The sequence below is a fragment of the Pseudomonas sp. St386 genome (genome assembly GCF_018325865.1).
Classification (GTDB): Bacteria; Pseudomonadota; Gammaproteobacteria; order Pseudomonadales; family Pseudomonadaceae; genus Aquipseudomonas; species Aquipseudomonas brassicacearum.
The window spans coordinates 4,013,351-4,244,036 of sequence record NZ_AP021900.1; the positions used below are offsets into that span (position 1 = coordinate 4,013,351).

197 protein-coding genes and 1 pseudogene (2 of these 198 cut by a window edge) are annotated in these 230,686 nt (G+C 62.0%); 109 read left to right on the forward strand and 89 right to left on the reverse strand.

Translation table 11 applies throughout. The annotated features are described in order from the left end of the window. The 3 genes from KI235_RS17555 to KI235_RS17565 all read left to right on the forward strand — a co-directional run. Positions 1-1,220, forward strand: the 3' portion of a protein-coding gene (locus KI235_RS17555; protein WP_003202633.1) for a PLP-dependent aminotransferase family protein. It extends 214 nt beyond the left edge of the window; 1,220 of the gene's 1,434 nt are visible here — the last part of the coding sequence; its start codon lies beyond the left edge, outside the window; it ends in the stop codon at positions 1,218-1,220. Positions 1,221-1,341: 121 nt separating this feature from the next. Next, positions 1,342-1,623 carry an antibiotic biosynthesis monooxygenase family protein gene (locus KI235_RS17560; protein ID WP_013693545.1) on the forward strand — a complete coding sequence of 94 codons (282 nt, stop codon included), beginning with the start codon at positions 1,342-1,344 and terminating at the stop codon, positions 1,621-1,623. Positions 1,624-1,886: 263 nt separating this feature from the next. Then, positions 1,887-2,291 (forward strand): cupin domain-containing protein, encoded by a 405-nt coding sequence (locus KI235_RS17565; protein ID WP_003202636.1) that lies wholly within the window; start codon positions 1,887-1,889, stop codon positions 2,289-2,291. Between the two features lie 181 nt (positions 2,292-2,472). On the opposite strand, the gene KI235_RS17570 is transcribed toward KI235_RS17565, so the two are convergent. Then, complete coding sequence (locus tag KI235_RS17570) at positions 2,473-7,341, reverse strand: NAD-glutamate dehydrogenase (protein ID WP_013693547.1); 4,869 nt, start codon at positions 7,339-7,341, stop codon at positions 2,473-2,475. 442 nt (positions 7,342-7,783) lie between these two features. On the opposite strand from KI235_RS17570, the gene KI235_RS17575 reads away from it, so the two are divergent. Then, positions 7,784-8,137 (forward strand): hypothetical protein, encoded by a 354-nt coding sequence (locus KI235_RS17575; protein ID WP_003202641.1) that lies wholly within the window; start codon positions 7,784-7,786, stop codon positions 8,135-8,137. Positions 8,138-8,309: 172 nt separating this feature from the next. Here the strand turns inward: KI235_RS17575 and KI235_RS17580 are convergent, their stop codons facing one another. Next, positions 8,310-10,463, reverse strand: coding sequence for a WG repeat-containing protein (locus KI235_RS17580; RefSeq protein ID WP_212795195.1), 2,154 nt, complete (start codon positions 10,461-10,463; stop codon positions 8,310-8,312). Between KI235_RS17580 and KI235_RS17585 the strand changes: the two genes are divergently transcribed. The 15 genes from KI235_RS17585 (at position 10,462) to KI235_RS17655 (ending at position 29,761) form a co-directional block, all read left to right on the forward strand. Beyond that, the gene (locus tag KI235_RS17585; RefSeq protein ID WP_013693549.1) at positions 10,462-10,629 is read left to right on the forward strand and encodes a hypothetical protein; all 168 of its coding nucleotides are present in this window, start codon (positions 10,462-10,464) and stop codon (positions 10,627-10,629) included. The two genes, KI235_RS17580 and KI235_RS17585, sit on opposite strands and share 2 nt — an antisense overlap. An 89-nt stretch (positions 10,630-10,718) precedes the next feature. After that, on the forward strand, positions 10,719-11,744 hold the full coding sequence (locus KI235_RS17590) for a LacI family DNA-binding transcriptional regulator (RefSeq protein WP_013693550.1): 1,026 nt from the start codon (positions 10,719-10,721) through the stop codon (positions 11,742-11,744). Between the two features lie 153 nt (positions 11,745-11,897). Continuing rightward, complete coding sequence (locus tag KI235_RS17595) at positions 11,898-12,680, forward strand: TIM barrel protein (RefSeq protein WP_038857623.1); 783 nt, start codon at positions 11,898-11,900, stop codon at positions 12,678-12,680. Further along, positions 12,673-13,653 carry a sugar kinase gene (locus KI235_RS17600; RefSeq protein ID WP_013693552.1) on the forward strand — a complete coding sequence of 327 codons (981 nt, stop codon included), beginning with the start codon at positions 12,673-12,675 and terminating at the stop codon, positions 13,651-13,653. Before KI235_RS17595 ends, KI235_RS17600 begins: the two co-directional genes overlap by 8 nt. Positions 13,654-13,739: 86 nt before the next feature. Next, positions 13,740-15,038 (forward strand): MFS transporter, encoded by a 1,299-nt coding sequence (locus KI235_RS17605; protein ID WP_003202651.1) that lies wholly within the window; start codon positions 13,740-13,742, stop codon positions 15,036-15,038. Between the two features lie 15 nt (positions 15,039-15,053). Continuing rightward, positions 15,054-16,031 (forward strand): NAD(P)-dependent oxidoreductase, encoded by a 978-nt coding sequence (locus tag KI235_RS17610; protein WP_028236941.1) that lies wholly within the window; start codon positions 15,054-15,056, stop codon positions 16,029-16,031. 1,178 nt (positions 16,032-17,209) lie between these two features. Then, on the forward strand, positions 17,210-18,169 hold the full coding sequence (locus KI235_RS17615) for a MoxR family ATPase (protein ID WP_003202654.1): 960 nt from the start codon (positions 17,210-17,212) through the stop codon (positions 18,167-18,169). 9 nt (positions 18,170-18,178) lie between these two features. Next, a complete protein-coding gene (locus tag KI235_RS17620) occupies positions 18,179-19,123 on the forward strand; it encodes a DUF58 domain-containing protein (RefSeq protein ID WP_003202656.1) in 945 nt (314 codons plus the stop codon). Then, the gene (locus KI235_RS17625; RefSeq protein WP_038857025.1) at positions 19,120-19,614 is read left to right on the forward strand and encodes a DUF4381 domain-containing protein; all 495 of its coding nucleotides are present in this window, start codon (positions 19,120-19,122) and stop codon (positions 19,612-19,614) included. Before KI235_RS17620 ends, KI235_RS17625 begins: the two co-directional genes overlap by 4 nt. Further along, the gene (locus tag KI235_RS17630) at positions 19,607-20,686 is read left to right on the forward strand and encodes a VWA domain-containing protein (RefSeq protein WP_003202661.1); all 1,080 of its coding nucleotides are present in this window, start codon (positions 19,607-19,609) and stop codon (positions 20,684-20,686) included. Before KI235_RS17625 ends, KI235_RS17630 begins: the two co-directional genes overlap by 8 nt. Next, positions 20,683-22,419 (forward strand): tetratricopeptide repeat protein, encoded by a 1,737-nt coding sequence (locus KI235_RS17635; RefSeq protein ID WP_003202663.1) that lies wholly within the window; start codon positions 20,683-20,685, stop codon positions 22,417-22,419. Before KI235_RS17630 ends, KI235_RS17635 begins: the two co-directional genes overlap by 4 nt. Continuing rightward, a complete protein-coding gene (locus tag KI235_RS17640) occupies positions 22,416-24,053 on the forward strand; it encodes a BatD family protein (RefSeq protein WP_013693554.1) in 1,638 nt (545 codons plus the stop codon). The genes KI235_RS17635 and KI235_RS17640 overlap by 4 nt, the downstream gene beginning before the upstream one ends. Positions 24,054-24,279: 226 nt before the next feature. Beyond that, the gene (locus tag KI235_RS17645; RefSeq protein ID WP_003202667.1) at positions 24,280-25,524 is read left to right on the forward strand and encodes an exonuclease SbcCD subunit D C-terminal domain-containing protein; all 1,245 of its coding nucleotides are present in this window, start codon (positions 24,280-24,282) and stop codon (positions 25,522-25,524) included. Further along, complete coding sequence (locus KI235_RS17650) at positions 25,521-29,162, forward strand: AAA family ATPase (RefSeq protein ID WP_027911852.1); 3,642 nt, start codon at positions 25,521-25,523, stop codon at positions 29,160-29,162. The genes KI235_RS17645 and KI235_RS17650 overlap by 4 nt, the downstream gene beginning before the upstream one ends. Then, positions 29,159-29,761, forward strand: coding sequence for a glutathione S-transferase (locus KI235_RS17655; protein ID WP_013693556.1), 603 nt, complete (start codon positions 29,159-29,161; stop codon positions 29,759-29,761). The genes KI235_RS17650 and KI235_RS17655 overlap by 4 nt, the downstream gene beginning before the upstream one ends. A 143-nt stretch (positions 29,762-29,904) precedes the next feature. Here KI235_RS17655 and KI235_RS30630 read toward each other — a convergent pair whose 3' ends face one another. The 7 genes from KI235_RS30630 to KI235_RS17685 form a co-directional block, all read right to left on the reverse strand. After that, positions 29,905-30,030, reverse strand: coding sequence for a hypothetical protein (locus KI235_RS30630; RefSeq protein WP_003202672.1), 126 nt, complete (start codon positions 30,028-30,030; stop codon positions 29,905-29,907). 175 nt (positions 30,031-30,205) lie between these two features. Further along, a complete protein-coding gene (locus tag KI235_RS17660) occupies positions 30,206-30,385 on the reverse strand; it encodes a hypothetical protein (protein WP_003202673.1) in 180 nt (59 codons plus the stop codon). Positions 30,386-30,541: 156 nt separating this feature from the next. Next, a complete protein-coding gene (locus tag KI235_RS17665) occupies positions 30,542-31,717 on the reverse strand; it encodes a lactonase family protein (RefSeq protein ID WP_003202675.1) in 1,176 nt (391 codons plus the stop codon). Next, on the reverse strand, positions 31,704-32,000 hold the full coding sequence (locus KI235_RS17670; protein WP_043042412.1) for a DUF5629 family protein: 297 nt from the start codon (positions 31,998-32,000) through the stop codon (positions 31,704-31,706). The genes KI235_RS17665 and KI235_RS17670 overlap by 14 nt, the downstream gene beginning before the upstream one ends. Positions 32,001-32,238: 238 nt before the next feature. After that, the gene (locus tag KI235_RS17675) at positions 32,239-33,819 is read right to left on the reverse strand and encodes an aldehyde dehydrogenase (NADP(+)) (protein WP_003202679.1); all 1,581 of its coding nucleotides are present in this window, start codon (positions 33,817-33,819) and stop codon (positions 32,239-32,241) included. 12 nt (positions 33,820-33,831) lie between these two features. Next, positions 33,832-34,824, reverse strand: a complete 993-nt coding sequence (araD1, locus tag KI235_RS17680) for an AraD1 family protein (RefSeq protein ID WP_013693558.1) — start codon at positions 34,822-34,824, stop codon at positions 33,832-33,834. 138 nt (positions 34,825-34,962) lie between these two features. Beyond that, positions 34,963-36,285 (reverse strand): MFS transporter, encoded by a 1,323-nt coding sequence (locus tag KI235_RS17685; RefSeq protein ID WP_003202683.1) that lies wholly within the window; start codon positions 36,283-36,285, stop codon positions 34,963-34,965. Between the two features lie 193 nt (positions 36,286-36,478). On the opposite strand from KI235_RS17685, the gene KI235_RS17690 reads away from it, so the two are divergent. From KI235_RS17690 to KI235_RS17700, 3 genes are all read left to right on the forward strand, one after another. Beyond that, entirely contained in the window at positions 36,479-38,215 is a 1,737-nt protein-coding gene (locus KI235_RS17690; RefSeq protein ID WP_003202685.1) for an IlvD/Edd family dehydratase, read from the forward strand. Positions 38,216-38,472: 257 nt separating this feature from the next. Further along, the gene (locus KI235_RS17695; protein WP_003202686.1) at positions 38,473-39,192 is read left to right on the forward strand and encodes a FadR/GntR family transcriptional regulator; all 720 of its coding nucleotides are present in this window, start codon (positions 38,473-38,475) and stop codon (positions 39,190-39,192) included. A 216-nt stretch (positions 39,193-39,408) separates the two neighbouring features. After that, positions 39,409-44,109: a DUF6543 domain-containing protein gene (locus KI235_RS17700; RefSeq protein ID WP_212795196.1), complete on the forward strand. Its 4,701-nt coding sequence runs from the start codon at positions 39,409-39,411 to the stop codon at positions 44,107-44,109. 136 nt (positions 44,110-44,245) lie between these two features. Here KI235_RS17700 and KI235_RS17705 read toward each other — a convergent pair whose 3' ends face one another. The 8 genes from KI235_RS17705 to KI235_RS17740 form a co-directional block, all read right to left on the reverse strand. After that, positions 44,246-46,621 carry an RND family transporter gene (locus KI235_RS17705; RefSeq protein WP_003202691.1) on the reverse strand — a complete coding sequence of 792 codons (2,376 nt, stop codon included), beginning with the start codon at positions 46,619-46,621 and terminating at the stop codon, positions 44,246-44,248. Between the two features lie 43 nt (positions 46,622-46,664). Further along, the gene (locus KI235_RS17710; RefSeq protein WP_028237622.1) at positions 46,665-47,717 is read right to left on the reverse strand and encodes a YCF48-related protein; all 1,053 of its coding nucleotides are present in this window, start codon (positions 47,715-47,717) and stop codon (positions 46,665-46,667) included. A 255-nt stretch (positions 47,718-47,972) separates the two neighbouring features. Beyond that, the gene (gene pepN / locus KI235_RS17715; RefSeq protein WP_212795197.1) at positions 47,973-50,630 is read right to left on the reverse strand and encodes an aminopeptidase N; all 2,658 of its coding nucleotides are present in this window, start codon (positions 50,628-50,630) and stop codon (positions 47,973-47,975) included. A 13-nt stretch (positions 50,631-50,643) separates the two neighbouring features. Continuing rightward, complete coding sequence (locus KI235_RS17720) at positions 50,644-51,474, reverse strand: DUF2797 domain-containing protein (RefSeq protein WP_003202699.1); 831 nt, start codon at positions 51,472-51,474, stop codon at positions 50,644-50,646. Next, positions 51,471-51,731, reverse strand: coding sequence for a DUF1315 family protein (locus KI235_RS17725; protein WP_003202701.1), 261 nt, complete (start codon positions 51,729-51,731; stop codon positions 51,471-51,473). Before KI235_RS17725 ends, KI235_RS17720 begins: the two co-directional genes overlap by 4 nt. 46 nt (positions 51,732-51,777) lie before the next feature. Continuing rightward, a complete protein-coding gene (locus KI235_RS17730) occupies positions 51,778-52,650 on the reverse strand; it encodes a rhomboid family intramembrane serine protease (RefSeq protein WP_003202703.1) in 873 nt (290 codons plus the stop codon). Continuing rightward, complete coding sequence (locus KI235_RS17735; RefSeq protein WP_172681412.1) at positions 52,647-53,621, reverse strand: metallophosphoesterase; 975 nt, start codon at positions 53,619-53,621, stop codon at positions 52,647-52,649. Before KI235_RS17735 ends, KI235_RS17730 begins: the two co-directional genes overlap by 4 nt. Then, complete coding sequence (locus KI235_RS17740) at positions 53,618-54,508, reverse strand: NAD(+) kinase (RefSeq protein WP_003202709.1); 891 nt, start codon at positions 54,506-54,508, stop codon at positions 53,618-53,620. The genes KI235_RS17735 and KI235_RS17740 overlap by 4 nt, the downstream gene beginning before the upstream one ends. A gap of 103 nt (positions 54,509-54,611) precedes the next feature. Between KI235_RS17740 and KI235_RS17745 the strand changes: the two genes are divergently transcribed. Continuing rightward, positions 54,612-55,580 carry a DUF1853 family protein gene (locus KI235_RS17745; protein WP_027911847.1) on the forward strand — a complete coding sequence of 323 codons (969 nt, stop codon included), beginning with the start codon at positions 54,612-54,614 and terminating at the stop codon, positions 55,578-55,580. A 121-nt stretch (positions 55,581-55,701) separates the two neighbouring features. Here the strand turns inward: KI235_RS17745 and KI235_RS17750 are convergent, their stop codons facing one another. Together KI235_RS17750 and KI235_RS17755 are read right to left on the reverse strand one after the other, a co-directional pair. Beyond that, the gene (locus KI235_RS17750; RefSeq protein ID WP_003202715.1) at positions 55,702-56,985 is read right to left on the reverse strand and encodes an arsenic transporter; all 1,284 of its coding nucleotides are present in this window, start codon (positions 56,983-56,985) and stop codon (positions 55,702-55,704) included. 288 nt (positions 56,986-57,273) lie between these two features. After that, positions 57,274-57,831 (reverse strand): NAD(P)H-dependent oxidoreductase, encoded by a 558-nt coding sequence (locus KI235_RS17755; protein ID WP_003202716.1) that lies wholly within the window; start codon positions 57,829-57,831, stop codon positions 57,274-57,276. Positions 57,832-58,016: 185 nt separating this feature from the next. On the opposite strand from KI235_RS17755, the gene KI235_RS17760 reads away from it, so the two are divergent. Together KI235_RS17760 and KI235_RS17765 are read left to right on the forward strand one after the other, a co-directional pair. Beyond that, positions 58,017-58,280: a hypothetical protein gene (locus tag KI235_RS17760; protein ID WP_003202719.1), complete on the forward strand. Its 264-nt coding sequence runs from the start codon at positions 58,017-58,019 to the stop codon at positions 58,278-58,280. Positions 58,281-58,366: 86 nt separating this feature from the next. Next, entirely contained in the window at positions 58,367-59,260 is an 894-nt protein-coding gene (locus KI235_RS17765) for a LysR family transcriptional regulator (protein ID WP_003202721.1), read from the forward strand. Here the strand turns inward: KI235_RS17765 and KI235_RS17770 are convergent. The 4 genes from KI235_RS17770 to KI235_RS17785 all read right to left on the reverse strand — a co-directional run bounded on the left by KI235_RS17770 (position 59,226) and on the right by KI235_RS17785 (position 62,322). Next, entirely contained in the window at positions 59,226-59,840 is a 615-nt protein-coding gene (locus tag KI235_RS17770) for a GNAT family N-acetyltransferase (RefSeq protein WP_003202723.1), read from the reverse strand. The two genes, KI235_RS17765 and KI235_RS17770, sit on opposite strands and share 35 nt — an antisense overlap. A 177-nt stretch (positions 59,841-60,017) precedes the next feature. Further along, positions 60,018-60,779, reverse strand: a complete 762-nt coding sequence (gene dnaQ, locus KI235_RS17775) for a DNA polymerase III subunit epsilon (protein ID WP_013693564.1) — start codon at positions 60,777-60,779, stop codon at positions 60,018-60,020. A 244-nt stretch (positions 60,780-61,023) separates the two neighbouring features. Beyond that, the gene (gene rnhA, locus KI235_RS17780) at positions 61,024-61,476 is read right to left on the reverse strand and encodes a ribonuclease HI (RefSeq protein ID WP_003202727.1); all 453 of its coding nucleotides are present in this window, start codon (positions 61,474-61,476) and stop codon (positions 61,024-61,026) included. Positions 61,477-61,563: 87 nt separating this feature from the next. Further along, positions 61,564-62,322 carry a methyltransferase domain-containing protein gene (locus tag KI235_RS17785; protein ID WP_003202728.1) on the reverse strand — a complete coding sequence of 253 codons (759 nt, stop codon included), beginning with the start codon at positions 62,320-62,322 and terminating at the stop codon, positions 61,564-61,566. Positions 62,323-62,387: 65 nt separating this feature from the next. Between KI235_RS17785 and gloB the strand changes: the two genes are divergently transcribed. From gloB to fabI, 8 genes are all read left to right on the forward strand, one after another. Then, entirely contained in the window at positions 62,388-63,155 is a 768-nt protein-coding gene (gene gloB, locus KI235_RS17790) for a hydroxyacylglutathione hydrolase (RefSeq protein ID WP_003202730.1), read from the forward strand. A 99-nt stretch (positions 63,156-63,254) separates the two neighbouring features. Next, a complete protein-coding gene (locus KI235_RS17795; RefSeq protein WP_212795198.1) occupies positions 63,255-64,703 on the forward strand; it encodes a transglycosylase SLT domain-containing protein in 1,449 nt (482 codons plus the stop codon). A 256-nt stretch (positions 64,704-64,959) separates the two neighbouring features. Beyond that, positions 64,960-66,789, forward strand: a complete 1,830-nt coding sequence (locus KI235_RS17800; protein ID WP_161796650.1) for an extracellular solute-binding protein — start codon at positions 64,960-64,962, stop codon at positions 66,787-66,789. Beyond that, positions 66,786-68,639, forward strand: coding sequence for an extracellular solute-binding protein (locus KI235_RS17805; RefSeq protein ID WP_003202735.1), 1,854 nt, complete (start codon positions 66,786-66,788; stop codon positions 68,637-68,639). The genes KI235_RS17800 and KI235_RS17805 overlap by 4 nt, the downstream gene beginning before the upstream one ends. A 4-nt stretch (positions 68,640-68,643) precedes the next feature. Next, positions 68,644-69,717 (forward strand): microcin C ABC transporter permease YejB, encoded by a 1,074-nt coding sequence (locus KI235_RS17810; protein ID WP_003202736.1) that lies wholly within the window; start codon positions 68,644-68,646, stop codon positions 69,715-69,717. Between the two features lies 1 nt (position 69,718). Further along, on the forward strand, positions 69,719-70,738 hold the full coding sequence (locus tag KI235_RS17815) for an ABC transporter permease (RefSeq protein ID WP_003202737.1): 1,020 nt from the start codon (positions 69,719-69,721) through the stop codon (positions 70,736-70,738). Position 70,739: 1 nt separating this feature from the next. Further along, a complete protein-coding gene (locus KI235_RS17820; RefSeq protein ID WP_003202738.1) occupies positions 70,740-72,350 on the forward strand; it encodes an ABC transporter ATP-binding protein in 1,611 nt (536 codons plus the stop codon). 19 nt (positions 72,351-72,369) lie between these two features. After that, positions 72,370-73,164: an enoyl-ACP reductase FabI gene (gene fabI, locus KI235_RS17825; protein ID WP_003202751.1), complete on the forward strand. Its 795-nt coding sequence runs from the start codon at positions 72,370-72,372 to the stop codon at positions 73,162-73,164. A gap of 181 nt (positions 73,165-73,345) precedes the next feature. Here the strand turns inward: fabI and KI235_RS17830 are convergent, their stop codons facing one another. Further along, on the reverse strand, positions 73,346-74,308 hold the full coding sequence (locus KI235_RS17830; RefSeq protein ID WP_212795199.1) for a sensor domain-containing diguanylate cyclase: 963 nt from the start codon (positions 74,306-74,308) through the stop codon (positions 73,346-73,348). A gap of 138 nt (positions 74,309-74,446) precedes the next feature. Here KI235_RS17830 and KI235_RS17835 point away from each other — a divergent pair, with 138 nt between their 5' ends. Next, complete coding sequence (locus tag KI235_RS17835; protein ID WP_003202755.1) at positions 74,447-75,271, forward strand: AraC family transcriptional regulator; 825 nt, start codon at positions 74,447-74,449, stop codon at positions 75,269-75,271. 29 nt (positions 75,272-75,300) lie between these two features. Here KI235_RS17835 and KI235_RS17840 read toward each other — a convergent pair whose 3' ends face one another. Then, complete coding sequence (locus tag KI235_RS17840) at positions 75,301-75,888, reverse strand: LysE family translocator (protein WP_212795200.1); 588 nt, start codon at positions 75,886-75,888, stop codon at positions 75,301-75,303. 142 nt (positions 75,889-76,030) lie between these two features. On the opposite strand from KI235_RS17840, the gene KI235_RS17845 reads away from it, so the two are divergent. Continuing rightward, the gene (locus tag KI235_RS17845; protein WP_003202759.1) at positions 76,031-77,485 is read left to right on the forward strand and encodes a TrkH family potassium uptake protein; all 1,455 of its coding nucleotides are present in this window, start codon (positions 76,031-76,033) and stop codon (positions 77,483-77,485) included. Positions 77,486-77,563: 78 nt separating this feature from the next. Here the strand turns inward: KI235_RS17845 and KI235_RS17850 are convergent, their stop codons facing one another. Further along, a complete protein-coding gene (locus tag KI235_RS17850; RefSeq protein WP_212795201.1) occupies positions 77,564-78,061 on the reverse strand; it encodes a hypothetical protein in 498 nt (165 codons plus the stop codon). Positions 78,062-78,205: 144 nt separating this feature from the next. Between KI235_RS17850 and KI235_RS17855 the strand changes: the two genes are divergently transcribed. The 4 genes from KI235_RS17855 (at position 78,206) to KI235_RS17870 (ending at position 81,506) form a co-directional block, all read left to right on the forward strand. Then, the gene (locus KI235_RS17855; protein WP_212795202.1) at positions 78,206-79,288 is read left to right on the forward strand and encodes a trifunctional transcriptional activator/DNA repair protein Ada/methylated-DNA--[protein]-cysteine S-methyltransferase; all 1,083 of its coding nucleotides are present in this window, start codon (positions 78,206-78,208) and stop codon (positions 79,286-79,288) included. Positions 79,289-79,311: 23 nt separating this feature from the next. Then, positions 79,312-79,929: a DNA-3-methyladenine glycosylase gene (locus tag KI235_RS17860; RefSeq protein WP_212795203.1), complete on the forward strand. Its 618-nt coding sequence runs from the start codon at positions 79,312-79,314 to the stop codon at positions 79,927-79,929. A 198-nt stretch (positions 79,930-80,127) separates the two neighbouring features. Next, positions 80,128-80,616 (forward strand): GFA family protein, encoded by a 489-nt coding sequence (locus KI235_RS17865; protein ID WP_003202768.1) that lies wholly within the window; start codon positions 80,128-80,130, stop codon positions 80,614-80,616. 101 nt (positions 80,617-80,717) lie between these two features. Then, positions 80,718-81,506, forward strand: coding sequence for a MipA/OmpV family protein (locus KI235_RS17870; RefSeq protein WP_027911841.1), 789 nt, complete (start codon positions 80,718-80,720; stop codon positions 81,504-81,506). 30 nt (positions 81,507-81,536) lie between these two features. Here the strand turns inward: KI235_RS17870 and KI235_RS17875 are convergent, their stop codons facing one another. The 3 genes from KI235_RS17875 to miaE all read right to left on the reverse strand — a co-directional run bounded on the left by KI235_RS17875 (position 81,537) and on the right by miaE (position 84,280). After that, positions 81,537-82,823: an ATP-binding protein gene (locus KI235_RS17875; RefSeq protein WP_013693574.1), complete on the reverse strand. Its 1,287-nt coding sequence runs from the start codon at positions 82,821-82,823 to the stop codon at positions 81,537-81,539. Next, positions 82,824-83,531: a winged helix-turn-helix domain-containing protein gene (locus KI235_RS17880; RefSeq protein ID WP_003202775.1), complete on the reverse strand. Its 708-nt coding sequence runs from the start codon at positions 83,529-83,531 to the stop codon at positions 82,824-82,826. 140 nt (positions 83,532-83,671) lie between these two features. Beyond that, complete coding sequence (gene miaE, locus KI235_RS17885) at positions 83,672-84,280, reverse strand: tRNA isopentenyl-2-thiomethyl-A-37 hydroxylase MiaE (protein ID WP_003202777.1); 609 nt, start codon at positions 84,278-84,280, stop codon at positions 83,672-83,674. A gap of 178 nt (positions 84,281-84,458) precedes the next feature. On the opposite strand from miaE, the gene KI235_RS17890 reads away from it, so the two are divergent. Next, complete coding sequence (locus KI235_RS17890; RefSeq protein ID WP_003202779.1) at positions 84,459-85,322, forward strand: universal stress protein; 864 nt, start codon at positions 84,459-84,461, stop codon at positions 85,320-85,322. A 163-nt stretch (positions 85,323-85,485) separates the two neighbouring features. Here KI235_RS17890 and KI235_RS17895 read toward each other — a convergent pair whose 3' ends face one another. Continuing rightward, complete coding sequence (locus KI235_RS17895) at positions 85,486-85,956, reverse strand: DUF1289 domain-containing protein (RefSeq protein WP_003202781.1); 471 nt, start codon at positions 85,954-85,956, stop codon at positions 85,486-85,488. Positions 85,957-86,364: 408 nt separating this feature from the next. Here KI235_RS17895 and acnB point away from each other — a divergent pair, with 408 nt between their 5' ends. Beyond that, positions 86,365-88,974: a bifunctional aconitate hydratase 2/2-methylisocitrate dehydratase gene (gene acnB / locus KI235_RS17900; RefSeq protein ID WP_003202783.1), complete on the forward strand. Its 2,610-nt coding sequence runs from the start codon at positions 86,365-86,367 to the stop codon at positions 88,972-88,974. A 151-nt stretch (positions 88,975-89,125) separates the two neighbouring features. On the opposite strand, the gene KI235_RS17905 is transcribed toward acnB, so the two are convergent. Continuing rightward, the gene (locus KI235_RS17905; protein ID WP_003202785.1) at positions 89,126-90,406 is read right to left on the reverse strand and encodes a serine/threonine transporter; all 1,281 of its coding nucleotides are present in this window, start codon (positions 90,404-90,406) and stop codon (positions 89,126-89,128) included. Between the two features lie 714 nt (positions 90,407-91,120). Here KI235_RS17905 and KI235_RS17910 point away from each other — a divergent pair. Continuing rightward, positions 91,121-92,074, forward strand: coding sequence for a 2-hydroxyacid dehydrogenase (locus KI235_RS17910; protein ID WP_003202786.1), 954 nt, complete (start codon positions 91,121-91,123; stop codon positions 92,072-92,074). Here the strand turns inward: KI235_RS17910 and tssA are convergent. The 5 genes from tssA to KI235_RS17935 all read right to left on the reverse strand — a co-directional run bounded on the left by tssA (position 92,071) and on the right by KI235_RS17935 (position 99,596). Further along, complete coding sequence (gene tssA, locus KI235_RS17915; RefSeq protein ID WP_003202788.1) at positions 92,071-93,153, reverse strand: type VI secretion system protein TssA; 1,083 nt, start codon at positions 93,151-93,153, stop codon at positions 92,071-92,073. The two genes, KI235_RS17910 and tssA, sit on opposite strands and share 4 nt — an antisense overlap. Next, a complete protein-coding gene (locus tag KI235_RS17920; RefSeq protein ID WP_212795204.1) occupies positions 93,150-96,974 on the reverse strand; it encodes a type VI secretion protein IcmF/TssM N-terminal domain-containing protein in 3,825 nt (1,274 codons plus the stop codon). The genes tssA and KI235_RS17920 overlap by 4 nt, the downstream gene beginning before the upstream one ends. Next, positions 96,971-97,732: a DotU/TssL family secretion system protein gene (locus KI235_RS17925; RefSeq protein WP_003202792.1), complete on the reverse strand. Its 762-nt coding sequence runs from the start codon at positions 97,730-97,732 to the stop codon at positions 96,971-96,973. Before KI235_RS17925 ends, KI235_RS17920 begins: the two co-directional genes overlap by 4 nt. Before the next feature lie 18 nt (positions 97,733-97,750). Then, positions 97,751-99,082 carry a type VI secretion system baseplate subunit TssK gene (gene tssK, locus KI235_RS17930; RefSeq protein ID WP_003202794.1) on the reverse strand — a complete coding sequence of 444 codons (1,332 nt, stop codon included), beginning with the start codon at positions 99,080-99,082 and terminating at the stop codon, positions 97,751-97,753. 64 nt (positions 99,083-99,146) lie between these two features. Beyond that, positions 99,147-99,596 carry a hypothetical protein gene (locus tag KI235_RS17935; protein WP_003202795.1) on the reverse strand — a complete coding sequence of 150 codons (450 nt, stop codon included), beginning with the start codon at positions 99,594-99,596 and terminating at the stop codon, positions 99,147-99,149. Between the two features lie 224 nt (positions 99,597-99,820). On the opposite strand from KI235_RS17935, the gene tssB reads away from it, so the two are divergent. The 10 genes from tssB (at position 99,821) to KI235_RS17985 (ending at position 111,814) form a co-directional block, all read left to right on the forward strand. After that, complete coding sequence (gene tssB / locus KI235_RS17940) at positions 99,821-100,381, forward strand: type VI secretion system contractile sheath small subunit (protein WP_003202799.1); 561 nt, start codon at positions 99,821-99,823, stop codon at positions 100,379-100,381. A gap of 30 nt (positions 100,382-100,411) precedes the next feature. After that, a complete protein-coding gene (gene tssC, locus KI235_RS17945) occupies positions 100,412-101,893 on the forward strand; it encodes a type VI secretion system contractile sheath large subunit (RefSeq protein WP_003202801.1) in 1,482 nt (493 codons plus the stop codon). 192 nt (positions 101,894-102,085) lie between these two features. Further along, positions 102,086-102,583 (forward strand): Hcp family type VI secretion system effector, encoded by a 498-nt coding sequence (locus KI235_RS17950; protein WP_003202803.1) that lies wholly within the window; start codon positions 102,086-102,088, stop codon positions 102,581-102,583. A 13-nt stretch (positions 102,584-102,596) separates the two neighbouring features. After that, entirely contained in the window at positions 102,597-103,040 is a 444-nt protein-coding gene (gene tssE / locus KI235_RS17955; protein ID WP_003202805.1) for a type VI secretion system baseplate subunit TssE, read from the forward strand. Then, complete coding sequence (gene tssF, locus KI235_RS17960; protein WP_003202807.1) at positions 103,024-104,814, forward strand: type VI secretion system baseplate subunit TssF; 1,791 nt, start codon at positions 103,024-103,026, stop codon at positions 104,812-104,814. Before tssE ends, tssF begins: the two co-directional genes overlap by 17 nt. Further along, the gene (tssG, locus tag KI235_RS17965) at positions 104,778-105,803 is read left to right on the forward strand and encodes a type VI secretion system baseplate subunit TssG (protein WP_212795205.1); all 1,026 of its coding nucleotides are present in this window, start codon (positions 104,778-104,780) and stop codon (positions 105,801-105,803) included. Before tssF ends, tssG begins: the two co-directional genes overlap by 37 nt. Before the next feature lies 1 nt (position 105,804). Further along, entirely contained in the window at positions 105,805-108,348 is a 2,544-nt protein-coding gene (gene tssH, locus KI235_RS17970; RefSeq protein WP_013693579.1) for a type VI secretion system ATPase TssH, read from the forward strand. Between the two features lie 48 nt (positions 108,349-108,396). Then, the gene (locus KI235_RS17975; protein WP_053162876.1) at positions 108,397-109,194 is read left to right on the forward strand and encodes a hypothetical protein; all 798 of its coding nucleotides are present in this window, start codon (positions 108,397-108,399) and stop codon (positions 109,192-109,194) included. Positions 109,195-109,248: 54 nt separating this feature from the next. Next, positions 109,249-111,258: a type VI secretion system tip protein VgrG gene (gene tssI / locus KI235_RS17980; protein WP_212795206.1), complete on the forward strand. Its 2,010-nt coding sequence runs from the start codon at positions 109,249-109,251 to the stop codon at positions 111,256-111,258. A 13-nt stretch (positions 111,259-111,271) separates the two neighbouring features. Then, complete coding sequence (locus KI235_RS17985) at positions 111,272-111,814, forward strand: toxin-antitoxin system YwqK family antitoxin (RefSeq protein ID WP_003202816.1); 543 nt, start codon at positions 111,272-111,274, stop codon at positions 111,812-111,814. Between the two features lie 143 nt (positions 111,815-111,957). On the opposite strand, the gene KI235_RS17990 is transcribed toward KI235_RS17985, so the two are convergent. Then, positions 111,958-112,353, reverse strand: coding sequence for a DUF4280 domain-containing protein (locus tag KI235_RS17990; protein WP_003202818.1), 396 nt, complete (start codon positions 112,351-112,353; stop codon positions 111,958-111,960). Positions 112,354-112,538: 185 nt separating this feature from the next. On the opposite strand from KI235_RS17990, the gene KI235_RS17995 reads away from it, so the two are divergent. The 3 genes from KI235_RS17995 to KI235_RS18005 all read left to right on the forward strand — a co-directional run bounded on the left by KI235_RS17995 (position 112,539) and on the right by KI235_RS18005 (position 115,748). Beyond that, positions 112,539-113,606, forward strand: coding sequence for a phosphotransferase family protein (locus tag KI235_RS17995; RefSeq protein ID WP_003202820.1), 1,068 nt, complete (start codon positions 112,539-112,541; stop codon positions 113,604-113,606). Positions 113,607-113,630: 24 nt separating this feature from the next. Then, positions 113,631-114,398 (forward strand): SDR family oxidoreductase, encoded by a 768-nt coding sequence (locus tag KI235_RS18000; RefSeq protein WP_003180553.1) that lies wholly within the window; start codon positions 113,631-113,633, stop codon positions 114,396-114,398. Positions 114,399-114,632: 234 nt separating this feature from the next. Beyond that, on the forward strand, positions 114,633-115,748 hold the full coding sequence (locus tag KI235_RS18005) for a Gfo/Idh/MocA family oxidoreductase (RefSeq protein ID WP_003202822.1): 1,116 nt from the start codon (positions 114,633-114,635) through the stop codon (positions 115,746-115,748). A gap of 165 nt (positions 115,749-115,913) precedes the next feature. Here KI235_RS18005 and KI235_RS18010 read toward each other — a convergent pair whose 3' ends face one another. Next, positions 115,914-117,356 carry an FAD/NAD(P)-binding protein gene (locus KI235_RS18010; RefSeq protein ID WP_003202824.1) on the reverse strand — a complete coding sequence of 481 codons (1,443 nt, stop codon included), beginning with the start codon at positions 117,354-117,356 and terminating at the stop codon, positions 115,914-115,916. Between the two features lie 15 nt (positions 117,357-117,371). Further along, the gene (locus KI235_RS18015; RefSeq protein ID WP_003202826.1) at positions 117,372-117,935 is read right to left on the reverse strand and encodes an XRE family transcriptional regulator; all 564 of its coding nucleotides are present in this window, start codon (positions 117,933-117,935) and stop codon (positions 117,372-117,374) included. 12 nt (positions 117,936-117,947) lie between these two features. Between KI235_RS18015 and KI235_RS18020 the strand changes: the two genes are divergently transcribed. The 7 genes from KI235_RS18020 (at position 117,948) to KI235_RS18050 (ending at position 125,298) form a co-directional block, all read left to right on the forward strand. After that, positions 117,948-118,952 (forward strand): DMT family transporter, encoded by a 1,005-nt coding sequence (locus KI235_RS18020; RefSeq protein ID WP_212795875.1) that lies wholly within the window; start codon positions 117,948-117,950, stop codon positions 118,950-118,952. Between the two features lie 285 nt (positions 118,953-119,237). After that, positions 119,238-122,162: a monovalent cation/H+ antiporter subunit A gene (locus KI235_RS18025; RefSeq protein ID WP_003202830.1), complete on the forward strand. Its 2,925-nt coding sequence runs from the start codon at positions 119,238-119,240 to the stop codon at positions 122,160-122,162. Continuing rightward, a complete protein-coding gene (locus KI235_RS18030) occupies positions 122,162-122,506 on the forward strand; it encodes a Na+/H+ antiporter subunit C (RefSeq protein ID WP_003202835.1) in 345 nt (114 codons plus the stop codon). Before KI235_RS18025 ends, KI235_RS18030 begins: the two co-directional genes overlap by 1 nt. Then, positions 122,503-124,188, forward strand: coding sequence for a monovalent cation/H+ antiporter subunit D (locus tag KI235_RS18035; RefSeq protein WP_003202838.1), 1,686 nt, complete (start codon positions 122,503-122,505; stop codon positions 124,186-124,188). Before KI235_RS18030 ends, KI235_RS18035 begins: the two co-directional genes overlap by 4 nt. Next, positions 124,185-124,673, forward strand: coding sequence for a Na+/H+ antiporter subunit E (locus KI235_RS18040; RefSeq protein WP_013693584.1), 489 nt, complete (start codon positions 124,185-124,187; stop codon positions 124,671-124,673). Before KI235_RS18035 ends, KI235_RS18040 begins: the two co-directional genes overlap by 4 nt. Then, positions 124,670-124,948: a K+/H+ antiporter subunit F gene (locus KI235_RS18045; RefSeq protein ID WP_003202841.1), complete on the forward strand. Its 279-nt coding sequence runs from the start codon at positions 124,670-124,672 to the stop codon at positions 124,946-124,948. The genes KI235_RS18040 and KI235_RS18045 overlap by 4 nt, the downstream gene beginning before the upstream one ends. Then, a complete protein-coding gene (locus KI235_RS18050; protein WP_003202843.1) occupies positions 124,945-125,298 on the forward strand; it encodes a Na+/H+ antiporter subunit G in 354 nt (117 codons plus the stop codon). Before KI235_RS18045 ends, KI235_RS18050 begins: the two co-directional genes overlap by 4 nt. 134 nt (positions 125,299-125,432) lie before the next feature. Here the strand turns inward: KI235_RS18050 and KI235_RS18055 are convergent, their stop codons facing one another. The 3 genes from KI235_RS18055 to KI235_RS18065 form a co-directional block, all read right to left on the reverse strand. After that, entirely contained in the window at positions 125,433-125,870 is a 438-nt protein-coding gene (locus tag KI235_RS18055) for a DUF3995 domain-containing protein (protein ID WP_003202845.1), read from the reverse strand. A gap of 139 nt (positions 125,871-126,009) precedes the next feature. After that, positions 126,010-127,020 carry an ABC transporter substrate-binding protein gene (locus KI235_RS18060; RefSeq protein WP_003202848.1) on the reverse strand — a complete coding sequence of 337 codons (1,011 nt, stop codon included), beginning with the start codon at positions 127,018-127,020 and terminating at the stop codon, positions 126,010-126,012. A gap of 187 nt (positions 127,021-127,207) precedes the next feature. Then, positions 127,208-127,657 (reverse strand): hypothetical protein, encoded by a 450-nt coding sequence (locus KI235_RS18065; protein ID WP_003202850.1) that lies wholly within the window; start codon positions 127,655-127,657, stop codon positions 127,208-127,210. A 795-nt stretch (positions 127,658-128,452) separates the two neighbouring features. Here KI235_RS18065 and KI235_RS18070 point away from each other — a divergent pair. Beyond that, positions 128,453-128,683, forward strand: coding sequence for a hypothetical protein (locus KI235_RS18070; RefSeq protein WP_003202853.1), 231 nt, complete (start codon positions 128,453-128,455; stop codon positions 128,681-128,683). A gap of 87 nt (positions 128,684-128,770) precedes the next feature. After that, the gene (locus tag KI235_RS18075; RefSeq protein ID WP_003202855.1) at positions 128,771-129,007 is read left to right on the forward strand and encodes a DUF2789 family protein; all 237 of its coding nucleotides are present in this window, start codon (positions 128,771-128,773) and stop codon (positions 129,005-129,007) included. Positions 129,008-129,140: 133 nt separating this feature from the next. Here the strand turns inward: KI235_RS18075 and KI235_RS18080 are convergent, their stop codons facing one another. The 14 genes and pseudogenes from KI235_RS18080 to iolC all read right to left on the reverse strand — a co-directional run bounded on the left by KI235_RS18080 (position 129,141) and on the right by iolC (position 146,239). Then, on the reverse strand, positions 129,141-130,745 hold the full coding sequence (locus KI235_RS18080) for a methyl-accepting chemotaxis protein (RefSeq protein WP_027911834.1): 1,605 nt from the start codon (positions 130,743-130,745) through the stop codon (positions 129,141-129,143). 179 nt (positions 130,746-130,924) lie between these two features. Then, the gene (locus KI235_RS18085; protein WP_003202859.1) at positions 130,925-131,329 is read right to left on the reverse strand and encodes a TraR/DksA C4-type zinc finger protein; all 405 of its coding nucleotides are present in this window, start codon (positions 131,327-131,329) and stop codon (positions 130,925-130,927) included. Positions 131,330-131,656: 327 nt separating this feature from the next. Further along, positions 131,657-132,679 (reverse strand): ABC transporter permease, encoded by a 1,023-nt coding sequence (locus KI235_RS18090; protein WP_003202861.1) that lies wholly within the window; start codon positions 132,677-132,679, stop codon positions 131,657-131,659. 34 nt (positions 132,680-132,713) lie between these two features. Beyond that, positions 132,714-134,267, reverse strand: coding sequence for a sugar ABC transporter ATP-binding protein (locus KI235_RS18095; protein WP_003202863.1), 1,554 nt, complete (start codon positions 134,265-134,267; stop codon positions 132,714-132,716). Positions 134,268-134,344: 77 nt separating this feature from the next. After that, a complete protein-coding gene (locus tag KI235_RS18100) occupies positions 134,345-135,271 on the reverse strand; it encodes a sugar ABC transporter substrate-binding protein (RefSeq protein WP_003202865.1) in 927 nt (308 codons plus the stop codon). Positions 135,272-135,322: 51 nt separating this feature from the next. Continuing rightward, entirely contained in the window at positions 135,323-135,475 is a 153-nt protein-coding gene (locus KI235_RS18105) for a hypothetical protein (RefSeq protein ID WP_003202866.1), read from the reverse strand. A 142-nt stretch (positions 135,476-135,617) separates the two neighbouring features. Beyond that, positions 135,618-136,670, reverse strand: a complete 1,053-nt coding sequence (locus tag KI235_RS18110; protein WP_027911833.1) for a Gfo/Idh/MocA family oxidoreductase — start codon at positions 136,668-136,670, stop codon at positions 135,618-135,620. Positions 136,671-136,936: 266 nt separating this feature from the next. Next, positions 136,937-137,947 carry a Gfo/Idh/MocA family oxidoreductase gene (locus KI235_RS18115; RefSeq protein WP_003202870.1) on the reverse strand — a complete coding sequence of 337 codons (1,011 nt, stop codon included), beginning with the start codon at positions 137,945-137,947 and terminating at the stop codon, positions 136,937-136,939. Positions 137,948-137,976: 29 nt separating this feature from the next. Next, complete coding sequence (gene iolD, locus KI235_RS18120; protein ID WP_003202872.1) at positions 137,977-139,908, reverse strand: 3D-(3,5/4)-trihydroxycyclohexane-1,2-dione acylhydrolase (decyclizing); 1,932 nt, start codon at positions 139,906-139,908, stop codon at positions 137,977-137,979. A 151-nt stretch (positions 139,909-140,059) separates the two neighbouring features. Then, the gene (locus tag KI235_RS18125) at positions 140,060-140,881 is read right to left on the reverse strand and encodes a TIM barrel protein (protein WP_003202873.1); all 822 of its coding nucleotides are present in this window, start codon (positions 140,879-140,881) and stop codon (positions 140,060-140,062) included. 35 nt (positions 140,882-140,916) lie between these two features. Further along, positions 140,917-142,419 carry a CoA-acylating methylmalonate-semialdehyde dehydrogenase gene (locus tag KI235_RS18130; RefSeq protein WP_003202875.1) on the reverse strand — a complete coding sequence of 501 codons (1,503 nt, stop codon included), beginning with the start codon at positions 142,417-142,419 and terminating at the stop codon, positions 140,917-140,919. A gap of 30 nt (positions 142,420-142,449) precedes the next feature. Further along, positions 142,450-143,259 carry a 5-deoxy-glucuronate isomerase gene (gene iolB, locus KI235_RS18135; RefSeq protein ID WP_013693594.1) on the reverse strand — a complete coding sequence of 270 codons (810 nt, stop codon included), beginning with the start codon at positions 143,257-143,259 and terminating at the stop codon, positions 142,450-142,452. Further along, positions 143,256-144,148: pseudogene (gene iolE, locus KI235_RS18140) on the reverse strand (myo-inosose-2 dehydratase). The gene iolB and the pseudogene iolE overlap by 4 nt, the downstream one beginning before the upstream one ends. Positions 144,149-144,301: 153 nt before the next feature. Next, positions 144,302-146,239 (reverse strand): 5-dehydro-2-deoxygluconokinase, encoded by a 1,938-nt coding sequence (gene iolC / locus KI235_RS18145; RefSeq protein ID WP_028237594.1) that lies wholly within the window; start codon positions 146,237-146,239, stop codon positions 144,302-144,304. Positions 146,240-146,553: 314 nt separating this feature from the next. Here iolC and KI235_RS18150 point away from each other — a divergent pair, with 314 nt between their 5' ends. After that, positions 146,554-147,477 (forward strand): MurR/RpiR family transcriptional regulator, encoded by a 924-nt coding sequence (locus tag KI235_RS18150; RefSeq protein ID WP_003202885.1) that lies wholly within the window; start codon positions 146,554-146,556, stop codon positions 147,475-147,477. A 36-nt stretch (positions 147,478-147,513) separates the two neighbouring features. Continuing rightward, positions 147,514-148,125, forward strand: a complete 612-nt coding sequence (locus KI235_RS18155) for a glutathione S-transferase (protein WP_003202887.1) — start codon at positions 147,514-147,516, stop codon at positions 148,123-148,125. Between the two features lie 191 nt (positions 148,126-148,316). Here the strand turns inward: KI235_RS18155 and hcnC are convergent, their stop codons facing one another. From hcnC to hcnA, 3 genes are read right to left on the reverse strand one after another with little or no spacing between them, the layout of a single operon-like run. Next, positions 148,317-149,576, reverse strand: a complete 1,260-nt coding sequence (gene hcnC, locus KI235_RS18160) for a cyanide-forming glycine dehydrogenase subunit HcnC (RefSeq protein ID WP_003202889.1) — start codon at positions 149,574-149,576, stop codon at positions 148,317-148,319. After that, positions 149,569-150,978: a cyanide-forming glycine dehydrogenase subunit HcnB gene (gene hcnB, locus KI235_RS18165; RefSeq protein ID WP_212795207.1), complete on the reverse strand. Its 1,410-nt coding sequence runs from the start codon at positions 150,976-150,978 to the stop codon at positions 149,569-149,571. The genes hcnC and hcnB overlap by 8 nt, the downstream gene beginning before the upstream one ends. Continuing rightward, positions 150,975-151,298: a cyanide-forming glycine dehydrogenase subunit HcnA gene (hcnA, locus tag KI235_RS18170; protein WP_027911829.1), complete on the reverse strand. Its 324-nt coding sequence runs from the start codon at positions 151,296-151,298 to the stop codon at positions 150,975-150,977. The genes hcnB and hcnA overlap by 4 nt, the downstream gene beginning before the upstream one ends. 279 nt (positions 151,299-151,577) lie before the next feature. Here hcnA and KI235_RS18175 point away from each other — a divergent pair, with 279 nt between their 5' ends. After that, positions 151,578-152,261: a response regulator transcription factor gene (locus KI235_RS18175; RefSeq protein WP_003202897.1), complete on the forward strand. Its 684-nt coding sequence runs from the start codon at positions 151,578-151,580 to the stop codon at positions 152,259-152,261. After that, positions 152,239-153,624, forward strand: coding sequence for a HAMP domain-containing sensor histidine kinase (locus KI235_RS18180; RefSeq protein ID WP_003202899.1), 1,386 nt, complete (start codon positions 152,239-152,241; stop codon positions 153,622-153,624). The genes KI235_RS18175 and KI235_RS18180 overlap by 23 nt, the downstream gene beginning before the upstream one ends. A gap of 179 nt (positions 153,625-153,803) precedes the next feature. On the opposite strand, the gene KI235_RS18185 is transcribed toward KI235_RS18180, so the two are convergent. From KI235_RS18185 to KI235_RS18200, 4 genes are all read right to left on the reverse strand, one after another. Beyond that, positions 153,804-154,049: a DUF1652 domain-containing protein gene (locus KI235_RS18185; protein WP_212795208.1), complete on the reverse strand. Its 246-nt coding sequence runs from the start codon at positions 154,047-154,049 to the stop codon at positions 153,804-153,806. A gap of 239 nt (positions 154,050-154,288) precedes the next feature. Next, entirely contained in the window at positions 154,289-155,773 is a 1,485-nt protein-coding gene (locus KI235_RS18190) for a helix-turn-helix transcriptional regulator (protein WP_003202904.1), read from the reverse strand. An 84-nt stretch (positions 155,774-155,857) separates the two neighbouring features. Beyond that, positions 155,858-157,141: a Zn-dependent hydrolase gene (locus KI235_RS18195; RefSeq protein ID WP_212795209.1), complete on the reverse strand. Its 1,284-nt coding sequence runs from the start codon at positions 157,139-157,141 to the stop codon at positions 155,858-155,860. A 133-nt stretch (positions 157,142-157,274) separates the two neighbouring features. Further along, positions 157,275-158,753: an NCS1 family nucleobase:cation symporter-1 gene (locus KI235_RS18200; RefSeq protein ID WP_003202908.1), complete on the reverse strand. Its 1,479-nt coding sequence runs from the start codon at positions 158,751-158,753 to the stop codon at positions 157,275-157,277. A 613-nt stretch (positions 158,754-159,366) separates the two neighbouring features. Here KI235_RS18200 and hydA point away from each other — a divergent pair. From hydA to preA, 3 genes are all read left to right on the forward strand, one after another. After that, the gene (hydA, locus tag KI235_RS18205) at positions 159,367-160,806 is read left to right on the forward strand and encodes a dihydropyrimidinase (RefSeq protein WP_212795210.1); all 1,440 of its coding nucleotides are present in this window, start codon (positions 159,367-159,369) and stop codon (positions 160,804-160,806) included. Positions 160,807-160,981: 175 nt separating this feature from the next. Further along, on the forward strand, positions 160,982-162,349 hold the full coding sequence (locus KI235_RS18210; RefSeq protein ID WP_212795211.1) for an NAD(P)-dependent oxidoreductase: 1,368 nt from the start codon (positions 160,982-160,984) through the stop codon (positions 162,347-162,349). Beyond that, positions 162,350-163,624, forward strand: coding sequence for an NAD-dependent dihydropyrimidine dehydrogenase subunit PreA (preA, locus tag KI235_RS18215; protein WP_003202911.1), 1,275 nt, complete (start codon positions 162,350-162,352; stop codon positions 163,622-163,624). A gap of 143 nt (positions 163,625-163,767) precedes the next feature. Here preA and KI235_RS18220 read toward each other — a convergent pair whose 3' ends face one another. Further along, positions 163,768-164,388, reverse strand: coding sequence for a TetR/AcrR family transcriptional regulator (locus KI235_RS18220; protein WP_003202912.1), 621 nt, complete (start codon positions 164,386-164,388; stop codon positions 163,768-163,770). Positions 164,389-165,236: 848 nt separating this feature from the next. Between KI235_RS18220 and KI235_RS18225 the strand changes: the two genes are divergently transcribed. The 7 genes from KI235_RS18225 to KI235_RS18255 all read left to right on the forward strand — a co-directional run bounded on the left by KI235_RS18225 (position 165,237) and on the right by KI235_RS18255 (position 172,403). Beyond that, positions 165,237-166,466: an OprD family porin gene (locus KI235_RS18225; protein WP_223601957.1), complete on the forward strand. Its 1,230-nt coding sequence runs from the start codon at positions 165,237-165,239 to the stop codon at positions 166,464-166,466. 174 nt (positions 166,467-166,640) lie between these two features. Then, a complete protein-coding gene (locus KI235_RS18230) occupies positions 166,641-167,462 on the forward strand; it encodes an NAD(P)-dependent oxidoreductase (RefSeq protein ID WP_003202917.1) in 822 nt (273 codons plus the stop codon). Positions 167,463-167,504: 42 nt separating this feature from the next. After that, entirely contained in the window at positions 167,505-168,410 is a 906-nt protein-coding gene (locus tag KI235_RS18235; protein ID WP_013693600.1) for an SMP-30/gluconolactonase/LRE family protein, read from the forward strand. 59 nt (positions 168,411-168,469) lie between these two features. Continuing rightward, complete coding sequence (locus tag KI235_RS18240; protein WP_003202921.1) at positions 168,470-169,438, forward strand: TRAP transporter substrate-binding protein; 969 nt, start codon at positions 168,470-168,472, stop codon at positions 169,436-169,438. Between the two features lie 76 nt (positions 169,439-169,514). Continuing rightward, on the forward strand, positions 169,515-170,042 hold the full coding sequence (locus KI235_RS18245) for a TRAP transporter small permease (RefSeq protein ID WP_003202923.1): 528 nt from the start codon (positions 169,515-169,517) through the stop codon (positions 170,040-170,042). Next, positions 170,042-171,322 (forward strand): TRAP transporter large permease, encoded by a 1,281-nt coding sequence (locus KI235_RS18250; protein ID WP_003202926.1) that lies wholly within the window; start codon positions 170,042-170,044, stop codon positions 171,320-171,322. Before KI235_RS18245 ends, KI235_RS18250 begins: the two co-directional genes overlap by 1 nt. A 211-nt stretch (positions 171,323-171,533) precedes the next feature. After that, the gene (locus KI235_RS18255) at positions 171,534-172,403 is read left to right on the forward strand and encodes an aldose 1-epimerase (RefSeq protein ID WP_039012856.1); all 870 of its coding nucleotides are present in this window, start codon (positions 171,534-171,536) and stop codon (positions 172,401-172,403) included. 147 nt (positions 172,404-172,550) lie between these two features. Here KI235_RS18255 and bkdR read toward each other — a convergent pair whose 3' ends face one another. Next, a complete protein-coding gene (gene bkdR, locus KI235_RS18260) occupies positions 172,551-173,039 on the reverse strand; it encodes a Bkd operon transcriptional regulator BkdR (protein ID WP_003202929.1) in 489 nt (162 codons plus the stop codon). Positions 173,040-173,231: 192 nt separating this feature from the next. On the opposite strand from bkdR, the gene KI235_RS18265 reads away from it, so the two are divergent. The 5 genes from KI235_RS18265 to KI235_RS18285 all read left to right on the forward strand — a co-directional run bounded on the left by KI235_RS18265 (position 173,232) and on the right by KI235_RS18285 (position 179,494). Continuing rightward, the gene (locus KI235_RS18265) at positions 173,232-174,467 is read left to right on the forward strand and encodes a 3-methyl-2-oxobutanoate dehydrogenase (2-methylpropanoyl-transferring) subunit alpha (protein WP_003202930.1); all 1,236 of its coding nucleotides are present in this window, start codon (positions 173,232-173,234) and stop codon (positions 174,465-174,467) included. A 1-nt stretch (position 174,468) separates the two neighbouring features. Beyond that, positions 174,469-175,527, forward strand: coding sequence for an alpha-ketoacid dehydrogenase subunit beta (locus tag KI235_RS18270; RefSeq protein WP_013693602.1), 1,059 nt, complete (start codon positions 174,469-174,471; stop codon positions 175,525-175,527). Further along, positions 175,528-176,799 (forward strand): dihydrolipoamide acetyltransferase family protein, encoded by a 1,272-nt coding sequence (locus tag KI235_RS18275; protein WP_013693603.1) that lies wholly within the window; start codon positions 175,528-175,530, stop codon positions 176,797-176,799. Between the two features lie 18 nt (positions 176,800-176,817). After that, a complete protein-coding gene (lpdA, locus tag KI235_RS18280) occupies positions 176,818-178,200 on the forward strand; it encodes a dihydrolipoyl dehydrogenase (RefSeq protein ID WP_003202934.1) in 1,383 nt (460 codons plus the stop codon). Between the two features lie 274 nt (positions 178,201-178,474). After that, a complete protein-coding gene (locus KI235_RS18285) occupies positions 178,475-179,494 on the forward strand; it encodes a branched-chain amino acid aminotransferase (RefSeq protein ID WP_003202935.1) in 1,020 nt (339 codons plus the stop codon). A 94-nt stretch (positions 179,495-179,588) separates the two neighbouring features. On the opposite strand, the gene KI235_RS18290 is transcribed toward KI235_RS18285, so the two are convergent. Then, the gene (locus KI235_RS18290) at positions 179,589-180,518 is read right to left on the reverse strand and encodes a DMT family transporter (RefSeq protein WP_003202937.1); all 930 of its coding nucleotides are present in this window, start codon (positions 180,516-180,518) and stop codon (positions 179,589-179,591) included. A gap of 109 nt (positions 180,519-180,627) precedes the next feature. Between KI235_RS18290 and KI235_RS18295 the strand changes: the two genes are divergently transcribed. Further along, on the forward strand, positions 180,628-181,422 hold the full coding sequence (locus KI235_RS18295; RefSeq protein ID WP_003202939.1) for a helix-turn-helix transcriptional regulator: 795 nt from the start codon (positions 180,628-180,630) through the stop codon (positions 181,420-181,422). A 77-nt stretch (positions 181,423-181,499) separates the two neighbouring features. Here the strand turns inward: KI235_RS18295 and KI235_RS18300 are convergent, their stop codons facing one another. Next, on the reverse strand, positions 181,500-182,255 hold the full coding sequence (locus KI235_RS18300; RefSeq protein WP_013693605.1) for a metalloregulator ArsR/SmtB family transcription factor: 756 nt from the start codon (positions 182,253-182,255) through the stop codon (positions 181,500-181,502). An 82-nt stretch (positions 182,256-182,337) separates the two neighbouring features. On the opposite strand from KI235_RS18300, the gene KI235_RS18305 reads away from it, so the two are divergent. Beyond that, positions 182,338-183,474 (forward strand): cytochrome P450, encoded by a 1,137-nt coding sequence (locus KI235_RS18305; RefSeq protein ID WP_212795213.1) that lies wholly within the window; start codon positions 182,338-182,340, stop codon positions 183,472-183,474. 13 nt (positions 183,475-183,487) lie between these two features. On the opposite strand, the gene KI235_RS18310 is transcribed toward KI235_RS18305, so the two are convergent. After that, positions 183,488-183,829, reverse strand: coding sequence for an FKBP-type peptidyl-prolyl cis-trans isomerase (locus KI235_RS18310; protein ID WP_212795214.1), 342 nt, complete (start codon positions 183,827-183,829; stop codon positions 183,488-183,490). Positions 183,830-183,975: 146 nt separating this feature from the next. Here KI235_RS18310 and KI235_RS18315 point away from each other — a divergent pair, with 146 nt between their 5' ends. Next, positions 183,976-185,037 carry a M4 family metallopeptidase gene (locus KI235_RS18315; protein ID WP_114731340.1) on the forward strand — a complete coding sequence of 354 codons (1,062 nt, stop codon included), beginning with the start codon at positions 183,976-183,978 and terminating at the stop codon, positions 185,035-185,037. Then, entirely contained in the window at positions 185,037-185,360 is a 324-nt protein-coding gene (locus KI235_RS18320; RefSeq protein ID WP_003202948.1) for a protealysin inhibitor emfourin, read from the forward strand. The genes KI235_RS18315 and KI235_RS18320 overlap by 1 nt, the downstream gene beginning before the upstream one ends. A 1-nt stretch (position 185,361) precedes the next feature. Here the strand turns inward: KI235_RS18320 and KI235_RS18325 are convergent, their stop codons facing one another. Beyond that, the gene (locus KI235_RS18325) at positions 185,362-185,670 is read right to left on the reverse strand and encodes an RcnB family protein (protein WP_003202950.1); all 309 of its coding nucleotides are present in this window, start codon (positions 185,668-185,670) and stop codon (positions 185,362-185,364) included. Positions 185,671-185,836: 166 nt separating this feature from the next. Here KI235_RS18325 and KI235_RS18330 point away from each other — a divergent pair, with 166 nt between their 5' ends. Further along, a complete protein-coding gene (locus KI235_RS18330) occupies positions 185,837-186,937 on the forward strand; it encodes a DNA alkylation repair protein (RefSeq protein ID WP_212795215.1) in 1,101 nt (366 codons plus the stop codon). Between the two features lie 6 nt (positions 186,938-186,943). On the opposite strand, the gene KI235_RS18335 is transcribed toward KI235_RS18330, so the two are convergent. Further along, the gene (locus tag KI235_RS18335) at positions 186,944-189,022 is read right to left on the reverse strand and encodes an EAL domain-containing protein (protein ID WP_003202954.1); all 2,079 of its coding nucleotides are present in this window, start codon (positions 189,020-189,022) and stop codon (positions 186,944-186,946) included. A gap of 296 nt (positions 189,023-189,318) precedes the next feature. Between KI235_RS18335 and pncA the strand changes: the two genes are divergently transcribed. Both pncA and KI235_RS18345 read left to right on the forward strand, forming a co-directional pair. Further along, positions 189,319-189,972: a bifunctional nicotinamidase/pyrazinamidase gene (gene pncA / locus KI235_RS18340; RefSeq protein WP_212795216.1), complete on the forward strand. Its 654-nt coding sequence runs from the start codon at positions 189,319-189,321 to the stop codon at positions 189,970-189,972. A gap of 39 nt (positions 189,973-190,011) precedes the next feature. Continuing rightward, positions 190,012-190,653: a DUF1345 domain-containing protein gene (locus KI235_RS18345; protein WP_003202958.1), complete on the forward strand. Its 642-nt coding sequence runs from the start codon at positions 190,012-190,014 to the stop codon at positions 190,651-190,653. Positions 190,654-190,712: 59 nt separating this feature from the next. Here KI235_RS18345 and KI235_RS18350 read toward each other — a convergent pair whose 3' ends face one another. From KI235_RS18350 to KI235_RS18390, 9 genes are all read right to left on the reverse strand, one after another. Then, positions 190,713-192,017 carry an ATP-binding protein gene (locus KI235_RS18350; protein WP_003202960.1) on the reverse strand — a complete coding sequence of 435 codons (1,305 nt, stop codon included), beginning with the start codon at positions 192,015-192,017 and terminating at the stop codon, positions 190,713-190,715. 4 nt (positions 192,018-192,021) lie between these two features. Continuing rightward, positions 192,022-192,723: a response regulator transcription factor gene (locus KI235_RS18355; protein ID WP_003202964.1), complete on the reverse strand. Its 702-nt coding sequence runs from the start codon at positions 192,721-192,723 to the stop codon at positions 192,022-192,024. Positions 192,724-193,010: 287 nt separating this feature from the next. Continuing rightward, a complete protein-coding gene (locus KI235_RS18360) occupies positions 193,011-195,545 on the reverse strand; it encodes an autotransporter outer membrane beta-barrel domain-containing protein (protein WP_003202965.1) in 2,535 nt (844 codons plus the stop codon). 211 nt (positions 195,546-195,756) lie between these two features. Beyond that, entirely contained in the window at positions 195,757-197,778 is a 2,022-nt protein-coding gene (locus KI235_RS18365) for a hypothetical protein (protein WP_212795217.1), read from the reverse strand. Continuing rightward, positions 197,775-198,581, reverse strand: a complete 807-nt coding sequence (locus KI235_RS18370) for a hypothetical protein (protein WP_013693609.1) — start codon at positions 198,579-198,581, stop codon at positions 197,775-197,777. The genes KI235_RS18365 and KI235_RS18370 overlap by 4 nt, the downstream gene beginning before the upstream one ends. A 257-nt stretch (positions 198,582-198,838) precedes the next feature. After that, complete coding sequence (locus KI235_RS18375; protein ID WP_003202968.1) at positions 198,839-200,023, reverse strand: aminotransferase class I/II-fold pyridoxal phosphate-dependent enzyme; 1,185 nt, start codon at positions 200,021-200,023, stop codon at positions 198,839-198,841. A gap of 41 nt (positions 200,024-200,064) precedes the next feature. Next, entirely contained in the window at positions 200,065-201,690 is a 1,626-nt protein-coding gene (locus tag KI235_RS18380) for a methyl-accepting chemotaxis protein (RefSeq protein ID WP_003202971.1), read from the reverse strand. Positions 201,691-201,962: 272 nt separating this feature from the next. Further along, positions 201,963-203,099: a glycerate kinase gene (locus tag KI235_RS18385; RefSeq protein WP_027913199.1), complete on the reverse strand. Its 1,137-nt coding sequence runs from the start codon at positions 203,097-203,099 to the stop codon at positions 201,963-201,965. Between the two features lie 172 nt (positions 203,100-203,271). Next, positions 203,272-204,396, reverse strand: coding sequence for a sugar diacid recognition domain-containing protein (locus KI235_RS18390; protein ID WP_003202976.1), 1,125 nt, complete (start codon positions 204,394-204,396; stop codon positions 203,272-203,274). 185 nt (positions 204,397-204,581) lie between these two features. Here KI235_RS18390 and KI235_RS18395 point away from each other — a divergent pair, with 185 nt between their 5' ends. The 3 genes from KI235_RS18395 (at position 204,582) to rarD (ending at position 208,073) form a co-directional block, all read left to right on the forward strand. Beyond that, positions 204,582-205,892: an MFS transporter gene (locus tag KI235_RS18395; protein ID WP_003202977.1), complete on the forward strand. Its 1,311-nt coding sequence runs from the start codon at positions 204,582-204,584 to the stop codon at positions 205,890-205,892. A gap of 121 nt (positions 205,893-206,013) precedes the next feature. After that, a complete protein-coding gene (locus KI235_RS18400; protein ID WP_212795218.1) occupies positions 206,014-207,048 on the forward strand; it encodes an aldo/keto reductase in 1,035 nt (344 codons plus the stop codon). A gap of 140 nt (positions 207,049-207,188) precedes the next feature. After that, positions 207,189-208,073: an EamA family transporter RarD gene (gene rarD, locus KI235_RS18405; protein WP_003202980.1), complete on the forward strand. Its 885-nt coding sequence runs from the start codon at positions 207,189-207,191 to the stop codon at positions 208,071-208,073. A gap of 91 nt (positions 208,074-208,164) precedes the next feature. Here rarD and hppD read toward each other — a convergent pair whose 3' ends face one another. Both hppD and KI235_RS18415 read right to left on the reverse strand, forming a co-directional pair. Continuing rightward, entirely contained in the window at positions 208,165-209,241 is a 1,077-nt protein-coding gene (hppD, locus tag KI235_RS18410) for a 4-hydroxyphenylpyruvate dioxygenase (RefSeq protein WP_013693613.1), read from the reverse strand. A gap of 250 nt (positions 209,242-209,491) precedes the next feature. Next, complete coding sequence (locus tag KI235_RS18415) at positions 209,492-210,436, reverse strand: DMT family transporter (RefSeq protein ID WP_003202985.1); 945 nt, start codon at positions 210,434-210,436, stop codon at positions 209,492-209,494. Positions 210,437-210,619: 183 nt separating this feature from the next. Here KI235_RS18415 and KI235_RS18420 point away from each other — a divergent pair, with 183 nt between their 5' ends. From KI235_RS18420 to KI235_RS18430, 3 genes are all read left to right on the forward strand, one after another. Further along, positions 210,620-211,483 (forward strand): LysR family transcriptional regulator, encoded by an 864-nt coding sequence (locus KI235_RS18420; RefSeq protein WP_212795219.1) that lies wholly within the window; start codon positions 210,620-210,622, stop codon positions 211,481-211,483. A gap of 235 nt (positions 211,484-211,718) precedes the next feature. Further along, the gene (locus KI235_RS18425) at positions 211,719-213,263 is read left to right on the forward strand and encodes an EAL domain-containing protein (RefSeq protein ID WP_212795220.1); all 1,545 of its coding nucleotides are present in this window, start codon (positions 211,719-211,721) and stop codon (positions 213,261-213,263) included. 211 nt (positions 213,264-213,474) lie between these two features. Further along, positions 213,475-213,840: a histone-like nucleoid-structuring protein, MvaT/MvaU family gene (locus KI235_RS18430; RefSeq protein WP_013693615.1), complete on the forward strand. Its 366-nt coding sequence runs from the start codon at positions 213,475-213,477 to the stop codon at positions 213,838-213,840. A 96-nt stretch (positions 213,841-213,936) separates the two neighbouring features. Here the strand turns inward: KI235_RS18430 and KI235_RS18435 are convergent, their stop codons facing one another. Further along, entirely contained in the window at positions 213,937-214,464 is a 528-nt protein-coding gene (locus KI235_RS18435) for a DUF4946 domain-containing protein (protein ID WP_003202993.1), read from the reverse strand. A gap of 194 nt (positions 214,465-214,658) precedes the next feature. Here KI235_RS18435 and gloA point away from each other — a divergent pair, with 194 nt between their 5' ends. Next, positions 214,659-215,180 (forward strand): lactoylglutathione lyase, encoded by a 522-nt coding sequence (gene gloA, locus KI235_RS18440; protein WP_013693616.1) that lies wholly within the window; start codon positions 214,659-214,661, stop codon positions 215,178-215,180. 181 nt (positions 215,181-215,361) lie between these two features. Here the strand turns inward: gloA and ahpF are convergent, their stop codons facing one another. The 4 genes from ahpF to galU form a co-directional block, all read right to left on the reverse strand. After that, positions 215,362-216,924, reverse strand: a complete 1,563-nt coding sequence (gene ahpF, locus KI235_RS18445; RefSeq protein WP_003202997.1) for an alkyl hydroperoxide reductase subunit F — start codon at positions 216,922-216,924, stop codon at positions 215,362-215,364. Between the two features lie 123 nt (positions 216,925-217,047). Continuing rightward, positions 217,048-217,611 (reverse strand): alkyl hydroperoxide reductase subunit C, encoded by a 564-nt coding sequence (ahpC, locus tag KI235_RS18450; protein ID WP_003202998.1) that lies wholly within the window; start codon positions 217,609-217,611, stop codon positions 217,048-217,050. 174 nt (positions 217,612-217,785) lie between these two features. Then, complete coding sequence (gorA, locus tag KI235_RS18455; RefSeq protein ID WP_003203000.1) at positions 217,786-219,144, reverse strand: glutathione-disulfide reductase; 1,359 nt, start codon at positions 219,142-219,144, stop codon at positions 217,786-217,788. Between the two features lie 354 nt (positions 219,145-219,498). Next, positions 219,499-220,338 carry a UTP--glucose-1-phosphate uridylyltransferase GalU gene (gene galU, locus KI235_RS18460; protein WP_003182953.1) on the reverse strand — a complete coding sequence of 280 codons (840 nt, stop codon included), beginning with the start codon at positions 220,336-220,338 and terminating at the stop codon, positions 219,499-219,501. A gap of 234 nt (positions 220,339-220,572) precedes the next feature. Here galU and KI235_RS18465 point away from each other — a divergent pair, with 234 nt between their 5' ends. Further along, positions 220,573-220,788 (forward strand): hypothetical protein, encoded by a 216-nt coding sequence (locus KI235_RS18465; RefSeq protein WP_003203002.1) that lies wholly within the window; start codon positions 220,573-220,575, stop codon positions 220,786-220,788. A gap of 115 nt (positions 220,789-220,903) precedes the next feature. Then, positions 220,904-221,185, forward strand: coding sequence for a hypothetical protein (locus KI235_RS18470; RefSeq protein ID WP_003203004.1), 282 nt, complete (start codon positions 220,904-220,906; stop codon positions 221,183-221,185). Here the strand turns inward: KI235_RS18470 and KI235_RS18475 are convergent, their stop codons facing one another. Beyond that, positions 221,186-221,416, reverse strand: coding sequence for a hypothetical protein (locus KI235_RS18475; protein ID WP_003203005.1), 231 nt, complete (start codon positions 221,414-221,416; stop codon positions 221,186-221,188). A gap of 109 nt (positions 221,417-221,525) precedes the next feature. Next, the gene (locus KI235_RS18480) at positions 221,526-221,876 is read right to left on the reverse strand and encodes a hypothetical protein (protein ID WP_003203007.1); all 351 of its coding nucleotides are present in this window, start codon (positions 221,874-221,876) and stop codon (positions 221,526-221,528) included. A 203-nt stretch (positions 221,877-222,079) separates the two neighbouring features. Between KI235_RS18480 and KI235_RS18485 the strand changes: the two genes are divergently transcribed. The 5 genes from KI235_RS18485 to ada all read left to right on the forward strand — a co-directional run bounded on the left by KI235_RS18485 (position 222,080) and on the right by ada (position 225,399). After that, positions 222,080-222,382, forward strand: a complete 303-nt coding sequence (locus KI235_RS18485; RefSeq protein ID WP_003182962.1) for a DUF1883 domain-containing protein — start codon at positions 222,080-222,082, stop codon at positions 222,380-222,382. Positions 222,383-222,412: 30 nt separating this feature from the next. Then, positions 222,413-222,583, forward strand: a complete 171-nt coding sequence (locus tag KI235_RS18490; RefSeq protein ID WP_003203009.1) for a hypothetical protein — start codon at positions 222,413-222,415, stop codon at positions 222,581-222,583. Between the two features lie 270 nt (positions 222,584-222,853). Continuing rightward, positions 222,854-223,570: a 2OG-Fe(II) oxygenase gene (locus KI235_RS18495; RefSeq protein ID WP_003203010.1), complete on the forward strand. Its 717-nt coding sequence runs from the start codon at positions 222,854-222,856 to the stop codon at positions 223,568-223,570. Continuing rightward, positions 223,557-224,237, forward strand: coding sequence for a DNA oxidative demethylase AlkB (gene alkB / locus KI235_RS18500; RefSeq protein WP_212795221.1), 681 nt, complete (start codon positions 223,557-223,559; stop codon positions 224,235-224,237). Before KI235_RS18495 ends, alkB begins: the two co-directional genes overlap by 14 nt. A gap of 88 nt (positions 224,238-224,325) precedes the next feature. Then, positions 224,326-225,399, forward strand: a complete 1,074-nt coding sequence (gene ada, locus KI235_RS18505; protein ID WP_003203015.1) for a bifunctional DNA-binding transcriptional regulator/O6-methylguanine-DNA methyltransferase Ada — start codon at positions 224,326-224,328, stop codon at positions 225,397-225,399. On the opposite strand, the gene KI235_RS18510 is transcribed toward ada, so the two are convergent. After that, positions 225,363-225,851 (reverse strand): GyrI-like domain-containing protein, encoded by a 489-nt coding sequence (locus KI235_RS18510; RefSeq protein ID WP_013693620.1) that lies wholly within the window; start codon positions 225,849-225,851, stop codon positions 225,363-225,365. The genes ada and KI235_RS18510 overlap by 37 nt on opposite strands. A gap of 148 nt (positions 225,852-225,999) precedes the next feature. Here KI235_RS18510 and KI235_RS18515 point away from each other — a divergent pair, with 148 nt between their 5' ends. The 5 genes from KI235_RS18515 to KI235_RS18535 form a co-directional block, all read left to right on the forward strand. Then, on the forward strand, positions 226,000-227,070 hold the full coding sequence (locus KI235_RS18515) for a nitronate monooxygenase family protein (RefSeq protein WP_123350748.1): 1,071 nt from the start codon (positions 226,000-226,002) through the stop codon (positions 227,068-227,070). A gap of 809 nt (positions 227,071-227,879) precedes the next feature. After that, entirely contained in the window at positions 227,880-228,632 is a 753-nt protein-coding gene (modA, locus tag KI235_RS18520; protein WP_003203021.1) for a molybdate ABC transporter substrate-binding protein, read from the forward strand. Further along, positions 228,633-229,313: a molybdate ABC transporter permease subunit gene (gene modB / locus KI235_RS18525; RefSeq protein ID WP_003203023.1), complete on the forward strand. Its 681-nt coding sequence runs from the start codon at positions 228,633-228,635 to the stop codon at positions 229,311-229,313. Positions 229,314-229,316: 3 nt separating this feature from the next. Further along, positions 229,317-230,396: a molybdenum ABC transporter ATP-binding protein gene (gene modC / locus KI235_RS18530; RefSeq protein ID WP_003203025.1), complete on the forward strand. Its 1,080-nt coding sequence runs from the start codon at positions 229,317-229,319 to the stop codon at positions 230,394-230,396. Positions 230,397-230,668: 272 nt separating this feature from the next. Beyond that, a protein-coding gene (locus KI235_RS18535) for a DNA topoisomerase IB (protein ID WP_003203027.1) crosses the window boundary here: on the forward strand, positions 230,669-230,686 show its beginning. The gene runs 1,038 nt beyond the window's last position; 18 of the gene's 1,056 nt are visible here — the first part of the coding sequence; the start codon lies at positions 230,669-230,671; the stop codon falls past the right edge of the window.

Here is a 230,686-nt window from a genome sequence, read left to right on the forward strand (position 1 = left end):
AAGGCACCTACGTCAACGCACGGCCGGCCAGGATCGTGCGCAAACAGAGCCACCGCGAACTGGCCGGCGCCGACGTCGTCGAAGCCTGGCGCACCATGCCCGACCTGATGCGCCATCCCACCCTCGAAGGCGCGTTGCGCTACGACTTCATCGGCGGCGCCACGGGCAAGGGCCAGTTTCCGCTGGACGACTGGCGGCGCTGCACGGCCCATGCGCTGCGCCAGATCGCCAGCGCCAAGGGCTTCTACAGCCAGCCCGAAGGCCTGCCGTCGCTGCGCAATGCCATTGCCCGGCACATCGCGTTTTCCCGCGGGGTCAATTGCCAGGATGAAGACGTGGTGGTGTGCAACGGCGCACAGCAAGCCCTGGACCTGATCTCGCGGGTGTTGACCCGGCCCGGCAGCCTGGTGGCCATGGAAGATCCGGGCTACCCGCCGGCGCGCTTGCTGTTCGGCTCCCAGGGCGCCACGGTGGTCGGAGTGCCGGTGGACGAGCAAGGCATGCGGGTCGACCTGATCCCCGACGGCACGCGGTTGATTTATGTGACGCCCTCCCACCAGTTTCCCCTGGGCATGCCCATGAGCCAGGCCCGCCGCGAGGCCCTGCTGGCGCGGGCCTATGAGCTGGGGGCGATCATCATCGAAGACGACTACGACAGCGAATTCCGCTACGAAGGCCGGCCCGCCGATTCGTTGCAGAGCCTGGACGAGCGCGGGATCGTGGCGTACGTCGGCACCTTCTCCAAGACCTTGTTGCCGGAGTTGCGCCTGGGCTATGCGATCCTGCCGCCGGCGATTCTTGAAGCGGTAATCCTGGCCAAGCGCCTCACCGACCAGCACACCTCCACCCTGCCCCAGTGGGCGCTGGCGAAGTTCATCGCCGAGGGTTGCCTGCTCAAGCATATCCGCCGCTGCCACACCCTGTATGCCGGTCGCCGCGAGCGAATCCTGGCTCGCATGGGCGGGGACTTATCGCCCTGGTTCGAGGCCGTGCCCACCACCGCGGGCTTTCATATGGCGGTGTTGTGCAAGGTTCCGATGGACCTGGCGCTGGTGATCGAACTGGCGAAAAAAGCCGAAGTCGGGCTCTACAGCCTTGATGGTTTTTTCAACGAGGCCCCTGTGCGGCCGGGCCTGTTCTTTGGTTTCGGCGCGATCGAAACCCTGGACATCGACATAGCCCTGGACCGCTTGCGCGACATTCTGCAGCAAGTGGCCTGAGGGATTGGACTGGGCATTTATCCGCCCATTGGCTGTTTGAGCCTTGCCCCGGCGGGCCTATCCTGCATGGGTGTCATTGATGTTGAACAACCCCCTGCGACTTGATTCAGGAGCCTGAACAATGTCTCGCCAAGTGATCAATACCGTACAGGTGCAAGCCGCCGCCGGTCGCTCGGAAGAACTGGGCCGGCAATTGCAGCAAATCGTCGAGACCCTGCGTACGCAGCCGGGCTGCGATGCCTACCTGGTCGACCGTTGCCCGGACGATGGCGACCGCTGGAGCGTCAGTGCCCGCTGGCAGTCGGAAGCGGCCATGCAAGCCCACTTCAACTGCCCGGAAGTGCAAGGCTTCATCAGCCTGATCGACAACCGCCTGGCGCGCAGCGTCGACTTCAATAGCTGACACTCCGCGTCTGTAGGAGCAGCCGAGTGCAACGAGGCTGCGATCTTGTCCAATCCAATTAAATCCCAAGCCAAAGATCAAGAGCCAAAGATCGCAGCCTTCGGCAGCTCCTACAGGGGGTAGCTTTCAAATTGGGTGGATCGCGGTATTGGTCTACCCACCTTCCGAAAGATTGGACGTTTGCTTGCCCCTCCGTGGGGCTTAGGGTGAATCCATCGCCGCGACAGCGCGAAATCACTCGAAACCACATGGGTCATACCTTCATGAAAACACTCTGTCTGATCGCCGCCCTCGGCCTGCTGCCCATTACCCAGACCTACGCCCACGAAGCCGCGCCTTCGGAGAAGGTCACGGTGCTGCAGGAGCAATTGCTGAAAAACGCTCCAGGTAAAAAAACCATGATGCTGACCGTCGACTATGCCCCCGGCCAAGCGTCCATTGCCCATAAGCATGAGGGCACGGCCATGGCCTACGTACTGGAAGGCGCCATCACTTCCCAGGTCAAGGGTGAGCCGGCGAAGACCTACAAGACTGGAGAGTTCTGGTATGAAGCAGCGGGGTCCGAGCACCTGGTCTCGAGAAACGCCAGCACGAGCCAGCCGGCGAAACTGCTGGTGTTCATGGTGATGGGTGAGGATGAAGCGGTGTTGATACCGCTGAAAAACTAACAGCCACAGCACAGCTGTCCCCCTGTGGGAGCGAGCTTGCTCGCGATAGCGGTGGGTCAGCGACATTGAACGTGACTGATACACCGCCATCGCGAGCAAGCTCGCTCCCACAGGGACTCACAGCGAATATAAAAAAAAGCCCCGCATCTCTCAATGCGGGGCTTTTTCATTCAACGCCGGATCAGTTGGCCGTCACGACCGCCTGACCACTCAACGCCAGGTCCAGCAGTTCGCGGTTGGCGACCGCGTACATGGCGTAGTCGGTGCCGCTGGCGGCACGGATGTCCACCAGCATGGCGCGCCAGCGCTCGACCATTTCGTGATGCTGCTCAAGCCACATCGCCAGGCGCGTTTCCACATCCTGGGTCGCGTCGCCGTCCTGCAGGACCGAGATGGTGATCGCCCGTTGCTGCCAGTCGATGTCATCGCGGAACGCTTCACGGGCCAGTGCCTGCCAGTTGTTTTCCACCGGCAGTGCGCTGATCTGTTGCAGGTACCAGGTGATGTCCAGGGCGCTGCCCACGGCGAAGTAGGCCTTGGCCACATCGGCAGCGTTCTGGCCGGTGACGTCGGACGCCTCGATGATCGGCAACAAGGTGTACAGGTGCGTGGTGCCGGCAACCATACGCGCCAGCAACTCCGGCACACCGGCGGCCACATAGGCCTGGTAGCGGGTCTGCCAGCCTTCGCGGGTCGGACCTTCCAGCAGTTCGTCGAGCTTGAGGCCCAACGCTGCCAGGTGCGGGCCGAAGTGCGCGACGTCACGGGCAGCGTTCTGCTCGTTGCGGCGGCTGCGCAGGAACCAGCGCGTGGCGCGACGACCCAGGCGCATCAGTTCGTCCATCAGCTCCAGTTGCACGTCGGCCGAGACCTGGTGGTCCAGGGCCTCGATCTGACGGAACCAGTGCGGGAGGTGGAAGATATCCCGAACGATGACATAAGCACCCGCAACGTTCGCCGGGCTCATGCCCGTAGACTCCTTGAGCCGCTGAACGAAGGTGATGCCCATGTGGTTGACCAGGTCGTTGGCGATCTGGGTGCTGACGATCTCGCGCTTGAGGCGATGGCGACGCATGGCCTCGGAGAACTGGTTCACCAGCGTCGGCGGGAAAGCCGTCTCCATGTCACGGGTCAGGTAATCGTCGTCCGGTACCAGGGAGTTGAGCAGCGCTTCCTTGAGGTCGATCTTGCTGTAGGAGATCAACACCGACAGTTCGGCACGGGTCAGGCCATGGCCCGCCGCGACACGCTCGTTGATCGCCTCTTCAGACGGCAGGAACTCGATGGCGCGATCCAGCTTGCCGCGGCCTTCCAGATCGTTCATCAGACGCTTGTATTCGGCGATCCGCACGAAGGCACGGCGCGCCGCCAGGGACAGGGCCTGGGTCTGCTTGTAGTTGTTGCCCAACACCAGGCTACCGACTTCGTCGGTCATGCTCGCCAGCAACTGGTTGCGTTGCTTGTCGGTCATGTCGCCGGCCTGCACCACTTCGTTGAGCAGGATCTTGATGTTCACTTCGTGGTCGGAGCAGTCCACACCGCCCGCGTTGTCGATGAAGTCGGTGTTGGAACCGCCGCCATTGAGGCCGAACTCGACGCGACCCAGTTGGGTCATGCCCAGGTTGCCGCCCTCGCCCACGACCTTGCAGCGCAGTTCGTTGCCGTTCACGCGCAGAGCATCGTTGGCCTTGTCGCCGACATCGGCGTGGCTTTCAGTGCTGGCCTTGACGTAGGTGCCGATACCGCCGTTCCACAACAGGTCCACCGGCGCCTTGAGCAAGGCGTTGAGCAGCTCGGTCGGGGTCAGCTTGTCAGCCTTGATGTCGAAGCGTTCTTTCATCTGTGGCGAGATGGCGATGCTCTTCGCGCTGCGCGAGAAGATACCGCCGCCTTCGGACATGATGCTGGTGTCGTAGTCGCTCCAGGCCGAACGCGGCAGGTCGAACAGGCGCTTGCGCTCGGCAAAGCTGCTGGCAGGCTCCGGGTTCGGGTCGATGAAGATGTGCAGGTGGTTGAAGGCCGCGACCAGTTGCAGCTTGTCGGACATCAACAAGCCGTTGCCGAACACGTCGCCGGCCATGTCGCCGACGCCCACCACAGTGATGCTGTCTTCCTGGACATTGATGCCGCGCTCGCGGAAGTGGCGCTGCACGCCGACCCACGCGCCCTTGGCGGTGATGCCCATTTTCTTGTGGTCGTAGCCAGCCGAACCGCCGGAGGCGAACGCATCGCCCAGCCAGAAGCCATAGTCGATGGCGATGCCGTTGGCGATGTCGGAGAAGGTCGCAGTGCCCTTGTCCGCCGCCACCACCAGGTACGGGTCATCGTCGTCATGACGTACGACGTTGGCCGGCGGTACCAGTGCGCCGTCCTTCAGGTTGTCGGTGATGTCCAACAGGCCCGAGATGAAGATGCGGTAGCAGGCGATGCCCTCGGCCGCGATCTCGTCCCGGCTGCCGCCCAACGGCAGGCGACGTGGCAGGAAACCACCCTTGGCGCCCACCGGCACGATCACCGAGTTCTTCACTTGCTGGGCTTTTACCAGGCCAAGCACTTCGGTGCGGTAGTCTTCTTCACGGTCGGACCAGCGCAGGCCGCCGCGGGCAACGTTGCCGAAGCGCAGGTGCACGCCTTCGACCCGTGGCGAGTAGACGAAGATCTCGAACTTGGGCACCGGTTTCGGCAGTTCCGGGATCAGGTGCGGGTTGAACTTGAAGCTGAAGTAGGACTTGTTCTGGCCGTTGGCGTCGGTCTGGTAGAAGTTGGTCCGCAGGGTGGCCTTGATCAGGTCCAGGTAGCGACGCAGGATGCGGTCTTCGTTGAGCACCTGGACGTCGTCCAGGGCCGAGAGAATCGCTTGTTCCAGGCGCAGTTGCTTGTCTTCCAGGTCATCGCCACTGAGTTTGCGCGCCAGGTAGAAGCGGGTCTTGAACAACCGGGTCAACTCGCGAGCGATGTCGGTGTGGTTGTTCAGGGTGCTGGCGATGTAACCCAGGTCGAAGCCCAGGCGGATCTGCTTCAGGTAACGGGCGTAGGCACGCAGCAGCGCCACGTCGCGCCATGGCAGGCCGGCGGTCAGCACCAGGCGGTTGAACGCATCGTTCTCGGCATCGCCACGCACGATGTGGACGAAGGCGTCCTGCAAGGTGTCGTTGAGTTGCTGGATATCCAGGTCCAGGCCTTCGGCGGCGGTGAACGCGAAATCATGAATCCAGAACTCGCGGCCATTGGTGTGGCGCAGACGGTACGGGAACTCGCCCAGCACGCGCAGGCCGAGGTTTTCCAGGATTGGCAGCACGTCGGACAGCGCCAGTGGCGTATCGGCGTGATACAGCTTGCAGTGCAGCTCACGCTGGCCGGAGACCTGGCCCAGTGGCTGGTAGAAGCTCATGACCAGCGGATTTTTTTCGCTCAGGCTCAGCAGGTGCTGCATGTCGACCACGGCCGAGTGCGCAGCAAAGCGCTCGCGGTAGCCGGCCGGGAAGCCTTTCGGGAAATCCGACAGCACGTTGGTGCCCTGGGCTTCGCCGAAGCTCTCGACGACCAGGCTGGCGTAGTCGTCCTTCCAGCTGCGGCAGGCCTGGACCACTTCTTTTTCCAGCAAGACCGGATCGATGTCGAGACGGTTCTTCGGATCCACCCGCAGGATCAGTTGTACACGGGCCAGTACGGACTCGGAGAAGAAGGTCCAGAACTCGCAGTCCGAGGCTTTCAGGCGATCCATCAGCACTTGCTGGATCTTCTGGCGCACTTCGGTGGAGTAGATGTCACGTGGCACGTAGGCCAGGCAGTAGCAGAAACGGCCATACGGGTCTTTGCGCAGGAACACGCGGATCTTGTTGCGTTCCTGGATCTGCACGATGGACATGACAGTGCTGAACAGCTCGTCCACCGGGGTCTGGAACAGGTCGTCACGGGGCAGCACTTCGACCACCTGGGCCAGTTCCTTGCCCAGGTGCGCCTTGGCCTGGAAGCCCGAGCGACGCTCGATTTCCGCGACCTTGCGGCGGATGTACGGGATGACCCGCACGCTCTCGCCATACACCGAAGAGGTGTACAGGCCCATGAAGCGGCATTCCTTGATGACCTTGCCGTTGGCGTCGATTTCACGGATCGACACGTAATCCGGGTAGGCCGGACGGTGTACGCGGCTCGGGTGCGCGGCCTTGGCGAACGACAGCAGCGTCGGTTCGCGCAGGTAATTGACGGCGTAGTCTTCGATGCGCAGGTCTTCGGCGGTCAGGCCGGCGCGCAGCAATTTGGTCAGGCCGAGGAACGAATCAGGGTTGTATTCGATGTGGCCGCCATCGGCCTCATCGCGAACCACGAACTCTTCGTAGCCCAGGAAGGTGAAGTGGTTGCCCACCAGCCATTCCAGGAAACTCTTGATCTCGCTCTTTTCCTCAGCGTCGATGGCGTAGGCGCTGCTGTCCAGGCTGTCGAGGATTTCCTGGACCTTGGCTTTCATCGGTTCGAAGTCGGCCACGGCCACGCGCACTTCGCCCAGCACTTGCTCAAGTTCCTTGCTCAGGACGTTGAGTTCGGCGGCGTTGGCGCAGCGGTCGATCTCCAGGTACATCAACGACTCTTGCAGGATGCCGTCGCCCTGGGTGCCTTTTGGCAGGATTTCCAGCAACTCGCCCTTGCTGCCGCGACGCACGCTCAGCACGGTGGTTTGCAGGGTATGGATGCTGTAGCCGCGACGGTTCAGCTCGGTGCGGACCGAGTCCACCAGGAATGGCAGATCGTGGTGCAACACTTCCACGGCCGTGTGGGTCGACTGCCAGCCGTGGCGTTCGTAATCGGGGTTGTAGACGCGCACCTGCGGTTGCGTGTGATCGAAGCGCTCAAGCAGGCGCCAGGCAGACAGGGTGCAGCCGGCAAGGTCGGACAACCGGCGCTGGGTAAGTTCATCGAGGGAAATGATGCCGAAGAATTGTTCAGCGAACAGCGCCACTTGTGGCAGTGCCTGTTCACTGATGTGCTGCGCCAGTGCCGCTTGCAGTTGATGCTGGAAGTCGGCTTTGCTGGCTGCGGTGAAGAACGCCATCTGTGGTACTCCGCTTGGGCTTGTTATTGATTGAAGCGTCGCGTGCAACCCCTGCGGGGCTGTCGGCCATCCCGTTCCTGATTCTCGGGCAGAGGAAACAGGATGACAGGTGGATGAAGCTGGACAGGACGCGCAGGTCACATCCTTTTCCATGTAATTTCATGTCATGGACACCTGCAAAAACCACTCCGGGATGGCCTTTGCAGGTGCACATCCGTTGCGCAGCTTAACGAGTGCGACAATGTGCCTGCTTGCAGCGCTGCGACATATTCGGTCATCGGCAAGCTAAACCGGCCCGAGTTCATCGAACAACCCTAGCAGCCCAGGGGCGAAACGGCACCTGGCAGTGTGAAATCGCAGCCCGATTGCGGTAATCCAGCGCAAAGTCCTCCAGGCTGGCAGAATCCACTTTTTTCGGCTCATCGAGCCAGGAGCCATCACCATGCAAATGACCACCACCCTGCTGATCGCCAATCCGTGCGACGACGAAGAAGACAACATGGCCATGCTCTGCTGCCACAGCGCCCAGGGCGAAATGTTCCTGATGACCCGCTACCCCGACGAAGACGAACTGGAAATCGCCCTCGATGGCGAGCCTTCGACACTGGACGGCGTGAAGGTCACCCTCAGCCCTACCCGCTTGCTGATTGAGATTGCGGCGGCGGATGCCGATGCGTTGAACGGCGACGACGTGCTGGAAATCACCCACGACACCGATGCCGCGGACCTGGCGGAAGTCGAACTGACGTTGCAGAACATCCTCAAGGGGACGGGCACCTATATAAGCCAGCTCTGATTCCTGTCGGCGTTGATCGTTCCCACGCTCTGCGTGGGAATGCATCCCGTGACGCTCTGCGTCACCTTCCAGAAGCAGAACGCGGAGCGTCCCTGACGGCATTCCCACGCGGAGCGTGAGGAACGATCAAAGGCGACTGCTCTTGCGTGGCGAGGGATCCGTGCACCGGCTGTTATTCGTCTTTCTGCACCAGATTGCCGTCAGCGTCATAGGCCAGGTACGCGTCACTATCCTTCGGGTCCCTCACGTAATAACGGGCCTCATTGCCGTTATCCGGCACTTCCAGGCTGGCATAGGACCCCAGTTCCTTGATCAGTTTGTTGTCTTGACTGATCAGGACCAGCCCGGAACCACCACCGGCCCGAATGGCCGCTGCGTACCGAGTCTGGAACGCGTTGAGCTGGCTGTACTCCAGCGGGACTCGCAAGATGCCCGCCAGGTCGATGGCGCCATAGCTGCCGGCGCGTGCGACCACCGCCATACCGTTGGAAAACGGTTCCACCTCGTCATACGGTAACTTGATGGGCAGCCGCGTCCCCTGGCGATTGATAAAAGCAAACTTCCTGCTTTTAGCGTCCTGCACCAACAGCGGTTGCTGCCCGACAAACCGGCCTATCACGTTGTCACCCGGCAGGTTGAGCCGTTTACCGTCCAGGTCGAAAACGTTCTGACGACTCCGGTCGGCAGAGCTGGCGTAGAGCAAACCCTCGCTGTGCTCGATGCCTGAGAACTGCGCCGGCAGGATTTCCTTGCCGTCCAGGGTATAGGCGCCGTAGAGGCCTTCCATGACATCGGTTCGTTTGCCGAGACGGGCGATGAACACGTTGCCAGTCACGGTGGGGTTGACGAATTTCATCGGCAATACGAAACGATGCCCCTTGGCATCGTAGAGCCCATAAGGTCCGTTGGTTTCCCGCTCCACCAACAGCAGGCCATTGCTCAACGTTTCGGTGATGTATTCGAACGGCAGGTCCACGAGCTTGTTGCTGCCGGCAGGAAAATAGGCGAGCTGGCTGCGCAACGCCTGCCAGTCCGAGTCCGGGTCGCTGGACTTTTCCGGGGAAAACAATGTGTAGGTATCCGCCATCTGGCTGTCTTGCACCTGCACCCAACGGGGCTTGATCAACCACTGGCCGGCCTGGTCGATGAAGCCGTAGCGCTCGGCGTTCCGGTCCAGAGCGATGTAACGCGCCTGCTCCGCCAGGACGTTGTCGACCTGGGTGAACTCAACGCTGTTGTCTTCCATCGGATCGAGCACATGAATGACGATGCGTTGCGGGGTGGCCTCGAATTGATAGTCGACCTCGGTGTTTTTCAACGGCCCCGCCTGAGCGGCCAGCGCCTGGGTCAGGCGTTCCAACTGTTGCTGTACCGCCTGGCCGGTCTTGAGCTGCTTGAGATCGTCCTTGGTCTGCAGCAGCGCTTTATAATAGTCGTGCAACGCCGCGATATCGCCTTCGGAGGGGAACGCGCGGGAGTTGTTGCCGTTGCTGTAGAGCGCCTTGCCCCCGTCGTCCAGCCCCTGCACCACGAAGGTCGACATCTTCGGCGTACTCAGGCGCACAGAGGCGCTGGCGTCACCCAGGGCGGTGAGCTGGAAGGACTGGCCATCGTCCAGGGTCACCTTCGGGTGATCCTTGTCCAGGACCACTTTCCTGAACGCCGGATAACTGCGGTAGGAGACCGTCAGGCCGAGACTCGCCAGAGGCTTGTTCACCGCAAGTGCGAAGGCGTCATGGGACGCGATCATGTCGTCGGACTCGACCTTGGGCGGCGCCTTGAGATCGGCGAAGGTTTTTTCGCTGCCATCGCGAAACCGCAGGCGCTGCGGCAGGTACTGCTCGGCCACCGGTTCATCCGGCGTCGCGGCGCGCTTCCAGAGCGGATCAAGGCTGCTGGTGTCGAGCCTCACTTCGGAACCGTCGGCGAATAGCCTCTGGGCAAAACGCAGGCCCTGGATCGAGGCCAGTTCAGCTTTCAGTTGCGCACTGGTGAGTGGGACAAACAGCGGTTCGTACTGCAACGGCCGCTCGTCGGCAGGCTCGGTCGTCTCAATACTCAGGCTCAATTGCGCGTCACTGATCAGCTCCAGGGAACGGAGCGTTTCACCGGTGTCCTGAATCAAATAGTTGAGGCGTCTCTCCACCTCGGGCAGTGCCAGCGTGCCGATGTCTTCCATGCCCCCTTCGTTCAGTTGCTCGGCGGCGAAACCTTCATCCACCGGCGCGCCGCTGTGGCGAAACAGGGTGTAGGACGCACAACCCAGCACCAACAAGGTCACGCTCAGTATCGACAGCAATCTCACGCGAGGCTGGGAGAAGTTCATGGAGGCTTCGATCGTCAAAGGGCTTGGGGAAGGCAGGCAGCTAACCACACGGCCTTACGCGCTGCAAATCGCCCTGGAGGGCCTGTTCTGTTACTTCGGCCTGCCGACCTGCCTGGATCGTCGCCCTTGTCCGGCTGAAGTGAACCACCGTCGGTCGTGCCTCTGACACGTCGCCCTTGACGGAGGGATGGATTCTGATGTTTCCTGAAACCGGTTTCAGAACCGCTAATAAATCCAATAAGCAGGTTTCAATCCGTGAATTCTTTCTCCGCCGCCCAGCGCAGCCGCGTGACCATGCTTGATGTCGCCGAACGCGCCGGGGTCTCCAAGGCCAGTGTCTCGCGTTTCATTGGCGAGGACCGCGCCCTGCTCTCCGAGGCCATTGCCCGGCGTATCGAGCAAGCCATCAGCGAACTGGGCTACCGGCCGAACCAGATGGCCCGCGGCCTCAAGCGCGGGCGCACACGCCTGATCGGCATGCTGGTGGCCGATATCCGCAACCCCTATTCGATTGCCGTGATGCATGGCGTGGAAACCGCCTGTCGTCGCCATGGCTACAGCCTGGTGGTGTGCAACACCGACCGTGATGACGAGCAGGAGCGCCAGCACCTGGCGCTGTTGCGCGCCTACAACATCGAAGGGTTGATCGTGAACACCCTGGGTCACCACCGTGACGAACTGTTTGAACTGCGCAGCGAAATGCCTCTGGTGTTGGTGGATCGCAAGGTCGATCAACTCGACAGCGACCTGGTCGGCCTCGACAACCCAAAGGCCGTCGAGATGGCCCTCGATCACCTCGAACAACGGGGCTACCGCGATCTGTTGCTGGTGACCGAACCGTTCGACGGCACCAGCTCACGAATCGAGCGAGTCGAGAGTTTCAAGACCGGCATCGCGCGACGCCCTGCCCTGACCGGCGCCGTGGTGGAAACCTGCGATCAACTGAGCGCGCGCATCAAGGCTTTCCTGGCCCAACCGGGGCAAGGCCCCAAGGCGCTGTTCTGTGCCAATGGCATTGCCGCGCTGGCCGCCACGACGGTGTTGCGCGAGCTCGGTTGCCACTTGTTCGACGACGTAGGCCTGATTGCCCTCGACGATCTGGATTGGTACCCCTTGGTGGGCAGCGGCATCACGGCCCTGGCCCAACCGACAGCGGAGATCGGCGCCAGTGCGTTCGACTGTCTGCTCAAGCGTTTGCGTGGGGATAAAGGGCCAGTGCGGACCTTGGATTTTGCGGCGCGGTTGATCGAGCGTGGGTCGACGCGTGGGGTTTCTCGATGATCGAGCCGGCCTTATCGCGAGCAAGCTCGCTCCCACAGGGATTTCCAGCGCGACGCAGATCCCGTGTGGGAGCGAGCTTGCTCGCGATGAGGCCCTGAAGCACACCACCTTTTTTTGCACAAAACTGAAACCGGTTTCAGAGGTATAAAAACAATGCACAATCCACCCGTCTCCATCAGTCTTTCCAGCTACGGCGCCGACCTGATACGGCAACAAGGCCAAGGCAGTTTCATCGATCTGCTGGCAGCAGCCGGTGCCTCGCGCATCGAATGGCGCGAAGAATTGCTCACCACCGAACAGCCCGCCGAGCTGGCCGCTCGCGCTCGCGCCCAGGGGCTGCAAAGTATTTTCTCGTCGCCACTGGAGCTGTGGCTCGCCGGGCAGTCCAGGCCCAACCCCGCCCTGGCGCTGACCCTGCAACGGTCCGAGGCGTTCGGCGCGGCATGGCTGAAAGTCTCCCTCGGGCACTTCACCGACACCCATGATCTGTCGGCATTGGCGGATGTGCTCGGCGCAAGCCCGGTGCAGTTGCTGGTGGAAAACGACCAGACCTTGCAAGGCGGACGGATCGAACCGTTGCAACGTTTCTTCAGCGCAGCAGAAGCGCACGCATTGCCCGTCGGCATGACCTTCGACATCGGCAACTGGCAATGGCAGGACCAATCGGCCGCCGTCGCCGCCCGACAGCTCGGACGGTATGTGGCTTACGTGCATTGCAAGGCAGTGGCCCAGCGCGCCGACGGCAAACTGGTCGCCGTGCCTCCGGCCATGACCGACCTGCACCTGTGGGAACAACTGCTCAAGCACATGCCCGTCGGTGTGATGCGCGCCGCCGAATATCCGCTGCAAGGCGAAGACTTGTTGCAATTGACCGCTGGACATGTCGCCACGCTGTCCCGTCTCGGACAATCGCGCCGGGAGCCTGCCCATGCCTGAGTTCGATGTGTTGTCGTTCGGCGAAACCATGGCGATGCTGGTGGCTGACCAGCGCGGTGAGCTGGTCAGCGTCGACCAGTTCCACAAGCGTATCGCCGGGGCCGACAGCAACGTGGCCATCGGCCTGTCGCGACTGGACTTCAAGGTTGCGTGGCTGAGCCGGGTCGGCGCTGATTCCCTGGGACGCTTCGTGGTGCAGACCCTGGAAAACGAAGGCCTGGATTGTCGCCACGTAGCGGTCGATCCAACGCACCCCACCGGCTTTCAGTTCAAGTCGCGTACCGACGATGGCAGCGACCCGCAGGTCGAGTATTTCCGTCGTGGCTCGGCGGCCAGTCATCTGTCGATCGATTCCATCGCGCCAGCGCTGCTTGAAGCCCGTCACTTGCACGCCACCGGCATCGTCCCGGCGTTGTCGGCCACGGCCCGAGAGATGTCCTTTGAATTGATGACCCGCATGCGCGAAGCCGGCCGCAGCCTGTCGTTCGACCCCAACCTGAGGCCGAGCCTGTGGACCAGCGAGTCGGCCATGATTGCGCAAATCAATCGCCTCGCCGCCCTCGCCCACTGGGTCCTGCCGGGGCTCGGCGAAGGTCGCTTGCTGACCGGTTTCGACGACCCGGCCGATATCGCCGCGTTCTATCTGGATCAAGGCGCCGAAATCGTCGTGATCAAGCTCGGCGCGGACGGTGCCTATTACCGCACGCACCTGGACCAGGGCGTTATCGCCGGCGTACCGGTAGCCCGGGTGGTGGACACCGTGGGCGCTGGCGATGGCTTCGCCGTCGGCCTGATCAGTGCGTTGCTCGAAGGCCACGCCATCACCGAGGCCGTGCAGCGCGCCAACTGGATCGGCAGCCGCGCGGTGCAGAGCCGTGGGGATATGGAAGGGTTGCCGACGCGCACCGAGTTATTGGCTGAATTTGAAACCGCCTATCGCGAGCAAGCTCGCTCCCACATGGGATCGAGTTAACCCCTGTGGGAGCGAGCTTGCTCGCGATAGAGCTACCACAAAACGCACCTGCTGCAACAAAAACAACAAGCTCAGGAGTCAACGACATGCAAACGCTCAACCTCGCCACCCGTCGCTGGTGGTACATCATGCCCATCGTGTTCATCACCTACAGCCTGGCCTACCTGGACCGGGCCAACTATGGATTTGCCGCCGCCTCGGGCATGGCCAAGGACCTGATGATCACCCCGGGGCTGTCATCGCTGCTCGGCGCACTGTTTTTCCTCGGCTACTTTTTCTTCCAGGTACCGGGGGCGATCTACGCGCAAAAGCACAGCGTGAAGAAGCTGATCTTCGTCAGCCTGATTCTCTGGGGCTCACTGGCCACCCTGACGGGCGTGGTCTCCAACGCCTACTGGTTGATCGTGATCCGCTTCATGCTCGGGGTGGTCGAGGCCGCCGTGATGCCGGCGATGCTGGTGTACCTGTGCCACTGGTTCACCCGGGCCGAACGCTCGCGCGCCAATACCTTCCTGATCCTTGGCAACCCGGTGACCATGCTCTGGATGTCGGTGGTGTCGGGTTACCTGGTGCAGCAGTTCGACTGGCGCTGGATGTTCATCATCGAAGGCCTGCCGGCGGTGCTCTGGGCCTTTATTTGGTGGCGCCTGGCCGATGATCGCCCAGCCCAGGCCAAGTGGCTCAGCGATCAGGAGAAACGGGACCTGGAAAGCGCCTTGGCGGCCGAACAGGTCGGCATCAAGGCAGTGAAGAACTACGCCGAGGCCTTTCGCTCGCCCAAGGTGATCATCCTGGCGCTGCAGTTTTTCTGCTGGAGCATCGGGGTCTACGGGTTCGTGCTGTGGTTGCCGTCGATCCTCAAGGCCGGCCTGCAGATGAACATGGTCGAGGCCGGGTGGCTATCGTCCTTGCCTTACCTGGCGGCAGTGATCGGCATGCTGGTGGTGTCCTGGGCGTCGGACAAGGCGCAGAAGCGCAAGCGTTTTGTCTGGCCGCCCCTGCTGATCGCCTCCGTCGCGTTCTACGCCTCCTACCTGCTGGGGGCCGAGCATTTCTGGTGGTCCTATGGCTTGCTGGTGGTCGCCGGCGCTTGCATGTACGCGCCGTATGGTCCGTTCTTTGCCATCGTTCCGGAAATCCTCCCGGCCAACGTCGCCGGCGGCGCCATGGCGTTGATCAACAGCATGGGCGCGCTGGGTTCGTTCGGCGGCTCGTATCTGGTGGGCTACCTCAACGGCACCACCGGCTCCCCTGGCATGTCCTTCCTGCTGATGAGCGGCGCTTTGCTGCTGTCGGTGGTACTGACCCTCGCCCTCAAGCCCGGCGCCAGCGACCGGGAAGTCTCCAATACCGCGACGCCACACCCGGCGCCCGCCCGTTCCTGAATCGAGACCCGTCCCATGAAAAAGCATGTGGTGTTGTACAAAGCGCTGTCCCCTCAATTGATGGCCCGTCTGCAAGCCCAGGCCCACGTCACGCGCATCGAGCGCCTCGATGCCCAGGGCCTGGCGCAACTGCGCGACGCCCTCCCCGCCGCCCACGGCCTGCTGGGCGCCAGCCTCAAGCTGGATGCGGCGCTGTTGGACCTGGCGCCGAACCTGCAAGCCATCGCCAGCGTCTCGGTGGGGGTCGACAACTACGACATCGATTACCTGACCGAACGCCGGATCCTGCTCAGCAATACCCCCGACGTGCTGACCGAAACCACCGCCGACACTGGGTTCGCCTTGATCCTGGCGACCGCTCGACGCGTGGTGGAACTGGCCAACCTGGTTCGCGCAGGAGAGTGGCAACAGAGCATCGGCCCGCGGCATTTCGGCACCGACGTCCATGGCAAGACCCTGGGCATCATCGGCATGGGCCGCATCGGCGAGGCCCTGGCCCAACGCGGGCATTTCGGCTTCGGCATGCCGGTGCTCTACCACAGCCATTCACCCAAGCCCGCGGTCGAGCAGCGTTTCGGCGCGCGCTATTGCAGCCTCGAGACACTATTGCAGCAGGCGGACTTCATTTGCCTGACCCTGCCCTTGACCGCTGAGACTCAAGGGCTGATCGGTGCACAAGCGTTCGCGCAGATGCGCCCTGAAACCATTTTCATCAATATTTCCCGGGGCAAGGTGGTCGATGAAGCGGCGCTGATCGACGCCCTGCGCAGCGGGCAGATCCGTGGCGCGGGGCTGGATGTGTTCGAGCGCGAACCCTTGAGTGCGGATTCGCCGCTATTGCAAATGGATAACGTGGTCGCGACCCCGCATATGGGCTCGGCCACCCACGAGACACGGGAGGCGATGGCGCGTTGTGCGGTGGACAACCTGTTGGCGGCATTGGCGGGGGAGCGGCCGGTGAATCTGGTGAATCCAGGGGCGTGGCGCGGCTGAGTTCCTGTGGGAGCTGAGCTTGCTCGCGATAGCGGTGGGTCAGGCTGCATTGAAGTTGAATATGCCGCCGTCATCGCGAGCAAGCTCGGCTCCCACACTGATCTCGGGTGCTCATGGCATCAGTGTCCATCGCCAACCCCTGTGGGAGCTGAGCTTGCTCGCGATAGCGGTGGGTCAGGCTGCATTGAAGTTGAATGTCCCGCCGTCATCGCGAGCAAGCTCGGCTCCCACACTGATCCCGGGTGCTCATGGCATCGGTGTCCATCGCCAACCCCTGTGGGAGCTGAGCTTGCTCGCGATAGCGGTGGGTCAGGCTGCATTGAAGTTGAATGTGCCGCCGTCATCGCGAGCAAGCTCGGCTCCCACACTGATCCCGGGTGCTCATGGCATCGGTGTCCATCGCCAACCCCTGTGGGAGCTGAGCTTGCTCGCGATAGCGGTGGGTCAGGCTGCATTGAAGTTGAATGTGCCGCCGTCATCGCGAGCAAGCTCGGCTCCCACACTGATCTCGGGTGCTCATGGCATCGGTGTCCATCGCCAACCCCTGTGGGAGCTGAGCTTGCTCGCGATAGCGGTGGGTCAGGCTGCATTGAAGTTGAATGTGCCGCCGTCATCGCGAGCAAGCTCGGCTCCCACACTGATCTCGGGTGCTCATGGCATCAGTGTCCATCGCCAACCCCTGTGGGAGCTGAGCTTGCTCGCGATAGCGGTGGGTCAGGCTGCATTGAAGTTGAATGTCCCGCCGTCATCGCGAGCAAGCTCGGCTCCCACACTGATCTCGGGTGCTCATGGCATCAGTGTCCATCGCCAACCCCTGTGGGAGCTGAGCTTGCTCGCGATAGCGGTGGGTCAGGCTGCATTGAAGTTGAATGTGCCGCCGTCATCGCGAGCAAGCCCGCTCCCACACTGATCTCGGGTGCTCATGGCATCGGTGTCCATCGCCACCCCCTGTGGGAGCTGAGCTTGCTCGCGATAGCGGTGGGTCAGGCTGCATTGAAGTTGAATGTCCCGCCGTCATCGCGAGCAAGCCCGCTCCCACAATGACTCCAAACCGATCACAAATCCGCACGCCAGACAAAATCCCGTTAGTCGCCACCCCCCGCCATGCATTAAAGTAACGCCCCCAGCCCCGGCGTTATCCGAACGCCTGGGGCCACCCTTTCCAGGAACAGTCACCGATGGAACATCGTGAAGCGCTGCTTGCGCTGCGAACCTTTCTTTCAACGCAGATTCTCGGCCAGGAAAAACTCATCGAGCGTCTGCTCATCGCCCTGCTTGCCGACGGCCACATGCTGGTGGAAGGCGCGCCGGGGCTGGCCAAGACCAAGGCCATCAAGGAACTGGCCGAAGGCGTCGAAGCGCAATTCCATCGCATTCAGTTCACCCCTGACCTGCTGCCCGCCGACATCACCGGTACGGAAATCTACCGCCCGGAAACCGGCAGTTTCGTGTTCCAGCAAGGGCCGATTTTCCATAACCTGGTGCTGGCGGACGAAATCAACCGCGCGCCGGCCAAGGTCCAGTCGGCCTTGCTCGAAGCCATGGCCGAGCGCCAGGTCAGCGTTGGGCGCAGCACCTATGAACTGTCGCCGCTGTTCCTGGTGATGGCCACGCAGAACCCGATCGAGCAGGAAGGCACCTACCCGCTGCCCGAAGCCCAGCTCGACCGGTTCCTGATGCACGTCAAGATCGGCTTTCCCGATGCCGCGGTGGAACGCCGTATCCTGCAGCAGGCCCGGGGTGAAGCGCTGAACGGCGAGACCAAGCCCGAACGCCGCGTGAGCCAGCAGGCGATTTTCTCCGCGCGCAAGGAAATCCTCGGGTTGTACATGGCCGACGCCGTGGAGGAATACTTGGTGCAACTGATCATGGCCACCCGTAACCCGGCCAAGTTCGATCCGGAAATGGCCGAATGGATCGCCTACGGCGCCAGCCCGCGGGGTTCCATCGCCCTGGACCGCTGCGCCCGTGCCCACGCCTGGCTGGCCGGACGCGACTTTGTCAGCCCGGAAGATATCCAGGCCGTGCTGTTCGACGTGCTGCGCCATCGCATCATCCTGTCGTTCGAAGCCGAGGCCGCTGGCATCGACCAGGACCGGGTCGTGCAGCGGATTCTCGACGTCGTCGCTGTCGCTTGAGCATGAGTCATGAATAACCCGTTGGCGCCCGCACCGGGCATCCGCGTCAGCCTTTCGGAGCTGATCGAGATGCGCCATCGTGTGCGCGAGGTGCAGTTGTTCTCGACACCGGGACAGCGCAGTCCGCTGATCGGCCTGCATCACTCCAAGCTGCGCGGACGCGGGGTGGATTTCGACCAGGTGCGGGTCTACCAGGCCGGCGACGACGTACGCACCATTGACTGGCGCGTCACCGCCCGGACCCAGGAGCCCCACACCAAACTGTTCCACGAAGAACGCGAGCGGCCGATCTTCATCATGATCGAGCAAAGCCACCGGCTGTTCTTCGGTTCGGGGCTGATGTTCAAGTCGGTGCTCGCTGCCCAGGCCGCCAGCCTGATCGGCTGGGCCGCGCTGGGGCACAACGACCGGGTCGGCGGCCTGGTGTTCGGCAATAACACCCATTACGAGGTCAAGCCGCGGCGCAGCAAACAGAGCCTGTTGCAATTGCTCAACCGGCTGGTGCGGGTCAATCAGTCACTGCACACCGAAGGCGAGCCGGATCGCGACTCGTTCGGCATCGCCCTGCGCCGCGCCCGGGAAGTACTGCGGCCCGGCAGCCTGGTGATCGTGATTTGCGACGAGCGTGCGTTGTCCGACAGCGCCGAACAGCAGTTGAGCTTGCTGTCGCGCCATTGCGACCTGTTGCTGCTGCCGCTGTCGGACCCGCTGGATCACGCCCTGCCCGCCGCCGGCCTGCTGCGCTTCGCCCAACACTCTTCACAGTTGGAGCTCGACACCCTGAACTTCGAACTGCGCCAGGCCTATCGCGCCCAGGCCGAGGCACGCCAGGAGCGCTGGGAAATACTGGCGCAGAAGCTGCGGATCCTGATGATGCCCCTCAGCACCCAGGGCGACATGGTCGAGCAACTGCGCGAATACCTGAACCCCAAGCGGGCCGGGAAAAGTCGATGAGCAACCTGGATCAATTGCAGCCACTGATAGCGCCGCCCCCTATCGGTTTCTGGCCTCCCGCGCCGGGCTGGTGGTTGCTGCTGGTGTTGATCCCCTTGCTGGGCCTGGGCCTGTGGCAGTTGCGCCGGTTCATTCCCGCCAAGCGCACCGCCCCCCGTGCCGAACAACCCCTGGACCCGGTGCGACTGGCCGCGCTGGCCGAACTCGCCCTGCTGCCCAAACCCTACGATGGGGCGCCGGCTGGGGCCTGGCTGCAACAGCTCAACGGGTTGCTCAAACGCCTGTGTCGCAACCATTACCCCTACAGCCAGAGCCACACCCTCAACGGGCGCAAATGGCTGGCTTTCCTGGATAACCGCTGCCCGGCAGCTGGCCTGACCCGCTGGATGGTGCTGGTGGAAGGCGCTTACAAACCCGAATGCAAGCTCGATGACAAAGCCATCGCCGGCCTGACCCAGGCGGTCGAAATCTGGATTCGCAAACATGTTTGAGTTCGCCTGGCCGTGGGTATTCGCCCTGTTGCCGCTGCCTTGGCTGATGCGCCTGGTGCTGCCGGCGGCCGACAGCGGCGAGCCAGCGCTCAAAGTCAGTTTCCTCGGCGACCTGGAAGGCCTGGTGGGTCGGCGAGCCCGGGCCAATCTGCCGACCTGGCGGCAACAGGCGCCCTTCATCCTGCTCTGGCTGCTGTTGCTGATCGCCGCTGCCCGACCGCAGTGGTTGGGCGAGCCATTGCCCATTGCCGCCAGCGGTCGCGACCTGCTGGTGGCGGTGGATGTCTCGGGTTCCATGGACTTTCCCGACATGCAATGGAAAGACGAAGAGGTCAGTCGCCTTGCGCTGGTCCAGCACATGCTCGGGGATTTTCTCGAAGGCCGCGAAGGTGACCGGGTTGGCCTGATCCTGTTCGGCAGCCAGGCCTATCTGCAGGCACCGCTGACCTTCGACCGCCGCACCGTGCGCCATTGGCTCGATGAGGCGCGCATCGGTATCGCCGGCAAGAATACGGCCATCGGTGACGCCATCGGCCTGGCCCTCAAGCGCCTGCGCCAGCGGCCGGCCCATAGCCGCGTGTTGATCCTGGTCACCGACGGCGCCAACAACGGCGGCGAAATCGACCCACTGACCGCCGCGCGACTGGCCGCCGACGAAGGCGTGAAAATCTACCCGATCGGCATCGGCGCCGCCCCGGAACAAAGCGGCACCACAGGTTCGCTCGGCGTCAACCCGAGCCTGGACCTGGACGAACCGACACTCAAGGAAATCGCCGAAGTCACCGGCGGCCAGTATTTTCGCGCCCAGGATGGTGAGCAATTACTGGGGATCAAGACCACCCTCGACCAGCTCGAACCGGTGACCCAGCAACCGACCCAGGCCCGTCCTGCCCTGGCGCTGTATCACTGGCCCCTGGCCGTTGCGCTGCTATTGAGCATGTTGCTGGTGGCCCGGGCGCGCTGGCCGGACAATCCGTTGCAGCGCCTGTTCAACCAGCCGCTGTTCCAGCCAGCCCAACACACCGAGTGGCGCCAGCGGCTCAAGCGCCTGCGCTTGCGGAGGCGTCGATGATCGCCCTCTGGCCACATTGGCTACGCCCCTGGTTCGTGTTGCTGCTGCCTCTGCTGGGCTGGTTGCTCTGGCAACTGTGGCACCGGCAGAAACGCGTGGGCCGCTGGCAGATGATCCTGCCTCCCGCCTTTCATGCTGTGCTGCTCAGTGGCGGCAGTGGCCGTGAAAGCCGGTTGCCGTGGATTGCCCTGGGCCTGGGTTGGCTGTTGATCGTGCTGGCGTTGCTGGGGCCGAGTTGGGCGCGGGTCGAACAGACTAGCCAGAAACCCGCCGACCCGCTGGTGGTGGTGCTGGAGCTGACCCCGGAAATGCTCGCCACCGACGTCCCGCCCACGCGCCTGGAACAGGCTCGGCGCAAGGTACTGGACCTGTTGCAGAACCGCAGCGACGCCCAGACCGCGATCATCGTCTATGCCGGCAGTGCCCATACGCTGGTGCCGCTGTCCGACGACCTGTCCACCAGCGCCAACCTGCTCGAAGCCCTCGCGCCGTCGATCATGCCGCAGAGCGGCCATCGTGCCGACCTGGCGGTCCGCAAGGCGCTGACCCTGCTGGACCAGAGCGAGCTTGGACAGGGTCGGATCCTGCTGATCGGCTCATCGCTGAATGAGCAGGAGCGCCAAGGCATTCGCCAGGCCCTGGACGGTTCCGCCACGCAATGGCTGATGCTGGGCATCGGTACCCGGGAAGGTGCCCCCGTGGCCCAAGAGGATGGCAGCTACCTCAAGGATGCCCAAGGCGCGATTCTACTGCCGCGCCTCGACAACCCGGGCCTCAAGGCGTTCTCCAATGAGCTGGACGGCCGCTACCGGCCGGCGCGCCTGGATGACAGCGACCTGCGCGGCCTGGGCCTGTTGGACGGTCCTCGCCATCTGCGCAGCGATGGACAAACCCTGCGCCTGGACACCTGGGCCGACCAGGGTTATTGGCTGCTCCTGCCCCTGCTGCTGTTGGCCGCCTGTGCCGGGCGGCGAGGCTGGCTGTTCTGCCTGCCGCTGTTGTTCGTGTTGCCGCAAACCGGCCACGCCTTCGAATTCCAGGACCTGTGGCTGCGCGCCGACCAACAGGGCCAGCACTTGCTCAAGCAAAAACGTCCCGCCGAAGCCGCCGCCCACTTCGAGGACAGCCAGTGGCAAGGCGTCGCCCTGTACGAAGCCGGTCAATACAGCGAAGCCGCCCGACGCTTCGCCGAAGGCAATGACGCCCGCGCGCACTACAATCGCGGCAACGCCCTGGCCAGGAGCGGCGAACTGGAAGCCGCGCTGGATGCCTATGAGCAGGCCCTGGAGTTGCAACCCGACCTGCGCCCCGCCCAGACCAACAAGGCCCTGGTGGAAAGCTTGTTGAAAGAGCCGGCCGCCGTACCGGAAGAACCCAAGCCTGCCGAAAGCGAGGAGCCGGCCCCCACCGAGCAACCGCCAGACGCCGACTCACCCACCCAGTCTTCCGAACCGGGACAGCCCTCCCACGAGCCAAGCACGACATCGGACGAGTCCCAGCCCCCGCGGACGGCACAACCGCCTACCGCCCAGGATGTACCGGGCAGCGAACTGCCCGATGAGCAGACCACCACCCCGCCACTGCGTCCTGCCGCAGGTCAGCGCAATGAAGAAGAACAGCGCCAGGCACTGGAACAATGGCTGCGCCAGATCCCGGATAATCCAGGGGAGCTGCTCAGGCGTAAATTCTGGTATGAACAGCAAAGCCATCAGGCCCAGGAAAAAACCCAATGACCCGCTTCACCGCCTACCTCCTCGTGTTGCTGCTCTGGGCCTCTGGAACCCAGGCTGCACAGCTGACTGCCAGTGTGGACCGCAGCCGCCTGAACTCCGGGGAAACGGTGGAACTGACCCTGGAATCCAACGACGCCACGTTGTTCGGCAAACCGGACCTGGGCCCGCTCCAGGCCTTGTTCGATGTGCGCGGTACCCGTCAGGTCAACCAGTTGACGACCCTCGACGGTGAGAACCGTGCCACCACCCGCTGGATCGTGACCCTGCTGCCGCGCCAAAGCGGCACCGTGATCATTCCGCCGTTGCAACTGGGCGAAGTGACCAGCCAGCCGATCACCCTGCAAGTGGTCGAAGGCGAAACCCGCAACGCCTCCCAGCCCCTGGCAGCAGTATTCATCGAGGCCAGCCTCGACCAGACCGAAGTGTATGTTCAGGCCCAGGCGATCTTGACCCTGCGCATCTACCATTCGGTGTCGCTGTACGACGACAGCAGCCTCACGCCGCTGCACATTCCCGATGCCCGCACCGAGCAACTGGGCGAATCGCGCACCTATGAAAAAGTCATCAACGATGTCCGCCATGGCGTGATCGAACTGCGCTACGGCATCTATCCGCAACGCAGCGGCGAACTGACGATTCCGGCCCAGACATTCAGTGCCACCCTGGTCGAGCCGGTAGCCCAGGACGCCGTACCTTCGGGCCCCAAACCCGGCCAGTTGATGCGGGTAAGCTCCGCGCAACTGTTGCTGCGCGTCAAGCCCAAGCCTGCCAGCTATCCGGCCGACGTGCCCTGGCTGCCGGCACGCAGCCTGTCCTTGAGTGAAAGCTGGAGCCCGGAACCGACCCACAGCCAGGTGGGCGATTCCCTGACCCGCAGCCTGACCCTGGAAGCCGAAGGCCTGGCCAGCGCCCAGTTGCCACCGCTACCGGCCACGGAGATCAACGGCCTGCGACGCTATCCGGACCAACCGGTACTCAGCAGCCGCAACAGCGAGCGCGGGCTGGTGGGCAGCCGCGAAGACCGCGAGGCCCTGGTGCCCAACCGCAGCGGGACCATCGAGCTGCCACCGGTGGAAGTGGTCTGGTGGAACACCCTGGAAGACCACCTGGACCGCACCAGCCTCCCGGCGCGGACCCTGCAAGTGGCGAACAATCCAAGCTTGATGGTGGACACGCCGGCCGGCACGACGCAGATCGTGACAACGGTCGACAGCGAGGCCCTGTGGTACTGGCAACTGAGCACCTTCCTCCTCGCCTGCACCACGCTGCTGGGCTTTGGCTTGTGGTGGCGCGCCCGCTGGCAGCCAGCGATCCTGCGCTCGACCCAGACCGGACCGAGCCCACGCACCCTGCTGGATGACCTCAAACGTACCTGCCTGGCCAACGACCCCCACGCCACCCGCCAGGCCCTGGACGCCTGGGCCCGCCAGCAGCCGGAAACCCTGGCCGACATGGCGGCGCGTTTCGTGCCGCTGTCCGACGCCCTGGACGGCCTCAACGGCGCGCTCTACAGCGAAACCGGCCAGCATTGGCAGGGTGAAGACTTGTGGCGGGCCATCCGCACCATCCCGCCCACCGAAGGGGGGCTGGGCTCGGCGGGTGATTCGGGGTTGCCGCCGCTTTACCCCAAATAAACCCGCTTTTTTCGTAGCCTTTGTGGCGAGGGGTTTTATGTACGGGCAAAACGGGTGGGAGCATGGCGGGCAAGCCTTGCTCCCACATAAATATCCTTGCCACAGGATCAGTGTTCATAGATCCAGCGAAGTTGAACAAGTCCTAGCCCCGGTTTCCCAGTAAACTCTGCTTCTTTTAGCCGCCCTCTTCTTCACCGCGGCCATCATCAGTTTCCTGGAGTTCACCTTGCGTCTGTTTCACACCTCCGACTGGCACCTGGGGCAAAACCTGCACGGCCAGGAACGCGATTTCGAACACGCCTGCTTCCTCGACTGGCTGCTGCGTCAACTGACCCACGAAAAGCCCGACGTATTGCTGATCGCTGGCGACATCTTCGACACCGTCAACCCGCCGGTCAAAGCCCAGGAGCGGCTGTACGATTTCATCGTCAGTGCCCATGAACAGAACGCCAACCTGACCATCGTGATGATCGCCGGCAACCACGACTCTGGCTCGCGGATCGAGCTGCCTGCGCCGCTGATGCGACGCCTGCGCACCCATGCCCTGGGTCGGGTGCTGTGGCTGGACGACGGTCAACTGGACGTCGAGCGCCTGTTGTTGCCGTTGCCCGATGCCAAAGGCAAGGTCAAGGCGTGGTGCCTGGCCCTGCCGTTCCTGCGCCCTGCCGAAGTCACCGGTGCGCAACTGGGCGACGACTACCTGCGAGGCATCGGCCAGGTGCATGAGTGGCTGATCGCCGCGGCCAACAACAAGCGCAAGAAAGGCCAGGCGCTGATCGCCATCAGTCATGCGCACATGGCCGGTGGTTCGGTGTCCGAGGATTCCGAGCGCAGCCTGATCATCGGCAACGCCGAGGCCCTGCCCGCCAGCCTGTTCGGCCCGAGCATCAGCTACGTCGCCCTCGGCCACTTGCACAAGCCGCAGAAGGTCAACGGTGAAGAGCGTATCCGCTACAGCGGTTCGCCGATCCCGCTGTCATTTTCGGAGATCGGCTATCAGCATCAGATCCTCGACATCACCCTGGACGGCGAAGCCCTGGTCAAGGTCGAGCCGCGCCTGATCCCGCGGGCCGTCAACCTGCAACGCCTGGGCCCGGCGCCACTGGCCGATCTCCTGGTGCAACTCAAGGACCTGCCCGACATCGACCTGCTGGCCGATGTCCAGCGCCAACCCTGGCTGGAAGTGCGGGTGCGCCTCGATGAGCCGCAGCCGGACCTGCGTCACCAGGTGGAGACCGCACTGCAAGGCAAGGCCGTACGCCTGGTGCGGATCGCCGCCGAGTATGCCGGCAACGGTGGCGCTGGCAGTGCCGATGATGGCAGCGCGCTGGTGGAGCTGGATCAACTCAGCCCGCAGGAGTTGTTCAGCCGCGCCTGGCAGGACACCTACGGCAACGAAGTGGACGAACAGACCCTCAAGGACTTTGCCGTGCTGTTGCAAGACGTGCAGATGGAGAGCGAGCAGCCATGAAGATCCTCGCGATCCGCCTCAAGAACCTGGCGTCCCTGGCCGGGCCGTTTGAAATCGATTTCACCGCCGAACCCTTGGCCAGCGCCGGCCTGTTCGCCATTACCGGCCCCACGGGCGCCGGCAAGAGCACGCTGCTCGACGCCCTGTGCCTGGCGCTGTTCGGCGCCGTGCCGCGCCTCAATAACACCGGGCGTGACGCCAAGGTACCGGACGTCGATGGCGAGATTGCCACGGGCGATCCGCGCACGCTGTTGCGCCGAGGTACCGGCGATGGCTATGCCGAAGTGGATTTTCGCGGCATCGACGGACGCCGCTATCGGGCCCGCTGGGAAGCCAATCGCGCCCGGGAAAAAGCCGGCGGCAAGTTGCAAGCCAGCCGCCAGAGCCTGCGGGACCTGGACAACGATCAACTGCTGGCGAGCCAGAAAGGCGAATACAAGACCCAGCTCGAAGCGGCCCTGGGCCTGAACTTCGAACAGTTCACCCGGGCCGTGCTGCTGGCCCAGAGCGAGTTCAGCGCGTTCCTCAAGGCCGATGACAACGATCGCAGTGAACTGCTGGAAAAGCTCACCGACACCGCCCTGTATACCCGCCTCGGCCGCCGCGCCTTCGATAAGGCCAAGCAAGCCAAGGACAGCCACCGGCAATTGCAGGACCAGGCCACCGGTGTCACGCCGCTGGCCCCCGAGGCCCGGGCCGAGCTGGACCAGCGTTTCAACGACGCCCAGCAACAACTCAAGGCCCAACAGGCGCAACTCAAGCAACTGGAGCAGCAGCACACCTGGCTGCGCGACCTGGGCCTGTTGCAGGATGAACACGCCAGCGCCGCCGAACAGCTGCAACAGGCCCAGGCCGATTGGAACGCCCTGGCCGACGAACGCCTGAAACTGGTTCGCCTGGAGCAACTGGCGCCCCAGCGCCATCAGTTCATTCGCCAGGCCGAACTGAGCCGACAGCTCGACCCCTTGGCCGTGCAGATCCAGCAGCTTACCCAGCAGCAGCTCAATCTCCATGACCAGCAGGCCGAACTGGAAAAAAGCCTGGGCGCCGCGCAACTGGCGCTGGCTGCGGCCCGCCAACACAGCAGCGACAGCGCGCCGTTGCTGCGCCAGGCCTTTGAAGAGCAAAGTACCCTGGCCCGCCTCGCCAGGGACGCCAGCCAGGGCGCCGAGCGCCAGGAACAGGCGCAGCAGGCCTGCACCGAAGGCCAGCGCACCATCGACACCTTGCTCGAACAGCAAAGGCAGGTGGCCGAGCGCTTGCAGCGCATCGCCGGCACGTTGGAACAAAGCACGCACCTGACCCCGCTCAGCGATGCCTGGAACGCCTATCGCGATCGCCTCCAACAACTGATGCTGATCGGCAATCGCCTGAACCAGGGCCAGGCCGAACTCGCCACACTGGAACAAGGCGCCGCCCGCGCCGCCGAGGAACTCGCCACCCACCGGCAAGACCTCGAAGTGCTCTACAAGGAAGCCGGCGCCGAGCCGGAGGCAGTGGCCGAACAGATCCAGTTGCTTGGCAATCTGCTGCAAGACAACCGCAAGCAATTGCGTGCTTTTGAAGACCTGACCCGGCTGTGGGCCAGTCAGCAAGAGCTGGACAAACGCGGCGCCGAACTTGAACAACGCCAGCAACGGGCGTTGCAGGAACGTGACCGGCTGGTGCGTGAAGGCGGCGAAGCCAAGGCCGAACTGACCATTGCCGAACAGACCCTGACCGTCACCCGTGAACTGCTGGAGCGCCAGCGCCTGGCCCGCAGCGAAAGCGTCGAGCAACTGCGCGCACAGTTGCAGGATGAACAGCCCTGCCCCGTGTGTGGCAGCATCGAGCATCCTTATCACCAGCCCGAAGCCCTGCTGGAAAACCTCGGGCGCTTTGATGAAACCGAAGAAGCCAACGCCCGCAAGGCCGTCGACCTGCTCAATGAAAAAGTCATCGACCTGCGGGCGCAATACAGCGGGGTCATCGCCCAGCTCAAGGAACTCAAACAGCAGCAGGAACAGCTCGCCAGCCAGCAACAGAGCCTGGCACCCAGCCTTGAAGCCCACCCGTTGTCGGCGCAACTGCTGGCCCAGGAGACGAACAAGCGCGACGCCTGGCTGACCCAGCAGAACAGCCAACTGAACCTGCGCATCAGCCAGGACGAACAACGGCAAACCGCCCTGCTGACCCTGCAGCAGGACGCCGCGCGCATGACGCAGCGGCTGCGTGGAGCCGAGGCAGCCAGCCAACAGGCCTCACAGCACCTGGGCAACCAGCAGCAGGAGCTGGCCCGCGACCGCCAGCGCCTGGACGAGGAACTGAGCCACTTCAGCGCCCTGCTACCCGCTGACACCCTGCAAGCCTTGCGCAGCGAACCCGCCGCAACCTTCTTGCAGCTCGACCAGCAGATCGCCCAGCGCCTGGAGCAACTGGAACAGCAGCGCGACGAACTGGGCGAACAGCTCCAGCGCCAGCAGACCCTGGAGAAAGAACAGGACCGCCAGCAGACCCGCCTCCAGCAACTGGAAGCGGCCCGCCTGCAATTCAGCGCCCTGAGCGAGCAACAACAGGCCTGCCAGGAGAAACTCACGCGATTGCTCGGCGAGCACACCAGCGCCGAACAGTGGCAGCAACAACTCGACCAGCGCCTGGAACAGACGCGGGATGCCGAGGCGACGGCCAATCAGCAGTTGCAGCAATTGCGCAACGATCTGGTGCAACTGGCCGCCGAACTCAAGGCCCGACAGGAACAGGCGCAATCCCTGGACCACGAACGCCAGGCGCTGGCCGCCGGTATCGCGCAATGGCGCACCACCCATCCGGAACTGGACGATGCCGCCCTCGAGGCCCTGCTCGGCCTGGACGAGCAACACGTCAGCCAGTTGCGCCAGCGCTTGCTCAACGGCGAAAAAGCCATCGAACAAGCCAGAGTCCTGCTCACCGAACGCGAGCAGCGCCTGCAAAACCACCAGGCCCAACACAATGGCAACCTGGCGCCTGAGCAACTCGCCCAGGCTCTCACCGAACTGCAAGGCCAATTCGCCGTAAGCGAACAGCACTGCGCCGAACTGCGCGCCGAACAGGCCGAAGACCAGCGCCGGCAGAACGCCAACCAGGCCCTGGCCCAGCAGATCGAACAGGCCTACAACGAGTACCAGCGCTGGGCGCGCCTCGATGCCCTGATCGGTTCGGCCACCGGCGACCGTTTCCGCAAGCTGGCTCAGGCCTACAACCTCGACTTGCTAGTGCACCACGCCAATGCCCAACTGCGGCAACTGGTGCGCCGCTACCGGCTCAAGCGCGGCGGCAGCATGCTCGGGCTGCTGGTGATGGACACGGAAATGGGCGATGAACTGCGCTCGGTGCATTCGTTGTCCGGCGGCGAAACCTTCCTGGTCTCCCTCGCCTTGGCATTGGGCCTGGCCTCGATGGCGTCCAGCACACTGAAGATCGAATCGCTGTTCATCGACGAAGGCTTCGGCAGCCTCGACCCCGAATCGCTGCAACTGGCGATGGACGCCCTCGACGGCCTCCAGGCCCAGGGCCGCAAGGTCGCGGTGATCTCCCACGTGCAGGAAATGCACGAGCGGATCCCGGTGCAGATCCAGGTGCGTCGCCAGGGCAACGGCTTGAGCACAGTGGAGGTGAAATGAGCCACGCCACGCTCTATTCCTTCCGTCGCTGTCCCTACGCCATGCGGGCGCGCATGGCCTTGCGCTACAGCGCGGTCGCACTGGATATTGTCGAAGTCAGTCTGAAGGCCAAGCCAGCCGAGATGCTCGCGCTTTCAAGCAAAGGCACGGTGCCGGTGCTGCAGGTCGATGGCCGGGTGATCGATGAAAGCCTGGAGATCATGAACTGGGCCTTGGCCCAGCACGATCCGCAAGACTGGAGGCTACGGGACGACCCCGAAGGCCAGGCGCTGACAGCGGCGTTGATCGAGGAAAACGACCAGGTATTCAAGCTGCACTTGAATCGCTACAAATACCCCGAGCGCCATCCCGAGTACCCGAAGGAACATTACCGTAGCGAGGGTGAAAGCTTTCTGCGCAGGCTGGAGACCTTGCTTGAGACCCGGACGTTTCTGGCGGCGCATCACCCGAGCCTGGCCGACGTGGCAGTGATGCCCTTCATACGGCAGTTCGCCCACGTCGACCGCGACTGGTTTGCCCAGGCGCCCTACCCTCGGCTACAAGACTGGTTGCAGAGGTTCCTGGATTGCGAGCTGTTCGTGGCGATCATGGCCAAGTAACCGCTTGCACCCAGCCCTGTGGCGAGGGAATTTCTGTGGGAGCAAGGCTTGCCCGCGATGAAGGCGATGCGGTCCTTCAGAAATCGAGTCGCCTGTATCGCGGGCAAGCCTTGCTCCCACACAATCTCTATAACCAGAGCCGATCAGTCGCTAAGCAAGCTCAACAATCGCTCACGCGCCGCTTCCAACTCGCCGGAATCTGGCTGGGCCGCGGAAACAATCGGAGTGGAATAGAGAAACAGCAGCATCACCGCCAGACGCATCGCCATGGTGTCGGTCCTTAATCGGCAAAGGAGTCAATTTATCAGCGTCAAATTTAAACACATGGCCAAGTGATATTACAGTGGCATTTCTCCAGAAACGGCGAAGCCTGCGATCTTTTCTCTTGCACCTGAGGGTCGGTGAAGATGAAAAGATCGCAGGCTTCGGTCGTTGCGCGATATTTCAGTGTTGGGTTTTGTGGTCCAACGCCGCATAGAAGTTAGCGCTTTGTTGCAGGTATTTCTCGGTGTAGCTCTGGGTGCGATTTTTCTTGTCGCTGATTTCGACGCTGGCACTGGCGGGCAGCGCCACGGTGGCAGAGATGGCGGAAGCGGCGATCACGGAGAAGAGATTCAGATTCATGGCGGTAGACCTCGGATTCAGTTGGCTGACTTGCCCGGTTGGGCCGTGAAGCAAACTTACGCGCCGAGGCGTCCTGCGTTGAAATGCTTTACATCACTTGCGAATATCAGTCTCGTTGATACAACGGCGCAGGCCCCGAAAAACGGGGCCTACGCCCTATTGACGGACGATGAACTTCAAATCGCTGGGCGCATCCATCGGCATTTTCTGCACGGTTTTACCCAGCAGGCCGGTCTTCGGATCGCGCTCGATCACCACGATCTGGTTGCTCTTCTGGTTGGCAATCAGCAGGAATTTCCCGCTCGGGTCGAGGCTGAACTCCCGTGGATGATCGCCTTCGACCGAGCGTCGCTGCAGCTCTTTGAGCGTGCCGGCGGCCGGGTCGATGGCGAACACCAGCACTTCGTTGGTGGTGCCACGGTTGCTGACGTAGAGGAACTTGCCATCCGCGGAAGCATGCAGCGCAGCCGCCGCCCTGCCCGGCTGCGGCTTGCCAGCCGCCAGGTCGACCAGTTGACGCTGGGTCAAGCGGCCATCCTGATAATCGAACACCGCCACTTGTGCGCTCATTTCCATGGTCAGCCAGGCGTGCTTGCCATCAGCACTGAACAACAGGTGACGCGGGCCGCTGCCGGGTGGCAACTGCACGAAGGCTGGATCGGCGGCGGCCAATGGCAGCTCTGGATTGGCCTTGGGGTCGTAGCGGTAGATGAACACCTTGTCCGCCCCCAGGTCGTTGGCGAACACGTACTTGCCATCGGGCGAGGACACTGCGGCGTGCACATGGGCCGACATCTGCCGCTCAGGGTTGACCTTGCTCGGCTGATGACTGCTCAACTGCACCACCGAAGCCAGCTTGCCATCGGCGCCTACCGGCAATACCGCCAGGGTGCCGCCCGGGTCTTCCACCACCGAGTAGTTACTGACCAGCAGATGACGGCCATCACCGCTGAGGCTGGAATGGGTCGGCTCGTTGCCCAGGGACTGCACCTGGTTGATCAGGCTCAGTGCATGGGTCTTCGGGTCAATGGCGTAGCTGCTGACCTTGCCCACCGGGTCTTTCTGGCCCGGCCCGTTTTCGTTGACCACGAACAGCCGGGTCATGTCCTTGGAAAGGGTCAGCCACGAAGGGTTTTCGGTCTTGATCACTTGCAACGGGTTGGCATCGAGCTGGCCGGTGCGGCTGTCGAATTGCATCCGGTAGATGCCCTGGCTCTGGCCGGCGGTGTAGGAGCCCACCAGCAGTTGATGGCGTTCATCGGTACCTGCCTGGACACCCATGGCGCCCATGCTACCGGCCATCAACAGCGGCCAGAGACTACGCATTTTCATCTTCTTCGTCCTCATCGTCGTGGCCGCTGGTGGCTTCCACGCACTCCAAGTGGTGGTCGCCCGAATCGCTGGTGATGATCCAGTGGTTCGTGGCTTTATCGAAGGTCGCCGCCTGCATCTGCGCTGGCGTGAAGCGCCAGTACTCGAGGGTGCGACCGTTCATGCACTCGACGTGCAATTGGTCCTGCTCGTCGAGGTAAAAATCGAATGCATGCAGCCCGTCTATGATCAGCATGTCGCATTTGTGAAGGGCATTGAGCAGGGTGTCAGTTACGGCAGTCATGGTGATCAGTCGGTCATTGGGAAAGTAGTCATGATAACCCAATGTGGGCTTGGGCCTTGGGCCATAAGGTTCGAAAACGGTGTCACCTGCAAAACCGCCATCGCGAGCAAGCTCGCTCCCACAGTTGGATTTTCAGCGAACACAAACTCTGTACTCACCAAAGCCCCCCTGTGGGAGCGAGCTTGCTCGCGATGAGGCCGGCACATTCAACTTGAATGTAACGGCCTCACCGCAACCGTCAGAGCGCCTCGCGCCCCGGCACGCCATCCACCAACCGCAGGATCCCCAGCGGGTTGGCGTTCTTCAGCGGCTCGGGCAACAGGCTGTCAGGATAGTTCTGGAAGCACACCGGACGCAGGAAACGATCGATCGCAAGGGTGCCCACCGACGTACCACGGGCATCGGACGTCGCCGGGTAAGGCCCGCCGTGCACCATCGAATCACACACCTCCACCCCGGTCGGATAACCGTTGAGCAGGATGCGGCCAACCTTCTGCTCCAGCAACGGAGTCAGTTCGCTGAACCGTTCGAAGTCCGCTGGCTCGCCGATCATCGTTGCCGTCAGTTGCCCGTGCAGGCCGTGCAGCGCGGCGCTCAGTTGCGCCTGGTCCGCGACTTCGACAAACACCGTGGTCGGGCCGAACACTTCTTCCTGCAGCGCTTCGTCACCGTTGATCAGCAGGCTGGCGTCAGCCTTGAACAACTGCGGCTGGGCCTGGTTGCCCTGCTGCTCGCGCCCGGCCAAATGCTCGATGCCCGGGTGAGCCAGCAACTTCTGCAGGCCCTTGCCGTAGCTTTGCAGCGTGCCGGCGTTGAGCATGGTCTGGGGCGCCTGGTCGCCGATCAACGCCGCCACTTGCTGGGTGAAGGCGGTGAACTGCGGCGAACGAATACCGATCACCAGGCCAGGGTTGGTGCAGAACTGACCGCAGCCCTGCACCACCGAGGCGGTCAGGTCGCGGGCGACGCTCTCGGCACGGGTTTCCAGCGCTTGTGGCAACACGATCACCGGGTTGATGCTCGACATTTCGGCAAACACCGGGATCGGCTGCGGCCGTGCGGCCGCCATGTCGCACAGGGCACGCCCGCCCTTGAGGGAACCGGTGAAACCCACGGCCTGGATCGCCGGATGCTTGACCAGCCATTCGCCAACGCCACCGCCGTAGATCATGTTGAACACACCCGCCGGCATCGCGGTCTTTTCAGCCGCGCGGATGATCGCATCGGCCACGTGCTCGGCGGTCGCCATGTGGCCACTGTGGGCCTTGAACACCACCGGGCAACCAGCCGCCAGGGCTGACGCCGTGTCGCCACCGGCGGTGGAGAATGCCAAGGGGAAGTTACTGGCGCCGAACACCGCCACTGGCCCGAGACCAATGCGATACTGGCGCAGGTCCGGACGGGGCAACGGCGTGCGCTCAGGCAACGCCCGGTCGATGCGTGCACCGTAGAAATCGCCACGACGCAGGACCTTGGCGAACAGACGCATCTGGCCGCTGGTACGACCGCGCTCGCCCTGGATCCGTGCCGCCGGCAGCGCGGTTTCACGGCAGACCACGGCCACGAACGCATCGCCCAAGGCGTCCAGCTCATCGGCAATGGCCTCGAGGAACTCGGCCCGGCGCACCGCACTCAGGCTGCGGTAGGCTGGATAAGCCGCCGCCGCGGCCTTGGCGGCGGCGTCGACTTCTTCTGCCGTGGCCTGGACGAAGTCATGGGGCAAGGCCTCGCCGGTGCTGGCGTCGACGCTCTGCAGGCGAGTCTGGCCGGCTGCGCTGCGCGCCCCGCCGATGTAGTTGTGGCCAAGGATCTGGTTCATCGCAAGTCTCCTTTAAAGTGTGCCGATAGTACCCGGGTTGAACACCGCGTCCACCGGGGCAATGCCGTTGACCAGCGGCGCGCCGAATTCAGCCTGGCTGATTTCGAACACATCCCCCGGCTGCGTGCGGATGCCATCGGCGAACGACAGGGTCGCGGTGCCGAAGAAGTGAACGTGGACATCCCCCGGGCGCAGGAACTGACTGTACTTGAAATGGTGGAATTCCAGGTTTTCGAGGCTGTGGCACATGTTCGCCTCGCCGCTGAGGAATTCGTTCTGCCACAGCACTTCGCCGTTGCGCAGGATACGACTGGTCCCGGACAGATGTTGAGGCAGTTCACCCACGCGAAGTTCCGGGCCAAAACTGCAACTGCGCAATTTCGAATGGGCCAGGTACAGGTAATTCTTGCGCTCCATCACGTGGTCGGAAAACTCGTTGCCCACGGCAAAGCCCAGGCGATAGGGCTTGCCGTCGTGGCCGATGACATACAGGCCGCTGATTTCCGGCTCCTCGCCAGCGTCTTCGGCAAAGGGCGGCAACGGGAACGGATGACCCGGACGGACAACGATGCTGCCGTCGCCCTTGTAGAACCATTCCGGCTGCACGCCAGCCTGCCCGGCCTGGGGCTTGCCGCCCTCCACGCCCCACTTGAAGATGCGCATGGTGTCGGTCATGGCCGCTTCGTCGCCAGCCTGCTGGTGCATCTTGTCCCGGGCCGAGGCGCTGCCCAGGTGGGTCAGGCCGGTGCCGCTGACCAACAGGTGCGCCGGGTCCGGGTGGTCCAGTGGCGGCAGGATGCGCAGGTCACTGAGCAACCGGGCGTAGTCATGGCTCGCCCCCAGGCCCAGGCTATTGACCTGCTGCTCAAGCTTCACGCCCGCTTCGATAGCCGCCAGCGCCAGGTCACGCACGGTGCGAGCGCCCTGCACTTCGCGCACCTGATCGCCCTCGACCACACCGACGCGGCGTTCGCCGTTACTCAATTCGAACTGAACTAAACGCATATCTTTCTCCTTGTAAGCAAAACTTGAATTCGGTGCGTCCCTTGTGGGAGCGAGTTTGCTCGCGATAGCAGTCTTACATTTACCCCAGATGTCGACTGTCAGATCGTCATCGCGAGCAAGCTCGCTCCCACAGTGACCTCAGGTACGTGTCGCCCCACGGGCGCTGGCGGCGAACTGATCCGCCGGCAGCACATGCTTGCGCTCCAGCAGGCGATAGACCACGCCGGTCAACACCAGGCCGAACACCATCACACACGACAGGAAATACAGCCCCGAGGCCAGGTTGCCGGTGTACTCCTTCAGCGCACCGATCACGAACGGGCCGATGTAGCCGCCCAGGTTGCCCACCGAGTTGATCAACGCAATACCCGCCGCCGCACTGGCGCCGGCAAAGAAACGCCCCGGCAAGGTCCAGAACACCGCCGTGCAGGAAAATAGCGCGAACGCCACCAGGCACAGCGCCGCCAATTGCAACACCGGCACCGACAACCAGGCGCTGAGGAACAGGCCGATGGCGCCCAGCACGTACAACACGGCCAGGTGACCGTAGCGGTCGTTCAAGCGGTCGGAGCTGCGGGGAATGATCAGCAAACCGATGATGCCGAAGATGTATGGCACCGACGATACGAAGCCAGTCACCAGGTCACTGCCGCCGAACTGCTTGATCAGCGTCGGCAACCACAGGCCCAGGCCGTAGATGCTCAAGGTCACCGGCAGGTAGAACAGCGCCAGCAGCAGGACACGCTTGTCCTTCAGGGCATGTAGCGGATTGCCGTGGCGGGTCTGGCCGTATTCCTGCAGGTCTTTTTTCAGTTCACCGGTCAGCCAGTCCTTCTCGGCCTGGTCCATCCATTTCACTTGTTGCGGGCCGTCCGGCAAGTAACGCAGCACCGGCCAGGTCAACAGTACCGCTGGCAGGCCGATGACCATGAACAGCCACTGCCAGCCGTGCAGGCCAAGGATGCCATCCATGCCCAGCAGGCCACCGGACACGGGGCCGGTGATCATCATCGCGATGGGTTGGGAAAGAATGAACAGGCCGAGGATCTTGCCGCGATGGCGCACCGGGAACCACTGGGTGATGTAGTACAGCACGCCCGGGAAGAACCCAGCTTCGGCCGCACCGAGCAAAAAGCGCATCACATAGAAGCTATGCGGGCCTTGTACGAACGCCATGCCGATGGTGATGGCGCCCCAGGTGATCATGATCCGCGCGAACCAGCGCCGGGCACCGAAGCGCTCCAGCATCAGGTTGCTGGGGATCTCCAGCAGGAAATAACCGATGAAAAACAGCCCAGCACCCAGGCCGTAGGCGGCGTCGCCGATACCGAGGTCGGCGCCCATGTGCAGCTTGGCAAAGCCCACCGCAGAGCGGTCCACGTAGGCGATCAGGTACAGCAGGATCAGGAAGGGAATCAGTTTCAGCGTGATGCGACGTATAAGCCGCAATTCCTGGCTCATGGGACCGGTCTCCGATTGTTGTTGTTATGGAACCTCGGGGGATTTCTCTCGCGAATGACCGCCAGGACAATCCCTCCATTGAATCGGACTATATAGTAATACTATTTACCCAACAACACTTCCAAACCGCACAAATTGCGCTTATGTTACGCTTCAGCTAGAACAATATAGTCATACAATAAGAGAATCGATCATGTCTGATAAGAAACCCTCCCTGCGCTCGGCCCAATGGTTTGGCACCGCCGACAAGAACGGCTTCATGTACCGCAGCTGGATGAAAAATCAGGGCATCGCCGACCATCAGTTCCACGGCAAGCCGATCATCGGCATCTGCAACACCTGGTCGGAGCTGACGCCGTGCAACGCGCACTTCCGGCAAATCGCCGAACACGTCAAGCGCGGAGTGATCGAGGCCGGGGGCTTCCCGGTGGAATTCCCGGTGTTCTCCAACGGCGAATCGAACCTGCGCCCCACCGCCATGCTGACCCGCAACCTGGCGAGCATGGACGTAGAAGAGGCGATTCGCGGCAACCCGATTGACGGCGTGGTGCTGCTCACCGGTTGCGACAAGACCACCCCCGCCCTGCTGATGGGCGCCGCCAGTTGTGACGTACCGGCCATCGTCGTTACCGGCGGGCCGATGCTCAACGGCAAGCACAAAGGCCAGGACATCGGCTCCGGCACCGTGGTCTGGCAATTGAGCGAACAGGTCAAGGCCGGCACCATCACCATTGACGATTTCCTCGCGGCCGAGGGTGGCATGTCCCGCTCGGCCGGCACCTGCAACACCATGGGCACCGCCTCGACCATGGCCTGCATGGCCGAAGCCCTCGGCACTTCCCTGCCGCACAACGCGGCGATTCCGGCCGTGGACGCACGGCGCTATGTGCTGGCCCATATGTCCGGCATGCGCGCCGTGGAAATGGTCCGTGAAGACCTGAAACTGTCGAAGATCCTGACCAAGGAAGCGTTCGAAAACGCCATCCGCGTCAATGCGGCCATCGGCGGTTCGACCAACGCGGTGATCCACCTCAAGGCCATTGCCGGTCGCATCGGCGTGCAGCTGGACCTGGACGACTGGACCCGCATCGGTCGCGGCATGCCGACCATCGTCGACCTGCAGCCGTCCGGGCGCTTCCTGATGGAAGAGTTCTACTACGCCGGTGGCCTGCCCGCCGTGCTGCGTCGCCTCGGCGAAGCCAACCTGATTCCCCATCCGAACGCCTTGACCGTCAACGGCAAGAGCCTCGGCGAGAACACCAAGGACGCACCGATCTACGGCCAGGACGAAGTCATTCGCACCCTGGACAACCCGATCCGCGCCGACGGCGGTATCTGCGTGCTGCGCGGCAATCTGGCGCCACTGGGTGCGGTGCTCAAGCCGTCCGCCGCCACCGCCGAACTGATGCAGCATCGCGGTCGCGCGGTGGTGTTCGAGAATTTCGACGAGTACAAGGCACGGATCAACGACCCGGAACTGGACGTGGACGCCAACTCGATCCTGGTGATGAAAAACTGCGGGCCGAAGGGTTATCCGGGCATGGCCGAAGTGGGCAACATGGGCTTGCCGGCCAAGCTACTGGCCCAGGGCGTGACGGACATGGTGCGGATTTCCGACGCCCGCATGAGCGGCACCGCCTACGGCACCGTGGTCCTGCACGTGGCACCGGAAGCCGCCGCCGGCGGACCTCTGGCGGCGGTGAAGGAAGGCGACTGGATCGAACTCGATTGCGCCAGCGGCCGCCTGCACCTGGACATCCCGGACGCCGAACTCGCGGCGCGCCTGGCCGACCTGCCGCCACCGCAGAACCTGTTGGTGGGCGGTTACCGGCAGTTGTACATCGACCACGTGCTGCAAGCGGACCAGGGCTGTGACTTCGACTTCCTGGTCGGCTGCCGCGGCGCCGAGGTGCCACGCCACTCCCACTGACCCCACCCATCCCCTTGTGGAAGCAAGCCTCTGTGGGAGCAAGCTTTTTGTGGGAGCTGAGCTTGCTCGCGATGAGGCCCTTCCAGTCAACATCTCTGTTGTCTGTGACACCGCTATCGCGAGCAAGCTCAGTTCCCACAAAAAGCTCGCTCCCACAATGGGTCTGTATCCAAATCAAAAATCGCATTAGCGACCCGCCATCGCCGCGCCTGCTATCATGCGCAGCACTCCCCTCGCACAGGATCGCGCCGCATCCCATGGATTACCGTAAACCCTCCGACCGCAAAAGCATGCACGCGCGCATCGTCCAGGAACTGGGCATGCAGATCGTTTCCGGGCGCTTCAAACCGGACGACAAACTGCCCGCTGAAGCCTTGCTGTGCGAAGAGTATGCGGTCAGCCGCCCGGTGCTGCGCGAAGCCACGCGAGTGCTGGTCGCCAAGGGCCTGGTGTATTCGCGCCCGCGCGTGGGCACGGTGGTCAAGGCTCGGCGGGAGTGGCACATGCTCGACCCGGATGTGCTGCATTGGCTGATGCAGAGCAGCCCGCAGAATGAATTCTTCAACCTGCTGACCAGCGTGCGCAGCATCATCGAACCGGCCGCCGCCGCCCTCGCCGCACAGTTCGCCAACGAGGACGACATCGCTTCCATCCGCGAGGCCTACCAGCGCATGGAAGCGGCCCCGACCCCCGAGGCTGTGCTGCAACCGGACCTGGACTTTCACAGCCGCATCGCCGACGCCACCCACAACGACCTGCTCGCCAACCTCTGCAACATGTTGTCAGTGGCCATCGCCGAAGCGCTCAAGCATTCCAACCAGCGGCCCAACCTGCATGAACTGGCGATGCCGCGACACAAGGCGATCCTCACCGCCATCGAGAACCGCGACGCCCTCGGTGCCCGCCATGCCACGCTGGTGCAACTGGACGATGCCCGCAGCGCGCTGAATGTGGTACTGGGCAACGATCCAGCCTGAGCCCCGCAGGAGCTGCCGAGTGCAACGAGGCTGCGATCTTTCCCCTGCCAATTGAATCCCAAGCGAACGGATCGCAGCCTACGGCAGCGACTACCAGGCCTGCCACAACGCGCGCTCAACCGGGCAGTAGCTATATACCGCACACCAGGAAAACAGGAGGTCGATACTTGACTCGTCGTCATCCCGACGGCCATGAGCTCAGGAAAAGGACTTCTTATGACCTCGCCCTCCCCGGCTGACAGCCCCTCTGCCCTTGCGCAAACCGTCAGCCAGTCATTCGCCGACCGCCCGACCTTCGAGCAAGTCGCGCAACAAATGTTCCAACAGGCCATCAAGGCCAGATACCCCTCGCTGACCATCGACCTCGCCAAGACCCAATTGGCCACACCAAATGCGATCACCCGTGGCTGGCACTTTCAACCGTTCATGCCGCGGGTGCTCGAATACCTGGCCCTCGGCACCTCCGTGGATTTCAGCCCCCGGGGAAGTCTTGATTGCTACCTCTCCGACACGCCGCCGCAGCGCCTTTGGCCACGGGATGAAAAGCTCGACATGCAGGTCATCGAAAAACTGCTGCTTGAACTGCCCTCGACCGCTCCAATCGGGCTGGAAGACGCACTGACCCGTTATTGGAACGCTGACATCGGCCCCCGCCCGCAAACCGATGCCCCTGTCCGCACCAGCCGCTGGCAATGGCTCAGCGACACACTCAAGAACATGCTGCATATCCGGGGGCTGCAACAGCCAGGACTGACCGAACCGGCACGCGAGACCCTGGCCCAGATCGTCCGCTGGCCGGACCGTGAACAACGCTTTAGCCACAATGTCCCGCCCGTCTACGCCTACAGCCTGGAAAGCACTGTCACCCAAGGCACCTCCAGCAGCGTGCTGCCCAGCAACGAGATCCTGCTGCTCCATTACACTCGCTACGGCCTCGTCATTGTGCTTTGCAGCCCCGGCAGCGCCGTGCAGTCCTTCGAGTCGATGGAAGCCTTCAACCGGTATTGGGGCGAACGGATCGCCAGTCGCTATGTCGTCGACAGCGTGACCTGTCAACGCTACGAAATCGACGGGCATGCCTTCGACACCCAGGCCGCCATGATCTTGGAGCAACAACTTGCCGATGTGCAGGCGGTACAGTTGCCCTCCCGAATCGGCCTGCCAGACCTCAAGACGCTCTACAGCGAGCTGAGCGATCCCGCTCGCTATCTGCACGACGCGCCGCGCCTCACGCCTGAAACATCGGCACGACTCGGGCCGTTGCTGCCCGAATGGCTGAAAAAAGCCTCCGTCGTCGATCGAGCAACGTTCCAGCGATGCAGCCTGGCACTGGCCAGCCTCAAGCAACGCACTCAAGGACGTCCCGCACTCAGCGACATCAAGGCTTTTACCTCGGACGCATTGCTCACGCAGATGGGCAAGACTAACGACAGCAGCCCGGCCAAGGTGCAACCCAGTCACTACCAACCCGACGATGTGGTACTGACGTTCACCGTCTCGGCGGGATACCCCGGGACCGTTGGCATCCGCGCGAAAAGAACGATGAGCCTGACGCAACTGGCCATCGACAACCTCGTCGCACGCCCCAGTGGCAACCTGCAACTCAGTCATCGCCGGGGTCTGGCCTTGCCTGCCTGGTTGACGCCGGACTTCATTACCCGCAAGGGCGGGCTGATCGAACAGGTCGACATCGGCACGGTTTATCCGCGCTACCTGCAACAAGCCCTGTTGAGCGACTCGCCTCAAGCGCAGGCATTTCAACGGACGTTCGCCGAACAACTCCCGGCGCAGTTGCCGCTCGAGGCGCTGCAGCAAATGCTCGACAACAAAAACGGCATGACTCGCCAAGGACTGCATCTGATCGAGGCCCTGCTGCAACCCGATGCTGAGGACCGACAGGTTGACGGTCGCCCCGTGGTCATTCGACACCTGGCCTTCCTGCGCAAGCCCCAGGCCCGGCCCGACCTCGTGAGCAACATGTTCATCGTCGAGGCGCAGGACGCCAGAACGGGCCCGCACCTGTTGTATCGCCCCCTGTACGCGCCCGTGCTGTTGGAGTTTGCGACGCGCCAGGCACTGTTGCAGTCCGTCGTGAGCGCCGCAGACTTGCAGAACAGCGTCCTGACCTGGATGTCCGACGACGCACGCCCGGTGTATGCCAATGGCGGCTTCCTCGAACCGCACATCGTGCGTTTCTTCGAGGGCGACGAGTTCAGCGTTCCCGAAAAGCCCGTTCCGGCAACGCTCGCCGTCGACGCCGGCAACGATGAACTGCTGCAATACCTGCGCAACGGCAAATTGATGCAGTACCTCTACGGCTGCAACGCCCGAGCCCTGGTCACCCAGGCCGACCGCAACTCTGTCTCCAACAGCGAAAGCCGCTGGGCGGTGTTACTCAAGGGCGGCAGCCTGCTGTTCAATACACTGCTGTTTCCGTTGCTGCGCGGCCCGGCCATGGCCACCGTCTGGCTATGGAGCCTGATGGCCAGCGCCAGTCAAGATATCCCGGCCCTGAGCAGTGACGATCCGGCAACGCGGGAACTGGCCACCGTCGATTTGCTGGTCAACCTGGCCATGCTGGTGAGCCATTTTCCCGCCGTCCGTGCACCGGTTCGCGCAGTCACGCCCGCATCGATCAAGGACCAAGCGATGCGCGCCCCCGCGCCACGTGTCGTTGCACAGCAGTGGCCCGAACCGACCTCGCCGAGCGTTCTGGAAGGATCCGTCGCCTTGCCTGGCGAACAACCCAGCAGGTCGCTGGACTTCAGTTTCAGCAGCCCTCGCCGTCACCTGACGCAGGAACAACGCACCCGCATACGACGCATGCAGGTGGCGCGTCCGACTGCCTTGCCTGAGCCGATTGGAAATGGCCCGTTCAAGGGCTTGTACGTGATCGCCAACAAATGGCACGCGTTGCTGCAAGACGGGCTGTACCCGGTCAACCCGGACCCGGACGGCAGCACCACGATTGTCGACCCGCTCGACCCGACACAGACCGGGCCTGCGCTGCAATCGGACCTGGACGGCAACTGGTCCCTTGACCTGCGCTTGCGCCTGCGCGGCGGTGCGCCGCCCAAGCGCCTGGCTGACCAGCGTCGCCTCAATGCCCACAAAGCCATTGAGCTGAGCGCTGAAATGAACAATTACCTCGCCCAGGAGAACGAACGACAACGATCCCTGGACATTGCCCAACAAGTGATGACCCGGCTCGAGGAAGGAAACGCCTATACCGAGGAACAGCGCGCGCCAAAACGAAAAGTGTTTTATGACCTGCTCAACGAGCAGACCGACATCTATTTGAAACTGCTGGACAGTGCGCCCGAGCGCGCAAGACTGGGCATTGGCTTGCCCTCTGGAAGCGTCCGCGGGCTGATGGAGAATGTGGTCAACAATGCCCGCAAGGCCTTCCTGGTCGTCGAGATGGATCAACGGGCCCTGAATGCCGCTCACCCGCAGTTTTCCGGAACGTTTGTGGAAGAAGCCGTGGTTCGCGACATGCAGGGCTACGTGATGTTCCTTGAAGCCATGAGCGACATCAATGATCGCGCCATCCATTGGCTGCAACTCAAGGATGAGTACCTGGAGAAGCTATTGAACCTGGATTCCGTGGGAGCCCAGGCATTCGAACGCCTGACCCGCGGCCGTCCGCAGAATGAACGGAATGTCATAGGCACCAAGGCCCTGCAATTGGCCGCCCTGCCGATGCTGGCCATCAAACACCCCGAAACCAGCTTGCCCGATAGCCTGTATCGCATCGTCAGGCCATTGGCCGAGCAGGTGCGCTCCCACGCTGACCTGCAACTGTACGACCTGACCGCCTCTGAGCAGCTTGAGGTACTGACCAGCCTGACCGAGCATTATGGCGAGGCCCTCGACGCGTTGCAGGGCATGAAGGCGCTTTATGTCGACGATATCAACGAGTCCTATTTCGACAGGCTGGCCACGCTGCTTGACAGCCTGTACCAGGACGCTTCCGGAAGACTGGCGGCAGAAGTCAAACCCGAACCGACACCGCGCAAGCGTGCGCCCAAACGCCCGAAGACGCACTCCGGGCGCCTTCAGAAAAAGGTGATCACGACCCGCAGGAGTGGCGTTCTGATTGGTGACCTGAAACCTGCCGGCACCTCCTTGCCGATTGAAGTCGTCGAGTTGCGCTCCGAAGTCGACAATCAGGTGCTTGCCACCTATTCGCGTCACGACGACGTATGGGACGTTGTCGACGTACACCGACCGGTTCCAGCCCCCAGGACCCGATCGATCAACGCGATAAACGGCGATGCGCGAACACTGCTGGAGGAACTGGAGAAACGTCTCCGCCGCGCTGAAAGCTATAAAAAGCGTTGCCGTCATCCTCAGGAAATCGAGGAGATCATGAACAATGAGGCAAGTCGCTTCCGCACGCTTTCTGAAGAACTCGACAGGGCCTTCGTCGCCTCACAAACGCCACGCACAGCGGCTGATCAAGCGCTGGGTAGACAGTTGGCCGAGGCCATCTCCAGACTGACGTCCAGGGGCAGCGCCCTGCGTGTCCAACTGAGCCTGCACCTGCCGCCCACCGACGGCAACCTCCAGTACCTGTTCGAAAAAGACCTGGTTCAAGTTGCACGACTGGGTGAACGCAAGGCCTTGAAAGGAGCCCGCCAGGATTTCCTCCAGGAATATGCCATCAACAACCGGGACGGCTTCCCCCTTTGGTATGCGCATTTTCACTACGAAAAAATCGATACGCCGAAAGCCGACTACAGCGTCGCGCACCTGAAAACCAAGGCACAACGCAGGGAAGACTATCACTCGCTGCTCGCCAAGGCTGATAGCCCCTACGCGGTGGTGAATGTGCATCGAGGGAAAATCGGCAAGCTCATGGCACAGAGCAAGTTCTTGCCGTTGGCGCCTGATGACAGCGATGCATCAGGCTGACCTCGCCACCAAGGCTGTAAAAACCTGTGGGAGCGAGCTTGCTCGCGATTGCGCACTGACATTCAACACCTTCATTGACTGTCACAGCGCTATCGCGAGCAAGCTCGCTCCCACATTGGGCAGGTTCTACCGTCGATCAATGCGCAAACAACGAATTACCCTTCTGCCCCGCCAGTTTCTCAGGCTTGATCAGGAACCGCGCCAGCGCCGGCAGCAGCCACAGCGCGCCGAACATGTTCCACAGCAACATGAACGTCAGCATCAACCCCATGTCCGCCTGGAACTTGATGGCCGAGAAGATCCAGGTGCAAACACCGATGGCCAGGCACAAACCGGTGAACAGCACCGCCTTGCCGGTGGATTTCAGCGTCTGGTAGTAAGCCTCCTGCAACGGCAACCCGGCGCGCAGGAAACTCTCCAGGCGGCTGTAGATGTAGATGCCGTAGTCCACGCCAATCCCCACGCCCAGTGCCACCACCGGCAGGGTCGCGACCTTCACGCCAATGCCCATGAACGCCATCAGGGCGTTGCCCAGCACCGAGGTCAGCACCAGCGGCAACACGATGCACAGCGTCGCCGCCCAGGAACGGAAGGTGATCATGCACATGGTCGCCACGCAGATGTACACCAGGATCAGGATGGTCAGCTCCGATGCCTTGATCACCTCGTTGGTGGCCGCTTCGATGCCTGCGTTACCGGCGGCAAGGATGAACTCCAGGCCATCGCGGTTGTTTTCCTTGGCGAAGTCCTGCACCGCCTTCACCGCGCGGTCCAATGTCTCGGCCTTGTGGTCGTTAAGGAACACCAGCACCGGTGCCAGGGAGCAACTGTTGTTGTACAGGCCATCGGCCCGGGCGATGGAGTTGTTCAGCACGTCAGGGTTGCGCGACAGGGTTTCCCATTTCAGGTTGCCCTCGTTCATGCCCTTGATCATCTGCTTGGACACGGTCACCAGGGAAATCGCCGACTGCACGCCCTCGGTGTTCTGCATCTTCCACATCAGCTCGTCGATGGGGGCCATGGCTTCATAGCGCGAGCAGCCTTCGGCCTTGGTCTTGACCATCACCACCAGTACATCGGAGCTGGTGGAGTAATTGCTGATGATGAAGTTGTTGTCCTGGTTGTAGCGCGAGTCCGGACGCAGTTCCGGCGCGCCCTGGTCCAGGTCGCCGATCTTCAGGTTCTGGCTGTACCAGAGCCCACCGCCAAAGGCGATCACCGCCAGGGCAATGGACACCGGCGCGACCTTGGCGCTGGCGAAGTTCGACAGCAGGCGCCAGAACGGATGTTCGCGGGTCGCGTCTTTCTTGCTGCGCTCGACCGCACGCTTGCTGATGCCAGCGTAGGAGATCGCCACCGGCAGCAGGATCAGGTTGGTGAACACGATCACCGCCACGCCGATGGAGGCGCCAATGGCCAGTTCGCGGATCACGCCGATGTCGATGATCAGCAAGGTGATGAAACCCACGGCGTCCGCCAGGATCGCGATCATCCCCGGCAGGAACAACTGCCGGAAGGTGCGCCGCGCCGCTGTCAGGGCGTTGTCCGCATCGCTGGACTGCAAGGCGATGCCGTTGATTTTCTGCACCCCATGGGAAATGCCGATGGCGAAGATCAGGAACGGCACCAGCATCGAGTACGGATCCAGGCCGAAACCGGCCGCATGCATCAGCCCCAGTTGCCAGACCACCGCCACCAGGGTGGTGGTCAATACCGCGACGGTACTGCGCATGCAGTTGGTGAACCAGTACAGCAGGATCAGGGTGATGACGAAAGCCACGCCGAAGAACAGCACCACCATGACCAGGCCGTCGATCAGGTCGCCGACCTTCTTGGCGAAACCGACGATATGGATCTGCACGTTGGGGTTCTGGGCTTCGAACTTGTTGCGGATCTTGTCTTCAAGCTCGTGGGAAAACTTCCGGTAGTCGAGGGCGAGCAACTTGCCCTGGTCCTGCGGGTCGGGATAGGACTCCAGCAGCGGGATGTCGATGATGCTCGACTTGAAGTCGTTGGCCACCAGGCGCCCGACCTGGCCGGACTTGAGCACGTTATTACGCAGCAGATCGAGGCTGTCGGCCGAACCGTTGTAGCTCTGGGGGATCACCTCGCCGCCGGCGAAGCCCTCCTCCGTCACTTCGGTCCAGCGCACGCTCGGGCTCCACAACGACTTGAGCCCGGAACGGTCGACGCCGGAGATGTAGAAGACCTCGTCGTGGATCTGACGCAGGGTCTCCATGTATTCCTTGGAGAAGATGTCGCCGTTGGTGGCCTCCACGGAAATACGCACCGTGTTGCCCAGGTTCGCCAGGTCGTTGCGGTGCTCGAGCATCTTCTGGATGAAGGGGTGCTCGAGGGGGATCATTTTTTCGAAACTGGTGGACGGCCGGATCAGCGTGGCCTGCCAGAACAGGAAAATGCTGACCAGCAGGCAAATGATGATCACTGCCGGGCGGTTGTTGAAAATCAGGCGCTCGAGGAACGTCGCCTTGTCTTGGTGATGACTGCTCATGGGGTCCGCCTTCTTGTTTTTGTGCCCGTCTTGCAGGCGTGACTCATTTGCTCAGTTCGGCGCCGGTGGACGTGGTGGCACGAACGCCACCTTGCCCCGCCAGAATCAGGTTGCCGTTGCCTGCCGCCGTGACGGCCGCCACGGAAATTCGGTCCGGGCGGTTGAACACGCTGAAGGTCTCGCCGTCGTCGGTACTGCGCACGACGCTGCCGCCGTTGCCGACAATCACGATGGAACCGTCCGCCAGTAGCGTGGCGCCTGACAGGCCGAACTCCAGGGCACCGCGCGCGGCCTTGAGCTCGACCTGATCCCAAGTGCCGCCGAAGTCAGTGGAACGATAAAGGTTGCCGCGCAAGCCATAGGCCAGCAACGTCGAAGGCTGGGCCGTACCGATGACCCCGAACAGCGAGCCTTCGTACGGGCCTTCGACCTTTTCCCAGGTCTGGCCCCAGTCGGCGGAGCGGAACATGCTGCCAGCCTCGCCGACAATGAACAGCCCGGCATCTTTCACGGCGGCTATCGCATTGAGGTGGAACTGGTCTTCGTTTTCGAGGCGGTCGCTGGCGTCTTCCCAGTGCTTGCCGCCGTCGGTGGTTTCCAGCAGTGCGCCGTAGGCGCCCACGGCGAAACCGTTGCTGGCATCCTTGAACCAGACGTCCAGCAGGGGTGCTTCGCGGGTGAGGTCTTCGAATTGCTTGGTCCAGCTGCTGCCGCCATCATCGCTGGCGAGGATCTGCGCGTCGTGCCCCACGGCCCAGCCGTGTTTGTCATCGACGAAAAATACCGCCGTGAGCAGTTGGCGAGTCGGCACCTTGGCCTGGGTCCAGGACTTGCCCTGGTCGTCCGAATAGACAATGTGCCCGCGGTCACCGACCGCCACCAGGCGCTGGCCGGCGTGGACCACATCGAGCATCAGGGTTTTGCTGGCCTTGGCCGATTCGACGGAATAGATGACATCGGACGTCGACGCCGCAACAGCCATCACCGGTGCCGACAACACCGCAGAGCCCAGCAGCGAGAGCGCCGAAGCCAGCAACGCGACTCTGCGCAGCATCGGCGGCCGGCTGCGGCCCACAGCCATGACAGGCTCATTCATAGACCTTTCCCCCATTATTATTGTTATGGCTTGGTACGTTGCCAGTCCTGGAGCATAGTCCTGAAACCTGCAATCTAGAGCCACTTCGGAAGCAGACCTATCCTATCGGGCTTTCGAAAGGTCTGACAATCGACGCCACGTTATCTTTTGTTAACCGGGGGATATCGGCCAAGGGTGAATCAGAAGACATTCGTGAGGGTGATGAATGTGGCGAGGGGATTTATCCCCTCGCCACAAAGGTAAGGCAGTGCCTGTTTATGCCAGGCTCTTGCTCACCACCTCGAACACATCGGCGGAAAGCGCGCCGGATGCCAGGATGCGCTCCAGTTCGGCCTTCATCAGCGCCTGGCGGGCGCTGTCGTATTTGCGCCAGCGAGTCAGCGGGGCCAGTTGCCGGGAGGCGATCTGCGGGTTGAAGCCATTGAGCTGGATGACCAGGTCCGCCAGGAAGCGATAACCCGAACCGTCGGCCGCGTGGAAGTTGATCAGGTTCTGCCCGGCAAACGCCCCCACCAGCGCCCGCACCTTGTTCGGGTTCTTGATATTGAACGCCGGGTGCTCCATCAGCGCCTTGACCCGCGCCAGGCCACCCGGCAACGGGCTGCCGGCCTGGACGCTGAACCATTGGTCCATGACCAGCGGGTTGCCCTTGAAGTTTTCCGCAAACACTTCCAGCGCCTTGGCCTTCTCGGCTTCGAATGGCGAGTTGACCAGCACCGCCAGCGCGGTCAGGCGCTCGGTCATGTTATCGGCGGTGTCGAACTGCTCCAGGGTCGCACTCAGCACCTCAGGCTTGCCGGTGAGCATCAGGTACGACAGCGCGATGTTCTGCAACGCGCGCCGGGCGAAATGCTCGGCCTCGGCCACGTAAGGGGTTTTCTTCGACAGGTCGCGGTTGGCTGCATAACGCAGCCAGAGGGCTTCGAACAGGTTCTCGGCCAACTGCTGGCGGGCAAACTCACGGGCGGCATGGATCGCCTCGACGTCAGCCACTTCGCTGATTTCCGTCAGGTAGGCTTCGCTTGGCAGCGAGAGCATTTCGGCGACCATGGCCTGGTCCAGGGACTCGTCCGACAGCGCACTGCGCAGCGCACTGACCAGGCGCGGGTCCAGCACCAGGCTGGCGCCCTGCTGATGCTGGGCGATCAGTTCCTGCAGCACCTGTACCGACAATTGCTGGCCGGCATCCCAACGGTTGAACCCGTCGCTGTCGTGCTGCATGAGGAACATCAACTGGTCGCGGTTGTACGGAAAGCTCAGCTTCACCGGCGCCGAGAAACCACGCAGCAACGAAGGCAGCGGCTGTTCGGCGATGTCGACAAAGGTGAAGGTCTGCTCGGCTTCGGTCACCGAGATCACTCGGGACGTGCCGTCTGCCGCCGCTTCACCGGCCAGGCGCAGAGGGATTTCAGCACCCTGGCTGTCCAGCAGGCCCAGCTCCACGGGAATCACGAACGGCAGTTTTTCCTGCTTGTCCGGGGTCGGCGGGCAACTCTGGCTGAAGGTCAGGCTGTAGGTCTTGGCGGCGGCATCATAAGATTCGCTCACCGCCAGCCGTGGTGTACCGGCCTGGCTGTACCAGCGCTTGAACTGGGCCAGGTCGACGCCGTTGGCATCTTCCATGGCCTTGATGAAGTCGTCGCAGGTCACGGCCTGGCCGTCGTGGCGTTCGAAGTACAGGTCACTGCCCTTGCGGAAACCCTCAGGCCCCAGCAGGGTGTGGATCATGCCAACCACTTCCGAGCCCTTTTCGTACACGGTCAGGGTGTAGAAGTTGGAGATCTCGATGAAGCTGTCCGGACGCACCGGGTGCGCCATGGGGCCGGCATCTTCGGCGAACTGGTGGGTACGCAGGTACGCCACGTCCTGGATGCGCTTGACGGTGGCGGAGTTCATGTCGGCCGAGAACCCGGCGTCGCGGAACACCGTGAAACCTTCCTTGAGCGACAGTTGGAACCAGTCGCGACAGGTCACGCGGTTGCCCGACCAGTTATGGAAGTATTCGTGGGCAACGATCGCCTCGACCCGCTGGTGCGCGGCATCGGTGGCGGTTTCGGCGCGGGCCAGCACGGCGCTGGAGTTGAAGATATTGAGGCCCTTGTTCTCCATGGCGCCCATGTTGAAATCGTTGACCGCGACGATCATGAAGATGTCCAGGTCGTACTCGCGCCCGTACACCTCTTCGTCCCAGCGCATCGACTTCTTCAGGCTGGTCATGGCGTGCTGGCATTTGTCGATGTTTTCCGGCTCGACATAGATGCGCAGCGCTACGGTGCGCTCGCTCAGGGTAGTGAAGGTGTCTTCGACGCACCACAGGTCGCCGGCCACCAGGGCAAACAGGTAGGCCGGCTTCTTGAACGGGTCTTCCCAGGTCGCCCAGTGCCGGCCGTCTTCGCCGGGGCCGCTGGCAATCGGGTTGCCGTTGGACAACAGCACCGGATAGCTGTGCTGCTCGGCCACCACGGTGGTGGTGAACTTGCTCATCACATCCGGGCGGTCGAGGTAATAGGTGATCTTGCGGAAACCTTCGGCCTCGCACTGGGTGCAGAACATGCTGCCGGACTTGTACAAACCTTCCAGGGCGGTGTTGGTTTCCGGGTGGATCCGGACGGTGGTGTCGACCGTGAAGGCCTGGGCCTTGGGGTGAACGGTCAGGTGACTGTCGTCCAGTTGATAGTCGCCCTGCCCCAGGTCGGCGTCGTCGAGCTTGAGCGAGAGCAGTTCCAGGTGCTGGCCATCGAGCACCAGCGGCGGCAGCCCGGCACCGCGCTCGGGGTTGCGGCGCATCACCAGTTGCGCATGGACCAGGCTGTGGTCCTCGAACAACTCGAAGGTCAGGTGCGTCTCATCGATCAGGTACTCGGGCGCCTGATAGTCCTTCAGGTAAATCATCTTCGGTTGTTCGGTGCGCATAGGTCGAATCCTTCTACTGATGCACGGCGAGCTGGTAGGCCGTGTATTTACGAATATTGATCACGCCGGTGTCAAAAATCAGGTACTGGCCCTTGATCCCCAGCAGCGTGCCTTCGGCGATCGGGTTCTTGTCCAGGTTGAAGCTGACGATCTTGGCCGGGTATTGCTCCACCGGATAACGGATCTCGATGGGTTCGACGTCCGCTATGGTCTGGATCGCTTGCAGGCCGAATCGTTCCTGCAACCCCTGCAATCCCTGGGCGCAGCTTTCGAACAGCGAGTCGCGGATCGCCGGCAGGTCCACCGCCACGGCGTCGCCCTTGAGCAAGGCGCGCCAGTTGGTCTTGTCCGCCACCTGGCTGCGGAACAGGTCTTCGACAAACCCCGATTGCTGGCGGGTGGCGACCCGCAGGATCGGCAGCGCCTGGCTGGCGCCCTGGTCCAGCCAGCGGGTCGGCAATTGCGTGGCGCGAGTGATGCCAACTTTCACACCCGAGGAATTGGCCAGGTAGACCACATGATCGGTCATGCAGAACTGCTCGCCCCAGGCCGGGTCGCGGCAGGTGCCCGCCTCGTAATGGCAACGCTCGGGGCTCATGATGCACAGGTCGCACTGGGCCAGCTTGGTCATGCAGGGGTAGCAATACCCCTGGCTGAAGCTGGTCTTGGTCCGGCGTCCACAGTGGGTGCAGTGGATCGCACCGAGGTACTCCAGGCGCACCGTGCTGCCGATCAACGGGTTGACCGGCACCTCGACATCGCCCAGGCGAAAGGCGTATTGAACGGTCGGCCCGTCAAGGCGCGCCGACATCTTGCTGATTGCACCGCGGCCAATCTCGATCAATGGATGGCGTCCGACTTGAACAGGATATTCGGCACTTCAGTGGACTTCGAATGGCATTCCTGCGCGCCCATGTAACCAGTGCGCTCCTCTTCGGGCAGGTTCTGGATTTCCCAGGCGATCATCGCCTGCAACGACAGTTCGCGTTGCTCGGCGGTGAGCTTGTTGCCATCGGCCCATTTACCGATTTCCACCGCCAGTTTCAGGCTCCGGTAGATGTCGGGTGTGATGTTCTGGATCATTTCGTTGAAGGAAGACATGGGTTCTCCGCGCAAATCGCGCATTCTCAAAAGGCACAGGCGCCGGTCAAAGGGCCATTTTACGGCGAGCGAACAGCCCGCCCAACAAACCCGTGAAGCATCCGACGAGCAGCCCGCCGACGTGGGCCGCATTGGCGATTTCACCGAAACCGATCAGCGAAACCAGCCCGGACAGGCACAGCAGCAACCACACCAGCATCATCACCAACACCCCACGGGGCAAGTGATAGGCCGGGTTCGGTGCGAGCAATTGGTAGATCCAGCAATGGCCCAGCAGGCCGTACAACACCCCCGACAACCCACCGAACAACGTCGGGCCGCTGAAAAAGTACTGGGCGAAATTGGAGACGAGGCTGAACAGCAGCGTCAGCCCCAGCAAGTTGATGCCACCCTGGCGCGCCTCGATCCGCCGTCCCAGTTCCCAGTACCACATGCCATTCATGGCGATGTGCAGGAAGCCGAAGTGAATCAGCATCGGTGTCACCAGGCGCCACCACTGCCCCGCCGCCAGGCTATCGGCCAACGGCGTGAACTGGATGTAGTCGCCAACGACGCGGAACTCGAGGAAGGTCAGCCAGCGTAGGGCCTCAAGATTTTCCCCTAGCAGGGTGACCGCACTGACGATCAGGCTCAGCAACAACACCACGGCCGTCACTGGGCTGCGCGTCAGTTGCTGGACAAACCCCGCCCGCCGGGAAGTGCCACCCGTGTCTGACAGTTCCAACTGCTGGTCGGGATCGCCGGCGGGAAAACGCGCGTACAACGAACGCACGTCCTCACTGATTTCATCCGGCACCCAGAGCACCTGCTCGCCCGCCTCTTCACTGACGCGATGGGGCACCTGCATGCGTTGCAGCAACTTGACGAAGCCGCTCAGGTCCACTGCCAAGGGCAGGCGCAAAACCGCGACGACGCTCATTGCACCACCTCCGGCCGCTCGACATCCACCCAGACGAACTTGTGCGGATCCAGGCGGGTTTCCTGGTCGAGGCGATAGGCGACCAGCTTGCCGTAGAGCACCGCGCTGTAATCCAGGCAGGCCAGGTTCGGGCGAATGGGCGCGGGCTTGCCGCTGCGCCAATAGTGGCCGACGAACAGCAACGGTTCATGGACGCCATAGCGCAGCAGGTTGTTTTTTTCATCCGGCGACAGCGGTGTGCGGGCCACCGGTTCTGGCAAGGCGTCGGGCTGGAAGACGATGTCGCCGTAGGTCTGCGGGTTGTCTTCCCAGAACTTGGTGCGAAAAAACGAACGGGTCAGGCCATCGCCACCGGTCAGCGTCAGGCCATGGGGCAGGCGCATGTCGGTGCCACGTAGCAAACGATCGAACACCGTGCTGGCAAAACTGCCCGGTTGCGCCGAGGCCTGGAGGAAATGCTCGTCGACACAACCGTCCGGGAACAGGCCACGCAGCGGTTCGATCAGGCCCGAATCCCAACAGGCATGCACCACCCGGAACCGGCCGGCGTCGACAAACAGCGGCAGCTCGTAGAACCACTTGAGAAAGTCATGCCAGTCGCCGGGATGCTGCTCGAACTGGGTCAGGGTCTCGTTGAGCAGGCGAGCATGACGCGGCGTGTGTTCGCGCACGTAGCGCTGGCCGCTGCCGGGCAAAGCCGGTGTGCTCCAGCCCAGGGCGTTGAACTCGTGGTTGCCCATGATGCACAGCGCCTGGCCGGCCACGACCATGTCGTGGACGATATGCAGCGCCTCGCGAATCCGCGGGCCACGGTCGATGATGTCCCCCAGGAACACAGCCATGCGCGACGGATGCCGCCAGACCCCGCCCTGCTTGTGGTAACCGAGTCGGTCCAGCAGGTGTTCCAGGGTCAGGGCGCATCCATGCACGTCACCGATCAAATCGTAACTGCGCGCAGGATCGAGCATCAGTCGCCTCCACCCCCCAACCGACTGCCCCAGCCGAGCTTGGTCCGGCAGACTTCATAGTAATTGTGATCCAGCGGATGGATCAGGCGCAGCTTCTGCGCTTTCTTGCTGACGGTGATGGTGTCACCCGGCGCGCAGGTGAAATGGTTCTGGCCGTCACAGGACACTTGCGGGTAGATCTGCATATCCTTGGACACGACGATTTTCAGCTCACTGTTGCCATCGACCACAATCGGTCGCCCAGACAAGGTATGGGGGTACATGGGCACAATCACAATAGCGTCGAGCTTGGGGTGCATGATCGGTCCGCCGGCCGAGAGCGCGTAGGCCGTGGAACCGGTCGGGGTCGCGACGATCAGGCCGTCGGCCTTCTGGCTGCAGACGAACTGGCCGTCGATGTACAGCTCGAATTCGATCATGCGCGTGGATTTGCCAGGGTGCAGCACCACGTCATTGAGGGCATCGCCCTGGCCGATGGCCTCGGCGTGACGACGGACCTCGGCTTGCAGCAGGAAGCGGTTTTCCACCAGGTAGTGGCCGTCCAGCACCTCGGCGACCTTGGTTTCCAGCTCGTCAGGGCGGATATCGGTGAGGAACCCCAGGCTGCCCCGGTTGATCCCCAGCACCGGGATATTGTGCCGCGCCAGGGCCCGGGCGGCCCCCAGCAGGCTGCCGTCGCCGCCGACCACGATCACCATGTCGCAGACCTCGCCCAGCATCTTGCGCGACGACGTCTGCAGGCCATGGCCCGGCAAGACTTCGGCGATGGTATCTTCGAGGATCACATGCAGGTGTCGCTCCAGGAGGAAACGTTTGAGACGGCGAACGGTGTCCAACACCTGCGAACTGCCCAGGCGACCGATGATGCCGATATTGCGAAATTGCTCCATGAGGCTCCTGCGAGGGTCTGCGACGGGCGAAAACCACGATTATGGGCGAAAGCGCTCCATAGACAAAATCCTTTAAGCCTTTCGCAGCAGCTATGCTCGCAAAATGATCCTGTTCCCTGAATTGCTGGACTTGCCCCGCCGCCTTCGCCATCCCGAAGTGCGCGACCTCGCGTGGGCGATCATCGCCCCGCCGATGCTCATCGACACGCCCTGGCCCCAGCGCCATCCCCTGGCCGGCAGCGACTGGGTACAGGCGCCTGATCAGCTGGAGCACTGGCTGCGACAACTGGACCGCGACAGCTACCCGCTGCTGCACTGCCTGTCCCTGGGACGGACGCGACGCCTGGGCCTGTATTACGAAAGGCTGTGGCAGTTTGCCGTGCAGCACGCTCCTGGCATCGAGCTGATTGCCGCGAACCTGCCGATCCGCCACGAAGGCCATACGCTGGGCGAACTGGACCTGCTGCTGCGCGATCGTGACGGCATCCATCATCTGGAGTTGGCGATCAAGTTGTACCTCGGCCCGCAGCAAGGGGATGGCCGGGACACCGCGCAGTGGCTCGGGCCGGGCTGTCATGACCGACTCGACCGTAAACTGGCGCATTTGCGCGAGCACCAGCTCCCCATCTCGGCGCGCCCGGAAAGCCGCGAGGCCTTGGCAGCATTGGGCATTGAGCCGACCGGCCTCGAGGTGTTCCGCTCCGAGCTCTGGCTCGGCGGCTACCTGCTCTACCCCTGGCCGGGCCACGCCGACCCGCCGACCGGTGCGCATCCCCGGCATTTGCGGGGCAGTTGGCTGCATCAGCGGGATTGGCCTGCATTCGTCGCCCAGCGCCCACCTGGGCGCTGGCAACCCCTGCCCCGCGCCGCCTGGTTGGCCCCGGCGCATTATCCGGCGGAGCAGACCTGGAGCACCGCGCAACTGGACGCCTGGCGACTGGACCTTGACCCGATGGCGCCAGCGCAACTGATGGTGCGCCTGACTGAAAATGCCGAGGGGGAGTGGGAAGAAGCCGAGCGGGTGTTCCTGGTGGCCGATCTCTGGCCGGATGTGCCGGGCCAAAACAGCTGAGTTTTGGAGTGTCTGCCAGGGCCTCATCGCGAGCAAGCTCGCTCCCACAGGGGAGCACATTCATAGAGGAGAATGCATTCCAATGTGGGAGCGAGCTTGCTCGCGATGAAGCCAACTCGGTCTAGAGTGACAACCGCACCGCCAGCGCTGCCAATGTCACCAGCAACACCGGCACTGTCAGTACGATCCCGACCTTGAAGTAGTACCCCCAGCCGATCTGGATGTTCTTGCGCTCCAGCACATGCAGCCACAGCAAAGTCGCCAGGCTGCCGATCGGGGTGATTTTCGGGCCCAGGTCGCTGCCGATGACGTTGGCGTAGATCATCGCCTCCTTCACCACCCCGGTGGCCTGGCTGGCATCGATGGACAAGGCGCCGACCAGCACCGTCGGCAAATTATTCATGGCCGACGAGAGCAACGCCGTCAGCACGCCGGTGCCCATGGCCGCACCCCACACGCCATATTCGGCGAAGCCGTCGAGCCAATGGGCCAGGTAGCCGGTCAACCCGGCATTGCGCAGGCCATAGACCACCAGGTACATGCCGAGGGAGAAAATCACGATCTGCCAGGGCGCTTCCTTCATCACCTTGCGGGTGGAAATCTTGTGGCCGCGGGCCGCGACAGCCAGCAGCAACGCAGCACAGACCGCGGAAATCGCGCTGATGGGAATCCCCAGCGGCTCCAGCGCAAAGCAGCCCAGCAGCAGGATCACCAGCACCACCCAGCCGGCATAAAACGTTGCCTTGTCGTGGATCGCCGTCGCCGGATCATCCAGTTGAGCGGGGTCGTAGTCGCGCGGGATGTCGCGACGAAAGAACCACAGCAAGATCGCCAGGCTGGCCGCCACACTGACCAGGTTCACCGGCACCATGACCGCCGCGTAGCGGTTGAAGCCAATGCCGAAGAAGTCCGCCGAGACGATGTTCACCAGGTTCGACACCACCAGCGGCAGGCTCGCGCTGTCGGCAATGAAACCGGCACCCATCACGAATGCCAGGGTCGCCGCCGGGGAAAACCGCAACGCCAGCAGCATCGAAATCACGATGGGCGTCAGGATCAACGCCGCCCCGTCATTGGCAAACAGGGCCGACACCAGCGCGCCCAGCAGCACCATGAACGCAAACAGCTTGCGCCCGCTGCCCTTTCCCCAACGGGCCACGTGCAAGGCCGCCCAGGCGAAGAAGCCGGCCTCGTCCAGCAGCAGGCTGATGATGATCAGCGCGACAAACGTACCGGTGGCGTTCCAGATGATCTGCCAGACCAGCGCAATGTCGCCGACCTGCACCACCCCGCTCAACAACGCCAGCAGCGCGCCGAGCGTCGCGCTCCAGCCGACGCCAAGCCCCTTGGGCTGCCAGATCACCAACGTAATGGTCAGCAGGAAAATCAATGACGCGATCAGCATGCGCAACAGCCTTGGAAGAAGGATTGAAAAGTGGGAATCAGACGTGACGAAGAACGGCCTGGTGGTGCGAAGGGGCGAATATATGGAAATTCGAATATCCAGTAAAGCGCGCAGATGAATGGCCGATGTCGCGAGGGAGGCTTTCCCACTGTGGGAGCAAGGCTTGCCCGCGATGAACGATATCGCGGTTCAGCTGGTAAACCGCGCTGCGGCCATCGCGGGCAAGCCTTGCTCCCACAGAAAATCACTCCGCCACAAAGGTGCTTGGCTTGAAGCTGTGCAAAGAGATCAAGCCTTCTTGTGTTGCTCGACCCACTTGCCGTAGGCATTGATGAACGTCTGCAGGAAGGGCCGTACCGACTCCGACAGGTTGCCCGCCTCGTCAAACGCCGTCCCGGCACCGCTCAGGTAGGCTTCCGGCTGCTGCATGCAGGGAACGTCAAGGAATACCAGCGACTGGCGCAAATGATGGTTGGCACCAAAACCACCGATGGCGCCCGGCGAAGCACTGATCACCGCGCCCGGCTTGCCACTCAGGCAACTCTGGCCGTAGGGACGCGAGCCGACGTCGATGGCGTTTTTCAGCGGCGCCGGTACCGAGCGGTTGTACTCAGGCGTGACGAACAACAAAGCGTCGGCCGCGCCCACCTGCTGACGGAAAGTGCTGTAGGCTGCCGGAGGGGAAACATCGATGTCTTCGTTGTAGAGCGGCAACTCGCCGATCTCGACGATGTTCAGTTTGAGGTTGGCTGGCGCCAGGTCAGCCAGTGCCAGCGCGACCTTACGGTTGATCGATGCCTTGCGCAGGCTGCCCACTAAAACGGCCACTGTGTAGACATTACTCATGAGAGGCTTCTCGACTGTCGGCTCAAAGGAGCCTGTAGTTATAGATGATCGGGGTGACAATTGGACCAGTGGAGCGACAAAAACCGGCCGGTTGGACTATTTTTTTCATGTAGGAAAACTTACCGCGCTTGACCAGGGTCTACAGAACCGCAAATCGAGTGATTTATTTCCAGAGGTTCTAAGCAATGGCAGCAGTACTTGTCGGACAATTTCATGCGCGGGACGTCGAAGGTCGCGTCTATCTGGTGCATGAGTTCCATGAATCGACCCCGTCGCCCGACGGAAACGGCAAGGAGCCTGTCACCACCTATAAGCTGGCTATCGGCGATCGCGTCAACAAACGCGACGACGGCAAATTTGTTCTGGTGCAATCTCAAGTCGAATTGACACGCGAACCGGAAACGCCACTGCAAGCTCAAGCACCCACCGAAACGCAAATAGCTTCATAACTGGCAGTTATGAGCAGAAGTCACGCCCGAACTTGGGTTAGGATTCGGCCACTCAATGACTCACCCGCCGAACACGGACTTCTTGCATGCGTTTACGCCACATCGAAGTGATCCAGGCGCTGCTGCAGACCGGCCACCTCGGCACGGCGGCCGAATGGCTGCAATTGCCAGTGGCAGAGGTCGAGGCGATCCTGCGCGATGCCGAGGCGCAGCTGGGCTTCATGCTGTTTGCCAGTGTGCGCGGGCGCTTGCAGGCGACTCGGGAAACTCTCGAACTGCGCGACGGCATCACGCGGGTGTACGACACCCTCGAACCGGTGCAGCGCCTGGCCAGCAGCCTGAAACACTATCAGGCGCCACCCTTGCGCATTATCTGCACCCCGCCGCTGGCCCAGCAGTTGCTGCCCCAGAGCATCGCCGCCCTGCGTCGCCGCCATCCGGATGCGCCTTGCACCCTGCTCAGCCAACCGACCCGCGACATCGTCCACAGCCTGCTGTTGCGTGAAAGCGACCTGGGCCTGAGCTTGCACGACCCCGAGCATCCCGACATCCATTGCCAGATGATCGCCCAGGGCAAACTGCAATTGCTGGCACCTCACGGCTGGCTGCAACCACGACAGAAATACATTTCGCTCCAGGACCTGGCGGGCCAGCCGTTGGTAGGCCTGGATGGCCATGACCCACTGAGCCCTGCCTTCGAGCATAAACTGGCGGCGCTGCGTCCGGCGCCAATGATCCAGATCCGCGTCCAGACCCATCAGATGATGCGCGCCATGGTCGAGGCCGGCGAAGGCCTTGCCATCGTCGACCCGTTCACTGCCTCGGGCGCCAAGGGCAGTGGCCTGGACGTCTGCCCGGTATCGCCCGCCATTGCGATTGGTCTCTATGCCCTGAGCCTGAACGGCACGCAGCCCTCACCCGCCGTCCAATCGCTGCTGGAACGGGTTACGGAACAAGCCGAGGCGTTGCTGAGCCACTGATCGACATGCCCAGCGGATCATCGAACAGCCGGTACCAGAACAACGCCACTTCGTCGGTATGCCGGTCAATGCCGCGATAGCGCAGGTGATCGATACCGCCGAGCACGTAGCCGCAACGCTCATAGAGCCGGCAGGCACCCAGATTGTTGTTCTGGGTCTCGAGCATGATGCCCGGCAGTTTTTTCTTGCGACTCCAGAACTGGGCGACATCGAGCAACGCCTTGGCCACCCCGTGGCGACGGGCTGGCGCATGCACCGCCAACTCGTCGATGTGGGCATAGCCGTTCCAGTTGGTACTGACCACCAGATGCCCCACGGGCTGGTCGTCGAGATAAGCCATGAAGATCTCGCTGTCCGGGGCATTGCGGAAGCTGCTGAATTCCTCGGGATCGATGCCATAGCACTTGCGATAGGGAACAATGGGCGTCACCGGCCACTGGTTGACGGGCCGGCCGATCTGCGCCGTCGCGTAGTCGCTGACTTCGAAGCTGAAGTCACTGCCCCAGATATAGGCGGCAAAGCCGTCATCGACGATGCGCACCGACAACCCGGGGTGTTTGGGATTCATGACCGGTTGCATACTGGGGAAGGTCCTCATTCCTTGAGACAACCAACGGCGTGGTGCCATCCATTGCCCTTGCCTTTCAAATCTTCACACATCAAGCGGGATCCGTAGCCTGCCCGTTACCTCAGGTTAGAAGGTCGTGGCGATTGTGGCGAGAAATGAAACGAAAGAGAGTGACAGGGGAGCAACGGGTCAGTTCGCCGTAGCCTGCGACTCGGCCAACTGCGTCCACAATGCCGGAGCACCTGCGGACTTGGCGATGGCTTCCAGACGCGCGGCATGTTCGGCCAGGTCGCTCTCGCTGGCGCGGATAATCCGCGATGGTTGGCGGTCAGCGGGCAAACGCCGGATTTCCGTGGCCTGGTTGCCAGAGCCTTCACCGGTACCGTTGCCGTCCGAGGCGTTACCGGCCAGGGACAGGCTGGTCTGGCCGCCGGTCATGGTCAGGTAGACGTCGGCCAGGATCTCGGAGTCGAGCAAGGCGCCGTGCAGTTCACGACCGGAGTTGTCGACGCCGTAGCGCTTGCACAAGGCGTCGAGGCTGTTGCGCTGCCCAGGGTGACGTTCCCGGGCCATCATCAGGGTATCGAGGATGGTGCAATGCTGGGTAATGTCAGCCCGGTCGTGCTGGCCCATCAGGGCGAATTCGTTGTTGATGAACCCGACGTCGAACGCCGCGTTGTGGATGATCAACTGCGCGCCCTGGATGAATTCGAAGAACTCATCGGCCACTTCGGCGAAACGCGGCTTGCCCACCAGAAATTCGTTGGTGATGCCGTGCACGCCGATGGCGCCCTCGTCACTTTCGCGATCCGGTTGCAGGTAAACGTGGAAATGGCGACCGGTCAGGCGCCGGCCGATCAGCTCGACACAACCGATTTCAATAATCCGGTGACCATCGGTCACCGGCATGCCGGTGGTTTCGGTATCCAGTACTACAGATCTGTTGGCCATCAGTGTTCAGCTCTCAGCGGGCAGTCTTGCAAAAGCGCGGATCTTAACACGCTCTTGTGGCAAGGGGATTTACCTGGGAGCCAGGCTGGTGGAAGCAAGTGATGAGCGAAAGCAAACACTGTGGGAGCAAAGCTTGCTCGCGATGAAGATCATGCGGTCTTTCAGGAAAACCGGGGCGCCTGTGTCGCGAGCAAGCTTTGCTCCCACACAAGCGCCTCGTCACAGGAGGGTACATCCGGCTGAATCAGGCCTGCTTGAAGCCCCGAACCTCATCGACCCCACGATTGGCCAACTGGTCGGCCCGTTCGTTGCCGTGGTGGCCGATGTGGCCGCGCACCCATTTCCAGGTGACGTTGTGGCGGCTGACCTGTTCATCCAGCAGCTTCCAGAGGTCGGCGTTTTTTACCGGTTCCTTCGCCGCCGTCTTCCAGCCACGTTTCTTCCAGTTCGCCATCCACTCGTTGATGCCCTTCATGACGTACTGCGAGTCGGTCACCAGCAACACATCGCAAGGCCGCTTGAGCTCTTCCAGGCCACGGATGGCGCCCATCAGCTCCATGCGATTGTTGGTGGTATTGGTTTCGCCGCCCCAGAGTTCCTTCTCCACGCCCTTGCACACCAGCAACGCGCCCCAGCCGCCTGGACCGGGGTTGCCCTTGCAGGCGCCATCAGTGAAGAGTTCTACGCTATCGCTCATGCCAATCTATCCAAAAAAATGCAAAGGCCCGCCGATCGGGCCCGACAACACCCGCAGCCCAATGCCGGCAAGAACCATCGAAAAAGGTTACGGCTCGATGTGGCGACGATTGACCTTGGCCATTGGCAAGGGAATCAGCTTGCCCATCGGCTCGCGTCGCGCCTGGCGCACCGGGCGCAGCCCGACCGCGATCTTGCGTGCCACCAACAGGTAGAAACCGCCGCCGGACAGCTGCCAGTCACCGGCCTTGCGCTCCCAGCCGGCCAGGCGCGCCTGCCACTTGGGCGACGCAAGCGGCGGACGATAGCACCCGAAGCGGCGTTTCTCCAGCGCAAAACCCAGCAGGTTCAGCCAGTCGCCGACCCTCGACGCCGAGATGCAGCGGGCCTGGCGCAGGGCGTCGTGGGCAAACACATGACGCAAGCCCCAAGCGCTCCAGGGATTGATGCCGATGATCAACAGGTGCCCGCCAGGGCGCACGCTGCTGGCGGCTTCACGCAACAGACCGTGGGGCGACAGGCAGAAATCCAGGCCGTGCTGCATGACCACCACGTCGGCGGCATGCTCGCTCAACGGCCAGGCCTGCTCTTCGCAGACGATTTCCACCCCGGGCAACGGCGCTCCCAGGCGCACGTTGCGCTGGACTTGCGGTGCCGACGGCGGCGTTTGCGCCGAAGGCCCGTAGTGCACCAGGTAGCCGCCGAAGAACCGGCCCAACTCGTCTTCGAGCATGTGCCGTTCTTCTTCCAGCAAAAATTGCCCGACAGGGCCGGACAGCCATTCACGGGCGGCGCTGATCAACGCCAGCCAGTCAGGATCAGCCTGAGCGAACGCTTCATCGGTCATTGCATTCTCCAACGCGTCAGGAAGTTCTAAGATGCGCCTTTGTTTTCCGCTTGGCGAATTCCACGATGATACAGATCAGTGCCCTGCCCGCATTCACCGATAACTACATCTGGTTGTTACAGGACCACGCCACCCAGCGCTGCGCCGTGGTCGACCCGGGTGACGCCGCGCCGGTGCAGGCCTGGCTCGAGACCCATCCGGGCTGGGTCCTGAGCGACATCCTGATCACCCATCATCACCATGATCATGTCGGCGGCGTCCAGGCGCTGAAGAATGCGACGAACGCCACCGTTTACGGTCCGGCCAGCGAAAACATCCCGGCGCGGGACAAGGCCCTGCATGACAACGACACGGTCAGCGTGCTCGGCTGGGACTTCGATGTCTATGCCGTGCCTGGCCATACCCTGGGGCACATCGCCTACTACCATCACGGCCTGCTGTTCTGTGGCGACACCCTGTTCGCCGCCGGTTGCGGCCGGCTCTTCGAAGGCACGCCTGCGCAAATGCACCATTCGCTCAGTCGCCTCGCCGCCCTGCCTGAAGATACGCTGGTCTACTGCACCCATGAATATACCCTCAGCAACCTGAAGTTCGCCGCCGCCGTGGAGCCCGGCAACCCGGACGTCGCCGCCCGCCTGGAAAAAGTCAGCCGGCAACGCAGCGAAGGCATCATGACGCTACCCTCGACCCTGGCCCTGGAAAAACTCACCAACCCGTTCCTGCGCACGACTGAAACATCTGTTAAACAAAAAGCAGACGAACGGAACGGCCAGCGAAACCAGACGCCGAGTGAGGTTTTTGCGGCCTTGAGGGCTTGGAAAGATACGTTCTAAGGCAGCTATCGATTGATACAAAAATTCTGAAAGGTTGACCTGTTGGGGTGCGCTTCCTAGAATCGGCCGACATTTTTGCCCGGAACTTACTTCCAGCCAATGTCGTCATCTATATGCAGGTCCGTCCAGTCAGACACATTGACCCGCTTGGCTCAAGCCATTGCGGTGGCCGTGTCCGCCACATTGGCGGGCTGCCAGAGCACGAGCCAACTGCCGCAGACCGACGCGGCGCACACGCCGAATATCGCCGCTCGCGCCAAACAGAAGCCGGTATGGCTCAGTGAGAAACCCAGCCCTCAAGTACCCCAGGACGTCTGGGAGCGCATGCGCCAGGGTTTCCAGCTGCAGGAAACGGCCGGCGTCAATCCACGTATCGAGCAACAGCGCCTGTGGTTCGCCAGCAACCCTTCCTTCATGGAAAACGCCGGTGAGCGTGGCAGCCTGTACATCCATTACATCGTCGAACGCCTCGAAGAGCGCAACATGCCGCTGGAGCTGGCGTTGCTGCCGGTGATCGAGAGTGCCTACAACCCCATGGCCTATTCCCGGGCCAACGCAGTGGGCCTGTGGCAATTCATCCCGTCCACGGGGCGTTACTTCAACCTGCGCCAGACCCGCTTCTATGACGGGCGTCGCGATATCACCGCCTCCACCACGGCCGCCCTGGACTACCTGACGCGCCTGCACGACATGTTCAACGGCGACTGGTTGCTGGCGCTGGCCGCCTACAACGCCGGCGAGGGTACGGTCAGCCGCGCCATCGAGCGCAACGAGAAGCTTGGCCTGCCCACCGACTACTGGAACCTGCCGCTGCCCAGCGAAACCCAGGCTTATGTGCCGAAGTTGCTGGCGCTGTCCCAGGTGGTGCTCTCGCCCGATGCCTATGGCGTGAACCTCAACCCGATCGCCAACGAACCCTATTTCCAGGTCGTCGAGATCAACCAGCGCATGGACCTGTCCAAGGTCGCGGCGGTGGCCAACATCGACGAAGACGAGCTGTTCCAGCTCAACCCGGCCTTCAAGCAGCGCACCACCATCGACGGCCCCCAGCACCTGCTGGTGCCCACGTCCAAGGCCCAGTTGCTGACCGCCAGCCTGTCGACCATGCGCCCCGAAGAGCTGATCAGCCAGCGCTCGCTCAAGCCGGTGTTCGAGACAGCCGACGACAGCGACGTGGAAGGCGCCCGGCGTACCTACCGAGTCAAGCGCGGCGAAAACCTCGCCCAGATCGCCAAGGCCAACAACGTCCAGACCAAAGACCTGCAACGCTGGAACAAACTCAGCGGCAACAAGCTCAAGGTCGGCCAGACCCTGGTGATGCAGGACGCCAAGGCCAGCAAGGCCACCAGCAAGCGCATCAGCACCGTGGTGGCCGCCAATAGCAAGGACCAGAAGAAGCAGACCCAATACAAGGTCAAGCAAGGTGATTCGCTGTACGTCGTCGCCAAGCGTTTCAACGTGGAAATGCAGCACCTCAAGCGCTGGAACCCACGGATGGGCAAGGCCCTCAAGCCTGGGCAGATGCTGACGGTCTACTCCCCGCACTGAGGTGACCGGGGAGCGTTGTGTGGTGAGGGGACTCATCTGTGGGGCAAGGCCTGTGGGAGCAAGGCTTGCCCGCGATGGCCACACCGCGGTTTAACAGTTGAACCGCGATATCGTTCATCGCGGGCAAGCCTTGCTCCCACAGGTATCCGCTTAGCTGACTGGCATCCCCTCTAAACCCCGCCTTTTTCCTGCCGATACAAGCTGTTACTGTACAGGCCATAAAAGCCCAAGCCGCCTGGATCGGATCTCAGACTTGATACGTCCCCTCCTCTTGCTCCTGATCAGCCTGGCCTTGAGCTCTCCCGCCAGCGCAACCATCAGCGAAAGCCATGGCTATGCGCAGTTCGGCACGCTCAAGTACCCGGCCAGATTCACCCACTTCGACTGGGTCAACCCGCAAGCGCCCAAGGGCGGTGTCTTGCGAGTCATGGCATTCGGCACCTTCGATACGCTCAACCCCTACACGTTCAAGGGCAGCAGCCCGGTTTCCACACCCAATTTCCTGCAATACGGCATCAATGAGCTGAACGAACCACTGATGGTCGGCACCGGCCAGTACGCGCCGTCCGGTGATGAACCGACGTCGAGCTACGGCCTGATCGCCCAGTCGGTGGAATACAGCGAAGACCGCAGTTGGGTGGTGTTCAACCTGCGCCCCGAAGCGCGGTTTCACGATGGCGTGCCCATCACCGCCTATGACGTGGCGTTCTCCTACAGGACGCTGCTCAAGGACGGTCACCCGCAATACCGCACCAACCTGCAGGAAGTGCTGCGTGTCGACATTCTCAATCCACTGAGAATCCGCTTTGTCTTCAAGCGCGCGGGCAATCCGCTGCTGATCCTGCGCCTGGGTGAACTGCCGGTGTTGCCCCAGCATTACTGGAAAGGCCGCGATTTCAAGGCAACGACCTTCGAACCGCCCCTGGGCAGCGGGCCGTATCGCATCACCAAAGTGCAACCAGGCCGCCAACTGGTGTTCGAACGGGTCAAGGATTACTGGGGCAAGGACCTGCCGGTCAATCGTGGCAAGTACAACTACGACCGCATGGACGTGGAGTTCTATCGTGACAGCGAAGTTGCCTTCGAAGCCTTCAAGGCCGGTGAGTTCGACATCTACATCGAACACCAGGCCAAGAACTGGGCCAACGGCTATGACTTTCCGGCGATCAAGCGCGGCGACGTGATCAAGGCGCAGATTCCCCACCAGATCCCGACCCAGACCCAGGGCCTGTTCATGAACACCCGACGCGGCACGTTTGCCGAGGTCAAGGTGCGTGAAGCCCTGGGGCTGATGTTCGATTTCGAGTGGACCAACCGCACCCTGTTCAGCGGCGCCTACAAGCGCACCCTCAGTTATTACCCCAACAGCGAGTTCTCCGCCACCGGCCTGCCGGTGGGCCATGAATGGCTGCTGCTCAAGCCATACCGGGAACAATTGCCGCCCAAACTGCTCACCGAACCCTTCAGCTTGCCCAAGACCGACGGTCGCGGCATCCCCCGGGAAACCCTGCGCAAAGCCCTGGGGTTATTGAAGGAAGCCGGTTGGAGCCTCAACGGCCAACGCCTGCTGAACGCCGACAGCCAGCCCCTGAGCTTCGAAATCCTGCTGGTGAACCCGAACCTGGAGCGCATCCTGCAACCCTACGTCGAGAACCTCGCCAGCATCGGCATCCAGGCCCGACTACGCACGGTGGACCGCGCCCAGTACAAGCAGCGCCTGGACCAATTCGACTTCGACATGATCCTGCTGACCTTGAACCAGACCCTCAGCCCGGGCCTCGAGCAATGGCAGTACTTCCACTCCAGCCAGGTCGGGGTCAAGGGCAGCAAGAACTACGCCGGGATCGCCAACCCTGTGGTCGATCATCTGCTGGAAAAGCTGCTCGCCGCCCAGACCCGTGACGAACAGGTCGCCGCCGGCAAGGCCCTGGATCGCGTGCTGCTGTGGCAGCATTACTGCATTCCCAACTGGTATCTCAATTATCATCGCCTGGCGTACCGCAACCGGTTCGCCTTCGTCACCACGCCGCCCTACACCCTGGGCCTGAGCGCATGGTGGCTGAAATCTTCGGAGAAAGATCAATGAAGCCTTTACGCGCCCTGCTCCTGCAGGCCAGCAGCCTGTTATTCGCCGGGCTGGCCTGTGCCGCGCCGCAGCATGCCGTGACCTTGTACAACGAGCCGCCGAAGTACCCGGCGAACTTCAAGCACTTCGACTACGTCAACCCGGACGCGCCCAAAGGCGGGATCTTCCGCCAGGGCGGTTTTGGCGGCTTCGACAGCCTCAACCCGTTCATCAGCAAAGGTGTACCGGCCGACGACATCGGCCTGATCTACGACACCCTGGCCAAGCAGGGCCTGGACGAACCGTTCACCGAATATGGCCTGATCGCCGAAAAAATCGAGAAAGCCCCGGACAATGGCTGGGTGCGTTTCTACCTGCGCCCCGAAGCCCGTTTCAACGATGGTCATCCGGTGCGCGCCGAGGACGTGGTCTTCAGCTTCCAGACCCTGACCAAGGACGGCGCGCCGATGTTTCGCGGCTATTACAGCGACGTCGCCGACGTCATCGCCGAAGACCCGCTCAAGGTCTTGTTCAAGTTCAAGCACACCAACAATCGTGAACTGCCGTTGATCCTCGGCCAACTGCCGGTATTGCCGAAGCACTGGTGGGCCGAGCGCGACTTCAGCAAGGGCAACCTGGAAATCCCCCTGGGCAGCGGTCCCTACAAGGTCGCCGAAGTGAAGGCCGGACGCTCGATCCGCTATGAGCGGGTGAAGGACTACTGGGGCAAGGACCTGCCGGTCAATCGCGGTTTCTATAATTTCGACGTACTGGCTACCGATTACTACCGCGACAACACCGTCGCGGTCGAGGCCTTGAAAGCCGGGCAGTTCGATTTCTGGCTGGAGATGACCGCCAAGAACTGGGCCAATGCCTACAACATCCCGGCCGTGACCGAAGGCCGGTTGATCAAGGAACAGATCCCCAACGGCAACCCCACCGGCATGCAAGGCTTTGTCTACAACCTGCGCCGGCCGATCTTCCAGGACATACGGGTGCGCAAGGCCTTGAGCCTGCTGCTGGACTTCGAGTGGACCAACAAGCAACTGTTCAACGGCGCCTACGCCCGCACCCGCAGCTATTTCGAGAATTCGGAAATGGCTGCCACCGGCCTGCCCGGCGAAGACGAGTTGAAGATCCTCGAGCCCCTGCGCGGCAAGATTCCCGAACAGGTCTTCACTGACGCCTTCCAGCCATCGATGTGCGACGGCAGCGGCATGATCCGCGACCAGCAGCGCAAGGCCTACCAATTGCTGCAAGAGGCCGGCTGGCGCATCGTCGACGACAAGATGGTCGATGCCCAGGGCAAACCGGTGGTGCTGGAGTTCCTGCTGGCCCAGACCGAGTTCGAACGGGTGCTGCTGCCGTTCAAGCGCAACCTGAGCGACCTGGGCATCGACCTGGTGATCCGCCGCGTGGACGTGTCCCAGTACATCAACCGCGTGCGCTCCCGGGACTTCGACCTGGTGGTAGGCAGCTTCCCGCAATCCAGTTCGCCGGGTAACGAACAACGCGAGTTCTGGATGTCCGCCGCCGCCGACAAGCCCGGCAGCCGCAACACCATGGGCCTGAAAGATCCGGCCGTGGACCAGTTGGTGGAACAACTGATCAACGCCGATTCGCGCAAGAGCCTGGTGGCCCACGCCCGTGCGCTGGACCGGGTCTTGCAATGGGGCTACTACGTGATCCCGAACTGGCACATCAAGACCTGGCGCGTGGCCTACTGGAACCACATCGGCCATCCGAAAATCACGCCCACCTATGACATCGGCACCACCACCTGGTGGGTCAAGCCGGAGGTCAAGCCGGCCGATGAAGTAGAGAAGCAGGTCATCGAGCAGCAAATCGCCGCCCCTGCGAGCGTGGAGTAACGAAATGCTGGCTTATATTTTTCGGCGACTGCTGCTGATCATCCCGACCCTGTTCGGCATTCTGCTGATCAACTTCGTCATCATCCAGGCCGCGCCCGGCGGGCCGGTGGAACAGATGATCGCCAAGCTCGAGGGCTTCGAGGGCGCCACCAGCCGCATTGCCGGCGGCGGTGCCGAAGTGTCGGTGGCAGGCTCCTCCTACCGCGGCGCCCAGGGCCTGGACCCGGGGCTGGTCAAGGAAATCGAGCGCATGTACGGCTTCGACAAGTCGGCACCCGAACGCCTGTGGATCATGATCAAGAACTACGCCCACCTGGACTTCGGCGACAGTTTCTTCCGCGACGCCAAGGTCATCGACCTGATCAAGGAAAAGATGCCGGTGTCCATCTCCCTGGGGTTGTGGAGCACGCTGATCATGTACCTGGTGTCGATCCCGCTGGGGATCGCCAAGGCCACGCGGCACGGCAGCCATTTCGATGTCTGGACCAGCTCGGCCATCATCGTCGGCTACGCGATCCCGTCATTCCTGTTCGCCATCCTGCTGATCGTGGTGTTTGCCGGCGGCAGCTATTTCGACTGGTTCCCGTTGCGCGGGCTGACCTCCAACAATTTCGACGAATTGAGCATGAGTGGCAAGATCCTCGATTACTTCTGGCACCTGGCCTTGCCCGTCACCGCCCTGGTGATCGGTAACTTCGCCACCATGACCCTGCTGACCAAGAACAGCTTCCTCGACGAAATCAACAAGCAATACGTGGTCACCGCCAAGGCCAAGGGCCTGACCCGCCATCGAGTGCTCTACGGCCATGTATTCCGCAATGCCATGCTGCTGGTGATCGCCGGCTTCCCTTCGGCATTCATCGGGATTTTCTTTACCGGCTCCCTGCTGGTGGAAGTGATCTTCTCCCTCGATGGCCTGGGCCTGATGAGTTTCGAAGCGGCCATCAACCGCGACTACCCGGTGGTGTTTGGCACCCTGTTCATCTTCACCTTGCTGGGGCTGGTGGTGAAACTGATCGGCGATCTGACCTACACCTTTGTCGATCCACGCATCGACTTCGAAAGCCGGGAGCATTGAGATGAACCTGTCCCCTCTCAATCGCCGCCGCTTCGAACTGTTCAAGGCCAACAAGCGTGGCTGGTGGTCGCTGTGGCTGTTCCTGATCCTGTTCGGGCTGAGCCTGGGCGCCGAGTTGATCGCCAACGACAAGCCGCTGGTGGTGCATTACGACAATGGCTGGTACTTCCCGGCCCTCAAGCGCTACCCGGAAACCACGTTCGGCGGCGAATTCCCGCTGGAAGCCAACTACAAGAGCCCCTATATCCGCGAACTGCTGGCGGCCAAGGACGCCTGGGTGCTGTGGGCACCGATTCCGTTCAGCTACCAGAGCATCAACTACGACCTGAAGGTCCCGGCCCCGGCGCCGCCCTCTTCCGTGAACTGGCTGGGCACTGACGACCAGGGTCGCGATGTCCTGGCCCGGGTCATCTATGGCTTCCGCATCTCGGTCCTGTTTGCCCTGACGCTGACCGTGCTCAGCTCGATCATCGGCGTGATCGCCGGCGCCCTGCAGGGCTTCTATGGCGGTTGGGTGGACCTGGCCGGCCAACGATTCCTTGAAATCTGGTCCGGGTTGCCGGTGCTGTACCTGCTGATCATCCTGGCCAGTTTCGTCCAGCCCAACTTCTGGTGGCTGCTGGGCATCATGCTGCTGTTTTCCTGGATGAGCCTGGTGGATGTGGTCCGTGCCGAGTTCCTGCGCGGGCGCAACCTGGAATACGTGCGTGCTGCCCGGGCGCTGGGCATGCAGAACGGCGCGATCATGTTCCGCCACATCCTGCCCAACGCCATGGTCTCGACCATGACGTTCATGCCGTTCATCCTCACCGGCGCCATCGGCACCCTCACCGCCCTGGATTTCCTCGGCTTCGGCCTGCCGCCAGGCGCGCCGTCCCTCGGCGAGCTGGTGGCCCAGGGCAAATCCAACCTCCAGGCGCCATGGCTGGGCATCAGCGCGTTCGCCGTGCTGGCCCTGATGTTGAGCCTGTTGGTGTTCATCGGCGAGTCCGCTCGCGATGCCTTCGATCCGAGGAAGTGAAATGAACCAGGACAATCTGATCGAAGTACGCGACCTGGCGGTGGAGTTCATTGTCGGCGAACGCCGCCAGCGCGTGGTCGAGGGGGTCAGCTTCGATATCAAGCGCGGCGAAACCCTGGCCCTGGTGGGTGAAAGCGGCTCGGGCAAATCGGTTACCGCCCATTCGATCCTGCGGTTGCTGCCCTACCCGCTGGCCCATCACCCCACCGGGACCATCCAGTACGCCGGCCAGAATTTGCTGGGCTTGAAGGAAAAAACCATCCGTCATATCCGCGGCAACCGGATCGCGATGATTTTCCAGGAGCCGATGACATCCCTCAACCCGCTGCACTCCATTGAAAAACAGATCAATGAAGTGCTCGGCATCCACAAGGGCCTGAGCGGCAAGGTCGCGACCCGCCGGACCCTTGAGTTGCTGGAGCTGGTTGGCATTCCCGAACCCCACAAGCGCCTCAAGGCCCTGCCCCACGAGCTGTCCGGCGGCCAGCGCCAGCGGGTGATGATCGCCATGGCCCTGGCCAACGAGCCGGAACTGCTGATTGCCGACGAGCCGACCACCGCGCTGGACGTCACCGTCCAGTTGAAAATCCTCCAATTGCTCAAGGAATTGCAGGCGCGATTGGGCATGTCGCTGCTGCTGATCAGCCACGATTTGAACCTGGTGCGAAGAATTGCGCATCGCGTATGTGTCATGCAGCGCGGTTGCATCGTCGAACAGGCATCGTGCGAAGAGTTGTTCCGGGCACCGCAGCATCCGTACACTCGGGAACTGCTGGGCGCTGAACCCAGCGGCACCCCGGCGAGCAACGTCGTCGGCCCGCCGCTGTTGCAGGTCGAGGACCTGAAAGTCTGGTTCCCGATCAAGAAAGGCCTGTTCAAGCGCACGGTAGACTACATCAAGGCCGTGGACGGTATCCGCTTCAGCCTGCCCCAGGGCCAGACCCTGGGCATCGTCGGCGAAAGCGGTTCCGGCAAATCCACCCTGGGGCTGGCAATCCTGCGGTTGATCGGCAGCCAGGGCGGGATCCGTTTCGAAGGCAAGCAGCTGGATAGCCTGACGCAGCAACAAGTCCGGCCGCTACGCCGGGAGATGCAAGTGGTGTTTCAGGACCCGTTTGGCAGCCTGAGCCCACGGATGTGTGTGAGCCAGATCGTCGGCGAAGGCCTGCGGATCCACAAGATCGGCACCGAAGCCGAACAGGAACAAGCGATAATAGCGGCATTGAAGGAGGTAGGCCTGGACCCGGAAACCCGGAACCGCTACCCCCATGAATTTTCCGGAGGGCAACGGCAGCGTATCGCCATTGCCCGGGCCCTGGTGCTCAAGCCGGCGTTGATTCTGCTGGATGAACCGACGTCGGCCCTGGACCGTACCGTGCAACGCCAAGTGGTGGAGCTGTTGCGGTCGTTGCAAACCAAGTACAACCTGACGTACCTGTTTATCAGCCATGACCTGGCTGTCGTCAAAGCGCTGAGCCACCAGTTGATGGTGGTCAAGCATGGCCAAGTGGTCGAACAAGGTGATGCCCGCAGCATATTCGCCGCGCCGCAGCACCCCTATACACAGCAGTTGCTGGAGGCCGCCTTCCTGGCCCCAACAACTGCCGAATAACCTGAAAGAGGAGCAACACATGGGTTTTCTCGCCGGTAAGCGCGTACTGATCGTCGGTGTCGCCAGCAAGCTGTCCATCGCATCCGGCATCGCCGCCGCCATGCATCGCGAGGGCGCTGAGCTTGCCTTCACTTATCAGAACGACAAACTCAAGGGTCGTGTCGAAGAGTTCGCACAGGGCTGGGGTTCGAGCCCTGAGCTGTGCTTCCCGTGCGACGTGGCCAGCGATGAAGAAATCGCCAAGGTCTTCGAAGAACTGAGCAAGAAGTGGGACGGCCTGGACTGCATCGTGCACTCCGTGGGCTTCGCCCCGGGCGACCAACTGGACGGCGACTTCACCGAAGCCACCACCCGCGAAGGTTTCCGCATTGCCCACGACATCAGCGCCTACAGCTTCGTGGCCCTGGCCAAGGCCGGTCGCGAAATGATGAAAGGCCGCAACGGCAGCCTGCTGACCCTGTCGTACCTGGGCGCCGAGCGCACCATGCCGAACTACAACGTCATGGGCATGGCCAAGGCTTCCCTGGAAGCCGGCGTCCGTTACCTGGCCGGCTCCCTGGGCCCGGACGGCACTCGCGTCAACTGCGTATCGGCAGGTCCGATCCGCACCCTCGCCGCTTCCGGCATCAAGAACTTCCGCAAGATGCTGGCCGCCAACGAAGCGCAAACCCCGCTGCGTCGCAACGTTACCATCGAAGAAGTCGGCAACGCCGGCGCCTTCCTGTGCTCGGACCTGGCATCGGGCATCAGCGGTGAAATCATGTACGTGGACGGCGGCTTCAACACCACCGCCATGGGTAACATCGAAGAGTAATCTTCACGTTGCAGCAAAAACGCCGCTTGTCCTGGAAAGGCCATGCGGCGTTTTTTTATGCCCACTGCAACCCCCCCTGTGGGAGCGAGCTTGCTCGCGATGGCGGTGGGTCTGCTGGCATTGATATTGACTGTGCCGACGCCTTCGCGAGCAAGCTCGCTCCCACAGGGATCAGCCTGTGCTAGCTGCGTAGCGCCTGTTTCTGTGCGTACATCGCTGCATCCGCGTCAGCCAGTAGCATGTCGATCGACTGATGACGCTGGGGGTCGTACTCGATCTGGCCGACACTGAAACGAATGTCATAGCCACGCTGCAACATCGCATTGCGCTCATCGAGGATTTCCTGGAGCCGCGTCATGATTGCCGCTATCTCGACATGGGAAGAACCGGTGAGCAACGCCACGAATTCGTCACCGCCCAGGCGGCCGATCACATCACTTTCGCGAAAGGCGATACGCAGCACATCGGCGAAGGTTTTCAGCGCGTTGTCGCCCTCGGCGTGCCCATAACGGTCGTTGATCGGCTTGAAGTCGTTGAGATCGAAGAACAGCAGCGTCGCCGGTCGAGACAAGCGATCACACACATTCAACGCATGCTGGGCCAACGTCCTGAAGCCACGCCGATTGGATAACAACGTCAGCTCGTCCATGCTCGCCATCTGCACCGCGACCATTTCCTGTTCGGCCATGCGGGCCAAGTCGCGCAGCAGTTCGCGCTCTTCGTCATTGAGCTTGCGCGGCTTGGTGTCGAGCAGGCACAACGTGCCGAGCTTGCTGCCGTCCTCCATCCCCAGCGGATGCCCCGCATAGAAGCGAATGCCAGGCTTGTCCATGACCAGTGGGTTGTCGTGGAAGCGTTCGTCCTGTTCCGCGTCGCAGATCTCCAGGATCTGATCCTGCAAAATCGCATGCCCACAGAAGGAAATCTCCCGCGGGGTTTCGCTGGCGTCCAGGCCGGCGCTGGACTTGAACCACTGCCGGTTGGCGTCCACCAGCGACACCAGCGCGATGGGCACGTCAAACAGGCGTCGGGCAAGGCGGGTCAGGCGGTCAAACCGCTCTTCGGGTGCGGTATCAAGCAGCTCGAGCGAGTGCAGATTCTTGAGGCGAGCGGCTTCGTCGTCCGGTTTGCGTGGCGCAAGCATCGGAAACTCCATTGGCAGGACTTCATGAAGTCTAGTCCAGGACCCCAGCCCTTCAAACCGAACGGGCTAAATCCGACGGGCATTTACCGGTCAGGACTAATACACTGCCACTCAGGTTCAAGACGAGGACGCTGACCGATGAAGCACGCCCCCCATGACGACGCCCCACGCTTCTGGCGCGACGCGGCCCTGCCCTTCATCGAAGCCCGGGCCATCGGTGATGGACGCAAGGTCTGCTATTCGCGCCATTCCCATGACCACTTTTCCATCGGCGCGATCACCGCCGGGCGCAGCACCTACATTCACGAACGCTCGAATTTCCAGGTGGAAAGCGGCACGGTGGTGCTGATGAACCCGGGCGACGTCCACGCGTGCAACCCGATCGACGATCAACCGTGGTCCTACGTGATGTTGTACGTCGACACCCAGTGGCTCAGAGACTTGCAGCGCCGTATCGGCTTTGACGAAAGCCTGGATTTCCAGGGCTTCGCCACCACGCACAGCCGCGATGTGGAGCTGTTTGCCGCATTGGGAAGGTTGTATGAGCAATTGGTGGATGAGCAGCTCGACACGCACCACAAGCACGCCGCCACCGAGGCATTTTTCATCGACCTGCAACAACGGCTCAACCCTGCCGGTCGCCCGGACCGGGGCAGCCATCCGGGCCTGATGCGTGCGGCGCAGTTTATCCACGACCATTGCAGCGAAGCCTTGAAGCTGGAAGACATCTGCACCGCCGCGCAACTGTCGCCGTCCTACCTGAGCCGAGCCTTCAAGCGCCATTACGGGATGACGCCCCACGCCTTCCTGGTCAACCGCCGGATCCAGTTTGCCCGGCGCCAATTGCGCGAAGGCAAGCTGATCGCCGACGTGGCGCTGGACAGCGGGTTTGCCGACCAGGCGCATTTCCAGCGTGCCTTCAAGCAACACCTGGCGGCTACGCCCGGCCAGTATCGCGGCTGATACCGCACCACCTTTTGTGGCGGGTTGGCTCAAGGCAACAACAGATACACCGCACTGGCCACCAACAACCCCGCCATCGTCCGATTGAACAGGCGCATGGTCGCCGGATTACCCAGCCAGGTGCGCAGGAAACTCCCGGCGTAGGCCCAGCAGCCCACCGAGACGTAGCAGATCACCAGGTAGATCGCCGTAAACTGCCACACCAGCCGCGCCTCGCCATCGGCCACGAACGCCCCCATTCCCGCCACGCAGGCCAGCCACGCCTTGGGGTTCAGCCATTGCATCAGCGCGCCATAGAACATCGAAGGCGCTCGCCCATCGTCCTCGCCGCCCAGATGCCCGTTATCCATCGCCAGTTTCCAGGCCATGAATAACAGAAACGCCACGCCGCCCAGTTGCACCACCCGTGTGAGGCCAGGCCAGCGTTGCAACACTTCATGCAACCCCAGCCCCATCAGCACCAGCAGCAAGACAAACCCCAGGGTTGCACCGCCCACATGGCGCAACGTCGCACGAAACCCGTACCGCGCCCCGGAGCTGAGGGCGACGATATTGACCGGGCCGGGTGTAATGGAGGCGACCAGGGCAAACGCCGCCATGGAAAGAATCAAACTCATCGCATACCTTCTTCATATCTGTGAGGTGGCGATCAAGGTAAATTGCCAATCGCGGGCGGTATTGAACAAAACTGCCCAAGGGGCTACCCATCAGCCCACCACAAAAACAATACTGTGCGGCTCATTCATTCAGGCGTGTTCTATGTCCATTGCGGTTGTGCGGTTTATTGGCTTCATCCTCGGTATTTTCCTGATCACCCTGGCTGCCAGCATGGCAATCCCGCTTTTGACGCTGGTGATGTACGAGCGCAACGATGACCTCTCGGCGTTTTTGTGGTCGAGCCTGATCACCTTCGTCTGCGGCGTCGCGCTGGTGGCGCGCGGTCGGCCAGCACACACCCAGATGCGCCCGCGGGACATGTATCTGCTGACCACCGCCAGTTGGGTCATCGTCTGCAGCTTCGCCGCCCTGCCCATGGTGTTCATCCAGCACATCAGCTACACCGATGCCTTTTTCGAAACCATGTCCGGCATCACCACCACCGGCTCGACCATCCTCACCGGTCTGGACACGGCCTCCCCCGGCCTGTTGATCTGGCGCTCGATGCTGCACTGGCTCGGCGGGATCGGCTTTATCGGCATGGCCGTGGCGATCCTGCCACTGCTACGGGTTGGCGGCATGCGGCTGTTCCAGACCGAGTCGTCGGACTGGTCGGAGAAAGTCACACCGCGCTCCCATGTCGCGGCGAACTACATCCTGTGGATCTATGTCGGCTTGACGGGCCTCGCCACCCTGGCCTTGTGGCTGGCCGGCATGACGCCCTTCGAAGCGATCAACCACGCGATGTCGTTGATTTCCACGGGCGGCTTCTCCACGTCGGATGCTTCCCTGGGGCATTGGCCCCAACCGGCCATTCACTGGGTGTCGGTGGTCGTCATGATGGCAGGCGCGCTGCCGTTCACCTTGTACGTCGCCACCTTGCGCGGCCACAAACGCGCGCTGCTCAAGGACCAGCAAGTCAGGGGATTCGTCGGATTCCTGGTCATCACCTGGCTCATCGTGGGGACCTGGCTGAGCCTGAACAGCGACTACAGCTGGTGGGACGCGGTCCGCATCGTGGCCGTCAACGTGACGTCGGTGGTCACCACCACGGGCGTGGCGCTGGGCGACTACACCCTATGGGGCAGCTTTGCCTTGCTGCTGTTCTTCTATTTGACGTTCGTTGGCGGTTGCTCGGGATCGACGGCCGGCGGACTGAAGATCTTCCGCTTCCAGGTAGCCGGCGAGTTACTGATGGGCAGCCTGAAACAACTGATCCATCCCCGGGCGGTGATCCAGAAAAAATACAACAATCACCCCATCGACGAAGAGATCGTCCGTTCGCTGCTGACCTTTTCGTTTTTCTTCACCATCACCATTGGCGCTATCGCCCTGGGGTTGGCGCTGATCGGCCTGGACTGGACCACCGCCCTGACCGGCGCGGCCACCGCCGTGTGCAACGTGGGCCCGGGGCTGGGCACGATCATCGGGCCAGCCGGCAACTTCTCGACCTTGCCGGATGCGGCGAAGTGGCTGCTGACCATTGGTATGCTGCTGGGTCGGCTGGAGATCCTGACAGTGCTGGTGTTGTTCACGCCGGTGTTCTGGAAGTATTGAACACGTCGGGTCAGGCAAAACAGACAAACAAAAAAACCGCGACGCCATGCACAGGCGTCGCGGCTTTTTTTCAAGCGATCAGCGGTCGTTCTTGATCGAAGAGGTGGTCGCGTTGGTCAGGCCCTTGGTGTTGTGGGTACCTGGTGTAGCGGTGGAAATCGCCGATGCCTTGGTCAGGCCACGGGTATCACGGTCGTTGGCGATGCTCGAGGTCAGCGAAGCCTTGCTGGTGCGGTCGGTGCGAGTGGTACCAGTGTGCTTGCCGCTCAGGCCATGATCGCGGGTGCGGGTACCGGTGTGGTCGCTGACCAATCCTTTGCCAAGGCCGCTGGAATCACCAGACTTGTCATGGTCCTGGCCACCACCGGTGCCGCCACCGATGCCACCACCGTGGCCACCACCGTGGCCACCGCCATTGCCACCACCGTTGCCTCCACCGTGGCCGCCACCACCCCCATTGCCGCCTGCGGCATAGCTCGAACCGATAGGCGACAACTCAGCAGGCAGCAAGGCCGAGGCACCGAACGCCAAGGCACAGACAGCAACGGCGATGAGGGATTTCTTATGTTTGGACATGATGTCTCCGAAAGACAAAAACAACGGTTGAACCTTTAAGACTCGCAGGTTCAATTTTTGTTCGTGACCGTCCGACCAAGTGAACGGAATTCACTGTCGATTTTTCGGTGGAGTCGTTCCGGGCACGGTTCTATGCTCAGGCCCATGAACCTACACGACTCGCTGCTCCCGCCCCATGCCGAGATGGTCCGCGCCATGCTCGAACGAGACACCGCCTACGAGGGGGTGTTCTTCACTGCGGTCAAGACCACCGGTATTTTCTGTCGCCCCAGTTGCACCGCGCGCAAGCCGAAACCGGAGAACGTCGAGTTCTTCGCCCATGCCGACGAAGCCATGTCGGCCGGCTACCGGGCCTGCCTGCGCTGCAAGCCCCTGGACGCCGCCGCCATCGCGCCAGACTGGATCCAGGCCCTGCTCAAGGCCGTGGACGCCGAACCCGACCTGCGCTGGACCGATGCCCTGCTGCTGGAACAAGGTATCGAGCCGCTGAAACTGCGCCGCTGGTTCAAGCAACATTTCGGCATGACCTTTCACGCCTACCTGCGCACCCGCCGCCTGGGCATTGCCCTGGGCGGCATCAAGGACGGCAGCTCCATCGACAATGCCGCGTTCGACTCCGGCTATGAGTCATTGAGCGGTTTTCGTGATGCCTTCGTGAAATCCTTCCACATCACGCCGGGCCGCGCAGCCCTCAGCGAACCTTTGTTGTTCACCCGCCTGACCACACCGCTGGGCCCCATGCTGGCCATGGCCGAACGACGAGGCCTGGTGCTGCTGGAGTTCCTCGACCGCCCGGCCCTGACCAAGGAACTGGAAGAGCTGCAGCAACGCTACGGCTACACGGTTGCGCCGGGGCACAACGCTCATTTGCAACAGATCGAAACCGAACTGGCCGATTATTTCGCCGGCAAGCTCACGGCATTCAACGTCCCGCTGCACATGCCCGGCAGCGCCTTCGCCGTACGGGTCTGGGCTGAACTGCAAAAGATCCCCTACAGCGAAACCCGCAGCTACGGCGGCATCGCCACGGCGCTGGGCAGCCCTGGCGCCAGCCGCGCCGTGGGCCTGGCCAACGGGCAGAATCGCTTGGCCATCGTCATTCCCTGCCACCGGGTGATCGGTGCGGATGGCTCGTTGACCGGCTATGGTGGCGGACAGCCGCGCAAGGCGTTTCTGCTACGGCTGGAGAAAGCCGCGGTGCAGGTTTCACTGCCCCTGGCGTTTTGAGCGCCCCGGAGAACAAATATCCGATGTCTGTGCCCTACCATGAGGCCAGCGCCTGGCTGGCAAGCCTCGACGAAGACTGGCGACGTCACGTCGAGGCGATCGGCCCTTGCCTGCTGCAACCCAAGCCGGCCCGCGATCCCTATGAAGCCCTGGTGCGGGCGATTGCCTACCAGCAACTGCACGCCAAGGCAGGCGATGCCATCCTCGGCCGGCTGCTGGCGTTGTTCCCGGCGCAGGCATTCCCCAATCCCGGGCAGATCCTGGCGACAGACGTTGCGCAGTTGCGCGGCTGTGGGTTTTCCGCGAGCAAGATCGCGACGATCCAGGGCATCGCCCAGGCGGCGCTGGACGCCATCGTGCCGGATTACGCCACAGCGCGGGCGATGGAGGATGAAGCGTTGATCGAGCGCCTGGTCAGCTTGCGTGGTGTCGGGCGTTGGACCGTGGAGATGCTGCTGATCTACAGCCTGGAGCGACCAGACATCCTGCCAGCCGATGACTTTGGCGTACGCGAAGGTTATCGACGGCTCAAGGGGTTGGAGCAACAGCCCAGCCGCAAGCGGATGGTTGAGATCGGCCTGGCCTGGAGCCCTTATCGGACGGTGGCGGCGTGGTATTTGTGGCGGGTGCCCGGTCGCTAGACCGTGTCCTCGTTCATCGCGAGCAAGCTCGCTCCCACAGTTGATCTTCAGTGTCCACAAATTGTATCTACACAGGAAATCCCCTGTGGGAGCGGGCTTGCTCGCGAAGGCGGTCGCATGGTCACCCTCAATTCAACTGTCAAGACACAGACTGTCTAGGCTGTACTGAGTCATTTCCAATCCCACTGGAGGTTCCCCATGCAGCTAGAAGGATCCTGCCACTGCGGCGCGGTGTCGTTCACCCTCGACAGTGCTCACCCCTACCCCTATCAGCGCTGCTACTGCTCAATCTGCCGCAAGACCCAGGGCGGCGGCGGTTTTGCGATCAACCTGGGGGGCGATGCCCAGAGCCTGAAGGTGCGCGGTCGCAAGCACATCTCGATCTACCACGCACGACTCAAGGACGAAGGCGATCTACGCGCCCACCGCAGCAGCGCCGAACGGCATTTCTGTTCCTTGTGCGGTTCGGGGTTATGGCTGTTCAGTCCTGAATGGCCGGAGCTGATTCACCCCTTCGCCTCGGCCATCGACACACCGCTACCGGTGCCGCCGGAGCACACCCACCTGATGCTGGGTTCCAAGGCGCCGTGGGTGGAAGTCGAGGCGCATCCGGGCGACCAGCAGTTCGAGGTCTATCCCCAAGAGTCGATTGCCCAGTGGCATGAACGCCTGGATTTGAGTCGTTAGGTTGCTTCACACTCTTTGACAATTTCCCGACAAAACTGTCAAAGATTGCCCGCCGGCAACTGCCTAGCATGGGCGCATCCAACTTCCATCCGGGTGCTCCCATGTTCCGTTCGCTGTGTCTGTCGTTGACTTCATGCGGCCTGCTTCTGCTCTGCGACTCATCGCAGGCCGACGATTGGCGTTACAGCTTACGGGCCGGCGCAGCCAGCGTGCCACGTTACAGCGGCAGTGACGAAAGGACCGTAGCACCCGCGTTGGGTGCGAAGATCGTCAGCCCCTATGGCGTTTTTCTCGATACCGACAAGGGCGTGGGCTGGGCGTTTGACGAAGAGGACTTCGGTTTGCGCGTGTACATCGGTGCCAGCGATGTGCGCAAGGATCGCAAGCACGGGTTCAAAGGCTCGGATGAACTCAACGGCATGGGCTCGATCAAGTCCCGGCCGGTGCTGGGGTTGGATGGGACCTATCAAATGGGGCCGATCGTCCTTGAGGCCAGCTTCGAACATGCTCTGGAAGAAGATGACGACAACCGTGATACCGGCTCCGCCTGGAACCGGCTGAAGTTGAGCCTCAGCATGCCATTTTACGAGGGTAGCCATGGCAAGCTCATGGGCAGCCTCAACAGTCAATTCGGCGACGGCGACTATGTCCGTACCTGGTATGGCGTCAGCGCCGCCCAGGCTTCGCGCAGTCAGTTCCGGGCCCACGACACCCATGGCGGGCTGGTGAGTCGCGGGGCGGATTTGACCTGGTCATTGCCGCTCGACGAACAGTGGAGCGTATCGACGGTGCTGGCCGTGCAGTACCTGGCCGGCGACGCAGCCCGCAGTCCGATTGTGGAGCGGCGGATGCAAGCGTCGTTGGTTGGGCAGGTGGTTTATGCCTTCTGAAGAGAAGGCTCCCTCGCGAATGCGCCCGATCTAATCAAGGTGCGCCCAGGTCATGCGAAACGATGCCCCGCCCCAGGGCGAGTCCGTTACTTCCACGTGCCCACGATGAGATTGCGACACCCGTCGCACCAGCGCCAGACCCAGGCCAAAACCTCCGGTACGACGGTCGCGGCTGGCGTCCAGGCGCGAGAACGGCTCAAAAATCTTCTCCCGCCCGTCCAGTGGCACGCCCGGCCCGTCGTCATTGACTCGCACCTCATAATGATCACCCGCGCGCGTCAATGACACCTGCACCCGCTCATCGGCGTAGCGAATGGCATTGCGCAGCAAATTGATCACCGCACGGGCCATGAAGCGTGGCTCGATACGGACCACCCCGACCGGACATTCGGCAATCAACAGCTGCACCCCGGCGGCTTCCGCCTCCAGCGCCACACTGCCCACCACGCTGTAGAGCCAATCGCGCGCCTGGATGTCCTCCCGGACAATCACCGTGGCGCCCTGCTCCAGGCTGGCATATGTCAGCAACTCGGAAACCATTTCTTCCAGTTCGCCGAGATCGGCGTACATGTCGTCAATCAACTCGCGGTTCTGGCTAGGATCGGGCTGCTGCTTGAGTTGATCCAGTTCAAACGACAAGCGTGCGATGGGCGTTCGCAACTCGTGGGAAACCGCATTGGTGAGCTCGCGCTGATTGGCGATCAGGCCCTCGATGCGCGCAGCCATCAAATTGAAATGTTCGGCCAGGTCGCGAATGTTCGAACGCTTGGACAACTGAATACGCACCGACAGATCGTTGCCACCAAAGCGCTCGGCCGCCAGGCGCAGCTTCTCCAGGTCGCGCCAGTGAGGTCGCACCCAGAAAAACAGCACGAAACCGATCATGATCGCGATCATCATGTAGGCCACGGTGATATAGAACGGCATCAGGCTCGGCTCTGCCGGCAGCTTGATGCTCAGTAGCTGCGAACCGTCGTCAATGCGCGAGATGAACTGTGTGTACTGGTCACGCATCACCAACAGCCCCTGGCTCAACTCGGCTTTCTCCTGGGTGCTCAAGGACAGTTGATCGCGCTCGACCAAGGCCAGGCCCAAGCCGTAGTGAGGCCGCACGGTTTCCAATTGTCGCTCCCGGGCCGAATCGTCCAGGCCACGCAGTTGCTCGACCAACGACCAGGCCTGACCACGCACCGCCTCTTGGTTGTAATGCTGCATCTCACCGTCAAGAAGCGCATCGAAGGTGCGATCGACCGTTTGCAACGCCAGCACCAAGCCAATCGTCATGACCAGGAAAAGTCCCAGGAATAACCGCAGCATCTACAGCTCCCACCCAAACGGATTGAACAGGTAACCCTTGCCCCAGACAGTCTTGATCCGCATCGGCTCCCGGGGATTGTCGTTGAGCTTGGCCCGCAGCTTGCTGACATAGACATCGACGCCACGATTGAGACCGTCGAAGGCAATGCCACGCATGCGGTTGAGAATGTCATCGCGCGACAGGATCTTGCCTGCCGCGCTTGCCAGCAGCCACAGCAGCTCGAACTCCATGGTGGTCAGCTCGACCAGGTCACCGGCCAGTCGCACCTCCCGACTGCTGCGGTCGATGGACAATCGTCCGAACTCATGGGCACCGCGCACGTTGATGTCTGGCACTTGCCGACGTTGCAGCGCCCGCAGGCGAGCCAGGAGTACCGCAGGCTTGATGGGTTTGATCACGTAGTCGTCGGCACCGGATTCCAGGCCGAGGATATGGTCCACGTCATCTTCCTTGGCCGTCAGGATCACGATCGGGGTATCAGCGACGTTGCGGATCCCGCGGCACACCTGCAACCCACTCTGCCCCGGCAGCATCAAATCGAGCACCACCACTTTCGGCTCGAATGCCAGAAACGCCGCCAGCGCCAGGTCGCCTCGGTGCTCTATACGCACCTCGAAGCCATGCTGAGAAAGAAAGTGCGCGATCAACCCGGCGAGCCTTTCGTCATCCTCCACCAGCAACACTTTGCCCGAACCCAGGTTATCCATAACAACCGCCTGCCAACCCATGATTGAAGTGGCCGCATTATGGCGCCAACCGACCACGGGGCGGGTAATGCAGACAGCAAAAACCGGCCTCATGGGCCGGTTTTCAACGAAGTTTCATGTTTTTAAGAGTTTTTAACAATTCAGGCCGGCATCGGCACACCGCTGTGGAAACGAAACTCCACATCCGGCGATTCGATCAACTCCCGCTCGGCTTCACGGACCTTGTCGATCACTTGGGCAATGTCCTTGGCGTCGCCGTACTGGTAAGCCAGTTTCAGGTAACCCTGGAAATGTCGGGCTTCGCTTTTCAGCAAGCCGAAATAGAACTTGCCCAGTTCCTCGTCCAGGTGCGGCACCAAGGCCTCGAAACGCTCGCAGCTGCGGGCTTCGATGAAGGCGCCGACCACCAGGGTGTCCACCAGCTTGACCGGTTCGTGGCTGCGTACCACCTTGCGCAACCCCGAGGCATAACGCCCGGCGGAGAGCTGGCGCAAGCCGATCTTGCGCTTTTTCATCAAGCGCATGACCTGCTCGTGATGCACCAGCTCTTCCCGGGCCAGGCGCGACATCAGATTGATCAGATCGACGTGGGAATGGTATTTGGCGATCAGGCTCAGGGCGGTGCTGGCCGCCTTGAATTCGCAGTTCTTGTGGTCGATCAGCATCGTTTCCTGGTCAGCCAGCGCGGCCTGGACCCAGGCATCGGGGGTGCGGCAACCAAGGAATTCGTGAATTTCGGGAAGATTCATGGGGCTCACGGGAAAAGGTAGTCGAGCGAAGGGCGCCGATTATACCGGCCTGCCCCCAGACCACCAGCCACCGCCGTTGATATGCATCAAGTCGAAGACTCATCCACAACAACTAGACTCCCCCACAACAACTATAGTTGAGCAAAACCAGCCTTTTCATTGCAGGAGAACGCCGATCATGCAAGCCATTCGCAGCATCCTGGTGGTTATTGAGCCCGAACATTCGGAAAGCCTGGCGCTCAAGCGCGCCAAACTGATCGCCGGAGTGACCCAGGCCCACCTGCATCTGCTGGTGTGCGACAAAAAGCATGACCATGCCGGCCTGCTCAGCGTGCTGAAGGCCGCACTGCTGGCCGACGGCTACAGCGTCACCACCGAGCAGGCCTGGAACGAAAGCCTCCACGAAACCATCATCGACGTGCAGCAGGCGGAAGGATGCGGGCTGGTGATCAAGCAGCACTTCCCCGACAGCCCGCTGAAAAAAGCCCTGCTGACCCCGGCAGACTGGAAGCTGCTACGCCATTGCCCGACCCCGGTGCTGCTGGTGAAAACCGCAGGTTCCTGGAAAGACAAGGTGATCCTGGCCGCCGTCGACGTTGGCAATGCCGATGGCGAGCATCGCCACTTGCACTCCACCATCATCGATCATGGCTATGACATCGCCCTCCTCGCCAAGGCGCACCTGCATGTGATCAGCGCCCACCCCTCGCCGATGCTCTCGTCCGCCGACCCGACGTTCCAGCTCAAGGAAACCATCGAGGCCAAGTACCGTGAACAATGCCGGGCGTTCCAGGCCGAATTCGACATCGATGACCAGCACCTGCACATCGAAGAAGGTCCGGCGGACGTACTGATCCCGTTCATGGCGCGCAAGCTGCAGGCGGCAGTGACGGTGATCGGCACCGTGGCCCGCTCGGGGTTGTCCGGGGTCTTGATCGGCAACACCGCCGAGGCTGTGCTCGATACGCTGGAAAGCGATGTGCTGGTGCTCAAGCCGCAGGAGGTCGAGGACCATCTGGTGGAGTTGGCGGTCAAGGACTGACACGTCAACCTGTGGCGAGGGGATTTATCTGTGGGAGCAAGGCTTGCCCGCGATAAAAACGACGCGGTCTCTCTGGAACCGAGGCGCCTGCATCGCGAGCAAGCTTTGCTCCCACAGCGAGGCGGTGCGACGTTTCGCTAAATCCCCTCGCCACAAAAAGCTGTCAGCCGCCAATCGCATCCTTCAGGAACCCCGGCGCGATATAACGCTGGTAATGGGCTTCGGACAGAAGGAAAAACTCCCGATCAATGGCATCGCGCAGGTCCGGCAGATCCCAGTCGCGAAACTCCGGCATCAGCACCATGCCGTAGGCCTCCAGGTTGTTGATCACCCGTGCGCCCCGGGCGATCAACTGGTAGGCCCAGCAATATTCCGACTGGTGCGGCACAAAGCGGATCTTGCGCGACTCCAGTTGCTGGCGCAGCAATACCGGGTCGAAAACCTCCAGCTTGGCCACCATCACCTGCACCAACAGCTGCTCGAGCCGCATCCACACCGCGCGCTTTTCGTCCTCGTTGTAGCCGTTCCAGTGAATCACTTCATGGTGGAACCGCTTGCAGCCACGGCACACCAGGTCACCGTAGACAGTGGAGCAAAGGCCGACGCAGGGGGTCTTGATGAGCTGGTTGGGCATAAGGAAACGCACACGCAAAAACAGGACAGGCCGGCATGTTAGCCCTTTGTCTAAGATTGATCACCCCTCAAACTTCCAGGCCCAACTTACCTTTAATTTTTTTTTCCCGTAGAATCAGCCAGCCTTTTAAGGCGCCAATGTCCGTTAGAAGCTGTTTTCAAAGCGTCACGAGCACAGTCGTTCCTTCAGAGCGGTGTTGGCGAAGGGTCTTTCCAGCGGGGAAAGCCCAACGCCAACCCTCATCAGCTCCCCGTTCTGCAGGCGTAAAACTTTGAAAGCAGCTTCTGTGAGGAACGTGCGGAAACTCTGGCGTGGTGGCTCAAAAAGCCGCCAACGCGCATGAGTACCGTGGGTTCCTGGATGAGCGTCCCGGACACCCATTTGGGACCACTGATGAGGGTAATAACTGTGCTTGAAGCCTACCGCAAACATATCGAAGAGCGCGCAGCCCTGGGTATCGTTCCCCAGCCGCTTAACGCCGAACAAACCGCAGGCCTGATCGAGCTGCTGAAAAATCCTCCGGCTGGCGAAGAAGCTTTCCTCGTTGACCTGATCACCAATCGCGTTCCGCCTGGAGTCGACGAGGCTGCCTACGTCAAGGCTGGCTTCCTGTCCGCCCTCGCCAAGGGCCAGGCCCAATCCCCTCTGCTGGACAAGAAGCGTGCCGTTGAACTGCTCGGCACCATGCAGGGCGGCTACAACATCGTGACCCTGGTGGAGCTGCTGGACGACGCCGAGCTGGCGCCGGTAGCCGCCGAAGAACTCAAGCACACCCTGCTGATGTTCGATGCCTTCCACGACGTGGCTGAAAAAGCCAAGAACGGCAACGTTCACGCCAAAGCCGTGCTGCAATCCTGGGCTGACGGCGAGTGGTTCAAGAAGCGCCCGGTGCTGGCCGACAAGATCAGCCTGCGCGTGTTCAAGGTAACCGGCGAAACCAACACCGACGACCTGTCCCCTGCTCCAGACGCCTGGTCGCGTCCTGACATCCCGCTGCACGCCCTGGCCATGCTGAAAATGGCCCGTGACGGCATCGTTCCGGACGAGCAAGGCAAGACCGGCCCGATGAAGCAGATCGAAGAAATGCGCGGCCAAGGCTTCCCGATCGCCTACGTCGGTGACGTGGTCGGTACCGGTTCCTCGCGTAAGTCGGCGACCAACTCGGTGCTGTGGTTCTTCGGCGACGACATTCCTTATGTGCCGAACAAGCGTGCCGGCGGCTTCTGCTTCGGCAGCAAAATCGCTCCGATCTTCTACAACACCATGGAAGATGCCGGCGCACTGCCAATCGAGTTCGACGTTTCGAACATGAACATGGGCGACGTGATCGACCTGTACCCGCATGCCGGCAAAGTCTGCAAGCACGGTACCGACGAAGTCATCACCACCTTCGAAATGAAGACCCCTGTGCTGTTGGACGAAGTCCGTGCCGGCGGTCGTATTCCGCTGATCATTGGCCGTGGCCTGACCGAGAAGGCTCGCGCCGAGCTGGGTCTGCCGCCGTTCGACCTGTTCAAGAAGCCTGAAGCCCCAGCTGAAAGCACCAAGGGTTTCACCCTGGCGCAGAAGATGGTCGGCAAGGCTTGCGGTCTGGCAGAAGGCCAAGGTGTACGTCCTGGTACCTACTGCGAACCGAAAATGACCACCGTGGGCTCCCAGGACACCACCGGTCCAATGACCCGTGACGAACTGAAGGACCTGGCGTGCCTGGGCTTCTCGGCTGACCTGGTGATGCAGTCCTTCTGCCACACCGCGGCCTATCCAAAGCCGATCGACGTCACCACCCACCACACCCTGCCTGACTTCATCATGACCCGCGGCGGCGTTTCCCTGCGTCCGGGCGACGGCATCATCCACTCGTGGCTGAACCGCATGCTGCTGCCAGACACCGTGGGCACCGGTGGCGACTCGCACACCCGTTTCCCGATGGGCATCTCGTTCCCAGCCGGTTCCGGCCTGGTCGCGTTCGCCGCAGCCACCGGCGTCATGCCGCTGGACATGCCGGAATCGATCCTGGTGCGCTTCAAGGGCAAAATGAAGCCTGGCATCACCCTGCGTGACCTGGTTCATGCCATTCCGTACTTCGCCATCCAGAACGGTCTGCTGACCGTCGAGAAGAAAGGCAAGAAAAACGCCTTCTCCGGCCGCATCCTGGAAATCGAAGGCCTGGAAGGCTTGACCCTGGAACAGGCTTTCGAATTGTCCGACGCCTCGGCCGAACGTTCGGCTGCCGGTTGCACCATCAAGCTGTCGAAAGAGTCGATCACCGAGTACCTGCAATCGAACATCACCCTGCTGCGCTGGATGATCGGTGAAGGCTACGGTGATGCACGTACCCTGGAACGTCGCGCCCAAGCGATGGAAGCCTGGATCGCCAACCCGCAACTGATGGAAGCCGATGCCGACGCCGAATACGCCGAAGTCATCGAAATCGACCTGGCCGACATCAGCGAGCCTGTGCTCTGCGCGCCGAACGATCCGGACGACGCCCGTCTGCTGTCCAGCGTTGCTGGCGAGAAGATCGACGAAGTGTTCATCGGTTCGTGCATGACCAACATCGGTCACTTCCGCGCTGCCGGTAAGCTGCTGGAGCAGGTCAAGGGCCAGCTGCCAACCCGTCTGTGGCTGTCGCCGCCGACCAAGATGGACGCTCACCAGCTCACCGAAGAAGGCTACTACGGCATCTACGGCAAGGCCGGTGCACGGATGGAAATGCCAGGCTGCTCGCTGTGCATGGGTAACCAGGCACGCGTCGAGCCGAACTCCACCGTGGTATCGACTTCGACCCGTAACTTCCCGAACCGTCTGGGTGACGGCGCGAACGTCTACCTGGCTTCGGCCGAACTGGCGTCCGTTGCTTCGATCCTGGGTCGCCTGCCGACCGTCGAGGAGTACATGGAATACGCCGGCAAGATCGACAGCATGGCAGCGGACGTGTACCGCTACCTGAGCTTCGACCAGATCGCCGAGTTCCGTGAAGCGGCTGCAAACGCCAACATCCCGGTCGTTCAAGCCTAAAGCTTAAAACGCCCGACTGAAAACGCCGCCCTTCTTGCGAGGGGCGGCGTTTTTTTATGCCTGTCTATTTGAGGGGAAGTGCCTTTTTTTGGGGACATATCCGTTGCTGCGGTAACGGATATACACACCAACCTCGCCCTCCAATAAAGGCCTACGCCAAGAGGGAGTAAACCAACGCCGTAATCGCCACCAAACCCACCAACGTAACGAAGACATTCGAAGCCTGGCCGCGATAACGGGCCATGGCCGGAACTTTGCGAATGGCATACATCGGCATCAGAAACAGGATAGCCGCGATGACCGGCCCGCCCAAGGTTTCGATCATGCCCAGAATGCTCGGATTGAGGGTCGCGACGACCCAGCACACCATCAGCATGAACGCGGCGGTGAGGCGATCCAGGGTCTTGGGCGCCGGGCGCCGGCCGCTCTTGACGATCAGGCCCTTGAGGCCTTCGCTGGCGCCGATGTAGTGCCCCAGGAACGACTTGGAGATGGCGACAAACGCAATCAACGGCGCGGCAAAGGCGATGGTCGGGTTGCTGAAGTGGTTGGCCAGGTACGACAGGATCGACAAGTTCTGCGCCTTGGCTTCGGCCAGTTGCGCCGGGCTCAGGGTCAGCACGCAGCTGAACACGAAGAACAGCACCATCACCACCATCAGCACATGGGCACGCGACAGGATCTGCGAACTGCGCTCCTCGGCGTTGGCACCGTAGCGACGTTTCTGGTCCACCGCAAAAGCCGAGATGATCGGTGAATGGTTGAACGAGAACACCATCACCGGGATCGCCAGCCACAAGGTATGCAGCAGCGCCGAAGCCTCAGGCGGCGTGGACGCCGTGGTCAGGATACCGCCGCTCCAGTGGGGAATCAGGAACACCGCCAGGAACAGCAGCGCAACGATGAACGGGTAGACCATCAGGCTCATGGCCTTGACGATCGCCTGCTCGCCACAACGGACCACCGCCAGCAGGCCCAGGATCAGCACCAGGGACAGCACCACCCGAGGAGGCGGCTGGATATGCAACTGATGCTCCAGGAAACTGCCCACCGTGTTGGTCAACGCCACGCTGTAGATCAACAGGATCGGGAAAATGGCAAAGAAGTACAAAAGCGTGATCAGCGCACCGGCCTTGAGGCCGAAATGTTCTTCCACCACCTCGGTGATGTCCGCGCCGTCGCGACCGGATAACACGAAACGGGTCAGGCCCCGGTGGGCATAGAACGTCATGGGGAACGCCAGCACCGCCAGGATCAGCAACGGCCAGAAGCCGCCCAGGCCCGCATTGATGGGTAAAAACAGAGTACCTGCACCGATGGCGGTGCCAAACAGGCCCAGCATCCACGTGGTGTCCTGGCGACTCCATTGGCTGAGGGTGGCTGGGACTGTCGTTTCAAAGCGCTCTTCGACGCTATTGGCCTGATCATTCATCCGGGCGGATCTCCGTATTCCGGTCACATGCACCCGGCCGGGACGAGTCGGAAAAACCCGACAGGCAGCGCCCTGGCCGAAACAGGGGCGCGATTGTCCGGGATTAGTGAGCAGAAGCAAAGGCTTAGCTGAGGAGCGGTTATGCGTATCAGATCGCTGCCATAGAATTATCCCTGCATTCCCTGTGGGAGCGAGCTTGCTCGCGATAGCTGTGTGTCCGCTTGCACCAGCACTGAATGTACCGCCGCCTTCGCGAGCAAGCTCGCTCCCACAATTGGATCGGGGTACAACCGGAGAGACAGGCCGGCTGTCAGGCCGCCTCGCGAGCAAGCTTTGCTCCCACAGGTCCTGCTCAAACAGATCTGACGGGTGTACGACCGGGAGAGTCAGGTCGGCTACTAGGCCGCCTCGGCGTGGACGTTGATCTCGGCGCCCCGTTAACCACGATGGCCGAAGTGAGGGCACATCGAGCCTAGGCGAGGTGCCGAGTGGTGGGGCATGAGCGTTTTGCTTACTTTTGACTGGGCCGGCTTCCGGGCTTTTCGAAAGTGACCCGCCGTCAGGGCGGAACCCTAAGCAGCCGTGACCGCAGCAATGGATATGTACCCTGCAAACAAAATCCGAAATGCACATAAAAAGCCAAGCCCCCCTGCCCCCGGCTCCTACAATCAGGTTGAATACTTGAAATCGCCCCAGCACCCACAGGAGCCCAGCATGACCGCAACCGTTCTGGTACTGGTTGAAACCGTCAATGATTACCTGCCGATCCTCGAGAAGCAGGGTTACCACCTGGAATTGGCGCCCACGCCTGCCGAACGCAAGACGGCGATTTTCGAACACGGTGAACGCTTCAGCGCAGTGCTGACCCGCGGCCCCCTGGGCCTGACGGAGGAAGAGATCGCCGCCCTGCCCAACCTGAAAATCATCTGCGTGATCGGTGCCGGTTACGAACAAGTCGACCTGCAGGCCGCGCGCCATCGGGGCATCGTGGTCACCAACGGCGCCGGGGTCAACGCGTCGTCGGTGGCTGACCATGCCATGGCGCTGTTGCTGGCGTTGGTGCGCGACATACCCCATTCCGATGCCGCCCTGCGCCGGGGCGAATGGCCAAGGGTTGCGCGTCCTTCCCTGGCGGGTAAGCGGCTGGGCGTGTTGGGCCTTGGCGCGGTGGGCATGGCGATCGCCAAACGGGCCGCCCTGGGCTTTGACATGAGTATCAGCTATCACAATCGCCGGGTGCGCAATGACGTGCCCTACACCTTCTGCGCCACTCCCACTGAACTGGCACGGGTTTCGGACTTCCTGATCGTCGCCACGCCAGGCGGCCTGGATACCCGGCAATTGATCAACAAGCAGACCCTCGATGCGCTCGGCCCAAAAGGGTTTCTGGTGAACGTCGCCAGGGCCAGCGTGGTTGCCACCGCCGATCTGATCAGCGCCCTGGAGCACCGGCGAATCGCCGGAGCGGCCCTGGATGTGTTCGATCACGAGCCCGAGGTGCCGCAGGCGCTGAAAAACCTGCCCAACGTCGTCCTCACTCCCCACGTGGCCGGCCTGTCGCCGGAAGCGACCCGCGCAATGGTAGAGCTGGTGGGCCAGAACCTGACCGCGTTCTTTTCCGGCAAACCGGTGTTGACGCCAGTGCCGTGGCCCGACGAGGAGCGTTAGAGAACGCCCAATAACGTCCACAAGCGCCGGGACTCGGCATCGGCACTGATCAGTTCCCCCAGCAACTCACTCAACGGCTTGTTGCCCCACTCCACGCCGCGTCGGATCAGGTAGGGCACCGGGCTGTGGGGTTCGGTACGGGCCAGGTAACCGGCGATGACCAGTAGCTGTCGGTAGGCCTCTTCACGATTGGCCGGTTCCTGGAAGACCTGGGCTGGAGCCGCCTGCGGCTGGGACGTCGACGTCGTGGACGCCGGGGACGTTTGCACCGGCGCGACGGTGGGTTGCTGTGGGTGCATCGCGATGAACTCCTCTACCAGTGTCAGCAAGGCCTGCATCACGTCCTGCAGGGATTTGTAGCCCGGGGCCAGGTTGCCCAGGTAAGCGTCGCTCCAGGCTTCGAGCCGTTGCAGGTGTTGCAGGCTCAACATCAGGCTGCCTTGGCGGTGCAACCAGAACGACAAGGGTGTGTTGCGAATCAGTTCGCCGAGTTTCTTTTGATCGTTGCGCGCCGCTTCGGCCGAGGCCTTGGCGTTCTTGCTGTCGTTGACCAACACTTGCTGGCGCTGCAAGCGTTGCCAGTCGTCCAGGGAGAAAGCGGCGAAGGCCTGCTCCCGGCCGTCGAACAACGGCACCCGCGTCAGCAGCACTTCGCTGTAGCGCCGGGCCAGCCACTCCAGCGGGATCACCCGCCACGACTGGTCCCCGTCCTCGGCCTGGGGGTGCAACTGCTCCGGATAGCGCTCACACAGCCCCGCCACCAGCGCCAGGCTACCCGGCAACCCCTCCAGCCCGGCCATATGCAGCCAGGCCTCCCCCAGCCAGGCGCTGATCATCAGGTCCTTGCTGCGCTCAAGCAGCAACGTGGTCGCAAGCCGTTCCAGGTCTGGCCACAGGGCGCGCTTGATCGAAGACTGCCACACGCCGGTGGGCAGGCTGGTGTCGTCTTCCCGGCGCAATTCGCGCAACTGGTCGTATTCCGGTTCGTAGCGCAGGTCCGGGCCACAGGGCGATTCGGCGCTGATCGGCTCGAGCAACTGGCTGACCAGCTCAGGCAAAGGCGATATCGGCAAGCTCACAGGCCCTCCTCACGGGTGGCGATGGCGGGGCTCGATGCGGTCGCCATGAAAGGTGAACGGGGCGCCCGCGTCGGCAGCGGTGGGATCGACAAAGGCAGCTTGGAGCCCTGGCTCATCAACGACAGGCGCATGAACATCAACGTTTGCTGCGCCGTGCTGGCCTGGGTCTGGGCGGTCACCGGCAGTTGCAGGGCCAGGGGAAAATCGGTGTAGTCGACATTTGGCTGGCGCTGGACCGACACCAGCGAGCGCATCAGGCGCAGCAACGACCAGGGCCCCTGGTACTCCCAACCGGCCTCCAGGTCGCGCACCACCAGGTTCGGTTGCAGCGGGTCGTTGGCCGGACGCTGATAACCGTTACGGGCCCAGCGCAAGGTCAGGCGTACGGGCTGGCCGACCATCCAGCGCAGGTTCTGCTGGCCGCCGCCGGGGTAGCTGATCTGTTGGTTGCCGGCGTCCAGGCTCCAGGCGATCACCTGGTCGGCGCCGCGCTCCTCATCGCGATCGGTACGCCAGCGCACGTCCATTTCCACCCCAAGAATGCCACTCTTGTCCCGCACGAACAGCGGCCCGAGCCAAGTACCGGCCTGTTTCAAACGGTTGAGGAAATCCTCGGCCGCCAGCCGCTCCGGCGTCTGGCTCAGCGTCAGTCCGGCCTGGGCCAGGGGCAGGCGTGTGTCAATCAGTTCCAGCAAACGCTGGACCCGCGCCGGGTCGGCATCGCTGGCCCGCACATCCTGAGAAAACGGAAAGCGCCCGGCCAGGTATTGATTGAAATAGTTGGCCACGTCATTCCAGGCCGTCGCCGCCTGGCTCTGTTGCAGGTACAGGCACCGTTGCAGGGCGCCCTGCTGCAACGCGACCGTGCGCAGGGCCAGGTCACCGCGACCACCGGGCAGGCTGGAGGTCTGCAAGATCTGCGCGCAGGAGGTGGTGTCCATGGCGATAAAGTCCCGACTCACCAATTGTTCCAGCTGAGCCGCCGAGCTGGCCGGGTTCTGGTTCTTGTACTTGAGCAATTCATCGTTGAGGGCCATGAAGCGTGCCACCTGGTCGTGCTCCAGGGCCGACAGGTTGTCCTGCTGGACAATCAACCATTCCAGCGCGGGCATTCGCTGCTCGGCGATCTGCAGCATCGCGCCGAATTGCTGGGCCAGGTTCAGCTTCAGGTCTTGTGGATCGCTGGCACCGTAGAGTTGCAAGCCGAAGTTTTTCGAGCCATCCCAACGCTGGACATCGGCCCGCTGGCTGAACAGCGGCTGGGCATCGATTTCGTCCAGGCCACTCTTGAGCTGCGCCAATGCCCGGCGATTGAGCAGACGTTGGAAACGGATCGCCAGGTCGCCACGGTGCACGTCCATAAAGGCCTTTTGCAGCGCTACGGCCTGGGTCGTTTGCACATTGAAGCCCATGCCGGGCAACGCCTCGTCGCTTTCATCCAGGCTCAACCACATGGCCCGGGCCGCGGCACCTTCAGCGGCCTGCATCAGCGCGTCACGGTAATCCGGCGGAATGCGCGGCATTTCTTCATTGGCATAGCTCTTGTAGCTGGCGAAGTAGTTCAGCGCGACGCTGAAATCATCGCTGCCATCGCCCTGGCCCATCGAATCGGGGTTGTTGCCCGACGGATCCTTCTGCATGGCCAGCGCCACGAAATCACGCTTGAACAAAGCCTGCACTGCACCGTCCAGCGCCGTGACATGGTCTTGCAAGACCAGAAGGCCACTGCCCTGTTGCACCAGCAGATTGTCCCGGGAGCCGGTCTGGACGATCCATTGGTCACGAAAGCTCTGCTGCAACTTCGCCGCCTGGCTCTCCAGGTCCTGCTCGATATCCGGTCCCAGCAAAGTGCTGTGGCTGACCTTGTCCAGCATCTGGCTGTAGCCGGGGACCAGGTCCTGGCCCTTGCCCCGCCCCCAGGCCGAGTTGGTCAGGCTGACCAGGGTCTGCAAATCGTCGATCAGCGCCATCAGGTCTTCGAGTTCGCTCAAGGAGTTGCCGCCGCCGGCCTCCAGCCGTTGCAGGTGCAGTTTGAGGTAGCCGGCCTGGCGCACGAAGTTGTCCGCCAGGAAGTAATGGTCCAACCAGCGCTGCATCAGGCCGGTGAAGTTATCGGAGATCACCGGGCGCGCGGCGTTCAGGTCCAGCCCTTTCAAATCGCTGTTCTGGGCATCGAACAGCACCCGGTTATAGAACCGGGGCCGGCTCAAGGTGCCGGTGTTGAGCCCCAGGGACAAGGCGGTGTTGCTCAGTTGCACCAGTTCGTCCAGCGGTGCCTTGGGATCGTTCACCACCTGGCTGAACATCTGGTTGTGCTGTTCAAGGCGTACCGCCAGGTCCACCAGCGCCTTGGCCTTCACGTAGCTCTGCCATTGCGCCGGATCTTCGTTTTCCACATTGCCCCGCCGCTCGGTGTTGCGGATGGATTTGAGCTGTTCCAGGTCTGAATTGAGCAGGTCCCGCAGAGGCAATATCCAATGGTGCCGAGCAGTCAGGCGCAACCCATTCTCCAGCTGCGTGTCCACGGAAGAGAACCACGAAGTGGGAAAGACCACCGAGACAAAGCGCCAGCGCGGGGCCTTTTCCAACATGTTCCAATAGTTCTGCACGTTGTGCCGGGTCGGTTCCAGCTGCGGTTCGTCAGGATCGACCACGAGGTGATTCTTATGGGTGCTGAGGATCAACCGCGACAGCCCTTCGGCTTCTTCCACCGAATCGTGCCAGCCCCAGACCATGCCACCCAACCAGACCAGGCCCACCACCAACGCCACCGCTCCGACCAGCCGATGCCCGCGCTGGCGCAGGCGCAACAGCCGCGGCACGGGCTGGGCCAGGCCACGCTCGGCCACCAGCCGTCGTGACCACAATTGACGGGCGAACACGGTTTGCCGCTGGGCACTGTCGGCGGCGGTCAAACCATCACCGCTGACAGCCGGCGCCTGGCTGGCAGTGAAATACACCCCGCGACAACGCGGCGCTTCGCCTTGGGCATTGCCCTGGAACACCGGCTCCAACAGGATCTGCAAGGCCCGTCGCAAGCCTTCGAAGCGCTCCGGCAACCCATACAGATCGCTGCCCAATTGCCCCGACAGCGCACCGATCTCGATGATCGATTGCGACAGCGCCGCGTTGACCTGGTCCAGGGCCTGGTCACTCCACTGCGACTGCCAGGCCGCATCCGGCAAATAGGGCGAGGACCAGCCCAGCATCGATTCACGCGCCTCGGCGGGCAGCGCGCTGACCAGTTCCTGGACCCCGGGCAGCTCTTCCATCCCGGTGATCACCACGTACACCGGCAGGCTGAGGCCGAATCGTTGCAACAGGTCGATAAAGCACCGCCGGACCTTGAGGCTCAGTTCGGTGGTGTGTTCGATGTCATCGAGGGTGCTGAACGGCACCGTCCAGATCACCGCATCCAATGGTCGCTTGCTGCGCAAGCGCAACATCAGCCCCAACAGGCGCCACCAATTACCCCGTTGCCGGTTCATGCCTTCATCGGGCAGGAACAACGCCTGGGGCACCACCAGCACCGAGCCCTCGGCATCGGAAAACCAGCGCCCGAACCAGGCGGCCTTGTCGGTCGGTTGCAAGCGCCACTGGGCGCACAGTTGGGCGCCGTCGCTTTCGTTACCGAGCATCATCAGCCAAGGCATCTGATAGCGGTCCCGGGTGCCCTGCTCCTGTTCCATGCGGCGCACCGCCCCATAGAAACTGCGGATCGCCGCTCCGCCTTGGGTCCGCAGCCACCAGATCAGGGCCGCGATCAACAGCACCACGACGATGGCGAGCACCACCAGGGCAACGATACTCAGGGTGCTCATGAGTCCTGCTCCTGAACCACCGACTCGTTCAGTTGCAGCACCGGTTCGAGCTCCAAACGAATGTCACGCCAGAACACCTGCCCCAGCCCGGTCAACAACAACACCATCGCCAGGATCGCCAGCCCCAGGCGAAAGCCGTCCGGCAGTGATTGCTGCACCGGCATGCGCACTGGCGGCGTCGCCGAAGACAGCGCCAGGCGCTGGCTGACATCGACATAATCGGGTTCGTGCTGCCAGGCAAACGTGAACAACGCCAGGCGCCATTTCTCATGCTGAACCTGGCCAGGCTCGCCGCGCAACCGGCCCTGGAACCCGAGGATCAGGCATTGCAGGTAGACATTCGCCAGGTCCCGGGTGCCGGGCATCTGCTCGTCCAGCAGTTTCTTGATCGCCGCCGGCAAGCGCTCGCCGGCCTGGCGACTGGCATACATGCGTGATTCGAGGGGGTGCTGCTGCCAGGCCAGTTGTCCGGGCCAGGGGCTGAACAGCAAGGTTTCGTCCACCAGCGCCACGAAGGCATAGACCAGCGACTTGACCTGCTCGGTAGCGGCATCGCCGACGGTGGCGAAGGCCACCCGCCACAGACGCTGGGCGCTGCGCCCGGAAAACTCCACCACCCGATTGACCAATGCCGCAGGGTCGCTGTCCTTGGGCAAGTCTTGCCATTCCTGGGACCACTTCAGCCAGGCCTGGCGAAAAGCGCTGCTCAGCGGCGCCTCATGCAGACTCCGAACCGCCCCGCCACTTCCATCAGGCATACGACTCCCCTTTTGCGATCAGGCACTTTCACTGGCTTGCGCCACGAACAACACCACTTGCCACGGGCTGCTGGCCTGGGCCGAGGCCGGCGCCACGATGTGCAGCGGCAATTGCGCGTCGAACCATTGCCCGCTGGCCGCCACCACAAACAAACGGGTGTCGTCGCCCACGCTGTAGGCCACCTGTTCGTTGCGGCTCATGGCCTGGTGAGGCAGACCGCTCATGCGCTGTCGGCTCAGCAGCGGGATATGCCGCGCCGACGCGATGATCGCCCCGCGCAACCACTCGCCCGCCGCCTGCTCGCTGGCGCCGTTGGGCATGCGCAGGCCGATCACCAGGCGTTGGTCCGGTTGGTCGTCAGGCAACTGGATCGAGAAGACCTGCTCATTGCGTTCGAAGGCCAGGCTGCGATAGCCGGCACGAACCAGTTCCAGGGTGGTTTCCAGCCAGTCGAGCAACGGCTCGTAGCCGCGCTGCAATTCGAGAAAATCCAGCGGTGCGAAGGCCGGGACGCCCGCCAGTGGATCGAGGGCCGACCAGCTCCCGGCCAACCCCAGCAGCAAACCGTAGAGCGCCTGGGGCGTCGCCACCTGGGTGTTCAGCGCGCCCTCGACTTCCGGCAAGCGCGCCCACAAGGCGGTCAATTGCCGGCGGATCTCCACGGCATCGTCCTGGTTGCCGGCCGCCTGGGCCTGGCGCAAGCGACCGGCGAGAAACATGCACTTCTCCCGGGCCCGGGCGCACACTCCGGCGACCCGTCGACCGAGGGCCGACTCCGGCAACAGGATCGGTGTCGGCGGGGTGTAGGGCACGCGCCAGAAGCCACCGCCCTCCTTGCGGATGCGCAACAGCGGCAGGCAGATCGAATCGGCCTTGCTCAGTTGCGTACACAACCTCGGGTTGGGTCGCCAGACGGTGATCGACTCGGGAAATGAACCGCTGGTGAGGTCCGGCAACGCCTCGCCGACCACCGATTGCAGGCGCCCCTTGAGCGGCACCAATTGCCCGGCGCGCCACAGTGGGCTGACGGCCAGGTACACAGTCACAGTGGCGTCGTCGGTCTTGTCGATCGCCTCGCCGATGTCCAGCTCCAGGGTCGGCCCGACACCGGCCTGCAGGTTGACCGGCAAGCCGTCCGGCAAGGTGCCTTGCAGTTGCAGCAGCCGCACCTGGCCGGCGCTGAGGGCCGAAGGATCGACTTCCAACTGGCTGACACCCCAGAACCAAGGATTGCAGGCCCCGGCAAAATACGCGGCCAGCGCCTCGGCGCGCAGCCCTTGCAATTGAAAATGCTGGGGCAGCAATTGCATCCCCTCATGCCAGCACACCGCGTCAGGTAACAGACTCATACGACTCCCTTCGACATCCCAATGTCGCCGCGCATGGCGGCCCGCGGTCACTCAAGGCTGGCTGTCATCGAGCCCCGTCATTCACGAGGGTCATCTCGCGACTGTCGAACTTCAGCCAGGCCTCGCGCTGATCGTCCAGCCGAAGCCGGTGGGCTCCGGGAGTGTTATAGCTGGCGAAGACCAAAAGTCCAGCGGCGCGCCGCCCCTCCAGCGGGAAGGGTTGGCGGTCGATGAATTGCCCCGGAACCAGCTCCAGCCCCCACACCGACATGAGTTGACGATAGTCGCGCTGAAACTGTTCGCGCTCGGCGAACCACTGGCTGGCGGTGATGCCCGACAGCTGCTTGAGCAGGTCCGGGTCGTTCACCGCGATGAAGTCCACGGCGATCGGCGTGTCGTCATTGGCACGCGGCGCGACGTCCAGGGTCAGGCTGCCCAGGTCGACGCCGGGGGCAAAAAGCGAGCAACCGGTGAGTGCCAGGCTCAAAAAAAATCCGAAAAAAAACCCACGCAAAATGAATCTTCCTTTTCTCAGCGGTCAAAAATTGTTTTTGCTTGCTTTTTTATAGACCTGTTCTAGCGTCTTGGGTAGTTCGACCCACACGGTCGAATGCGCCAGGTTCGTCAAGGGAATGACAGGTTTTCTGCCGTCCATTTGCAACCTGTGGATCAGCAAGGGAATGCGATGAGCGGGACTCCCGATGCATTGCGCCCACACATGCATCGGAGTCGGCCGCCATGGCAGAAAGTACCCAGCACAAGCTCGACAGAGTCCGTCCTCCCCGCGTCCAGATCACCTATGACGTGGAGATCGGCAACGCCATCGAGAAAAAAGAATTGCCACTGGTGGTCGGCATTCTGGCCGACCTCTCAGGCAAGCCACTGGACCCGCTGCCCAAGCTCAATGAGCGGCGCTTTACCGAAATCGATCGGGATAATTTCAACGAGGTACTCGCCTCCATCTCCCCCCGCGCCACGCTCCAGGTGAACAACACCCTCAGCGGCGACGACAGCAAGCTCAACATCGAACTCAACTTCCGTCACATCGACGACTTCGACCCGGTCAAGGTCGTGGAGCAGGTCACGCCGCTGCGTCGGTTGTTCGAAGCGCGCCAACGCCTGCGGGACCTGTTGACCAAACTCGATGGCAACGACGACCTGGACAAGCTGCTGCGCGACGTGATCGCCAACACCGAGGGCCTGCAGGAAATCAAGTCGGCGCGACCCCAGGACGTACCGCCGGAGCTGCCCGCCGTGGCCGCCAACGATGACCCTGCCCCGGCCGAACCACAGGCCTGATCGCGCGCATCATTCAAGGGAGATAACGCCATGCCTGCTTCATCCAGCGCTCAAACCAGCGAGAGCACGACCCAGACCCTGTCCCTACTGGACAAGATCATCGCCGAAGGCCGCATGGCCCACGACGACAGCCAGCAAGATTACGCCCGCGACATGCTGGCCGAATTCGCCACCCAGGTCCTCGACGAAGGCATGGCCATCGACAAGGACACCGTGGCGATGATCAACGACCGCATCAGCCAGATCGACCAGTTGATCAGCGCCCAGCTAAACGAAGTGCTGCACCACCCCGACCTGCAGAAACTCGAAGCCTCCTGGCGCGGCCTGCACCTGCTGGTGCAGAACACCGAGACCAGCACCCGGCTCAAATTGCGCCTGCTCAACGTCACCCAGAAAGAACTGCAGAACGATCTGGAAAAAGCCGTCGAATTCGACCAGAGCGCGCTGTTCAAGAAAATCTACGAGGAAGAATACGGCACCTTCGGCGGGCACCCGTTCAGTCTGCTGGTGGGCGACTACACCTTTGGCCGGCATCCCCAGGACATCGGCCTGCTGGAAAAACTCTCGAACGTCGCCGCCGCCGCACATGCCCCGTTCATTGCCGCGGCCAGCCCGCGGTTGTTCGACATGACCAGCTTCACCGAACTGGCGATCCCCAGGGACCTGTCGAAGATTTTCGAAAGCCAGGAGCTGATCAAGTGGCGCGCCTTCCGTGAAAGCGAAGACTCGCGCTACGTATCCCTGGTGCTGCCGCACTTCCTGCTGCGCCTGCCATACGGCCCGGACACGCTGCCGGTGGAAGGCATCAACTACGTCGAAGACGTCAACGGCACCGACCACAGCAAATACCTGTGGGGCAACGCCGCCTGGACCCTGGCGCAACGCATCACCGAAGCCTTCGCCAAATATGGCTGGTGCGCAGCCATTCGCGGGGCCGAGGGCGGTGGCGCGGTCGAAGGCCTGCCGGCCCATACGTTCCGCACCAGTTCCGGGGATCTGTCGCTCAAATGCCCGACCGAAGTGGCAATCACCGACCGCCGTGAAAAGGAACTCAACGACCTGGGCTTCATCTCCCTGTGCCACAAGAAAAACAGCGACGTGGCGGTGTTCTTCGGCGGCCAGACCACCAACAAGGCCAAGGCCTACAACACCAACGAGGCCAACGCCAACGCGCGGATCTCGGCGATGTTGCCATACGTGCTCGCGGCCTCGCGCTTCGCCCATTACCTGAAGGTGATCATGCGTGACAAGGTCGGCAGTTTCATGACCCGCGACAACGTGCAGACCTACCTCAACAACTGGATCGCCGACTACGTGCTGATCAACGACAACGCGCCGCAAGAGATCAAGGCGCAGTACCCGTTGCGCGAAGCACGGGTGGACGTGACGGAAGTGGCCGGCAAGCCAGGGGCCTACAAGGCCACGGTGTTCCTGCGGCCGCACTTCCAGCTGGAGGAGCTGACCGCCTCGATCCGCCTGGTGGCGACCCTGCCGCCACCGGTAGCTGCCTGACCGCCCTTGGCGAGGGAGCAAGCTCCCACTGCCCACTGCAGGAGCTGACTGTAGGAGCTGACGAGTGCAACGAGGCTGCGATCTTTCCAAGGACGCTTGAGTCCCAAGCGAAAGATCAAAGGATCGCAGCCTTCGGCAGCTCCTACAGGTACCGGGCACTACCTCATTCGTCTTCTTCAGGAGTTCCACACAATGGATGCAATCATTCTCGACCTCGGCGGCGACATCAAGGGCGACAGCCTGCTGGAGGGTTTCACGGACAAGATCGAGGTCATGTCCTACAGCCACAACGTGGCGATGCAAGTCACCAACGACGTCAGCAACTCGGAGCGCACCTCCGGCCGACCCCACATCGGCGAGTTCACCCTGACCAAATTCGTCGACAGCTCCACCCCCACCCTCAATGAGTATTGCTGCGCCGGCAAGCCGATCCCGCAAGCCGTCATCACCGTTGGCCGCAATGCCGCCGAGGGCAGCGGCAAACTCATGCCGTTCATCATCTACACCCTGACCAACGTCGTGCTGTCCAACGTCAGTGTCAGCGGCGGCACCGGCGGCAAACCGGTGGAAACCCTGTCGCTGAACTTCACCAAGATCAAATGGGAGCTCACCGCGCAGAAAGACGACGGCACCAAGGAAGGCACGGCGGGCACGACCTGGGACCTGGCCGCCAACAAAATGACCAAGTAGGGAAACCGCGCCCATGGCTGGCTTCGGGCTGCGCCCGCCCCTGTTCGAACGCCTGGCCAGCCCGGCGAACGATACCGGGCGGGCGTTCGACCGGCAGGCGTTGCAAGACTCGGTGCATGCCGAACTGTCACGCCTGTTCAATACCCGACGCGGCCCACGGGCGCTGACCGAACCGCCGAGCATCCTGGACTACGGCATCGCCGACTGGACCGCGCTGCAACAGCAGCGCAGCGATGACCGGCGTCAACTGACCCGGGAAATCCGCCAGGCCATCACCCACTTCGAACCTCGCCTGCGCCTGGGCGAGGTCGAGGTCTGCCCGGTGCCGGGCCATCCGCAGCAACTGTGCATACGGCTGTTGGGTGAGCTGCGCGGCGACCTGCACGCATGGCCCGTGGCCTTTGTCATCGAGCACGCCGGCGACGGCCTTGAGGTACGACATGAGCGACTCGATTGACCCGCAACTGTTGGACTATTACCAACGCGAACTGACCTGGTTGCGGCATGCCGGGAGTCTGTTCGCCGAGCGCTACCCCAAGGTCGCCCGGCGCCTGGAGTTGTCCCCCGGAGAGTGCCCCGACCCGCATGTCGAGCGCCTGCTCGAAGGTTTCGCGCTGTTGGCCGCCCGCTTGCAACGCCGGCTGGACGACGACTACGCCGAATTCAGCGATGCCCTGCTCGAACAGCTTTACCCGTTGGCCATGCGCCCTTTGCCTTCGTGCGCCATCGTGCAGTTCGAACCCGACCCCAGCAAAGGCAACTTGAACGAGGGCTACCCGCTGCCCCGCGACACACCGTTGTTCGTCACCACGGACACAGGCCAGAGCATTCATTTTCGGACCACCGCCGCCGTGCATTTGTGGCCGGTGGAAATCAGCGAGGCATTGCTGCTGGGCAGCGACGAAGCCCAGGCGCTGACCGGAGTGGTCCGGGCCCGCTCGGCCTTGCGCCTGGAGCTGCGGTGCCTGGGCGAAAGCCAGTGGTCGACGCTGGGAATCGACTCGCTGCGGGTACACCTGGCGGCGTCACCGATCATCAACGCCGGGCTGTATGACCTGCTGGGCGCGCACGCCATCGAGGTCCTGGCCGGTGCGCCGGGCAGCGTGCCGGAGTCGCTGACAGGCTTGCCACAGATCGTCGGCTTCGCCAGTGACCAGGTCTTGCTGCCGGATGAAGACGGTGTGCATCCGGGCATGCGTCTGCTGGCCGAGTACTTTGCCTTCCCGGATAAATTCGGCTTCTTCGATCTGCCACTGGCCGGCGCCACCAGCGACGGCCCGTCCTTGTACCTGTACATCGTTTTCGACCGCCCTCCCACCAGCCGCCTGCCGCTCCAGGCCAGCGACATCGCCCTGGGCTGCACGCCGGTGATCAACCTGTTCCCCAGGACTTCCGAGCCGCTGCGCCCGGATGGCACTCGCAGCGAGTACCGGTTGGTGGCCGACAGTCATCGGGAAAACAGCGTCGAGATCCACAGCATCCGTGGCATGCGCGCCATGTCCAGCCAGGGCGTGCGCAAAGTGCCGGCCTATTACGGCAGCCAGCATGGCAGCGACCAAACCTGTTATTGGCATGCGCGTCGGGTCAGTGGCATGAGCCCGAATCGATTGGGCACCGACTTGATGGTCAGCCTGGTGGACACCCAGTTCGACCCGCTGGCCGATACCCGCGACTACAGCCTCACCGCCGAACTGCTGTGCACCAACCGCCATCTGGCCCAGAGCCTGCCGGCCGGCACCCCGTTGGGTTTCGAGCGCCCGGGGCCGGTGGCCTGGGCACGCCTGCGCAACCCACCCAGCCCGCAAAGCCTGCCGCGCCTGGACGGCGAATCGCGCTGGCGGCTGGTGTCGCAATTGACCCTCAACCATTTGTCGCTGGTCGAAGGCCCCCAGGCATTGGACGCCCTGCGCGAGATTCTCCAACTGCACAACCTGCGGGACGAGGCCAGCGCCCATCGCCAGATCGAAGGGGTATCGGGGCTGGGCTGCGACCGGGTCATCGCCCATGTCGGCGAAGACGCCTGGCGCGGCTGGCGCAACGGGCTGGAGGTGCGCCTGCAACTGGACCCGCAATACTTCGTCGGTAGCAGCGCCGTGCTGTTCTCCGGGGTGCTGGCGCAATTCTTTTCCCTTTACGCCACCGCCAATCGCTTCGTGCGCACCGTGCTGGTCCAGTCCGACAAGGAGGTGAAGACATGGCAACCCCAAGCCGGCAAACCCCTGGTGCTCTGAACCTGAGCCAGCGCCTGCGCCGCGACCCGCAACGCTTCGAATGGCTCCAGGCCTTGCTGCTGCTCGAACGTGAACATCCCCAGGCCGAGCCCTTGGGCAGCGGCACCGCGCCGCACGCCGAAGCCTTGCGTCTGCGCGGGCCCTTGACGCCGTTGTTCGCCGCCAGTGAAGTCGAGAGCCTGAGCCAGGAACCCGGCCTGCCGCCAACCCTGACCACGCCGATCTTCGGCCTCGGCGGCCCCGACGGCCCGTTGCCCTACGCCTACCAGGAATGGCTGCAACAACGGGCACGGGCGAAGGACCACGCCCCAGCGGAATTCCTCGACCTGTTCCAGCATCGCCTGCTCAGCCTGCTTTACAAGGTGATGCGCAAACATCGCATCGCCGTGGGTTTTACCGCCCCAGGCGCGTCCGCCGTACACGCGCAACTGCGGGCGTTGACCGGCTTGCTGCCCAAGGCCTTGCAGGAACGCCAGGCCGCCCCCGACTCGGCGGTACTGGCCTGCACCGCGCTGTACGCCGATGGCCGGCGCTCCCTGGATGGGTTCGCGGCGATTGTCCGTGAACAGTTCGGGCTGCCCGTGGAGCTGACCGCCTACGAAGGTGGCTGGCGTGAAATCCCGCCAGCCAGCCGCAGCCGCTTGCAACCGGGCGGGCGCAACCTGTGCCTGGGCCGCAACGCGGTGACCGGCACCCACGTCTGGGACGAACATGCCGGCGTGCGCCTGACCCTCGGCCCGCTGACCACGGGCCAGGCCAGCGCACTGCTGCCCAACGGCGAAGCCCATGCGCTGCTCGCCAGTCTCTACGCCCTGTACTTCGGCCCCGACCTGGATTGCACCCTGGTGTTGCTGACCCGTGGCGCCGGCCCACTGCAACTGGACCGCCAGGCAGCGCCACGGCTGAACTGGAACGGCGGCCTGCAACGCCAGCCGACCCTCGCCGTGCAACGGATCGAAACCCGCCTTCGTCAGCCGGAGATTGCCTGAAATGGAACTGGCCAGCCTGATCGGACGCCTCAACCCGGACAACCGCCGCGCCCTGGAACGGGCCGCGCAACGTTGCATGCAGCGCAGCCATCATTACGTGGAAATCGAACACCTGCTGTTGGAGTTGCTCGACATCGAGGGCGGTGATTTTGCCTGCCTGCTGCCACGATTCGGTCTGGAGCGTGACGCGGTGGCGACGGAAACCAACAAGGCCCTGGACCTGTTCAAATCCGGCAGCACCCGCACACCCGCCCTGTCGGCACAAACCATCGGCCTGCTGGAAGACGCCGTGGTCCAGGCCAGCGTGCTGGGCCTGGACAGCATCCGCTCCGGGCTGTTGCTGCTGGCGCTGCTGGACCGCGATGAGCGCCGCAGCCTGCTGCTCAACAGCGCCTCGTCGTTGCTGCGCATTCCTCGCGACGCCCTGCGCGCCCACCTATTGGAATGGACCGAAAGCTCCCGCGAGCATGCCGGTGGCGTGCGCCCGGCCAAACCCGGCGAGGTGCCACAGAAACAGGACCCGGTGCTGGACCAGTACACCCAGGACCTGACCGCCGACGCCCGGGCCGGGCGCATCGACCCCATCGTCGGCCGCGACGGCGAGATCCGCCAGTGCATCGACATTCTGCTCCGGCGCCGGCAGAACAACCCGATCCTGGTGGGCGCACCAGGCGTCGGCAAGACCGCAGTGGTGGAAGGCCTGGCCCTGCGTATCGCCGCCGGGGATGTGCCGCCGTCGTTGCAGGAAGTCACCCTGCGTGTCCTCGACCTGGGCCTGTTGCAGGCCGGTGCCGGTGTCAAAGGTGAATTCGAACAACGCCTCAAAGGCGTGATCGACGCGGTACGCAGTGCCGAAAAACCGATCATCCTGTTCATCGACGAAGCCCATACGCTGATCGGTGCCGGCGGCGCGGAAGGCGGCAGCGACGCGGCCAACCTGCTCAAGCCGGCCCTGGCCCGGGGCGAACTGCGCACCCTGGCCGCCACCACCTGGCTGGAGTACAAAAAATATTTCGAGAAAGACCCGGCCCTGGCCCGCCGCTTCCAACTGGTGCAGGTCGAAGAACCGGACGAACTTACCGCGGTGGAAATGCTCCGCGGCGTGGCGAGCAAACTGGAACAGCACCACGGCGTGCAGGTGCTGGACGCGGCCATCCACGAGGCGGTGAAGCTGTCCCACCGCTACATCTCCGGGCGACAGTTGCCGGACAAAGCCATCAGCGTGCTCGACACCGCCTGCGCCCGGGTCGCCCTCGGCCAGCACGACGTGCCGCCGCCGTTGGAAAGCCTGCGCCATCGGCAGAACAGCCTCAAGGACGAGGTCGAACGCCTGCGCCGGGAACAGGCCACCGGGCTCGATCACCGCGAGCGCATCACTCTGCTCGAAGACGAATCGACCAGCAATGTGCAGGCCATCCGCGAGCTGGAAACTCGCTGGGGCGAAGAGCGCGAAGCCGTGCGCGAACTGCTCGACACCCGGCGCGAACTGCTTGCCCTGAGCGAACGCGCCGACAGTGAAAAAGCCGACACCGAGATCGATAACCGCATCGACCACCTGGCCGCCGAACTGCTGCGCCTGGAAGCTGGCCTGGATGCCATTCGCCAGGACGATCCGCTGGTGCCCGAACAGGTGGACAGCAAGACCGTCGCCGCCGTGATCGCCGGCTGGACCGGCATCCCGGTGGGCAAGATGCTCGCCGACGAAGCCCACGCCGTGCGCACCCTCGGCCAGCGCATGGGCCAGCGGGTCATGGGCCAGAGCACCGCGTTGAACACCATCGCCCAACGCCTGCAAGCCTACCGCGCCGGCCTCACCGACCCACAGAAACCGGTCGGCGTATTCCTGCTGGTGGGCCCCACCGGCGTGGGCAAGACCGAAACCGCCTACGCCCTGGCCGACGCCTTGTACGGAGGTGAACGCAACCTGATCAGCATCAACCTCTCGGAGTACCAGGAAGCCCACACCGTCAGCCAACTCAAAGGCGCCCCACCCGGCTACGTCGGCTACGGCAGCGGCGGCGTGCTCACCGAAGCGGTGCGGCGCAAACCCTATTCGGTGGTGCTGCTGGATGAAATCGAAAAAGCCCACCCGGATGTGCTCGAAGCCTTCTACAACGTCTTCGACAAAGGCCTGATGGAAGATGGCACCGGCCTGGTGGTGGACTTCAAGAACACCGTGATGCTCGCCACCAGCAACGTCGGCGCCGAGCTATTGCTGGATACGCCCGCCGCGCAACTGGGCAGCGACGCCTTCAACGAAGCCTTGCACAAGGTGCTGCTGCAAGCATTCCGCCCGGCGTTTTTGGCGCGCATGACCGTGGTGGCATACCGGCCGCTGGATGAAGCGACACTGGAGGGGATCGTGCTGGCGAAGCTGGAAAAACTGCGCGGGCGCTACAAGGCTGCGACGGGCAAGCAGTTCGAGTTCGATGCCGGAATCGTCAAGGCTGTGTTGGCCAAATGCAGCGCGGCGGGGGCACGGGACGTCGAGAATGTGTTGATGACGCAAGTGACAGGGAAGTTGGCGGAGTGGGTGTTGGAATAAGTCCTTTGCCATTTCCCACTTGGAATGACCAAAGAAAAGGAACTCGCTATGGCGCTGCCTGAAGACTGGAATGGAGTGGACTGGAGGCAGACGTTGATCTCCCTCCCCGTGGTCACGAACGGAATAAAAACAATCGTGATCAACCGAAACAGAGCCCCCCATGCCCACAAAGGTTATTACATGTTCGCGACCACCTACAATCAAGCTGACCCCATGTGCAGCAACGTGCTGGGTGCAACCCCGGGTGAGCCCATCGTCCTTTATATTGCGTCGGACGTTGGCGAAGGTGGCTCACTGGTATCCCAATTTGTTTTCATGCATGAAATCGGACATCTTCGATTGGGGCATATCGCCGGTTTGGCGCCGACCGATACCGTAAATAACCCAGGCACCGCGATACCCACTCAATATCGTAATGAAATCGATGCTGACGTGTACTCGCTCAATCACTGGATCGCTCAGAAAACCGAGCATGGCCTGAGAGTGATACTGGCGGCCATCAATTATCTTAACCGCTTGAACTCCGCAGGTGACACGACGCACCCGGCTTCCAATCAAAGAGCCCAATTCCTGGAACAGACTCTCGACTCGAAGACCTGTGCAATTGTGCTGCTCAATGACAATGCCATCAGCGAAACCTTCGCCAGGACCGCGCTTACCGACTTTGCAAAAAGGGCCAATGGCTGGACGTTGAATATCGAAACCGCACTGACCAATGCAAACAATCTGGGGCGCACCGCAGTGACGCCCGCAATCAAAATAAGCGACGCCAGACAAATGATGAATTATATCGAGGCAAATCCGACCCTCTACAAAGGACTGAAATTTGAAGTCGTGCCTACCTGAGTTCAAGACTGCAGATGCGCAAGATCATGAACCTCTTATGCAACTGAGATCTCTATGCCCCGCGCCACCGACAGCAACACCACCCTCTCCCTCACTGCCACCACGCTGGCGGCGTTGTACCCCGAATCGCTATCGGGCGAAGAAAGCCTCAACGCATTGGGCTCGCACATCCTCAACGGTATCAACGACGGCGCCTCGTTAACCCTCACCACCGCCGTTGCCAGTCACGTCACCACGACCCTGCACAAGGACGCGCTGCTGCGCCCGTTGGACTTGCTGGTCGCGGAAATCCGCCAGCTCCCCGCCGACGCCACCGCCGAGCGCTATCAACTCCTGCTCCGGCCCTGGCTCTGGTGGCTGAGCCTGGCCAGCAACAACCGCGTATTCCAGAACCTCTCCACCTCGGACATCGTCACCACGATTTTCAAGGCCCATGGTTTCACCGACTTCCAGCTCAAACTCACCGGCAGCTACACCCCGCGCGAATACTGCGTGCAATATGGCGAGACCGACCTGGCCTTCGTCTCGCGCCTGCTGGAAGAAGACGGGATCTTCTGGTTCTTCACCCATGAGGAAGGCACCCACACGCTGGTCCTGGCCGACAGCAACGACGCTTTCGCACCGATTCCCAACGGGCCGACGGTGAACTACCTCGGGCAGATAATCGGCGAGCGGGAACTGCATGGCATCCGCTCCGGGCAAGTGTGCCTGCAAGCGGTGGCCGGGGTTTACCAGGCAACCGACTATGAGTTCACCACGCCGACGACATCGCTCTACAGCCAGGCCGAAGCCGTGGCCGGGCCAAGCTCGATGTACGAACATCCCGGCGGCTACACCGCCAAGGCCCAGGGCGATGCGTTGACCAAGCAGCGGGTGGACGGCCTGCGCAGCCAGGAGAAACGTTTTGTCGGCGAAAGCGATTGCCGCTGGCTGGTGCCAGGGTATTGGTTCACCCTCGCCGGCCACGAAGACACGACGCTGAATATCGATTGGGTCGTGACCTCGGTCAGCCACGAAGCCAGCCACGACAGCTATCGCAACCGCTTCGAAGCGATCCCCAAGGCCACGGCCTATCGACCGCCCCGCGTCACGGCAAAACCGCGCATGCACACCCAGACGGCGCTGGTGGTGGGCAAGGCCGGCGAAGAAATCTGGACCGATGAATATGGCCGGATCAAATTGCAGTTCCCCTGGGACCGCACCGGCAAGAACGACGAGACCTCATCCTGTTGGGTCCGCGTGGTCTTGCCCTGGAGCGGCAAAGGCTTTGGCATGCAGTTCGTACCGCGCATCGGCCAGGAAGTCATCGTGACCTTCATCGACGGCGACCCGGACCGTCCCCTGGTCACCGGCTGCGTCTACAACGGCGACAACGCCCTGCCCTACGCACTGCCGGCGAACCAGACCCAGTCCGGGATCAAGACCAATTCGTCCAAGGGCGGCGGCGGTTTCAACGAGTTGCGTTTCGAAGACAAGAAGGACGCCGAAGAGGTGTTTCTCCAGGCCCAGAAAGACTTCAACATCAACGTGCTCAACGACACCACCGCCACCGTCGGCCACGACGAAACCCTCACGGTGCAGAACGCCCGCACCCGCACGGTGAAGGATGGCGACGAAACCGTGACCCTGGAGAAAGGCAAGCGCAGCGTGACCATCCAGACCGGCAGCGACAGCCTTGATGTGAAGGACACCCGCACCGTCACCGTGGGCTCGGACCAGACCCACAGCACCGGCGGCAACTACGAGCACAAGGTCACCGGCAATTACAGCCTGACGGTGGACGGCAACCTGACCATCAAGGTCAGCGGCACCCTGACCCTGCAAAGCGGCGGCAGCTTCGCGATCAAGAGCGGCGCCGACCTGGCCGCCCAGGCCAGCACGTCCATCAGCCAGAAAGCCGGCACAGCCCTGAGCAACCAGGCCGGTACCTCGCTGGAAAACAAGGCCGGCACCACCCTGACCAACGACGCCGGCATCAGCTTGGTGAACAAGGCCGCGGCCGAACAGACCGTGGACGGCGGCGGCATGCTGACCATCAAGGGCGGCCTGGTGAAGGTCAACTGACAGGAACCTACCAATGGCCTCGAAAAAACTCGACCTGGAACGTGGCGACAGCCAACTGAGCGGGCAACTGGTCGATGGCCAGCTCGACGGCCCGCTGCAAATCGAAGAAGCCCAACGCCCGCAAGCAAAACTCAACTACAGCCAAGGTGAACTGCAAGGCACCAGCACCCTGTACCACCCCAATGGCAAGGTCTCGGCGGTATTGCCGTTCGTGAAGGGCAAGTTGCAGGGTGTGGCGAGTTTCTATGCGGCCGAAGGTGGGTTGCAACGCCAGGCCACGTACCGCCGCGGGTTGCTACACGGTGAGGCGAACAACTACTTCCCCAACGGGCAACTGGCCGAAGCCGAGGTCTATCGCGACGGCGTGCGCGACGGCCGCTATCGCCGCCTGCACCCCAACGGCAACCCGGCGGTCGAAGCCCGCTACCTCAACGGCCAACTGCTGGAGCCAGCCCAGGCCTACGCCGAAGACGGCCGGCCACTGGACGCCGAAGGCAAGCCAATCTCCCGGGTGCGCTGGTGGTTCAGGCGCTGGAATGATCCGGCGCAGGCATAACGATTGTCTTGCCTCTCCCCCCTGTGGGAGCGAGCTTGCTCGCGATGACGCCGGCACATCCAACATCACCACAAACTGACCCACCGCTATCGCGAGCAAGCTCGCTCCCACAGGGGTCTGTGCAATGCCTGCAAGATTGCCGATCAGGGGATGAGCATCTGCACCTGCCCTGGCACAACGATCTTGATCACCCCGGCCCAGGTGCACATCAAGGTGCTGTTGGCATCGATGGCCGGCATGTTGCCCAGCAACAGGGTCGGGGCGCCGCCGGGGATCCATGGGGCCGCAGTGGCCGGGATGCATGGCATGGGAGTCAGCACGCCGAGTGCCGCAGCGGTGGCGGCGGCCACGGTCGGGTTCGCCAGGCTCATGCACATGCCGAACGTGGTGATGTTCACCAGCGGGATGTGATCCATGATGTTCGCCGCCGGCATCCCGCCAGTCAGCAGGCGATTGACCGGCAGCACATTGAGCACCGCCGGGGCAGCGCCGAAGCTGCATTGCAAGGTCGCGGTGCCACAGACTTGCGGGCATCCCATCGCGATGACTCCCTGAAAGCGACAGACCTCACAACCATAGCTCGCCCATGGCCGTCGTGCATCAGGCCCGCTGATTATCCTGCAACACGCTAACCTATAAGACCCTGGCGTGCTTGTGACGCCTCCCGCGCGCCATTAGATTAGCCAATGATCGATGGCCTCCAAAATAAGCAGAAGGGATAAGCATGGCGTTTACTGATCAGTCCACCCGCGTGCGCGACGGTGAAGAACTCGATGCCAACCTGATCGACCCGTACCTCAAGGCCCACATTCCCGGCCTGACCGGCGTGCCGCAGATCAGCCAGTTTCCCGGTGGCGCGTCGAACCTGACCTACCTGCTGGAATACCCCGAGCAGGAATTCGTCCTGCGCCGTCCGCCGTTCGGCCACAAGGCCAAGTCCGCCCACGACATGGGCCGTGAGTTCCGCATCCTCAATCAATTGCGCGAAGGTTTCCCGTACTGCCCCAAAGCCTACGTGCACTGCACCGACGAGTCAGTGATGGGCGCCGAGTTCTATGTGATGGAACGGGTCAAGGGCATCATCCTGCGCTCCGACCTGCCGCCGGAACTGGGTTTCGACGCCGCCCGCACCGAAGCGCTGTGCAAGAGCTTCATCGACCGGCTCGTCGAGCTGCACCGTGTCGACTACAACGCTTGCGGCCTGGCCGACCTGGGCAAGCCCGAAGGCTACGTGGCCCGACAGATCCGCGGCTGGAGCGACCGCTACGAAAAAGCCCTGACGCCCGATGCGCCGAAGTGGGAAGCGGTCAAGGCCTGGCTCAACGACAAGATGCCGGCCGACCACCCCACTTCGAGCATCGTCCACAACGACTACCGCTTCGACAACGTGATCCTCGACCCGGAGAACCCGATGCAGATCATCGGCGTACTGGACTGGGAACTGACCACCATCGGCGATCCGTTGATGGATCTGGGCAACAGCCTCGCCTACTGGATCGAAGCCGCAGACCCGGCCCCCGTCCAACTGATGCGCCGTCAGCCAAGCCATGCCCCTGGCATGCTGACCCGCCGCGAGTTCGTCGATTACTACGCCGAGCGCGCCGGGATCCGCATCGACAACTTCGACTTCTATTACACCTACGGGCTGTTCCGCCTGGCCGGCATCGTCCAGCAGATCTACTACCGCTTCTTCCACGGCCAGACCCAGGACAAACGCTTCGCGCAGTTCGTTCAGATGAACAAACTGCTGGAGCAGATGAGCCTGCAGGTCATCAGCAAATCCACGCTCTGAGCGCACCTATAACAAGGAAACAGCATGTCCAAGACCCAGTTGTTCGACCTCGACGGTAAAATCGCTTTCGTTTCCGGCGCCAGCCGCGGCATCGGCGAGGCCATCGCCAAACTGCTGGCCCAGCAAGGCGCCCATGTGATCGTTTCCAGTCGCAAGCTCGACGGTTGCCAGCACGTGGCCGACGCCATCATCGCCGCTGGCGGCAAGGCCACCGCCATCGCCTGCCACATCGGTGAAATGGAGCAGATCAGCCAGGTATTCGCAGGTATCCGCGAACAGTTCGGGCGCTTGGACATCCTGGTCAACAACGCCGCCACCAACCCGCAATTCTGCAACGTCCTGGACACCGACCTGGGTGCGTTCCAGAAAACCGTGGACGTGAACATTCGCGGCTACTTCTTCATGTCGGTGGAAGCCGGCAAGCTGATGCGCGAGAACGGCGGCGGCAGCATCATCAACGTGGCGTCGATCAACGGCATCTCGCCGGGGATCTTCCAGGGCATCTACTCGGTGACCAAGGCTGCGGTGATCAACATGACCAAGGTCTTCGCCAAGGAATGCGCGCAGTTCGGCATCCGCTGCAACGCCCTGCTGCCGGGCCTGACCGACACCAAGTTCGCCTCGGCACTGGTCAAGAACGACGCCATCCTGAAGACCGCCCTGGCGCAGATTCCCCTCAAGCGCGTGGCCGACCCAAGCGAAATGGCCGGCGCGGTGTTGTACCTGGCCAGCGATGCGTCGAGCTACACCACGGGTGTGGCGTTGAATGTGGATGGTGGTTTCCTGTCCTGACAGTGAGCGCCATGGCAGACCTGTGAGAAACCCTGTGGGAGCGAGCTTGCTCGCGATAGCGGTGGGTCAGCCAGTACTTGTGCGACTGATGCGGCGCTATCGCGAGCAAGCTCGCTCCCACAGGGACTATGGTGATCACACAGAAAATGAATATTTATTCCAATATTTGCAATTAGAGAATATTTATTCCATAAATAGCCCTCCTGAAAATAACAATTCAAAGGGCTCTTCATCATGCGTGAACTCGGCATCGGTCTGATTGGCACCGGCTTCATGGGCCGTGCCCATGCCTTGGCGTTCCACAATGCCAAGGCGGTGTTCGACCTTCCCCTGAACCTGAAGCTGGCGGCCCTGGCCGACGCCGATCCGCAGCGTGCCCGGCAATGCGCCCACAGTTGGGGGTTCGAGACGGCCCACAGCGACTGGCAACAACTGATCGACGACCCGAAGGTCAACCTGATCGCCATCACCACGCCCAACCACCTGCACTTCCCCATGGCCATGGCAGCGTTGGCGGCGGGCAAGCCGGTCTATTGTGAAAAGCCCCTGGCGGTGTCCCTGGAGCAGGCCGAGCAGATGCGCCAGGCGGCCAAGGCGGCCGGGGTGGTGACGAGGGTCGGCTACAACTACCAGCACAACCCGATCATTCAACAGGCGCGGGACATGATCCAGCGCGGCGAACTGGGACAGATCATCAGTTTCCAGGGCGAATTCAGCGAAGACTTCATGGCCGACCCCGCCTCGCCGTGGTCATGGCGCTGCGAAGCGGCCCACGCCGGCGGCGCATTGGCGGACCTGGGCAGCCACTTGCTGGCCATGGCCCGGCATTTGTTGGGCGATGTCGAGGCGGTGTGCGCCGACAGCCAGACCGTTCACCACCAACGCCCTGCCAGCGCGGGCAATGCCGAACAACGCGCCATCGCGGTGGATGACCAGGTCCACGGGCTGCTGCGTTTCGCCAACGGCGCCCGGGGCACGGTGAGCAGCAGTTGGCTCAAGCACGGCTACAAGAACCACCTGGGTTTCGAGATCAGCGGCACCCTCGGCACCTTGGCGTTCGATCAGGAACGACTGAATGAACTGCGCCTGTGTCGCGTTGGCCAGCCAGGTTTCCAGCGCCTGCTGGCCGGTCCGGATTTGCCGGGTTATGCCGCGTTCAGCCCGGCGGCCGGGCACCAGTTGGGGTACAACGAATTGAAGACCCTGGAGGTGCATGAACTGGTGATGACCCTAGCAGGCGAAGGCGGCAGCGGGACGGACTTCGAAGAGGCCTGGGAAGTGGAGCGGCTGGCGGCGGCGATTCGTGTGGCGGCGCGGGAGGAGCGTTGGGTCAAGGTCAGCGAGCAATGACCTGCTGAGCAAACCGCTCATAACGATCGTTCCCACCTGTGGGAGCAAGGCTTGCCCACGATGAAGATGACGCGGTCTCCCTGGGAACCGAGGCGCCTGCACCGCGAGCAAGCTTTGCTCCCACGCAGCGGGGATAAATCCCCTCGCCACAGGGAGTGTCCAACTTCAATCTTGGGTTTGCAGTTCAACCAAACGCACGGCCAACGCCTTCGCCTGGCTCGCCACATCGGTCACGGCGGTGCTTTCCCACCACATCCCCCGCAGTGGCGGGCCCATGGCGAACAGGCGCTCGGCAGGCTCGCCTTGGACGTCCAGCACCGCGCCATCGGCACGCGCGGCGATGCCCAGGGCCAGCGGCCCGGGCTGGATCAGCCCCTGGGCCAGCAACTGTTGCGGCAACGGCCGTGCAACCCGGCGCCAGTCATATTCGATGCCGCTGGAGTTGATCAGCGCCGCGCCCTGCACCACCGTCAGCCCGGTCTCGCCCCGGCGGCGGATGGTAATACCCAGCGTGCCCTCGGCAGAGGACGCCAATCCCTTGAACGACGCCGCATGGATCCGCAATCGCCCTTCTTCGTGCAGACGCGCCACCAGTTCGGCGCTCAGCGGTGGCGAACGATGATGATGGCTCTCCCACCACGGCCGTACATGCCGGACGAACTGCCGGCGTTGTACATCGCTGGCCTGGTTCCACAAACGCCCGATGTGAGCACGCACCGTGTCCAGCGGCGCCTGCCAATCGATGCCTTGGGCCTGGGCCTGACGGCATTGCTCGCGCAGGGCTCGCATCAATTGGCGTGGTGACCGCAGGCTGTGATCGTCGGCGAGGAAATCCACCCAGGCGGGTGGCTGGCGGCGCACATGGGGCAGCAGGCCATGGCGGGAAAAGACTTCGATAGGCCCACGGTGCCCGGCCTGCTCCAGGGACACGACGGCATCGACCATGGTCAACCCCGAACCGATGATCAGCACTGTGGACTGCTGATCGAGCTGGCGCATCGCAGCCACATCCCAAGGGTCCAGGGCCGCGGCATTCAAGCCGCTGGATTCGGTTTGCGGGGTGCGTGCCGCCGGGAACATGCCGGTGGCCAGCACCGCGAAACGCCCGCGCAACAACTGGCCGTCATCCAGCGTGAGCATTACGGCATCGTCGACAACCCGCAAGTCCACGGCCTCGCCGCGCACGTGCTCGGCGGTCGAACCGTTTTGCGCGCCTATCTCGCGAGCCTCGGCCAGCCGTTGTTGCACATAGAGGCCAAACATCCCCCGAGGCGGGAACAATTCGCTGATCGGCACGTGCTGTTGATCCGCCTCGGGCCAGCCGCCGGCCTCGATGAACGCGGTGAGCCATTGGGTCAGGTCATCGGCGTTGTCCGGGTCGACGCTCATGCGCGCGGCGTTGCCGTTCAAGGTATGGCCAAGTTCCACCGCACTATAGGCCTCGCCCCGGCCCAGTTCGCTGCGCGGCTCGACGATCAGCACTTCGCGACGGCCCGGCAAGCGCAGCAATTGTGCCGCCAGCATGGCACCGCTCAGGCCGCCCCCGATGATCAGGATATCGGCCTCCCGGGTGATGCCCTGCTCATGTCGCTCCAGCGCTGTGTCCATACCGCTCTCCAGGAATCAAATCACCACGTTGCGTACGAATCTCGCCGCCACCGGGCCATCGTTGCGATAGGCATGGGGCTGGTTGCTGGCAAACATGAAAAACTCACCGGCACCAATCCGGCGTTCCTCGCTGCCCAACAGCAGGGTCAGGCAGCCCTCGAATACGTAGAGTTGCTCGCTCCAACCGTCGGCGTCGGGCTCTGAAGGGTAATACTCGCCGGGCTCCAGGCGCCACTCCCAGAGTTCCACCTCGCGGCTGGCGGTGGCCTTGGCGAGCAATACGGCTTTGCTGCCGGCAATGGTCCCGGCCCAGGCCAATTCGTTGATGCGACTCGGGTCGCGGGCGTCGGGGGCCTGGATCAAGTCGCTGAAGGCCACGTCCAGGGCTTCGGCGACCCGGTCCAGGGTGGTCAGGCTAACGTTCTTTTCGCCCGCCTCGATGGCCACCAGCATTCGCCGGCTGACCCCCGACAGCTCGGCGAGCGCCGTCTGGCTGAGCTCGGCGGCATGCCGCAGACGACGGACGTTCTGGCTGACGTGTTGCAGGACGGACGCCCGCTGGCCGGATTCTTTGTGCACTATATTGCTCACATGGCTGGGTTGCGCATTATACTGCCCAACTTCGGGCGCATTGTGCGTCCGCCTCAAGTGGCGCGCAAGGTCATGGCATCGGTGAATTCCCCGCAAGCTTCCCCCCGTTTCTCAAGGTTCAGCAAGGCCGAATGCGTGCTGGTGCTGATTACCATGATCTGGGGTGGGACTTTCCTGCTGGTGCAACACGCCATGACGGTCAGTGGGCCAATGTTTTTCGTCGGCCTGCGCTTTGCCGCTGCGGCCGCGTTTGTCGCGCTGTTCTCCTGGCGGCACCTGCGGGACCTGACGCTGTTCGAACTCAAGGCCGGCTGCTTCATCGGCGTGGCGATCATGCTCGGCTACGGTTTGCAGACCGTCGGGCTGCAAAGCATCCCCAGCAGCCAGTCGGCGTTCATCACCGCGTTATACGTGCCATTCGTGCCCTTGCTGCAATGGCTGGTGCTGGGCCGTCGACCTGGCTTGATGCCCAGCCTCGGCATCATGCTGGCGTTCACCGGGCTGATGCTGGTGTCGGGCCCGGCCGGGGCCTCGCTGAATTTCAGCCCCGGTGAAATCGCCACGTTGATCAGCGCCATCGCAATCGCCGCCGAGATCATCCTGATCAGCGCCTATGCCGGCCAGGTCGATGTGCGCCGGGTGACCGTGGTGCAACTGGCAAGCACCGCCGTGCTGGCCTTCCTGATGGTGGTGCCGACCCAGGAAAAGATCCCGGATTTTTCCATGTTACTGCTGGTCAGCGCCGTGGGCCTGGGCGCCGCGAGCGCAGCGATCCAGGTGGCGATGAACTGGGCACAGAAAAGCGTGTCGCCGACCCGCGCCACGCTGATCTATGCCGGCGAGCCGGTGTGGGCCGGCATCGCCGGGCGCCTGGCGGGCGAGCGGCTGCCGGCGATTGCCTTGTTCGGCGCGGCACTGATCGTGGCGGCGGTGATTGTCAGTGAGCTGAAGACACGGAGCAAAGGTAGCGTCGAGGTGGAGGAAGTGCTTGAGCGCGAACAGTGAGGCCGGGGGGCGTTTGAACCTGTGTAGGAGCTGTCGAGTGCAACGAGGCTGCGATCTTTCCCCAGACACTTGAGTCTCAAGCGAAAAATCAAAGATCAACAGATCTCAGCCTTCGACAGTTCCTACACAAGCCCAGCGGGAGCAAGCTCCCTCGCCACGGGTGATGTGTAGGGCGCAAAGTAAGAAAACTCCACCTCCCTTGTAGGATTCTGCGACACCCTCACGGTTGGTGATCGGGAATACGCCACGTATGATCCCTCACAACCTCCCGCCGAATAGAAGCCTATGTCACTGATAGTTCTATTGCTTTTGCCCTTCATCGGCAGCTGTGTCGCGGCGCTGCTGCCGCATAACGCCCGTAACGCCGAATCACTGCTGGCCGGCCTCGTCGCCCTGGCCGGCACGGTTCAGGTGGCCTTGCTGTACCCGCAGATCGCCGACGGCGGCGTGATCCGCGAGCACTACACCTGGTTGCCCAGCCTGGGCCTGGATTTCGTATTGCGCCTGGACGGGTTCGCCTGGCTGTTTTCGTTGCTGGTGCTGGGCATCGGCACGCTGGTGTCGCTGTATGCTCGCTACTACATGTCGCCGGATGATCCGGTGCCGCGCTTCTTCGCGTTTTTCCTGGCATTCATGGGCGCCATGCTCGGGCTGGTGATCTCCGGCAACCTGATCCAGATGGTGTTTTTCTGGGAACTGACCAGCCTGTTCTCGTTCCTGCTGATCGGTTACTGGCACCACCGCGCCGACGCTCGACGCGGTGCCTACATGGCGTTGATGGTGACCGGGGCTGGCGGGCTTTGCCTGTTGGCCGGGGTGATGCTGCTCGGCCATGTGGTGGGCAGCTATGAGCTGGACAAGGTCCTCGCCGCTGGCGACCTGATCCGTGCCCATGCCCTCTACCCCATCCTGTTGCCGCTGATCCTGATCGGCGCCTTGAGCAAAAGCGCTCAGTTTCCGTTCCACTTCTGGCTGCCCCATGCCATGGCAGCCCCCACGCCGGTGTCGGCGTATCTGCACTCGGCGACCATGGTCAAGGCCGGGGTGTTCCTGTTGGCGCGGTTATGGCCGTCGCTGTCGGGCAGTGAAGAATGGTTCTACATCGTCGGCGGCGCGGGGGCCTGTACGTTGCTGCTTGGCGCCTACTGCGCGATGTTCCAGAACGACCTCAAGGGCCTGCTGGCCTACTCCACCATCAGCCACCTCGGGCTGATCACCCTGCTGCTGGGCCTGAACAGTCCACTGGCGGCCGTGGCGGCGGTGTTTCATATCCTCAACCACGCCACCTTCAAGGCGTCGCTGTTCATGGCCGCCGGGATCATCGACCACGAAAGCGGCACCCGCGACATTCGCAAGCTCAGCGGCCTGGTACGGCTGATTCCGTTCACCGCGACCCTGGCCATGGTCGCCAGCGCGGCGATGGCCGGGGTGCCGTTGCTCAACGGTTTCCTGTCCAAGGAAATGTTCTTCGCCGAGACCGTGTTCATTTCCGCCACGGCCTGGGTCGAACTGGCGCTGCCGATCATCGCCACCATCGCCGGGACCTTCAGCGTCGCCTACTCCTTGCGGTTCACCGTGGATGTGTTCTTCGGCCCCACCGCCACCGACCTGCCCCATACCCCTCACGAACCACCGCGCTGGATGCGCGCGCCAGTGGAGTTGCTGGTGTTCACCTGCCTGTTGGTGGGGATTTTTCCGGCCCAGGTGGTCGGCTCGCTGCTCGCGGCCGCCGCGTTGCCGGTGGTGGGCGGCACGCTGCCCGACTACAGCCTGGCGATCTGGCACGGCCTGAATGCACCGATGATCATGAGCCTGGTGGCCATGTCCGGCGGCATCGTCCTGTACCTGCTGCTGCGCAATCAGTTCCGGCAAGGGCACATCAAGCACCCGCCGCTCATTGGCCGACTCAGCGGCAAGCGCCTGTTCGAACGTTGCCTGGTGCTGATGATGCGCCAGGGCCGGCGCCTGGAACGACGGATCAGCACCCGCCGCCTGCAGGCCCAGTTGTTCTGGCTGGTCCTCGCTGCGGTGCTCGCCGGGCTGATCCCGATGCTGCACAGCACGCTGGTCTGGGGCGACCGGCCGAAGATCCCCGGCTCCATCGTCTTCGTCACCCTGTGGCTGCTGGCGATCGCCTGTGCCCTGGGCGCGGCCTGGCAGGCCAAGTACCACCGGCTCGCGGCCCTGACCATGGTCAGCGTCTGCGGCCTGATGACCTGCGTGACCTTCGTCTGGTTCTCCGCCCCCGACCTGGCCTTGACGCAGCTGGTGGTGGAAGTGGTCACCACCGTGCTGATCCTGCTGGGCCTGCGCTGGCTGCCACGGCGGATCGAGGACGTCTCGCCGCTGCCCAACAGCGAGCGGCGCGCGCGCATCCGGCGCCTGCGGGACTTGCTGCTGTCCAGCGCCGTCGGCGGCGGCATGGCGCTGTTGTCCTATGCGATGCTCACGCGCCAGACGCCCAACGACATTTCTTCGTTCTACTTGAGCCGGGCCCTGCCCGAAGGCGGCGGCAGCAATGTGGTGAACGTGATGCTGGTGGACTTCCGCGGCTTCGACACCCTCGGGGAAATCACCGTGCTGGTGGCGGTGGCCCTGGCGGTGTTCGCCCTGCTGCGACGTTTCCGCCCGCCAAAGGAAAGCATGCAGCTGCCGGCACAACAACGCCTGCTGGCGCCGGACGTGGTCACCGACCTGGTCAACCCGCGCCATGCCAGCGACACCGCATTGGGTTTCATGATGGTGCCGTCGGTGCTGGTGCGCCTGCTGCTGCCGATCGCCCTGGTGGTGTCGTTCTACCTGTTCATGCGTGGCCACAATCAACCCGGTGGCGGCTTCGTGGCCGGGTTGGTGATGTCGGTGGCGTTCATCCTGCAGTACATGGTTGCCGGCACCCAGTGGGTCGAGGCGCAAATGAGCCTGCGACCGCTGCGCTGGATGGGCACCGGGCTGTTGTTCGCCACCGCCACGGGCCTGGGGGCGATGGCCGTGGGTTATCCGTTCCTGACCACCCACACCTGGCATTTTGAATTACCGCTGCTGGGTGATCTCCATGTGGCCAGCGCGCTGTTTTTCGACATCGGCGTGTACGCCGTGGTGGTCGGCTCCACCCTGCTGATCCTCACCGCCCTGGCGCACCAATCGGTACGGGCCCATAAGCCTGGCCTGCAAGCCAAACCCGTCGCCCCCGTCAAAGGAGCCACCGCCTGATGGAAGAAGTCATCGCAATCGCAATCGGTGTACTGGCCGCCTCCGGTGTCTGGCTGGTATTGCGGCCACGGACCTTCCAGGTGGTCATGGGCCTGTGCCTGCTGTCCTACGGCGTCAACCTGTTCATCTTCAGCATGGGCAGCCTGTTCATCGGCAAGGAGCCGATCATCAAGGACGGCGTGCCCCAGGACCTGCTGCACTACACCGACCCGCTGCCCCAGGCGCTGGTGCTGACCGCCATCGTGATCAGCTTCGCCATGACCGCGCTGTTCCTGGTGGTGCTGCTGGCGTCCCGGGGCCTGACCGGCACCGACCATGTGGACGGTCGGGAGCCCAAGGAATGATATTGACGCCCCATCTGATCGCCGCGCCCATCCTGCTGCCGCTGCTGACCGCTGCGTTGATGCTGATGCTGGGCGAGAAACACCGCCCGCTCAAGGCACGGATCAATCTGCTTTCCAGCCTGCTGGGCCTGGGCATCGCCGTGCTGTTGCTGTACTGGACCCAGGACCAGGCCCTGCCCGCGTCCATTGGTGTGTACCTGCCCGGCAACTGGCAGGCGCCGTTCGGCATTGTCCTGGTGGTCGATCGCCTGTCGGCGCTGATGCTGGTGCTGACCGGCATCATCGGCGTCAGCGCCCTGCTCTTCGCCATGGCCCGCTGGGACCGCGCCGGGGCGAGTTTCCATGCGCTGTTCCAGATCCAGTTGATGGGCCTCTACGGGGCCTTCCTGACGGCGGACCTGTTCAACCTGTTCGTGTTCTTCGAAGTGCTGCTGGCGGCCTCCTACGGTTTGATGCTGCACGGTTCGGGTCGGGCGCGGGTGTCGTCGGGCCTGCATTACATTTCCATCAATCTGCTGGCCTCGTCGTTGTTCCTGATCGGCGCTGCGCTGATCTATGGCGTCACCGGCACGTTGAACATGGCCGACCTGGCCCTGAAAATCCCGCTGGTGCCGGAGGCCGACCGCGGCTTGCTGCACGCCGGCGCAGGCATCCTTGCGGTGGCGTTCCTGGCCAAGGCCGGCATGTGGCCGCTGAACTTCTGGCTGGTGCCGGCCTACAGTGCCGCCAGCGCACCGGTGGCGGCGCTGTTTGCGATCATGACCAAGGTCGGCGTCTACACGATCCTGCGCCTGTGGACGTTGCTGTTCTCCGGCCAGGCCGGCGCCTCGGCGTATTTCGGCGCCGACTGGTTGGTCTACGGCGGCATGGCGACCATCGTCTGCGCCGCCATCGCCATTCTGGCGGCCCAACGCCTGGAGCGCATGGCGAGCCTGAGCATCCTGGTCTCGGCCGGGATCCTGTTGTCGGCCATCGGCTTCGCCCAACCCAACCTGGTGGGCGCGGCGCTGTTTTACCTGGTGAGTTCGACCCTGGCGCTCTGCGCGCTGTTCTTGCTGGCCGAGCTGATCGAACGTTCGCGCTCAGCCAATGAACTGTCCCTGGACGACGACTTCGACACGTTGCCGCGACCGCTGGAATCCTTGCAGCCGCCCAAGGGCATCAACCTCGATGACGAGCAGAAAGCCGTGGTCGGGCAGGTGATTCCCTGGACCATGGCCTTCCTTGGCTTGAGCTTTATCTTCTGTGCGCTGTTGATTATCGGCATGCCGCCGCTGTCGGGGTTCATCGGCAAGCTGAGCCTGCTGAGCGCCTTGCTCAATCCCCAAGGCTTCGGAGCCAGCGGCGGGGAGTCGGTATCAAACCAGGCGTGGGGCCTGTTGGCCTTGCTGATCCTCTCTGGGCTGGCCTCGCTGATTGCCTTTTCACGCCTGGGCATCCAACGTTTCTGGACGCCCCAGGAACGCCCATCGCCGTTGCTGCGGCCGTTCGAATGCCTGCCGATCATCCTTTTGCTGGGCCTGGGCATCGCCCTGACTTTCAAGGCCGAGCCGTTGCTGCGCTACACCCAATCCGCTGCCGATGCGCTGAACAACCCGGAACATTATGTGATGTCGGTACTCGCCACCCGCGCCGTGCCCAACCCAGAGACCCGCGCCGCCTTGTCAGAGGTGCAGCCATGAAGCGCCTGTTTCCCGCCCCGTGGTTGTCCCTGGCGCTGTGGTTGCTGTGGCTGGTGTTGAACGTGTCCGTCAGCGCCGGCCATCTGCTGCTCGGCGCTGCGCTAGGCTTCCTGGCCCCGTTGCTGATGCGCCCGTTGCGCCCACGGCCCATCCGTATCCGCCGACCGTGGGTGGTGTTGCGCTTGTTCCTGCTGGTGGGCCGTGATGTGCTGGTGTCCAACGTGGCGGTGGCCTGGGGTGTGCTCAACGCTGGCCGCCGCCCGCCTCGCTCGCGGTTCATCAAGGTGCCGCTGGACCTGCACGACGCCAACGGCCTGGCCGCGCTGTCGATGATCACCACGGTGATTCCGGGGACGGTCTGGTCGGAACTGGCCCTGGACCGCAGCATCCTGCTGATGCATGTATTCGATCTGCAAGACGAGGCGTCATTCATCGCGCATTTCAAGGCCACCTACGAGCGCCCGTTGATGGAGATTTTCCAATGAGCCCCTTGCTGTCCAATGCGATCCTGTTGAGCCTGTTCCTGTTCTCCCTGGCGATGGTGTTGACCCTGTGGCGGCTGTTCAAGGGCCCTTCGGCCCAGGACCGGGTATTGGCCCTGGACTACCTGTACATCGTGGCGATGCTGATGATGCTGGTGCTGGGCATCCGTTACGCCAGTGACACCTACTTCGAGGCGGCCCTGCTGATCGCCCTGTTCGGCTTTGTCGGCTCGTTTGCCCTGGCCAAGTTCCTGCTGCGTGGCGAGGTGATCGAATGACCGGCGAACTGTCGATGTGGGTGGAAATCCCGGTGGCGATCCTGCTGGTGCTCGGCAGCCTCTTCGCCCTGGCCGGGGCAATCGGCCTGGTGCGGTTGAAGGATTACTTCCAGCGCATGCACCCTCCGGCCCTGGCATCCACACTGGGCGCCTGGTGCGTGGCACTGGCTTCGATCGTGTATTTTTCGGCGCTCAAATCCGGGCCGGTGTTGCACGCCTGGCTGATACCGATCCTGTTGTCCATCACCGTCCCGGTGACCACCCTGCTGCTAGCCCGAGCGGCGTTGTTCCGCAAGCGCATGGCTGGGGATGATGTGCCGGCGGAAGTGAGCAGTCGCCGAAACGACTGACAGATACGTTGATCGTTCCCACGCTCCGCGTGGGAATGCATCCCGTGACACTCTGCGTCACCTTCCAGAAGCGGAACGCGGAGCGTCCCTGGCGACGTTCCCACGCAGGAGCGTGGGAACGATCGATATGAAACTCAGGTCCACGCCACCGTCAGCAACCCGGCCCCAAGCACCACGCACAGCGGCGAATAGACCCAGGTGTCGAGCCTGGCGAAGGTCGAGCCCTTGACCTCCTTGAAGAAACCCACCAGCTCCGACTCGCCAATGGCCCGGGCGAACATCAGCAAGGCGATCGCGCTGATCAGCCACTGCAACGCCCGATGGGTGACCGGCTGCGCCAGCAGGCCGACCCGCAGGCACACCAGCAGCGCCACCATCAGCAGTGCCAGGGCCACCAGCAAGGTCAGCCAGCCCGAAGGATCGAACGCCGGTCGCAACGCCTCCCCCTGCTTCACCGGCACCTGAGGCACCACTGCCTTGGTCGCCCACCGCCCACCCAGGGCCCAATACATATGAATCAAGCTGATGGTCGCAAACACTGCGACCAGCGACCGAGCCAATAAAAGCGTCATTCGCCAGCCTCCTGAAAAAGGTTGAACAATCATCCTAGCTTGAATTTGGCATTTCGCTGGACGGGCGTAGGTTGCCAGTTTCCAGCGAATGACTCATTGCCCAGGATCAAGAGTTCAACCTGCCGGCACGCGCGCTGCCCTACAGACCGGCGGAGACCTTGTCCGCCACCTCCTTGGGCAGCCAGGCCTGCCAGACCTGCGGATGCGCCTTGAGGAACGCCTCGGCGGCTTCGCGGGGTGGCGTGCGCTTCTCGCTCATGTCGGCCAGGGCCTTGTTCAACGGTTCGATGGGCAAATCGACCTTGCTGAAGAACTCGGCAATATCCGGGTATTGCTTCTGGAACGGCGCGGACACGCCAATCGACAGTTTCGAGGCCAGTGAACGGGTGGGCTTCGGGTTGGGGTTATCGGCGTCGGTCAGGGTTTTCCAGGCCTCGGCATCGAACGGTGGCTCTTGCAACTGCACCAGCTTGAAGCGCCCGAGCAGTGGCGTGGGCGACCAGTAATAAAACAGGATCGGCTTGCCCCGGCGGATCGTCGAACTGATTTCCGCATCCAGCGCCGCCCCCGAACCGCTGCGAAAATTCACGTAGCTGTCAGACAAGCCGTACGCCTTGAGCTTCTGTTTGTTGACCACCTCGGAGGTCCAGCCAATGGGGCTGTTGAGGAAGCGGCCCTTGTCGGGGCTCTCCGGATCCTTGAACACATGCTTGTAGCGCGCCAGGTCTTCGACGCTGCGAAGGTCCGGCGCCAGGGGCTTGATGCCCTTGGCCGGGTCGCCCTTGATGACGTACTCGGGCACCCACCAACCTTCCGTCGCGCCTTTGACCGTATCGCCCAAGGCGACCACCTTGCCCTCGGCCTCGGCCTTGACCCACACCGGGCTGCGGCCGGCCCACTCCTCGCCGATCACCTGGATGTCGTTATTGGCCAGGGCGGTTTCCAGGGTAATGGTGGTGCCCGGCAATGTGTCGGTCTGCAACCCGTAGCCTTTTTCGACGATGATCCGCAGGATATCGGTGATCAGGCTGCCACTTTCCCAGTTCAAGTCGGCAAAGTGGATCGGCGCTGTGGCGGCCGACGCCGGAAGGGGTGAAACCAACACCGCGAAGGTGGCCCAGGCAGCCAGCCACTGTCGAACTCGTTTCATGCTTTGCACCTCATGCCAGATACAGCAATAGCTGAACGGCCCTGCGTAACCGAACGCAAGCCCTGAATAGTTCAGTCAATTGACTGTAGCCGAGGTTCCAGCGAGATCTTGCGAAACTGTCAGCGGTTTGGGCGCACAGCCCCCCGCAAGCCCGATGCCTACGCGCTTTTCAGCGGTCCGGAAGCGATCACTCGCTGGCCTTGAAGGTCACCAGTTCGCCCTTGCGCCACTTGGCGGCCTTGGCGGTGACCGCCTTCAGGGTCTTGGTCAAGCCTTCTTGCAGTTGTTCGTTGGCCGCAAACACGGTCACCACGCTGTGGCCTTCCTTGAACAGGATTGCCTGACCACCGGGGGTCGTGACGAAGGCGTAATCGCCAAGGCCATAGACCGTCAGCTTGATTTCGCGAAAGCGGATTTCAAACTTGCCACCTTCGCGGCTGGGCAACACCGCTGCGCGAAAATGATCACCGACCTTGAGTTCGAGCCTGGGCTTGTCATCGACCACCAGGGCCGACTCGGTGTCGATTTCGGCGACATAAATACCTTCGGCGGTCTGCTCGGTGATGTAGACGAAACGTGACTGGAAGAGTTTGACCAGTTTTGCCCGCAGGTCACCAAGTACGAATAACGCATGCATGTCGAGATTACTTACTGCCAAGGAAACATCCCCATTTTTGAAAAAGGCCCGCCCTGCACAAAGGACGGACCACGAGAACCCGTGCCGACTGTAGTGTCGTAATGGACCTGTAATTGAAATTCGAAGTGAACGGCGCGCCCTGTCCCGGGCCGAGAGCAGACTAAAGGTTGCCGCTCTCGCCGTCTTTCCCGGGGGGTCGCCAGAGGCTGAAGGAAAAAGCCACTCTGAGCATCGGAAAAGATGGGACTACTAACTTTAGGGAAATTTCTCACTTAAAAAAGCATTTTTCTGACATCAAGCCCAAAAAAAATTGCTTTAGATAGGCGCAGCCGTCCACACGACACTGCCGATTCTAGAGCAGCCGAAGGCGTGGAGACTACTCGAAGTACTCGGCAATTCGTCGGTAAACCATAGAAAAGGAATTCACATGGCCACTTTCACAACCCTGCCCCACCCCTTTCCACCTTGCATTGTCGATACAGCTGACAGCTTCGACGGGGTCGATTGCCTGCCTATTTCGTTGATACAGCCGCGTTATCGGGTGGTTTTGGCCGGTAAGTGTTTTTTTCACATTGAGGAAACATCGACCGGACGTGTAAGAGGCTTCCGAACCGATCATAACGAAGCCTGCTACTTGGCCAGGCGTCTCGAAAGCAGCGCCTGAGCTCATCTATGCCCGTCCATGACTTAACTCAGCCGTCGACGGGCAACTGCTGCCATACTGCCCGCCCAGCGAAGCCGTCGCCCATCGACGGATCGCGCACCCATAGCATGACTTCGAGGAGAAGGCGCGACGTGACGGAATTTGATATCGGCGAATTTTTTATCCGGGGCGAAGCCAGAGAAGTCGAAGGCGAGTTCCAGGCCGTCATCGTTATGCGCGCCAAGCCACCCTTGACTACCGTCAGTTGCCACCAGGTGGAGAAGGATCGCTGGTTCAAGACCGCGGAGATCGCTGCCGAGGCTGCCAGGGAAGCCGCCAAGGCGTTGAAGGCCGCCGTGGATGAAGGGGCCCTGAAAGCCTGAGCCCGATCGAACTCCTGATGACCGCTTGCCTCAGATAAAGGGAAGCACCGAGGCGCCACGACGGCGCCCCGCCAAAAGGAGACTCCCATGGAACAACCTTCCCACGAACTCAAGACCCTGTTCGACCAACTGGGCCTGCCCTCCGACGACAAGGCCATCGACGATTTCATCATCGCCCACCCGCTGGCCCCGGAGATCAAGCTGGTGGAGGCCGATTTCTGGTCGGACCAGCAAAAAGACCTGCTCCGGGAATGGCTGCTCGCCGACGGCGAAGAGGCGGTGCTGGTGGATCAGTTGAACGTGCGTCTGCACGACGGCAAGTAGCCTCAAGAGCCACCACCGCTTTTTGTGGCGAGGGGGATTTACCTGTGGGAGCAAAGCTTGCTCGCGATGCAGACGACGCGGTTTTCCAGGGAACCGAGGCGCCTGCATCGCGAGCAAGCTTTGCTCCCACAGCCTAGCGCGGCTTCTCGGGTTTGTAGCCCAGGCGCAAACCACCCCAATGACGTCCCTTGAGCATGATCGGAACCGAGAGATCGTGCATCAACTCCCCCGTATCGCGGGTGTAGGTCTGGAGCAGTACAGGTTGCTGGTGGCTGCCGCAGCGGATCCCGGTGCGGTCGGAGAACTTGCGCTTGGTGCGGTTATTCAGCGTGTCCACCTGGGGATCGCCGGTCAGCGGCTGGCTGAAGACCTTGTTATGGGTCGGCACGTAGCCCTGCTGGGTGCAGGCAATCGCAAACACCAGGCCCTCATGCCGGGCAAGCAAGGGCTCCTGGATCGCTGGCAGTACCTGGTCGGTGTAGCGGTCGAAGCGGGTCTGGAATTTGGCTGGCTGGGTATTGGGGATCGGCTGATAGTTGCGGTCGAACAGGTCCTCCAGGCTGACACGGCCCTGGTCGATATCGGCTTCGAACTGCGCAGCGATCTGGCTCGCCCCTTCCCGTGCCAGGTCGTAGACCCGTTGGTGATAATCGTCGAGGCCCACCTCGGCCAGGCGTTCGCTGATGGTTTCGGCCTGACCTTCCATTTGCACGGCCGCCTCGGCCAGGCGCTGGGTCTGCTGGTCGCTGATGGACAGATCGCCGCGCATCTGCTCGATGGCGTGGAACAGGCTGTCGAGTTGTTCGCGATTGGTGTCGGTGCCTTCGGCGATGGCGCTGACCTGGGTTTCGACGCCGGCGGCGAGCCGGGCGATGTTTTCCAGATGCTGGCCGGTATGCTCGACCTGCTGCACGCCAATGTCCAGGTCAGCGGCCAGTTGACGAATCTGCTCCACCACCTGGGCGGTGCGCTGCTGGATGTCGGCCACCATCACCCCGACCTCGCCGGTCGCCGCAGCCGTGCGCCCGGCCAGGCCACGAACCTCATCGGCCACCACCGCGAACCCACGGCCATGCTCTCCGGCCCGCGCCGCCTCGATGGCCGCGTTCAGCGCCAGCAGGTTGGTCTGGCTGGCGATCGACTGGATCACCAGGCTGACCCGCTGGATTTCATCGCTGCGCACACTCAAGGCCTCGATCAACTCGCGGCTGTCGTTTGCGCGCTGGCTGAGCTGGTGCATGCGGCTGATGGACTCCACCAGCTCGCTGCGCCCGGCCAGGCTGCTGCGATGGGCCTCGCTGGCGGCGCTCAGGGCTTGCTGGCTGAGTTGCGAAGTGGCTTGCTCGGTGGCGATCATCGATTCGGCATTGCTGACGATCTGCGCCGCCGCGTCGAGTTGGGACTGGACCTTGCCGGCCAGTTGCTTGACCGAATAGGCGACACCGGCCGCTGACAGCGCGTTATGGCTGGTGGTGTAGGACAGGTCGCGGGTCAGCTCGGCCAGTGTGTCGGTCGCGAGTGCGGGCGCCGCGGCCACGCGCGAACGCAGGCGCGGCAACCAGACGATGAGCATGACCAGCGGCAGGCCCAGGTACAGCGACCAGCCGCCCAGGGCCATGCCGCACAACAGCAATGCCAGGGCGAGACTCTGCAAGGTCGGCGTCAGCCAGCGCGCCGTGCTTTTTGTCTCAGGTACCGAGGCCGGCACCGCACCCGTCAGCGTTCCGTCTGTCGCCATGTTCGTCACCCACATTCTCGTTGTTATAACCGCATTAAACGCCACTACAGAGCCATTATCCATGGTCCATTAGTCGCGTTCTTGCAGCAGATCAACGGGATTAGACGAACGAGCACGGGCGAAAGCAAAAGATCGCGGCCTTCGTCAAAAGGTCGCGATCTTTTTTTGGAAAACCCGAATCAGGCCTGACGCTGGTGCTTGTCGATCTGTTCGTGACGTTCCTGGGCTTCGATGCAGTACTTGGTGGTCGGGCTGATCAGCAGGCGCTTGAGGCCGATCGGCTCGCCGCTGTCGTCGCACCAGCCGAAGCTGTCGTCGTTGATACGGTCCAGGGCCTGCTCCAACTGTGGCAGCATCCGCTGGTCGCGATCGATGGCGTTGACCAGCCAGGTACGCTCTTCTTCTACGGAAGCAGCGTCCGCCGGGTCAGCCGGGGTATCCAGGCTCTCAATGGCGATTCGGTTCTGTTCGATGCGCTCGTGGGTTTCGACTTTCATGTTCTGCAACAGCTTGGTGAAGAAAGCCAGCTGCTCGGCATTCATGTAGTCATCCGCCGGCATGGCCAGCAACTTTTCCTTTGTCATTGATATCTCTATAAAAAAACGTGCATTAAGGCGAATTATGGAGCGTCCCGCAGCGCAGCTGCCACGCTCATCAGGAAGGCGCCGCCGATTCCAAGCGCCACCCGGCACTCAATTTACGAGGGGCGGCAGTCTAAGGCCGAGTCGAGGCCTCAGCAACTGAAAACATAGGGAAAATGTCCGACAACCCCTTCAAATGTTCTCTGACAGGCTTTTGGCAGTCATCGGAGTGCGTTTATAACAAGAAATTCGGTGCAATAGCTGTATTAAGAAGACAAATGGCAACGCCACGCGGGTCAGGCGTGGCGCTTTGTCACAACTTCCCGGGGCTCAGCGCTTGAGCTTGCGCTTGTTGCGGTACTGGTCGATGACCACCGCCACCACGATGATCAGCCCTTTGATGATGTCCTGGATGTAGGCATCGACACCGACAAAGGTGAAACCGCTGGCCATCACCCCAAGGATCAGCGCCCCGATCACGGTGCCGGTGATGCGCCCCACCCCGCCCGCCAGGCTGGTGCCGCCGATCACGGCCGCGGCAATCGCGTCCAGTTCATAGGACATGCCCATGCCCGCCTGCCCCGTCGCCGCCCGCGCCGAGGCCACCACGCCGGCCAACCCCGCCAGCAACCCGGCAATGCTGTAGACGATCACCAGGTGGCGCTTGACGTTGATGCCTGATGTGCGTGCCGCCTGCATGTTGCCGCCGATGGCGTAGGTGTACTTGCCATACTTGGTGTAGCGCAGGGCGATGTGAAAGATCACCGCCACCACCAGGAAGATGATCACCGGCATCGCCCCATGCCCGATGGCGGTATAGGAATCGGACAGCATGCTCACCGGTTGGCCTTCGGTGTAGTAGCGCGCCAGGCCACGGGCCGAGACCATCATGCCGAGGGTGGCAATGAACGGCGGAATACCGGTAACGGCGATGATGCTGCCGTTGATTGCCCCGGCCAGCAGCCCTACGCCGAGCCCCGCCACCACCGGTATCCACACCGGCAAATCCGTCAAGGAGGGAAACACCGCCCGGGCGAAGTCAGAAGTCTGGGCCAGACTGGCGGCAATCATCGCCGACAGCGCCAGCACCGAGCCGGACGACAGGTCGATACCGGTGGTGATGATCACCTGGGTCACGCCGATGGCCAGCAGGCCGATGATCGACACTTGCAGGATCATCAGCACCAGGCGCTGGGAGTTCATCAGGAAACTCTGGTCGCGCATGATCCAGCCGAACATTTCGAACACCAGGCCGATGCCGATCAGCACCAGGAAGATACTCAGTTCCGTCGGCAGTCGCCGGCGCGCCCTGGCCGGTGCGGCCGCGGGTTTGTTTTCCAGTATCGCGTTCATAACCATTCACCTTTTTTATCTGGACTGACGGGCATCAGGACAGGCCTGAAGCCAATTGCATGACTCGTTCCTGGGTCGCTTCGCTGCGGTCGAGGGTGCCCATCAGGTCGCCTTCGTGCATCACCATGACCCGGTCGCTCATGCCCAGTACTTCCGGCAGCTCCGAGGAAATCATGATCACCGCCATGCCTTCGCTGGCGAGGTAGGAAATCAGCCGGTAGATCTCGGCCTTGGCACCGACATCGATGCCACGGGTCGGCTCGTCGAGGATCAGGATGCGCGGGTTGGTCATCAGCCAGCGGGCCAGCAACGCTTTCTGCTGGTTGCCGCCAGACAAGGTATCGATGCACTGTTCCAGCGACGGGGTCTTGACCCGCAGCTTCTTGCACATGTCCTCACACAAGGCGCGCAGGGCTTTCTGCTGGATGAAGCCGTTGCCCACGTAATGGGGCAGCACGGCCATCTCCATGTTTTCCAGCACCGACAGGCACGGGAACAGGCCACTGAGCTTGCGGTCCTCGGTCAACAGCGCGAAGCCTTTCTCGATGGCCATGTGCGGGTCGCTGATGCGCACCGGTTGGCCGTCCAGCAGGATTTCGCCGCCGGTACTCGGGGTCACGCCGAAAATCGCCTCGGCCACGTTGGTCCGGCCCGAGCCCATCAACCCGGCGATGCCCAGGATCTCCCCGGCATGCAGGTCGAAGGACACGCCTTTGAAGATGCCGTCCAGGCTCAGGTCGCGCACCGACAGCACCAAATCGCCGATGGGTTGCTCCCGTACCGGGAACAACTGGCTCAGTTCGCGCCCGACCATCATCGAAATCAGGCTGTCACCGTCCATGCTGTCGGCCCGTTGCAGGCCGATGTAGGCACCGTCGCGAAACACCGCCACTTCATCGGCGATGGCAAACACCTCGTTCATTTTGTGGGTGATGTAGATGATGCCCTTACCCTGGGACTTGAGGTCGGCAATGATCGAGAACAGGTGGGCGACTTCGGTCTCGGTAATGGCCGAGGTCGGCTCGTCCATGATCAGGATGTCGGAGTCGTAGGACACGGCCTTGGCAATCTCCACCATCTGCCGCTCGGCGATGCTCAGGTTGCCGACCTGCTCCTCGGGGTCGAGCTTGATGCGCAGGCGCTCCAACAGGCGGGCGGTGCAGCGATGCATCTCGCCATGGTCGACCATGTGCAGGCCGTTGAGCTGCTCGCGACCGATCCAGATGTTTTCGGCGATGCTCATGTGGGGCATCAGGTTCAGTTCCTGATGGATCATCGCGATGCCGGCCTGCAAGGCCGCCAGCGGCGTGTCGAACGTCACCGGCTTGCCGCGCAGGCGCAGTTCGCCGGCGTCCGGCTGGTAGATACCGGCGATGATTTTCATCAAGGTGGATTTGCCCGCGCCATTCTCGCCCATCAGGGCCAGCACGGAACCGGGGCGTACCCGCAGTTGTACATCGGACAGGGCCACCACGCCGGGAAAGCCTTTGCTGACATTGACGACTTCCAGCAGATACGGTTCATCAGGTATTGCGTCCGGCCGGAAAGTCATCGCCGGGGCGCTCGAAGCAGTCGCTGAAGCGAACATGATCAGGTACTCCCTCGGCAAGGTCGGCGTTGCAACCTTGCCTGTTTATTGTTGTGGTGGGACCGGTGCGTCAAACGTCACTTGAACTGATCGACGTTTTCCGGCGTGATCAGGCGATACGGCACCCAGACGGACTGCTCGACCGGTTGTTTCTTGACCATTTTCACCGCGGTGTCGATCGAGCCGTCGGCCTGGCCCTTGGCGTCCTGGAACACCGAGACGGCCATCTCGCCTTTCTTGATCGCGTTCAAGCCGTCCGGTGTGCCATCGACCCCGGCAATCAATACGCTGCCCTTCTTGGTGCCCGCTTGCTTGAGGGCCATGGCGGCACCGATGGCCATCTCGTCGTTGTTGGACACCACGGCATTGAAATCGCGGCCCTGGGTCAGCCAGTCGTTGACCAGGGTCATGCCCTTGTCCCGGGACCAGGTGCCAGTCTGCTCCTGCTCGATCTTGATGCCCGGGTACTTGGCCAGCACTTCCTTGACGCCCTTGGTGCGGTTGGTGGTGGAGTTGTTGGCGAGGTCGCCCAGCAGGATCACGATGTCGCCTTTGCCGCCCATCTTGTCGGCCAGGTATTGCATCTGCATGCGGCCGGCTTCCAGGTCATCGGAGGCCACGGTGACCACGCCTTCTGGCAACTTCGGATCATCCGGACGGCGGTTGACATAAACCAGTGGGATACCGGCGGCCACGGCGGCCTTGGTGATGCGCTGGGTCGCGGCGGTGTCCACCGGGTTGACGATGAGCGCGTCGACTTTCTGGCTGATGAAGCTTTCCACCTGGCTCAGTTGCTTGACCACGTCACTGCGCGCGTCTTCGAACTGCAGGGTGACGCCGTCCGGCAGGGACTTGGCTTTCTTGTCCATGGATTCGCGCAGGTAAGTCAACCAGGTGTCATCGAACTGGGACATGCTGACGCCGATCTTCAGGTCCGCCAGGGCAGCGCCGCTGGTGAGCATCAACGACAGGGCCAGCGAGGCGATACGGGTCTTGGTCTTCATGAACGGTCTTTCTCCACTTTTTTGTTGGTTTTATGGATAAGGCGTGACGGATCAGGAACGGGGCAAACGCACGATGGGCGCGCCGGGCATGCAACACACCATGGCGCCGTTACGCTGGATACACAGGGATTCGAACAGGGGGAGAACTGCGGACAGGCGCAGCAGATGTGGCAGGTGAAACGCAGAGCGGCTGAAGGTTTTCATCGACGGTACCTAGCTGTGTTTCTTGTTTTTGTTTCGTCTGGCATCCGTTCAAGGCTGGCTTGGCGGGAGACAGACAGGATTGTCGGTAACCTGGAATTGACTTTATTGGAAAATATTTTCCATATCAACTCATTTTAGAATTTTATTCGTTTTTTATTCCATGGCCGACAGGCGTCGATAAACGCACCACTTCGCCCTGCTCGGCACTCTGCCTGGCGGCATCAAGAATGCGCGTGGTCGCCAATGCATCACGGGCCTCCACCGGCAGCGGGCCAGCGCCCTGCAACGCGGTTTGCAGGTGTTGGTAGAACGCCAGCCAGCAGCCACGCTCCGAGGTCACCCGCTCGCGCTCGGTGCCGTGTTCGAACCAGCCCCAGCGCCGATGCTCTTCAGCGCCCCAGCGTTCACCCTCGGTCGCCGGGCTCAGGCCCGCCAGCGCCTGGGCTTCCTGGCCGTCCAGGCCTTCAACGGTATAGCAGCCCTGGGTGCCGTTGACCCGAAAGCGCGGGCGCGCTGCGTTTTGCACGCAATTGCCGCTCAAGTGGGAAATCACGCCGCTGGCATGGGTCAAGGACATGAAGAAGCCGTTGTCGAACACCTGGCCGGGCTGGCGGTAGTCCAGCTCGGCGTAGACCCGCTCCACCGGCCCGAACAGTTGCAGCGCCTGGTCCACCAGGTGGCTGCCCAAATCGCGCAGGAACCCGCCTCCGCTGCCTTTGCCGACCGAGGCCGGCGAATAGCGCTCGACGCTGGATTCAAAACGAATGACCTGCCCCAGGGCGCCTGACGCCAGCAGTTTGCGCAAGGTCAGGAAGTCCGAATCCCAACGGCGGTTCTGGTACACGCTCAACGGCACGTTGTGTTGTTCGGCGGCCATCACCATCGCCTCGGCCTGTGCTGCATCCCAGGCAAAAGGCTTGTCGCTGACCACCGCCACGCCGAGGTCGATGGCTTGCATCACCACCTCCGGGCGACCGTCCAGCGGCGTGGACACCACCACCGCATCAACGCCCGCTGCGACCAATTCTTCGAGGGAGTCAAAGGCTTGGACGTGCGGATAATCACTCGCCAGTTGCTGGCGCCGCTCGGCAGACCGGGTCACCACGCCGACGAACGTAGCCCCGGGCAGACTGCTGATCAGCGGCGCATGAAAAAACCGCCCGCCCTTGCCGTAGCCCACTAGTCCGATTCGCATGAAAACTCCTTAGATCACGGTTTGAATGCAGTCCCTGTGGGAGCTGAGCCTGCTCGCGAAGACGGCGGCACATTCAGCATCAATGCAAGCTGATCCACCGCCATCGCGAGCAAGCTCGGCTCCCACAATTTGACCGAGTACCTTCAGGGGAAACGCGGTCGACTGTGGGAGCGGGCTTGCTCGCGAAGGCGGCGGATCCTCCAGCAGTAATGTCGACTGACCCACCGCTATCGCGAGCAAGCTCGCTCCCACATTTTTGGACGGTGTTAGCCGTAGAAACGCGGGCGCTCGGGCAGTTCGACCTTGACGATCTGCCCACTCTGCTGCGCTTGGACACAGGCATCCGCCGCCACCGCTGCGGCAAAACCATCCCAGGCCGACGGCCCGCCCACCTGCCCGGCGCGCACGCCGTCGATGAAGGCCTGCAATTCGACGTCGTAGGCCGCGATGAAACGGTCCTTCCAGTCCATCAGGATCGCATTCGACAATTTCGCGCCACTGCGCAATTGCACCTGGGACGGTTCAGGGAGCTTGGCGATGCCGGTCTCCCCCACCACTTCGCACTGGATGTCGTAGCCGTACTGGCAGTTGACGAACACTTCGACGTCGATGCGCGTGCCCCGGGCGGTTTCCAGCAGGACGATCTGCGGGTCGCGCAAATGGGCCAGGGCCTTGCTGGTCTTGCGCGGAAACACCACCTGCACCGACACGTAGTCATCGGCCAGCAGCCAGCGCAACACATCCAGCTCATGGATCAAGGTGTCGGTGATCGCCATGTCGGTCTTGTAGTTTTCGCCCACGCTCGGGTTGCGGTGGGCGCAATGCAGCATCAGCGGCTCGCCGATCTGGCCGCTGTCGATCACCGCCTTCAGCGCGCGATAACCTTCATCGTAAGGGCGCATGAAACCGACCTGCACCAGGCGCTTGCCGTGGGCGATTTCAGCCTCGACGATCTTGCGGCAGCCTTCGGCCGTGACGGCCAGGGGCTTTTCACAGAACACCGGTTTGCCCGCCGCAATCGCCGCCAGCACGAACTCTTCGTGGCTGGGGCCCCAGGAGGTGACGAGGATCGCCTCCACGTCCGGCGCCTTGATCAATGCATGACCGTCGGGGTAGACCTCGGCGGTCAGCTTGAGATCGGCAACGATCTTGGCCGCTTGTTGCAGGTTGATGTCGGTCACCGCCACCACCTGGCTGTTGAGCAAGGTCTGGCTGCAACGACGGATATGGTCCTGGCCGATGGCCCCGGTGCCGATGACGCCCAGCTTCAAAGACATGAAAAACTCCTTTCGTAGTGTTGGGGCAATCAGTATTGACGGGCCTTGGCCAGTCGTTCGTTGAGGGTCTTGGCGACCGCATCGGTGCGGGCGCTGGTGGACACCTGCGCCACGCCGACCCGCCACCACGACAGGTATTTGTGGATCATGGTCTTGGGCAAAACCTTGATATCGATCAGCGTCGAGACGCTCTGGCGCCGCGCATCGGCCAGGGCCGTGTGCAGCTCATCGAGGGTCTTGACCTTGTAGGTCTTGCAGCCATAGGCCGCGGCACTCATGGCGAAGTCCACCGGCACAAAACCGCCGTCGAGCTTGCCCGTCTCGGGGTTGCGAAAGCGGAACTCGGTGCCGAAGCTGTCCATGCCGTGTTCCATTTGCAGGTTGTTGATGCAACCGAAGGTCATGTTGTCCAGCAGCACCACATTGACCTTGCGGCGCTCCTGGATCGAGGTCGCCAGCTCCGAGTGCAGCATCATGTAAGAGCCGTCGCCCACCAGGGCGTAGACCTCTTTGTCGGGCTCGGCGAGCTTCACCCCCAGCGCCGCATTCACCTCGTAGCCCATGCACGAATAACCGTACTCGACGTGATAGGTGTTCACGCCCTTGCTGCGCCAGCTGCGCTGCAAGTCGCCGGGCAGGCTGCCAGCGGCGGCGACAATGATCGCGTCATCCGCCAGGGTCTGGTTGAGGGTGCCGAGAACGCGGCTCTGGGTCAGGCAGGAACCGGTGAGTTCGATGAATTCGCGAAACACCGCCGGGTCCATGTGATCGTTGATTTCCGGGACAAAATCCTCGACCTGGAAATCCGCCTGATAGATCCGGTCCACTTCCGCGTCCAGCTGGACCTTGGCATCGGCGATCTGCCCGCCCCATTCGGCGCGATAGTCGCCCATCGCAGCGGACAATGCCTCCAGTCCCGAACGGGCGTCCGCCAGCAATTGCACGCCGTCGAGCTTCAACGCATCGCACGGGCTGATGTTGAGGTTGAGGAACTGCACATCCGGGTGCTGGAACAGCCATTTCGATGCCGTGGTGAAATCGCTGTAGCGGGTGCCGATACCGATGATCAGGTCGGCTTTCTTGGCCAGCAGGTTTGCCGCCAGGCAACCGGTTTCGCCGACACCGCCGACGTTCAGTGGGTGACTGGACACCACCGCGCTCTTGCCGGCCTGAGTCTCGGCGAACGGAATGTCGAAGCGCTCAGCAAAGGCCTGCAACGCGGCGTTGGCACCGGCGTAGCGCACGCCGCCGCCACAGATGATCAACGGCTGGCGCTTGCCCTTGAGCAGCGCCAGGGCATCGCCGAGCATCGCTTCAGTGGCCGGGCGACGGTCAATGCGATGGACACGTTTTTGCAGGAAGTAATCCGGGTAATCGTAGGCTTCGGCCTGTACGTCCTGGGGCAAGGCCAAGGTCACCGCGCCGGTTTCGGCCGGGTCGGTCAGCACGCGCATCGCATGGATCGCAGCAGTCATCAGTTGCTCGGGGCGGTTGATGCGATCCCAGTATTTGCTCACGGCCTTGAAGGCATCGTTGGTGCTGATGCTCAGGTCATGGAACTGCTCGATCTGCTGCAGCACCGGGTCTGGCTGGCGACTGGCGTAGACGTCGCCGGGCAATAGCAGCAATGGGATACGGTTGGCCGTCGCGGTGGCCGCGGCGGTCAGCATGTTCGCCGCACCGGGGCCCACCGACGAGCTGCAGGCGTAGATCTTGCGCCGCAGATGCTGCTTGGCAAAACCGATGGCGGCATGGGCCATGCCTTGCTCGTTACGGCCCTGATGGACTACCAGGTCGCCGCTGTCCTGCTCCAGCGCCTGGCCCAGGCCCAGCACGTTGCCGTGGCCAAAAATGGTAAAGACCCCGGCGACAAACTTGCTCTGAACGCCATCGACCTCGATGTACTGGTTATCGAGGAATTTCACCAGGGCCTGGGCCATGGTCAGTCGTGTTGTGGTCATGCTTGCACCTTTTCAAACGCAACTCGGTCAAGTGTGGGAGCGAGCTTGCTCGCGATAGCGGTGTGTCAGGCAGCTCAGATGTTGAGTGTGCCGCCGTCATCGCGAGCAAGCTCGCTCCCACAGGGGGTTCTCCAGCGTTCAGGGAATCGGGTCAGGCCTGGGAGCTCTGCAGGTGATTCATGCTCGCCCCCAACGCCTGGCGGATGTCGGCCAGGTCATGGACGCTCTCGGCGAACGGCTCGAAGGACAGGTAGCCCTCGTAGCCACCGGCCCGCAGCGCCTCGATCTGCACGGCATTGCCAAGGATGTCGGCCGCGCCCACCAGCACTCGGTGGCCGTCACGGATCGTCGCCAGCGGCGCCTGGGCATCCTCGACGCCGGAGATGTGCACCAGCCCGGTCAGCTCGGGGAAGAACTCCTGTTCACCGGCCAAATGATGGTGAAAGGTGTCATGCACCAGGCGGAACACATCCAGCCCGCCAATGCTCTTGATCGCTTCCACCGCCGTGCGTTTGCGGCGCAGCGAGCACTCTTCGAAACCCAGGGGCTCGATGAAACCGTAGATGCCAAAGGCGCGCAGGATCGGCGCCAGTTCACTGAGGGCCGTACGCAGCCCCGCCGCACGCTCGGCCTCGCTGCGCGGGTCGGCGCGGTCGTTGAGCGGGCACATCACCAGCCCCTCGGCGCCGCATTCGCGGGCGTAGTCGGCCAGCCGCACGGCCTGGGCGCGGCGTTCTTCGTTCCACACGTCAAAGGGGTAAAGGGCGTTGATCGACAGCACCTTGATGCCACGCTCCTCGCACAACTCGCGCACCCGGGCCGGCGGCATGCCGTCTTCGATCTCGACGCCCTTCAGATCGTTGCGGATCTCGATGGCATCGGTTTTCAATGCCAGTGCCAAGTCGATGAAAGCGGGCAGTGACAGGCGTGGCGCAACCATTCGGTTCAAGGCAAAACGCAGGGGCTTGTTCATTGTTGTTCTCCCTCCGGCAGTCATTCAAAAAAGCGTTATTGAGCAGTCGGCATGCTGAACTCAGGACCCTTGGCAATGCTGTCGGGCCAGCGTTGCATCACGCTTTTGTAGCGGCTGTAGAAACGCAGGCCTTCTTCACCGTAGGCATGGTGATCGCCGAACAGCGAACGCTTCCAACCACCAAAGGAGTGCCAGGCCATGGGCACCGGAATCGGCACGTTGATGCCGACCATGCCGACCTTGATACTGCGGGCGAACGCCCGGGCAATGCCGCCGTCACGGGTGAAGCACGACACGCCGTTGCCGAATTCATGGGCATTGATCAGCGCCACCGCCGTGGCGAAGTCCGGTACACGGACGATCCCCAGCACCGGGCCGAAGATTTCCTGCTGGTAGATGCTCATCTCGGCGGTGACCTGGTCGAACAGCGTCGCCCCGACAAAGAAGCCCTGCTCGGCGCCAGGCACCTTGAAACCACGCCCATCGACGATCAAGCGAGCGCCCTCGGCCACCCCAGCGTCGATGAAACCTTCCACTTTTGCCTTGTGCTCGGCGGTGACCAGCGGCCCCATGTCGGTGCCGGGTTGCTGGCCGTTGCCGATCTTCAGCTGGTCTATGCGCGGCAACAGCTTGGCAATCAATTCATCGCCCACATCACCCACCGCCACGGCGATGGAAATCGCCATGCAGCGCTCACCCGCCGAGCCGTAGGCGGCACCGATCAAGGCATCCGCCGCCTGGTCGAGGTCGGCGTCAGGCATGACGATCATATGGTTCTTGGCCCCGCCCAGGGCCTGCACACGTTTGCCGTGCGCCGTACCCTGCTGGTGGATGTACTCGGCAATCGGCGTGGAGCCGACAAAGGAAATCGCTTCGATGTCCGGGTGCTGCAACAGCGCATCCACCGCCACCTTGTCGCCCTGGACCACGTTGAACACACCGTCCGGCAGGCCGGCTTCGGTCAGTAGACGGGCCATCAGCAAACTGGCGGACGGGTCGCGCTCCGAAGGCTTGAGGATGAAGCAGTTGCCGGCGACCAGCGCCAGGGGAATCATCCACAACGGCACCATCACCGGGAAGTTGAACGGCGTGACCCCGGCGCAAACGCCCAGGGGTTGGCGCAGGTTCCAATTGTCGATGCCGCCGCCGATGTTGTCGCTGAAATCGGTCTTGAGCAGGTTCGGCGCACCGCAGGCGTACTCGACGATCTCGATGCCGCGGGTGACTTCGCCGTGGGCGTCGGACAGCACCTTGCCGTGTTCACGACTGATGATCTGCGCCAGCTCGTCGTGGTGCCGGTCCAGCAGCTCCTTGAACTTGAACATCACCCGCGAACGACGCAATGACGACTGCTCGGACCAGGCCGGGAACGCCGCCAGCGCCGAGGCCACTGCCGCGTCGACAGTGCCCGGCTCGGCCAGGGCCACCCGGGCCTGCACCGCACCGGTGGCCGGGTTGAAGACATTGCTGAACCGCGTGCTGTCGTGGTCCTGCACGTGGCCGTTGAGGTAATGGCCTACTACCGGGGCGTCACTCATTGTTCTTGTTCTCCGTGCGAATGTTGGAAATCAGAGGTCCAGCAGCCAGCTGTGCTGCGGATCGTTATGGAACTGCCAGACCCGCTTCGGGCCGGCCATGACGTTCAGGTAATACGACTCGTACCCGTAGGGCACGCTGACCGGGTGGTACCCCTTGGGCACCACCACCAGGTCGCTGTTCTCCACGGCCATGGCCTGGTCGATGCTGCGGTCGTCGGTGTAGACCCGCTGGAACACGAAGCCTTGGGACGGGTTGACCTGGTGGTAATAGGTTTCTTCCAGGAAGCTCTGGTGCGGCAGGTCGTCGGTGTCGTGCTTGTGCGGCGGGTAGCTCGAGGAGTGCCCCGACGGAGTACGCACTTCCACCACCAACAGCGAATGGGCCGGCTCGCTGTCGGGCAGGATGTCGCAGACATAACGGGTGTTGGCGCCCTTGCCGCGCACACTGCGCTTCATGCTGTCCGGACGGATCAACCGTGGGCCATGACTGTTCTGCGCAGCCCCCGGCGCGGCGCACACGGCAATCTGTACATCGCTCAACGCGGTGACCTGGGCCTGGCTGCCAGGCGGCAGGTAAGCGGCATAGGGTGACTTGTCCTCGAATACCGACTGGCGATCACCGAGGTTGTCCCAATCGAAGGCCCCCTGCCCCGGCGCTTCGCCCTTGAGGCTGATGCGCCCGCTGAGCAGCACCAGGCACAATTCCTTGTCGCCGGCGGCCACCGGCAGGGTTTCGCCCAGGCTCAGGCGGTAGGCGGCGAACCCGACGTATTCCAGCTCACCTGCCGGCAACTGGACCATGGTTCGACCGCTGGAATGGCTCTTGATCAACAGGCTCATGACGGACTCCTTTCTTGCAGCAAGGCACGCAGCGTGTCGTAGCCCTTCTTGGCGTAGGCATAACTCGGTGCTACGGCAGGGTCCTGCTCGGCTTCCACCACCAGCCAGCCTTGGTAATCGGCGGCCAGCAACACGTCGAGCAACGCGGCGAAGTCGATGTCACCGTCCCCGGCACGGTGAAGGTGCCGTTGATGATGCAATCGGGGAAGCTCCAGAGGTTATTGCGCGCCAGTTGCACCACCGGTTTGCGCACGTCCTTGAAGTGCACATGGCAGACCCGCTCGATGTGTTTGCGCAGCACCTGCAACGGTTCGCCACCGCCCATGTAGCAGTGGCCCGAGTCGAACAGCAGGCCCACTTCGTTACCGGTCAGGGCCATCAACTTGTCGATGTCCGAGGGCGACTCGACATAGGCGCCCATGTGGTGGTGATAGGCCAGGCGCACGCCTCGGGACAAGGTGAAGCGCGCCAGTTCGGTGAGTTTGTCGGCGTAGGCTTGCCAGGCTTCATCCGTATGGAAACGCGGCCGCTCGATCAGCGCAATCCGCTGGCCCTGGATGGAGTCGGCGACTTCCCCGTACACCAGCACTGTCGCGCCGTTCTGTGCCAGCAGTTCGACGTGGCTGGCAATGGCGTCGATTTCCTCGGCCGCCGAACGCCGGGCCAGGCGACTGGAATACCAGCCGGAGACCAACGCCAGGTCATAAGGGCGCAGCACATCGCCGACACCCTTGGCGTCCTTGGGGAACTTGCCGTTGAGTTCAAAACCTTCGTAACCGATTTCCTTGCCTTCACTCAGCGCCGTGCTCAACGGCGTCTCGCCGCCCAACGATGGCAAGTCGTCGTTGCTCCAGGAAATCGGGTTGATGCCAATTCGAATAGCGGGCATGGCTGCACCTTTTATTGTTTTTCACAAATCAGTAAGAACGACGCTGAACACTTGTGGGAGCGAGCTTGCTCGCGATAACGGTGTACCAGTCAATATTGATGCTGGCTGACCGGACGCCATCGCGAGCAAGCTCGCTCCCACATTAACCCCCCATCAAGCACGGGCACTGCGCCACGCCTCGATCAATTCCACAAACCTGCCCTGCACCTGCCGGATCAGCGTTTCATCATCGATTTCCCCGGCCAGCCAGGCCCGGCTCGGTTCCTGGAAGATCGTGCGGCCCACGGCGAACCCACGGCAGGTGGTGCTCTGGCTGGCTTGGCGGAAGCCTTCGGCCAGGGCGGCGGCCGGGGCGTTGAGGCCCAGCAGGACCACGCCGCGGCAATACGGGTCGCGTTGCTGGATCAGCTCATCGAGCTGTTTCCATTCCTCCGCGCTCTGGGTCTCGATCTTCCACCACGCCGGGAAAATACCCAGGTTGTAGAGGCGCTTGAGGGCACGATAGAGCACGTCCGGGTGCGGCGATGGATGATCCTTGGGCGGAATGACTTCCAGCAGCAATTCATGGCCGCTGACCTGGGAAGCCTTGTACAGCCCCATCAGTTGCGCTTCCTGCTCCAGGCGCAACAGTGGCTCGTCATCAGGGTGAAATTGCACCAGGCACTTGATGATCTGTTCCTGCGGCCAGGCGATCAGGTTGCTGCCAATGGAGCGCCCGTGTTCGAACGCCAGCGGTCGCGAATTCTGTACCTCCACCGGTCGCGCCACCCACCAGCCACGTCCGGTGGCAGCGTTCAGCGAGTCCTGGCCGAAACGTTGGTCGGCCAGCAGACCGACATCGGCCTCGACGCCTTGGCGTTGCAGGTCGGCGTCGACCCGCTCCACCGCCTGGATGAACAGTTGCTTGAGGTCACCAATGCAGCTCAGGTCGCGGCCGCCCTTCTGGGCCAGCTCCACCAGTTGCCAGCGATGGTCGAACGCAAAGATGAACAGTTGTCTCCAGGCCTTGCGGGGCACGCTGACCTGATGCAGTCGTTGCAGCACGGCATCCTGGTCCGGGCGGGTAATCGGCACCGGGCTCTTGAATAAATAGTTGAGCTCGGCCCGGGTCGGCATCGCCGGGGCACAGGCATGGCGCGACACCACCAGGCCACCGCAGGCATTGGCCAACTGACAGCAGCGCTCATCGCTGGCGTCCTCCAGCCAACCGGCGAGGAACCCCGACATGAATGCATCACCGGCCCCCAGTACATTCAAGACCTCGACCCGGACGCCAGGGTAAAGGGCGCCGTCTTCAAGGCGGGCCGGAATGGCGCCATGAATGACCGTGCAACCTTGTGGGCCAAGCTTGACCACCAGGGTCGCCGCCGTCAGCGAGCGCACGGTGCGCAGTGCGGTCAGCAGGTCTTCGCTGCCGCCGGCGATCAGGAATTCTTCTTCAGTGCCAACGATGAGGTCGAAACGCGGCAGGATGCCTTGCACATGCTGGCTGACCTTCTGGTCGGCCACAAAACGGGTTTCCCCATCGGCCTTGCCCGCCAGGCCCCAGAGCACCGGCCGATAATCGATGTCCAACACGCATTTGACATTGTGCTTCTCAGCGTAATCCAGCGCCTGGGTACTGGCCTTGTAGACGCCATCGGTAGAGAAATGCGTGCCGGTGATCAGCAGCGCCTTGCTGGAGGCAATGAAGGCTTCGTCGATGTCTTCGGCGCGCAACGCCATGTCGGCACAATTTTCCCGGTAGAACACCAGGGGAAAGGTCTCCCGGTCCTTGATACCCAGCAGGACCATGGCCGTCAGGCGTTCGGGATCGACCTTGATGCCACTGACATCGCAGCCTTCACGTGCCAGGGACTCCACCAGGAAGCGGCCCATGTGGTCGTCCCCTACCCGGCTCAGCATCGCCGACCGGAGCCCCAGGCGTGCCGTGCCGAAAGCGATGTTGGCCGACGAACCGCCCAGGTACTTGGCGAAGCTTGCGACATCTTCCAGGCGCGCGCCGACTTGCTGCGCGTAAAGGTCGACGCCCAGGCGTCCCAGGCAGATCACATCCAATTGACGCCCACTGGCAAAACGAGTCTGGCCCATGCTGGCTCCTGTTATTTTTATCAGCCTGCGCTTGACGCCAAAACCGACGCCAGCGCTGTTGGTGAATGCAGACTAAAACGAGCGGCGCGCAACAATCAATAATTATTCTATAAATTTTTTACGTGGAATATTTTTTCCAATACGCTATGACCAAAGCGAACCAGGCGCAGTGCATCGTTTCAGCAGATGCTGCAACATTTGTCAGCCCATGATTTTCCCTGCGCCTACGCTGTAGACTGCGACCAGCCAACCTATTGTCGAGGGCCGGCCTTTTTTTCGGGCCGCCCTATAAGAACAAGCCAGAAGGATTTTCTATGACCCGCCCCGATGATCTGCCGGCGCCGTCCGAGAGCGCGTCCGAACCCGCCCTCCCGAGCCCACCGATCAATGCCGAGCGCCTGCTGCAACTGATCACCGATGAATACGAAAGCCTGCCGCGCCAGCTCAAACGCATCGCCAGCTACATGAGCCAGCAGAGCGACCGGATCATGGTCGACCGCATCAGCGACATCGCCCGGGAATGCGAAGTGCACCCCTCGGCCATCGTCAGGTTTTCCCAGCGTTTCGGCTTCAGCGGGTTCAGCGAAATGCAGGCGTTGTTCCGCGAGGCCTACACCCACAAGACCACCCCGGTGCAGAACTACCAGCAGCGCATCCGCAGCATGATCGCCAACAAGTCGCAGAAGGCCAGCGGCGGCGACCTGGCCCGCGAATGCGTCAACGCGACCCTCTCGGGCATCGAGCGCCTGGGGTTGGAGCTGGACGACCAGGCGTTCGAAAAGGCCGTGGACCTGGTGGTCAACGCCGACAACATCTATGTGGTGGGCGTGCGCCGTTCGTTCGCGGTGGCCGATTATCTGGTCTACAACCTGCAACACACCAATAAGCGCATTCACCTGGTGTCCGGCCTGGGCGGCAGTTACCGTGAGCAGATGCGCAGCGTGCGCGCCAACGACCTGGTCATCGCCATCAGCTTCACGCCCTATGGCAAGGAAACCCAGCACTGCCTGCGCATTGCCCAGCATCACCAGGCCAAGACCCTGATCATCACCGACAGCAACCTGTCGCCCCTGGCCAAACGGGCCAACGCGGTGTTGCTGGTCAACGAAGGCAGTTCGTTCGCCTTCCGTTCGTTGAGTGCCACGTTGTGCCTGTGCCAGGCGTTGTTCATCGCCGTGGCTTACCGACTGGAACTCAAGGTCGATGAAATCCATGAACAGGTCGGGTTCGAGGATTAACGCCGCGCCCACCGATAAAACGCTGAAGGAGAAGCCATGAGATTGATCGGCATGCTGGACTCGCCCTACGTGCGACGCGTCGCCATTTCCGCCAAATGCTTGGGGGTTCCCCTGGAGCACGAGTCCGTTTCGGTGTTCAGGCATTTCGAACAGTTCCAGCACATCAACCCGGTGGTCAAGGCCCCGACCCTGGTGCTGGACGATGGCAACGTACTGATGGACTCCACATTGATCATCGATTACCTGGAGGCCTTGGCCGCGCCGGGGAAAAGCTTGATGCCGGCCGACCTTGGACAACGGGTGCGCTCACTGCGCCTGATTGGATTGGCCTTGGCGGCCTGTGAGAAGTCGGTGCAGATCTACTACGAACGCAACCTGCGGCCAACGGAGATCCAGCACGCGCCTTGGGTTGAACGCGTGGAAGGCCAACTGGCGGCGGCTTATGGAATGCTGGAGCAGGAACTGGAGAAACAGCCGCTGGGCACTGATGGCAACCTCGATCAGGCCGGCATCACCGTGGCAGTGGCCTGGAGCTTCACCAACCTGGTGGTGCCGGACCAGGTGCAAGGCAAGGCTTTCCCGTTGATCAGCGCGTTTACCGCCTATGCCGAAGGGTTGGAGGCGTTTGTCAGTACGCCGATGGAATAACCGGCTGTGAACAAAAAAACCTGGGGGTAACCAGAGTACCTGTGGGAGCAAAGCTTGCTCGCGATAGCGCTGGATCATCCAGCAACAATGTTGACTGGCATACCGCTATCGCGAGCAAGCTTTGCTCCCACAGGCTCGCACACAGTTTGTTTTCGGGTGACTGTGGGATATGTGTTCCCCACTGAATTTCTTCAGGCCAGTTCCATTTCCTGGGGCTTTACTGTCGGCGCCACCTCGAAGCGATCTTCCAGGAACGGCGTGATATCCAGCGGCAACGGTTCGTTGTTCACCAGTTTATCCAGCAGTACCCCGGTGATGGCCGAGGTCAGGATGCCGGTGCGGAAATGCCCGCAGGCATTGAGATAACCCTCCACTCCGCGCATCGGCCCCAGGATCGGCAACTCATCAGGAGACCCCGGGCGCAGGCCGGCCCAGGTTCGCTTCAGGTTGATGTCGACCAACTGCGGGATACAGCGCACCGCGCCTTGCACCAACCCTTCGATCTCCGGATAGGTCGTGGTCACGTCGAAGCCTTTGTCTTCAGTGGTGCTGCCAATAAGGATTTCACCGTTGTCTTTCTGCGCCACATAGCAGTCGCTGGTGGTCAGGCAGCCATTGAGGATCTTCGGCATGCGCTCGGTCAACAGGATCTGCCCCTTGACCGGCTTGACCGGAATCCGCACGCCAGTGGCCTGCTCACTCAGGTCCGCCGCCCAGGCACCGGCCGCGTTGATCAGGGTCCGGCAGTTGAACGTCCCCGCCTCGGCGGTTTTCACGCCTGTCACCCGCGTGCCGCTGCGCAGTACCTCGGTCACGCTGGTGTTGAAGAACAGGTCGACACCGTTCTGCCGGGCGCCTTCGGTGTAGGCGTCGGCCAGACGGAACGGACTGACCTGATGATCGCAGAGAAACTCCAGCGCCCCCAGGGCTTCATGGCTGACATTCGGTTCCGCCTCACGCAGGGCAGCCTGGTCCAGCCAGCGCACCTGGTCTGCCAGGTGGGGAATGCAGGCGACGATGTGCTCGGCGTACAAACGGTCTTCATCGTCGTAGATCACGAACTTTAGCCCGGTCTCCTCGAACTTGAAATCCATGCCGTGGTTGTCGATCAGCTCGCGGTGCAACTGCGGATACATTGCGTTGGACTGCAAGGCGAAATCAAAGAACGACTGGGGCAGGATGTGCGGCGTGCTGGCGTCCACCGCCACTGCGGCGCCCTGGGTCTGGCGCTTGCGGTTGGCCGACATCATGCGAAAGAAGATCACCCCGCAACCCAGGCCCACCGACTCGCCAATGGCCCACAGGCCACCGGCCGACGCACGGGTCGCGTTGCCGGGACGCTTGGCGTCGATCAGGGCGACTTTCAGGTGCTTGCGCTTGGACAGTTGATAGGCACAGGAGGCCCCGATCACACCGCCACCGGCGATGACCACGTCATAATTCTTAATCATGGGAAACGGCCTCCATGTCGACGTTCTGGAACGCTGAAAAGGGAATCGGATCGATGGGGAAACGCGGCCGCAGCCAGCCCACGTCGGCACGCCCGGTGGCCTCGCGCAAGCGGTCGCTGCAGTAGCCGACGCACATCCGCCCCTGGCAATCGCCCATGCTCACGCGGGTGCGCATCTTCAGGCTGGCCATGTCCTGCACGCCTTGCTCCAGCGCCCGGTCGATGTCGGCGCGGGTGGTGTGCTCGCAGCGGCAGATCACCGTATCGGCGGCCGGCAATGCGGTTTGCCCGGCGCCACGCTGGGTGTAGCGATCCACGGCGGCGCGAAAGCGAATGATCCGCTCCAGTTGCGCCTGGTAGCGTCCGCGGTGCGCCAGGGCCGTGGACGGATCCAGCACGTTGCGTTGCATCAGGATCGACAGCGCCGCGATGCGTCCACTCAGCATGGCCGCTTCACCGCCGCGAATCCCGCCCATGTCGCCGGCCAGGTGAATGTGCGCTTCGCTGCTTTGTTGCCAGGCATCGGACACGGCCCGCAAATAGCCGTCGTCGCTGAAACCGTGCTCCAGGCCCATTTGCTGGCTCAATTGAGTCCGCGGGATAAACCCGTAGCCGACCGCCAGCGTCTGCGCCGGTACCTGTTCCGCGCGCTTGAGGTCGGGTTCCCAGGTCGTGGAATAAGGCGCGACGGTAACGACGCTCAACTCACCCTCGCCGTCAGCCTGCACCACGCCCCAGCCATAGCGCACGGGAATGCGATTGAGCTTGAGGTAGGCCAGCATGCTCAGGCCGTCGAGGAACAGTTGCGGCTTGTTCAGCAACGCCAGGCTTTCCTTGGCGATCCGGCCGAACGCACAGGCCTCATACACACCCGCCACCGCCACGCCCGATGCGTGCAGCTGGCAAGCCACCAGCGGCAACAACGGACCGGTGCCAGCGATCACCACCGGGCTCGGCGGCTTGACCACACCGCTCTTGATCTGCAATTGCAGGCCGCCAAGCATCATCACGCCTGGCAGGGTCCAGCCAGGAAACGGCACGCTGCGCTCGTGACAACCGGCCGCCAGGACCAGATGGGAATAGGCGACCTCGCCCAGGCGCTCGTCGGCGTCCAGCAGCATCAGCGCCCGGAAGCCTTCGGCACCGATGACCCGGCTGCTCAATCGCACGTCGATCAGGCCGGCGTGTTGCTGGAATTCACCGTGGAGTTTCTCCAGGGCTTCGCTGTAGCGCGGGCCCAGGTAATCCAGGCGCACGCCATCGCGCAACGGCCCGCGATACACCACGCCACCCAGTCGCGGTGCTTCTTCGAGCAAGGTGCAGCGCACGCCGTGGGAGGCCAGTTCAATGGCCGCGGCCATGCCCGCCGGCCCACCGCCGACAATCACCGGATCGAGGCTCATGGCGCCTCCGTTTCGGGGATGCGGTTGACCCGGGTTTCGATCTGCATGCCAGGGCGTACCAGGGTCTGGCAGGCGCGGCGCTTGTGGCGACCGTCGATCCTGACCAGGCAGCATTGGCACACGCCCATGCCGCAGTATGCGCCGCTGATCTGGTCGTGATCGTTGCGGGCCACCTGGCGCTGACCCAGGGCCTGGATGACGGTGAGGACTGTTTCACCGTGGGCAGCGCTGACAGCCTGCCCGTCCAGGCGCACCGTCATGTCGGCCTGTGCCAGCGGCTGGATATCGAATTTTCGGCGTAGAAGGTCTGAAGGTTGCATCATACGGCTCTTCCTTGAAGATTCTGTGGGGGCTCGGCTCCTTGCGGCGCACCATCACCGGTTCGCATCAGTACCCCGCAGCGGCAGCGCGCCAAAACAGGGCAACGGACGCCACATGATAGTGCGCACGAAATTTATGTTAGGGATTATTTGTGACCAAGTGTTGATCCAGGCCAGCGAAACCGCTCGCCGGCTCATGAACTTTTTTTCAGAAAGCCGACAGGTATTTTTTGGCAGAATGCTGCGCAATAGCACCAACTTCCCCACACGGTACCGCCCATGAACCGCATCCTGACCATCGAAGACGACGCCGTGACCGCCCGTGAAATCGTCGCCGAGCTGACCCGCAACGGCCTGGACGTCGATTGGGTCGACAACGGCCGCGAAGGCCTGGAACGGGCGGTGAGCGGCGACTACGACCTGATAACCCTCGACCGCATGCTGCCCGAGCTCGACGGCCTGGTGATCGTCACCACGCTGCGCACCATGGGCGTGGCCACGCCGATCCTGATGATCAGCGCCCTCTCCGACGTGGACGAGCGGGTCCGTGGCCTGCGGGCCGGCGGCGATGATTACCTGACCAAGCCGTTCGCCACCGACGAAATGGCCGCCCGGGTCGAAGTGCTGCTGCGGCGCAACAATGGCGCCCGCGAGCCGGAAACCGTGCTGCGGGTAGCCGATCTGGAGCTGAACCTGATCAGCCGCGAAGCCAGCCGCAACGGGCAACTGCTCAGCCTGCTGCCCACCGAATACAAGCTGCTCGAATTCCTGATGCGCAACAGTGGGCAGATCCTCTCGCGCATGATGATTTTCGAGGAAGTCTGGGGCTATCACTTCGACCCCGGCACCAACCTGATCGATGTCCACATCGGCCGCCTGCGCAAGAAAATCGACCCGCCGGGCCTGGAACCGCTGATTCGCACGGTACGGGGTTCCGGCTATGTCATTGCTGAACCCTGCTAAAGGCTGGCGCTCCTCCAGCAGCCGCCTGCTGGCGCTGTACAGTTCGCTGTTCGTGATCTGGAGCGCGATCCTGATGGGGGTGATGTATTACGAAGTGTTTGGCTACCTCGATAGCCTGGCCAAGCACTCCCTGATGCAGCGCCAGCACCTGTTTGCCCGGATCCATGGCGATCAACTGGAAGATGCGCTCATGGCCAGCCTGACGCTGGACGAGCGCGGCGTCGACGCCTACGGGCTGTTCGATCCGCAACTTCGCCACTTGAGCGGACCGATCATGCGGATCCCGTCGGACCTGCCGTTGGACGGCAAGATCCACATGCTCGGCGGTTGCGTCGATTCCGACGACCCGAGCGTGCCCTCCGACAGTTGTGACGCGGTGGCGACCCGGACCCAGGACGGCCGCTGGCTGGTGCTGGCGCGGGACAATGGCTCGCTGTTCGCCGTGACCCGCATCATCTTGCACGCGCTGTTCTGGGGTGTATCGCTGACGGTCCTGCCGGGTATCGCCGGCTGGCATCTGCTGCGTCGGCGCCCATTGCAGCGGATTCGCAAACTGCAGGCCAGTGCCGAAGCCATCGTTGCCGGCGACCTGACCCATCGCCTGCCGCTGTCGAGCCGGCGCGACGAACTGGACATGCTGGCGGCGATCGTCAATGCCATGCTCGACCGCATCGAACGCTTGATGAATGAGGTCAAGGGCGTGTGCGATAACATCGCCCATGACCTGCGCACCCCATTGACGCGTCTGCGTGCCCAACTTTATCGCATTCAGCAGCAAGCGCCGGACGGCTCGCCCGAGGCCTTGCAAATGGACCAGGTGATCGCCGAGACCGACACCCTGATGGCACGGTTTCGGGGGTTATTGCGGATTTCCGAGCTGGAAGACCAGCAGCGGCGCTCGGGCTTCGTGCGCCTCGACCCGTTGCAGTTATTGCAGGAGCTGCATGACTTTTACCTGCCGCTGGCCGAGGAAGGCGAACTGTCCTTCATCCTCGAGGTGCCTGATGCGCTGCCCCTGCTCAACGGCGACCGGGCATTGTTGTTCGAGGCTGTGTCGAACCTGCTGAGCAACTCCATCAAGTTCACCCCGCCGGGAGGCACGGTGATCCTGCGTGGGGTCGATCAGGGCGACAGCACCCGCATCGAAGTGCTCGATTCGGGCCCGGGCATCCCCGAGGCGGAGCGCAAGGCCGTGTTTCGCCGCTTCTACCGTGCCGAGGGCAGCAGCCAGCACGGCGGATTCGGCCTGGGCCTGTCGATCGTCGCGGCGATCGTCAATCTGCATGGGTTCACGCTGGAGGTGGGCAGCTGCGAACACGGCGGCGCGCGCTTGGTGCTCGATTGCCGGGGGACATTGTTGTAAATACTGAAGGGAATGAAGTGCAAGCACATACTTGTGGCGAGGGGATTTAGCGAAACGTCGCACCGCCCCGTTCGAGTGCGAAGCGCTCGCCATCGCGAGCGCTGTAAAAATTTGGAGTTGCTTCGCAGCCCAACGGGGATAAATCCCCTCGCCACAATGGATTCTGCTCACCTGACCTATCAGGATTCACTGCGATGCAACGGGATGTTGTCAAGCTCATAGCGCAGCTCGTCGATCAGCTTTGCGATGCTCTCTTCCGACCGGACGCTGTCGACACTCATGCCACTCACCACCAGGTCTACCTCCCCGCTTTCACGGTGATACAAACGCACGGTGAGAGTGCCGTCGCCATTGAGGCTGCATTCGCAAGCCAGCGGCGTAAAGCTTTCTTCGAGGCGGGCACGCAAAGGGGCCAGATGGGTCATGCGATGCACCTCAGCCCCGGGGGCGCAAATGAACGGTGGACAGCGCCGACCTCCTGGTCCGCATAGGCATCCTGTCGCGCTCATACTGGGTTGGTTCACTGCACATTGTGGCGTATTCCTTGACTGTTTCGTGGGGACGCGACATCACAGACGATGTCGCACACTGACAGCCTAAGGAACCGAACCCCCATGCAAAACCCGAATTTGCACCAGCATGTCCGGTGCATTTGCACTGGCTATCATGGTGCCTTCATTCGCCATTCGTTAGCGAACAAACCCCGCTCCCGTGCCCAGACAATCGCCTCGCTGCGGCTATGGACATCCAGTTTCGAATACAGCGTAGCGACGTGATTGCGCACGGTATTGGGCGCCAGCTTCAGGCGCGCGGCGATTTCCTTGTCTGCCAGGCCTTCACAAATCAGCCCCAGCACGTCGCGCTCCCGGGCCGTCAGCTCGGTGAATGACACACTGGGCACCTGGGCGTTGATGCTCTTCACGTTAGCCAATTTTTCAATCAGGGTCCGACTGAACCAGGAAGCGTCTTTCATCACCTCTTCGATTGCCGCCACCAGCTCCAGCTCCGAGCGTTTGCGCTCGGTGATGTTCATCAGCACCAGCAGATAGCAAGGCTTGTCCTGGATGACCACCGTATCGGCAGCGACCTCACAGTCGATGAGTTCGCCGCCCTTCTTGTGCACCTTGACGTCGATACTTGAAACAGCGGCAGCCTTTTCCAACCGGGCAAACAGCGCGGCGCTGGCATCCTTGTCGAGAAAGCCGATTTCCTCCACGGTTTTGCCCAACAATTCTTCGCTGGCGTAACCGGTGGTCTGGAGAAACGCCTCATTGATTTCCAGCAACTGCTGTTCGGCGCTGCACACCAGGGTGGGTACGGGCGACAGGCGGAACGACTTGGCAAAGCGTTCCTCGCTCTGGCGCAGCGCGGTTTCTGCCTTGCGTCGCGGCTCCATGTCCATGAAGGAAAACAGCATGCAGTCTTCGTCGTGCAGGTCCAGCGGCTGGCCGGCGACGATCACCTGCTTGGTGGTGCCGTCGGGCAATTTCAACTCGGCCTGCATTTGCGGAATGGTCGCGCCCTGCCCCAGGCGCTCAATGGCCAGGTCGCGTCTTTCGGCGGCTTCAAGCACATCAAGCTCATACACCGAACGCCCGATCACCTGCTCGCGGCTGTAGCCGGTCATCTCCAGGAACCCCGGATTGACCTTGATATAACGCAGGTCACTGAGGCGACAGATCACCGCCGGTGCCGGGTTGGCCCCGAAGGTTTTCTCGAAGCGCTGCTCGGCGCTGGCCCATTCGGTGGCATCGCTGAGGATCAGCACGAGAAGCTCCGGTTCGCCGTTGCGGTCGGCCAGCACCATGCTGCGGATCCGATGCACCCAGGTGCGATCCGGATCGGCCTGGGGCGTGACTTCCACCAGCACATCGCTGAACTCATCGCCACGGGCAACCCGGGCGATGGGGTAGTTGTCGTCGCTCAGCGGGTGGTTGTTGCGATAACGCAGATTGAAACGCCGGGCGTATTGCCTGGCCGTGGTGCCCAGCTCACTGAGGTCCTTGACCCCATGCATCGCCAAGGCCGCCGCGTTGGCCCAGGCAATGGTCTGGTCGACCTCGATCAACATCACCCCGTCGGACAGTCCGGCAATGATCTGCAGCAATTGACGACGGTTGGTATCGGTGGTCGGGACTTGCTGATTCATTGGGTCTCCATGTAGTCAGTAGGTTTCAAGCATGGATGCGTTGAAGGTTACGACCACATGGGTTTGCAATAGTGCATCGGCCCTTCACGCCGCCATGCGCCCCTCGGCAATCGCTTGTGAGGCGGCCAGCATCGCTCGCAGCAGCACCGCGCAACCGGCGGCGAGGTCGTCCGGGGCGGCGTTTTCGATTTCGTTGTGGCTGATGCCGCCTTCGCAGGGGACGAAGATCATCCCGGCCGGGCCCAGTTCGGCGAGGAAGATCGCGTCATGGCCAGCGCCGCTGACGATGTCCAGGTGGGACAGGCCCAGCCCTTGGGCAGCGCCGCGTACGGCGTCGACGCAGCCCTTGTCGAAATACAGCGGCGGGAAGTCGGCCGTGGGTTTCAAATCGAAGGTCAGGCCGTGTTGCTGGCAGGTGTCTTCGATCATCTGCTTGACCTCGGCGATCATCGAATCCAGCCGCGCCGGTTCCAGGTGACGAAAGTCCAGGGTCATGCGCACTTCGCCGGGGATGACATTGCGCGATCCCGGATAGGCTTGCAGGCAACCGACCGTGCCGCAGGCATGGGGTTGATGACCCAAGGCGGCGCGGTTGACGGCGCCGACGATGATCGAGGCGCCCACCAGGGCGTCCTTGCGCAGGTGCATCGGAGTCGGGCCGGCGTGGGCTTCGACGCCGCGCAACGTCAGGTCGAACCACTTCTGCCCCAGCGCGCCCATTACCACGCCGATGGTCTTGCCTTCGTCTTCGAGGATCGGCCCCTGCTCGATGTGCGCCTCGAAATACGCCCCCACCGGATGCCCACTGACCGGGCGCGAACCGGCATAGCCGATGGCATTGAGCGCCTGGCCAACGGTGATGCCTTCGGCGTCGACCTTGGCGAGGGTTTCTTCGAGGGTGAATTTTTCCGCGAACACACCGGAGCCCATCATGCACGGGGCGAAACGCGAGCCCTCTTCGTTGGTCCACACCACCACTTCCAGCGGTGCTTCGGTTTCGATGCTCAGGTCATTGAGGGTGCGCAGCACCTCCAGCCCGGAGAGCACGCCAAAGCAGCCGTCGAACTTGCCACCGGTGGGCTGGGTATCGATGTGGCTACCGGTCATTACCGGCGGCAGGTTCGGATTGCGCCCCGGGCGACGGGCGAAAATATTGCCCACCGCATCGATGCTGACGGTACAGCCCGCCGCCTGGGTCCATTGCACGAACAGATCGCGGGCCTGGCGGTCGAGGTCGGTCAGGGCCAATCGGCACACCCCGCCCTTGACCGTGGCACCGAGCTGGGCCAGGTCCATGAGCGATTGCCACAGGCGATCGCGGTTGATGTGCTGATGGGTGGATTGCAGAACGTCGATGGCTGCGTTCATGGGGATCTCCATTTTTCCAGGCATGTTTTTGGTGTACTTGAGGCCGCCATCGCGAGCAAGCTCGCTCCCACAGGGGATCTGCATCCACCCAAATCCAGTGTGGGAGCGAGCTTGCTCGCGATAAGGCCCTCCTTCACACCGCTGTTTTGGCAACGGACGGGCTTGCTCGCATACTGCACAACCCGTAATAAATCACCCCGCCCAGCGCCGAGCCGGTGAACCAGCCGTAGCTGTAGAACCAGCTGAACGCATCGCTGCCCAGGGACAGCAGCGTCAGCACCACCGGCACGCCGAAGGCAATGAAGCCGTTCCAGTTCCACGCCGGGTAAACGTCGTCGCGGTACAGCCCGGCCAGGTCCAGTTGCTGTTTCTTGATCAGGAAATAATCCACCACCATGATCCCGGCAATCGGCCCCAGCAGGCTCGAATAACCCAGCAGCCAGTTGGAATAGACCGACTCGAGGCTGACCTCGGACACGATCAGGCCAAGTTTCTTCAGCAGCTCGTGGGCCATCAGCGCCAGCCCCACCAACCCGGTGAGCATCACCGCCTTGGTGCGGCCGATCAGTTTCGGCGCCAGGTTCTGGAAGTCGTTGGTGGGCGAGACAATATTGGCGGCGGTGTTGGTCGAGAGCGTGGCGACGATGATCAGCACCATGGCCAGGGCCACCCACACCGGGCTCTGGATGTGCCCGATCAAGGTCACCGGGTCGGAGACGGTCACCCCCACCAGTTTTTCCGAGGCCGCGGTCATGACCACGCCGAGGGAAGCGAACAGGAACATGGTCAACGGCAGGCCGATGATCTGCCCCACGATCTGGTCTTTCTGGCTCTTGGCGTAACGGCTGAAGTCCGGAATGTTCAACGACAGCGTGGCCCAGAAACCGACCATGGCCGTCAGCCCGGCCAGGAAATAGCTGGTCACGCCGGCGCCTTCTGGGCGTTTGGCCGGGACCGCCATCAGCTCAGTCAACGAGACATTGGGCAACGCCCACACCAACAGCCCCGCCCCCACCAGCACCAGCAGTGGCGCAGACAAGGTTTCCAGCCACTTGATCGACTCGGCACCGCGCAGCACCACCCACAGGTTGATGACCCAGAACACCATGAAGCCGATCACTTCGCCGGTGCCACCCAGACTCTTCCAGCCTTCGAACACCGAACCAAGAAACAGGTGGATCGCCAACCCGCCGAACATGGTCTGGATGCCGAACCAGCCACAGGCCACCAGGGCGCGAATCAGGCACGGCACGTTGGAGCCAATCACGCCGAAGGACGAGCGCAACAGCACTGGAAACGGAATGCCGTACTTGGTTCCGGCAAAGGCATTCAGGGTCAGGGGGATCAGCACGATGATGTTGGCAAACAGAATCGCCAGCAGCGCCTCGCCCACCGTCAAGCCGAAATAGGCGGTGAGCACGCCGCCGAGGGTGTAGGTCGGCACGCAGATCGCCATGCCCACCCACAATGCGGTGATGTGCCATTTGTTCCAGGTTCTCTCGTGCACCTTGGTCGGCGCGATGTCGTGGTTATAACGGGGGCTGTCGAGGACGTCGCTGCCGGCTTCAAGCTCGAACAACCCGTCGCGCTCAGTCACTGTTGATCTGGTCATGTCCGCTCCACTGTTTTCATTATTTTTGCTCATCGACTGGCGATGGCCGGAGTACTTGCACGCGTGCTACCGACCACCCCGCCAGACCACGACAGCACTCAATAACCGTGCCGAATAACGCGCCGAGCTGACCGGACGATCGATATAACCTTCTCAAACATTTGATATCTAAAGATTTAAAGCCATTTAACCGCCCTGCTTCACTTTGTGCTCATCGACTTGAGGCTAGATGACCTGTACGTCCTGTCGAGTTCGAGATTCAAAGTGGTGCACCCCGAATCAAGGCGAGGTGTCTGGGCCGCACTTCAAGCGCTTTCAAGCCGCTGATTTACCATGACAAATCTCGCTCAAATAACGATCCTGTCAAGTGCGTCAAAATGGTGAGCAGGCTCACCATTTTGGTGATTTTAAAATTTAATTCTTTAATTTCAATTACTTAACAACTTAACAAGCTTATAAAAAATAATCTTGATCATTTCAATAACTCCAGCTAGCGTCTAATCCTGACAGTCGTGACAAGAATACAAATCTGCACGACGTCGTCACTTAATAACCGTGATCGATAAAACATAAAGAACCGGCAACAGTCGGTCATGCCTGCGAGGAACTCGGAATGTCTCTGTTGATCCGTGGTGCCACCGTTATTACCCATGATGAAAGTTACCGCGCCGATGTGTTGTGTGCCGACGGCGTGATCAAGGCCATTGGTGAAAACCTGGATGTTCCGGCCGGCGTCGAAGTGCTCGATGGCAGCGGCCAATACCTGATGCCCGGCGGCATCGACCCCCATACGCACATGCAGTTGCCGTTCATGGGCACAGTCGCCAGTGAAGACTTCTTCAGCGGCACGGCGGCGGGCTTGGCCGGGGGCACTACATCGATCATCGATTTCGTGATTCCCAACCCCCAGCAATCGCTGATGGAAGCCTTTCATCAATGGCGTGGCTGGGCCGAGAAAAGCGCCAGCGACTACGGTTTTCACGTGGCCATCACTTGGTGGAGCGAGCAGGTCCGCGAAGAAATGGCCGAGCTGGTCAATCATCACGGCGTGAACAGCTTCAAGCACTTCATGGCCTACAAGAACGCAATCATGGCCGCCGACGACACTTTGGTGGCGAGCTTCGAGCGCTGCCTGGAACTGGGCGCGGTGCCCACCGTGCACGCGGAGAACGGCGAGCTGGTCTATCACCTGCAACGCAAGTTGCTGGCCCAGGGCATCACCGGGCCCGAAGCCCATCCGTTGTCGCGCCCTTCGCAAGTGGAAGGCGAAGCCGCGAGCCGCGCCATCCGCATCGCCGAAACCCTGGGCACGCCGCTGTACCTGGTACACGTGTCCACCAAGGAAGCACTGGATGAAATCACCTACGCCCGCAGCAAGGGCCAACCGGTCTACGGTGAAGTACTCGCCGGGCATCTGTTGCTGGACGACAGCGTCTATCGCGACCCGGACTGGCAGACCGCAGCCGGCTACGTGATGAGCCCGCCCTTCCGCCCGCGCGGGCACCAGGAGGCGCTCTGGCACGGCTTGCAGTCCGGCAACCTGCACACCACCGCCACCGACCACTGCTGTTTCTGCGCCGAACAGAAAGCCGCCGGGCGTGACGACTTCAGCAAGATCCCCAACGGCACCGCCGGTATCGAAGACCGCATGGCGGTGCTCTGGGACGAAGGGGTCAACAGCGGCAAATTGTCGATGCAGGACTTCGTCGCCCTCACCTCCACCAACACCGCGAAGATCTTCAACCTCTACCCACGCAAGGGGGCGATCCGCGTCGGCGCCGATGCCGACCTGGTGCTCTGGGACCCACGAGGCAGTCGCACGATTTCCGCCAAGACCCACCACCAGCAAGTGGACTTCAACATCTTCGAAGGCAAGACCGTGCGCGGCGTGCCCAGCCACACCATCAGCCAGGGTCGGCTGGTCTGGGCCGACGGCGACTTGCGAGCCGAGCGCGGCGCCGGGCGCTACATCGAACGGCCGGCGTATCCGGCGGTGTTCGATTTGCTGAGCAAGCGGGCGGAGTTGAATAAGCCAACCGCCGTGAAACGCTGACCCCAGGATCGTTCCCACGCTCTGCGTGGGAATGCCTCTGGGGACGCTCCGCGTTCCGCTTTGGGACGCAGAGCGTCCCGGGCTGCATTCCCACGCGGAGCGTGGGAACGATCGAGGCACCCGAAAAACCACTGCCCACCAGAGGCAGCACCTCAAACACCGTGAGGCCCACTCCATGATCCAGCCCTTGAGTCACCTCCCCCATTCCCAGGAAGACCCGGCCACCCTCGCCGCTCGCTTCAGCGACCTGGCACCGCCACTCAACGCGCGCCAGGCCCACCTGGAAGCCTCCCGGTGCCTGTACTGCTACGACGCGCCGTGTGTGAATGCTTGCCCAAGCGAAATCGACATTCCTTCGTTCATTCGCAACATCCACCAGGACAACGTCCAAGGCGCGGCGCAGAAGATTCTTTCGGCCAACATCCTCGGCGGCAGTTGCGCTCGGGTCTGTCCCACCGAGGTCCTTTGCCAGCAAGCCTGCGTGCGCAACAACGCCCAGGAATGCGCACCCGTGCTGATCGGCTCGTTGCAGCGCTATGCCGTGGACAACGCCCACTTCAGCGAACACCCCTTCCAGCGGGCCGCCGCCACCGGCAAGCGCATCGCCGTGGTCGGGGCCGGGCCGGCGGGGTTGTCGTGTGCGCATCGCAGCGCAATGCACGGCCATGAGGTGGTGATGTTCGAAGCCCGGGAGAAAGCCGGCGGCCTCAACGAATACGGGATCGCCAAGTACAAACTGGTGGACGATTACGCCCAACGTGAACTGGACTTCCTGTTGGAGATCGGCGGCATCGAAATCCGCCACGGCCAGAAACTCGGCGAGAACCTGAGCCTGAGCGACCTGCACCAGCAGTTCGACGCAGTGTTCCTCGGCCTCGGCCTGGCCGCCAGCAAACAACTGGGCCTGAGTGACGAACAAGCGCCAGGGCTGCTGGCCGCCACCGAGTACATCCGCGAACTGCGCCAGGCCGATGACCTCAGCCAGTTGCCCCTGGCCGACCGTTGCATCGTCCTCGGCGCCGGCAACACCGCCATCGACATGGCCGTGCAAATGGCTCGCCTCGGCGCCCGGGGCGTCAATCTGGTCTACCGTCGCGGCCTTGAAGACATGGGGGCCACCTTGCACGAGCAGGACATCGCCAAGGCCAATCAGGTGCGCCTGCTGACCTGGGCCCAACCGCAACAGGTGTTGCTCGATGCCGCCGGGCATGTGTGCGGCATGCGCTTCTCTCGCACGCATCTGGAGAACGGTCGGCTGGTCATTGGCACCGACACCTTCGACCTGCCCGCCGACGCCATTTTCAAAGCCATCGGCCAAGCCTTCGACGACAACGCGCTGGTGGATCCGCTGGCCCGGGAACTCAAGCGCCAGGACGGGCGGATTTTGGTGGACGAAAACCTGCGCACCAGCATTCCCGGCGTCTATGCCGGCGGCGACTGCACCAGCCTGGACCAGGACCTCACTGTGCAGGCCGTGCAGCACGGCAAGCTCGCCGCCGAGGCGATCAACGCTCAACTGATGCTCAATGTGGAGGCTGCGTAAATGGCCGATCTGTCGATTGTCTTCGCCGGCATCAAAGCGCCCAACCCGTTCTGGCTGGCCTCCGCGCCGCCCACCGACAAGGCCTACAACGTGGTCCGTGCCTTCGAGGCCGGCTGGGGTGGCGTGGTCTGGAAAACCCTCGGAGAGGATCCGGCGGCGGTGAACGTGTCCTCGCGTTACTCGGCCCACTACGGTGCCAATCGCGAAGTGCTGGGCATCAATAACATCGAGCTGATCACCGACCGTTCGCTGGAGATCAACCTGCGGGAAATCACCCAGGTGAAAAAGGACTGGCCGGACCGGGCGTTGATCGTGTCGCTGATGGTGCCCTGCGTCGAAGAATCCTGGAAACGCATCCTGCCCTTGGTGGAGGCAACCGGCGCCGACGGCATCGAGCTGAACTTCGGCTGCCCCCACGGCATGCCGGAACGCGGCATGGGCGCGGCGGTCGGCCAGGTGCCGGAGTACGTCGAGCAGGTGACCCGCTGGTGCAAGACTTATTGTTCGCTGCCAGTGATCGTCAAGCTCACGCCGAACATCACCGACATCCGCGTAGCCGCCCGGGCAGCCCATCGCGGTGGGGCGGATGCGGTGTCGTTGATCAACACCATCAACTCCATCACCAGCGTCGATCTGGACCGCATGGTCGCCCTGCCCAGCGTCGGCAGCCAGAGCACCCATGGCGGTTATTGCGGCTCGGCGGTCAAGCCGATCGCGCTGAACATGGTCGCCGAAATCGCCCGTGACCCGCAGACTCAAGGCCTGCCGATCTGCGGCATCGGTGGCATCGGCAGTTGGCGCGACGCCGCCGAATTCATCGCCCTGGGCAGCGGTGCGGTGCAGGTCTGCACGGCGGCGATGCTGCATGGTTTCCGCATCGTCGAAGAGATGAAGGACGGCCTGTCGCGCTGGATGGACAGTCAGGGCCACGCCAACCTGCAAGCGTTCTCCGGTCGCGCGGTGGGCAACACCACCGACTGGAAGTACCTGGACATCAACTATCAGGTCATCGCCAAGATCGATCAGCAGGCCTGCATCGGATGCGGGCGCTGCCACATCGCCTGCGAGGACACCTCACACCAGGCCATCGCCAGCCTCAAGCAGGCTGACGGCACGCATAAATATGAAGTGATCGATGAAGAGTGCGTGGGCTGCAACCTGTGCCAGATCACCTGCCCGGTGCAGGACTGCATCGAGATGGTGACGGTGGATACCGGCAAGCCGTTCCTGGATTGGAACCATGATCCGCGTAATCCCTATCATGTCACTGTCTGAGGGTTAGGGTGCCTGGACTGGCGCCATCGCGAGCAAGCTCGCTCCCACAGGGGACCGGTTGTGAACACAAAATTTATGTTCACCACAAATCCAATGTGGGAGCGAGCTTGCTCGCGATGAGGCCATCAGCCCCACCACAAATCTCAAGGCTCCAACCCAATCCCCCGCAAAATCACACTGGTCACCGTCTGCACCGCCCGCTCGAACTGCATGTCCGACAGCGGCTGGTGGTCGTTGAGGATGTTGATCTGGTGGTCGAAGTCGGCGTAATGCTGGGTCGAGGCCCAGATCATGTAGAGCAGGCTTGAAGGCTCCACCGGGAGGATGCGTTTATCCTCCACCCACTGGCGGATTTTCGCTTCCTTCATCTTCGCCCAGTCATAGAGGCTGGCGTCCAGCGCCTGGCCCAGCGTCGGGGCTCCGTGGATGATTTCGTTGGCCCAGACCTTCGAGCCGTAGGGCCGGCTGCGGGAGTGGTTCATCTTGGCGCGGATGTAGCTGCTGAGCACCACCCGTGGGTCGTCGAACATTTCGAAGCACAAGGCATCCTGCTTCCAGACCTCCAGCAGATCGAACAGCACGGCGCTGTACAGTTCGCTCTTGGTGCTGAAGTAGTAATGCAGGTTGGAACGAGGCAATTGCACTTCGGCGGCGATGTCGGCCATGGCGGTGCTGCCGAAGCCTTTCTCGGCAAAGACCTTCTCGGCGGCCAACAGGATTTTCTCGACGTTACTGCGACGAATCTCGATCTTGTGATTGCCCATGAGGGCTCCCTGGCAACAGCGTTGACCAAGACTAGCATTCACCCACTTCTGAAAACACTGGGGATCCCTGTAGGAGCTGGCGAAGCCTGCGATCTTTTGATCTTGATTGATCGTTCCCACGCTCCTGCGTGGGAATGCCGCCAGGGACGCTCCGCGTTCCGCTTCTGGAAGGTGACGCAGAGCGTCACGGGATGCATTACCACGCAGAGCGTGGGAACGATCAGGCTGCGGCGGCGGTGGAAGATCGTTCCTCACGCTCCGCGTGGGAATGCCGCCAGGGACGCTCCGCGTTCCGCTTCTGGAAGGTGACGCAGAGCGTCACGGGATGCATTACCACGCAGAGCGTGGGAACGATAAGGGTGCGGCGGCGGTGGAAGATCGTTCCTCACGCTCCGCGTGGGAACGCCGCCAGGGACGCTCCGCGTTCCGCTTCTGGAAGGTGACGCAGAGCGTCACGGGATGCATTACCACGCAGAGCGTGGGAACGATCACAAGCCTTCTGATCGGGGGGACATTCGACTAATGTCTTAGACCAGTCATCGCACAACCAATCGCCCTCATCGCTATTCTCAAGCCACGGATTCGCCCGGCGCCACGGCCTGCGATCTTGACCTCGATCGGTGACGACCATTGAAATGCCTCATTTTGAAGCGCCCTCAAGTTGGATAATTCCGATAATGGCCAGTTGACAACGAGCAGCCGCTTCCAAATAATCCCCAGCACGTTGTACGACGACGTATGACAAATAAAAACAACAAAAAGTAGGGAGCGTCATAGTGAGCACACGTGTCCGTTTTTCGCCCGACAACCGTCCAAACCGCCATACCCTTCTCAACACCAGCCCCGCCCTGATTCTGCTCGGTTGCAGCAGCCTTGCGGCGTTTCTGCCCATGACCGCCAGCGCCGAAGGCTTCGTCGATGATGCCAAGGCCACGCTGAACCTGCGCAACGCTTACTTCAACCGCAACTTCACCAACTCGAACAATGCCCAAGGCAAAGCCGAGGAATGGACCCAGAGTTTCATCCTCGACGCCAAGTCCGGCTTCACCCAGGGCGTGGTCGGTTTCGGCGTGGACGTGCTGGGCCTGTACTCGGTCAAGCTCGACGGCGGTCGTGGCACGGCCGGTACGCAACTGCTGCCGGTGCATGATGACGGGCGCCCCGCCGATGACTTCGGTCGCCTGGGTGTCGCCCTCAAGGCCAAGGTGTCGAAGACCGAACTGAAAGTCGGTGAGTGGATGCCGGTACTGCCGATCCTGCGTTCCGACGATGGCCGTTCCCTGCCGCAAACCTTCCGTGGCGGCCAGGTGACCTCCACCGAAATCAACGGCCTGACTCTCTACGGCGGCCAGTTCCGCGCCAACAGCCCGCGCAACGACGCGAGCATGGAAGACATGTCGATGAACGGCCGCGGTGCGTTCACCTCCGACCGTTTCAACTTCGGCGGCGGTGAATACGCCTTCAACGAAAAACGCACCCAGGTCGGCGTCTGGTACTCGGAACTGTCCGACATCTACCAGCAACAATATTTCAACCTGACCCACAGCCAGCCCATCGGCGATTGGACCCTGGGTGCCAACCTCGGCTACTTCATCGGCAAGGAAGACGGCAGCGCCCTGGCTGGCGACCTGGACAACAAAACCGCGTTTGCCATGCTCTCGGCCAAATACGGCGGCAACACTTTCTACGTCGGCCTGCAGAAAGTCGGCGGCGATGATGCCTGGATGCGCGTCAACGGCACCAGCGGCGGCACCCTGGCCAACGACAGCTACAACTCCAGCTACGACAACGCCAAGGAAAAATCCTGGCAAGTGCGCCACGACTTCAACTTCGCCGCTGTCGGCGTGCCGGGCCTGACCCTGATGAACCGCTACATCAGCGGTGACAACGTGCACACCGCCACCGTTGATGACGGCAAGGAATGGGGCCGTGAAACCGAACTGGCCTACACCGTGCAAAGCGGCGCGCTGAAGAGCCTCAACGTGAAATGGCGTAACGCATCGATTCGTCGGGACTACAGCACCAACGAATTCGACGAGAACCGCATTTTCATCAACTATCCATTCTCGCTTCTGTAATACCAGGATCCATTTGCCATGAGCGCATCCCATGGCAACCTGCGGCAGGGACGCCGATCCAGAGCGGTTCGTCGATCAAACGTTGACAAGGTAACGGAAGGATAAGGATATTCCCTCTCGGTCGTACGACAACTTATAACAACTGTACCTCTCATAGTTTGCTCAGGTAATGCCATGACCACGACACAGATTCGCCACCCCCTCAATCGCCTCCTATTGACCGGTGCCGCCGGCGGCCTTGGCAAAGTTTTGCGCGAGCGCCTCAAGCCTTTCGCCCGCCACATTCGCCTGTCGGACATCGCCAACATGGCCCCGGCAATCGACGAAAGCGAAGAAGTGGTGCCCTGCGACCTGTCGGACAAGCAGGCCGTACATCAACTGGTCGAAGGCGTCGACGCCATCCTGCACTTCGGCGGTGTTTCGGTGGAGCGTCCGTTCGAAGAAATCCTCGGCGCCAACATCAGCGGCGTTTTCCACATTTATGAAGCTGCCCGCAAACACGGCGTCAAGCGGGTGATCTTCGCCAGCTCCAACCACGTCATCGGTTTCTACAAACAAGACCAGACCCTCGACGCCCTCTCCCCTCGCCGCCCGGATGGTTACTACGGCCTGTCCAAGTCCTACGGCGAAGACGTCGCCAGTTTCTACTTCGATCGCTACGGCATCGAGACGGTCAGCATCCGCATTGGCTCGTCGTTCGCCGAACCGCAGAACCGCCGGATGATGAGCACCTGGCTGAGCTTCGACGACCTCACTCAACTGATCGAATGCTCGCTCTACACCCCGAAAGTCGGCCACACCGTGGTCTACGGCGTGTCCGCCAACCGCGACGTCTGGTGGGACAACAGCCAGGCCGCACACCTGGGTTACCAGCCCAAGGACACCTCGGAAATTTTCCGCGCCAAGGTCGAAGCGCAGCCGATGCCGGCCGCCGATGACCCGGCCATGGTTTATCAGGGCGGCGCCTTTGTGGCGGCCGGCCCATTCGACGACTGATTCGCTGTTTTTCATGGGATACGCACGCACAAAGGAATCACCATGCAAGCCGAATTGATTGTCGATGCACGCAACGCCGTCGGGGAAAGCCCGGTTTGGGTCCCCGAGGAAAATGCCCTGTATTGGGTGGACATTCCCAGCGGTGGCCTGCAACGCTGGAATGCCAGCAGCGGAAAAATCCAGGGCTGGGAAGCCCCTGAAATGCTCGCCTGCCTCGCCCGTCACCAGGACGGTGGTTGGGTAGCGGGCATGGAAAGCGGTTTCTTTCGCCTGCACCCAAATGATGACGGCAGCCTGGACAGCGAACTGTGCGCAAGCGTCGAGCACAGCCGTACCGACATGCGCCTCAACGATGGCCGTTGCGACCGCCAGGGCCGCTTCTGGGCCGGCAGCATGGTGCTGAACATGGGCGCCAACGCGGACGCGGGCCAGATGTATCGCTTCGAGGCAGGCCAGCGCAGCCCGGTCGAGGCGCAACTGAGCGGTTTCATCGTGCCCAACGGCCTGGGTTTCAGCCCGGACGGACGCACGATGTACCTCTCCGATTCACACCCGCTGGTGCAGCAGATCTGGGCTTTCGACTACGACATCGACAGCGGCACGCCGTCCAACCGGCGGCTGCTCGTCGACATGATGCCGTTGCCCGGTCGCCCGGATGGCGCCGCGGTGGATGCCGACGGTTGCTATTGGATCTGCGCCAATGATGCCGGGCTGATTCACCGTTTCACCCCGGACGGACGTCTCGACTGTTCGCTGCAAGTGCCGGTGAAAAAACCGACCATGTGCGCCTTTGGCGGCAGTCGCCTCGACACCCTCTTCGTCACCTCGATCCGCCCCGGTGACGACAACGACCCGCAGTCCCTGGCCGGTGGCGTGTTCGCCCTCAACCCCGGCGTCAAGGGCCTGGCTGAACCTGCTTTCGGAGGACGGGAGTACTCCGCGAACTGATCTGCTTCACCGATTCACTGGATGAGCCATAAAAAAAACAACAAGACTGGAGATTGACCATGAATTTCAAACGTACGCTTCTGATCGCAGCCCTCCCCTTGGCCTTTCTGGCCCAGGCGGCCCATGCCCTCGATATCAAGATCGCCGACATCCACCCCAAGGGCTACCCAACTGTAGTCGCCGAGGAATCCATGGGTAAAACCTTGGAAAAGGAGAGTAACGGCGAGCTGAAGTTCAAGTATTTCCCAGGCGGTGTACTGGGTTCTGAAAAAGAAGTCATCGAGCAGATGCAAGCCGGCGCGATCCAGATGTCCCGGGTCAGCCTGGGTATCGTCGGCCCCGTCGTGCCGGACGTGAACGTCTTCAACATGCCATTCATTTTCCGCGACCAGGCCCACATGCGCGCTGTCATCGATGGTGAAGTCGGCGATGCGATCCTCGATCGGATCACCAATTCCGAATTCGGCCTGGTGGCCCTGGCCTGGATGGACGGCGGCACGCGCAACCTCTACACCAAGAAACCGGTGCGCAAGCTCGAAGACATGAAGGGCATGAAGATTCGCGTACAGGGCAACCCTATGTTCATCGAGACCATCAACGCCATGGGCGGCAATGGTATCGCGATGGACACCGGCGAGATCTTCAGCGCCTTGCAGACCGGCGTGATCGACGGCGCGGAAAACAACCCACCGACCATGCTCGAGCACAACCACTACCAGAACGCCAAGTACTACAGCCTGACCGGTCACCTGATCCTGCCTGAGCCGATCGTGATGTCGAAAATCACCTGGAACAAACTCACCCCAGAACAGCAGGACATGGTGAAGAAAGCCGCCAAGGCCGCCCAGGCTGAAGAGCGCGTGCTGTGGGACAAGAAGTCCACCGCCAGTGAAGAAAAACTCAAGGCCGCCGGCGTCGAGTTCATCACCGTGGACAAGAAACCTTTCTACGACGCCACGGCACCGATCCGGGCCAAATACGGCGCGCCGTATGCCGACCTGATCAAGCGTATCGAAGCCGTTCAGTAAGCCCTCTCAATCCGTACTCATGAAAAGGCTGGGCGCGCCTGCGGTTAAAAGGTGCGCCCGGTTACGGTGGAACCCGATGAAGAATTTGCTGCTGCGTATCAACGACACGATTTACATGACGTGCATCTGGGTAGCCGGCCTATCTGTCCTGGCAGTTGCCCTGATGATTCCGTGGGGGGTGTTCGCCCGCTATGTACTCGGTACCGGCTCAAGCTGGCCAGAGCCCACCGCCATCTTGCTGATGATCGTGTTTACCTTCATCGGTGCCGCCGCCAGCTATCGCTCCGGCTCGCACATGGCCGTGGACATGGTCACTAGCCGCATGCACCCGCACTGGCAAACCGCGGCGTCGATTTTCACCCAGCTATTGATGGCGGCGGTCTGCATCTTCATGACCATTTGGGGCACCAAGCTGTGCATGACCACTTGGAATCAATTCATGAGCGCCATCCCTACCCTGCGCGTCGGCATCACCTACATGCCGATTCCGGTCGGAGGTTTCCTGACCTTGATTTTTGTCCTGGAAAAACTCTTCCTGGGTGATCAAAGCCAACGTCGGGTCGTGCAGTTCGACCTGATCGAAGAAAGCGAAGGTGCCGTTTAATGGACGCTCTGATTCTGTTGGGCAGTTTTTTACTGTTGATCCTGATCGGCATGCCGGTCGCCTACGCGTTGGGCGCTGCCGCCCTGATCGGAGCGTGGTGGATCGATATTCCGTTCCAGGCCATGATGATCCAGGTAACGGGCGGGGTGAACAAATTCTCGTTGCTGGCCATTCCGTTCTTCGTGCTGGCCGGTGCGATCATGGCCGAAGGCGGCATGTCCCGCCGACTGGTGGCATTCGCCAGTGTGCTGGTGGGGTTCGTGCGTGGTGGCCTGTCATTGGTCAACCTCGTGGCCTCGAGTTTTTTTGGCGCGATCTCCGGCTCCTCGGTGGCCGACACCGCCTCGGTCGGTTCGGTGTTGATCCCGGAAATGGAACGCCGCGGCTATCCGCGTGATTACGCCACCGCCGTCACCGTCAGTGGTTCGGTGCAAGCGTTGCTGACACCGCCCAGCCACAACGCGGTGTTGTACTCCCTCGCCGCTGGCGGCACCGTCTCCATCGGTTCGCTGTTCATGGCCGGCATCGTCCCCGGCATCATGATGAACCTGTGCCTGATGGCGCTGTGCCTGGTCTTCGCGAAAAAACGCAATTACCCCAAGGGCGAAGTGATTCCCCTCAAGCAAGCGTTGAAGATCTGCAAGGAAGCCATGTGGGGCATGATGACCCTGTTCATCATCCTTGGCGGCATTCTCTCGGGTGTTTTCACCGCCACCGAATCGGCCGCCATCGCCGTGGTGTGGGCATTCTTCGTGACCATGTGCATCTATCGCGACTACAAGTGGAGCGAGTTGCCGAAACTGATGCACCGCACGGTACGCACCATCTCCATCGTGATGATCCTGATCGGCTTCGCCGCCAGCTTCGGCTACATCATGACGCTGATGGAGATCCCGGCGAAGATCACCACCGCGTTCCTGACACTGTCGGACAACCGCTACGTGATCCTGATGTGCATCAACGTGATGCTGCTGCTGTTGGGCACCGTGATGGACATGGCGCCATTGATCCTGATCCTGACACCGATCCTGATGCCGGTGATCGTGGGCATCGGCGTGGACCCGGTGCAGTTCGGCATGATCATGCTGGTGAACCTGGGCATCGGGCTGATCACGCCACCAGTGGGCGCGGTGTTGTTCGTCGGTTCCGCCATCGGCAAGGTCAGCATCGAAAGCACCGTCAAGGCGCTGCTGCCGTTCTACGCCATGCTGTTCGTGGTGCTGCTGCTCGTGACTTATGTTCCCGCCATTTCCCTGTGGTTGCCGCACCTGGTGTTGTAACAAACGACAAAATCCCCTTGTGGGAGCAAGGCTTGCCCGCGATGAAGATGATGCAGTCTCCAGGGAAACCGAGGAGCCTGCATCGCGAGCAAGCTTTGCTCCCACAGTGCGGTGCGACGTTTCTCTATATCCCCTCGCCACATCAGGGTTCGCACACAAGAATCCGGCTTTTCCCACATCAGTTTTTTCAACCTTGCAGAACAAGGCCAACATGACGCTGCCCCTTCTCCATCTCGAAGACGAACTCACCCGCCTCACCCTCGCCCCTCACCTGGGCGCCAGCCTCGTCGACTGGACGTTGCGCAGCAGCGGCGCGCAGCTGTTACGCCCTCCCGCTCCGCAAGCGCTGGAAAACCGTTTGCCCGGCAAGCTCGGCGGCTTCCCGTTGATCCCCTGGTCGAACCGGATCGCCAACGGCGGTTTCGACTGCCCCGGCGGCTGGCTGGCCCTGGAGGCCAATAGCCCCAACGATCCGTTTCCGATCCATGGCAGTGCCTGGCAACAACCGTGGCAAGTGATAGAGCAAAGTGCCCAGGACGTGTTGCTGCAACTCGACAGCCAATACCCGTTCGCCTATTGCGCCAGCCTGCGGATTCGCTTGAGCGGCGGTCAGTTGCAGATCGCCATGCACGTCACCCACATGGCCGAACAGGCCGCCTGGCACGGGCTGGGGTTGCATCCGTATTTTCCGCGCACCGCCAGTACTCGCCTGCAAACCCGCGCCAGCGAAGTCTGGCTGTGCGACGCATCGAAACTGCCAACGGAACTGAGGGGCATCCCCGCAGAGTGGGATTTCCAGCACGCCCGGTTACTGCCAGACACGCTGGTCGACAACGGCTTCGGCGGTTGGGACGGGCACTGTCTGATCCAGCAACCGGACTTGGGTTATGAGCTGGAGTGCCGCGCCAGTGGCAGCGACTATTTCCTGCTGTACTGCCCCGTGGGCCTGGACTTCTTCTGCATCGAACCGGTCAGTCATCCGGTCAACGCCCATCACCTGCCGGGGCGACCGGGGTTGCGTTTGCTGGAGCAAGGGCAGTCGGTGGCGCTGGGGTTTTCGATGCAGTGCCGACTGACCTAACCCAGTTCCCTGTGGGAGCAAGGCTTGCCCGCGATGAAGTGGACGCGGTCTCCCGGGAACAGAGGCGCCTGCATCGCGAGCAAGCTTTGCTCCCACAGAGTTTTGGGTTGCCAATGAATCCGCAGCCAAACGCAGGTCCCACAGGGGTCAGGTGCCCAGGGTCAACCCATTGGCCGGCAACGGCAGCGCGGTCTTGTAGCGCACCTGCTTGAGGGCAAAGCTGGAGCGGATGTTCGCCACGCCCGGGACCTTGGTCAGGAAGTCCATCATGAACCGCTCCAGCGACTGGATGGTCGGCACCAGCACGCGGATCAGGTAATCCGGGTCGCCGGCCATCAGGTAGCACTCCATCACCTCCGGTCGGTCGGAGATCGCCTCTTCAAAGTGCTGCAGCGCCTCTTCCACCTGTTTCTCCAAACTCACATGGATGAACACGTTGACGTGCAGGCCCAGCAGGTCGGCGTCCAGCAGCGTGACTTGCTCGCGGATCACCCCCAGTTCCTCCATGGCCCGGACCCGGTTGAAGCACGGCGTGGGCGACAGATTGACCGAACGGGCGAGATCAGCGTTGGTGATGCGGGCGTTTTCCTGAAGGCTGTTCAGAATGCCGATGTCGGTGCGATCCAATTTACGCATGAGACAAATAATCCTGTTTTTTATCGTTGTGCAGATTTTTTATCTGCAAATGATCTGAACAGCAAGCTAACAGAGAAAAATATTCTTCTGCGTCGAGCCTATGATTGTTGTAGGACAATTTCCCGTACCCGGGGAAATTCGTCAGCTAGCGCGCCCACTACAAGAAATTCACAAGATCGAGCGTAGAAAGCCATGAACCCAGCGTATGAACCGCTACGCCTGCACGTCCCAGAACCCTCGGGCCGTCCCGGCTGCCAGACCGACTTCTCCTACCTGCATCTGTCCGATGCCGGCACGGTGCGCAAACCTCCCATCGACGTCGAACCCGCCGACACCGCCGACCTGGCCCGTGGCCTGATTCGCGTGCTCGACGACCAGGGCAATGCCTTGGGCGACTGGGCCGCGGACATTCCCGTCGAGATCCTGCGCAAGGGCATGCGTGCCATGCTCAAGACTCGCATCTACGACAACCGCATGGTCGTCGCCCAGCGTCAGAAAAAGATGTCGTTCTACATGCAAAGCCTTGGCGAAGAAGCCATCGGCAGCGCCCAGGCCCTGGCGTTGAACATCGACGACATGTGCTTCCCCACCTACCGCCAGCAAAGCATCCTGATGGCCCGCGAAGTGCCGCTGGTGGACCTGATCTGCCAACTGCTGTCCAACGAGCGCGATCCGCTCAAGGGCCGCCAGTTGCCGATCATGTACTCGGTCAAGAACGCTGGTTTCTTCACCATTTCCGGCAACCTCGCCACGCAATTCGTCCAGGGCGTGGGCTGGGGCATGGCCTCGGCGATCAAGGGTGATACCAAGATCGCCTCGGCCTGGATCGGTGACGGCGCCACCGCCGAATCGGACTTCCACACTGCCCTCACCTTCGCCCACGTCTACCGGGCGCCGGTGATCCTCAACGTGGTCAACAACCAGTGGGCAATCTCCACCTTCCAGGCCATTGCCGGAGGTGAAGCCACGACCTTCGCCGGACGCGGCGTCGGTTGCGGCATCGCCTCCCTGCGCGTGGATGGCAACGATTTCATGGCGGTCTACGCCGCCTCGCGCTGGGCCGCCGAACGTGCCCGCCGCAACCTCGGCCCGGCGCTGATCGAATGGGTCACCTACCGCGCCGGCCCGCACTCCACCTCCGACGATCCGTCGAAGTACCGCCCCGCCGACGACTGGAGCCACTTCCCGTTGGGCGATCCGATTGCGCGCCTCAAGCAGCACATGGTGAAGATCGGCCAGTGGTCCGAAGAGGAACATGCGGCAGTTACCGCCGAACTCGAAGCCGAAGTGATCGCCGCGCAGAAGGAGGCCGAACAGTACGGCACCCTCGCCGGCGGGCAGATTCCAAGCGCCGCGACCATGTTCGAAGACGTCTACAAAGAGATGCCGGAGCACTTGAAGCGCCAGCGTCAGCAGTTGGGGATCTGACATGAACGATCACAACAACAATATTGCGTTGGACACCGCCATGACCACTACCACCATGACCATGATCCAGGCCCTGCGCTCGGCCATGGACGTGATGCTCGAACGCGACGACAACGTCGTGGTGTTCGGCCAGGACGTGGGCTACTTCGGCGGCGTGTTCCGCTGCACCGAAGGCCTGCAGAACAAGTACGGCACCTCGCGGGTGTTCGACGCACCGATTTCCGAAAGCGGCATCGTCGGCGTGGCGGTGGGCATGGGCGCCTACGGTCTGCGCCCAGTAGCCGAGATCCAGTTCGCCGACTATGTCTACCCAGCCTCGGACCAGATCATTTCCGAAGCGGCGCGCCTGCGCTATCGCTCGGCCGGCGAGTTCACCGCGCCAATGACCCTGCGCATGCCCTGCGGCGGCGGTATCTATGGCGGCCAGACCCACAGTCAGAGCATCGAAGCGATGTTCACCCAGGTCTGCGGCCTGCGCACCGTCATGCCATCCAACCCCTACGACGCCAAGGGCTTGCTGATCGCCTCCATCGAAAACGATGACCCGGTGATCTTCCTCGAACCCAAGCGCCTGTATAACGGCCCGTTCGACGGCCACCACGACCGCCCGGTAACACCGTGGTCGAAACACCCCTCGGCGCAAGTGCCGGACGGCTACTACACGGTGCCGCTGGACGTCGCCGCCATTACCCGTCCGGGCAAGGACGTGACCATCCTCACCTACGGCACCACGGTCTATGTGTCCCAGGTCGCCGCCGAGGAAACCGGTATCGACGCTGAAGTCATCGACCTGCGCAGCCTGTGGCCGCTGGACCTGGAAACCATCGTCAAGTCGGTGAAGAAAACCGGCCGCTGTGTGGTCGTCCACGAAGCCACCCGCACCTGCGGTTTCGGCGCCGAACTGGTGGCGTTGGTGCAAGAACACTGCTTCCACCACCTGGAAGCGCCTATCGAGCGTGTCACCGGTTGGGACACCCCCTACCCGCACGCGCAGGAGTGGGCGTATTTCCCAGGGCCGTCCCGTGTGGGCGCGGCGTTGAAACGGGTCATGGAGGTCTGAATGGGCACGCACGTTATCAAGATGCCGGACATCGGCGAAGGCATCGCGGAAGTTGAACTGTCGGTGTGGCACGTCAAGGTCGGCGACATGGTGGTCGAAGATCAGGTACTGGCCGATGTCATGACCGACAAGGCCATGGTGGATATCCCCTCGCCAGTGCATGGCCGGGTCATCGCCCTGGGTGGCGAGCCCGGTGAAGTCATGGCGGTGGGCAGCGAATTGATCCGCATTGAAGTCGAAGGTGCGGGTAACCTGAAAGAATCGGCCCAACAGACGCCAGCGCCAGCGCCGGCTGCGCAAGCAGCGAAGCCGGCACCCGTGGCAACACCTGAACCGGTGCCGGAAAAAACCGCCGCGCCACGCTGCGCCCCGCAAGCACCTGTGGCCCGCGACCCCGACGAGCGTCCACTGGCGTCGCCGGCCGTGCGCAAACACGCGCTGGACCTGGGCATTCAATTGCGCCTGGTCCAGGGCAGCGGCCCCGCCGGACGGGTCCTGCACGAGGACCTGGAAGCCTATCTGGCCCAAGGTCCGTCGACCCAGGCCAAGGGCGGTTCGGGTTATGCCGAGCGCCACGACGAGCAGCAGATCCCGGTGATCGGCATGCGTCGCAAGATCGCCCAGCGCATGCAGGAAGCGACCCAGCGCGCCGCCCATTTCAGCTACGTCGAAGAAATCGACGTCACCGCCCTGGAAGAGCTGCGGGTTCACTTGAATGAAAAACACGGCGCCAGTCGCGGCAAGCTGACCTTGCTGCCGTTCCTGGTCCGCGCCTTGGTCGTGGCCCTGCGCGACTTTCCGCAGATGAACGCGCGCTACGACGATGACGCCCAGGTCATCCACCGCTCAGGCGCGGTGCATGTGGGCGTCGCCACCCAGAGCGATGTTGGCCTGATGGTGCCGGTGGTGCGTCACGCCGAAGCCCGTAGCCTGTGGGACAGCGCGACGGAAATCTCCCGCCTGGCAACGGCGGCCCGCACGGGCAAGGCCAGCCGCGATGAGCTGTCCGGTTCGACCATCACCCTGACCAGCCTCGGTGCGCTCGGCGGCATCGTCAGCACGCCGGTGCTGAACCTGCCGGAAGTGGCGATTGTCGGCGTAAACAAAATCGTCGAGCGGCCCGTGGTGATCAAGGGCCAGATCGTGATCCGCAAGATGATGAACCTCTCCAGCTCTTTCGATCACCGGGTGGTCGACGGCATGGACGCGGCGCAATTCATCCAGGCCCTGCGTGGCCTGCTCGAACAACCCGCCACCCTGTTTGTGGACTAATCATCAATGGAGCAGGCGATGCAAACTTTGAACACCACGCTGCTGATCATCGGCGGCGGCCCTGGCGGCTATGTGACGGCGATCCGTGCCGGGCAACTGGGCATCTCGACCATCCTGGTGGAAGGCCAGGCGTTGGGCGGGACCTGCCTGAATATCGGCTGTATCCCGTCCAAGGCCTTGATCCATGTGGCCGAGCAGTTCCACCAGACCCGGCACCACAGCCAGGGGGCGGCCTTGGGCATCACGGTGGCGGCGCCGACGCTGGACATCGGCAAGAGCGTGGAATGGAAGGACGGCATCGTCGATCGCCTGACCACCGGCGTCGCGGCACTGTTGAAGAAGCACAAGGTCCAGGTCATTCACGGCTGGGCCAAGGTGATCGATGGCAAGACGGTCGAGGTCGGTGACACTCGCATCCAGTGCGAACACCTGCTGCTGGCCACCGGCTCGAAAAGCGTCAATCTGCCGATGCTGCCGGTGGGCGGGCCGATCATTTCCTCCACCGAAGCCCTCGCCCCCACCTCGGTGCCCAAGCATCTGGTGGTGGTCGGCGGTGGCTACATCGGCCTGGAGCTGGGCATTGCCTACCGCAAGCTCGGCGCCGAGGTCAGCGTGGTCGAGGCCCAGGAACGGATCCTGCCAGCCTATGACGGCGAGCTGACCCAACCAGTGCACGAGGCGCTCAAGCAGTTGGGCGTGAAGCTGTACCTCAAGCACAGCGTCGAAGGTTTCGATGCCCAGGCCAGCACCTTGCAAGTGCGTGATCCCGATGGCGAGACGCTGAACCTGGACACCGACCGGGTGCTGGTGGCCGTTGGTCGCAAACCCAACACCCAGGGCTGGAACCTCGAAGCGCTGGACTTGGCGATGAACGGTTCGGCGCTGAAAATCGACAACCGTTGCCAGACCAGCATGCGCAACGTCTGGGCCATCGGCGACCTGAGCGGCGAACCGATGCTCGCCCACCGGGCCATGGCCCAGGGTGAAATGGTCGCCGAGTTGATCGCCGGCCAGCACAGGGAGTTCAACCCAACGGCCATCGCCGCGGTGTGCTTCACCGATCCGGAACTGGTGGTGGTCGGCAAGACACCGGACGAGGCCAAGGCGGCCGGGCTCGATTGCATTGTGTCGAGCTTCCCGTTCGCCGCCAACGGTCGGGCCATGACCCTGGAATCGAAAAGCGGTTTCGTCCGGGTCGTGGCGCGACGGGACAATCACCTGATCGTTGGCTGGCAGGCGGTCGGCGTCGGCGTGTCGGAGCTGTCCACCGCGTTCGGCCAATCCCTGGAGATGGGCGCGCGCCTGGAGGACATCGCCGGCACCATCCACGCCCACCCGACGCTGGGCGAGGCCGTGCAGGAAGCGGCGTTGCGGGCGCTGGGGCATGCGTTGCATCTGTAACAGCTGTGGGTGAGTAACTTGTGGGAGCAAGATTTGCTGTGGGAGCAAAGCTTGCTCGCGATGCAGGCGCCTCGGTTCACCAAGGACCGCGTCGGCTGTATCGCGGGCAAGCCTTGCTCCCACAATCCCTCACAACGACCGCAGGGCTGTTTTCAGCTGCAGGATTCGTGTAACAGGCTGCGAAACAGCCCCGGAATGAAGTATTGTTGTCCCCATCCAAAAAACGTCAGAAGCCTTGAACCGTTTCGACGGTTGTTAAGAAATAGAGGGTGTCATGGGTAACGAGAGCATCAATTGGGACAAACTGGGCTTTGACTACATCAAGACCGACAAGCGCTACCTGTCGCACTGGCGCGATGGTGCCTGGGACGCGGGCACCCTGACCGAAGACAACGTGCTGCACATCAGCGAGGGCTCCACCGCCCTGCACTATGGTCAGCAGTGCTTCGAAGGCCTGAAGGCCTATCGCTGCAAGGACGGTTCGATCAACCTGTTCCGCCCGGACCAGAACGCCGCCCGCATGCAGCGCAGTTGCGCCCGCCTGCTGATGCCGCACGTCGAGACCGAGCAGTTCGTCGAAGCCTGCAAGCAAGTGGTCCGCGCCAACGAGCGCTTCATCCCGCCTTACGGCACCGGCGGCGCGCTGTACCTGCGCCCGTTCGTGATCGGCGTGGGTGACAACATCGGCGTGCGCACCGCACCCGAGTTCATCTTCTCGATTTTCTGCATCCCGGTCGGCGCCTATTTCAAGGGCGGCCTGACCCCGCACAACTTCCTGATCTCCAGCTTCGACCGCGCCGCCCCACAAGGCACCGGCGCGGCCAAGGTCGGTGGCAACTACGCCGCCAGCCTGATGCCCGGCTCCCAGGCCAAGAAGGCCAGTTTCGCCGACTGCATCTACCTGGACCCGATGACCCACTCGAAAATCGAGGAAGTCGGCTCGGCCAACTTCTTCGGCATCACCCACGACAACAAATTCGTCACCCCGAAATCCCCTTCGGTCCTGCCGGGCATCACTCGCCTGTCGCTGATCGAACTGGCCAAATCGCGCCTGGGCCTGGAAGTTATCGAAGGTGACGTGTTCATCGACAAGCTGTCGGACTTCAAGGAAGCCGGCGCCTGCGGTACCGCTGCGGTGATCACCCCGATTGGCGGCATCAGCTACAAGGACAAGCTGCACGTGTTCCACAGCGAAACCGAAGTCGGCCCGATCACCCAGAAGCTCTACAAAGAGCTGACCGGCGTGCAGACCGGCGACGTGGAAGCGCCAGCGGGTTGGATCGTCAAGGTTTGATCCAAGCCTTTGCGGGCACCTGAAGGCTTTTTGGCCTCAATAAAAAGCCCACCCCGGCTTCAGCAGGGGTGGGCTTTTTTATTCCTTCGCTCAGTTACCCTCGACGCAAAACCGGCCATCGCCCCCAACGCTGGCGAAACCATCCGTAACCGCTGACCAGCAAGATCCCGCCCAGCACCAGAACCGCGCCAACGATGAAGTTCGGCTCCAGCGGCTCATCCAGCAACCAGACGCCAAAACCGATGCCAAACAGCGGCGTCATGAACGACAGCACCCCCAGTTGCGAAGCGAGGTAGTGGCGCAGCAGGGAGAACCAGATCAGGAAGCTGGCGAAGGACACCAGCAACACCTGGAACGCCATGCTGGCGATGAGTTGCGGCGTGGGGTTGATCGTCGTTTGCCCTAGCGCTATCGACAGTCCAATCAACAACACCCCGGCGCCAACCAGTTGGTAAAGCAGCGTCTGGCTGGCCGGCAGATTCGTTAAACGCGAACAGCGTACCGTCACCGTGGTTGCGCCCCACAGCGCACCGGCCAGCAAGCCCATGCCGTCACCGAGCAACGAGCTGCCGTTCGCTGCGCCCGAGCCCCCGCTGAAAGCCACCACGATCCCGCCGAAGGCAACGGCGATGCCCAGCCATTGCGCCGGCTTGAGGCGTTCGCTCGGCAGTTTCCAGTGCAAGCCGAGGGCGGCGAACATCGGTGCGGTATAGAGGAAAATCACCATATGCGAAGCCGTCGTATGCCGCAGGCCTTCGCCCACCATCACGAACTCCAAGGCAAACAACAACCCCACCAGCAGGCCCGGGCGCCAACTGCCATCGGCCAGGGACAGGCGTTCACCGCGCACCAGCACCAACAACCAGACCAGTGCCGCAGCGATGGCCGAGCGCACGCCCAGTTGCAGCATCGGCGCCATGTCGGCGGCGCCGGCCTTGATCGCGACTTGCTGGAAACCCCAAATGGCACAGAGGCCGGTCATCAGGGCGCAGACCTGGCCATCCAGGGCGCGGCGGGTGGTCATGGGAACGGTCCTTGGGCAGAAAGAGATGAAAGGATTGTCTGCCTGACACCTTTGCTGGATATAGTGATTACCCGACAAGCCATCCCGGTAATCCGCCATTGCGGTCGATATGCAGCCTCCAGCCCAACATCTGAAGATTCCTCCGTTCGAAGCCGCCCTGCCCTCGTCGATTTTCTTTCGCAGCGCCTGCATGCCGGCCCATGCCACTTACCCCCGGCACCGGCATGCCTGGGGTGAGTTCGTCTACTCCTACAGTGGCGTGATGGAAATCGAGATCGCCCAGCACCACTACCTGGCGCCACCGCAGTACGGCATCTGGCTGCCACCGGACATGGAACACGTTGGCTTCAATCGCCATGAGGCCTGCCATTGTTCGTTGTACCTCGCCGCCGAACTGTGCGACGCGTTGCCGGCCGTACCCTGTGCGCTGACCTTGAGCCCGCTGATCCGCGCCCTGCTGGAAGAGCTGCGCAGCGATCCACCGAGCCAACCGCAGACTCCCGAGCAGCAGCGCTTGCTGCAGGTATTGGTGGACAAGCTGGCGCAGGCACCCCATGTCGGCAGCTACCTGCCCTCCTCGGATGATCCACTGCTGGGCCCCGTGCTGCGTGCCTTGGAAGCGAACCCCAGCGACCCGCGCTCCTTGCCGCAACTGGCCCGCGCCGCCAACACCACCGAGCGCACGCTGATGCGCCGGGCCCAGCGGGACCTGGGCATGTCATTGGTGGAATGGCGCCAGCGTCTCAGAGTCATCGAAGCCCTGGCCCTGCTCGAACGTGGTCAGAGCGTGGAAACCATCGGCCTGGACCTGGGCTACAGCAGCGCCTCGGCGTTCATCAGCATGTTCCGCAAGATGATGGGCACCACGCCGGATGAGTATCGGCGCCGGCATATGGCTGGATGACGCGGGTGGTGCTGAAACTGCTATCGCGAGCAAGCTCGCTCCCACAGGGGGGGCTTGGGTGTTCATGAGTATTGTGTTCACCGCAGGCTCACTGTGGGAGCGAGCTTGCTCGCGATGACGGCGGTGGGTTTGACATCGATTTCGGCACTGACCCCAAACCGCCCCGCCATCTCCCGGCGACCAATGGCCGTCACCCCCAGCGCCCGGCTGTCCAGGTCCTGGATCACCCACTTGCGCTTGATCGCCACTTGCAGCAACGCCGCCCCCAAGGCACCGCCCAGGTGCGGACGGCGCATGCTCCAGTCCAGGCACGGACAGGCGAATCGGCGGCGTTGCGTGGCAAGGTGCTGGACATCGATGCCCAAGCCCTCGAACACCGCCTCGCCGGACTCACTCAGCCGATAGCCATCACCTTCCACCTCTATCAGCCATCCAGCCTCGATCATCCGATCATGCAGGCGCACCGCAAGGGTGCCGGCCATGTGGTCGTAACAGGTGCGGGCAAATTGCAGGCGATCCGGTGTGCGCGGGGTGAAGGTCGGTGCGGCGCTCTGGCCGATCACCATCAGCGCCTCGAGAGCCTGGGCGACGCGCGGATCGGCCAGGCTGTAATAACGATGACGGCCCTGGACATGCAGGCGCACCAGGGCCATTTGCTTGAGTTTTGCCAGATGGGCGCTGGCGGTCGAGGCGCTGACCTCGGCGATACTCGCCAATTCGGTGCTGGTGCGGGCATGGCCGTCCATCAACGCGCACAGCATCCGGGTGCGCGCCGGTTCGGCAATGGCCGCGGCCACTTGGGACACGCCCAGGTCATGGTGCTCTGCGTTCATATTTCGCTCCCCGACGAATCAAGCCATGCATCGACTGGAGATAGTAGCAACACTTTCTCCATCACGAACAAGGCAGCGCTTCATGGACCCGATCACCGCCGCGACGCATTCCGACCCTTATCCTTTTTACGCCGCCCTGCGCGCTGCCGGCGGGCTGGCGTTCGATCCCGGGCTGAACCTGTGGATCGCCAGCAGCGCCGAGGCCGTGTGCGCGGTGCTGCACCATCCCGATTGCCATGTGCGCCCAGCCCACGAGCCGGTGCCAAAGGCCATCGCCGAAGGGCCGACCGGACGGGTGTTCGGGCACCTGATGCGCATGAACGAAGGGGAGCGGCAGCATTGCCCAAGGGCGGCGATTGCGCCGCGGTTGCAGGACATCAATCCCCGGCAGGTCGAGGCACTGGTCAGGGCCCGCTTTCTCCGAGAGGGCGCCGAAGGCCTGCACCAGGCCCAGTTCATCGGGCCGGCCAGCGTGGTCGCGGCGTTGCTGGGTTTCAGCCCGACGAACTGTCAGCGGGTCAGCGAATTGACCGGGGATTTCGTCGCCGGCCTGTCGCCCTTGAGCCAAGCACCACACCTGGACGCGGCGCACCAGGCCAGCGAGCAACTGACCGGCTTATTCCAGGCGCGGATCGAGGCGCAGGACAACCCTTTGTTGCTGGGCATTGGCCAAGGCTTCGAAGGCGCTGATCCAAACAGTAAAATCGCCAACCTGATCGGTCTGCTCTCGCAAACCTATGAAGCCACCGCTGGCCTGATCGGCAACGCGTTGCTGGCGCTGATCGGCGATCCAGCGCTGCGCCGGACGCTGCGGGAGGCCCCCACACAGATCGGCTCATTGCTGGCCGAGATCCAACGCTTCGACCCGCCGGTGCAAAACACTCGCCGCTTCATCGCCGCACCCTGCAAAATCCTCGGCACTGCGCTGAACCCTGGAGAGGTGGTCCTGGTGCTGCTGGCCTCAGCCAACCGCGACCCGCAGCTCAACCCCCGACCAGACACCCTGCTGCTCGACCGCCCGAACCGCCGCAGTTTCAGCTTCGGCAGCGGCCGCCATGAATGCCCGGGCCAAACCCTGGCCATGGACATCGCTTGCGCCACGCTGGCGGCAATTCTGGAGCGCGAACCGCCATTGGATCAGTTGACCTGGTGCTACCGCCCCTCCGTCAACGGCCGCATCCCGCTGTTCTGCGAGCGGTCACGTACCGACAGGCCATGACTCGCTCAGCCCATCAATCGTCCCGAGTCAGGACTTCCAGCAACTCGATTTCAAAGATCAGGTTGGCGTTGGGCTTGATGTGGGCACCCATGGACCGCTCACCGTAGGCCAGGTGGGCCGGCACCCACAACTTGCGCTTGCCACCGACTTGCATGCCCATCAGGCCCAGATCCCAGCCCTTGATGACGCGACCGGTGCCGATCACGCATTGGAAGGGTTTGCCGCGACTGTCGGACGAATCGAATTCGGTGCCGTCTTCAAGGGTGCCGCGGTATTGGGTGGTGATCAGCGCACCTTTGACTACGCTTTTGCCGTCGCCCTGTTCCAGGTCGATGATTTGCAGCTCTTCATTCATGGCGGTATCCCTCGTGTGATCCAGGCGCGGGGTTTTCGCAGAAATCCGCGCGCATGGCAAACGTTGTATGCCATGCGCCAGGGAACCGCGACGGTCTCTTCGGTTCACATGGGTATCGACCCTGCTTTTCAGATAAGGATTTTCTGATGATCGACTCTCGCCCGCTCCACGGCTTCATTCCGCCGTACATCCTCAATCGCATCATCGCCCACGGCTCCGAACAGCAACGCTCCAGCGCCCTCGGCACCTTGACCCACGTGCGCAGCCTGCGGCACAACCCCGGCCCGCCCGGCAACCTTCCCGCCGCCGCGAAGCTGCCCAAGCCCGGCAAGGCCGGACAGCCGCAACGCAGCGTGCATGACGCCCAGAACACCATGGAACTGCCCGGCCAGCCGGTCCGCCTGGAAGGCCAGCGGGCCAGTGGCGACCCAGCCGTGGACGAAGCCTACGATGCCCTCGGCGCCACCTACGATTTTTTCTGGAAGGTCCTGGGGCGCGACTCCATCGACAACAAAGGCTTCGCCCTGGTGGGCAGCGTGCATTATGGCCAGGGTTATGAAAACGCCTTCTGGAACGGCGCGCAGATGGTGTTCGGCGACGGCGATGGCGAAATCTTCCAGCGCTTCACTCGCTCCCTGGATGTGGTGGCCCACGAGCTGGCCCATGGCGTCACCGAAAGCGAGGCAGGCTTGGTCTACGCCAACCAATCCGGTGCGCTGAACGAGTCCATCTCCGATGTGTTCGGTGTGCTGGTCAAGCAGTTCGTACTTGAACAGACCGCCGACCAGGCCGACTGGCTGATCGGCGCCGACCTGCTCACCGACAAGATCAACGGCAACGGCCTGCGCAGCATGTCCAACCCCGGCAGCGCCTACGATGACCCGTTGCTGGGCAAGGACCCGCAACCGGCGCACATGCGCGAATTCGTCATTACCCGTGAAGACAACGGCGGCGTGCACATCAACTCCGGCATCCCCAACCGGGCCTTTTATCTGGTGGCGACCACGCTGGGCGGATTTGCCTGGGAAAAGGCCGGCCGGATCTGGTATGAAACCTTGTGCGACCGAAGATTGGCCAATGACGCGTCCTTCAGCGCCTTCGCCCGCCTGACCGTCGAGCACGCCCGCCAGCGCTTCGGCACGCGGGAAGTGCAAGCGGTGCAGAACGGCTGGGCCCAGGTCGGCGTCGACCTGACACAGGAGAGCTGATGAAAACCCTTCCAGACCTAGACGACAAGGCGGTGATACGGCTGTCGCGCCAGGGCGGCGTGGCCGCCATCCATGCGCTGACCCGACCACGGGAAATCGAATTCGCCCAGTGCGACCTCGACCAGCGCACACGCATCAGTTCGGTCCTGGAGGGCTGCCTGCCACTGACCTCCTCCACGCCCGGGCGCGGCGACCAGCGGTTTTTCCAGATCGAGGTGCACTATCGCGCCAACGACCAGGACGACGAGATGGTGCTGCAGGTGCCTGAGGACCAGGCACCCGGCGAGCTGGTTCACCTGTGGGACAAAGGCGAAGTGCTCTGACCTAACGCGTGGCTGGCACGATCTTGACGATTGCGCCGGACACGGTTTCGATCAGCAAGTACTTGTCGTCGATCTGCACCCATTGCTGCTCGTTTGTCGGTTGCTCGAGTTTCTTCTGTTTCCAGTCTTTCATGGCCCTGTCCGCGCGCTGGTAGTCCGCCGGCACCCGGTCGTTCTCCACCAGCCTGCGGCCATTGCTCGGCGAATGCTCCAGGGCGTCTGCGGTTTTCTCGACCGCTTGCGCAACAGGCCCAAGGGCTCCGAGGCCGGCGATCAGGACCAGGCTGGCGATCAGGGATGGTTTGCGCATAGAAAAAAACTCCAGTTATTCGAGGGACTGAATCTGGGACTTCGCGGGCGGCGAATCATTCCTTAATTTCTGGAAACTGTACCCCCTGCTTGCTCCCTCGCCACGGGTTGTGCCTGGCATGGCATAGTGGCAAGTCTTGGCCCAACACCCGCCGGACGGACCCATCATGAGCACCAACGCCTCTTCCCCTGCCCTCAAGGAAATCTTCAACAGCGCCCGCCTGGAGCACATCGCTGACGAAATGCGCGCGGTTTATCCAGCGTTCGATGCCCCGGCGTTTTTGCACATGGCCAACGACGGGCTGGCCGAGTTATCGGTGATGCAACGCATGGCCCGAGTCAGTGAGTGCCTGCATGCGGTGCTGCCCCTCGGTTATGAAGCGTCGCTGGAGGTGCTGCGCGCCCTGGCCCCGCGCCTGAACAGCATGTTCGTCAGCATGTTCCTGCCACACTACGTGGCGTCTTATGGCCGGCATCGCTTCGACGTGTCGTTGGACGCGCTCAAGTATTTCACCCGGTTCGGCTCGTCGGAGTTCGCCGTGCGGCACTTCCTGCGCGACGACCTGGAACGCACCCTCAAGGTCATGCACGACTGGTCGCTGGACGCCAACGAGCACGTACGCCGCCTGGCCAGCGAAGGCAGCCGGCCGCGCTTGCCGTGGTCGTTTCACCTGGAGCCGATCCAGGCCAACCCTGACCTCGCCGCGGCGATCCTCGACACGCTCAAGGCCGACGATAGCCTTTATGTGCGCAAATCCGTGGCCAACCACCTCAACGACGTCACCAAGCAACATCCCGACTGGGTGCTGGACCAGATCGAAGGTTGGCCCCTGCAGAACCGCCACACGGCGTGGATCGCCCGGCATGCGCTGCGCAGCCTGATCAAACAAGGCAACCCCAGGGCGTTGGGCGTCATCGGGGTCGGCGGCAAGGCACAGGTCCAAGTGCTGGATTTGCAGGTGACGCCTGCGGTGATTCGCCTGGGGGAACAGGTCACGCTGTCCTTCACGGTGCAATCAACCCTTGAGCAGGGCCAACGCCTGGTGATCGACTACGCGGTCGACTACGTGAAAGCCTCGGGCGGCACCTCGGCCAAAGTCTTCAAGCTCAAGACCTTCGACCTGCCCGCCCAGGGTTGCGTCAACCTCAGCCGCTCCCAGCACATTCGCGAATTGACCACCCGCAAACATTACGCGGGCCGGCATGCCGTGCACCTGCTGGTCAACGGCGAACGGCTGGGCAGCACGGCGTTCGATATCGTGCCTTGAAGTGGTTCAGCCCACCGCCACCCGTTGTGCCTGGCGAATGTCGTGGATGAACCGCTCAGCCGGCAGTGGATGCCCCAGCAAATAGCCCTGCAGCGAGTCGCAGCCCAACTGGGTCAGGAAGTCTTGTTGCATATCGGTCTCCACGCCTTCGGCGACGATCCGCAGGCCCAGGGCCTGGCCGAGGGCGACGATGGCCGAGACGATCGCCGCGTCATCGCTGTCGTGTTCCAGGTCACGCACGAAGCCGCGATCGATCTTCAACTCGTTGGCCGGCAGGCGCTTGAGGTACATCAGGCTCGAATAGCCAGTGCCGAAGTCGTCGATGGACAGGTCCACGCCCATGTCCGAGAGCTGTTGCAGCACCGTCATGCTCGCGTCCGCATCGCTCATGGCGGTGGTTTCGGTGATTTCCAGGGTCAGGCTGTTGGCCGGCAGCTGATGCGTCTCCAGGGCCTTGGCCACGCTCTGCACCAAACCGGTATGGCAGAACTGCAAGGCCGACAGGTTCACCGCAATGCGCCAATCGGTATAACCGAGCACGTACCATTCGCGCATCTGCCGACAGGCTTCGTTCAACACCCATTCGCCGATGGGGATGATCAAGCCGGTCTTTTCCGCCAGGTCGATGAAGGTGTCGGGCATCAACAGGCCCTGGGTCGGATGGCTCCAGCGCAACAAGGCCTCGGCGCCGACCGGCCGGCCGTTGGCGGCGTCGAACTTGGGCTGGTAGTACAGGCTGAACTGCCGCTGTTCGACAGCGATGCGCAGGTCTTGCAGCAATTGCAATTGCTTGCGGGCGTTGCTGTTCATCGACGCGTCGAAAAAGCTGTAGCCGTTTTTGCCGGCGCCCTTGGCGTGGTACATCGCCGCGTCGGCATTCATCAACAGTTCTTCGGCACTCTGGCCGTTGCCAGGGTAAAGGGCGATACCGACGCTGGCGGAGATCTGCAAGTCATGGTCGGCCACCCGGAACGTGCGTGCGATCAAGCCGACCTGACGTGCCGCCAGTCGCAAGGCATCATCGGGTTCGGCCAGTTGCACCAGCAGCACGAACTCATCACCGCCGATCCGCGCCAGGGTGTCCTGGCTGCGCAGGTCTTCGCGCAGGCGCAAGGCCACGTCCCGCAGCAACAAATCGCCCATGTGGTGACCAAAGGCGTCGTTGACCGGCTTGAAACCATCCAGGTCGATGAACATCAGGGCGAAGCAGCCGCCCTGCTCTTGCACCCGGTGCATGGCCTGGTCGATACGATCAGCCAGCAATACCCGGTTGGGCAGTCCGGTGAGGGGGTCATGCAGGGCCAACTGGGTCAGTTCCCGGTTGGCCAGGGTCAGGGACTGGGCCAGCTCGGCGGTGCGGGCTTCCAGACGCGCATCGAGAATCGACGTCAGCAAGGCGATGGCCAGCACCGCCAGGGTGGTGATCAACACCAGATTGTCCAGGCCCTTGCCGCTCAAGCCGTCCAGGGAGCCACAAAAGCTGCCGTCGCTGAACCGCGCCCCGGCCATGCCGGTGTAGTGCATGCCGACGATGGCGATGCCCATGACCACCGCAGCGCCTGCACGAGCCAGACGCACGTGGGGGGTGTTCTGGCGCAGGCGAAAGGCAATCCACAGCGCCGCCGCCGAAGCGCCGACGGCAATCACCAGCGAAGCCCCGAACAGCGTCGGGTCATAGTCGATGCCTGGCTGCATTCGCAGCGCGGCCATGCCGGTGTAGTGCATGGTGCTGATCCCGGCACCCATGATCAGCGCACCGAACGCCAGTTGCCACGCCGGTAATCGTGGCTGGCTGACCAGCCATAGGGCAAAACCGCTGGAAAGAATCGCGACCAGCAGCGACAGTGCGGTGATCGATATGTCGTAGCCAAGCTCCACCGGCAAGCTGAACGCGAGCATGCCGATGAAGTGCATGGACCAGATGCCCACCCCCATCGCCAGCGCGCCCCCGGTCATCCACAAATGCGCGGCGCGCCCCTGGGCGGTCGCGATCCGCCCGGCCAGGTCCAGGGCGGTATAGGAAGCCAGCACAGCAACAAACAAGGAAATCGAAACAAGGGCGGGGGAATAACTGCCGATGAGCATGGTTTTTTCTCGTAACTGGAGACCGGACTGCTTCCATGCCCGGTTGAAGGCCGGCGATTGTACTTAATCGTGACAGGGACGCACGAACCAAATGTCAAAAAGCCATCAAAGCTGGAATATTTTCGACGAAAGACACCACCCTTCGCAGGGTGAATATTTTTGTAAACCATCAATCCTGTGTTCACCGCAGATCCATTGTGGGAGCGAGCTTGCTCGCGATGGCGGTGTGTCAGTCTACGCACCTGGCCCAAGCCGTTCAGCTACTATCGAAGAACCACTTCAAGGAGGATTCATTCATGGGCGTTGCCGCCAATCGGGCTTTGACCACCGCGCTGGTAGTCATCGATGTACAGAACGACTTCATCCCCGGCGGCCAACTGGCCGTGCCAGGCGGCGATGAGATCGTGCCGCTGATCAACCAGCTTGGCCATTCATTCAGGCACGTCGTCCTTGCCCAGGACTGGCACCCGGCCGGGCACGCCTCGTTTGCGTCCAGTCATCCGGGCAAGCAACCATTCGATATCGTCCAATTACCCTACGGCGAACAGAAACTCTGGCCCGACCACTGCATACAGGGCAGCAACGGCGCCGCGCTGCACCCGGCACTCGACCTCGCCCATGCCAAGCTGATCATTCGCAAGGGCTGCAACCCGGACATCGACAGCTATTCAGCCTTCATGGAAGCGGATCACCTGACCCCTACCGGCTTGACCGGCTATCTCAAGGAGCGCGACATCGACACGGTTTACCTGGTGGGGCTGGCCCTGGATTTCTGCGTGATGTTCTCGGCGCTGGATGCCCGGTTGGCGGGGTTCAATGCGGTGGTGATACTGGATGCCTGCCGGGGCATCGATATCGACGGCTCGATGGAGGCGGCAATCCGACGGATGCAGGAAGCGGGCGTGCAATTGATCGAGTCCACTGCGATAGCCGATCGGCCCTTCGCTTGATGGCTCATACTAAGTCTCCTTTGCGCACAGTGAGTCTCCATGCCCTTCCTCGCCCGCACCCACCCGCGTCTGTCCAGCGCCACGGTCCTTGGCCTGGCGGTAGGTATCCTGGTTCCCGTGGACTCGATCATCAGCAAAATCCTGATCGGCTGGAATGTCGGCGTCTGGACCTACCTGGTGCTGATGTCCTGGCTGACCGTGCGAGCCAAGGCGCCCGACGTCCGGCGCATCGCCGAAATCGAAGATGAAAATGCCGGGCTGGTCCTGCTGGTGGTCTGCATCGCGGCATTGGCCAGCCTGGCCACCATCACCCTCGAACTGGCCGGCAGCCGCGACCTGAATGCCGCCGGCAAGCTGTTGCATTACGGTTTCACGGCAATGACCGTGATCGGTTCCTGGTTGCTGATCGGGGTGATCTTCAGCGTGCACTACGCGCGCTTGTATTACACCTGGGAGGGCAAGGAGCCGGCGCTGCGGTTTGCCGAAGGGCTGACCACGCCCAACTATTGGGACTTCCTGTATTTCTCTTTCACCATCGGCGTGGCGGTACAGACCGCGGACGTGGGCGTCGCCACGCGGCAACTGCGCAAGATCGTCCTGGCGCAATCGCTGATCGGTTTTGTGTTCAACACGGCGATCCTGGGGTTTTCGATCAATATTGCGGCGGGGTTGTTTGGGTGAGGCGTATGGGGGCCGCTTCGCGGCCCAGCGGGAGCAAGCTCCTCGCCACAGAGACGGTGTCAGGTATCAGGCGTTGGCAGCCACAGCCTGAAGCGCGCCCCACCCAGCGGCGAGGCTTCGACGGTCAGCGTGCCGCCCTGGGCTTCCAGGGCTCGGCGGCTTATGGCCAGGCCAAGACCGAAGCCGCCAGTGGCGCGGTCGCGGCTGCGGTCCAGGCGGTAGAACGGCTCGAACACGCGCTCGCGTTCGCTGTCGGGAATGCCGATGCCGTCGTCATCGACCCAGATCTCACAGCCTTGATCACCCACCAGCACACCGATCTGAATGCGCTTTTCGCAATAACGCATGGCATTGCGCAGCAGGTTCTGCAAGGCCCGTGCGGTCAGGCGCGGGTCCAGTACGAAACGCTCCAGTGCCCCGTGCAACAGCACGTCGATCACCACGTCCGGCGCCGCCAGGTCCTCGTCGACGCTGCCCAGGATGCTGTCGATGAACTCGTCCAGCGCCACCTCGACCCGTTCGGGCAGGCGTTGCGGGTTCTGCAAACGGCTGTAGGACAGCAGTTCCAGCACCAACTCATCAAGCTCGCGAATGTGCGCCACCAACCCTTGCAGGCGCTCACGACTGGCCGCCGGCAGGTCATCGGACAGCGCCAGGGCCAGGCCGAAGTCGAGCCGCGTCAGTGGCGTGCGCAATTCGTGGGACACGGCGTTGAGCAGGTCCCGTTGTTGGTTGAGCAGGTTCTCGATGTCACCCGCCATCGTGTCGAACACGTGGGCCAGGCTGCCGATGTTCGAACTGGAGGCAATGTGCGTACGCTCGCCCAAATGACCTTTGCCGAAGCGTTCGGCGGTGCGCCTGAGGCGTTCCAGGTCGCGCCAGTGAGGCCGCAACCAGAGCAACAGGCACGCCAGCATCGTCGCGCCGATCAACACGTTGATGCTCCAGTACAACCAACTGACGTCAGCCGGGTCCGGCGGCACGACCATCTTCACCGCCGTGCGCCCGTCCAGCGGCGCCGCCGCCAAGGTGCGCCAGGCCCAGTCGCCAATACGCACCACGTTCTCGCCGCGCTTGAGACGCGCCTGCTCTTCGGCACTGAAGCCGCCGTCATCGAACGCAGCCAGCTCGATTCGCAGTGGCTCGAACTCCTTGTCCATCTGCGCCGCCAGCGCCGGCCACTGCTCGCTGGGCACGGCGCGGAACTGCTTGACCATCAAGGTTTGCAGGCCACGGGAATAATCGAGGTTGTAGGTCAGGAAACGGTCGTGAAACAGGCGGACCACCAGTTCCGGCATCAGGTAGATCGCCGCGCTGTAGGACACGATGGTGACCAGGTAAAGGCGAATCAGCAGCTTCCACATCGGCTCAGCATTCCCACTCGGAACGACTGAACAGATAACCCTTGCCCCACACGGTCTTGATTTTGCGGGCCTCGTCGGCGTTGTCGTCGAACTTGCGCCGCAATTTGGAAATCGCCACGTCCACCGAACGGTCGGTGCCGTTGAACTCAATGCCGCGCAGGCGCTGCAGGATCTGGTCGCGGCTCAGCACTTCGCCGGAATGCCGGGCCAGCACCACCAGCAAGTTGTACTCGCCGCTGGACAGCTCCACCGCTTGTCCGCGCCAGGTTACGGTACGCTCGGACAGGTCGATGCAGAGGTTGCCCATGACAATGCGGTCGTTGACTGTCTGCGGCTCGGTAAGGCTGCTGCGCCGCAGCAAGGTACGCACCCGCGCCAGCAACACCCGGGGCTCGCAAGGCTTGGTGACGTAGTCGTCGGCGCCCATCTCCAGGCCCAGCACCTGGTCGTGGCTGTCGTCCCGGGCGGTGAGCATCAGGATCGGCAAGGTCGCCGAGTCGGCCCGCAGCAGGCGGCAGACCTGCAAACCGTCCAGCCCCGGCAGCATCAGGTCGAGGATCACAAGGTCCGGCGGATCGACGCGCGCCCGCTCACGTACATGGTCGCCACGGCTGAGCACGCTGACCTGATAGCCGTTGCGCTCCAGGTAACTGGCGATCAGCTCGGAGAGTGCGGTGTCGTCTTCGACCAGGAGGATGTTGGGCATGGGTGTTTCCAGAAAAGTGCTGTGGCGCCTGGTGGGGCCACAATCGCGAGCAAGCTCGCTCCCACAGGGATGTTCGGTACGACACAAAACCAGTGTGGGAGCGAGCTTGCTTGCGATGGCGGCATGCCAGGCGCAGAGAATCTCAAGCTGCCAAGGATATACGCCCTCATCTACCGCCGAGCAAAACCCTTACATAATTTCACACAACCTCTACGAATTATTACCCCGAATACAAAAATGCCCCGACATTGTCGGGGCATCACAGCGCTCAAGGCAGAACTCTTCAATCAGAAGAAATAACTCAACCGCAAGCTACCACTCCAATCCTGACTGACGGTTGTCCCTTTGCTGCCTCCAACCTGACCCGAGACCTGCCAGTTACGTTGGGCCGGCGTCCACTTCAGGCCCGCACCATACTCAAGCGCTGTGCTGGCGCGGTCGTCATCGAAGCTGTCGTCGTTGATCCTGACCTCGTTGGTCTTTATGAACTCATGATTAATGCCCGCCGACAAACTCGGCTCCAACAGGCCGCCATTTTCGAGACTGATCACGCGTCCGCCCCTGAGGCCCACGTTCCCTTGCACAGAACGCATAGTGTCGGCTTTGACTTCAAGGCCGTTGTCCAGTCGGTAGCTATCGCTCTGGGTCACGCCCGTCGAGACTCGCACCTGTGGCTCGATGAAATAGTTATCTTGCAAGCGAATATGCTTGCCCACCGCGACCGAACCGCTTGCGCCCAATGCCTTGTATTCACCCTTGGAGCGTGTACCGTCACTCATGGTGACCCTGGCTTTATTGTTGAACTGGTTGACCTTGGCCATGACGTTGACGAATACACCGCTCTGGACATCATAGGTACTGCCGTAGACACCGAGGTTTACGCTGTCGACCGTTGCGCTGGATCCGTACCGCAAATCCATGTTGGTGTGGCTGGTGCCTACGAAACCACCGAGTACCCATGGGCGATTGCCAATATCCACCAATGTATCGGCACCGCCGGTGATCCCGTTCTGGTTCTGCGAGTAACCATCGCCATAGGCGTTGTCGACGCTGTATTGATTACCGTAAGTACGTACCCAGACGCTGTTGCTCAACTTGATGTCGTTATCGCTGGCCGAACGCATTGACGCATCGGGCCGTGCGCTTAATCCCCGATCACCGATCTGATCGTTGAGCATGTTCATCTCTGCGTTCAATACGCTACGAGCACTGCCGGCCAAAGCCAATGCGGTATTGGTGGACGGGCTGACGGTGTCCCGGTCGGGATCAAGGTACAAACCCTCCCCATCCTTCTTCAAGCGGTAGACGAAGGTACCGGCATCGACCGTTTCTCGACCACCCAGCGAGAAACTCGCATCGCCAGCGGCAATGTTGCCGATTTTGACGGCGTCGGCACTGGTTGGCGTAGTCCCGGTCGCGGAGACCAGCAACTGATGTTGCCCGCTGGCAGTACCGGTAACATTCAGGAAGTCCGTATTGCCGTTACCCAGGTCGGTGCCCATTACAAAAGTACCGTTACCGGAAAGCTCACCTATGTTCAGTTGCTGGAACTGCTCATTGGTGCCCATGCGGACCACACCACTGCTCAAGCCCAGACGCTGTACTGTATTGTCGCCAGTCATCACCCATTGCGCGGCATTGTCAATGTTCAGGTTGCTCGAGTCGGTAATCTGGCCCGTCAGCACGGAGCCGTTGTTGAGCAATACAGTGCCATTGGCATCCGAGAGCACATCGCCGGTCATCTGGCTGTTGTTGTCGAGCTTGAGATCAAACACGTTCTCCACGTTGCCATTAATCACTGAACCGTTATTCAGGCTGACCGCCGTCCCTGTCCCCGCAACGGCCATTACGTTACCGTTCAGGGTGCTATTGTTGTTGAGGTTGACGTTGGTAACGTTCTGCAGATTACCTTCAAGCGAGGAGCCATTCTGCATCAGCCAGGACACCGTACTGCCGGTATCGGCTATGACGTCGCCGCGTAGAGCGCTTGCATCGACGTTGACGTTGGCTGTGGAAGTATTGCTGGCTTGAAGCAGTGTTCCGTTGCCGCCGTTCAACTGCGAGCCATTGAGTACGTTGATGGTCGCGACAGCACCAGGACCACCGAAGGCGCCAACGACAATTGCCGACCCCGTGTCCCCCGTTACGACTGTATTATTCAAGGTCACCGTGCTGGCAGTCACACCGGTATTGTCCACGCCGATTCGCAGGCCATCCTGACCACCGGAGATCGTGCTTCCGGTCGCCGAAAGCGTTGCCCCTTCCAGTTGAACGCCGTAACTGGTCGCACCAGTGCCACGCAAGGTCGAATCGTTGACCGTCAGGACGCTGAAGCCCGTGGCGTTTGCGCCGCCGACGAGTCCGGTAATTGTGCTTCCACCTGTGACCGTGGCGCTGGAGGCGGTTGGGGTGTTGATGTTACGCCCCAATAGCAGACCCATGCTGTTGGTACTGGTAATAGTGCTACCTTGGATCGTGGCGGAGCTATCGCTGAGCGCAAACGCTCCTCTCCCCGTCGAGCTTTCTACAGTTGCGCCGGTCATCGCGATATCAGAGCCATCGCGAGCGTCAATCCGCGCACTCTGACCACCATTGAATATGACATTGGCATTTTGCGAGCTGATCGTGAGTGCGCTCGCATTGTTTATTGTCAATGTTCCACCTTGAGACACAGCCCACACCTCTGGTGCTGGAGGATTAGTAACGGTCTCACTTTCCCCAGGAGCAAGAATTCTGGCATGAACCGCAGGAGTGCCGAGGAACAATACGGCAAGCAGATAGCCCGTACTCTTGCGATTTATGAGCGTTGGAAATTGAGGCATGGGGACTCCGCATAATCAATTTAACAACCTCTCTTCGAGCAGAGAAGTCATCGAAAAAAACGTTCGCAAGACTAAACAGCAATCCAAACGAAAGATGTCGGAAATCTCTTCACCAAAAGTAGGAAAAATCCCTTAATCTCTGAAACATACAACTCATAGACAGCAGCCAAACAGTATCGCGAGAGGGTCAGCCCCTCTCGCGATACTTACTTCATGGTGAAGGTACAGGCAGCCTGTCGCAGTACTCGCCGCTGGAGGTGATTGTATCAAGCGGCTTAATGACCGGTATCGAGGTCTGTAAACCACCAATATCGGCAGTGTACCAATACTTACCAAATGCACGAGAACCGAGCACCGGTTGTGCTGCTTTGAACACCGCAGCACTTCCGACAGTAGCGACATCCACTGTCGTTGCGTCTTGGATAGTATAGAGCTGTGAATCTTCCGTACCGGGGATCAAATTAGCTCCAGCAGCATCCGTATAAGCCGCAAAATGTGCAGTAATGACTAAACCTTGCGGCAGAATGGTCGATTTCGGAATAGTAAGAGCCAAACGCCAGTTGGTAGTTGCGTCGTTCATTGCAAAACAGTCGATTTGATCCTTGGTGGCAGGGTTGCGAATTCTGATAGTTGGCTCTGGCAGATCAATTCTTCTGCCTCGGACAATGACCGTCTGGGATTCAGATTTGATTACGTTCTTGTCGATCCCGGTTTTTTGTCGTGTCCAGTGCGCAAGCACGCTGGGCGTCGGAAGCGCGGCTATGGCATTCGCCGCAATAGGCACCTCGAATTCAATCGCGTTACTAAAGGGTGAATAATCGCCCACCAACAGATTATTCACATAACATTTAACCGTCTCTGCCGAAGAAATCGGTGGATGCGTGAGGGGGAGCACAACTTTGAATTTACCCGCCTTATCGCGATCGCCTGGCAGCAACTCGTTAGTTGTCAGCGACTGCCCCGTTACTACAGGCAAAGCAAATGCGGGATTGGTCAGATCCGGCAACTCCGGATATAGCCCTCCTGGCGGATACAGATCCATCCAGAAAAACAATGGAGGGGAAGGAAATGGCGCTGCTGCACCGCGCTCCAGTTCAAAATAGGCTTTGACTTCCAAGGCATCTGTTGACGCGCCAAAAATACCCTTTAGCCCAACGTCATAAGGAAGCGTAAAGTTCAAATCCACATCGGCAAGAGGTTGGGGGCCAAACGCCTTGAAATTAGTTGGGTCATTTGCCTCTTCGACGTAAAACGTTATCTGGTCGCCTGGCTCAGCATTATCGATGGGCAAACGCTCGACAATGCCCAACACCCCGCCGCCGGAAAAATCATCAAGGTATAAGGTTGTCGTCCCATTCGGATCAGTGACCGGGACTAAAGGATGCTTGTTCAGGACCGGATCCAGCGCAAGCCCCAGCGTCAACAGCGCGGAGGGCAATGAGCTTGCGCTTCTATTTCCAGGAAGGTCCGTCCAAAAATAATGGATGTTGATGCGCCCATTCGGCAACCCTCGCAAGACACTGCTCGCCACCGTAAACACACCCGTTGCGGGAACTGTCGCGTTGTAGACCTCAATATCCGTACCGCCGGTGGCAAAATGCACCTCCAGCACATCGTCGAGACGACGTAGTGGATAGGTCACGTCAACCGTAAATTGCAGTTCCGTGTTGGCGGCCAGCCAGGCTTCGTCCACCGTTCTCAAGGGATCCACGGGCGCATTGGTAAAGGCCGGGGTAGGCGCAGGCGGATTTTTTTTACGTGATGGATACTTGACTTCAAACGGTGCCGTTCGGTCTATGTTGAATTCTACAATATTGGTGAAGTCATAGTTGCCTGCACCGTCCTTAAAAAAAATCAACTGGACCTGCCAACGGGTGGGCGTTGCGGGTTGGGCGTCTTCAATAAAGTCAGCCGCTGGAAGAGGAATAGGTATGACGCCAGCAGGTCGGTCAACGATCGCGCCAAGTAGTACAGTATTTTTAGCGTCGCCTAACGCTTCTCCTACCCGTGCATAATGTATGTCAACCTCGTCGTCCTCCCCCTCTTCCGTCGGTACAGGCCGCTCCATATTTGCAATAATTTCACCGGACTCCAGAACAGCAATTGAGATTGACTCGTCCGCCAACTTGTCAATATCCAAATCTAGGTCCAGCACTCCGGATTGCGTGGACACAGGACGAGTTTTTGGGGGAACAATTTTGATAGCCATGGTTGTCTCTCCAATTACATTCATGCTGAGGGATTACTTTCACCGGGTGTCACTCTGTCTATTCTCACCAACCCTTTATTTGACTCGGCAACGAGCTTTCCCCCTTGAAATAGTTGATACACCACCACTGCAGAATCGTTATCAATCAGCGGCCTGATATTGGGCTGAAACGGAACCACCAAATCAAAACCAGCTGATATGTCTGGGGCTTGAAGTGTTCGTTCCCAGACGCCGTATGTCTCCGTCACTGGCGGTCCGCTGCCATTCAAGCTCGAATAGCCTTGCCATTGAACTTTTACCCGATCCCCTGGCACGGCGATATTGGCCAAACTCGGTACAGCAATCGTAGCGCCACTCGTTAACGGCGGAACGGTATTGTTATTCAAATACCCCCAAAGAGTCGCGTGTGGAAATGTTGGCGCGGCTAATATTATGAGCGGTGTGTGATTGATGGTGAGTTGTCTGGGAGGGGATGGATCATCATTGCCACCTGCCCCCTTCCATACCTTGTAATAAACATACGCCACACCATCCTTGGCTAAATGTTGAGGCGTCAAGTCGAAATATAAAAAATTCACCGTCAGGGGCACTGGATAAAACATGGTATAAAGCCGACTTTCCAGCCCATCTTGAAGCCAGGTGATCCAGAGTTCATCATTGGGACGCGGATCAATCCAATACGGGATAACAATTCGTGTCCCCCGCTGCAATATTTCGCGAGGCACATGACCTTCCAGATCATTATCATTTATGCCTTCCACCGAGAGGGGTTTCGCCTGAACTTCGCTATTCGTACTCTGTTCCCGACTTTCTTCTTGCGAAGCCATCGCGATCACCCTATCAAAGACTTCAATCGAAATTTCCCCAGTCCGTAAGGGCATTTAGCGCGGGGTGATGATAATTTCCAACTGTCAGATCTGACAGGTAGCAACGCCGTTCATCGGATAAACGAAAAGAACCGAGGCTTGGACAAACGGATAGAGGGATCAAACAGATAACGAGGGGGGCGCCCCCCTCTCACTGCAGACGAGTGCCTTCCCCCATTACAAATGGGCTCAGAAGGGGATTTGCGCTTACTTAGTTGTCAGGTAGGCGGGTTTACTAATTGCGCGGCGCAATCTGCAATTCGTCCACAGGCGATAGCCAGCTCTCCCCGTCCCACCACCAACCCAACCCGAATATGCCCCGCCGCACTCGGCCCAAACGCCTCCCCCGCCAGCACCGACACGCCATATCCGTCCAGCAGCCGCTCGGCAAACACCTGGGCCGCCAGGCCGGTCTGGCGCACATCGATCATCACGAACATGCCGCCATCGGGCCGCACGGGTTTGAGACCCGGGCAGTCGTCAAGCAAGGCACACACCAGGTCCCGGCGTTGGCGATATTCCTCGCGCATCCGCGTCACTTCAGGCAAATCCTGCTCCAGCGCAACCTGGGCGGCGCGCTGGACGAAATCCGGCAAGCCGAACAACATGCACAGCGACAGGTTCGCCAAATGTCCAGCGAGAATTTCGGGGCCGATGGCCCAGCCGACGCGCCAACCGGTCATGGCGTGGGATTTGGACAAGCTGTTAATTGTGACCGTGCGTTCGGCCATGCCCGGCAGTCCGGCCGGGCTGATGTGTTCGCCTTCGTACAGCAAGTCACTGTAGACCTCGTCGCTGATCAGCCACAAGTCATGGTCGATGCACAGGTGCGCCAGTGCTTGCCAGGTCGGCAGTGGCAGGCTGGCGCCGGAGGGATTGTTGGGGCTGTTGAGCAGCATGGCGCGGGTGCGCGGGGTGATCAGCCGAGCGACGTCGGCCGGTTGGACCCGGAAAGCGTTTTCCGGGCTCACCGGCACCGGCACCACTTTCGCCCCGCAGGCGCCGAACACCGCTTCGTAGGTGACGTACATGGGTTCGGCGACGATCACTTCGTCGCCAGGGTCAAGCAGGCATTGCGCGACCGCGTAGACAGCACATTGCGCTCCGGGCAGCACCGTGACATGCCCGGCGCCTACCGGTTGGCCGCTACGTGCTTGATGGCGTCGGGCAATGCTGGCCCGCAGGGAGTGCAGGCCACGAGTATCCGAGTAGTGAGTGTCGCCGGCCCGCAAGCTGGTGACAGCGGCCTCGACGATGGCGCGCGGTGTGTCAAAATCCGGGTCGCCCACCGACAGCAACAACACATCCATGCCCTGTTCGCGCATGGCCAGCGCCCGGTCGTGAATCTGCCAGGCGGCGGCACCATCGCCGGTGATGCGTTGGGTCAAGACTGAGAAGCGCATGTATCTCTCCTGATTGCGCGATATCCAGCCTCAACCCTATCTCAAATCACAAACCGCGCCACCATCGCATTCAACCCCACCGCCAGGCGCGACAGTTCGTGGGTCGCGTCGCTGGTCTGTTTCGCACCGCTGGCCGATTGAGTCGCCAGGTCGCGAATGTTCACCAGGTTGCGGTCCACCTCACGGGACACCTGGGCCTGCTCCTCCGACGCACTGGCGATGACCAGGTTGCGTTCGTTGATCTGGTGGATCGACTGAGTGATCTGCTCCAGGGCCACTCCGGCGGCGCGGGCCATTTCCAGAGTGCTTTGGGTACGCTGGTTGCTTTGCTGCATCGACTGCACGGCCTGGCCGGTGCCGTTCTGGATGCCGGCGACCATTTTTTCGATTTCCTGGGTCGATTGCGCAGTGCGATGGGCCAGGGCCCGGACTTCGTCGGCCACCACCGCGAAACCGCGTCCGGCCTCCCCGGCGCGGGCGGCTTCGATGGCGGCGTTGAGGGCCAGCAGGTTGGTCTGTTCGGCGATGGCGCGGATCACGTCCAGCACCTTGCCGATGTCGCGGCCCTGGACCGCCAGGCCTTCGATCATCGAGGCGGTCGCCTGCACATCGTGGGTCATGGTCTGGATCGCGTCGACGGTTTCGACCACACGCGTGCGGCCTTCCTGGGCGGCCTGGGTCGACTGGTTCGAGGCTTCGGAGGTGGACACCGCGTTACGGGCAACCTCTTCGACCGCAGCGGTCATTTCGTTGACTGCCGTGGCCGCCTGTTCGATCTCGTTGTGCTGCTGTTGCAGACCGCGGGAGGATTCCTGGGTGACCGCACTCAGTTCTTCGGCCGCGGCGCCCAATTGGGTGGCGGAACCGGCGATCTGCTCGATGGTTTTGCGCAAGCTGTCTTGCATCACGGCCAAGGCTTGAAGCAAACGCGCCGGCTCATCCTTGCCATCGTCCGCAATGACCTGGACCAGGTTGCCACCGGCGATGGTCCGGGCCGCCTCCAATGCCCGATTGAGCGGCGCGACGATGCTGCGGGTCAGCAGCAAGGCCAGCAGGACAGTGGCCAGTGCGGCAATGATCGAGACAACGATGATGCCGGTGATGGCGCTGCTGTAGTTTTCACCGGCCTTGGCCGATGCTTCGCTGGCGCCGGCCACGTTGATCGCGATGAGCTTGTTGAGCTGCTCGCCCATCAGGTCGGTACCTTCCTTGATTCGCGTATTGATGAGGCTGCGCAACTGGTCGGCCTTGTCCTGTCGCGACAGTTCAAGCATTTCCTGCTGGGCTTGCAGGTATTTTTCCAGGGTCGCCGAAAAGGCCTTGTACAGCTCGGTCTCTTCCGGAGTGGCCGGCAGCGCGGCGTAGCTGTTATTGGCCTTGTGCAGCTTTTCCACCAGCACGTTGATGCGGGTCTCGGCCTCTTTCAGGCTGGCCGGGTCCCGGTTGACCAAGATGCGAAACGAGAGGATGCGCATGCGCAGCACGTTTTCCATCACATTGCCCAGGTAGCCGACACTGGGCAGTTGATTCTGCTCCATGTCCAGCGAGGCCTGGCGGATGATCGACATGCGACTACCGGCAAACACGCCGAGCACAACGACGAGCAAGGCAATGACGGTGAAGCCGAGAAAGGCTCGGGGGGCGATATTCAGGCTGCGTAGGGACATGGAAAGACCTCGAAATGTTGGGTCGAGCATCCATGCCGGCAAGCGCACTGATTGGAGTTATGGGGGTATACGCTTAACCCGTTATCGGCTGGGCTTTAGGGTTTGTGCAGGGTTATGTAAAAAAATATTTCCTGCAGGAGCTGGCGAAGCCTGCGATCTTTTGATCTTTCACTTTTGACTCGACTGCCTGAAACAAGATCGCAGCCTCGTTGCACTCGACAGCTCCTACAGGCCTCCTACATGGCTACTACAGGTCCACGCGTCCGTTGGGTCTACCGCGCCGCCACCCGCCAAAGCCGTGCAATGTCCCGGGCACGCTCGCTCAGCAGGCGCGGGGCGTCGGTGCAGGCTTGCTGCAAGGTCATCGGCCCGCTGGCCAGGGCGAAGGCGGCGTCGATGCCGTGTTCATACAGCGCTTGGTAGCCCTCCCCCAGCGTGCCGGCAATGACCACCACCGGTACGCCGTGCTGGCGGGCGATGCGGGCCACGCCGAAGGGGGTCTTGCCGCGCAGGGTCTGGGCGTCGAAACGGCCTTCGCCGGTGATCACCAGGTCGGCGCCGTTGACCGCCTCGGCAAGCCCGGTCAACTGGGCTACGACGTCCACGCCGGTACGAAACTGCGCCCCCAGGAACGCCTTGGCCGCGAACCCCAGGCCGCCGGCTGCGCCACTGCCCGGCTCGTCGCGCACATCCTTTTTCAACGCCCGCGCGCAATGTTCGGCGAAATGCCCCAGGGCCCGGTCCAGCGCCTGCACTTGAGAAGCCGAGGCGCCCTTCTGCGGACCAAAAACCACGGACGCGCCATGGGGGCCGCAAAGCGGGTTATCGACATCGGCGGCGATCTCGAAGCTGACCCGGGCCAGGCGTGGGTCCAGATCGCTCAGGTCGATACGCGCCAGGTTCGCCAAGGCCAGGCCGCCGGGAGGAAGGGGACGGCCCTGGTCATCCAGCAACACCACGCCCAGAGCCTGCATCGCACCGGCTCCAGCGTCGTTGGTGGCACTGCCACCGATCGCCAGGATCACCCGCCCGGCGCCTTCATCGAGGGCTGCGCGAATCAGCTCGCCGGTGCCGTAGGTGCTGCTGGAACAGGCATCGCGTTGCCCCGGCGGCACCAGTTGCAAACCACTGGCCTCGGCCATTTCAATGATTGCGGTGCGACTCTCGGCCAACCAGCCCCAGCGCGCCTCGACGGCAACACCCAACGGACCACGAACCCGGGTGTGGCGCCACTCACCGTTGCAGGCCGCCAACACCGACTCCACCGTCCCCTCCCCGCCGTCGGCCATCGGGCATTTGATCAACTGCGCATCCGGCCAGACCTCGGCCAGCCCCTGGGCGATGGCATCGGCGACGCCCTGGGCGCTGAGGCTGTCCTTGAACGAGTCGGGGGCGATGACTATTTTCATATTATTCTCCGGTTCCGATGCACAGCATGCTGCCAGCTGACCACAGCCGTGACGCCGGTCCGCTGCACAAAAGACACCGGGTATTATTGTTCAAATTCACAAATACCGGTTTTCCAGGAAGATTCAGGTTGAAGCTGCCGGCCTCATCGCGAGCAGGCTCGCTCCCACAGGGTTATGTGGGTGTATCGGCGGTCTGCGGCAATAGCTGCACCCCCAGGTACAACGCCAGCATCCCGTCCAGGCGCAACGGGTCCACGCCGCTGAGTTCGGCGATGCGTTCCATGCGGTAGCGCAGGCTGTTGCGGTGGATGCCCAGGGCGTCGGCGCAGGCCTGGCTCTGGCCGTCGTGCTCGCACCAACTGCGCAGGGTGGCGAGCAGTTGGCCGTTGCTGTCCTTGGCGATGACCTTGCGCAACGGGGTCAGCAGTTCGTCCAGGGCATCGTCGCTGCGATGGCGCCAGAGCAGCACCGGCAGGCGATAGCGGTTGAGGGCCAGCAGGCGCGATTGCGGCAACACATCACGCCCATAGGCCAGCAGATCAGCCACCCGCCGATAGCAACGCCGCAAGCCCGCCAACCCTTCAGCCTGCCCGCCCACTGCGATCCGCAGGATGTTCCAGCCCAGCCCATCGAGCTTGCCCAGCAACCGCTCGTTCTCCACCGAGGCGGTGACCGGCCGGCACCAGAGCAAGGAAGATTTGGACGAGGTCAGGCACCAACTGTCCGGGTAGCGCGACATCAACCACGCGCTCAACGTCTCGACGGTCTGCCCGGGCCCATGTTCCAGGCCCAGTTCGAACAGATACGGCACCCGCGACAATTGCGGCTTGAGGCCCATTTGCCGGGCTTCGTCCAACAATCGCGGCGAATCCCCCGCATCGCCCAACAGCAGCGCCAGCAAGTCATCACACCGCTGGCGGCGCCATTGCTGCTCGGCCTGCTGGTTACGCTGTCCCACCAACATCTCGGCGGTCATGCGCACCAGCTCGGCGTAAGTGCGCAGTTGCGCAGGCTCACCCGTGATGCCCAGGACGCCGATCAGCCGTTGATCGAGCATCAGCGGCAGGTTGATCCCAGGCTGCACACCCTTGAGGTGCATCGCGGTGTGCTCGTCGATTTCCACCACCCGACCGTTAGCCAGGACCAGTTGCGCGCCCTCGTGACGGGTGTTGACCCGCTCGCGCTCGCCGCTGCCGAGGATCAAGCCCTGGTTGTCCATGACATTGACGTTGTACGGCAGGATCGCCATCGCCCGGTCGACGATGTCCTGCGCCAGGTCGTGATCGAGTTCGAACATGGGCGGTGTTCCTTGCAAGCGGCGTGAATTGTTGTTTCCAGGCATGGGTTTGGTCAGGCGCACAGGGTCTGCATTCAAACCCTGTGCTCTGGCACAAAGACACGGCCCCCTGGGCTGGCCGAGACTCAAGGGGCGGTCAACGTTACCCCTTGGCTCGCAAAAATCATAATAATGAGAGACCCGCCATGTCCCAGAGCGCAATAGCCCTCCTGGCTACCCCCGACGAAAAAAATACCGTCTACAAGCGCATCACCCTGCGCTTGATCCCCTTCATTTTCATCTGCTACCTGTTCAACTACCTCGACCGGGTCAACGTTGGCTTCGCCAAGTTGCAGATGCTCGACGCCCTGAAATTCAGCGAAACCGTGTACGGCCTCGGTGCCGGGATCTTCTTCATCGGCTACGTACTGTGCGGCGTGCCAAGCAACCTGGCCCTGACCAAGTTCGGTCCACGGCGCTGGATCGCGCTGATGATGATCACCTGGGGCACCTTGTCGACGTGCCTGCTGTTCGTCACTACCCCCACCGAGTTCTATACCTTGCGGCTGTTCACCGGCGCCGCCGAGGCCGGGTTCTTCCCTGGCGTGGTGCTGTATCTCTCGCAATGGTTCCCGACGTTCCGACGGGGCCGGATCATGGCGTTGTTCATGTCGGCCATCCCGGTGTCCGGCCTGCTGGGCAGTCCGTTTTCCGGGTGGATCCTCAACCACTTCGCCGCCGGCCAGGGCGGCCTGGCGGGTTGGCAGTGGATGTTTTTGCTGCAAGGCATTCCGACGGTGATCCTCGGGGCGCTGGCGTTCTTCCTGCTCAGCGACACCTTCGCCAACGCCAAATGGCTGACCGACCAGGAACGCGACGTGCTCACCGCCGACCACGCCGAAGACCTGGCCAACAAACCAAAGACCGCCACCGACTCGCTGTTGGCGGTGTTCAAGAACCCGGCGATCTGGGCCTTCGGCCTGGTGTACTTTTGCATCCAGAGCGGCGTGTACGCGATCAACTTCTGGCTGCCGTCGATCATCAAGAGCCTGGGTTTTGGCGATAACCTGGTGATCGGTTGGCTGAGTGCAATCCCGTACCTGTTGGCGGCCGTGTTCATGTTGCTGGTGGGCCGCTCGGCGGACCTGCACAAGGAGCGCCGCTGGCATCTTGTCGTGCCGATGCTGATGGGCGCCGTCGGGCTGCTGATCGCCGTCAACTTCGCCACCACCCCGGCCATCGCCATCATTGGCCTGTCCATCGCCACCATGGGCGCCCTCACCGGCCTGCCGATGTTCTGGCCGGTGCCCACGGCCCTGCTCAGCGCGGGCGCGGCGGCCGGTGGGTTGGCGTTGATCAACTCCATGGGGCAGATGGCGGGATTCTTGAGCCCGTACCTGGTGGGTTGGGTCAAGGACGCCACCGGCTCGACCGACGCGGCGCTGTACCTGTTGGCGGGCGTGATTGTCTGCGGCAGCCTGCTGGCGTTGCGCATGACCCGTACCCTAAGGGCCTGACACCCTTTTTTCCCACAGAGGTAGTTCCACAGTTGATTGGGGTGTTTGAGAATTCTGTTTGATCCGTGCGGTGGTTCTGGGGTTTGATTGAATCTTTCCCCATGGATAAAAGGATCTTGTCATGAGCTACCGCACGCTAGGCCATTCCGGGTTGCAAGTCTCGACGCTGACCCTGGGCACGATGATGTTCGGCGAACAGACCAGCACCGAGGATTCGCTGCGGATCATCGACAAGGCCTGGGACCAGGGCATCAATTTCATCGATACCGCGGACGTCTACACCAACGGCCGTTCCGAGGAAATCGTCGGCGAGGCAATCGCCCGTCACCGCCAGGAATGGGTGCTGGCCACCAAGGTCGGCTTCGGCCCGCCGGACGGCATGCCCAACCGCAGCGGTCTGAGCCGCAAGCACATCTTCAATGGCATCGAAGCGAGCCTGACGCGCCTGGGCACCGATTACCTGGACATCTATTACCTGCACCGCGAAGACCACAACACGCCGTTGCACGTCACCGTGTCGGCCATCGGCGACTTGATTCGCCAAGGCAAGATCCGCTACTGGGGCCTGTCGAACTACCGTGGCTGGCGCATCGCCGAGGTGATCCGCATCGCCGACAGCCTGGGCATCGACCGGCCGGTGATCAGCCAACCGCTGTACAACATCGTCAACCGCCAGGCGGAAACCGAGCAGATCACCGCGGCACAGAACTACGGCCTCGGCGTGGTGCCGTTCAGCCCCCTGGCCCGAGGCGTGCTCAGCGGCAAGTACGCGCCGGACGTGGCGCCGGACGCCAACAGCCGTGCCGGACGCCAGGACAAACGCATCCTGGAAACCGAATGGCGGGTCGAGTCCCTGCGCATTGCCCAGCAGATCCTGCAATACACCCAGGGCCGCGGCGTGGGCATCGTCGAGTTCGCCATCGCCTGGGTGCTGAACAACAGCGCCGTGACCTCGGCCATCGTCGGGCCGCGCACCGAGGAGCAGTGGGATTCGTACACCAAGGCGCAATCGGTGAAGATCAGCGCAGCAGATGAAGCGTTCATCGATTCGCTGGTGACGCCGGGGCATGCTTCGACGCCGGGGTTCAATGATGTGAGCCATTTCGTGCCGGGGCGAGTGCCTGTGGGAGCAAGGCTTGCCCGCGATGAACGATAACGCGGTTCACTGTTAAACCGTGGCGTGGCTATCGCGGGCAAGCCTTGCTCCCACAAGCCTTGCTCCCACAGGCCTTGCTCCCACCATCAACACCCTCGCCACAGGCAGGGTGTTGATTGATCGCCCTCAAGAGAATCACCGTGTCCAAAGGCATCGTTCTATCGGTCTCGGCCTCCGCGCTGTTCGCCGTCATGTACTACTACACCTCGCTGCTCTCACCGCTAACAGGCGTGGAAATCTTCGGCTGGCGCATGCTGCTGACGATGCCGTGCATGACCGCATTCCTGCTGGTGACGCGGGAGTGGAAACTGGTCACGGCGCTGATCCAACGCCTGATCGCCACGCCACGGCTGTTGATCGCGGCGATCGCCTCGTCGGCACTGATGGGCGCGCAACTGTGGCTGTTCATGTGGGCGCCGCTCAATGGCTACAGCCTGGACGTGTCGCTGGGGTACTTCCTGTTGCCGCTGTCGATGGTGCTGACCGGACGCATCGTCTACGGCGAACGCCTTTCCTACCTGCAGAAAGTCGCCGTGTTCTTCGCCACCCTTGGCGTGTTCAACGAGTTGTACCAGGTGGGTGGTTTTTCCTGGGCAACCTTGCTGGTGGTGATCGGCTACCCGATCTATTTCATCCTGCGCAAACGCATCAAGACCGACAACCTGGGTGGGCTCTGGCTGGACATGACCCTGATGCTGCCCGTGGCGCTGTGGTTCGTGCAAAGCGGTGAACAGGGCCTCGACGTTTTCGATCAATACCCGTGGCTGTCGCTGCTGATCCCGGTGCTCGGGGTGATCAGTGCCAGCGCGCTGGTATCCTACATCGTCGCCAGTCGGTTGCTGCCGTTCAGCCTGTTCGGGTTGTTGAGTTATGTAGAGCCGGTGTTGCTGCTGGGCGTTGCACTGCTGTTGGGCGAAAGCATCAAGGCCGGTGAATGGCTGACCTACATCCCCATCTGGATGGCGGTGGCGGTGCTGGTGTTCGAAGGGTTCAAGCACTTGGTGCGGCAGCAGCGCAGGGCCTGAGCCTTACACCGCTCCCACATTTGGAACTGTGTCGGGCAATAAAAAGCCCGCCCGGCATCACTGCCGGGCGGGCTTTTTCATGGCTCAGGCCTTACTCGGTCGCCAGCACACCTCGACGCACCTGGTCGCGCTCGATGGATTCGAACAGCGCCTTGAAGTTGCCTTCGCCGAAACCATCGTCGCCCTTGCGCTGGATGAATTCGAAGAACACCGGCCCCATCAGGGTTTCCGAGAAGATCTGCAGCAGCAGGCGCTTGTCGCCCTGCTCGGAAGCACCGTCCAGCAGAATGCCCCGCGATTGCAGTTCATCCACCGGTTCGCCGTGGTTCGGCAGGCGGCCTTCGAGCATTTCGTAATAGGTGTCCGGCGGCGCGGTCATGAAGCGCATGCCGATGCTTTTCAGGTGATCCCAGGTCTTGACCAGGTCATCGGTGAGGAAGGCCACGTGCTGGATGCCTTCGCCGTTGAACTGCATCAGGAACTCTTCGATCTGCCCGGCGCCCTTGGACGATTCTTCGTTCAACGGGATACGGATCATGCCATCCGGGGCGGTCATGGCCTTGGAGGTCAGGCCGGTGTATTCGCCCTTGATGTCGAAGTAGCGGATCTCGCGGAAGTTGAACAGCTTCTCGTAGAAGCCGGCCCAGTAGGCCATGCGTCCGCGATAGACGTTGTGGGTCAGGTGGTCGATGATTTTCAGACCCGCGCCCACCGGGTTGCGGTCAACGCCCTCGAGGAACACGAAGTCGATGTCATAGATCGAGCTGCCTTCGCCAAAACGGTCGATCAGGTACAGCGGCGCACCGCCGATGCCTTTGATCGCTGGCAGGTTCAGCTCCATCGGGCCGGTCTCGATGTGGATCGGCTGGGCGCCGAGTTCCAGGGCACGCTTGTAGGCCTTTTGCGAATCCTTGACCCGGAACGCCATGCCGCACACCGACGGACCGTGCTCGGCGGCAAAGTACGACGCCACGCTGTGGGGTTCGTTGTTGAGGATCAGGTTGATCGCGCCCTGGCGATACAGGTGCACGTCCTTGGAGCGGTGGGTGGCCACTTTGGTGAAACCCATGATCTCGAAGATCGGCTCCAGGGTGTTGGGGGTCGGGGATGCGAATTCGATGAATTCAAAGCCCATCAGGCCCATGGGGTTTTCGTATAGATCTGCCATGTCGGCGCCTCATCAGTCGGGTCAATTAACAGAAAACGTTAGTTGCTGGCGATGCTGAGGACACGGGGCGGCGCGCAGGAAATGCCACGAACGCTGCGGGCGAGGAAATCGCCATAGATCAGTTGAAACCCAAGTATCTTCATTGTCGACCCAAGGCTCTTGCGGGCGAGGCTTCTGCTGCCAGAAGACGTTATTCTTATATGCGTAACTCAATTCTACACAGCGTAACCAGGTTTGTCCGCCTTCTGTATCAAATCGCCTTTTCCTTCGACCGCGCAAGGGGTTTGTTGCACAGGAAAATGCCCACCAGGATCACGCCCCCGCCGACACACATCAAGGCCGTGAGCCGTTCGTCCAGCAGCAGCGCCCCCAGCAGCACCGCCGTCAACGGATTGAGCGCGATGAACACCCCGGAACGGGTCGCACCGATCCGACGAATGCCGTCATACCAGGCGATATAGGCCAGGGCCGAGCCCAGCACGCCGAGGTACAACAGGCTCAGCCATTGCTCAACGTCCAGGCCGCGCAGGGCTTCGACACGAATCTCGCCCGCCGCCGCGCAGGCCAGCCACAACATCAGCGTGCCCAGCAGAATCGACCAGGTCACGGTCTGCAAGGGGCCGAGGCTGTCATTGAGTTTTTTCGAAAACAGCGAATAGATACCCCAGCCCAGCACGCAGCCAAAAATCAGCAGATCGCCGATCCAGCCCTGCGCGGCGCCTTGCAACAAGGACGGATCACGACTGACGATCACCAATCCCGCCCCACCGATGCAGAGCACGATGCCCGCCACTTTCAACCGGCTCAGCCGCTCCTTGAACAACCACCAGGACGCCAGCCCGATCACCGCCGGGTTCAAGGCCACGATCAGCGAGGCCCGCGACGCATTGATGTACTGCAAGCCATAGAAGAAGCACAGGTTGTAGAAAAAGATGCCAAAGAACCCCAGCGCGGCCAATTGCAGCCCCTGTTTCACACTGGGCCTGGCCAGCGGGATCCCGGCCAGGGCGAGAAACGACAGCAGCGCGAGACTCGCCAGCAGGAAACGCAGGCTGGCGGCAAACATCGGCGCCAAGGCATCGGCAAGGATCCGGCCGGCCACGAAGGTCCCGCCCCAGATCATGGTGACCATGGCGAGCTTCAAGTAGACCGGCAGGTCCGACGAGGCTGGGAGGGTTTGTTCGAGAGTTTTCATGGTTTCACCACCGCACGCTAATGAGAACAACGCAGAACCTGTGGCGAGGGTGGTTAATTGTGGGAGCAAAGCTTGCTCCCACAGGGTGGAACCTTGCCAAAAGGTGTTGTACTGCTTCCTGATTCAAGTCAGATACCTCATTATTTGGCTCATGCCTTGTCATCGTAAAATGAGCAATTCCTCATGACCCTCACCCAACTCGAAATCTTCTCCCTGGTCGCCGAGCTGCGGGGGTTCACGGCGGCGGCAACGCGCCTGGGCATCGGCCAGTCAGCGGTATCCCACGCCATCAAATCCCTGGAACAAGAATTGGGCGTTGAATTGCTCAGGCGTCATCAGTCCCAGGTGGAACTCAGCGACATTGGTCAGCAATTGCTTCTGCGGGCCCGGGCCATGCTCGGGCTGGCCAACACCTTGCGCCAGGAAGCCGCCGATGCCCGGGGCATGCGCCGAGGCACCTTGCGCATCGGCTCGTTCGGGCCCACGTCATCGATGAAACTGTTGCCCGGTATCCTGCAGCGCTATCGAGACTTGCACCCGGGCATCGAAGTGCACATCGACGAAGGACCCGACAGGCAGGTCCTCCAGTGGCTGGACGAACGGCGGATCGACGTCGGCTTCGTGGTGTTGCCCGAGGAGCGTTTCGATACGTTCATTCTGATGGAAGATCAGATGGTCGCCCTGCTGCCCACTAACCATCCCCTCGCCGCCCGGGCCAGCCTGAGCCTCAAGGACCTGTGCAACGACCCCTTCGTGCACACCGAGGCCGGATCATCGGAGCTGGTTTCGCGCCTGTTCAATGCCGCCCGGCTGACCCCGAATGTGCGTTTTCGGTGTTCGCAACTGCTCAGCACCCTGGATATCGTCAGGCGCGGTGAGGCGGTGAGCGTGGTGTCCGAAGGTTCGTTGCCGGAGGGCGAAAGCCTGGGCTTCGTCGTGCGCCCCTTGTCGCCGCGGGTGCCGCGCCAGATTGGCCTGGCAGTCCTGGACAGCCGCCAGGCCTCGCCCGCCACCCTGGCGTTTATCGAGCTGGCCCGGCAGTCATGAGCCCGGCATCAAACCTGTGGGAGCCTGGCACTGAACCTGTGGGAGCAAAGCTTGCTCGCGATGAAGGCACCTCGGCTCTCCAGGTGGACCGCATGATCGTTCATCGCGGGCAAGCCTTGCTCCCACAGACCTCGCTCCCACAGCCACCCTGTGGTCAGCAAGCACCCGGCAAGCCATCTATCATGGTCGGCATCCGACGATTCCCCCTCATCCCTTTTCTTCTCAGGTTGTGCCGATGCCCTTGACCGCCACACGCGCGCACACCCGCCCCCGTCGCTATCTCGTCACCCTGCTTTGCGGCCTGGTACCGATGCTGTCAGGGCTGGCCATTTTGTACATGCAGGCCGAACGGACGCTGGCGCAACAGACCCGGCAGACCGCCGAGGAACTGGTCAGGCAGATCGAGCTGATGCTCGACAACACGGCCTTGGCGGCCCATGAACTATTACCCCTGGCCGGCCAGCCCTGCGAAGCGGTGAAGCTGGCATTACGCGAACAAGTGACGCGCCGGCCCTTTGTCCGTTCGACCAACCTTATCTGGGACAACAACCTGTATTGCAGCTCGCTGTTCGGTGCCTTCGAGGAACGCGTCAACCCGAGCGACTACCATCAAGGCAGCTTGTGGCTCATGGACGGCAACCCGGTCACGCCGGATACCGCGCTACTGATTTACCGGATCAACGAGGGCCATCAAGGCGCCTTGGCCACGCTTGACGGGTACCACCTGACGAACGTCTTGCGCTTGATCGGCCGCCAGAGCCGGCTACGGCTGCAAGTCGGGCCGAACTGGCTGGCGGCGGACGGCAAGGTCCGACCGGCGCCCATACCCGGGCTGCCGGTCGCCCAAAGCGAGCTGGGTTCATCGCGCTACGCCTTCAACGTAGAAGCCGGCTTCGATGAGGGTGAAACCTGGCGCTACATGGCCAGGGAATATCCGCCGCTGTTCAGCTTGCTGATCTTCTTCGGCGTCGTGGCCGGGACCCTCGGGCACTGGCTGCAAAAACGCGCCTCCTCGCCCAGCCGTGAACTGCAACGGGCCCTGGAAGCCGGCGAGTTCGTGCCCTATCTGCAACCGGTCGTGCACAGCGACAGCAAACGCTGGGCCGGCGTCGAAGTGCTGATGCGCTGGAATCACCCCAAGGAAGGCCTCGTTCGCCCGGACCTGTTCATCCCGTTCGCCGAACACAGCGGCCTGATCGTACCGATGACCCGGGGGCTGATGCAGCAGACCATGCATCTGCTGGCACCGCTGGCGCCTCAACTCGAAGCACCGTTTCATGTCGGCATCAACATCACCGCCCGCCACTGCCAGGATCTGGCGCTGGTGGACGATTGTCGCGAATTTCTCGCCGCCTTCGCGCCGGGTGCGATTGCCATGGTGCTGGAGTTGACCGAGCGCGAACTGATCGAACCTACGCCCGTTACCCGGCAACTGTTCGACCAGCTGCGGGAACTGGGCGTCAAGATTGCCCTCGACGATTTCGGCACGGGTCATTCCAGCCTGGCGTACTTGCGCCAGTTCAACGTGGATTTCTTGAAGATCGACCAGAGTTTTGTCGCGATGATCGGTGCCGATACGCTGTCACGGCACCTGCTCGACAGCATCATCGAACTGTCGGGCAAGCTGGGCCTGGACATGGTGGCCGAGGGCGTCGAAACCGTCGAGCAAAGCGACTACCTGAGCGCCCATGGGGTGAACTTTCTACAGGGTTATCTATTTGGTCGACCGATTAGCGGGCAGGCGTTCATTGAGACCTTGACCGACCTTAATGGCAGTTAACCGCCGCCGATCTATTGACGACGATGCCCAACTGATAAAAGCTTTTGCTGTTGTTACATAACGAAAAAGTTACGATTTACACTTTCCGGATTAACTACTACAATTTTTCTACCTGTGCCAGATAGCAGGAGAGTCATTAACACCAAGGCGCTCGGCTTATAGCTTTGTTTGCGGTTGGTATCAGCCAAATATTTTGATTGGAGTAACGATTTTGTCCAGACTCGCTGAATTTCGTGCAGCCGAAAAGGCCCTTCAAGAACAGCTCAAGCAGTTGGAATCGCTGAAGAACGATGCCGGGCTCAAGAAGGAAATCGAATTCGAGGAAAAGCTCCAGGGACTGATGAAAACCTATGGCAAGAGCCTGCGCGACATCGTCGCGATCCTCGACCCGAACCCGTCCAAGGCGAGCCTGCAATCGAGCAAACCCATCAAGACCCGCCGTGCGCGAGTGGTAAAGGTTTACCAGAACCCGCACACCGGCGAGTTGATCGAGACCAAAGGCGGTAATCACCGCGGTCTGAAAGCCTGGAAAGAACAGTACGGTGCAGCTACCGTCGATTCCTGGTTGCGTGGTTGACAGCGTCCATGATCAAAAAAAGCCCTGAATACACTCAGGGCTTTTTTATGGGCTAAACTTTTTGGATTAAATCCCGAGCGTATTACACTGACGGCCTTATAGTTTCAAACTGTTTCGCACCGACTGTATTTCATCCTGGCTTTCAACAAACACCTGCGCCTGCCCTGCATAGGACAGCACATAAGCCTTGCCCCCATTTAGTGCCGCGACGAGTGCCTGAGACAATACATGGCGTCCGTTTTGCGTGATCGTGCAAGTGGTTTCCAATGCAGTTACGCCGCCCAACATGGAAGCATGGATCTTATTGCACACACTTTGGTAACCGCCCTGGAAGAAATCCTTCTGGATCGACTTGCGCATTTCCAGCAACACGCCTTGCAAGTTGACCTGGTGATCGGGCTCGACGGTAGTCGTGGTCAATTCCATGACCATCACGGCATTGCCTGCCGAATCGCTCTTGGTTGCACGTTGTCGCAAGGGGCCCGACGCCGCCGCATCGGCGGGCAGTGGCTCGACAACCCAGCCTTGGGGCCAGGCGATCTGCGGTTCGTCCGCCTGGACGCCGCCGACACTCGCAATGCAGGCAAACAGCAGGACAAACAGCGAAAGGAACGGTCGAATCATTGCGTTGGCACTCAAGGGCGAATCGTAAAGTCTGAAGCCCGAGGCAGAAGCAGGCAATAGCCACACGCGGTTTGGCGACACCGCGTCCCTTGCGTATCATGGGCGCACCTGCAAGGAAGCCGTCTGACGCAAGCCCAGGAACCGTCGCAACCAAGCTTGCGACGCCGTTTGCCCCACTTATTTCCGGAGGGCCCATGAGCCTGCACGAACTCAATACTTTCCCTGGCGTCACCGCACAACCTGATGCCGCCACGGCCAAGTTCGTCTTCAACCACACCATGCTGCGAGTCAAGGACATCACCCGGTCCCTGGACTTCTACACCCGCGTGCTGGGTTTCTCGCTGGTGGAGAAACGCGACTTCCCGGAAGCCGAGTTCAGCCTGTACTTCCTGGCACTGGTGGACAAGAACCAGATCCCGGCGGACGCGGCGGCGCGGACCGAATGGATGAAGTCGATCCCTGGCATCCTGGAACTGACCCACAACCATGGCACCGAAAGCGACCCGGCCTTCGCCTACCATAACGGCAACACCGACCCACGCGGCTTCGGCCACATCTGCATCTCGGTACCGGACATAGTCGCCGCCTGCGAGCGCTTCGAAGCACTGGGCTGCGATTTCCAGAAACGCCTGAACGACGGCCGCATGAAAAGCCTGGCCTTCATCAAGGACCCGGATGGCTACTGGGTTGAAATCATCCAGCCTGCGCCGCTGTAAACCTCTCCACCGTCCCCCTGTGGGAGCGAGCTTGCTCGCGATGACGGCGGCACATTCAACCTGGATCCAGGCTGACCCACCGCTATCGCGAGCAAGCTCGCTCCCACAGGGGGATGCGTGATCCAAAACAAAACCCCATGAGCCAGGCTCATGGGGTTTTGTTTTTTCCGCTATCGGTTGTTCAGGCCGGCGCAGAGGTACGGATCAGGTGGTCGAAAGCACTCAGCGAAGCCTTGGCGCCCTCGCCTACGGCAATCACGATCTGCTTGTACGGCACGGTGGTCACGTCACCGGCGGCGAACACGCCAGGGATCGAGGTTTCACCCCGGGCATCGACGATAATCTCACCCCGCGGTGACAGCTCGACAGTGCCTTTGAGCCAATCGGTGTTGGGCAACAGACCAATCTGCACGAAGATCCCCTCCAACTCCACATCCCGCACGTCACCGCTCGGACGGTCCTTGTAGCGCAAGCCATTGACCTTCTGACCGTCTCCAGTCACTTCGGTGGTCTGGGCGTTGGTAATCACCGTCACGTTCGGCAGGCTGTGCAGTTTGCGCTGCAATACCGCGTCGGCACGCAATTGCACATCGAACTCCAGCAACGTGACGTGGGCGACGATACCGGCCAGGTCGATGGCCGCCTCGACGCCGGAGTTACCACCGCCGATCACCGCCACGCGCTTGCCCTTGAACAGCGGACCGTCGCAGTGCGGGCAGTACGCCACGCCCTTGTTGCGATACTGCTGCTCGCCCGGCACGTTCATTTCGCGCCAGCGGGCACCGGTCGCCAGGATCACGGTCTTGGCCTTGAGGCTCGCACCGCTGGCGAACTTGATTTCATGCAGCCCGCCGTCCTTGCCAGGCACCAAGGCGTCGGCACGTTGCAGGTTCATGATGTCCACATCGTACTGCTTGACGTGTTCTTCCAGGGCGACGGCCAGTTTCGGCCCTTCGGTTTCCTGGACCGAGATGAAGTTCTCGATGGCCATGGTGTCGAGCACCTGGCCGCCGAAACGTTCGGCCGCCACGCCAGTGCGGATGCCTTTACGGGCCGCGTAGATCGCCGCCGAAGCACCGGCCGGGCCACCGCCGACTACCAGCACATCAAAGGCGTCCTTGGCGCTGATTTTCTCGGCCTGGCGTTCGATGCCGCTGGTGTCGATCTTGGCGAGAATCTCTTCCAGGCCCATGCGGCCCTGGCCGAAGTTCACACCGTTGAGGTACACACTCGGCACGGCCATGATCTGGCGTTCATCGACTTCGGCCTGGAACAGCGCGCCGTCGATGGCAACGTGGCGAATGTCTGGATTCAGTACGGCCATCAGGTTCAGCGCCTGGACCACGTCCGGGCAGTTCTGGCACGACAGCGAGAAATAGGTCTCGAAGTTGAACTCGCCCTTGAGGGAGCGGACCTGTTCGATGACGTCGACACTGGCCTTCGAAGGGTGACCGCCAACTTGCAGCAAGGCCAACACCAGCGAAGTGAATTCGTGGCCCATGGGAATGCCAGCAAAACGCAGGCTGATATCGGCTCCCGGGCGATTCAACGAAAACGAAGGCTTGCGCGCATCGCTGCCGTTGTCGAGCAAGGTAATCTGATGGGAAAGACTGGCAACGTCTTGGAGTAACGCGAGCATTTCCTGGGATTTCGCACCGTCGTCGAGGGAGGCGACGATCTCGATCGGCTGGGTGACCCGTTCCAGGTATGACTTCAACTGAGCTTTAAGATTGGCGTCCAACATACGGGCGATTTCCATTTTTTGAATTCAGAAAAAACAACGCCCGAGCGAATCTCGCCCGGGCGTTTTTTGGGGCGAAGCGGCTTACTTGATTAAGAGCGGATCGCCCTCGGATGACTCACAGACTTAGATCTTGCCGACCAGGTCCAGGGACGGAGCCAGGGTGGCCTCGCCTTCTTTCCACTTGGCTGGGCAGACTTCGCCCGGGTGAGCAGCAACGTATTGAGCGGCCTTGATCTTGCGCAGCAGCTCGGAAGCGTCACGGCCTACACCGCCGTCGTTGATTTCAACGATCTTGATCTGGCCTTCAGGGTTGATCACGAAAGTACCGCGGTCAGCCAGGCCGACTTCTTCGATCAGCACGTCGAAGTTGCGCGAGATGACGTGGGTCGGGTCGCCGATCATGGTGTACTGGATCTTGCCGATGGCTGGCGAAGTGTTGTGCCAGGCAGCGTGGGCAAAGTGAGTGTCGGTGGAAACGCTGTAGATCTCGACGCCCAGCTTCTGGAACTCGGCGTAGTTGTCGGCCAGGTCTTCCAGCTCGGTTGGGCAAACGAAGGTGAAGTCAGCCGGGTAGAAGAACACGACAGACCATTTGCCTTTCAGGTTGGCGTCCGATACTTCGACGAATTCGCCGTTTTTGAAAGCGGTAGCGTTGAACGGTTTAACTTGGCTGTTGATGATAGGCATCGATGTTTCTCCGTCAGGGTTGAAAGTTGATGGAGAGGATCTTAACCACTCATCCCCAGGCTGGCTCATTGGCAAACCTGATGCGAATGATTGGTTTTGGCTATCAGCAGCTAAATAGATAGAAGAAAACTTAATATGGCGAGCCGGCTCGCTCGCCATATGTTCGTCGGGTGGTCAGGAGGCGACGGGCGTACGCATCGTCACGAATTCTTCGGCAGCCGTCGGGTGCACGCCGATGGTTTCGTCGAAGTCGCGCTTGGTGGCGCCGGCCTTGAGTGCGATGGCCAGCCCTTGGACGATTTCACCGGCGTCCGGCCCGACCATGTGGCATCCCAACACCTTGTCGGTCCGGGCATCCACCACCAGTTTCATCAGGGTGCGTTCCTGGCATTCGGTCAGGCTCAGCTTCATCGGCCGGAACCGGCTTTCGAAAATCTCTACCTCATGCCCCTCCTCCCTGGCCTGCTCTTCGGTCAGGCCAACTGTGCCGATGTTTGGCAAGCTGAACACGGCGGTGGGAATCATCCGGTAATCCACCAATCGATACTGCTCGGGCTTGAACAGACGCCGCGCCACCGCCATGCCTTCGGCCAGGGCAACGGGGGTGAGCTGGACGCGACCGATCACGTCGCCAATGGCCAGGATCGACGGTTCAGCGGTCTCGTATTTTTCGTTGACCTGGACAAAGCCCTTCTCATCCAGCGTGACACCGGTGGTTTCAAGGCCCAGGTTGTCGAGCATCGGCCGCCGGCCGGTGGCGTAGAACACGCAATCGGTGAGCAACGTCTTGCCGTCCTTGAGCTCGACCCTGAGGCTGCCATCGTCCAGCTTTTCGATGGACTTGATGTCTGCGTTGAACTGCAGGTCCAGGCCACGGCGGGTCAGCTCTTCTGCCAGGTGCTTGCGCACCGCACCGTCAAAGCCGCGCAGGAACAGCTCACCGCGATAGAGCAAGGACGTCTGCGCACCCATGCCGTGGAAGATCCCGGCGAACTCCACCGCAATGTAGCCACCGCCCACCACAATCACACGCTTGGGCAGTTCCTTGAGAAAGAACGCCTCGTTGGAGCTGATGGCGTGCTCGCGCCCCGGAATGTCCGGGATCACCGGCCAACCGCCCGTGGCGATCAGGATGTGCCTGGCGGTGTAGCGCTGGCCGTTGATCTCGACCTCATTGGGCCCGGTCAGCCTGGCGTGACCTTCGTGCAGCACGACGCCGCTGTTGACCAGCAGGTTGCGGTAGATGCCGTTGAGGCGATTGATTTCCCGGTCCTTGTTGGCGATCAACGTGGCCCAGTCGAAACTCGCCTCGCCCGCCGTCCAGCCATAGGCCGACGCCTGTTCGAAGTCCTCGGCGTAGTGCGCGCCGTAGACCAGCAGTTTTTTCGGCACGCAGCCCACGTTCACGCAGGTCCCGCCCAGGTAACGGCTCTCCGCCACGGCCACCTTGGCCCCGAAACCGGCGGCAAACCGCGCAGCCCGCACACCACCGGAACCGGCGCCAACCACATACAAGTCAAAATCGTAGGCCATTTTCTATCTCCTTCGGCAGGTCATCAGCATACCTGCTGTTTTCACCTGAGGCAGCGTTGCGATGGTTATGGGGGCGGAAAATGGAAAAGCCAGTTGGGCCGCTCAAGTTACGCCGATCCATGTGGGAGCGAGCTTGCTCGCGATGGCGGCGGCACATTCAACATGGGTGTAGGCTGGCCCACCGCTATCGCGAGCAAGCTCGCTCCCACAGTTGTTTTGGGGTGGTCTCAGGATTTTTCATATCCCACAGGGTTTTGTTTGTGTGATTGATGATTGGCGAGAGACTTTTCCCCAAGCCAAAAAAAAACGCCCCGAACCAGTCGGGGCGTTTTTTTCAAGGCGTGGCGCAGGCTATCAGTAAGCCTTGCCCGTCTTGTAGAAGTTCTCGAAGCAGAAGTTGGTCGCGTCGATGTAGCCTTCGGCGCCACCGCAGTCGAAACGCTTGCCCTTGAACTTGTAGGCCATGACGCAGCCGTTCTGGGCCTGTTTCATCAGGGCGTCGGTGATCTGGATCTCGCCGCCCTTGCCTGGCTCGGTCTGTTCGATCAGGTCGAAGATATCCGGGGTCAGGATGTAGCGACCGATGATCGCCAGGTTCGACGGTGCGTCTTCAGGTTTTGGTTTTTCAACCATGCTGTGGACGCGGTAGATGTCGTCGCGGATCATTTCGCCGGCAATCACGCCGTACTTGTTGGTTTCCTGCGGATCGACTTCCTGGATCGCCACGATGGAGCAGCGGAACTGCTTGTACAGCTTGACCATCTGGGTCAATACGCCGTCGCCTTCGAGGTTGACGCACAGGTCATCCGCCAGGACCACGGCGAACGGTTCGTCACCGATCAGTGGGCGGCCGGTCAGGATCGCGTGGCCCAGGCCTTTCATTTCGGTCTGGCGAGTGTAGGAGAACGAGCACTCATCCAGCAGTTTGCGGATACCGACCAGGTATTTTTCCTTGTCGGTGCCCTTGATCTGGTTTTCCAGCTCGTAGCTGATGTCGAAATGGTCTTCCAGGGCGCGTTTGCCGCGACCGGTGACGATGGAGATTTCCGTCAGGCCCGCATCGAGGGCTTCTTCGACGCCGTACTGGATCAGTGGCTTGTTCACCACCGGCAGCATTTCTTTGGGCATGGCTTTAGTCGCTGGCAGGAAGCGAGTACCGTAACCGGCTGCTGGGAACAAGCATTTCTTGATCATATAAGTCCTTGAAAAGGCGGTGTGTACGAGTTTCGGCGCAGTCTAATCAGGCAACAGGCACCTTACAATGCCCGCGCTGGCCAACCGGTGCCATCATAGAGAAATAAAAAACGGCGGATAGTTCAATCGCCTTTCGTTTCGATGGCTCCAGCGGACCCACTGTACGCCAGTGAGCGCTGTTTGCGAGCATTTGACGTATCATGGTGCCCTTGATCACGCCAATGAGGCAGCTAGATGTCGGCAACAAGAAACGCAAACGGTTATTCGGTCAGCCAGGGCAAGGACGGCCAGTGGTGGATTATCAACTACCACGGCGAGCAGGTCGCCGGTCCCTTGCCCAGCAAGGCCATGGCGGTGGAAGTGGCCGCGGTATTCCAGGATGAGCGCGCTGCCCCCGCAGTGAAAGAACGCGACACCGCCCCCGCCCGCAGCCCCCGCCGCAAGAAGTAACCAGACGAGCCTCGTAAAAATGCCACGCGGGCATTGAACGAGGCTTGTTTAGCTGTACCGGAGTGGCCATTCGCTATAATCTCGCGCTTGCCCTTCCCTCCTTGATGACGACCCCATGAAGACACTTCTGGCACTGTTTGCAGTCCTGGCCCTGGCGGGCTGTGCCTCAGCCGAAAAAACCTACCTGGACAACGGCGAACAAGGCCTGGCCATCGACTGCTCGGGTGAGGCCAACTCCTGGGCGACGTGCTACGAAAAGGCCGATGCGTCCTGTGCCGGCACCGGCTACCGCATCGTCGGTACCGACGGCACGCCCCAGGCCAAGGAAAGCGAGAAGACCCTGGGCGTCGACGTCGGTAACTTCACCAGCCGCAGTGTCGTGGTGGTCTGCAAGTAATCAAATGTGAATCTCGGCAAACTTGATGCCCAGCCCGCGCAGGGTTTCGATCAGTTCGTCGAGACGGGCAAAGGACTCGACTTCGTCCTGGTCATCCACCAGGAAAAAACTGCGTCCGGCGCTTTTCTTGAAGAACACGATCCATTCGCCCGGGCTCGCCGGGTTCTGAATCACGTGGGTGGCACAGATAAGACCTTCTGCATGGCGCTCGCGCACCTGCTCGCGTTTCATCGACTGACTCCATGAATGACAATGCCGCCAACGTGAACCGTGGCGGCATTTTTTGTCGAGGGCAGTAGTTTATCCGATGCCCGGTCCGCTCGTCAGGCGCGCAATGCGATCAGCCGGAAATGCAGGCGTTGGCCGCATCCTGCACGTCGCCCGGACGCACCGGTACATTGGACATGCTTTCGTGCAGCTTGATGCTGCTGCCGCTGGAGCGCTCGTCAATGTCGAACACCGCCGCCGGCAGGGTCGACAGTTTGCCCGGGACGATCAATCGAACGCCATTCTTGTGTGGCTCCACTTGCAGCGGACCACGGCTTTTGGCCAGTTTGTCGGAAACACACTTGGCATATTCGTGAGGTTTCTTTCCGGAGATGACGCTCATGGTGGGGGGCGTCTGGTTGATGTCCGATACCGATGCACATCCACTCATGGCCAATGCCAACACCCACACGCTGCGCTTCATATGATTCCTCCGATAAAGATCCTCCGACAGTGCAGACGCCGTTTTTCTCCGGTGCCGCACCGCTTTATTTTTCCCGCAACCTGCAATAAATGAACAAAGCCTGGAGCGCGGGCCGGATATTAACACTCGGGGCTGATAAACTGCGCATCATTGCCCCTTGCTATCGTTTTGATTTTGTAGAAAAAGCCCTTCTGGAGGCGCCCATGAAATTCATCCACCAGCGCGAGCACCTGAACGAAGACGACATTGTCGTCATCGAATGCTCCCAAATGTGCAACATCCGTTTGATGAACGACGCCAACTTCCGTAGCTTCAAGAACGGCGGCCGGCACACGTATCACGGCGGCGCGTTCGACACCTTCCCGGCCCGGATCACTGCCCCTAGCACCGGTTTCTGGAACATCACCATCGACACCGTCAACCGCCGTGCAATCAGCGTCACGCGCAAACCGACCCTGACCCACAAGATCAAAATCATCCGGCGTTCCAGCTCGAAACTGAGCTGAGCCTCGCCCACTTTCAAGACAGGCAAAACCGTGTCCCAGACGACCAAATACGTCATCAAGTACAAGCTCAACGACGAACGCCGCTTCGAATTCGCGCAACTGGAAACCGGGACCGAGGAAGAAGCCAGGGCCGCATTGCAAAAGCTGCATGGCCAGACCGACGACGTGATCAGCGACGTCAAGGTCAGCAAAGCGCTGTAACAACTCATCCGACTGTTTTTGTGGGAGGGTTATCCCCATTGTGGGAGCAAGGCTTGCCCGCGATGCAGGCGCCTCGTTCACCCCGACAGAACGCGTTGCCTTCATCGCGGGCAAGCCTTGCTCCCACAGATAATCCTCTCGCCACAGGGTGACGGGTGTGTCAGCTCAGGGTAGGTGAGCGCTCGGCCGTTGACACACCGCAAGATCCGGAGTGTCAGCCGTCAAAGCACTCCCCAGACTGACCAGTCCTTTCTACCAAGGATTGTCATCATGTCCCTACCCTCGCTAATCCAATGCATACACGACCTGGACTGGCCAGCCCTGGAGAACAGCCTCGACCAGGACGGCTGTGCAATCATTCGCAACCTGCTACCGACAACACAATGCCGGCTGCTGAGTGGTCTGTACGCCGAACCCGGGCTTTTTCGTTCGCGGGTGATCATGGCCCGCCATGGATTCGGGCGCGGCGAGTATCAGTATTTTCGCTATCCGCTGCCCGACCTCATCCAGCAGTTGCGCCAGTCGTTGTATCCAGCGTTGGTACCGCTGGCGAACCGCTGGAATGAACACATGGGTATTGAAGTGCGCTACCCCCACGAACACCCTGACTTCATCCGGCGCTGTCACGCCGCCGGGCAATCGCGGCCTACGCCGTTGTTGCTGCAATACGGTCCGCAGGACTACAACTGTCTGCACCAGGATCTGTACGGCGAGCAGGTGTTCCCACTGCAGGTGGCGATCCTGCTGTCGGAACCGGGTCGGGATTTTACCGGCGGCGAGTTTGTCCTCACCGAACAGCGCCCGCGCATGCAATCGCGGCCCCAGGTCATCGATCTGAAACAGGGCGATGCCGTGGTGTTTGCCGTGCACCAGCGGCCCGTCAAAGGCGTTCGCGGTTATTATCGGGTGAACATGCGCCATGGCGTCAGCTGCGTGCACAGCGGCAGGCGGCACACCTTGGGAATCATTTTTCATGATGCGCAGTAATGACACACCGCTCACATTGGACCTGTTCGCCGACCAGGCGCCCACCACGCCTGGCCAGGTCGAGCAGATCGGCCAGCAAGCGTTCGTGCTGCGCGGGTTCGCCCTGCCCTGGCTCGAGCGCTTGCTGCCGGCGCTGGGAAGCGTCTTGCAGGCGGCGCCTTTCCGGCAGATGGTCACGCCCGGTGGCTTTACCATGTCGGTGGCCTTGAGCAGTTGCGGTGCGCTGGGCTGGACCACCGACCGCAGCGGCTATCGCTACACCGCCCACGATCCGCAGACCGGCCACCCCTGGCCCGACATGCCGGCGGTGTTTCGCGAACTGGCCCAGGCCGCCGCCCGGCAGGCGCACTTCGAGCATTTCGAACCCGACGCCTGCCTGATCAACCGCTACGTGCCCGGCGCGCGGATGTCGCTGCACCAGGACAAGAACGAACGCTCCCTCGCCGCCCCCATCGTCTCGATGTCCCTGGGCTTGCCGGCGGTGTTCCAGTTCGGCGGCTTCGAGCGCAGTGACAAAAGCCTGCGCATCCCGTTGTTCCATGGCGACATCGTGGTCTGGGGCGGCGTGGACCGGTTGCGCTACCACGGCGTGTTGCCGCTCAAGGAAGGCCAGCACCCGCGCCTGGGTACCCAGCGGATCAACCTGACGTTTCGCACCGCCGGGTGAAGGTGCAGAATTCAACCGCAAGACCCGGAGTGTCGCCACTGGAATGGCTCGCTATTGTAGGCAAAACGGGCCAATGGACATAACGACCATGAACAGCACTTCGAACAATCTCGCCCCTGAACTGGATCCGCGCTGGGCCGCCGTGCTCGCCCGGGATCCACGCGCCGACGGCACCTTCGTCTATGGCGTGAAAACCACCGGCATCTATTGCCACCCAAGCAGCCTGTCGCGCCTGCCCAACCCGCGCAACGTCGAGTTCTTCGACACGCCGGAACAGGCCCAGGCCGCCGGTTACCGGCCCAGCAAGCGCGTGGCTCGGGACCAGACCCAGATCGCCGCCCAACAAGCGGCACGGGTTGCCGCCGCCTGCCGGCAGATCGAGGCGGCCGAGGAACTGCCTGGCCTGAATGAACTGGCAGAGAGCGCGGGCTTGAGTCCCTTTCATTTTCATCGGGTCTTCAAGGCAGTCACTGGCCTGACCCCCAAGGGTTATGCCGCCGCCCACCGCTCACGCAAGGTACGCGAACGCCTGGCCGATGGCGGCACGATCACCGAGGCGCTGTACGACGCCGGCTTCAACTCCAACAGCCGCTTTTATGAGGCAGCCGACAAGGTGTTGGGCATGAAACCCGCCGACTATCGCGCCGCCGGGCAGAACACCGACATCCGTTTCGCCGTCGGCCAATGCTCCCTCGGGGCGATCCTGGTGGCGCAAAGCGAGCGTGGCGTGTGCGCGATCCTGCTGGGGGACGACCCGGACGCGTTGGTGCGGGACCTGCAAGACAAGTTCCGCCGGGCCAACCTGATCGGCGCCGACCGCGAGTTCGAGCAGTTGATCGCCCAGGTGGTTGGCTTCATCGAAGCACCGGCCCTGGGCCTGGACCTGCCCTTGGACCTGCGCGGCACCGCCTTCCAGGAGCGGGTCTGGCAAGCCTTGCGGGATATTCCCGCCGGCAGCACCGCCAGCTACGCCGAGATCGCCCAGCGCATCGGCATGCCCAAGGCCGTGCGCGCCGTGGCCCAGGCCTGCGGCGCCAACAGCCTGGCGGTGGCGATCCCTTGCCACCGAGTGGTACGCAGCGACGGCAACCTGTCGGGCTATCGCTGGGGTGTGGAGCGCAAGCGTCAGTTGCTGGCGCTGGAGCGCTCGTCCGGGGATTGAATGCCGATGTAGATCGCCACCGAATCGGGGCCGCTGTAGACCTCGAAATCGGTGGTAAAGCGGCGCAGCGTCTGCGGATTATCCGCGAAGTACGCCCAGATCAGGCCCCAGGTCTGAATCACGCAGTCGGGCATCGGCCCCTTGGCCGCAAACATCAGGTAATCCCCGCCCTCGATGTCCACGGCGGGGTAGCCTGCGCTGGTCGCATCCACTTGCACCCCGGCCGTCACATCGAAGTGGCCGGTGGCGTCGGACTCGTAATTGGAATACACCCCGTAGACGAACGACTCCGACTGCCGGGCCGGGATCGTGTCAAACAGCCCTTCGTTGAAGAACTGCTGCCACATCGGGCCGATCCGGGCGGTGTCGGGCTGCTGCTCGTCGGTGTTGCGGGTGCGCACCTGCAAACCGGCCACGATGAAGGGTTCGACGGTCTTGAGTTTCACGTCCATGGGTCGGGCTCCTTGATGTATGAAGCCCGCATGGTAACCCTCCCGTCGTCGGGATCAAGTTGCAACGCTCGATTGAAAAACTCGACTGGCCCTCGCCGGCCCACACCTGCTAAAACCGCTGTTTCCTTCTGCCGTCGGAGACCCGCACATGAGCCAGTGGCCAGACACTCGCATTCTTGACCTGCTCGGTATCGAGCTGCCCATCATCCAGGGGCCGCTGGCCGGGGTGACCGGGCCGGCCATGGTGGTCGCGACGTGCAATGCCGGCGGGCTGGGTTCAATGCCGGCGGCGATGCTCGATGTCGAGCAACTGCGCCAGGCGCTGACGACCATCGGCGAGCAGACCGACAAACCGTTCAATGTGAATTTTTTCTGTCACCAGCCGCCGGCCTTTGACGAACAGCGAGCCGAGGCCTGGAAGCAACGGCTCAAGCCGTATTATCAGGAACTGGGCGTCGACTTCGACGCGCCGACCCCGGTGTCCAACCGCACGCCGTTCGACGATGCCGCCTGCCGGGTGCTGGAAGAGATGCGTCCCAAAGTTGTCAGTTTCCATTTCGGCCTGCCGGAAAAATCCTTGCTGGATCGGGTGAAGGCCACTGGCGCGAAAATCCTTTCCTCGGCCACCACCGTCGAGGAAGCCATCTGGCTTGAACAGCATGGTTGCGACGCGATCATTGCCATGGGTTACGAAGCCGGTGGTCATCGCGGAATGTTCCTCAGCGACGACCTCAACACCCAAGTCGGGCTGTTTGCCTTGCTGCCGCAGGTGGTGGATGCAGTGAAGGTGCCGGTGATCGCTGCCGGCGGCATTGGCGATGCGCGGGGAATCGTCGCGGCATTCGCCCTGGGTGCCTCGGCGGTGCAACTGGGCAGCGCCTACCTGTTCACCCCCGAGGCGAAGATCAGCGCGTCGCATCACCGGGCGTTGCGCACGGCCAAGGAAAGCCAGACGGCTGTTACCAACCTGTTCACTGGTCGCCCGGCCCGAGGCATCGTCAACCGGGTGATGCGCGAAGTGGGCCCGATGAGCCCACTGGCCCCGGCTTTTCCCTTGGCGGGTGGTGCATTGATGCCGTTGCGCGCCAAGGGTGAAGCAGACTTCAGTAACCTCTGGGCCGGCCAGGCCTTCCCTCTGGGCCGCGAGCTGTCGACGGCCGAGCTGACTCGGCGGCTGGCCGAGGAGGCGTTGGCCCGGCTCCACAGGGCGGATGCCTGATCGAACGCCATCGCGAGCAAGCTCGCTCCCACAGGGGATTGGGGGCAACCGGCACATCCAGGCACACCACCGGACCTGTGGGAGCCGAGCTTGCTCGCGATGGCGGTAGCACATTCAAAATGGATGCAAGCTGACCCACCGTCTTCGCGAGCAAGCCCGCTCCCACAGGGGATTGGGGGACAACCGGCACATCCGGGTACACCACCGGACCTGTGGGAGCCGAGCTTGCTCGCGATGGCGGTAGCACATTCAAAATGGATGCTAGCTGACCCACCGTCTTCGCGAGCAGGCTCGCTCCCACAGGGGATTGGGGGACAACCGGCACATCCGGGTACACCACCGGACCTGTGGGAGCCGAGCTTGCTCGCGATGGCGGTAGCACATTCAAAATGGATGCTAGCTGACCCACCGTCTTCGCGAGCAAGCTTGGCTCCCACAGGGGATTGGGGGCAACCGGCACATCCAGGCACATCATCGGACCTGTGGGAGCTGAGCTTGCTCGCGATGGCGGTAGCACATTCAAAATGGATGCTAGCTGACCCACCGTCTTCGCGAGCAGGCTCGCTCCCACAGGGGATTGGGGGCAACCGGCACATCCGGGTACACCACCGGACCTGTGGGAGCTGAGCTTGCTCGCGATGGCGGTAGCACATTCAAAATGGATGCTAGCTGACCCACCGTCTTCGCGAGCAAGCTTTGGCTCCCACACCCTTGCATCTCACTCCCCGGGCGAAATGCCGCGTTCCGTTTGTCGGTCATTCGCTATATATTCCGGTATATAGCGAACCTGACCCCACGGAGCCTCACCCATGCCTCTCACCCGCTTCGCGCCGTTGCTGCTGACCACGTTCTTTGCCATTGGCGCCGCCCAGGCCGCTGAGGTGCAGGTGGCAGTCGCTTCCAATTTCACCGCGCCGATCCAGGCCATCGCCGCCGACTTCGAAAAAGACACCGGACACAAACTGGTGGCGGCTTACGGGGCCACCGGGCAGTTCTACACCCAGATCAAGAACGGCGCGCCATTCGAAGTCTTCCTCGCCGCCGACGACACCACCCCGGCCAAGCTCGAAAGCGAAGGTGACACCGTCAAGGGCTCGCGCTTCACCTACGCGGTCGGTACCCTGGCGCTGTGGTCGGCCAAGGACGGTTATGTCGACAGCCAGGGCCAGGTGCTCAAGCACAACGATTTCCAACACCTGTCCATCGCCAACCCGAAAGCCGCGCCCTACGGCCTGGCCGCGACCCAGGTGCTGGACAAGCTCGGCTTGACCGCGCAGGTGAAAAGCAAGCTCGTCGAAGGCCAGAACATCACCCAGGCCTATCAGTTCGTCTCCACCGGTAACGCCGAACTCGGCTTCGTCGCCTTGTCCCAGGTGTACAAGGACGGCAAAGTGACGGGCGGCTCGGCATGGATCGTCCCGGCCGAACTGCACGACCCGATCAAACAGGACGCGGTGATCCTCAACAAGGGCCGGGACAACCCCGCTGCCGTGGCCCTGGTGGATTACCTCAAGGGCCCGAAAGCCGCCGCCATCATCCAAACCTACGGTTACCAACGCTAAATGCCACTGACCAGCGCCGACTATGCCGCCATCTGGCTGACCCTGAAACTGGCGTCATTGACCACGGTGATCCTGCTGCTCATCGGCACGCCCATCGCATTGTGGCTGTCGCGCACCCGCTCCTGGCTGCGCGGGCCGGTGGGTGCGGTGGTCGCGTTGCCGTTGGTGCTGCCGCCCACGGTGATCGGCTTCTACCTGTTGCTGGCGTTGGGGCCGAACGGCTGGATCGGCCAGCTCACCCAAGCTCTCGGGCTAGGCACCCTCACCTTCAGTTTCACCGGGTTGGTAATCGGCTCGGTGATCTATTCCATGCCGTTTGTGGTGCAGCCGTTGCAGAACGCCTTTGCCGCCATCGGCAGTCGCCCGCTGGAAGTCGCCGCCACCCTGCGAGCCGGGCCTTGGGATACGTTTTTCAGCGTCATCCTGCCCCTGGCCCGCCCCGGCTTCATCACTGCGGCGATTCTTGGCTTTGCCCACACCGTCGGCGAATTCGGCGTGGTGCTGATGATCGGCGGCAACATCCCGGAGAAAACCCGGGTGGTGTCAGTGCAGATCTACGACCATGTCGAAGCCTTGGAATACGCCCAGGCCCACTGGCTCGCGGCGGCAATGCTGGTGTTTTCATTCCTGGTGCTGCTGGCGCTGTACTCCAGCCGCCGAACCCGTGCCGGTTGGAGCTGATCGATGATTCACGCGCGTTTGCAGCTCGACCACGGGGCTTTTTCCCTGGACCTGGATGTGCAACTGCCCGGCCGTGGCGTGACCGCTCTGTATGGGCCGTCCGGTTCCGGCAAAACCACCTGCCTGCGTTGCATCGCCGGGTTGGAGCGGCCGGCCCGGGGTTTTATCGAGGTCAACGGCCAAGTCTGGCAAGACAGTGAGCACGCTGTGTTCGTGCCGCCCCATAAACGGTCGGTGGGGTATGTGTTCCAGGAGGCGAGCCTGTTCGCCCATCTGTCGGTGCGGGCCAACCTGGCGTTCGGCCTCAAGCGCATCGCGCCGGCACAACGGCGGGTGGACATGCAACAGGCGACCGAACTGCTGGGCATCGGGCACTTGCTCGATCGGCAGCCGCACAACCTGTCCGGCGGCGAGCGCCAGCGGGTGGGTATCGCCCGCGCCTTGCTGACCAGCCCGCAACTGCTGTTGATGGATGAGCCGCTGGCGGCCCTCGATAGCCGGCGCAAAAACGAAATCCTGCCGTACCTGCAACGGCTCCACGATGAGCTGGACATCCCGGTGCTGTATGTCAGCCATTCCCAGGATGAAGTGGCGCGCCTGGCCGATCACATCGTGCTGCTCGACGGCGGTCGCGCGCTGGCCAGTGGGCCGATCGGCGAAACCCTGGCCCGGCTCGACCTGCCATTGGCCCTGGGGGATGATGCAGGCGTGGTGATCGAGGGCAAGGTCAGCGGGTACGACCCGGCTTATCAATTGCTGACCCTGAATCTGCCCGACAGCCAACTGAACGTACGCGTGGCCCACACCTCCCTGGCCCTCGGCCAGCCGCTGCGCTTCAAGGTCCAGGCCCGGGACGTCAGCCTCAGCCTGGCGAACGATGCCCAGACCAGCATCCTCAATCGCCTGCCAGTCACCGTGGTCAGCGAACAGGCCGCCGACAACGCCGCCCACGTGCTGATCCGCCTGGAAGCCGCCGGCACCCCGCTGCTGGCGCGTATCACCCGCTATTCGCGCGATCAGCTGAAATTGCATCCAGGGCAGGTGTTGTGGGCGCAGATCAAGGCGGTGGCGGTGTTGGCGTAGGGTCCGAAACCAGCGGATCACACTGTGGGAGCTTGTGGGAGCAAGGCTTGCCCGCGATGCAAGCACCTCGGTGTAGCTGATAGACCGAGGCGATGCTATCGCGGGCAAGCCTTGCTCCCACAGGTTTGCTCCTGCTGGTTTGCTCCTGCTGGTTTACTCCTGCTGGTTTGCTCCCACAGGTTTTGCGGCAACCTTAGAATCTTGGCACGACGGCAACAGCCTGCGGTCAATGAATTCACAGGCCACCGGATTCGCTGCCAAGGACTCTTTTCATGCCCGATACCCTGCCG

Coding starts and splice junctions, on each gene's coding strand:
- KI235_RS17560 (WP_013693545.1), top strand. CDS start 1,342: ATGTCTCGCCAAGTGATCAATACCGTACAGGTGCAAGCCGCCGCCGGT.
- KI235_RS17565 (WP_003202636.1), top strand. CDS start 1,887: ATGAAAACACTCTGTCTGATCGCCGCCCTCGGCCTGCTGCCCATTACC.
- KI235_RS17570 (WP_013693547.1), bottom strand. CDS start 7,341: ATGGCGTTCTTCACCGCAGCCAGCAAAGCCGACTTCCAGCATCAACTG.
- KI235_RS17575 (WP_003202641.1), top strand. CDS start 7,784: ATGCAAATGACCACCACCCTGCTGATCGCCAATCCGTGCGACGACGAA.
- KI235_RS17585 (WP_013693549.1), top strand. CDS start 10,462: ATGGAGGCTTCGATCGTCAAAGGGCTTGGGGAAGGCAGGCAGCTAACC.
- KI235_RS17580 (WP_212795195.1), bottom strand. CDS start 10,463: ATGAACTTCTCCCAGCCTCGCGTGAGATTGCTGTCGATACTGAGCGTG.
- KI235_RS17595 (WP_038857623.1), top strand. CDS start 11,898: ATGCACAATCCACCCGTCTCCATCAGTCTTTCCAGCTACGGCGCCGAC.
- KI235_RS17600 (WP_013693552.1), top strand. CDS start 12,673: ATGCCTGAGTTCGATGTGTTGTCGTTCGGCGAAACCATGGCGATGCTG.
- KI235_RS17605 (WP_003202651.1), top strand. CDS start 13,740: ATGCAAACGCTCAACCTCGCCACCCGTCGCTGGTGGTACATCATGCCC.
- KI235_RS17610 (WP_028236941.1), top strand. CDS start 15,054: ATGAAAAAGCATGTGGTGTTGTACAAAGCGCTGTCCCCTCAATTGATG.
- KI235_RS17615 (WP_003202654.1), top strand. CDS start 17,210: ATGGAACATCGTGAAGCGCTGCTTGCGCTGCGAACCTTTCTTTCAACG.
- KI235_RS17620 (WP_003202656.1), top strand. CDS start 18,179: ATGAATAACCCGTTGGCGCCCGCACCGGGCATCCGCGTCAGCCTTTCG.
- KI235_RS17625 (WP_038857025.1), top strand. CDS start 19,120: ATGAGCAACCTGGATCAATTGCAGCCACTGATAGCGCCGCCCCCTATC.
- KI235_RS17630 (WP_003202661.1), top strand. CDS start 19,607: ATGTTTGAGTTCGCCTGGCCGTGGGTATTCGCCCTGTTGCCGCTGCCT.
- KI235_RS17635 (WP_003202663.1), top strand. CDS start 20,683: ATGATCGCCCTCTGGCCACATTGGCTACGCCCCTGGTTCGTGTTGCTG.
- KI235_RS17640 (WP_013693554.1), top strand. CDS start 22,416: ATGACCCGCTTCACCGCCTACCTCCTCGTGTTGCTGCTCTGGGCCTCT.
- KI235_RS17650 (WP_027911852.1), top strand. CDS start 25,521: ATGAAGATCCTCGCGATCCGCCTCAAGAACCTGGCGTCCCTGGCCGGG.
- KI235_RS17655 (WP_013693556.1), top strand. CDS start 29,159: ATGAGCCACGCCACGCTCTATTCCTTCCGTCGCTGTCCCTACGCCATG.
- KI235_RS30630 (WP_003202672.1), bottom strand. CDS start 30,030: ATGGCGATGCGTCTGGCGGTGATGCTGCTGTTTCTCTATTCCACTCCG.
- KI235_RS17660 (WP_003202673.1), bottom strand. CDS start 30,385: ATGAATCTGAATCTCTTCTCCGTGATCGCCGCTTCCGCCATCTCTGCC.
- KI235_RS17665 (WP_003202675.1), bottom strand. CDS start 31,717: ATGAAAATGCGTAGTCTCTGGCCGCTGTTGATGGCCGGTAGCATGGGC.
- KI235_RS17670 (WP_043042412.1), bottom strand. CDS start 32,000: ATGACTGCCGTAACTGACACCCTGCTCAATGCCCTTCACAAATGCGAC.
- KI235_RS17675 (WP_003202679.1), bottom strand. CDS start 33,819: ATGAACCAGATCCTTGGCCACAACTACATCGGCGGGGCGCGCAGCGCA.
- araD1 (WP_013693558.1), bottom strand. CDS start 34,824: ATGCGTTTAGTTCAGTTCGAATTGAGTAACGGCGAACGCCGCGTCGGT.
- KI235_RS17685 (WP_003202683.1), bottom strand. CDS start 36,285: ATGAGCCAGGAATTGCGGCTTATACGTCGCATCACGCTGAAACTGATT.
- KI235_RS17690 (WP_003202685.1), top strand. CDS start 36,479: ATGTCTGATAAGAAACCCTCCCTGCGCTCGGCCCAATGGTTTGGCACC.
- KI235_RS17695 (WP_003202686.1), top strand. CDS start 38,473: ATGGATTACCGTAAACCCTCCGACCGCAAAAGCATGCACGCGCGCATC.
- KI235_RS17700 (WP_212795196.1), top strand. CDS start 39,409: ATGACCTCGCCCTCCCCGGCTGACAGCCCCTCTGCCCTTGCGCAAACC.
- KI235_RS17705 (WP_003202691.1), bottom strand. CDS start 46,621: ATGAGCAGTCATCACCAAGACAAGGCGACGTTCCTCGAGCGCCTGATT.
- KI235_RS17710 (WP_028237622.1), bottom strand. CDS start 47,717: ATGAATGAGCCTGTCATGGCTGTGGGCCGCAGCCGGCCGCCGATGCTG.
- pepN (WP_212795197.1), bottom strand. CDS start 50,630: ATGCGCACCGAACAACCGAAGATGATTTACCTGAAGGACTATCAGGCG.
- KI235_RS17725 (WP_003202701.1), bottom strand. CDS start 51,731: ATGTCTTCCTTCAACGAAATGATCCAGAACATCACACCCGACATCTAC.
- KI235_RS17730 (WP_003202703.1), bottom strand. CDS start 52,650: ATGAGCGTCGTCGCGGTTTTGCGCCTGCCCTTGGCAGTGGACCTGAGC.
- KI235_RS17740 (WP_003202709.1), bottom strand. CDS start 54,508: ATGGAGCAATTTCGCAATATCGGCATCATCGGTCGCCTGGGCAGTTCG.
- KI235_RS17745 (WP_027911847.1), top strand. CDS start 54,612: ATGATCCTGTTCCCTGAATTGCTGGACTTGCCCCGCCGCCTTCGCCAT.
- KI235_RS17750 (WP_003202715.1), bottom strand. CDS start 56,985: ATGCTGATCGCGTCATTGATTTTCCTGCTGACCATTACGTTGGTGATC.
- KI235_RS17755 (WP_003202716.1), bottom strand. CDS start 57,831: ATGAGTAATGTCTACACAGTGGCCGTTTTAGTGGGCAGCCTGCGCAAG.
- KI235_RS17760 (WP_003202719.1), top strand. CDS start 58,017: ATGGCAGCAGTACTTGTCGGACAATTTCATGCGCGGGACGTCGAAGGT.
- KI235_RS17765 (WP_003202721.1), top strand. CDS start 58,367: ATGCGTTTACGCCACATCGAAGTGATCCAGGCGCTGCTGCAGACCGGC.
- KI235_RS17770 (WP_003202723.1), bottom strand. CDS start 59,840: ATGCAACCGGTCATGAATCCCAAACACCCCGGGTTGTCGGTGCGCATC.
- dnaQ (WP_013693564.1), bottom strand. CDS start 60,779: ATGGCCAACAGATCTGTAGTACTGGATACCGAAACCACCGGCATGCCG.
- rnhA (WP_003202727.1), bottom strand. CDS start 61,476: ATGAGCGATAGCGTAGAACTCTTCACTGATGGCGCCTGCAAGGGCAAC.
- KI235_RS17785 (WP_003202728.1), bottom strand. CDS start 62,322: ATGACCGATGAAGCGTTCGCTCAGGCTGATCCTGACTGGCTGGCGTTG.
- gloB (WP_003202730.1), top strand. CDS start 62,388: ATGATACAGATCAGTGCCCTGCCCGCATTCACCGATAACTACATCTGG.
- KI235_RS17795 (WP_212795198.1), top strand. CDS start 63,255: ATGTCGTCATCTATATGCAGGTCCGTCCAGTCAGACACATTGACCCGC.
- KI235_RS17805 (WP_003202735.1), top strand. CDS start 66,786: ATGAAGCCTTTACGCGCCCTGCTCCTGCAGGCCAGCAGCCTGTTATTC.
- KI235_RS17810 (WP_003202736.1), top strand. CDS start 68,644: ATGCTGGCTTATATTTTTCGGCGACTGCTGCTGATCATCCCGACCCTG.
- KI235_RS17815 (WP_003202737.1), top strand. CDS start 69,719: ATGAACCTGTCCCCTCTCAATCGCCGCCGCTTCGAACTGTTCAAGGCC.
- KI235_RS17820 (WP_003202738.1), top strand. CDS start 70,740: ATGAACCAGGACAATCTGATCGAAGTACGCGACCTGGCGGTGGAGTTC.
- fabI (WP_003202751.1), top strand. CDS start 72,370: ATGGGTTTTCTCGCCGGTAAGCGCGTACTGATCGTCGGTGTCGCCAGC.
- KI235_RS17830 (WP_212795199.1), bottom strand. CDS start 74,308: ATGCTTGCGCCACGCAAACCGGACGACGAAGCCGCTCGCCTCAAGAAT.
- KI235_RS17835 (WP_003202755.1), top strand. CDS start 74,447: ATGAAGCACGCCCCCCATGACGACGCCCCACGCTTCTGGCGCGACGCG.
- KI235_RS17840 (WP_212795200.1), bottom strand. CDS start 75,888: ATGAGTTTGATTCTTTCCATGGCGGCGTTTGCCCTGGTCGCCTCCATT.
- KI235_RS17845 (WP_003202759.1), top strand. CDS start 76,031: ATGTCCATTGCGGTTGTGCGGTTTATTGGCTTCATCCTCGGTATTTTC.
- KI235_RS17850 (WP_212795201.1), bottom strand. CDS start 78,061: ATGTCCAAACATAAGAAATCCCTCATCGCCGTTGCTGTCTGTGCCTTG.
- KI235_RS17855 (WP_212795202.1), top strand. CDS start 78,206: ATGAACCTACACGACTCGCTGCTCCCGCCCCATGCCGAGATGGTCCGC.
- KI235_RS17860 (WP_212795203.1), top strand. CDS start 79,312: ATGTCTGTGCCCTACCATGAGGCCAGCGCCTGGCTGGCAAGCCTCGAC.
- KI235_RS17865 (WP_003202768.1), top strand. CDS start 80,128: ATGCAGCTAGAAGGATCCTGCCACTGCGGCGCGGTGTCGTTCACCCTC.
- KI235_RS17870 (WP_027911841.1), top strand. CDS start 80,718: ATGTTCCGTTCGCTGTGTCTGTCGTTGACTTCATGCGGCCTGCTTCTG.
- KI235_RS17875 (WP_013693574.1), bottom strand. CDS start 82,823: ATGCTGCGGTTATTCCTGGGACTTTTCCTGGTCATGACGATTGGCTTG.
- KI235_RS17880 (WP_003202775.1), bottom strand. CDS start 83,531: ATGGATAACCTGGGTTCGGGCAAAGTGTTGCTGGTGGAGGATGACGAA.
- miaE (WP_003202777.1), bottom strand. CDS start 84,280: ATGAATCTTCCCGAAATTCACGAATTCCTTGGTTGCCGCACCCCCGAT.
- KI235_RS17890 (WP_003202779.1), top strand. CDS start 84,459: ATGCAAGCCATTCGCAGCATCCTGGTGGTTATTGAGCCCGAACATTCG.
- KI235_RS17895 (WP_003202781.1), bottom strand. CDS start 85,956: ATGCCCAACCAGCTCATCAAGACCCCCTGCGTCGGCCTTTGCTCCACT.
- KI235_RS17905 (WP_003202785.1), bottom strand. CDS start 90,406: ATGAATGATCAGGCCAATAGCGTCGAAGAGCGCTTTGAAACGACAGTC.
- KI235_RS17910 (WP_003202786.1), top strand. CDS start 91,121: ATGACCGCAACCGTTCTGGTACTGGTTGAAACCGTCAATGATTACCTG.
- KI235_RS17920 (WP_212795204.1), bottom strand. CDS start 96,974: ATGAGCACCCTGAGTATCGTTGCCCTGGTGGTGCTCGCCATCGTCGTG.
- KI235_RS17925 (WP_003202792.1), bottom strand. CDS start 97,732: ATGCCTGATGGAAGTGGCGGGGCGGTTCGGAGTCTGCATGAGGCGCCG.
- tssK (WP_003202794.1), bottom strand. CDS start 99,082: ATGAGTCTGTTACCTGACGCGGTGTGCTGGCATGAGGGGATGCAATTG.
- tssB (WP_003202799.1), top strand. CDS start 99,821: ATGGCAGAAAGTACCCAGCACAAGCTCGACAGAGTCCGTCCTCCCCGC.
- tssC (WP_003202801.1), top strand. CDS start 100,412: ATGCCTGCTTCATCCAGCGCTCAAACCAGCGAGAGCACGACCCAGACC.
- KI235_RS17950 (WP_003202803.1), top strand. CDS start 102,086: ATGGATGCAATCATTCTCGACCTCGGCGGCGACATCAAGGGCGACAGC.
- tssE (WP_003202805.1), top strand. CDS start 102,597: ATGGCTGGCTTCGGGCTGCGCCCGCCCCTGTTCGAACGCCTGGCCAGC.
- tssF (WP_003202807.1), top strand. CDS start 103,024: ATGAGCGACTCGATTGACCCGCAACTGTTGGACTATTACCAACGCGAA.
- tssG (WP_212795205.1), top strand. CDS start 104,778: ATGGCAACCCCAAGCCGGCAAACCCCTGGTGCTCTGAACCTGAGCCAG.
- tssH (WP_013693579.1), top strand. CDS start 105,805: ATGGAACTGGCCAGCCTGATCGGACGCCTCAACCCGGACAACCGCCGC.
- KI235_RS17975 (WP_053162876.1), top strand. CDS start 108,397: ATGGCGCTGCCTGAAGACTGGAATGGAGTGGACTGGAGGCAGACGTTG.
- tssI (WP_212795206.1), top strand. CDS start 109,249: ATGCCCCGCGCCACCGACAGCAACACCACCCTCTCCCTCACTGCCACC.
- KI235_RS17985 (WP_003202816.1), top strand. CDS start 111,272: ATGGCCTCGAAAAAACTCGACCTGGAACGTGGCGACAGCCAACTGAGC.
- KI235_RS17990 (WP_003202818.1), bottom strand. CDS start 112,353: ATGGGATGCCCGCAAGTCTGTGGCACCGCGACCTTGCAATGCAGCTTC.
- KI235_RS17995 (WP_003202820.1), top strand. CDS start 112,539: ATGGCGTTTACTGATCAGTCCACCCGCGTGCGCGACGGTGAAGAACTC.
- KI235_RS18000 (WP_003180553.1), top strand. CDS start 113,631: ATGTCCAAGACCCAGTTGTTCGACCTCGACGGTAAAATCGCTTTCGTT.
- KI235_RS18005 (WP_003202822.1), top strand. CDS start 114,633: ATGCGTGAACTCGGCATCGGTCTGATTGGCACCGGCTTCATGGGCCGT.
- KI235_RS18010 (WP_003202824.1), bottom strand. CDS start 117,356: ATGGACACAGCGCTGGAGCGACATGAGCAGGGCATCACCCGGGAGGCC.
- KI235_RS18020 (WP_212795875.1), top strand. CDS start 117,948: ATGGCTGGGTTGCGCATTATACTGCCCAACTTCGGGCGCATTGTGCGT.
- KI235_RS18025 (WP_003202830.1), top strand. CDS start 119,238: ATGTCACTGATAGTTCTATTGCTTTTGCCCTTCATCGGCAGCTGTGTC.
- KI235_RS18030 (WP_003202835.1), top strand. CDS start 122,162: ATGGAAGAAGTCATCGCAATCGCAATCGGTGTACTGGCCGCCTCCGGT.
- KI235_RS18035 (WP_003202838.1), top strand. CDS start 122,503: ATGATATTGACGCCCCATCTGATCGCCGCGCCCATCCTGCTGCCGCTG.
- KI235_RS18040 (WP_013693584.1), top strand. CDS start 124,185: ATGAAGCGCCTGTTTCCCGCCCCGTGGTTGTCCCTGGCGCTGTGGTTG.
- KI235_RS18045 (WP_003202841.1), top strand. CDS start 124,670: ATGAGCCCCTTGCTGTCCAATGCGATCCTGTTGAGCCTGTTCCTGTTC.
- KI235_RS18050 (WP_003202843.1), top strand. CDS start 124,945: ATGACCGGCGAACTGTCGATGTGGGTGGAAATCCCGGTGGCGATCCTG.
- KI235_RS18055 (WP_003202845.1), bottom strand. CDS start 125,870: ATGACGCTTTTATTGGCTCGGTCGCTGGTCGCAGTGTTTGCGACCATC.
- KI235_RS18060 (WP_003202848.1), bottom strand. CDS start 127,020: ATGAAACGAGTTCGACAGTGGCTGGCTGCCTGGGCCACCTTCGCGGTG.
- KI235_RS18065 (WP_003202850.1), bottom strand. CDS start 127,657: ATGCATGCGTTATTCGTACTTGGTGACCTGCGGGCAAAACTGGTCAAA.
- KI235_RS18075 (WP_003202855.1), top strand. CDS start 128,771: ATGGAACAACCTTCCCACGAACTCAAGACCCTGTTCGACCAACTGGGC.
- KI235_RS18080 (WP_027911834.1), bottom strand. CDS start 130,745: ATGGCGACAGACGGAACGCTGACGGGTGCGGTGCCGGCCTCGGTACCT.
- KI235_RS18085 (WP_003202859.1), bottom strand. CDS start 131,329: ATGACAAAGGAAAAGTTGCTGGCCATGCCGGCGGATGACTACATGAAT.
- KI235_RS18090 (WP_003202861.1), bottom strand. CDS start 132,679: ATGAACGCGATACTGGAAAACAAACCCGCGGCCGCACCGGCCAGGGCG.
- KI235_RS18095 (WP_003202863.1), bottom strand. CDS start 134,267: ATGTTCGCTTCAGCGACTGCTTCGAGCGCCCCGGCGATGACTTTCCGG.
- KI235_RS18100 (WP_003202865.1), bottom strand. CDS start 135,271: ATGAAGACCAAGACCCGTATCGCCTCGCTGGCCCTGTCGTTGATGCTC.
- KI235_RS18105 (WP_003202866.1), bottom strand. CDS start 135,475: ATGAAAACCTTCAGCCGCTCTGCGTTTCACCTGCCACATCTGCTGCGC.
- KI235_RS18110 (WP_027911833.1), bottom strand. CDS start 136,670: ATGCGAATCGGACTAGTGGGCTACGGCAAGGGCGGGCGGTTTTTTCAT.
- KI235_RS18115 (WP_003202870.1), bottom strand. CDS start 137,947: ATGTCTTTGAAGCTGGGCGTCATCGGCACCGGGGCCATCGGCCAGGAC.
- iolD (WP_003202872.1), bottom strand. CDS start 139,908: ATGACCACAACACGACTGACCATGGCCCAGGCCCTGGTGAAATTCCTC.
- KI235_RS18125 (WP_003202873.1), bottom strand. CDS start 140,881: ATGAACAAGCCCCTGCGTTTTGCCTTGAACCGAATGGTTGCGCCACGC.
- KI235_RS18130 (WP_003202875.1), bottom strand. CDS start 142,419: ATGAGTGACGCCCCGGTAGTAGGCCATTACCTCAACGGCCACGTGCAG.
- iolB (WP_013693594.1), bottom strand. CDS start 143,259: ATGAGCCTGTTGATCAAGAGCCATTCCAGCGGTCGAACCATGGTCCAG.
- iolC (WP_028237594.1), bottom strand. CDS start 146,239: ATGGGCCAGACTCGTTTTGCCAGTGGGCGTCAATTGGATGTGATCTGC.
- KI235_RS18150 (WP_003202885.1), top strand. CDS start 146,554: ATGACCCGCCCCGATGATCTGCCGGCGCCGTCCGAGAGCGCGTCCGAA.
- KI235_RS18155 (WP_003202887.1), top strand. CDS start 147,514: ATGAGATTGATCGGCATGCTGGACTCGCCCTACGTGCGACGCGTCGCC.
- hcnC (WP_003202889.1), bottom strand. CDS start 149,576: ATGATTAAGAATTATGACGTGGTCATCGCCGGTGGCGGTGTGATCGGG.
- hcnB (WP_212795207.1), bottom strand. CDS start 150,978: ATGAGCCTCGATCCGGTGATTGTCGGCGGTGGGCCGGCGGGCATGGCC.
- hcnA (WP_027911829.1), bottom strand. CDS start 151,298: ATGCAACCTTCAGACCTTCTACGCCGAAAATTCGATATCCAGCCGCTG.
- KI235_RS18175 (WP_003202897.1), top strand. CDS start 151,578: ATGAACCGCATCCTGACCATCGAAGACGACGCCGTGACCGCCCGTGAA.
- KI235_RS18180 (WP_003202899.1), top strand. CDS start 152,239: ATGTCATTGCTGAACCCTGCTAAAGGCTGGCGCTCCTCCAGCAGCCGC.
- KI235_RS18185 (WP_212795208.1), bottom strand. CDS start 154,049: ATGACCCATCTGGCCCCTTTGCGTGCCCGCCTCGAAGAAAGCTTTACG.
- KI235_RS18190 (WP_003202904.1), bottom strand. CDS start 155,773: ATGAATCAGCAAGTCCCGACCACCGATACCAACCGTCGTCAATTGCTG.
- KI235_RS18195 (WP_212795209.1), bottom strand. CDS start 157,141: ATGAACGCAGCCATCGACGTTCTGCAATCCACCCATCAGCACATCAAC.
- KI235_RS18200 (WP_003202908.1), bottom strand. CDS start 158,753: ATGACCAGATCAACAGTGACTGAGCGCGACGGGTTGTTCGAGCTTGAA.
- hydA (WP_212795210.1), top strand. CDS start 159,367: ATGTCTCTGTTGATCCGTGGTGCCACCGTTATTACCCATGATGAAAGT.
- KI235_RS18210 (WP_212795211.1), top strand. CDS start 160,982: ATGATCCAGCCCTTGAGTCACCTCCCCCATTCCCAGGAAGACCCGGCC.
- preA (WP_003202911.1), top strand. CDS start 162,350: ATGGCCGATCTGTCGATTGTCTTCGCCGGCATCAAAGCGCCCAACCCG.
- KI235_RS18220 (WP_003202912.1), bottom strand. CDS start 164,388: ATGGGCAATCACAAGATCGAGATTCGTCGCAGTAACGTCGAGAAAATC.
- KI235_RS18230 (WP_003202917.1), top strand. CDS start 166,641: ATGACCACGACACAGATTCGCCACCCCCTCAATCGCCTCCTATTGACC.
- KI235_RS18235 (WP_013693600.1), top strand. CDS start 167,505: ATGCAAGCCGAATTGATTGTCGATGCACGCAACGCCGTCGGGGAAAGC.
- KI235_RS18240 (WP_003202921.1), top strand. CDS start 168,470: ATGAATTTCAAACGTACGCTTCTGATCGCAGCCCTCCCCTTGGCCTTT.
- KI235_RS18245 (WP_003202923.1), top strand. CDS start 169,515: ATGAAGAATTTGCTGCTGCGTATCAACGACACGATTTACATGACGTGC.
- KI235_RS18250 (WP_003202926.1), top strand. CDS start 170,042: ATGGACGCTCTGATTCTGTTGGGCAGTTTTTTACTGTTGATCCTGATC.
- KI235_RS18255 (WP_039012856.1), top strand. CDS start 171,534: ATGACGCTGCCCCTTCTCCATCTCGAAGACGAACTCACCCGCCTCACC.
- bkdR (WP_003202929.1), bottom strand. CDS start 173,039: ATGCGTAAATTGGATCGCACCGACATCGGCATTCTGAACAGCCTTCAG.
- KI235_RS18265 (WP_003202930.1), top strand. CDS start 173,232: ATGAACCCAGCGTATGAACCGCTACGCCTGCACGTCCCAGAACCCTCG.
- KI235_RS18270 (WP_013693602.1), top strand. CDS start 174,469: ATGAACGATCACAACAACAATATTGCGTTGGACACCGCCATGACCACT.
- KI235_RS18275 (WP_013693603.1), top strand. CDS start 175,528: ATGGGCACGCACGTTATCAAGATGCCGGACATCGGCGAAGGCATCGCG.
- lpdA (WP_003202934.1), top strand. CDS start 176,818: ATGCAAACTTTGAACACCACGCTGCTGATCATCGGCGGCGGCCCTGGC.
- KI235_RS18285 (WP_003202935.1), top strand. CDS start 178,475: ATGGGTAACGAGAGCATCAATTGGGACAAACTGGGCTTTGACTACATC.
- KI235_RS18290 (WP_003202937.1), bottom strand. CDS start 180,518: ATGACCACCCGCCGCGCCCTGGATGGCCAGGTCTGCGCCCTGATGACC.
- KI235_RS18295 (WP_003202939.1), top strand. CDS start 180,628: ATGCAGCCTCCAGCCCAACATCTGAAGATTCCTCCGTTCGAAGCCGCC.
- KI235_RS18300 (WP_013693605.1), bottom strand. CDS start 182,255: ATGAACGCAGAGCACCATGACCTGGGCGTGTCCCAAGTGGCCGCGGCC.
- KI235_RS18305 (WP_212795213.1), top strand. CDS start 182,338: ATGGACCCGATCACCGCCGCGACGCATTCCGACCCTTATCCTTTTTAC.
- KI235_RS18310 (WP_212795214.1), bottom strand. CDS start 183,829: ATGAATGAAGAGCTGCAAATCATCGACCTGGAACAGGGCGACGGCAAA.
- KI235_RS18315 (WP_114731340.1), top strand. CDS start 183,976: ATGATCGACTCTCGCCCGCTCCACGGCTTCATTCCGCCGTACATCCTC.
- KI235_RS18320 (WP_003202948.1), top strand. CDS start 185,037: ATGAAAACCCTTCCAGACCTAGACGACAAGGCGGTGATACGGCTGTCG.
- KI235_RS18325 (WP_003202950.1), bottom strand. CDS start 185,670: ATGCGCAAACCATCCCTGATCGCCAGCCTGGTCCTGATCGCCGGCCTC.
- KI235_RS18330 (WP_212795215.1), top strand. CDS start 185,837: ATGAGCACCAACGCCTCTTCCCCTGCCCTCAAGGAAATCTTCAACAGC.
- KI235_RS18335 (WP_003202954.1), bottom strand. CDS start 189,022: ATGCTCATCGGCAGTTATTCCCCCGCCCTTGTTTCGATTTCCTTGTTT.
- pncA (WP_212795216.1), top strand. CDS start 189,319: ATGGGCGTTGCCGCCAATCGGGCTTTGACCACCGCGCTGGTAGTCATC.
- KI235_RS18345 (WP_003202958.1), top strand. CDS start 190,012: ATGCCCTTCCTCGCCCGCACCCACCCGCGTCTGTCCAGCGCCACGGTC.
- KI235_RS18350 (WP_003202960.1), bottom strand. CDS start 192,017: ATGTGGAAGCTGCTGATTCGCCTTTACCTGGTCACCATCGTGTCCTAC.
- KI235_RS18355 (WP_003202964.1), bottom strand. CDS start 192,723: ATGCCCAACATCCTCCTGGTCGAAGACGACACCGCACTCTCCGAGCTG.
- KI235_RS18360 (WP_003202965.1), bottom strand. CDS start 195,545: ATGCCTCAATTTCCAACGCTCATAAATCGCAAGAGTACGGGCTATCTG.
- KI235_RS18365 (WP_212795217.1), bottom strand. CDS start 197,778: ATGAATGTAATTGGAGAGACAACCATGGCTATCAAAATTGTTCCCCCA.
- KI235_RS18370 (WP_013693609.1), bottom strand. CDS start 198,581: ATGGCTTCGCAAGAAGAAAGTCGGGAACAGAGTACGAATAGCGAAGTT.
- KI235_RS18375 (WP_003202968.1), bottom strand. CDS start 200,023: ATGCGCTTCTCAGTCTTGACCCAACGCATCACCGGCGATGGTGCCGCC.
- KI235_RS18380 (WP_003202971.1), bottom strand. CDS start 201,690: ATGTCCCTACGCAGCCTGAATATCGCCCCCCGAGCCTTTCTCGGCTTC.
- KI235_RS18385 (WP_027913199.1), bottom strand. CDS start 203,099: ATGAAAATAGTCATCGCCCCCGACTCGTTCAAGGACAGCCTCAGCGCC.
- KI235_RS18390 (WP_003202976.1), bottom strand. CDS start 204,396: ATGTTCGAACTCGATCACGACCTGGCGCAGGACATCGTCGACCGGGCG.
- KI235_RS18395 (WP_003202977.1), top strand. CDS start 204,582: ATGTCCCAGAGCGCAATAGCCCTCCTGGCTACCCCCGACGAAAAAAAT.
- KI235_RS18400 (WP_212795218.1), top strand. CDS start 206,014: ATGAGCTACCGCACGCTAGGCCATTCCGGGTTGCAAGTCTCGACGCTG.
- hppD (WP_013693613.1), bottom strand. CDS start 209,241: ATGGCAGATCTATACGAAAACCCCATGGGCCTGATGGGCTTTGAATTC.
- KI235_RS18415 (WP_003202985.1), bottom strand. CDS start 210,436: ATGAAAACTCTCGAACAAACCCTCCCAGCCTCGTCGGACCTGCCGGTC.
- KI235_RS18420 (WP_212795219.1), top strand. CDS start 210,620: ATGACCCTCACCCAACTCGAAATCTTCTCCCTGGTCGCCGAGCTGCGG.
- KI235_RS18425 (WP_212795220.1), top strand. CDS start 211,719: ATGCCCTTGACCGCCACACGCGCGCACACCCGCCCCCGTCGCTATCTC.
- KI235_RS18435 (WP_003202993.1), bottom strand. CDS start 214,464: ATGATTCGACCGTTCCTTTCGCTGTTTGTCCTGCTGTTTGCCTGCATT.
- gloA (WP_013693616.1), top strand. CDS start 214,659: ATGAGCCTGCACGAACTCAATACTTTCCCTGGCGTCACCGCACAACCT.
- ahpF (WP_003202997.1), bottom strand. CDS start 216,924: ATGTTGGACGCCAATCTTAAAGCTCAGTTGAAGTCATACCTGGAACGG.
- ahpC (WP_003202998.1), bottom strand. CDS start 217,611: ATGCCTATCATCAACAGCCAAGTTAAACCGTTCAACGCTACCGCTTTC.
- gorA (WP_003203000.1), bottom strand. CDS start 219,144: ATGGCCTACGATTTTGACTTGTATGTGGTTGGCGCCGGTTCCGGTGGT.
- galU (WP_003182953.1), bottom strand. CDS start 220,338: ATGATCAAGAAATGCTTGTTCCCAGCAGCCGGTTACGGTACTCGCTTC.
- KI235_RS18465 (WP_003203002.1), top strand. CDS start 220,573: ATGTCGGCAACAAGAAACGCAAACGGTTATTCGGTCAGCCAGGGCAAG.
- KI235_RS18470 (WP_003203004.1), top strand. CDS start 220,904: ATGAAGACACTTCTGGCACTGTTTGCAGTCCTGGCCCTGGCGGGCTGT.
- KI235_RS18475 (WP_003203005.1), bottom strand. CDS start 221,416: ATGAAACGCGAGCAGGTGCGCGAGCGCCATGCAGAAGGTCTTATCTGT.
- KI235_RS18480 (WP_003203007.1), bottom strand. CDS start 221,876: ATGAAGCGCAGCGTGTGGGTGTTGGCATTGGCCATGAGTGGATGTGCA.
- KI235_RS18485 (WP_003182962.1), top strand. CDS start 222,080: ATGAAATTCATCCACCAGCGCGAGCACCTGAACGAAGACGACATTGTC.
- KI235_RS18495 (WP_003203010.1), top strand. CDS start 222,854: ATGTCCCTACCCTCGCTAATCCAATGCATACACGACCTGGACTGGCCA.
- alkB (WP_212795221.1), top strand. CDS start 223,557: ATGATGCGCAGTAATGACACACCGCTCACATTGGACCTGTTCGCCGAC.
- ada (WP_003203015.1), top strand. CDS start 224,326: ATGAACAGCACTTCGAACAATCTCGCCCCTGAACTGGATCCGCGCTGG.
- KI235_RS18510 (WP_013693620.1), bottom strand. CDS start 225,851: ATGGACGTGAAACTCAAGACCGTCGAACCCTTCATCGTGGCCGGTTTG.
- KI235_RS18515 (WP_123350748.1), top strand. CDS start 226,000: ATGAGCCAGTGGCCAGACACTCGCATTCTTGACCTGCTCGGTATCGAG.
- modA (WP_003203021.1), top strand. CDS start 227,880: ATGCCTCTCACCCGCTTCGCGCCGTTGCTGCTGACCACGTTCTTTGCC.
- modB (WP_003203023.1), top strand. CDS start 228,633: ATGCCACTGACCAGCGCCGACTATGCCGCCATCTGGCTGACCCTGAAA.
- modC (WP_003203025.1), top strand. CDS start 229,317: ATGATTCACGCGCGTTTGCAGCTCGACCACGGGGCTTTTTCCCTGGAC.